The sequence below is a fragment of the Clostridium nitrophenolicum genome (assembly GCF_055391695.1).
In genome coordinates, this window is sequence record NZ_AP042469.1 from 2,595,054 (window position 1) to 2,825,739 (window position 230,686).

Below are 230,686 nucleotides of genomic sequence, written 5' to 3' on the forward strand. Positions count from 1 at the left end.
GATAAAGGACATTTAGTTTTTATCTGTATTTCATCATCTATCCAAGAACAAACAGAGCTATTTTCTCTTATCCATCTTGAAAGCTCTGCAAGAGTAAAGGTTTCATTTTTATAATTTACAGTTTTATTTTCGAAAGCCTCAGCTTCTTTCAAATCATGCATAAGGTTTACTATGTGTTCTCTACATTTTTTAAGCTCTTCTTCCAATGGAACAACTTCTTTTAAAAGAACATTAGAATCTAATGATAAATTTTCTGTAATTTTTCTTACAGATTCATCAAGGTCTTTTAAAGCTTTTGCATCGTTTCCAAGCAGACTTATGCATAAAGACTTTATTTCATCCGGTATTTTATCAGATAGAACCTTTAAAGCTTTATCTGTCTGGCTTGTAACAAGGATTCTTTTTCCATGAGCCATAAGATGACATATTAAATTTGCAATAGTATGACTTTTACCAGTTCCTGGAGGACCTTGAACTACAACACCAAAATTTTGAGCAAGTCTTCTTGTTATTTCTTCTTGCTCCTCATTTGCTGGAAGAGGGAATAATACATCCTTACCGACAAGATCCCATTCTCTATTATTTAAATTATTTTCTGTAGCACCACTTTCCTTAACTAAAGCTTCTACAGCTTTAGGAATAGGGTTTCCTTCATCTATGTAATTTAGTATATTATTTAATTCTGAATCCCAAAGTCTTGTATCGATGTTTCTAAGTATTATACATGGAGCATTATAAATTACAGGAGTAGTAGATATATCTAATGAAGATAAAGATACAAGGTCTTCCTTTACTATATTTGTTATACCTTCTTTGTTTAAACAATTTAAAAGTCTTATTGAAATATCGTGAGCTTCACTAAGGTTTAGAACATCCACTCCTGAATTTTTTATCTCTAAATTTAAATCTAATATTTTATGTAAATTAGGTAGGTCTAGCCCTTCTAAAATACCAATCTCTAAATTAGTAATATTATTATAAGGAGCTAAGATGAAAACAGCATTTCTTGCATCAAAGTTTAAAGACATCTTTGTTGTAAATATAGGGTGAAGTATTTTTTCATTATTTACTTCCCAGCTTAAAATACTATGTCCCCAAACTATCTCTAAGTCTTCACTATTTTTCTCCAACGTAGAGTATATTTTAAAAAGGATATTATAAAGTTCACTGCAGTCTTTATTTACATAAAGCCAATTCTCATCTTCTTTTTTGCTTAAAATACATCCTTTTTTATTGAGAAGGTCAGTTTCAGCAATTACTTTTTCATATTTTGAAACATCCCGTATTATTTTCTTGTCCATATTTTTAATACTTAGTAAATATAAAAATATGTTTCTTATTTTGTCTTGTGTACTCAAAATAAAACCTCCATTTAATGTAAAATAGAATTACATTTTATTATATCATATATATAGTAATTTTGGAGAAGTATTTGGATATAATTTGCATATAATTTTAGGCAGTTTAAAGAAATAACAACTTAAGTTATTAATATATTTTTCGCAGTAATTACTTATTATTTTTTTTATAAGTGATTAGGGTATTGAAATAGATAAATATAAATTGTAAAATTATAGAAAGGACATGTGTCATTATTTTATTGTATATATAAAATGTAATAATCATTACAAAGAGACTTTAGAATAGCATATATTATGAAGAAATTTTATATGATTTAAAAAAAATTGTATTGAACTTTGTCGTAACATGTTGTATATTAAATATGTAAGCGCTAACATATTAATTTATGAAATATAAATAATAATAAATGAACTAAATTTCATAATTAGAAATGAGGGTATTTAAGTGTCAGCAACAATTAATGATATTGCTGGAAAAGCGGGAGTATCTTTGACTACAGTATCTAGAGTTTTAAATGATTCTGGATATGTGAAAAAAGAAACCAAGATTAGGGTATTAAAAGCAATTGAAGAATTAAACTACACTCCAAGCGCTATAGCAAGAAGTTTATCTAAAAGCAAGACCAATACTATAGGAGTACTAATACCAGAAATAAATAATCAATTTTATGGTGAAGTTATAAAAGGTATTAGTCAGGTAGCAGATGAATATGGATTAAATATAATTCTTTGTAATACTGATGAAAATATACAAAAAGAATTAAAAGCTTTAAAGCTTTTAAAAGAACAGAGAATTCGAGGAATAATAATTGCTCCAACATCTGTAGAGGACGAGCAGAATGGTGAGTATTTAAAGACAATTGAACAATTAGGAATTCCTGTAGTCTTGTTAGATGGACATGTAAAGCATTCAGATTTTAACGGAGTTTTTGTTGATAATATAAAGGGCGCATTTGATGGTACGGAATCACTGATAAAGGCTGGTCATAAAAAAATAGCTATAATTACTGGTCGTATGAATTCTGATGCGGCACAAAATAGGCTAATAGGATATAAAAAAGCTTTAGCTATTAATAATATAGACATTGATGATAAGTATATTTTGTTTGGAGATTATGGACAAGAATCATCCTATAGATGTACTAAAGAAATAATAGAGATGGAAGATAGACCAACGGCTATCTTTATATCTAGTAACAAAATGACAGTTGGATGTGTTAAAGCAATTCGCAGTCATAAGTTAAGAATACCTGAGGATATTGCGATAGTGGGATTTGATAAAGTAGACATACTAAATTCTCTAGGTATGAATATCAGCTTTATAGATGGACCTACAACAGAATTAGGTATAGCCTCTATGAAAATTTTAGTAGAAAATTTAAATAACAAACAAGGCACTGAAGTAAAAAATATTACTCTTATGCCAAAACTTGTTCTTAAAGGGTCAGAAAAATTTATAGAAAAGTAGATGTGAATTTGAGTAGATTCACATTTTTAAAAAAATAAGTATGTAAACGCTAACATATTTATTGTTATAAAATAATTATATTAATTAAAAACTGTTTCTATGGGAAAAATAAAAAATATGTTTTTAATTAATGTGATATAAATTTAAATTTTTAGTATTAGAAAAAGAAAAAAATTAAATCTTTTAATAAATTTTATGTGGAAGGAAGGGAGGATACGGCTATTAATCTATTAATTTTCTAGTAGATTATGGCAGTGGGTGCATTATGGAGAAAGTAATAGAAATGAAGGGTATAACTAAGGTTTTTCCCGGGACTATTGCAAATGAAGATGTTGATTTTGATTTGCTAAAGAGTGAAACGCACGTTTTGCTTGGAGAGAATGGTGCTGGAAAAACCACACTTATGAATATACTGTATGGTTTATATCAGCCAGAAAAAGGTGAGGTATATGTAAATGGGCAACTTGCTAAAATAACAAATCCTAACGATGCTATAAAGCTTGGCATAGGTATGGTTCACCAACATTTTATGCTTGTAAATAACTTTACTGTAGCAGAAAATATAGTTTTAGGAAGAGAGCCTAAAAAAGGACTTAAAATTGATATTAATAAGGCAATAAAAGATGTTGAAGAAATATCTAAAAAATATGGATTTTCTATTGATCCTAAGGCTGTTATAGAAAATATATCAGTAGGTCAACAACAGAAGGTTGAAATATTAAAAGCTTTATACAGAGGTGCTGAAATACTAATACTAGATGAACCTACTGCTGTTTTAACACCTCAAGAAATTGATGAACTTGCAGCTATAATAGAAAACCTTAAAAAAGAAGGAAAATCTGTAATTCTCATAACACATAAATTAAAAGAAGTTATGAAGATGAGTAATAGAGTTACAATAATAAGACGTGGTAAAGTTACAGGAATAGTTAAAACTTCAGAAACCAATATAGATCAATTAGCTGAGCTTATGGTAGGAAGAAAGGTTAATTTAGTAGTTGATAAAGAACAAGCAAAGCTAGGTAAAGAGATATTAAGAGTTGAAAATTTAGTTGCCAAAGATAGCAGAGGATTAAATGTAGTAGATGGTGTTGATATTACTGTTAATGCAGGCGAAATAGTAGGTATAGCTGGTGTTGACGGCAATGGGCAATCAGAATTTATTGAAGCTATAACAGGCCTTAGAAAACCTGAAAGTGGAAAAGTAGTATTAAGCGGTAAAGATATATATGGAAAAAGTACAAGGGAAATTATAGACAGCGGCCTAGGACATATACCAGAAGATAGACATAAAAGAGGACTTATATTAAAATACTCACTATTTGAAAATGGTATATTGGGACTTCAGCATAAGAAACCTTTCAGCAAAGGTATAGTAATGGATTATAAGGCTATAAGAAAACACTGTAAAAAGCTTATAGAAGAGTTCGATGTTAGAACTCCTAGTGACGAAGTTAATGCTTCAGCATTATCTGGAGGAAATCAACAGAAGTTTATAGCAGCGAGAGAAATATCTAAAGATCCAGAGCTTTTAATTGCATCACAACCAACAAGAGGGGTGGATGTCGGAGCTATAGAATATATACACAAGAGACTTGTACTGGAAAGAGATAATGGTAAAGCAGTACTACTAGTTTCACTTGAACTAGACGAAATAATGGCTCTTTCTGATAGAATCGCTGTAATGTATGACGGAAAAGTAGTAGATATTTTAGATAGAAAGGATGCTACGGAACAGAAGTTAGGCATACTTATGGCCGGAGGAAGCTTAAGCGATGCAAAAAGAGAGGTGAAGGATGTTGAGTAAAGAAAAGACTAATGCAATTAATAACCCTTTAAGTGATTCACTTAAAGCTATCGCTTTCCCTTTATTTTCTATAATTGTTGCTATATTTGTATCAGTATTTTTCGTTATGTGGGCTAAAGGCTATGGAATAACAGAATACTTCTCAGCTTTAGGAGATCTTTTTAGTACAATATGGAATGGAAGCTTTGGTGATACAAGAAAAACACTTGAAACAATGGTGTATGTAACACCACTTATATTTACAGGTATAGCTAATGCTGTAGCATTCAAATGTGGACTATTTAACATAGGTGTTGAAGGTCAGTTTGTAATTGGTATGGTTTCAGCAGCTGTAATAGGTTTAATACCAGGATTAAGTCCTATAGTACACATACCACTTATAATAATAGGAGGTATAGTAGCAGGGGCAGTTTGGGCAGGTATACCTGGATATTTAAAAGCTAAAATAGGAACAAATGAAGTTATTAACACAATAATGATGAACTATTTAGGATTATATTTAGCAAACTACATTATATTAAGATCAAAATTTGCTGTGCAAGGAGAAGCAAATACTCCGCTAATACAAAAGAGTGCGGAACTTTTAAGATTTAGCGATATGAGCAGAGCAAATATAGCACTTATAATAGGTATATTAGTTGCAATATTTATTTACTGGTTACTTTGGAAAACAACAGTAGGCTATGAAATAAGAGCCGTTGGAATAAACCCACATGGTGCAGAATACGGCGGAATAAATATATCAAAAAATATAATTTTAGCAATGGTTCTATCTGGAGCTATAGCTGGGGTTGGTGGAGCAACTCATATATCAGGTGTGCTTCATCAAGCACAAGACATGATGGCATTCCCGGGCTTTGGATTTGATGGTATAGCAGTTGCACTTCTTGCAAAGAATAATCCTGTTGCTTGTATACCTTCAGCAATTCTTTTTGGAGCACTTAATAGTTCATCAAAAATGCTTCAGTTAAATGGAATACCAAAGGAAATAGTTTATTTAATACAATCAATAATAATTATATTTGTTGCAACAGACTATATTGTTAAATACTTCTCAGAGAGAAAGAAGAGGAAGGTGTTAATCAATGGATAGTGTTATGATAATTGGATTAATAGCTGCGACTTTAAGAACAGCAACACCTTTAATATTTGCAGGTCTTGGAGGAGTTTTCTCTGAGAGATCTGGAGTTGTTAACATAGGGCTTGATGGTATGATGACAATGGGGGCTTTCTTTGCAGTATTTGGAACATATGTATCAGGAAGTCCAGAGATAGGTGTAATATGTGCAATACTAGCAGGTATGGCTATATCCTTAGTACATGCATTTTTAAGTATACATTTAAAAGCGGATCAGGTTATATCTGGTACAGCAATAAACCTTTTTTCATCAGCATTAGCAAGCTTTCTTATATTTAAGATATTTAAAAAGGGTGGTCAAACAGATATAGTTGCAGCCCTTCCATATAATATACCAGCTTCAGTAAAGGCTATTCCTATAATTGGACCGTTACTTGCAGGTATAAACTGGTTTGTTATAATAGCAATAATATTAGTATTTGTATCTCACTATGTATTGTTTAAAACTCCTTTAGGACTTAGAATAAGATCCGTTGGAGAACATCCAAAAGCAGCAGATACACTAGGAATAAATGTTTATGCTATGAGATATTTATGTGTAATAATATCAGGAGCTTTAGCAGGACTTGGTGGAGCTGCACTTGTTGGAGTAACACCAGTATATAGAGAAGGAATGGTAGCTGGACGTGGATTTATAGCACTAGCAGCTATGATATTTGGTAACTGGAAGCCATTTGGTACAATGTGGGCATGTATGTTATTTGCCTTCGGAGGATCCTTCCAAATATTTGCACAAGGTTTCAGCTGGCACTTACCAACTGAATTCTATTCAAGTATACCATATATACTTACAATGCTTGCTTTAGCAGGTTTCGTAGGAAAAACAACAGCGCCAGCAGCAGATGGTGTACCATACGAAAAGAATAGCCGATAATTTAAAGCATAGGACTAGTCGTCAATGACTAGTTCTATGCTTTTTTCTATGCCATCAAGATATACTGTTTTTATTATAGGTTTTATAAAATTCCTTCGTGCTGTGTTATCCTTACATTGGTTAAACATAACATTAAAATTACTAAGTTTGCTTAATATATCTTTCTTATTATAGTTTGAGATTTCATTTAGCAAGTTTTCTTTCTCTTTAGTTCTTATATTTAATTCTAATTCAGCTATCTCATCTTTTAATATTCTAATTTGTTCCATAAAAATATCTTCAAGATCATCAGCTAAAGAAATTTTTTGTACCAACTTTTTAATTTGATTATTCTTTTTTTCAACCTCAACTTTTAATTTTGAAGTATTGATTTTACATTCATTAATGTAAGAGTCTTTTTTGCCACAAGCAAAGTATTTATAATTTCCCTTAGTTTTAGTTCTCATGTATGAGCCACAATACTTACATCTACATATACCGTTTAAAAATGTAGGGTTGCCAGTTCCTCGTCTACCACTATTAGTTCTTTTAGATATAATATTTTGAACATTTATATATTCGGATCCAGATACTATTCCACTATGCTTACCTACAGATACAATCCAATCTTCTTCGTTTCTATATTCGACACCTATATCTTTAGTTTTGTCTACCTTACCATAACTTATAAGACCGTTACCATTTAGTTCTCCATAGACTTTTATGTTTTTTGATAACAGCCAATGCTCTATATCGGCATCACCATTAACATAAACCAGATTAGTAAGCCATCTTTTAATATCAGTAGCATATTTATTTATACCATATTCACTCTTTATCCAGTTTGCAACCTTAAATAGACTTTCAGTTTCTAGATATTTATCAAAAGCACTTCTGACTATTTTTATATTATTATTGTCTTCAATTAAATATTTTCTCCCGTCTACCACAGTTGTAGCGTAGCCAAAAGGGACTACACCTCCGGTCCACATTCCTAATTTGGCCATTTCATTCATATTCGTGCTTACTCGCTGAGATATATTTTTTCTTTCCATCTCAGCAACAGCAGCAAGCATAATCATCATTAGTTTTCCAGCTGCAGTAGAAGGATCAAATCCTTCACTTTCACTAATAAATTTTACACCTGCTTTTTCAAGCTCCTTATGTAAATCTGAGAAGTCTAATGAGTTACGAGCTATTCTATCTAGTTTCCACACGATTATAGCATCATAATAACCATTTTTGGCTAACTTCATCATTTTTTGAAAGTCCGGCCTATTCATGTTTCTGCCAGAATAATCATCGTCAAAATACTCATCAATTTCAGCTTCAGGGAAGTGTCTTTCAGCATAGTTTCTGCATATATTCAATTGATTTTTAACGCTTTCTCCTGTTTCTTTTTCTTCACTTCTTCTTGCATATATTGCTACACTAGACAAGTAGAACACCTGCCTTCAAAAATGGCTGTTTATATACATATATCATAAAAGTTCCTCCTATTTCAAAAAATAATAAAAACCCAGTACATAGCTAAAAAGCTTTGTATGGGTTTCGTGGAAACTCTGTAATATAGGATTTCAAATTAATCTCGTGGGTTTCTGCTTATAATATAGCAAACTTATGTTTGTATGTCAATGGATTAAAATTATAAAAGTTGTCTCAATGAGTAAGATTGTTTATCTTTAAGATCCAGAAGAATCACAAAAGAAAGTTAAAGTAGGAGATTATGTATAGGCTATGCGTGGAAAAGAACTTATAGAAGGAACTATAGTGCATGAATATGAATTAGGTAATGAAATACTAAACATCATATTTGCAAATGGAACTAAACATACTGCTATAAGTAGAAAGGCAGTAAAGAAAATATTAAAAAGTGCTTAAGAAGCAATAAAATGTTGATCAGATATAAGCAAGTAGACAGACTACAAGAGTCTGTCTACGAAATATCTATTCTAAAGTTACTAGATTTAGGAGGAAAACATATAACCAAGCCTAAACTTTATCTGCTGTGCGATATATAGTATGGCCTATGAAGAATTTATGTTACAAATTAAAAATAATTGATAGGTAGATGAATTATGGGACTAAAAATAGATAAAAGAGAAACAGAGTTCAGCAAGTTATTTCCGCAGGATATGGAGGTATACTATGATGTTATGGAAAGATACATTCAGTTAACATCAGAAGACTTTGCAGGAGCTTATAGGTTAAGCCAAGATGCATTGGTTATGGAAGATAGGTTTGCGAATTTAACAGCCAATGCTGGAAAGTTAGCATTAAGTAATCAAGTTAGTAAAGCAAATAAGAGTGACATAAAGGATTTTTGCTATAGAAAATTAAAGATCATGGAATACATCCATGAACAGGCAAGAATGGTATGGAACAAAGGCGAACAGGGCGATAGAAGAAAGAGAGTAGGAATTTAATTCTAAATACATGGTATAATTACCAATAAGTAATCCAAAATAGTAAAACATTGTCTTGCAATGATATTCATATATGCAATTTTCTATATTGTAATTAACAAAAATATGATGAGAGGTAAATTTATAAAATGAAACTAAAAGTGTTTTTACAAGATATGACTATAGGTATAGTATGCATTGTAGTTTTTCTCATATTCACGAAAGTAACTGAAATTGATATACCTACATATCTTGGTATATTTATTATCCTTGGTATAATAAGTGCATTTAATAGCATTACCTTCAAAAAAGCAACTTAATGTCTATTAATTGTACAGATACAGCAATTTAATCTGACAAAGCCTAACATTATTAATAATAACTTTAGTACACAGTTCTCTTTAATTGTGACATTATCATATATGAGTAATAGCACTAAGAAAGCTTAATTCTTAACTTTCAATTATTTATAGTATGATGATACATTTAAAGTTACAGAATGAGTTTACTCGTAAACTTTAGACAGCTTTACTTTAAGCTGTAACTTTAGGGGGCTTTAGTCTGAATAGGACTTTCAGTCCTTATGGCAACCCACCTACTGAAGTATGTGGATGTTGAGTTTCAAAGCAAGGATTATGAAGTGTGGCCTGATACTGACGAAAGATGTAATCTTGGCATCGATAGAACTCTTTTGCTTGGAGTAACAAATTTAAAGGGTGGACTGGCTCGAAAATTAGAATCTTTGGAAATTGATCATCAAAAAGTATTATTTAATTTTAAATTATACCTCAGAAAAAAGCAGCAATTTTTTCTATCTAGGCATAAGATAAATTGTTGGTAGTTTTTTGTAATCAGTTCTAATAACTATAAATAAGTAAGATTAAGATAAGGAGTGATTTTCTTTGTGTTATCATCCTTTTTCACCTTCGAGTCAACGGCAATACCATTATCCCTATTCCTATCCTATATGTTATACCTATGAACAATGTATGAAGGATTGTGAAGCTTTAGGAGGGTATTCTTATGAATGTGCCCCAGCATATGAGATGTTTAGAAGAACAAACCCTTATAGGGTAATTCCAATACAATTCTTTGTATACCGCATGATATACTTGATTAATCTAACAAGACAAAGAGCTAGGAAACATAGATTAGCTTATGATCAACGTTTAAGTCAAGTGGCTGTAGCAAAAGCAAGGGACATGGCTGCTATTGGCCGTTGTCCTGCTGAACATTATAGTCCTACCTTCGGTGGAGACGAGGGTAAAATGTTAAAGGACGCAGGTATTACGGCAGCGAATTTTGGTTGGATTATTTATTGCGGGCAACCTGGAACTTACTACGACGCAGTAAGCTGGTGGATGAATGAAAGCCCGCCCCATAGAGAGAAGATTTTGGACTCTAGTTATAATCGTTTTGGTGTGGGAACTTCCGTATCACCAGATGGAAGGCGTTATTGGTCAGTGATTTTCAGTAGCTAGCATGTATTCAAAACAAGCCATAAGGTTTTGGTGCAAAACGTCATATCATTAATTTTATATTTAATGTCACAACTGAAAAAACGAACAATTTATAAAACACTGTATGATTCAAAATTGAATTTTACGGTGTTTTTGCGTCGCACTTCAAATATTATAGATATTTGAGGATAGAGCTACAACACTCTATTCTCAAATAAAAATCAAATGAAAGAGAGGGAAACATAATGTATCCAACTAAGGTAAGTATAAAGGACTTCTTAGATGGACATGAGATAAGATTTGAAAGTATTCATAAACCAATTTACTATAGTTGCTTATTCAAGATGAATGGAAAGAAGAAAAAGGCAAAGATATGCTTTAAAAACGGAGAAATTGTTATTAGTGGACCAGTTGTTAGGAGGTGCCTGATATGAGAGAAATTAAATTTAGAGCATGGAACAAAACCGTAAATAAATTTACCTACTTTGGGAAGAAAGAGCCTATAATTACATCTGCAGAAGTCCCAAATGGAAAATCAGTAGGTATGTTTTTGTCAGCTGATAAGCAAATATATTTAACTCCCTATGAAGATCCACAACAATTTACTGAAATAAGGGATAAGAGTGAAAAACAGATTTATGAGGGGGATATTTTGAAAATAAGAACTTTCAAAGGCTTTTGCAAGGGAAAAGTAGTTTTTAACAAAGGTTGTTTTTGGGCCTTGGTAAAAGAATTCAATTCAGTAGAAAATGATCTATTTCCTTTACACGACAATGAAGGCAACACAAAATTTGAAGTTATAGGTAACATAAATGAAAATCCTGATTTACTGGAGAAATAGATATGAAAGAGGTGATATTAGGAATACTTGCAGTATTAAGTATAGGTACAACATTAGCACTACTAAGAGCTGCAGGAAAAAGAAATGAAAACGGGATGTGTAACGTAGAGTGTAAGGATTGTACTGAGAAAGACTGGTGCATATTTAGATATAAAGGACAGGAGGACATAGAATGACTGAAAAAGATAAGTATAGGAAAACAGAAGGTGTATTATACAACTATAAAAAATAAAAGCAGAAATAGATAACTTAAAATTAGAAATAGCAGAGATTGAAAGTGAATATATAGGATGTGAAGCTATAACATATGAGGAAAAGACATGCCCTACAAATAAGTTTAACTCTAGCGTGGAGAACGAATTGGAATATAAAAGAAAATTAATAGATAGGTTAGTACGAGAGCAAGAGAAGAAGCAAAGGCTACTTAAAAAAGTAGATAATGCTATAGATACACTAGAAGGCAATGAATTAAGGGTAATACAATTAAGATTTTTCCCAGAGCGAAATGAAAGGAAAAAAAGTTGGAATGAAATTGGCGATATATTGAATTTGACCATAGATCACTGTAGGGCTTTAAAAAGACAAGCTATAAAGAAAATGTTAAAAATTATATATGTTGCTGATAAGTATATAGATTAGAACCGATTTTTCACCGATTTTTCACCGGATTTTCTCTGATAATATATGATATTATATAAATATGAAATCGTGTAAGCCAGCAGGGATTACATACTGTGTGGCAACAGAAAAAGCACTGGTAGAAATACTGGTGCTTATTTTATTTACAAAGGGGGTGATGAAAATTATGTATAATAAGGAAAACTGAGTAACCAAAGTCAATAGTTAAGACTTATAGGTCTCTTTTTTATTGTAAAAAATTAAATTAAAAATTGAAAGCGAGGAAGATATATATGAGTAATAAAATATTTCTAGAAGACTATAGTAACATTGGCACTAGTACTAGTACTAGTACTGGTACTGGTACTGGTACTGATGATACTATCGAAATACAAAAGATTATTGATAATTGTATATCAAATACTGAGATAATATTCTCATCTACAAAAACCTATAATATAAAACACTTATTAATAACGAAGCCTATAACAATTAATCTAAATGGATGTACAATAATAGCCAGGCCTATGGATAAGGATGAGGTTATAAAGCAAGCATTATTCTACTTTAAAGGCACAAAAACGTTTATAGAGTATGTTGGTAATTTAACGCAAGGCAATTCAACAATAACACATACAAAATCATTAGATAATTCAAAGGATATAATAATTTATGATGAAACAGTTATTCCAGGTTGGGATAATGGAGCGTTGTATTCATCTTTTTATAAGGGCAGAGGTGAATTAAATGCTATACAAAGTGATGACGGTACAAAAATAATTACATCTAAACCTTTTGAATTTAATTATACGAATGCTATTCTATGCTCAGTTGATTACCTTAATTCACCAAAAATAATTGGAAAAGGTGCTTTAATAAAAGAAGTTGATTTAGAGGCTTTTGCTGGAGACCAAACAGACGGAAACATGCCTTCATTAATTCAAATGGATTTTTGCAGCAATCCTATAGTAGATGATATAAATGTTGATGGGTGGAACTATAAAGTTGTATCAAGTACGTATTGTAAAAACCCTATAGTAAAAAGAATAATAGCAAAGAATCCTTTCAGGCCTGAACAACCGGCACATGGTTATGTTATGCAGTTTGTTCGTTGTTCAAATTCTAAAGCAGAGGAAAACATTGGATATGGAGCCAGACACGTTGTTGACTACGCAAATTCAATAGATGGTTACTCATGTAACAATATTGGCTATGATGGATATTCAGCACAATATCTTACTCATGGTATGGCTTCAAAAAGAATTACAAGTTTTAAAGATTCAGCAATAAATTGTAAGATTGGATGGGGTTTTGGTAATGGAACTTTTTCAGCAGACTATGATATGGAAATAATATCACCTATTCTAATATCAAATCTACCAAACAGTGAAGGAATTATGGCTTCATCTTTAAGTGAAAACTTAACAGTATTAGATTGTAATATTAATACTAGCGGAAGGGCATTTTTCTTCAATAGCGGTGCAAGTAATATTAAGGTTATCGGTGGAGTTGTGCAATGTAATGATACTTCAACAATACCAGCAATAATACCAGAAAGTATATTTATCAGAGGTAAATTATCACAAAATGATAAGATAGATATTAAACCGAAAGATGTAGTAATAGAAAACGTAGATATGGTAGGCAAAGTCAATGTTAAGTTATATGTAGATGGTAATTTAAGATTTAAAGGTAACAATATAAACAATACTACATCAAAAGTTGATAATCCATTTTGGTTGGCTGAAGGAAATGTAACCAACTTTACATTTAAAGATAACTTCATACGTGGTAATAGCAAAAGTGGAGCTAGATCAGATGTTATTCCTACTGGAATGTATACCGTAGATGGAAACACTATAGATGGAAACACTATAGATAGTGGAAATCCAATTTACTTCAAGTCAAAAGGTGGTATGTTTTTGTGTAACAATCTTTTTGCTGCTTCAGATTATACATTCCAAAATGGTTTTCCACAAGCAGATATAGATAGTTCAACAATCGATAATAATAAACCTAACAAATACGATAAAACAAAAGTCTTAGAAGATAAAACAAAAGACTTAGAATTAGTAAAATATAAAACCTTTGGAATATCTAATAATGCAACGACTATTGATGGAACAGGATACAACTTTATTGCATTAGGTAACACAGCAAAAACTACTATCTCCACAATAACCTATACCGATGCAAAATACGGAACTGTTCTTAATATATATAGTTATAATAGTAATTCTACATTAAGTCATTTAATGACTAACTTTAAGTTTGCAACTCCGGCAAATGATATAACATTCCCAGTAGATGGTGGGATGGTAACATTTATATATTACGGAGATAAGTTTTTCGAACAAAGCAGAACTTTCTAGTATAGATATGGGTTTATAATAAGAAAAGGAATGAGGTTGTGTCGTCTTTGTATAAAAATGCGCATTAAAATTGCATTAAGTATGCATTAAATTACAGTAAATACAGTGCTATAATAGTATCATGGATTTAATATCATAGAAGATGTTTCACACAGCAGGGATTACATAAAAGCTGTGTGGCAACAGTAAAGCACTTGGAGAAATCTGAGTGCTTATTTATTTTCATAATATTTTAATACATATGCAATAAAATCGTAACAATAAACCTATATAATAATAAGTGCCTTAAAAGTTAATTTTTATAAATGTCCGTTATTCATATTTTAAGCATTTAGAGAAATCTAAGTGCTTGTTTTTTAAAATATACAAAAATGTAACAATTTGGTTATGGTTATGTAATAATTGGACGATATAATAATTATTGTCCTAAACCGTTGTAAGTATGTAGGATAAATTCCCTATTCCTATGATACAATACATTTGACTAAGCGCTGGTGTAAAAACTGGTGCTTATTTTTTACAAGTTGTTAAAAAAATATATGATTATTTAATACTAATTACATATTGGTGTAACAATTAGTAATTATAATAATAATTAGTATCCTAAATCATACACACTTTTAGGAGACGTTGTATATCCCTTTTTACAAATTCCTATATACTAAAGCACTGGTAGAAATACCGGTGCTTATTTTTTTACAAAGGGGGTGATGAAAATTATGTATACTAAGAAAATTCAATAAGCAAAGTCAATAGTTAAGACTTATAGGTCTCTTTTTTATTGTAAAAAATTAAATTAAAAATTGAAAGTGAGGAAGTTATATATGAGTGGTACAATTTCACGTAGTGATTTAACTGATGAATTAAATGCCGAGTTAAATATGTTAGATGCAGGAGTAGAGAAAATTGGAGATTTATCTACTCTTACAACTCAAAACAAAGATAATTTAGTAAAAGCTATCAATGAAAATACATCACAATTGTCTGATAATACAAACAAATTAAATTATTTAACACCTTATAGGGGTATAAGTATATCAATAGGAAACAACATAAATGATACGGATTTAAATACACAAATAGATTCACTAAAAGGATTTAATACACATGTTTCATTATGTATATTAGAATATATTGCAACGGCAACTTCTTATACTTTTACTGAAACAATAAATATTTCTACAAGAATAGCTAATGCTATAGCAAATATAACATTAAAGGGAAATAAAGTAACAATGTTAAAACCCCATATTGTTACTGTTGCCGATGGTGATGGTTTTTCTCGTTCTACTTACCAGCCAAGTGATTTAAGTGGATTTTTTACAAATTGGGGAGTAGTGCTTGAAAAATACGCAGATATGTGTGACACATACGATATACCATATCTATGTATTGAGTGTGAAATGAATATATTAACGCAAGTATCTAACTATAAGAGTTGGCAAACTATAATTAATAATTTAAAAACTGGGCACCCGAATTTAAAAATTACTAGCGCTAGTGCGTTTGGAGCAGTACAACGAGAGATAGATACAAAACGTTATTTAAATTATAGTTTTTATGACTTAGTAGATACTATTGGCATTACTACTTATCCTAGTATTCCAAGAATTAATCCGTTAGAAGGGGTGTATAGAAGCAGTTTTCAACTAGATAGTCGATTAGTAACATTAAACGGATTGTTTAATAAAAAAATTAATATCTCGGAGGTTGGTTGTTCTTCTTATTCTGACGAAACGAATACAGATATTAATCCATTATATATGGATACAGTAAAGTATGAAAAAGATTGGTTAGATCAAGATACCTTTTATAAAACTATGTTAAATTATTATGCGTATAGTAATATTATAGATGGTTTTTATGTATGGCATGTTGGTTCACCATTTGATTTTAATAATACAACTAAACAAACTCTACTTAAATATATAGGAGGAGATAACATATGAATTTAGATAGTGGGAGTACAATGGGCGACAAAGGGCTTTTAACTGCTGGGAATCATGGAATTTTTGGCAATCCACATAATCAATATGCTTACCAAATTTACTATTCAAAAACTTTTACCGGTGGAGATGTAAACAATTATGTTAAAATTTTTGAAACTATGGAATTTGATAGTACAACTGATTATCCACAACTAGAATTAGTTTTAAGAATTGCATCAATTGGAGTTGTAAATGATTCAGCGATTGACGGAACTATAAAAGTATCTATTTTAGGTAGTAAGACTTCTAACTGGTATAATGCTAATTATTATTGCGAAAGATTAGGTAGTACTGGATACCCAGGAATTTTTGTACTTAATAAAGTAACCACAACAGGAAATAAATATAAATTTATTGGTTATATTAAAATTCAAAACACTAATCAGTTTAGATTTATTCCTCTTATTACCTATGGAACAAAATACTTTTATGCATATTCATACCAGCAAAATGAGCCTAAAACAACAAAATATGTAAGCTATATAAACTTAGATAAAACAGTATTCACTTTCTTTGATGAATTAACACCTACAGCATCTTTAGAAGGAACTACCGTGGTTACATCAATAACCGAAAACAGTACAAATATCACTAATGCGTTATCATCTAGTATAACTACTAGCGGAGGAGGAGCAACATCAATTACTATAACTAATAATACGCAATTAGTTATGTTGGGATATACTTCCGATAGTACTATTAAAACTATAACTGGTGGATATACTGGACAAAAACTAACTTTAGTTGGAACTAATGCTAATTGTGCTTTAAATACCGGGGGAAATGTAATTTTAGCAAACTCAGCCACAAGTAGGGCAATGGCAAATAATAAGTCAGTTACCCTAATAAAGATGCCATCAAATGCATGGTTAGAAATAACAAATAACTTTAGTTTGTAAGTTCTTGTTCCGAAACAAGTTAATTCTTAATAGAAAAACATTCTCCCTTAAAGCACTAGTATTTTAATGTACTAGTGCTTATTTTTTTAAAAAAAGGAAGTGAGAGGTAATGAAAATAGGACAAGTAATAAAAGAACAGCAACCAGATGTACATAAGAAATAAATAATAAACCAAGAAAGAAACGTAGGAGAGGTAAAGAAAGCCTCTCCTTTTCTGATTTTGAAAATATGATGAGACATGATAGTTATAGACGAGGTAGAGGTGGAGCTATTAAGCAAATAAAATAAATAGTTGTGAATAAATCAATAATAAAATGTCAATAAGTAAATAGTACAAGTAAATTAAGACACTGAAAAAGGTGTCTTTTTATATACCTATTTTGAGGATAAGAGCTGTCGTGATGACACTCTCCTCTATCCTCCACAAATAAAACTTGGAGGGATAATTATGAATGAACTAATAACATTAGGAATTATAAATAAAAACGATAAGGTACTTGTAAGTAGTAGGATAGTTGCAGAACGTTTTAAAAAAGAACATAAGAATGTAATTGCTAAAATAGATAGAACTATTGAAAATTGGAACAAAGATACTGAGCTTAAAACTAAGCTGAGTGAATATTTTATTATAAGCACTTATAAAGATAGTTCTGGTAAGAGTAATAGGGAATATCTTTTGAGTAGAGATGGTTTTAGCTATGTTGTCATGGGGTTCACTGGAAGAGATTCGGACCTATGGAAAGTAAAATACATAGAAGCATTTAATAAAATGGAACTATTTATGAGAGAAAGGTTATCTAGTGAATGGCAGGAAACAAGAATAAAAGGCAAATTAGCTAGAAGAAATGAAACAGATATAATAATGACTAAATTAATTCCATTATCTATATCTCAAGGTAGTAAGAATGCTGGAAAGCTATATATGACTTATAGTAAATTGGTGAATAGTTGCGTAAGAATACCGTCAAATAGCAGAGATAAGGCAACTAAAAGAATACTTGATGTAATATATAATTTGGAAAATCTAATAGAACATGTTATATCAGAAGAAGTGGACAAAGGGACTTATTATAAAGATATATACCAGATATGTAAAGGTAAGTGTAAGTTACTTGTAGAATTAAGTTATCTTCCAGAGCAAAGACTAATCGCATAACATATTTAATATATGCGAGGTAAAGTTAATGAATGAGATTATTGAGGGTAAACTTAATTCTTATTGTGAATTTGTAAGATGTGGGAAGCTAACTGCTGCAATGGCATTACAAAATAGATATGTAAAAGAAGCTCAAAATATTATAATAAATCAATATGATTTAATGCTTTATATAAAAGATTTGTCAGAGGGTTGGAAGACAATATGGATTTACAAAGATGAATATATGTTAGAAGTTATAAAGAATTTACCAGAACAACCAAAGACAGTTTATGAACATTGGATTTTAGGAAAGGTCTTTGGCTATTCTGATGAGTCAATAAGAGAGTTTATAGAAGCTAAAGTTTTCTATAAGTAGTCTTATGACATTTTGGGCATGGAGGTAAAGTATCAGTATTATCATCCAATACAACTATTTGACCGCAAGTAGTGCACTGATAGCTACCTTTGCCTGGCTTTTCTCCAGTTTCATATTTATCTTTTAAAAATTTAAGCTATGGGAACAATCCCAACAAAATTATATTACATCATCCTGAAGTTAGCCACTGTAGTATTTATGACATTCATCAATGGCATTTAAATAATGGTTGGGCAGGTTGTGGCTATCACTTCTTTGTAGACAAGCAGGGCAACATATATCGAGGTAGACCAGAGGAAGCCATAGGAAGTCATTGTCCTAAGCAAAATGCACAATCGATTGGAATATGTGCTGAAGGTGAATATATGTCAGAAACTATGCCAGATGCACAGAAAAAAGCAATTGTCGAACTTATAGCTTATTTAAAAAGTAAATATGGAATTGATACAGTTGCAGGACATAGAGATTATTATAACACAGATTGTCCAGGCACAAATTATCCAATGAATGAGATTGTTAATGAAACTTTAAAAGATGCTGAGGAGGAAAAGAAAGTGAAAAATATAGTGGTTTATTCAAATGAAGTTGATAAAAGAGCAGCTGAGTATCTTGCTGACTATTTACAGTGCCCAATTATAAGTAATAGTACACCATTTGATTATTTGCAAGTAGAAAATGTATTTACTGTAGGAGCTGGAGAGTTTACAAGTTATACTAAGCAAAATATAAAGGGTGCTGATAGATATGAAACTATAAAAGCAGTTCTAAAATTTATTGCTAAGTAGGAGGAACATATTATGACTTTTAATGATTTTTTAGATATTAAATACTTAAGCACATTCACAGGCACCGTAGTAGTTACTATGCTCATGGTGCAATTTTTAAAGGAACTTCCATATATAAAGAAGGTGCCAACTAGATACTTTACATTTTGCGTGGCCTTTTTAAACATACTCATCTGTAGTCTTTTCACAAATACATTTAGTATTGCAAACTTATATTTAATGTTCATAAATGCTATGTTGGTTTGCTTTACTAGCACAGGCGGATATGATTTTTCTTTTAAAAATATTACAGTTAAGCAAACAGAAAATCCAAAGGTTATTGATCCTGTAAATATAACAAATGATATGAAGTAGCAATTTGCCCTAGGTTAACGCCTAGGGTGTTTTTTTATTTTTTGAAAAAATATAGGTATAGGCTTTGGTTGTTGAGAAAATTAATCTACTTCTCATATAATTCTATAGGTAAATCATCTGGGTCACTAAAGAAAGTGAATTTTTTTCCGGTAATTTCATCAATTCTAATAGGCTCAATAATTATGTTTTTTTGGGATAACTCTTTTATTATTTCCTCAATATTATCCACCTCAAAAGCTAAGTGCCTTAGGCCTCTTGCTTCTGGATAACTTAGCCTTTCAGGTGAACGAGGAAAAGAAAATAATTCTATTTGGTAATCCTGGCCAAGAGCTAAATCCAACTTATATGATCCCCTTTCTTTTCTATATGTTGCTTTAATGATTTTTAAACCCAAAATGTTAACATAAAAATCCTTAGATTTTTCATAATCTGAACAAATAATAGCTATATGATGAATTTTATTTAATTTCATTAGAATATCCCCTTTATTATTATCAAAATTTAGGTGCACTAAGTTAAACATAATTTTAGATAAATTATATAATTTATTGCAACAAATATAAAGTAGTAAATAACAAAAAGACCAGTAGATACACTACTAGCCTTATATTTTAGGGGAATCTAAAAGCTCATGTATTAAATTATAACCATATTTAAATAAGTTAAACACTTGGTTTAATAGTTTTATATGGCTTCTGTAATAATTATTCTATAACTGTATAAACTATAGATACATAAATATCCTTTATTCCACATTGGAATTTTATTATAGCAATAAATAGTCCTACATTCTTTTGATAGAGTGTAGGACTTATTAGTTTTACAATATAAGAAGAATGTGTACTAAATTGATTTCTCATAATTAATAAATTTGCTTCCCAACTTAAATAAAGGTGAAAGTGAAGCTAATAGGATTATTGCAACTACAACTGTAGAAAAAATAACTTCATATAAATTAACTATCTTATTTCTTACTACATAATCAATAATTAAACTATTCAGAGGAACATTGAGAAAAATGCCTGTTACCAATCCAGGTGCATATCTCTTCAAAACAATGGTTGAAACTAAATGAGGAACAAAAGCATTGATTATCATTGTTCCTACATAACCAATAAAAAAATACTTTAATACTAATACTTGAGGGAAAAACATGAATAGCCCAGAAACCAAATATGCTAAAGTAGTTATTACAACTAATGCAAAATGAAACGCCTTTTTTTCTACAGGCTTATGGTACTTTTCTGCAAACTGCGACCATTGTGGTAACCAGAGTCCTTCTTCTATATTATGTAATGTTATTGTAAGAATAAAAAGTAAAGAAATACTTGCCATATTTAACACTTATATCCCCCCTGTTAACCATTAAACATAAATTTTTATCTTAAGTCGTAATAAATTACCATTACGATTTTATATTACCACTTGCCCGTATAAAAATAAAGATTAGGTATAAACCCAATCTTTATTTCATGTAATTTTTCGAATATGATTTTATTTATTAATATAATTATACAAATTTTTCCAGTATAAATAAAGAAATTTTATTATAGTATAAGAGCCTGTATCTTTTTAGGATACAGGATTATAAAGATATTACCATATGATAAATTTTTTTATTATTTATTTACAGTTGTAGAACTTATCAAGGTTCCATCAACATAAAAAAATACTAGAGCTGATTTCCAAGAATAATTAGATACACCTGGGTCAATAAATTTATTAAATGTTGTACCAGATTGAGCAGCAAATTTTGTACTTATAATTCTACCATTACTATTACGAAAATCTACTGTAACAGTGTAATTATGACTAGAATTGTCGAGAGAATTTATTTTTGCCAAAACATTATATCCACTTGCCTGTGCAGAAGTTGAGAAGTTTCTAAAGTCAACGGATTCTGTAGTAATACTGTTTTGAACGCTGTCCTTTGCAGGTGCTGCCTGCACGCTTGTTTTAAATAGTATAGGACCAGCTAAAATAGAAAGAGCCAATAAACTTGAAATTACTTTCTTAGATTTCATACAAAATACCCCCATTTCATATATGATATTCAAATTTTATAACTATTTTATTATAGTATTTAAATGACAATAATACAAATAATGTATTTACTTGAAAAAGTAGTTAATCGCATGTAAATACTATTTAATTTGAATTTATGCTTAAATAAAGCAATGTATGGTTTTATATGGGTTTTATATAAAATAATGACAAATGACTTATTAAACAGAAAATACACTACTCTACATATAAGTTATAGAATGAATATAGAAAAAAGAATTGGCTAAAAGGATTAATACAATAATTAATTACTAAATGATTAAAATAATAAAAATTAATGATTTTATGAAAAGTAAACAACTAACCTTTTAGAGCTTTTCCCTTTCTTCTAAAATATTATTCCACAAAACACTCCTACGATGAAAATACAAGTCACAGTTAAAAATAGATCTATTCTTATATAAACTATAGATACATAAATATTCTCTATCCACATTGGAATTTTATTATAGCAATAAATAGTCCTACATTCTTTTAATTAAGAGTGTAGGACTTGTTAGTTCCACGATATAAGAAGAATCTGAACTAAATTTAAGTAGTTCAGGTAACTAGAGAAAATTTAATTTTGTTACCTTACAACAGTTTATAGAATAGACTTTGCTAATTGCTCACCCCAAGATGATAGTTCAGCATCAATAAACCCTGCCTTTTTATATGCAAACTTAGCAGCTAGATTCCTAGGATGATAACCAATCATGATAAGTGGAATATTTGTGTCATTCATGTGCCTTATTTCCTCAATAATTAATTTTATTGCATGTATACCTATTCCTTTTCCTTGAAAATCTTTATCAATCATAAGTCTATAAATCCAATAATTATTGTAATCACAGTCTATTCCAAACATAGTAAACCCTATCATCTCGTCATCAAGATATATTCCTTTTGCATAGAAGTTATCTAGAAACTGAACTTCTGCAATTGAATAAAGATTGGAAACTATAAATGACTTTTGTTCGTCATTAATTGATAATTGAATAGCATCTTCCCAATTGTTCTTATCAATAGATTTTAAAGATATATTTTTCAATATAAAACCTCCAATATATGATATTGATTATGCCTATTAATTCTTCTCTATAATTTTACAGTTCATTTAATTCACAAGAAAATTATAATTATAAATTTAAGTAAACACAATAGAAAGAATATTTATAACTATTATTTCTATTATGTTTCTTTCACTTTTGTTACGTTATAATTTACGAATATGACTTTATATATTAATATAATTATATAGTTTTTACCCATCAACCCATTAAAAACCCTCGTTATTCTTGCTTTTCTGTTTTACTTTCAAACTTTCTCTTAGCTTCTTCAACAGGACAGGTCTCAAATTCTTTATCTGTACGCATTAAGCATCTTTTGAATTCACAATTCTCGCAATTCAATTCTTAAAACTCCCTTCACTAAGCTTTTATTATAGCAATTATACAATCTATTACAGTGGATATAAAGCTCACGTAGTAAAAAGACCAATAAATATAACGATTTTATATAAATTCTATAATAATTATCCTATAACTGTATAAACTACAAATATCCTCTATTCTACATTAGAATTTTATTATAGCAATAAACAGTCCTACATTCTTTTAATCAAGAGTGTAGGACTTATTAGTTTTAAAATGTAAACATTATGTTGTAAAACTAATTGTTATATCTTTTATACAAGCGATTCTTTACATATCTTCTTAATATAACTCCTAAAAGAAAAGATGGCACTGTACTTGATAGCGTAGCCTTAAAATCAACAGTTGCAAATACTACTGTTTTTGAGCCAATAACAAGAAAAATGCCTGTAAGTATAAGTAAATCTCTATCATAATTTTTAGCTGATTGATTCAGCACTAACTTTCCGAATATAAAGCCTATAAATAAAAATATTAATGATATTCCATACTCCATACATTTTCTCCTTTTTACTCATATTAATAAGAATAATGTGTATAATATACATTTTATTTTTATAGATATTTTATCTTATATTCATTGCTTATATCAACATTATTTTTCACCATGTTCCAAACAGGACATGAATATTCTTCCATATTTTTTATAGCATTTTCAATATCATCTGGCTGTACATCATTCGATGCAAGTTCAAATCTTAATTGTATACTTTTAAAATATTTCGGTAATGTTTCTCTTCTTTCACCTGATGCAATTACGCTTAATTCAGATACATTCTTATTCATCTTTCTTAGTAATAAAGCCAACGTCATTCCACTGCAGGTTGCTAAACTCATAAGAAATAACTCAAGTGGAGTATATCCATCTCCCTCACCTAAAGGTTGTACAGCATCTATAAATACCTCATTATTATCACGAGATACCCCTGAGAATTTTACCTTGTCATTTATCAAATCTGCTGTTACTGTTAATTTGTTACTCATAATAAAACCTCCTGATCGTTTCATCTTATAGTTCGTAATTTCTTACGAATTTAACTTTATGTATTAATATAATTATATAGTTTTTACCAATACAAATAAAGGAATTTCATTATAATAAAAGAGCCTGCATCCATTAATATACAGACTCTTTGTTAAAAATCTTTTTCTTGTACGCTTCTTGAATGCTTTATAAAGAATGCTGCTAATACTGTTATGTATATAAATAAATAATATAATTGCACTTCCAAAGCCGTAATACACTAGTTTTATTAATTCTAATTTCATATAAACACCTTCCTCTTACTAATAAGTTTGGATAAGAAAAGGAAATTATAAACATAACATAGAATATATACATAAACTAAAGTTAAGAAGGTGATGTATATGGGGGAAACTAGCTATAAGTGTAATTTAAAAGCGATTAGGCTTAAAGAATATATGATAGATAGCAAAAGTGAATTTGCTAGAATGATAGAGATTTCAGTGCAAACATATATAAAATGGGAAAATGAAGAATCTACCCCACCATTATTAATAGCTTTAAAGGTAGCTAAAAAATTAAATAAGCAGGTAGAAGAAATATGGCATCTTGAATAGGTGCTATTTTTTTATTTAATTTTTTAGAAAATTTTTATAAAAAGTTAAAGTAGGACAGGCATTTTTATCAATATTACACCATACTATATAACATAAGCAATTAAAATTAAAGTTTAATCTTAAGGAGGGCGTATGGCAGTAGTAAAGGCGGTTTCATTTCCAAGTAAGGTGCTAGAATATGGGCTTGAAGTATCAAAAGAACTTTTTGGAGAAAACTTTTCTATGTTTATAGTATTTTTAATCTGCAGCTATAGGAAAAGTAAAATAGAGATTAACTTAAAGGAAGATGGAGAACTATCGGAAGAATTAAAGGAATGTTTAGATAATATGTTAGAGGTGTTTAAAGAAATTAAGTTTTAATAAGGAGGGATTGGATAAGAAATATACAAAAATAAGCCCATGCAAAATGCATAGACTTACCCACAACGCTGAAAATGTGTTTCACTTGCTTTCGCTCGTTTCACTACACTTCCAGCTTATGCAAACATTTAAAAAAAGATGACTATTTAGAGTTTGTTTTGAACATTATTAATAATTTATTTACAATTAATGACCAGATAGAGTAAGAGCTATATTTATTATTTCACTTGTTAGTACCATAGATAGTCCTACTATAATAAATGTCATTATATATCACCTCAAATATTATTATCAGCAATTTAAACAATTTTATTCAGGAGGGTAATTATGTTCAAAAATACTTATGAATTTAGTTGGAAAGGACTTGAGGAATCTAAAAGGACAATATTAGATAGGTTATTATTAGATCCTAAGAAAAGAACTGCTATTATTACAGTTATAGGAGTATCTATTTATTGCGAAAAGGTTTTGGCTGCAGGAGGTAATAATGAATTTTCGCAGGTAATCCGCATAGCACAAGAGGGGTTATTCTACCTGGGTATATTTATATCATTGTTTGGGTTATATGTAACGCTACTAAAAAAAGATGATGCTGGAAAGAAGCTTATTATAACTGCAGTTTTAGTATATATAGGTAGTTATGCTGTACCTAAGGCATTTGTGTTACTGCAGTCCTTGTTATCTAAAATATAAAAAAGGCGGTGATTATTAGTGTTATCAAAGTTACTGTTTTTAGCTGCAGAAGGGGAGAGAAATCAATTTGGACAGTATACTGACTTTGAAGGACTTAAAAAAGGAGTTTCAGAATTTAAAGACACTGCAAACTCTGTCCCAGAGATACTAAAAAGTATAGGCGATAGTCTGCACTCAATAGTTTACTATTGTGATAAGTTTATATATTATACTACTCATCCTATAGAAGTCTTAAAAGGATCTTGGAATCTTGCTGTAAATAATAGCTTTGAAGTTTGTCTTATAATAACAATGGCCGGAACAATTTTGTATATTATAGGCATTAAAAAAGGTGCTAAGATAGCCAAAATATCATTTATGAGCTATGTTGCAATTCAAGTTTTTAATTCAGTTAGTAAAAGGTAGGTGCAGCTATGATAGATATTAAAAATCTTTTAAGGATTAAAGAATCTATTCCAAGCAAAACATCCTTTTCATGGATATATCAAAAACAGAGGTTAACTTTTATATAATAACTCCTCAGGAATACGAAGATCTTATAAGGGAAAAATGTAGCAGTACATGGCCAAAGGCTACGATTGAAAAAATTGAAAGCATAAAGATATTTTCAGATAATGCGTTAAAATATCAGCTTTCTTATAGAAAATCTGATGCACTAAGCCTAAAAGTAGATCGTAAGTGTAACGAACCGTTAAATTCAATTTTAAACGTGTTAGATATAATGGATAAGGATAGTGATAGGGTAGGGATTTATTATAATTTTGTTCCTGCAGATCAGTTATCGTGGAAGAACAAACATATTAATATTATTGAAGATATTAAGGTTGGCAAACAATTCAACAAAGAAAGATACTCAGCAGTATACTTTACTAAATTGGCTATTGATAAGGTAGTAAACTCACTAATAGCAGTATATAAAAGATTAAGTGAATTCATAGGTGGAGAAGGTCCTAGTCTCCTAGATGAAATAGCTGTTTCAAAGGTAGGCATAAATGCATTTGATAAGCTGCATGATGCAACTCTAAGAAAAGGTGATAGGAATATACTAAATTCACAGATTATAGTTTTGAGTGATAGTCCAGATAAAATAAGAAGAAAAAATAATGCTATAGCTGTAGCTGAGAGCTTCAAAACAATTGCTGAAGATAACTCATTTAATTACAAGCCAATAAAATCTAAGGTCTATTACACAGAATATAAAGTAAAAGGAGCAGAAGTTAACAAAGTAAGTACAGAGGAAGTAACAAATTTTATTCAGCTTCCAGGCAGGAGCCTGCTTTTACAACATGAAAATATAGAGAAAGTAGATGTGTTAGAAAGTCCAGTGCCAGAGGAACTACAAAGTGGTACTATGTGCATTGGTGAAGTAACATACATGTAAAGGACAGGAACAAAAATCATATCTTTCAAATGATAAGGAATTTAAAAATCTTATCTTATGCCTAATTGGTCCTACAAGAGCAGGAAAGACAACTCTAATTTCTAATCTAACTAAAGATTCCATTAACAATAAAGAGTGTACTATACTTTTTGATTTTTGCGGAAACTGTGACCTTTCTGATGATGTTTCTAATGCAATATCTAGTGATAAAGTTATGAATGTAGACTGTTCTGATTTTGAAACACTTCAAGGATTAGGATATAACGAAATTACGCCTAAGAGCAGCAATCCATTTGATATATATAGGTGCGCTAAAACTCAGTCAAGTCAACTTACAACGCTTATAAATTCTGTCAATAGTGATAATAGCGAATTAAAAGCAAGAATGGAAAGATATTTAGAAGCAGCTGCACTAGTGGTATTTATAAATAATGGACCAATTAAAGATATATTTGATGTTTTACAAAATCATATTACAAGACATAACTATATTAAGTTAATTCCTGAGAGTCAATTAGAAAACTTAAAAGAATATGTATTAGCACTGGAAGAGTTAGATGAATGGAGCAAACCTACAAAAGACACTCCGGCACAACTAATAGGCACCAGAATAAGTAATGTACAAGGAATATTAAATAGGGTAAGCAAACTAAAGCAAAACGCCTATATGGAGTTAATGTTAAAGAAAGATTGTTCTAGCAACATTGATTTATCAGAGGAGATGCAAAAATCGCAACTTATATGTATTCGTATGCCAGAAGTAATGTTTAGCACTGAGCAGGAGAAAGATGTATATTGCACATACTGGTTAACAAAAATTTGGGAAGCTTTACAGGTTAGAAAATGGAATATACCAAAAGCGAATGATAGAGTAAAGGTAAATATAGTATTTGATGAATTATATCAAGTTCCTAGTTGCCAAGACTTTTTAAGAAGCAAATTAAGCCAGATAGCTAAGTTTAGTTGTAAACCTATAATATCCTGTCACTATTTAGGACAGATATCTCTCATAAGAAATGAGTTAAAAGCAGCAAATTCCAGCTATATGCTTATATCTGGTTGTGATAAAGATAACTTTAAGGAATTAAAGGAGGAATTAGATCCATACACATTGGAAGATTTATTAAACTTAAAAAGATATCATTCACTTAATTTAATAAAATATGAAGGAGGCTGGGCTAAGTTTATATCTAAACTTCCAGCACCAATTAAATAAGAGGGGAAATATTATTATGGCAAAAACTAAACAAACAAAGTTAACAAGTAATGCAAAGGATGCAGTAGATTGTTTGCGGGGATTAAGATGAAAAGCTACTACTGAAGCTGAAAAGAAGAAAATAGATAAAAGAATAACGGAGATTAAACAGTGGTGTAAATAAGGATATTAAAAGTAATTTAATAGAGTTATAAATAAATCATCAATACCTTATTCATAAATATTCATTGGTGTAAATTTGTCAGATGGTGTACCATACGAAAAAGGACAGAGATAATTTTAAAAGCATAGAGCAGCGAGCTCTATGCTTTTTTAGAATTATTTGAAAAATGTATAGAAAAGGATGTATTATATATAATGTAGTAAGTTAATTATGGAGATACATTAGCTTATATAAAATAATAATTAGGGTGAAGTTATGAGGGGAAAGAAGGATCAACAAAGAATTTCAAAAAATGCAGTACTATATTTTTATACTATAGCATTTTATTATATATCCTTGGGAGCTTTCAGTATGCTTCAAGGAATATACATAAAAGAGCTAAATTTAGGAGAAAGCTTTCTAGGTTTAATATTAAGTTCAAGAATATTAGCTACAGCGGCCTTTTCAATTCCAGGTGCTGTAATTGTTAATCGATGGGGAAAGAAAAAGGCGATACTTCTTGGAGTGTTTTTAGTTCCTGTAACATCAATGCTTCAAGGATATTTTGAAAATAGTTGGATAATGATAATATTTGCTGTTATACAGGGATGTGCAATGGCCTTTTTGATGGTTGCAGAGGGGCCTTTTTTTATGGAAAACGGAACTCCGAATAACAGGTTGAAACTTTTTAGTTATTCTTTTGCGGACAACGTTTTTGCAACTATGGTAGGATATTTTATTTCTGGACATGTTTCTGAAAAGCTGAATATGGTTATGGGATCTATAGTTTCTCTAAAATATTCAATAGTTTTATCTGCTTTGATGGGCTTGGTAGCATGTATATTTGCAGCAATGATTAAAGATAAGAAAATAGTAGCTCAGAAAGCAGAAAGTAATTTTTATAAGAATGCTGTAAGTCTTGTAAAGGAGAAAGGTCCACTGAAATTTATTATATATAACTTTATAATAGGTTTTGGTGCAGGCCTTGTAGTACCATATTTTAATGTTTATTTAAAGTACAAGGTAAATGCAAGTACAAATCAAATAGGAATAATTATGTCCTTAGCTGAGGTAGCGATGGGAATAGGGGGGCTTATAACCCCTATAATTGCACAAAAACATGGAAAGGTTAAGACTATAATAGTATGTCAAATAGTTTCTGTTCCATTTTTAATGCTTATAGCAATACCTCCATCATTAATAGTTGTATCCCTTGCATTATTTGCTAGGAATGCTTTAATGAATATGTCCGGGCCAATAGTAAATAATATGGCCATGGAATTAGTACAAGAACATCAAAGATCTGTCTTTGCAAGTATAAATAATATATCTAGTAATTTGAGCAGAGCATTAAGTGCTGTTATAGCGGGATTTATAATGAAATATTTCGCTAACGGATATGAGATACCATACTTTATAACTGCTGTTATGTATGTTGCAGCCACATTGTACTTTTATAAATCCTTTAAGACATTTGATGCCAAAGCTAAGCAGTTTTAACTTATAAGAAAAAAGCTGAAAGTTAATTTCCTATGATAGAAACCATTAGTTTAAAAGAATTTAAAATTAGTATAATAAAAGTATAAACTAGAAGGTGAAAATGTTATATAATATAGCTTGATATAAAAAATACATCAGTAAAACTCAAAGTTACTAAAGGAGCAGAACAATGTCAGATAAAAATATTGAAATGATGAAAAAAATAATTGAAGCAAAAAAGAATAAAAGTTCTCAGCAAGGAACTTTAAGACCAGAAAAAAATATTGGTGGAAGTAGAAAGGCCGTTAAAAGTAATAAGCACGGTGGTCTCTTTGATAAATAAAAAAACCCATAAAGGGTTTTTTTATTTATCTATTTTTTGTGACTCAATTTTTTCAGCTAATTCATTTAAATAGGTCCATCTTTCAATTGAATAATCAAGTTTCTCAGATAGCTCTTCCTTTTCAGATAATAGTTTTTGAAGAGCGGCATAGTCGCTTCCAGCAGAATTTATTTTATTATCGATATTTGCAATTTCATTTTCTAAGTTTGATATTATTTCATCTATTTCTTCAAACTCTTTTTGCTCTTTATAAGTGAACTTTAATGGTTTGTTCTTTTTTCTTTCTTCTTTATTTAGATCTTTATCTTCCTTTGTGGCCTTATCTTCTTTTTCATAGGCAGCTTCAGTTTTATACTTTTCCATATACTCAGAGTAATTACAAACGTAATGATCGATATTGCCATTGCCATCAAAAACCAATAATTTTTCTGATACTTTATCCAAGAAATATCTATCGTGTGATACTACAATTACAGTACCTTCAAATTCTTCTAAATAGTCTTCCAGTATGGTTAAAGTCTGAATGTCTAGGTCGTTGGTTGGTTCGTCTAGTATAAGTACATTAGGTGCTTCCATGAGGGTTCTAAGCAATTGAAGTCTTCTTTTTTCTCCACCAGAAAGCTTGGATATAGGAGTCCACTGCATATAAGAATCAAATAGAAAATTTTCAAGCATTTTAGATGCACTTATGAGTTCACCTTCAGAATTTTTTATGAACTCGCCACCTTCTTTTACATATTCAATTGCTCTTAAATTTCCATCAACTTCTATACCTTCTTGAGAAAAATATCCTATTTTAACTGTTTCTCCAACTATAACTTCACCGCTATCCGGTGGGATTTTTCCTATACATATATTAAGCAAAGTAGATTTTCCCATGCCGTTAGGGCCTATTATACCAACTCTGTCACCTCGGGAAAAAATATAACTAAAATCTTTTATCAATGTACGTTCTCCAAAGCTTTTACTTATATGGTCAACTTCCAGTACCTTTTTACCAAGTCTTGTACTAGAAGCGGAGATTTCTATTCTGTCTTCTACTATATCGATTTTACTGTTTTGAAGCTCTTCGAATCTTTGTATTCTAGCTTTTTGTTTAGTAGTTCTAGCTTTAGCACCTCGCTTAATCCACTCAAGTTCTCTTCTTAAAGTATTTTGACGTTTAGATTCAACAGCTTTTTCAAGCTCTTCTCTTTCTAATTTCTTTTCTAAAAATGTACTATAGTTGCCAGTATAGCTATATATGTTTCCGCTATGAAGTTCCCATATTTTATTTGTTACTCTATCTAAAAAATATCTATCATGAGTTATCATAAGAAGAGAGGATTTTCTATTATTTAAATACTTCTCAAGCCATGCAACGGTGTCGTTATCAATGTGGTTAGTAGGTTCATCTAAAATCAACAGATCTGAAGGTGTAATTAAAGCAGCAGCTAAGGCTATTCGCTTTTTCTGTCCTCCTGACAAAGTAGATATTTTAGCACTGAAATCATATATTCCAAGCTTAGTAAGTATTGTTTTAGCGTCACTTTCTAACTGCCAGGCATTAAATGCATCCATTTGCGAAGTTAGATTTAAAAGCTTTCTTTGAAGATCTTCATTCTTTTCATCTTGTTCTAAGGCTTTAACTGTACCTTCGTATTCTCTTAAAAGTCTCATTACAGGAGTATCATCTTTAAAAATTTGCTCAATAACAGTAGCATTTTCGTCAAAAAAGCTCTGCTGAGGTAAATAACTAATCTTTAAGTTATTTGAAGAAATTATATTTCCTTTTTCATAGACTTCGTTGCCAGCAATAATTCTAAGAAGCGTAGATTTTCCAGTACCATTTATACCTATAATACCTATTTTTTCACCTTCATTTATTGCAATAGATATGTTATTTAAAAGCACTTTCTCTCCATAGCTTTTATATATATTTTCTAAAGACATTAAATTCATTAAATCACGTATCCTTCCTCAGCTATATTAAAATCAAATACAATATAATTATTTAAACAACATATATAAAAGTATATTGCTTAAAAGAATTTTTTTCAATCAAATCATTATAAAAAGCATAAATAATAAAAAGGGGTAAAGTCTACCCCTTTTTCAATCTATTGAAATAGCACCTTCAATAGGTTAAGCTTCTATATCTGATACATTTAAAGCAGAGTTAATTCTATCTATAAGTTCTAGTTTCTTAACAGGCTTTTTTAAATAGCATTTTATTGATAATTTTTTTGCTTCTAGAATGCTATCAAGTTCAACTTTTTCTGTGAGAATAATTATGGGAATATTATTATATTTAGGATTCATTTTAAGATTTTCAATTAGTTTTAATCCATCTTCACTATGTAAAACTAAATCCATAATAATTAAATCAACAGATATTCCAAATTCCTCTATTTTGCTAAGCATACCCCATTCGCTGCCTGCTTCCACTACAGTTGCGCCTTCATGCTCAAGCATGATTTTAATTTGAAGTCTTATAGTACGTGAGTCTTCAACAATCAATATTTTCTTATCGTTAAGCATGTCCGAATCCTCCAATTTAATTCTAAAGTTCAATACCATTTTGATGGAAAAATTCTTTTATATCTTTTTCTGCTTCATTAAATAATTCATTAATAGTTTTTATTCCATAAGTAGCTTGTTCATATTTATTGTTTTTTAATTGGTTATCTAAATTTAAAGAAGTATAGTATATATCTTTTATATTAAGGCTAATTGAGGTTCCTTTAATACTATGAAGTATTCTTTCGAGACTAGTATAATCTTCTTTAGCACATAGAATTTCACTTTTGTATATATTTTCCTTCATTTCTAAAAAGTATTCTGAGTACAAAGTGGATATTGTAGTTAAATCTACTTCCATATCCTTAGCTAATCCTTCAATATCATATCTACAAGATACAGTTTCCATGTGTGCTGTTCCTCCTATAGTTTACTATATTTTATTTTCCATTTATTGAATATGTCACAGAGATTTTGAATCCTTACTGGTTTAGAGATATAATCATCCATACCAGAAGATAAACACTTTTCCCGATCACCTTCCATGGCATTTGCAGTCATTGCAACTATTATAGGGTGATATCCTAAAGTTGGTTCAAGCTTTCTGATAGCTTTTGTAGCATCAAAGCCATCTAACTCAGGCATTTGGCAATCCATAAGCATTAATGAATATTTTTGCTTAGATACTCTATCTAGTGCTTCCTTGCCATTGGAAGCAATGTCGAAATTAATTCCAAGTTTCTTTAACTGCATAAAGGCAAGTTTTTGATTTATGGGATTATCCTCGACAAGTAAAACTTTATCTAAAGATTCTTTTACATAGCTATTATCATTAACGGCTAAATTATTCATTTGTTTAAGCTTAGAAGGTTTTGTTATCTTAATATTCTTCAGTCCTTCTGATGGATATTTGTTTTCAGTTATATTTAAATATTCGAAGGTTATATCGAACTTAAAAGTAGTACCTTTACCCGGTGTGCTCTCTAACATTATGTTACCTTTCATAAGGTCAACAATTCCTTTTGATATGGATAAGCCAAGGCCAGTACCTCCAAATTTTCTTGTTGTAGAACCATCAGCTTGAACGAAAGGTTTAAATAATTTTTCTATTTTATCTGGCTCAATTCCAATACCTGTATCGCTAACTTCAAAATCAACTACAGCATGGTTTTCAGTTATTTTATTTAAAAAAGCTTTAATAATAACTTCTCCGCTACTTGTAAATTTTATAGCGTTGCCTACTAAGTTCAATAGAACTTGACGAAGTTTATCTCCATCACCTATAATTGTTGGCATTTCAGGAGAGATAAGTGTAATTAATGAAAGTTTTTTTTCATGGGCCTTAACAGTCATAATATCAGCAACACTTTTTATAACAGAATCTAAATCAAACTCAAAGTGGTTTAAAGTCATTTTACCAGCATCAATTTTTGAATAATCTAATATATCATTTATTATATTTAACAACAATCTGCCGGCATCGTCTATTGAAGAAACTATTTCTTTTTGCTTATCATTTAGTTGTGACTTTGTAAGTAATTCTGTCATACCAATTACAGCATTCATAGGGGTTCTTATTTCGTGAGACATATTAGCAAGAAAAATGATTTTTGCTGCATTTGCGCTTTCAGCAGAATCTTTTGCCAGTATTAATTGATTTTCAACTTCCTTTAACTCAGTTATATCTTTAAATAACGCTATGCAATAGTTTTCTTCAGGACAATATGCAGATACAAGATAACACTTATTATTTATTGGTGAATTTAACTCAAACTTAATTTTTTCACCATTAATTACAGTACGGCTTAACAACTCTTTCCAGCTAACTATAGAATTTTCGAATTTAAATCCTATATCTTTAGCTTTTTTGCCAATAATATTTTCTTTTCCTATACCAATTATTTCTTCAAAGGCAGAATTAACTTCCATAAATATATAATCAACAGGCTCTTTTTCATTATAAACCACTTTACAATAAACAAATCCGTCAACTAGGCTTTCAAAGAGATGTCTATACTTATGCTCACTTTTTTGTAACTTACACTGAAATAATTCTAGTGCTTCCAACATAGCATTTGATATATTCATTAAATAACCTAGTTCATCTTGCCTGTTACTTGGAAATCTAATAGACAAATCCTTACTTTTTGAAATTTTTTTTGCGATATCACTAAAGGATTTTAGCGGTGAAAGCACAGATTTCTCTAAAAATATGAGAATGATTAAACACAATATCATAGCTATAACAAATAGAGAAAATGTAAAAAAATTAATACTTGAAACACCTTGATTATATATTGGTCTAGGAGTAGTAACTTTTAAAAGTAAAATTGGACTATTATTAATATCTTTAATTATTGAATAACCTGAAATTTTATTCTCATCTAAAGCTTTAATAAAGACTTCTTGTCCGTTTTTTAAGTTGTAATAAGCATAGGAAAAGTCTTTAGATAAAGAATTATTATATATTTTTTTTATGTCAAGAGATAAGCCAGTAGTATGTGATATTCTTTTTATTTCATCATAATTTAGATATTTGCTCATAACAACAAATCCTCTGCTGGTTCCTGAACCATCACTATGTAGTATAGGCTTGGCGGCAACAAGTGAGGGCCCCTGAGAAGTCATAATTATTCCATTTACATTATGATCGCTATTAAGACGATTAAAAAAGTTATCAGATAAAACAATTTTTTTAAAATCATCTGGAATGTCAAAGGGTTTTTTGTTTTCTAAGTCATATCCCTTGCTAAAAACGATATTACCAGAAGAATTTATAAATATAATTGAATTAATGTCTAATTGAGTAAAGGTAGAATCTCCTAAGTTAGAACGAATATACTTATAATTGTTGTTCTCAATAAACTCATAGGTGTCATCCCAATTTGACCAATCACTTACAGAAGTATTGAGGGCGACAACATCGTCTTTAAGTACACTCATAGCCTCATAAACATTGTTTTGTATATATTCATTTTCAAGATGAGAAAAACCTCTTCCTATAATATTAGTGGAAATAACGTATAATAATAAAATCAAACATAAAAATGTAAAAGATATAATATAAATAGTTTTTTTACGCAAGCTCATTTTTTTCTCCTTGTGAAATACATTGTAAATTAATAATTCTTTTGATTATAATTTATCATATTTTTTTATGTAAATATACTGGTGTATTTGGATAAAATTAATATAAAAAGAGACTATTTTGATTTTGTATGGTACACTTATTTTTGTTAATCCTAATTAAGTAGCAATAATATATGACGTGAGGTAGAGAAATGATTGAATTAAATTTTAAATCCTTAAATATAAGTGAAGAAATATTAAAATCTTTAGAAATGCTTGGATATAAATGTCCATCAGAAGTGCAAGCACAAGTGATACCGCTAGCGCTTCAAGATAAGGACATAATAGTTAAATCTCAGACAGGAAGTGGAAAAACAGGAGCTTTTGCAATTCCTATTTGCGAAAAGATAGAGATAGAACAGAAAAGAGTGCAAGTATTAGTCCTTACACCTACAAGGGAGCTTGCCATACAAGTAAAAGAAGATATAAATAATATAGGAAGATTTAAAAGGATAAGGAGTGTGGCTGTTTTTGGTAAACAGCCAATTAGTGAACAAACAAGGCAATTAAAACAAAGGATTCATGTTATTGTAGGAACACCGGGAAGAACTTTAGATCATATCGAAAGAAAAAATATTGATTTAAGTGATGTAAAGTATCTAATAATAGATGAAGCTGATGAAATGTTAAACATGGGATTTATTGAGCAAGTAGAAACAGTTATAAATGCTTTACCTAGAGATAGAATAACTATGCTATTTTCTGCAACGATGCCAGAAGAAATTGAAAGGTTATGTCATAATTACATGATTAACCCAATTAATATAGAGATAAATCCTGAAAGTCTTACCGCAGAAAAAATACATCAGGTATACTATGAAGTTGAAAATAACAAAAAGTTCAATCTTCTCAATAAATTGATATATACAGAAAGGCCAGATAGTTGTATTATTTTCTGCAGTACAAAAGACAACGTGGACAGTTTAGTACAAAGGATGCAAAGCAGAAACTATTCTTGTAATAAGTTACATGGAGGAATGCTTCAAAAGGATAGAATAGATACAATCCAAAAATTTAAAAGAGGCGAGTTTAGCTTTTTAGTAGCTACAGATGTTGCAGCAAGAGGAATTGATGTAGAAAATATAACACACATTATAAATTATGATATACCGATGGAAAAAGAAAGCTATGTTCATAGAATAGGAAGAACGGCCCGTGCTGGAAAGCAAGGCAGTGCAATAACTTTTGTAACTCCAACTGAATATAGATTTTTAAGAGATATTGAGGATTACATTGATTTAAATATAGATAAAGGGGAAGTACCTTCTGAAGAAGCTGTAGAGGAAGGAAAAAATATCTTTAATAAAAATGCTAAAAATAAGAAACCGTTAAAAGTTGACAAGAGTGATAAGCTAAACAAAGAAATCATGAAGTTGTACATAAATGCCGGAAAAAAGAAAAAAATAAGAGCAGGGGATATTGTTGGCGCAATTACTAGTATAAATGGAGTTACAGCTGAAAATATCGGTATAATAGATATTCAAGATAATTTCTCTTACATTGATATATTGGATGGGAAAGGTAAATTAGTGCTTGATGCACTTCAACAAACTACTATAAAAGGTAAAAATGTTAGAGTGCAAAAAGCGGCAAAATAAAGTGAAACTTACTTCAGGTGGGATCTTAGACTCATCTGAAGTTTAGTTGAACGAATCCAGGGACGTAGCCGCTCTTTATGACACCTATCTTGAAAAAGGTGGTAGTATTAGAGCGGATATTCATCGGATAAATTCACATAGATTGGGAATAATATCAATGAATTATATATTTGAATTAAAATAAATAAAAAAAGTATAACAAAATTTTCTAAATCAAAAAAAATTTTCATTTAACTATTGCGCATTATTTGATAATATGGTACTATGAATGCGTGCTAGTGATTAGATTAAATCTAAGCACAGAAAAAGATTTAATATGGTGAACAACATTTCCTCTTTTCAGGAATTTATTGTTATCAATTTTTAAATCTTATAATTAAAAGGAGGAATGTTGAAATGGCAGATAAGACATTAGTATGCAAAGATTGTGGAAAAGAATTCGTATTTACAGAGGGCGAGCAAGCTTTCTATAAAGAGAAAGGATTCGAAAATGAACCACAAAGATGTGCTGATTGTAGAAGAGCTAGAAAGCAACAAAACAACAGCAATAGAGGATTCAGAAGATAATACATTTGAATGTATTAACCCTATAAGGTTTAAACCTTATAGGGTTTTTTATATTATGTGTCCAGTTAATAGTAATTTGGTAAACAATTATTGGATTTTGTTAAATATTTAAGAAATTTTAAAAAAGTTATTGTAGTATTAAAAACATTTTTATATAATGTTATTAATTTTTAAATATTGCGTTAATTAGCCGTACAATTTCATAGGCAATACCGGAGGCAATGAGTGGGCCAACAGGCACTCCACCTAAGAGTGCTACACCTAGAATAGAGCCTAATATTACTCCTGTTAAAACATCAACACTGCCTTTTAAGAAGCTAACTCCTTGAGCTGCCAGCATGACAACAGCTGCTCCTACAATAAATGATACAATCCCATTAAGATTTAGCAGACTTTTTATGTTTGGAGTAAGTGAATTTTCAATTTTAATTAATGGAACAAGCATCCACATCATCAAAAATATCATCCCTATGTCTAGAAAGTATTTTTCGATGAAATATATGGATTTTTGGTTATTGATAAGTGATACTACAAATATAACGAATGCTGCAATGGAGAGGTTTTTGTTTTTAGTAACAAAAGAGATGATAATTAGAAAAAATATCACAACTTTATAAAACATCAGTTACACCTTCAAAATGTTGCTTATGCTTATTATATTATTCTAAGTTTATAAATTTGTTAACAAAAATTAGTGAAAGATAAAAAGATAAGTCAATAGATGATGGGAAAAATAACATGTAAAAGTTTTACAGATAAACTGTTATAATAAAAATTAATATATGATATACTGTAATTACAATAATCTAATTTTACTATTGAAATATGGAGATGATAACATGCAAATGTGTTCTATTTGTAATAAAAATATAGCAACTATATATACAGCAAAAATGGAGAATGGTAAGTCCGAAATGATAGGTGTATGTTTAGAGTGTGCTAAAAAAATGGGTATTCCAATTGTTGATCAATTGATGAAACAAAGTGGTATATCAAAGGACGATATTGAAAATCTATCAGAGCAAATGAATAGCATGCTTCAAGATATAAATATAGAAGACATGGGAAGTAATCCATTTTTAAATTTGTTTAACAATTCAACTTCGCCTACGGATATGGATGTAGATATGGATAACAAAGAAGCTACTGGAGAAAAGAAAGAAAAGTCTTCTCATAGAGATGAATCATCAAATGTTAAAACAAAAAGCAGTTTCTTTAATAGGAAGAAAAGAAAGCACCTTGATACCTATGGAACAAATTTAACAGACAAGGCAAAAAATAAGGAAGTTGATAAGGTTGTTGGAAGACACAGAGAAATAGATAGAGTTATACAGATACTAAATAGAAGAACTAAAAACAACCCTATATTAATAGGCGAACCAGGTGTAGGGAAAACAGCAATTGCCGAAGGGTTGGCAGTTAGAATAGCAGAAAAACAGGTACCAACAAAGTTGTTTAATGCTGAGGTATATTTACTTGATTTAACAGCAGTTGTAGCTGGAACTCAGTTTAGAGGACAATTTGAAGGACGCATGAAGTCCATCATAGAAGAGGCTAAAGATAGTGGAAACATTATCTTGGTAATAGATGAAATTCATAATATAATTGGTGCTGGTGAAGCTCAGGGTGGAGCAATGAATGCTGCTAATATACTAAAACCCGCACTTGCAAGAGGAGAAATTCAAGTAATTGGCGCAACCACTTTAGAAGAGTATAGAAAGCATATAGAAAAAGATTCTGCCCTAGAGCGAAGATTTCAGCCTATACTAGTAGAAGAACCTACAGTAGAGGAAACAATAGAAATTTTAAAAGGTATTAGAGGGTATTACGAAGATTACCATAAAGTAAAAATATGTGATGAGGTAATTGAAGCAGCAGCAAATTTATCTGAAAGATATATAAATGATAGATTTTTGCCAGATAAGGCTATAGATGTAATTGATGAAGCAAGTTCAAGGGCTAATTTAAAAAATCAAGGACTTGTGGAACTGCATGCTTTAAAAGAAGAACTAAATGAAATTCAAAACAAAATGAAAGATTCTGCAGACAATAATGACTATGAGAAAGCGGCACAGTTTAAGACAGAGGAATGCAGAGTGCAAGAAAAGATAAAGTCTATAGAAAAAGAATGTGCTTTTGTAAATTTAACTGTAGAGGATGTTGCATTTGTAATAGAGGCTTGGACTAAAATCCCTGTGCAAAGTATTACTGAAGAAGAAGCAGAAAAGCTATTAAACCTTGAAGAGAGACTTCATAAAAGAGTAATAGGACAGCACCCAGCGATTATAAGTTTATCAAGATCAATAAGAAGAAATCGCTTAGGATTTAGAAAAAAGAAAAAACCATCTTCCTTTATTTTCGTCGGGCCTACTGGTGTAGGTAAAACTGAGCTTGCAAGAGCTCTATCCTGCGAACTTTTCGGAAGTGAAGAGGCTCTTATTCGCCTTGATATGTCAGAGTATATGGAGAAACATACAGCATCTAAGCTAATTGGTGCTCCTCCAGGATATGTTGGATATGACCAAGGTGGTCAGTTAACAGAGAAGGTTAGAAGGAAGCCTTATTCCGTTATTCTTTTAGATGAAATTGAAAAAGCTCATCCAGATGTATTTAATATGCTGCTGCAAATTCTTGAGGATGGAAGGCTAACAGATAGTCAAGGAAGGACTGTCCATTTTGATAACTCTGTAATAATTATGACCTCAAACGCAGGAACTAACTTTAAATCTAATGGAATTGGCTTCGCAAAGGAAGGCTATAATATTCTAGAAAATCAAGTAAAGGAAGCACTTAAAGAATTCTTTAGACCAGAATTCTTAAATAGAGTTGATGAAACAATAGTGTTTACACCTCTTTCAAAAGAAGAACTGTACAAAATCATTGACTTAATGTTACAAGAAGTTATTGATGAAGTTAAAGAAAAAAATATTTTCTTAGACATATCTGATGCCGTAAAGGAGTATATATTAAAAGTTGGATATGATGAAAGGTATGGGGCAAGACCGCTTAGAAGATCTATTCAAAAATATATTGAAGATGAAATTGCGGAACAATATCTTCAAAAGAAATTTAAAGAAGGATCTCATATTAAAGTTGACTTAGAAGATGACAAAATAGTTTTAAGAGTAAATTAATGCATACTTTCTGTCCCCGGGTAAATCCCGGGGATTTTATCTTAAACAGGTATCCAATTAATAATAAGTTTAGGAGATGTTATTATGAGTAAGTATAGAATAGGTGTGATTTCTGATACACACGGATTATTAAGGCATGAGACTTTAGAAATGCTCAAAGGAGTTGACGTGATTATACATGCCGGAGATGTAGGTGATCCTGCAATACTCCAAAAGTTAAAGGAAATAGCACCAGTAGTGCCTGTCAGAGGCAATTGTGATAAGGGAGAATGGGCATATAAGCTTAACAAGACAGAAGTAATAAGTCTAGGAGAAGCACTTATATATGTGATTCACAATATTAGTGATATTGATATAGATTTAGAAGCTGCAAGCTTTAATGTTGTAATAAGCGGACATTCACACAAACCATTAAATATAAAACATAATAACATACTATTTTTAAATCCAGGAAGTGCTGGACCTAGAAGGTTTAACCTGCCTATAAGTATGGGCATATTAAATATTGATAAAAAGAAAGTAAATGCAAATTTAATAGAGCTAGCGTCAAATAGATAAGGTATTAATAGTTTATCACTACACAAACTAGTATAGGATTATTACGAGGAGAAGGGTGTTACTGATGAAAATTCGTTTAGGATATGTATCAATAGCTTTAAATCTTCCTAAGGTTACAGCCTCAAGTACAGTAACTTACACAAACTATGAAAAGCAAAGTAGTGATGAAAAAAAACTAAATAAGCTAAAGCAGGTAACCTTGTCAAACTTGAATGATTTATATACCATACTTCAATACAATGTTGAAAAAGGAATACATTTTTACAGAATAACTTCACAGCTTGTACCTTTAGCTACTCATCCTGAAGTTGATAACTGGAATTATAGAAAAATTTTTAGCAGAGATTTTGAGCGAATTGGTAAGTTTATAAAAGAACATAATATGAGAGTAGATACACATCCAGATCAATTTAATGTAATCAACAGTATAAAAGATGAAGTTGTAGAAGTAACTAAAAGAAACCTTTGGTTTCATGTAAATCTTTTTGAGGATTTAAATTATTCTGAAGGAAAAATGGTATTACATATAGGAAGCAGCCAAGGTGGCAAAGAGCAGTCTATAAAAAGATTTATTAATAATTTTAACAATTATCCAAAAGAAATAAGCAGCAGATTAATATTAGAAAATGATGATAAAACTTTTACCACTAAAGAAGTATTAAAGATATGTAAGGAACTAGAAGTTCCTATGGTTTTAGATGTTCATCATCATAAGTGTAATAATGATGGCGAGTCGATAGGAGATTTGCTTAAAGATATATTCAGTACTTGGAATAAAGAAATACTTCCTCCTAAAATCCACTTTTCAAGTCCAAGAGAAGGTGAATTTGACAGGAAACATTCAGATTATATAAACACACAGGATTTTATTGAGTTTGTGGAACTAAGTAAGTGTTTTGAAAGAGATTTTGATATTATGCTAGAAGCAAAACAGAAGGATTTGGCATTATTAAAATTAATAGAGGATATTAAGAGTATTAAAACTAATTGGAAGTGGATAGATGCAACTACAATAGAAATTTAGCTAAAAAAACAATTAATTTGTAAATTATCAATAGAAAGAAATGTTATTTTGTGATATATTTATTTTTAGTGCAATGAAAAATTTAATATAGACGAGAAGGGAGAAAAAATGGAGAATATAACAAGTTCATCAAATTTTATAAGAAATATAGTAGTTGAAGATTTAGAAGCAGGAAAATATAAAGAAATAGTAACACGTTTTCCACCAGAGCCAAATGGCTATTTACATATTGGTCATGCGAAATCAATAGTATTGAATTTTGAGTTGGCAGATGAATTTAAAGGTAAAACAAATTTACGTTTTGATGATACAAATCCAACTAAAGAGGATACAGAGTATGTTGAATCAATTAAAGAAGACGTTAAGTGGTTAGGTTTTGATTGGGATGAATTATTTTTTGCTTCAAATTATTTTGAAGAAATGTATAATAGAGCTGTTTTGCTAATAAAAAAAGGTTTAGCCTATGTAGATGATTTAAGTGCAGAGCAGATGAGAGAATATAGAGGAACCTTAACTCAACCAGGAAAAGAAAGTCCATTTAGAAATAGAAGTATAGAAGAAAACTTAGATTTATTTGAAAAAATGAGAAAAGGTGAATTTAAGGATGGAGAAAAGATATTAAGAGCTAAAATAGATATGGCATCTCCTAATATAACTATGAGAGACCCTGCAATATATCGTATAGCTCATGCATCACATCATAATACCGGGGATAAGTGGTGTATATATCCAATGTATGACTTTGCTCATCCACTTGAAGATGCTATTGAAGGAATAACACATTCTATTTGTACATTAGAATTTGAAGACCACCGTCCATTATATGATTGGGTTGTAAGAGAATGTGAAATGGAAAACACTCCTAAGCAAATTGAATTTGCAAGATTAAACTTAACTAATACAGTAATGAGTAAAAGAAAATTAAAGCAGTTAGTTGATGAAAAATTCGTAGATGCCTGGGATGACCCTCGTGTGCCTACAATTGCAGGTTTAAGAAGAAAAGGATTTACACCTGAATCCATACGTAATTTCTGTAAAGCTATAGGCGTTGCTAAGGCTGCTAGTACAGTAGATGCTCAAATGTTAGAACATTTTCTAAGAGAAGACTTAGAAAAGAAAGCACGTAAAACTATGGCAGTATTAAGACCTCTTAAGGTTGTTATTACAAACTATCCAGAAGATAAAGTTGAAATGCTTGAGGTACCGTACAGCGTAGATAATCCAGAGTTTGGAAGCCGTATGATTCCATTTTCAAGAGAATTATATATTGATGAAGATGATTTTATGGAAGATCCTCCAAAGAAATATCATAGATTATATCCAGGAAATGAAGTTAGATTTAAAGAAGCTTATTTCATTAAATGTAACGATGTTATAAAAGACGAAAATGGAAAAATTATAGAATTGCATTGTACTTATGATCCAGAGACTAAGAGTGGAACTGGATTTACAGGAAGAAAGGTTAAAGGTACAATTCACTGGGTAAGCGCTAAACATGCAGTACCAGCAGAGGTGAGATTATACGAACCTTTAATATTAGATGAAGAAAAGGAAGAAGGGGAAACTTTCTTAGATCAAGTTAACCCAAATTCATTAGAAATACTTCAAGGATTTGTAGAGCCAAGTATGAAAGATGCAAAAGCTCATGATAAGTTCCAATTTATAAGGGTAGGATACTTCAATGTAGATCCTAAGTATACTACTAAAGATAAATTAGTATTTAACAGAATAGTATCTTTAAAGAGTTCATTTAAGGTAGAAAAATAAAGTATATATAATCAACTCCGATACTTGACTTAACTAAGGTATTCATAGGGGTACATCAGACAGTACAGAAGAGGTACCCCTATGAATACTGCTAATAAGTCAAACACTCAGGTTGGATATCTATATACTATTTTCCAGGAGTGAAGCTGCAGTATCCGATTTTATTACTTTCTTCTTTCATCTGGCTCCATAATGTTGAGTCTGTAAGTGTTTCCATGGAAGAAGGATAAAGAATATGATTTTCTTTATAAATGTGATCTCTAAGGTTAAAAATTAAATACTTAGCTGCTTCATCTAGTGCTTTTTTAAAATGGTTAAAATCTATTTTTGATGCATCAAAAGCAAGTTCTCTTATTTCATGCTTTTTAGCTCTCAACATATCATGTTCCATTCTCATAATTCTTGTAGGACCAGTAACTCCTCTTGATTCTAATTCAGGGAATAATACATTTTCCTCTCTTTTGTGATGATTTTCAGCATCAATTATATCATCAGCCGTCTTTAAAAGCATATTAAATTCTACTGCATTTTTATCATAGCTATTCATCTTTTGTATTTTACTGTTAATTTCCTCTAATAAAGTTAATAGCTTTAATATTTCATCATGTTCTTGAATTAAAGTAGTAAGCATATGATCAGGAGATAATTTTAATTTAAGCTTATCTAATTCGCTTTTTAAAACCTCCATATGAATGTCACATAGGTGTCTCAAATCTTCAGGTTTAGTTCCTTCTTCAATTAACTTTTGTTCTGCTAAAGATAACTCTAATGGATCTACCTTTGAAACCATTTCTAAAGCTTCTGATCTTAGTGATTCTGTAATTTCTTCAGAATTTAATCTTTTCAATAATTCTACTAATTTATCAGTTTTATTCATAATAAACCCTCCCAAAATACTTCCGTACAATTTTTGCTTTTCTTTTATTCTATTATAAAATCAGAAGGTTTTAATTACTGTGATTACAATCAAAATTTTTCTTAATTAAGACATAAGTGTATATTTAAAATAATATTTTACAATGTATCGAGCATATATTAGGAGAAATAATTAAGTTATTAGGGGTTAAGCCTGTTTACATAAACTCATTGTCCTTGTGGTCAATTTTGGACAGGAGCATATGTTAATCATACAGTCCGTATACTAGATATGATATTAGAAGATATAAAATCAGAAAACAAGCTATTGTAAATTATGAAAACATATATGTTTAATAAAGGATAGATATATAAGAAAGCTATTGAATAGAATTATAGAAGATGAAAAATTACATATAAAATTGTTTGAAAAATGTATACAAAGTACAGCAAGCATTGTAAGTAAGATAAAAGAAAGCCTAGTAATATCAATAACATAAAGCTGCATATTTAAATAAATAAATTTCATGCAGTTTTTATGATTATTAGATTACTGGCTTTTGTCTTTTAATAGAAAGGGTATTTATAATGATTTTATAGTTGTTTTTGAAATTGAACAACATATCAGGACCAATCTTTGAATTTGATACAAAAGCTTTGTTTATTGCTTAACAAAAACAACATTAATAGCTTTGATTAGGGCTTCAACTGTATCTCCTTCTTTAAATCCTGCATCTTCTAAACTTTCTTTAGTCATCACGGACGTAACTAATGGAGAATTATTTCATCCATCCACAGTCATCTTGATTTGAGCCATTACATTGTCAGCTTTAATTTCTTCAACTTTACCAATTAGCTTATTTCTTACACCAGCTTCCATAGCTTTACCTCCTATAAAATCAATTCCATATTAGTATTTTCTATGCATAGATAAACATACATAATTATTTATAATAAGTATAATCATATTCTGTTATTATAAATAAGGATAAAGCTTCAATTGAATAAGATAAGCACTAAAGTTGAATATCTATAGATTAGCCGCCTATAAAAGCTCCTCCATTTACGTGTATGGTTTGCCCTGTAACGTATGATGATTCAGGAGATGCTAGATATACATAAGCAGCCGCCAGTTCTACCGGCTCTGCAGGTCTTCCGATTGGAGTATCTGTCCCAAACTTACCTACCTGTTCTTTGCTAAATGATGACGGAATAATAGGAGTCCATACAGGGCCAGGAGCAACTGCATTTACTCTTATATTTCTACTTATCAATGAAAGTGCTAAAGAGCGGGTAAGTGTAACTACAGCACCTTTTGTTGCTGAATAATCCAATAGGAGTTCATCGCCAGCATAGGCTGTTATTGAAACAGTATTTATAATACAGCATCCTGGATTGAAATGAGGCATAACTGCACGTATCATATAAAATATGCTAAAGACATTAGTTTTAAAGGTTTTTTCTAACTGTTCATTTGTGATATCCTCAATACTGTTTTGTGGATACTGAGCAGCGGCATTGTTAACTAAAATATCAATTTTTTTAAACTGTTCTATAATTTTTTGAACTGCAGATTTGCAGAAGTTATCATCGGTAATATCTCCAGGCAGAAGTAAGCATTTACGACCTTTACTTTCAATTAGCCTTTTTGTAGCTTCTGCATCCTCATGCTCATTGTAATATATAATAGCTACATCTGCACCTTCTTTTGCATAGGCAATAGCCACAGCTTTTCCTATACCGCTGTCACCACCAGTAATTACAGCAACTTTTCCTGATAATCTATCAGAGCCTTTATAATTGGGATCCTCAAAAATAGGGTTAGGATTCATCAGAGATTCTATTCCAGGTTGTTTATCCTGTTTTTGTTCAGGAACTGATTTAGGTAAGTTTATATAGAATTGATCGTCCATATTAAATAAAGTCCTCCTTGTAACTTAATATAAATAAACAACTTCGATTTATCGAAGTTGTTTGGTTACATTTAGTATTAGTATTTACGGACTTTATCATTCATAAATGAAACTAAAAAATTGGAGGTGTTACAATAGATAATAATTTTGCAGTTTGTTTTAGAGGATTTTTCCATATATGAGGAATCATAGATGGATAATGCATGGAGTCACCAGATTTTACAAAGTATTCGGTTCCATCTACTTCTACAATAACAGCTCCTTCTAATACATAAATAAATTCTTCACCAGGGTGGTTGAATTTATGGCCGTGAGCCTTTTCTGGTGGAATAGAAACAATCATCGGTTCCATAGCTCTATCAGAGAACTTACCACTTAATAGGATAAATTCTGAATTTGAGCCTTCCATCTTTAATACGTGTTGCTCTTCGGACTTTACATGGAAGTTATTGTTCTGGCAATCTTCAAAAAAAATATTTATGGAAACACCTAAGGCGTCTGCTATTTTTTTAAGAGACGTAATAGCCAATGATGATGTCCCATTTTCTACTTGAGAAAGAAAGCTAACTGATAAACCAGTTTTCTCACCAAGTTCTTTTAATGTTAAATCATTTTTTCTACGCAAATTACGAATTTTTTCAGAAATTTCATTCATCATTTTATCTTCTATGATCATCACAACCTTATCTAAATATAGAAATTTCTAGTGTTACCTTTAAAATAATATCATAGGAAGTAAATAAATTCAATATTTTATATGTATTTAAAAAATAATTATTAATATTAATTTGTTAAGAATAGAAAAAATTAAATATCAACATAGAATTTTTGGTATATTTAAAAAAAGTTAAGTAGCACTGTAAAAATAACTATGCATTTTAAGATTATTGTGATAATATTAATTTATAGTTAAAAATATTCATTCGCGTTTATAAAATATATGTAAAAATTTAAGAAAATGTTTTGTTTTAAAACGTTATAAAATTTTATAATGTAAACGTTTATTGTGTAACTGAATAAGTTTTAATTTGAAAAATTTCTCATACAATTTAATCAATATCTTGTGCTAAATTGAGAAAGACTATAATTAATGAGTTTAAATTATAAATTAGACAAAGCAAAACTTCATAATTACAAAATTAATATGAGGTTTTTAAATATTATCCAATACTAAGGAGGATGTATTATGAATCAACAAAGATTAGACAAAGTATTAAGAGAGATGGAAGCTAAAGGATTACCACAAATGTTAGTTTCAGATCCTGCAGCTATATTTTATTTAACAGGAAAATGGATTCATCCTGGTGAAAGAATGTTAGCTTTATACATAAACTTAAAGGGAAACAATAAATTGTTCATTAACGAACTATTCCCTGTACAAGAAGATTTAGGTGTTGAAAAAGTATGGTTCAATGATACTCAAGATGCTGTAGAAATAGTTTCAAAATATGTTGATAAAGAAAGTCCAATGGGAGTTGATAAGAACTGGCCAGCTCGTTTCTTATTAAGACTTATGGAATTAAAAGGCGGAAGCAATTTTGTAAATGGTTCAGCTATTTTAGATAGAGTAAGAATGTGTAAAGATGATCAAGAAAAAGACTTTATGAGAGAAGCTTCAAGACTTAATGATTTAGCAGTGGAAAAAATGATTAAAATTGTTCCAGAAGAACACACTGAAAAGAAAATGGGACAAATATTAGCAGGAATTTATGAAGAATTAGGTGCAGATGGATTCTCATTTGATCCGATTATAGCTTATGGAGCAAATGCTGCTGACCCACACCATGGACCAGACAATTCAGAAGTTAAAGAAGGGGACAGTGTAATAATAGACATCGGATGTACAAAAGATTCTTACTGCGCAGATATGACTAGAACTGTATTCTATAAGCATGCATCAGATAAAGCTAGAGAAGTATATAACATTGTTTTAGAAGCTAACTTAAAAGCTATAGCAGCAGTTAAGCCAGGTGCAAGATTCTGTGATATCGATGCTGTAGCAAGAGATTACATTGAAGCTGCTGGATACGGAAAATACTTTACTCATAGAACTGGACACTCAATCGGTATAGAAGTACATGATTTCGGCGATGTTTCTTCAGTAAATACTGACAAACTTGAACCAGGAATGATATTCTCAATTGAGCCAGGTATATATTTACCAGGAGAAGTTGGAGTTAGAATAGAAGACTTAGTATTAGTTACTGAAGATGGTTGCGAAGTTCTTAACAACTACAGCAAAGAATTAACTATAATAGGATAATAAAAAAGGCTTATTAACAGCATTTATGTTGTGATAAGCCTTTTTTATTTTACAATAAGTTAACAAGTTTGCCATTAAAGTGTCACAGCACAATGATAGTTTTTTAAGTATGCATACAAAGTCTTCGATTTTGATATGGTCGCTTACTCAGTGAGTACTCCTCTGACGTAAGGAAGAGGAGTTTCATAATATAGGAGTTTAACAATGCTCCACAACGATGAAAGAATAAAAGTGAAGATAGAGGTTAGAATTTATGATATAATTTTGTTTAGTAAGGCATTTGAAAGAAAATAATAATTTAAAAGGATTAACATGCTGACTGATTATTTTTGAAGATGCCTAAATATAGATTAGGAGATTATAAATATGGCTAAAACTATATTAATAGTAGATGACGAAGAAAGAATGAGAGTTCTTATAGAAGCGTATTTAAAAAAAGAAGGCTTTAATGTGCTGCATGCGGAAAATGGTGAAGAGGCCTTAATAGTATTTAAATCAAACACTGTTAATCTTGTTGTACTTGATATAATGATGCCTATTATGGACGGGTGGACAACATGTAGAGAGCTCAGAAGAATTTCAAATGTTCCTATAATAATGCTGACAGCTAAAAGTGAAGATGAAGACCAATTGTTAGGCTTTAGTTTGGGAACAGATAGTTATGTGACAAAACCCTTTAGCCCTAAAATTTTAGCTGCCAGAATAATAGCTTTATTAAAAAGGGCTTATCCAGAAAATAATAAAGAAATCAACAGTAATGTTTATGATGGATTATATATCAATGAGGAGTATCGTGAAGTAAAAATAGATGATGTCGATGTGTATTTATCCCCTAAAGAGTATGAGCTTCTATGTTATCTTGTAAAAAATAAGGATTTAGTGTTAAGCAGAGAAAAAATCTTAGACTCTGTTTGGGGATTAGATTATTATGGAGATTTAAGAACAGTTGATACTCATATAAAAAGATTAAGAGAAAAACTTGCAGAAAAGGCTTATCTTGTTACCACCGTTAGAGGTGTTGGTTATAAATTTGAGGTGAAGAAATGAAAATAAGAAACATAAGACTCAAAGATATAGATATTAAAAAAATAAATTTCAAAAAGATAAATCTCAAAAAGATAAATAAGAGCATAACACTAAAGCTGTTTGTAGTGACGGCTTTAGTGTTTATTGTATTTATAAGCAGCACGCTGGTAATTCAATCCTTATTTTTTGGCCAATTCTATATGTCAAAAAAGAAAAATGATTTACAAAATGGAATAGAAAAGTTTAGGACTTCTTATAACAAAACTAAGGATGAACAGAAGATAGCAGAACTTATAAGGGACTTTGAGGATGCAAACAATGCTAAAGTGCTTATACTAAGCAGTAATGGTAAATCGAAATTTATAACCAGACCAGGCAGCGAAAAAACAGAAGCTTTAAAGCTTAGAGTAATAAATGACATAATAAAAAAGTGGACAATGGATCCAAGTATAATCATAGATATAAAAGCAAGCAACAAACCAATAACTATTCTAACTGACAAAAGAGGTAATGAAACTAGATATATGGTAAGTGCAGTGCCAGACAATAACAAAGATGAAATTATATTCGCGGTATCCTCGCTACAACCTGTAAATGAAGCATCTTCTGTAATTAAGGAATTTTATTTTTATTTTTATATTGTAGCTTTATTTTTAATAGTAATATTGTCTTTAATATATTCAAACATGCTAACCAAGCCACTATTAGAATTAAACGATTCTGCTTCTAAGATGGCTGACCTAGACTTTTCGAAAAAATGCAATATAAAAAGAGAAGATGAAATAGGAAATTTAGCGGATACTCTAAACTTTTTATCTGAAAATCTAAACAAATCTCTTACGTCATTAAAAGATGCTAATTATAAATTGGAGGAAGACATAGAAAAAGGAAGAAGATTAGAAAAGATGAGAAAGGAATTTGTAGCAGCAGTATCTCATGAACTTAAAACACCTATAAGCCTTATAGGTGGATATGCGGAAGGACTAAAAGACGATATATTTGAAAGTGAAGAAAAAGATTATTATATCGATGTTATAATAGATGAAAGCAAAAAGATGGCAAACTTAGTCGCGGATATGCTTGATTTATCTCAACTAGAATCTGGAAACTTTAAGTTAGTTAAAGAAGAATTCTATATAGATGAACTTCTGAAAACTACAATAAAAAAGTTTGCTGCTGTTTTCAACGACAGAAATATAAAGTTTGATATAAATTTCATTGAAAATACAAAGGTTCATGCAGATTGGAGCAGAATGGAGCAGGTTATAACGAATTTTATTACAAATGCCATAAGACATACAAATGAAGACGGAAGTATAATGGTTACTATGGAACAACAAGAGGATAGAGTTTTGATTTCAATAGAAAACACAGGGGAAAACATCTCAGAGGATGAGATAGATAAAATATGGGATAATTTTTATAAAATTGATAAGGCTAGAACTAGAAAACTTGGAGGCACAGGAATAGGACTTGCAATTGTTAAAAATATTCTTATGCTCCATGGCAGCGAATATGGAGTAGAAAATACTGATAGAGGAGTAAAGTTTTATTTTACACTTAGGAACATTCAAATAAATAACAAGCTAGTATGATACAAAATATACTATCATATTTGACTTGCTATTTATCTGAATAGATTCTAGAAAGAAAATTTAGAGATATGTCCACTGATTTTTGATTAGTGGACATATTTTATGTTTTATGTAAATTTAGAAGAAGATAGTTTACGCACTTTTATTTCAGCAGCAATAAGTATGATTATTGGTAATATAACTTGATGTGGTATTGCATAGTAAGGCCATACATTGAAAGCCCAGTCCATCATCTCCATTGTACTTTTAAAGTTAAATATAGAAAAAATGAGAGTTAATAATGCGATAGGTGTTGCTAAAAATCTATAATCATCAATGTTAAGTACTTTTGCTATACCACGACAGACAGCTAACATTTCTATAGCGGCCTTTATAAATATATTTATAATTAGCACAATGATTACTGTTGCTTCCATTCTTTCTATAAAGGTGCCAAGTCTTATTATACTAACAGAAATATATGATGGGAAATAATTGATATTCATAGTATCCGAGCCTAGAACTAATATATTTTTTAAGCTATTTAAAAATAGTGTTAATGATCCTATTATTAATCCATATAAATAAATTTTATAAGATGATTTTTGATTTTCAAAGGAAGAAAAAACCATGGTAAACACAACTGTTTCAGCAAAGGGAAATGAAAGTGCAGAAAATGCTCCAGAGACAACTGGTTGAATACCATCATAAAGTATAGGCAAAAGATTGTTTATATTCATTTGAGTAGATGATAAAATGATTGTAATTAAAATTACAGCTATAATATTTACAATAATAAAAAGCTCACTCCAGCGCCCTAATACCTCAATGCCTAATTTAAGAGCAAAAATACATAAAAGTATAAAAAATATCATAGGTATTACTACAGGTGTGTCTGGGTATACTACTATATTAGTAAATTCAGAAAAATTTCTTAACACCAACACACCTAAGTAGAATGAAAACCAAATATATATAATGCTTAATATTTTACCTATAATATTTCCGAATACAATATGTAAAATATCAAATAAGTCTTTTCCAGGAAAGAGGTATAGAAGCCTGGAATATATCAAAACAACTGGAATAGAAAGTAATGTGCCAATAATAATGGCTAACCAAGTATCATTTTTAGCACTTGTTCCTGTACCTATTAGTAAAGAACTTCCCAATATAAACATTACTACTAAACATATGCCTTGCTTATCAGAGATTATTTCTTTATTCATATTGTTCCTCCATATTAATGAAGAATTTATACTTTTATCTAAAAGTATGTTATTTTTTTATAATAGGAATCACTACTCTTTCTATTGCAGATGCAGGACTAGGTAGTTCTACTTTCAAACTAAGTAGAACACTTAATATTAGTGAAACAGCCATGAGGGTAATATATGTAAATATCATGTTTCTTTTTTTATCTTTTACCATTGGAATAATTTCTATGATAATAATTATTATATAAATTAAAGTTATACCAGCTGCGTACATAGTCTATTCTCCTATTCTAATTGGCTTTGATATTTTGCCACTGCCTTTTATAGTTAAGTCTACGTCAACATTGAATTGCATCTTAGAAAATACCTTTTCATCAGTGTAAGGAATGTTTCTCCAGATGTCAGGATGTTGTCTTTTGATAATATCACCAAATCCAAATATATCGCTTTTATAATTTGTTTGAACTTTTTTTAATAGGATTTCTATTCTAGTTTTTAATAATTTCTCCGCATCTTTTTCTAATTTACTTCTTCCAGGCTCATCAATAAAATTTTTAGTGCCTGCTACTTCATCGATGGCAACAACTGTATCAATATTTATGTTCATGGTAAAGTTTTCATTTTGGTAAGTAGAATTTATTTTAGTTTTGCTTTTGAAAATTTCTAATGAGACATCTGTATCAGTATTAACCGGTTGTTTCATCACCAATGAACCTTCATGAATCTTATTCTTTATAAATAGTAAATCCATTGTTTCCTCACCATCAAGGTATCCCACTAATTTATCCTGCTTAAATACAGCAGTGCCATAAATCTCAGGAAAGGTAAATTCATTAACTTTTTCAATTTTTACTACTGGTGCTATAGCAGAGGTAGTGTTGCTTGATATATCTCTTCTAAATCTCCAAATATCCATCTGAGGAAATTTATATATTGGATTTTGACTTCTAATTATTTCATTTAGGTGAAGAGAAGTAACATCAGTTAGTGGTATTTTTTGTTTTAATACATCACGTGCAGTTATACCATGGCTTATAAGTATCCAAGTATCCTGTCTTGGTTCAGAATCTCTATTAATCCAATCAATTACAGGTACAATTCCATTTGATGCAATATTTTCGTTTATTATTATAACCTTTGTATGCCCCCAATAGATTTTTTTACCAGTTACCAATATTAAATTTCTTACAGCATCAAATATAGTTTTTCCTCGTGCTGAAAAAAGCTGAGAAGATACTTTGGTAGAACCTCTAGAAGGTTCCGTATTAATCAATTCCGCAGTAACTATATAATTGTTGTTATCATCGTCCTTATCTATTGAAACTCCTGCAGCTAGCCCTAATTGTTCAACTTCTCTATAATTCCAACAACCTGTAGATAGAAAAACATTACTAATTATATAGATAAATAAAATTGATAATTTAATAAATTTCATGTTTTATTTTAAACCTTCTTTATCACTATTTTGACGTTTTAAGTTATTAGAAATTAATTTTGGCCGTTTTTTCATAAATATTTGTGGTACTCGAATAGATGTATCCTTTAAATCTTGAAAAGTAATTGCCCCAGTTCCTGAGTTTAACATAAATGGAACGCCAAAACTCCTAAGAGATGTAAGATACAGGAATACAGCTATTAAGGTGAAAATATATCCATATAATCCTAAAAATGATGTCATAATTAAAAATATTATTCTAACAGGTACTACTCCGGTAAATTGAGGGATCAAAAAACTGGCAATCCCTGTTAGAGCAGTAACTATTACTATAGGTGCGCTAATAAATCTTGCATTTACAGCTGCATCACCTAGAATTAATGCACCAACAATACTTACTGCCTGACCAATAGGCTTAGGAATTCGAGTGCCTGCTTCACGGAGCAATTCAAAGGTGAGAGTCATTATTAATACCTCAACTAAAGTTGGAACTGCAACTCCTTGTCTTGCTGCAGAGATACTTATAAGCAGTTGTGTAGGTATAAGTTCTTGATGAAAGTTTACCAGAGCTACATATATAGCAGGAGTGCTAGTAGATAGAAAGAACCCGCTCCATCTAATAAGTCTATTAAAAGATGCAAATAGGTAGTTATTATAATAATCCTCGCTTGCTTGAAATCTCTCTAAAAAAATGCAAGGTAGTGTTAGTACAAAGGGAGTTCCATCACACACTATAGCAATTCTCCCTTCAAGTAGCCTACTAACAACAACGTCTGGTCTTTCAGTACTATTTATAGTTTTAATAAAGGAAAAAGGGGAATCCGTAATAAGTTCTTCTATATAGTTAGAGTCTATAATGCCGTCAATTTGAATTTTATTTAATCTGATATATAATTCTTGCAATATTTTCTCTTGTGCCAGTCCTTCAATATAACATATACAAATATTAGTTTTTGTGCGGGTGCCTAATTCCTTAAATTTAAACTTTAAATCTGGATTTTGAATTCTTCTTCTAATTAAGGATAAGTTTACTTTTAAACTTTCTATAAAGCCTTCCCTAGGTCCCATAACCACACCTTCAGATAAAGGCTCTTCAATTGATCTAGTTTCAAAGCCAATTGTATCTATTATTAATATTTCCTCACAATTATCGATTAATAAAGCGGTACATCCTGAAATTAATGATTTCACTATTTCATTAATATCTGAGGTCTTTTTAATTCTGCTGGATTCTATAACATTTTTATATAATATATCGGCAAAATTATTTTGAGCATCTACGATATCTGAGTTCATAATTGGCTTTAGAATATACTGATTTAATATAGTACTATTAACCATGTAGTCTATGTATATCATACAAAATTTCGTTAAACAATTTTTATTATTTTCAAACTTTCGATATGTTAGTGTATCATCATTAATAAAAATTTGTTTAAAAATGTTGATGTTATTCTCTAAAGACATTGTCAACTTTACGTTGTACTGTATGTTACCAAAGGCATCTTCAGTTTTTATATTATTACTGTTATTAGACATAAGAACTCCTTTGCTTTTAGGGAAAATGTAATTAATTATGTTGTTAATAAGAAGTATTTGTTATTATTGAGTATTTATTCATGTAATTTTAAAGATTAGCTCCCTTGTAAACATGGAGCAAACTAAAAGACTCTATCCGATTATAGGTTACGGATAAAGTCTTTTAAAAAATATTTAGACAGTTATTTTCAAAAAACGTTGCTTAGCTGCAGGCCACGAACTGTAATATGGTATGTTTAAAGCTTCAAAGGTGTGATGAGATATTAAAGGTATACCATTTGAAATTGATGTAACAATGGAAGAATGAAATTTTACTCCCTTTTCATCCTCAAAGAACATAAGGTCGCCAGGTTCAAGCATATTGATGTTATTGACCTCTAAGCCTTTAGCACCAGGTCTTTTTGATTCTTCATTAATTCTTAAGAACCAATAAAGTGAATGTGCTACAGCCCATGATACTGACCAAGAATCATCATTTGTATTCGAAGTGCTCTTATTATTGTACCACCAAGGATTACTTGAATTATGAATCATAGGAGCCCCTCCAGCAAGTAAACATTGGGAAATAAAATTAGCGCAATCTCCACCTACATTTTGATTAAGTTGAAAGTACCTATAGGCGGGATTTGGCTTTAATGCGTATTTAACTGCATAGTTGACAGCGGCAGACCTCGAGTAGAAATTTTGTCTAAAAAGCATAAAAAGTCTCCTAGTAATTATTTATATTTATATATTATGCTGATTTAAATATATAGTGAAGCTTAAATTAGGAGGAGTACTCGATATGGTAGGAAGTACATAAGTAATATTGCAGATAATTACAACTAATTGAAATAATCTGGTAGTTCAGTGTGGCTATTTACAATTTATTAATATTGTTGCCACTAAAGTGTAACAAAAAGAATGTAATATTTATTTATAGGATTTTTTAAGAGGTGAAGTGATGAATATAAATAAATTAAAAAATAGCACTTTAATTAATATTTGCAAAGAAAATGCAGATATTATAATGTTTTTTATATTAATTTTCACAAAAATAATGTTTTATGCTAAACAGATTTCTCCTGAGTATTTATATATTGGGGTAACACATCCAGTGTTTGCATCAGTATTGTTATTGGTGAGTTTTTCAGTACTTTTCAGATACAATAAGAGAATAAAGTATTTATATGCATTAGATGTAATAATAAGCTTGATGCTTATGGCGGACCTTATGTATTATAGGTATTTTAAAGATGTAATTACTGTAGCAGCGGTAAAAAACGTGAAGCTATTAGGAGGAGTTTCTTCAAGTGTTGGAAGTTTATTTAGCTTAAAGGACTTACTGTACTTAGTAGATGTTATAATTTTAATACCTTTTGTTAAGAAGTATAAAAATAAAGAGAACATTAAAAAAAAGCCTTTATTAAGTAAGTTTGCTGCATTTAGCGTAATGTTCATAGTTGGAGTTACTATAAATGCTAAATCTGTTTATGCTGTTTCGAAGGAACAGCCAACTTTATTAAGTTCCATGAGCAATAGAATATATTTAACTAAATTGATTGGAAATCTAAACTTTCACGCAATAGATGCATACAACTATTTAAGTACAAAAGTAAAAAATTCAAAAAATTTATCTTCTCAGGAGGAGCAGGAAATTAAGAGTTTTCTAGAAAATAATAATAACTCCTCTGGTACCTATTTAAAAGGAGCGGGAGAAGGTAAAAATTTAATTGTTATTCAAGTAGAGGCTTTACAGCAGTTTGTAATAAATAAGAAGGTAAATGGTCAGGAGATAACTCCTAACTTAAATAAATGGTTGAATAGAAGTTTGTATTTTGATAACTATTTTTATCAAGTTGCTGGTGGAAATACTTCCGATGCAGAATTTATGTCAAATAATTCATTGTATCCAGCTCAATCTGGTGCAGCTTATTATAGCTACAGTGGTAACCAATATGATTCCTTGGCAAAACAGTTGAAGGACAAAGAGTATTATACTGCTGCTCTTCATGGATACAATGAAGGTTTTTGGAATAGAAATGTTATGTATAAATCTGAAAAGTTTGATGATTTTTACGGGGAACATAGTTTTAATGCAAATGAAACTGTAGGATTAGGATTAAGCGATAAATCCTTCTTAGAGCAATCAGTAGATAAATTAAAGTCCTTCCAGCAGCCTTATTATTCATTTTTGATTACTTTAAGTAGTCATTTTCCATATGACGATGTAGAAGGTTATGGCAGCTTTAATGTAGGAGAATACGAAAATACTTTACTAGGAAATTATTTAAAGGGAATACATTATACAGATGAGCAATTGGGAATGTTCCTAGATAAATTGGACAAGGAAGGTATAACACAAAACTCTATTATCGTGCTATATGGAGATCACTTTGGAATTCCTAGGGACAACATAGAAGAATTATATAAATTTGAAAATATGAGCAATGTGAATGACTTGCAGTGGTTTCAATATCAAAAGGTTCCTCTAATTATCCATTTCCCTGAAGATGCTAATAAAGGAGTAAATCATACTTACTCAGGACAAATGGACCTTTATCCAACTTTAGCGAATTTATTCAATCTGCCTAAGCAATATATGTTTGGAAAGGATATACTAAACAGTGATAATGGTAAAGTCGTGTTTAGAAATGGTTCTTTTACTGATGGAAATATTTTTTACGTTTCGTGGACAAACACCTATTATGATATTAAGTCAGGAAAACAAATTGAAGAAACAGATCAATTAGCTAAGATGAAAGAGGAGTATAATAAGGAGCTTCAATACTCCGATGATATTTTAAATCATAACTTGATAAAAGTATTTGAAGCTAATAATAAGAAGTAAATATAGGAACCTTGTTGTAGGATATAAGCTGTGTTATTATATACTAAGAGTATTTAATACAGGAGGATGCAGATAAGCAGACATACAAAATCTTAAGTAGGCATCCAAAATCTACGATTTTGAGATGATCACTTACACAGAGTGTTGATTTTGATATGGTCGCTTAAGCAGAGAACTCAAATCTATGATTTGAAGTGAATCGCTTACTCAGCGAGCACTCATTCGACGATAGGAGAAGGAGTTTCATATGATAAAAGCTATTTTGTTTGATTTAGATGGTACACTGATAAATACAAATGAGCTTATAATACAAAGCTTTAAATATGCATTTAACAAACTTTTTAATAGAGAATTGCCAAGAGAAGAGATAGTGAAAACCTTTGGTGAACCACTTAGGGACTCAATGGCTAAATACGATGCAGATAAAGCGGATTTGATGGTAAGCACTTTTAGAGTTTACAATGAGAGGAATCATGATGATATTGCCACAATATTTGAAGGTGTAAAGGAAGGCATTGAGCTGCTTAGCAATGCTGGAATAAAATTAGGGGTGGTAACTTCTAAAAGAAGACCTATGACGGAAAGAGGTCTCAAATTAATTAACATATATGACTGTATGGATGTTATTGTAACGCCTGAAGATACTAAAAATCATAAACCATTAGGTGATCCCGCGCTAAAAGCTTGTGAGCTATTAGGAGTTCTACCACAGGAGGCAATAATGGTAGGAGACAGCCATAACGATATTCTTTGCGGAAGAAATGCAGGTTGCAGAACTTGCTTGGTTAAATATACAGCTCTTTCATTAGAGGAGCTTATGGAACATAAGCCAGATTATGTTATAGATAGCATAGAAGATTTAGAGAAAATATGTAAGGATTTAAATAAGAAAGCTGTTTAGTGAGGTATGTTTTAAAACATACCTTACTTTTATAATTTTTTGTAATTTAATATTATGGGTATTGTTAATATCCATGATTGTATGATAGTGCTTTGCATAGAGTGTCATTGAATTAGTAGTTGGATAAAAGGATTCCTTATTACGGATACTAAAACTTAGAGGTGATACTAATGGTAAATAAACGCAAAGTAAAAGATAAAGAGTATGCAAACTTAGGGATAAGAAGAAATGCTAATGGAGATTTTCAGTATATAGATCCTTCTGAAAAAAATAAATCTAAATATGAATCAATAAAAAAATATACGAGATAACAATTGATTTTTGCGGATATAGAGTTGATATTGTTTAGAGCAACCTTAAAAATTTTAAGGTTGCTCTAACATTTAATAAGGAATTTCATTATAGAAAATAAATTTAGTTTACCCGGAAAAGTGAATCTTATACTATAAATTTACAATAACATTATCTTTATTATTATAATTACATATATAGTAATGGTTGGTGTTTTTTCCTGTAGATTCATAGAGTAATTAAGCTTAAACTGTACAAACTGTAACTATAAAACATATTAAAAAAATGAAAACAAGGAGGAAGAAAACTATGGCAAATAGAAGTAATAGAGTATTAGTTCCACAAGCTAAACAAGGATTAAATCAATTTAAAATGGAATCAGCTAGAGAAGTTGGAGTAAACTTAAAAGAAGGCTATAATGGAGACCTTACTTCAAGAGAAGCTGGATCAGTAGGCGGAAACATGGTTAAGAAAATGGTAGAAGCTTACGAGCAAGGCCTAAAATAATTAATAATAAACAAAAAACATTCTTGTGCTTCAATGGATTTTAGAAGAAATCTTAGCACAAGGATGTTTTTTTATTTAAACTTAATATCCAGCTATAATTAATTAGAGAATGAAATATAGAAAAAATGTTGACAACGTTTATATAATGATATATATTATTAATATAGGTGGTACGTACCACACTACCAGTGATGAAATGCACGGGATTTGGGAGGTTGATATGAAACAAATTGATAAAGCAAGTAGAATTCCGCTGTATTCTCAATTAATGGATATAATAATTGAGGAAATTGAAACCTCAATGCATGAAGATGACCAGCTGCCTTCTGAAAGAGATATATGTGAGAAATATGATGTAAGCAGGTCCACGGTAAGGCAAGCCATAACGGAACTTGAAAGAGAAGGTTACATCTATAAAGTACATGGCAAAGGAACCTTTGTGGCATCAAAAAAATTGGATCAGGATCTAGTAAAATTCTATAGCTTTACCGAAGAAATGAAAAAGCTAGGTAAAAAGCCAGTTTCAAAAGTTTTGATGTTTGAAATTGTAGGTATTAGTAATAAGATAAGCAAAAAGATGAGGATGGAAGAAGGCACTTTGGCTTATAAATTTACAAGATTGAGAATAGCGGATAACATTCCTATGATTTTAGAAACAAGTTATGTTCCATATGATAAGTTTCCTGGAATAACTAAGGAAAACTTAGAAAAAGAAGCATTGTATGATATTTTAAAGAATAAATTTCAAGTTAACCTTACAATGGCTGAGGAAACATTTCAACCGGTTTTAACAAATGAAGAAGAAGCTGAGAAGTTAGAGATACCTAAGGAGTCACCAAGTCTGAAAATAGAAAGATTCACATATGAAAATGATGACATTGTAGAATACACCATAAGCATTGCTAGAGGTGATAAATTTAAATATAGAGTAAGATTAGAAAAGTAATGTAGTATATCAATAATAAAATAAATATTATTGGTATACTACAAAAAAATAATTAAACTGGTAATGACGTCATTACTTTGTTACGTTTTTAAACAATTTGGACAAGCATACAAGTAAGTGTAAGTTAATATTAGTATTTGACAATCAAAAATACGAATCGAAATCTAGTTGAACTGGTAATGATGTCGTAATAACATTATTATCTAAAGCATATAAATAAAATATGGAAGAAAATATAGTTAATATAAAAGAGTAGGTGATTATATGAGTAAGTTATTCAATATAGATGTTAATGAATTAAAAAAGGTTGGGGGATATTATACGGCAAAGGAGGTTTACCATCAGCCAAAACTTTGGAGAGAAACCTTAGATATAATTAATCTTAATAAAGAGCAAATATCTGTTTTTATAAATGAGAAGCTAAATAAAGATTCAGTAAGAATAATTCTTACTGGCGCAGGAACCTCTGCTTATGTTGGAGATATAGCTGCACCATACCTATCTAGAATTTTAGGAGTAAGGGTAGAAGCAATAGCAACAACTGATATAGTAAGTAACCCAGAAGACTTTTTGAAAAAAGATACGCCGACAATATTAGTATCCTTTGCACGCTCAGGAAATAGCCCTGAAAGTGTTGCAACCTATGACTTAGCTGAACAGTTGGTAAATGATATAAATCAAATTATTATAACTTGTAACAAAGATGGTGCTTTGGCAAAGAAAGCACAAGGTAATAATAACAATTTAGTGATACTAATGCCAGAAGAATCAAATGATCAGAGCTTTGCGATGACAAGCAGTTTCAGTTGTATGTTGTTAACAACATTAATTATATTTGATATGAAGAATCTTAATAGAAACACTGTTGCTATTGAAAACATTATAACAAATGCTAACAAAATATTGGATAGTGAAGTAAGCGAAATATTAAACCTAGTTAAATTAAGTTGTGATAGAGTTGTATATTTAGGATCTTCAGCATTAAATGGACTATCAAAAGAAGCTGCCTTGAAGAATTTAGAATTAACAAGCGGTAAAGTAAATTCAACTAGCGAGTCAGTTTTAGGCTTTAGACATGGTCCAAAATCAATTGTTAATGAAAAAACTTTAGTTTTTGTGTTTGTGTCTAATGATGAGTATACAAGAAAATACGATATAGACTTGTTAAGAGAAATATACAATGATAAGGGAAATCATAAGGTGGTTGCTATAACCTACAATAAAGATACTGAAATAGATAAGATAGCAGATAAAGTATTTATCGCGAATTCAGAACAACATGAAGTAATTAGTGATGCTTTTGGAGCTTTAAATTTTGTTCTTTATGCTCAAATGTTTGCATTTTTTTACTCATTAGAGCTTGGAATATCACCAGACAATCCAAGGCCGGATGGAACAGTCAATAGGGTAGTCAAAGGTGTTACAATACACCAGTATGATAAATAAAAAGCTTAATATTAAGGAGGGGACATTATGCCAAATATTTTACTAACTAGAATCGATAATAGACTAATACATGGACAGGTAGGAGTAACTTGGGTAAACCACTTAGGTGCAAATTTAATAGTAGTTGCAAATGATGAAGTTGCTGATGATGAAGTACAACAAAACTTAATGGATATGGTAGTACCTGATGTAATAGGTACTAGATACTTTACTCTTCAGAAAACAATAGATGTGATTCATATGGCTTCTGAGGATCAACTTATTTTCATGGTGTGTAGAACGCCGCAGGAAGTGTTGAAACTAGTAGAGGGTGGGGTTCCTATAAAAAAAGTAAATATAGGCAACATGCATTTTAGTGAAGGTAAACAACAGGTAACCAGCACAGTATCACTAGATGAAAGCGATAAAGAAGCCTTCAGAAAGCTTCATAAGCTTGGAGTTCAATTAGAAATTAGAAGAGTTCCAGATGAAAGGGCGGAGGATATACTTAAATTTTTATAAAATTAATTAAAGGGGAGGGAATCTATTATGCTTATTCAAGCCTTATTAATTGCTATTTGGGCTGGTATAGCGGGAATAGACTTGTTCGATGGATTACTGCATATACACAGGCCACTTGTAACTGGTTTAATTGTTGGTTTAATTTTAGGGGATGTTCATACCGGTCTTGTTACTGGTGCAACACTAGAACTTGTTTGGATGGGTATGGTTCCATTGGCAGGGGCTCAGCCGCCAAACGTAGTAATAGGAGGTATTATTGGTACATCCTTTGCAATATTAACTAAGCAAAATCCAAACGTAGCTGTGGGGATAGCAGTTCCTTTTGCAGTAGCAGTGCAAGGGGCAATAACTCTAATATTCACTATATTTTCACCTGTAATGCATAAAGCAGATAAGTATGCAGAACAAGCAGACACTGCTGCAATTGATAGAATAAACTACTTAGGAATGGCATTTCTATTTGTTTTCTACTTTGTAATCGCTTTCTTACCTATATATTTAGGTGCGGAATCAGCTAAAACAATTGTTGAAACCTTACCAGCATGGTTAATTGGTGGTTTATCTGTAGCAGGCGGAATGATGCCAGCTATAGGATTTGCAATGCTTCTAAAAATTATGTTAAAGAAAGAATATGTTGCATTTTTAATAATTGGATTTATATTTGTAACTTATGGGAAACTACAAATACTTCCAATAGCGTTGATTGGAACAGCAATAGCATTATATGACTTCTTCGCAAATAAAAGTAGAGGAGAAAAGGTTAATAAAGGGGAGGTGCATTCAGGTGGAATCTAATGGAAATGTTAATGTAGAAAAAGTTATAACTAAAAAAGATTTAAATAGAATGGCTTGGCGTTCATTATTTCTTCAAGCATCCTTTAACTATGAAAGAATGCAAGCTTGTGGATGGCTGTATAGTTTGTTACCGGGATTAAAGAAAATTCATAAAGATAAAGCAGATTTATCCACTGCAATGAAGGATCATATGGAGTTCTTTAATACACATCCCTTTCTTGTAACCTTTATTATGGGTGTTGTTACTGCAATGGAAGAAGCTAAGGAAAACAGAAATACAATCAGAGCTATTAAAGTTGCAACTATGGGACCACTTGGTGGTATTGGTGACGCTCTGTTCTGGTTAACAGCACTTCCGATATGTGCAGGTATTGGAGTATCCTTAGCAATGCAGGGAAGTATAGCAGGTCCAATCATATTTTTAGTATTATTTAACGCAGTACACTTTGGATTAAGATTTGGATTAATGCACTATGGCTATAACACAGGAACTAAAGCAATTAAAGCATTAAAAGAAAATACTAAACATGTTGCACATGCTGCATCGATACTTGGCATAACAGTAGTTGGCGGATTAATAGCATCATATATAAACTTTAAAACTACTATAGTTATAACAGCAGGTAAAGCAAAAGTCGCTCTACAACCAGATCTTTTGGATAAGATTTTACCTAATATGCTTCCTCTTGGATATACATTTTTAATGTATTATTTGTTAAAGAAGGGATTTTCAGCAGTTAAACTTGTTGGAGTAACTGTAGTATTTGGCGTAATAGGTAGATTAATAGGAATAGTATAATAACAAGTTTGTACTAATGCTTCAGTTGATACTATAGTATCAACTGAAGCTAAAAAATATTTGAAGCGAGGTAAGCAGCATGATAGGAATAGTTGTAAGTGGTCATGGAAATTTTGCCAGTGGAATTATGAGTTCATTAGAGCTTATAGCCGGTAAGCAAGAAAATGTAATAGGAATAGATTTTACTATAAATGATAATACTGAAAGCCTACAAAGTAAGCTTGAGAATGCAGCAAAGGAACTAAGTTCTTGTGAAGGAATATTATTTCTAACTGATATAGCAGGGGGATCTCCTTTTAGAATCTGTGCTCTTTTATGCCAAGAACTAAAAAATAGCAGAGTTGTGGCAGGTACAAATGTTGGAATGATACTAGAAATCAGTTTATCTAGAGAAGGTATAGGAATAGAAGAATTAAAAAACATGGCACTGCAGTCAGGAATTAGTGCAGTAAAGGCTTTTGAACCAAGAGAGAAAAAACAAGTTAATAATAATGGAATCTAGATTTGGAGATGATCTAAAGTGCTATATGGTATAAAAGCTAAAAGTGTCTATTGTGAAAATAGAGTTTTAGAAAAGGCAACTATTATAATTGAAAATGGAATTATAAAGAAAGTTCTAGAGGAAGATGAAGAAAATGATGTGGAAAATGTAATAGATTTAAGCAAATACAGCATTATTCCAGGATTGATTGATTTACATGTACATGGTGCTAATGGATACGATACTATGGACAGTAATTTTTACTCGCTAAATGAAATATCAAAATACCTAGCATCTCGTGGAATAACTTCATTTCTTCCAACTACAGTTACTGAAGCGGTTAAAAAAATAAAACAAGCTCTTATTAATATTAGTTGCTGCATGGATAAAGTTGAAGGTGCTGAAATATTAGGCTCTTATATAGAAGGACCATATATTTGTAAGGAGCATAAAGGTGCGCATGCAGAACATTTAATAAAGGACTTAAATTTAAAAGAATTAGAAGAATTGATTGAAGTATCAAAACATACTGTAAAAGTTATAACTATTGCACCAGAGAAGAAGAATGCATATGAGTGTATAAAATATTTAACATCAAATAATATACAAGTATCAATGGGACATACAAATGCCACTTATGATGAAGCCGCTGGTGCTATAGACTCTGGAGCTAAAGTTGCGGTACACACCTTTAATGGTATGAGAGGTTTTAACCATAGAGAACCAGGGATTTTGGGAGCAGTCTTAACGAAAGATGACGTATATTGTGAATTAATATGTGATTTAGTTCATGTTCATCCCGCTGCTGTAGATTTGCTATTAAGATGCAAAGATAAAGAAAAAGTAATTTTAATTAGTGATGGAATTCGAGCGTCCGGATTGCAGGATGGTGAATATATGCTTGGAGCATTAAAGGTTAATGTAAAATGCTCTATTGCTAGAGTAGAAAGTGGTTCGCTAGCAGGCAGTACGACTGATATTTTGACTTGTATAAAGAATATGATAAAAAAAGTAGGTGTAGATCCGCTAGAGGCTATAAAAATGGCTTCCTTTAACCCAAGTAAATTATTGAATATTGATAAATTAATAGGAAGCATTAGAGAAGGAAAAAAGGCAAATTTAGTTATTATAGATGACAATTTTAATGTAGTAAGAACTCTAATTAATGGCAAAGAAGTATTTACTCGCTGAAGACATATTTAGCTAGGGAGGATTATAAATGAAAGAAATAGTATCTACAAAAAAAATATTGTTTGAGGCCCAAAAGGAAACGTATGCAGTCCCAGCCTTTAATATACACAACCTAGAGACTATACAGGTTGTAGTAGAAACAGCAGCTGAAATGAAATCCCCCGTAATTTTAGCTGGAACACCTAGTACATTAAAATATGCAGGTGCTGACTATATAATTTCGATTGCAAAGGCTGCAGCTAAAAAATATGACATTCCTATAGCAATTCATTTAGACCATTTCGAAAATACTCAAACTATCAAAAACTATCTTGATCTAGGATTTAAATCTGCAATGATTGATGCTTCCCACGAAAGCTTTGAAAAAAATATAGAAATAGTAAAAGAAGTAGTAGAATATGCGCATAGACTTGATGCTACAGTTGAAGCGGAGTTAGGAAGATTAGGTGGACAAGAGGATGATTTAGTAGTTGATGAAAAAGATACTATGTATACTAATCCTGAAAGTGCAAGGGAGTTTGTTGAAAGAACAGGGATAGATTCTTTAGCGGTGGCTATAGGAACTGCTCATGGATTATATAAGGGAGAGCCTAAGTTGGACTTTGATAGATTAAAGGAAATAAGAGCCCTTGTTAATGTACCATTAGTTCTTCATGGTGCATCCGATGTTCCAGATGATTTAGTTAAAAAAGCCATTGAGCTCGGCATTTGTAAGGTTAATGTAGCAACGGATTTAAAGATTCCTTTTGCTAGTGCTGTTAAAAAGTATTTTGTTGAACATCCAGAAGCATCTGATCCAAGACAATATATGATTCCAGGAAAGGTTGCAATGAAAGATGTTGTAATTCATAAAATAAAGGTTTGTGGAAGTGAAAATAGAGTATGATAGCAACAATAACATTTAACCCATCTATAGATAAGCGCTATATATTAGATGATATAGTTAAGGGTGAGGTCGCTAGAGCAAAAAAAGTACAAAACACAGCAGGCGGAAAAGGTTTAAATGTAAGCAGAGTAATAAGACTGCTTGGAGAGGAAGTCACTGCTACAGGATTTTTGGGAGGACATTCAGGAGAATTCATTTCAGACAAACTTTTAGAGTTAAAGATAAAAGATAAATTTGTAAAAATAAAAGGTGAAACAAGGAGCTGTTTAGCTGTAATTACTAAAGATTTAACTCAGACAGAAATACTAGAACCAGGCCCTATTGTGGAAGAAAATGAAATAGGAAGATGGAAAGAAACCTATGATGAAATATTAAAGAATTCCTTAATAGTATGTGCATCAGGAAGCCTGCCTAAAGGTATGATAACTTCTACTTATAGAGAAATAATTAAAAAGGCAAATTTAAAAGGGGTTAAATTTTTACTAGATACCAGCGGAGAGGCATTAGTTCAAGGAATTCAGGGAAAGCCATTCTTTATTAAGCCTAATATAGATGAGCTAAAAATGATTACAGGTAAAAGTGTTAATAATGACAATGATATAATAAAGATAATAGATAAGATACATTATAGCGGAGTAGAATTTATATTTGTATCCTTAGGTTCAAAGGGATCTCTTATAGGATACAAAGGTAAAAAGTATAGAGTTCAGGTTCCTAAGATTAAAGCAGCTAACCCTGTAGGTTCTGGTGATTCAACAGTGGCAGGAGTTGCAGTAGCCTTGCATAGAGGTTACAACATTGAAGATACCATAGCTTTTGCATCAGCCTGTGGTACAGCAAATGCTATGGAAGAGCAAACGGGATATGTAAAACTTGATACCGTAAATAAGATAAAATCTGAGATAAAAATAAATATGTTATAGTTTTAAGATAGTTACAGACTGTAGTTAAATATATATTTAATTACAGTTTTTTCTTTAATATATAAGAAACTTTGATTTTGTTCATAATATTGGTATAATTTAAATATGCAAATTATTCTAGAGAAAAGAGGTGACTAGTTAGTACTTAAAGTTTACTAACTAAATATTATGTTAAAAGAATTATTAAAAAAAGATGAAATAGCAGCAATGAAGGCAAAAGAAAAAGCAAAGGTAAGTGTTTTAAGATTAGTGAGCGCTGATATCAAATCCTTTGAAGTTAATGAAAGACAGGACATTTCTGATGAAGGTGTTATAAAAATAATAGAAAAAAATATAAAACAAATAAAAGAAGCCTTAGAGTATGCTAAACAATTAAACAATGAAGAAAAAATAGCAGAAGGAAATTATGCCCTTGAAGTTTTAGCTCCATATCTTCCGAAACAATTAAGTGAAGAAGAAGTAGAGGGAATGATAAAAGAAATTATAACTAATGGAAGCTATACAGCAGCAGATATGGGAAAAATAATGAAAGAAATTATGCCAAAAGTTGCTGGTAAATTTGATAGATCAAAAATTAATCCTATGGTAAAAAAAATACTAGGCTAATATAAGTGCCAGCTAGGTTATAAGTAACTTAATTTGTTACTTAGTACCTGGCTGGCACTTATATTAGTACATTCTAAATACTTTTTCAATAAAAGATACTCTATAAGTTCTCCTTAAAAATTAATAATCTAGTGAGTTCTACAACATGCTGATTGATTTTATTTAAATAACATCAGATAAATCTTTATACAACATATAATAATACCTAATTGAGCTGCATATATACTTGTATAACAAAAATTAACAATTCGTATAAAAGGAGAAGGGGGATATGGATTTATTACAATTTGCTACTGCAGCTTTAATAGTAGAATCATTATGGGAAACTACGAAGATGTTTTGGCAAAATGGTAAGTTTAGCTATGATAAATTAGGAGCGGTGTTATTTGGAGAACTTGTGGCTATTGGAGCGGGTATAGATTTTATGGCTGCAGTTAACCTGCCTACAAAAATACCTTACCTTGGTATGATTCTTACAGGGATTCTCATATCTAGAGGATCGAATTTTATGCATGATATTCTAGGAAATATGAATAATATCCACCAAAAAAACAAATTCAAATAAATTTAATAAAAATAAATCTAGAAGATGAAAATTTGGACTTCTAGATTTATTTTTATTAAATTTACAGTAATTCTGTTTCGATATCCAGAATTACAGCATCAGTATTTTCTTCTATAAAGCTAAGCACATTTTGCAGCATACTATCTGCATGTCTTTTATCAGTACTGACACAAGCAATGCCTATAACAATGGATTGGTGTAAATCGTTGTCCTCAACCTCAGCTATGGAAACATTAAATTTATTCTTGGTTTTATCTATAATACTTTTTACTACCATTCTTTTTTCTTTTAATGAATGAACCCAGTTTGCAAATAGGTATATTCTAGCTGTACCAATAATCAAATGAATCACTTCCTTTAGCTACTATTATATCCAATTTCCATAAAGCATAAAATAGGCATCGGTGGAAAATATAATAGTTATTACAAACTGTTTTAAAGGAGGGATTTAATGATTAGGATATTTACAGATTGGCCTGAACCTTTAATTTCTTCTATTTCTATAATAATTGGGGCTATAGTAGGTGGAGTATTCAGTTGGATTATAACTAAAAAATCTACAGATAAAACTATAGAAGTTCAAAATAAAATGTTTGAAGATAACAGAAAATATGCAGAAGACATTAGAATAAGAAGAAGTAGAGAATATGCAAATATTGTAAGATTAGATATATGCACAGCACTATTTAATAGTATCAGGATATTGAAAAGCATTAACAATAAATTTGATATAGATGTATATCCTATACCAATGGATAGAGATTACTCTATTGATGTTGCATATTTAAAAAGCCAATTTCAATTAAGGGAACTTAGTTATATTTATCAACTATATGGGATAATAGAAAAGTTAAATAAGGATACAAATAAATTCAGATACTTTAATGAAGAAGATTATAATAATGTTAAAATGGGATGTCAGATGTTTTTGAAAAAATTATATGGAGATAATTTGAATAATATACTAGAGTTTAATATAGAAAAAGTTAGTTATAAAGAACTCTACGATAATGAATTGATTAAAGCTGGATATAAAGATGTATTGAGCAAATTGGATAATATATGTAATACAGAGTGATATAATAAGTACATAATTTTAGTAAGGATAAAATTAGAGCATTTTTAGGGGCTTGCCATGGAATATTTCTAGTGCTTTAATGTAATTTGATTATATAGTTGAAAGATTAAGAACTTTTGAAAAATACTTTATTTTCAAAAGTTCTTAATTCTACTTTTCTTTGTCTTTATTACCTTTATCTTGGTTATCATGCTTATCATTTTTGTCTTCATTGTCATAGCCATGCTTGTTGTATTTATCAAACTTTTTATTTGATTTTTCAAAGTCAGAGTCATCGATATATTTTTTGTTGTTTCCTAAACCATTATTATTTTTATTTTTGATGTCATTGGCATTATCTGATGCCTTATAATTTTTATTAGAATTTGAATTGTTTTTGTCCGTACTTGATTTATTTTCATCCGAGTTTGATTTGTTTATATTTGAATTATTACTTTTAGGTGAAATATTATTAGTGCTTTTATTAGTCTTATTAAATACAGTAGTTCCATTGTTGTCAATTTTTGCATTAAGGTTATTCTTTGATAGTTCTTTTTCAAGGCTTGGTAAATCAATTTCTTTTCCAGTTATATTTACTGCAATTGTTTTACCAGTATTAATATAGTTGTCATTTATATATTTATCTTCTTTAGCCTGATTTACTACTCTTACCAAAGCATCATCTATCTGTGTATTCTTAGTTTTTATCTCTTTCAAAATTTTCTCTCCATCAGAATTCAATGGCTGAGAGGACAATACCCTGTTCCATCTGTTTAATTTGAATTCAATAGATGGATCTATGCTAATAGTAACTGTAGAAACAGGAGTATAATAGGCATAAACTCCTCCTCCTAAGCTTAGTATGAAAAACATTAAACAAGCTGCTGCAATATATTTAAACTTGTTTATGTATGTAAAAGGAGTATCATAAACTTTTCCATTGTATTCTCCGCCTATAACAGGTAAAGCTTTGCTTTTATCAATTTTAATTTTTAGAAATTCACCATCGAGAGTCATTATATAAGCAGCATTTCCCTTAATCTCCATAACTAGTCCATTTTTAATATTCATTATTTTCACCTACCTTTATGTTTAAATAAGATCTTATATAAGCATATTCTTTATTAGAAAAAATTAAAATTAAAGCAAGAATGTATCGTCTCCATTTTTCGATAAGTTTTCTATTTGAATTTGTAAGAATACAAATTTGCTTTACAGGAAGCATTTTTGATTTATGTATGTACTCTAAAATAGAAGGTTCATTTGAGCAAATAAAGGCTAAATTTAGAAGGTTATCCTTTGTATCCTTATGTGTAGGAGATGATTTAGCAAGCACCTCAAAGGATAGACCATATTTTTTTAATTCATCATTAAATAACTTTATTTCTTCGAGCCTTCTAATATTTTCTTGTTCAATTTCATAATTAGTCATGGAATTTTTAGCATCTATATATTCAATTTGACTGTTCTCACCATCAAAAGTTAAATAGGGGTTATTTGAATTTTTCCTAAAGTAATCTATAAGTGCATTTTTTATAAGAACCTTAGAGTAACTAAAAAAGTTTCCTTTATCTTCAACATAAGATTCACAGGCATTGTTAAAGGCGATTAATGCTACACTGAGTTCATCATCATTTTCCCATTGCAGATTCTTTTTGCAGATATTAGCGGCAACACTATATATAAATTTTTTGCTTTTCTCTATAAAATCATTTCTGTTATTATTTAAGTCATTTTTTAGTATCATTTAACCACCTCATTATTTATTACGATATAATAGGTAAATTTTATAGGGGTATATAAAAATAATTCCACTAAAGAATTTTTTACAGGTGCCTACCTAAAACAGGGAGATGCCCCGTATAAATCTATGAAAACTATAATTGATAAATAGGCAAGTTGAGCTACTTTTATAATAATACATAAGAATTTTTAATGGTACCCTTGTAAAATAATAGATACTCACGTAAATGTAGATGCAAAGATTTATCAGATTATAGTTAGTTTAACTACCTCTATAATAATATTTTAAAAAAAATTATGGTACCCCTATAAAATAGGAAACTCTACCGTAAATATGCATGAGAGGAATTTAAAGGAGGAATTTATCATGAAAAAAATAGCATTATTTGTAGCAGCAATAGCTGTATCCTTAAGTATCACTGGAAAGGTTTTTGCAGAGGGAGAAACTGCAAGTTATAAAGAAAGCGCTGGAATAACTCCAGACAACGCAATCCTATATCCAATAGATAAAGCAATAGACAATTTAAAAATAAATATTGCAAGGGGAGATGAAAGTAAGGCAGAGGCATTAGCTGATGTAGCTTTAGAAAGACTAGGGGAAAGCGAAGTTATGGCTGATAAAGAAAAAACAGAGCTTTCTACAGAATCATTAAAGGACTATAGTAACAAAATAAATGAATCACAGGAAAAAGTAGAGAATGCAGTAGATAAGACATCTGTAGATAATGAGGCAGATAAGGAAAAGTTAGCAAAGCTTGAAAGTCTTGAAACAAAAATAACTGAACAGCAGAAAAAATCAATAGAAGTTCTAAAGAGTTTAGAAAGTAAGCTTCCTGAAAAGTCCAAAGAAACAATATCTATGGTTATTGAAATGCAAACAGCTAAGAAAGAGGCTATAGTTGCAGTGTTAAATGAAAGAAAAGCATTAATAGAAAACAAGCAAGCTGTAAAGGATGCTGAAAAGAAATTAGCAGAAGCTAAGAAATCAGGAGATGACCAAGCTATAAAAGCTGCAGAAGATACTTTAAAACAAAAACAAGAAGCATATAATGTTCAAAAGGATAAGTTTAAGGAATTAGTTGCAGAGAAAAAAGAAGTAATGAAGGGTGGAGTAGGAAAATTAAAGAAAGCTGCTAAGGAAGATGCTAAAAAGAATAGCAGTACAGAAACAGAATCTCAAAGTAAAGATTCAACAACACAAGCTGGACAACAGCAACAAGAAACAAGTACTACTATACCAAACAGTACAACTACCACTGACACAAGCAGTGTTTCAAATGCAACTCAAACACAAAGTACTTCTACTGTAGGTAAATCAAACAAAAGTAAAATTGAAATAAAAGAAAAAGACGAAGATAATGATTCACAAGGTGAAGATGAAGAAAATGATTCAAAAGAAAAGAAAGGTAAAGATGCTAAAGAGCATAAATCCGGAAAAGAAAATAAAGCACATGAAGAGGACTAAAATTAACTAAAGTTTAAAATATTTCTTAATATAAACTATTTTATATCTTCAATATTTTATATCTTCAAATAAAGTTCAACTAAACTTTAACTGAAGTTTAGTTGAGCGAATACAGGGAGGCTGTGGCCTCGAATAAATTAATGGCAATGATACTTTTATCATTGCCATTAATTTATTAATATCATTTTGCTATAAGTAATTTTTAACTAAGTTAATTATTTAAACTTTACCTGCAAAGGTAAGTATTAAGAGAATAATATTTAAAATAATAATAGTGGATGCAATTATCCAACCGATTATTTTTGTTGAGGTAGTATTAACAAAGCTTCCCATTAAATCCTTTTTGCTGCTTATAATCATTAGTGGAATTATAGCAGCAGGAAGTGCAAAACTCAGTATGACCTGACTCAATACTAGGGCCTTCATTGGATTGATACCGAGTAAAATAATAATCATTCCTGGTGCCATAGTTATGATTCTTCTTATGTTAATATTAATTTTTAAGTCTATAAATCCGTCTAAAAGGCTTTCTCCAGCCATAGCTCCAACTGCAGATGAAGATAGACCAGATGCTAAAAGAGCCATTCCAAAAGCCCCACTAGATAAAGTTCCAAGTAGGGGTTGAAGAGATCTATGAGCTTGTTCAATTGAGTCAACAGCTATTCCCTGTTTATAAAATACCGCTGCTGATACTATTACCATTGCTGCATTCACGAAAAATGCAATATTCATAGCTATAAATATATCTATTTTTTCCATTTTAAAGTGCTCAAGTTTTTCCCTAAGTGTATTATTGGTGTTTCTAGGCTGAACTAATGCAGAGTGAAGATAAATAACATGCGGCATAACCGTTGCACCTAGCATGCCTACTGCTATCAATAAGGCATCACCATTGGGAATGGATGGCATTATAGTATGAGATGCCACAGAAGACCATTCAGGCTTTGCGAGAAAAACCTCTAAAGTGTATGCAGCGCATATTACTGCTACTAGTACTGTAATAATAATTTCTACTGCTCTTTGTCCGTATTTTTGCATATTTACGATTAGAAAAGTTAGAAAGATTGTAGCTATACCTGCAAATACCAAATCAACTTTAAATAAAAGGTATAATCCTAAAGTGGATCCTAAAAACTCTGCTAAAGTTGTAGCCATGGCAGTAATACAAGAAATACCCCACAGAAACCAATTAACTCTTTTGGGAAAAACCTGCCTGCACATTTGAGAGAGATTAAATCCTGTAGCAATGCCTAATTTTGCTGATAAAGTTTGAAGAAATATAGCCATTATATTGCTCCAGAGTATTACCCATATTAAATTATAGTTGAAGATAGAGCCACCAGCTATATTTGTTGCAAAATTACCAGGATCTACATAGGCAACACTTACGATGAAGGCTGGACCTAAATATTTTAAAAAATTTTTAATTTTTCCAAACACACCTATGTTATAGCCACTATTTACTATTATCATTTTCTTTAATTCTGTATCTTCATACATACACTAAACCTCCAATACAATATAAGATTTATTAGCTTAATATAACATCAACTAACCTAAATTTATAATTTAGCTGAAAGTTAGCATTTATCTACGAATTAAATTGTCTGTTGATTTAAATATTAATGGCATGTAAGATTATTAAAGGCCATTAACATTTTTAGTCCAAACTAACTTTTCTAATTTTAGGATATGTATTTATAAAATAAATGTGATGAAATAGTTCTATTTTATATTTTTAATGCATATATTTGTACATGGAATAATATGAGCAGAGCAGGTGGATAAATGGATAATGAAGACTTTTTTACCTTTAGTGAATATATGAAAAAAGAGTATGATACTTTAACTGCATCTATGGAAGATTATTTAGAGATGATTTACAGACTTTCTGAACAAATAGGCTTTACACGAATCCATGATCTAGCTAAATCTTTAAATGTGCAGCCTCCGTCAGCAACAAAAATGGTTCAAAAGCTATCAGAATTCAAATTCGTTAATTATGAAAAGTATGGAATAATAATACTAACGGATGAAGGAAAAAAAATGGGGAAGTATCTGCTTAATAGACATAATATTATTGAAGGATTTTTTAAGGTCTTAGGTATATCTGATGGATTATTAGAGCAAACAGAAAAAGTTGAGCACACGATAAGTAATGAAACAGTAGAATACCTCAGAGATTTTATAGCTTTTATACAAGAACGACCAGACATAATTAGTGATTTTGATATGTTCAGAAAAAAGGTGAAAGAAAACGAAGGAGTTTAATAAAAAATTCATAAATTATTAATACTTTATAAAGTGATATTTAATACTATTTGTTTTAATTATGTGATATAATATTTTATATCAATCTTGAACTATAATATTTATGTATTATAATAGAATATAAAATATTCAGTTTAAGATAAGTAAAGTAAAGAAATGAGGTTTTAAATCATGGACTTTATAAACAGAAATTTTTCAGGAATGTTTAGAATAATAATTATAATAGCTGCGGTACTTATATTTATCAGAATATTTCCTTGGCTTATAGCAGTAGGGGTTGTTGCTTGGGGAGGAATCAAATTAGTAAACTACATTAAATCATATAAAAACATAAAAACAAGAAAAAGAGAAAAAGTTAATACTAAAAGCGAAGCTTATGAACAACAAAATTATTATGACTTTTCGAATAAAAATGTTGTAGATGTGGAATATGAAGAGGTTAAAAGCAATTAGAAATAATTAAGGTAAGGAAGCTCAAAATATATGAGCTTCCTTTATTTTTTATAATTTGTTCGAAAATTGAGCAACAATTTTGATAAAAGTAAAAGAATACAAGTTTGTAGCATGAATTTTATAATATTGATTAAAAAACGAACACTAACTCAATGTGATTTTGTTAGAAAAACGAACAAAAAATAATTTTATATATTGAGAATGGCTTAGTTCCATATTTTTACTGTTGGCACGTATATTGCTAAACAATTTATATAGGTAGACTGAGTTATATTAAAATTTATAATATAACAATTAAATAAAAATGGGGGTATTTTAATGTTAAAGAAAACTTTAATTATTAACGGTATCAGTAGAACTGTTATTACTAATTCGGAAATGACTTTGGCAGAGGTTTTGAGAAAACAAATGCTTCTTACAGGTACTAAGGTAGGTTGCGGTAAAGGTGAATGCGGGGCTTGTTCTGTAATAATGGATGGAAAAGTTGCAAGATCTTGTATTGTAAGAATGAAAAGGGTTCCAGATGAAGCAAAAATAATTACTATTGAAGGTGTGGGGGCTAAAGACAACCTTCATCCACTTCAATTAGCATGGATGATTCATGGGGCTGCACAGTGCGGATTCTGTTCTCCAGGGTTTATAGTATCTGCTAAAGCTTTATTAGATGAAAATATAAATCCAACTAGAGAGGATGTAAGAAACTGGTTCCAAAAAAATAGAAATGTATGTAGATGTACAGGATATAAGCCATTAGTAGATGCAGTTATGGATGCAGCAAGACTAATGAGAGGGGAAATAAAGAAAGAAGACTTATGGTATAAGTTGCCTGAAGGAGCAAGTGTTTTAGGTTCAAAGGTTGTTCGTCCATCTGCACTAGCAAAGGTAACAGGAACCTGGGATTTTGGAGCAGATTTAGGGCTAAAACTTCCAGAGGATACATTACACATAAAATTGGTACAGGCTAAAGTTTCACATGCTAATATTCTCTCAATAGATACATCGGAAGCAGAGAAAATGCCTGGAGTTTACAAAGTTATAACATATAAAGACGTTCCAGGAACCAACAGAATAAATGGATTGGCATTCCCTTCAAATAAAGGTGATGGTCTAGATAGACCTATATTAAATGATAAAAAAGTTTTCCAATTTGGTGATGCTATAGCTATGGTACTTGCAGATACTCCATTCCAAGCAGAAGCTGCTGCAGAAAAAGTTAAAGTTCAATTAGAAGAACTTCCAGCATATATGAGTGCACCAGCAGCCATGGCTGAAGATACTATAGAAGTTCATCCAGGAACTCCTAATATATATTTTGAGACAACAATAGCTAAAGGTAATGACACTAAAGATTTAATGAATAAATTAGATTATGTAGTTGAAGATAATTTTTATGTAGGAAGACAGCCGCATCTTCCAATAGAACCAGATGTAGGCTTTGCTTATTTCAATGAAAATGGAAAACTAGTTATACATTCAAAAAGTGTAGCACTCCATTTCCATTCACTTATGATAGCAGATGGTATCGGAATGCCAGCACAGGATGTTCTTATAGTTCAAAATCCTACAGGCGGTACTTTTGGATATAAGTTCAGCCCTACTATAGAAGCTTTACTTGGTGTAGCTGCAATAGTAACAAAGAAACCAGTATACCTTGAATTCAATATGTATCAACAGATAACTTATACAGGAAAAAGATCACCTTTCTTTATGAATGTTAAGTTTGGAGCCGACAAGAACGGAAAGCTTGTTGCAATGGAAAGTGATTGGTCAGTAGACCATGGTCCATACTCAGAGTTCGGTGACCTACTTACTATGAGAGGTACGCAATTTATAGGAGCTGGATATGATATAGCAAATATAAGAGGAGAAGGAAGGACTGTTTGTACTAACCATGCTTGGGGCTCAGCCTTCAGAGGATACGGTTCACCACAGAGTCTTTTTGCTTCAGAAGTTTTGATAGATGAATTAGCTGAAAAGGCAGGAATAGATCCACTTGAAATTAGATACCAAAATGTATATAGAGAAGGCTCCACTACGCCTACTGGTTGTGACCCAGATGTTATTTGTTTACCAACTATGATAGAAAAGTTACGTCCATTATACAAAGATGCAAAGAAAAAAGCTGAAGATAAAAACAAAAATAGTGGAGATAAAAAATATGGAGTAGGAGTTTCATTACTTCTTTATGGCTCAGGTCTTGATGGTGCGGATTCTTCAGAAGCTTGGGCAGAATTGACTCCAACTGGAATAGTTATTGGCAACTCATGGGAAGACCATGGACAGGGTGCTGACATGGGAACTTTAAGCATAGCTTATGAAACTTTAAGACCACTAGGAATTAAGCTTGAACAAATAAAATTAGTTATGAATGATATGGAAAAAACTCCAAACAGCGGACCAGCTGGTGGAAGCCGTTCTAACGTATTAACTGGAAATGCTACAAGAGTTGCCTGTGAAAATCTATTAGCAGCTATGAAAAAAGCTGATGGAACTTATAGAACTTATGATGAAATGGTAGCAGAAAATATACCAGTAAAAGTTGATGGAAAGTGGACAGCACCTTGTACCGCTTGCGATGTAGCAAATGGTCAAGGTAACCCATTCCCATGCTATATGTATGGAGTACTTATGGCAGAAGTAGAGGTGAATACTGCTACTGGAAAAGTTAAAGTAGAAAAGCTCACTATAGTTGCTGATGTAGGAACTGTAGTAAATAAATTAGTAGTAGACGGTCAAATATATGGAGGATTAGTTCAAGGTATTGGCTTAGCATTGAGTGAAGATTTTGAGGATCTAAAGAAACACACTACACTTACAGGCTGTGGCATACCTCAAATTAAGGATGTACCTGATAATATAGAAATAATTTATCAGGAAACTCCAAGACCATATGGACCATATGGTGCTTCAGGAGCAGGAGAAATGCCTCTTTCAGCACCACATGCAGCAATAATTAATGCAATATACAATGCTTGTGGAGCACGTATAACTAAATTACCAGCACTTCCAGAAAAAGTTTTAGCAGCACTTAAAAAGTAATTATAGGTATTCAACCAAGGTGCTTGACTAATTAGCGGTATTCATAGAGGTACCTCTTCTGTACTGTTAATAATTTTAGTTATCTCTAAAGCAGCTTCGCCAAGAGCTAACATAAAATCATTAAATGTACTGTCAGATGTACCCCTATGAATACCTTAGTTAAATCAAGTATCAGAATTGTTTATCTATATCAGGAAACTAACTTTTGGTCTAGCACCCATATATAAATAGTATTTATGGTTTAAAGGGAAACATCAAAATATAGTTCAAATGAAAGGTGAATGCTATGGATTTAGATAAGTTATTGAAAAAAGGTGATAAGTGTATTACAGATGCACCTTCAGCTTGCGTAGCTGCTTGTCCTGTGCATATGGATGTAAAGTCATTTGTTGAGGAAATAGAAAAGGGTGATTTTAAAAAGGCTTATAAGGTTATGGCTAAAAAGCTTCCATTTACGAGAATAATAGGCCGAATATGCGATCATCCCTGTGAAGATGTATGTGTTAGAAAAGAATTTGGAGGAGCTATAAATATATCTGAGCTTGAAAAAGTTACAGTAGAACTGGGGTTTTCAAGTAATAAAAGAACATTGGCTATACCTAGGAATGGAAAGACTGTGGCAGTAATCGGCGGAGGAGTAAGTGGAATTACAGCAGCTTTTGATTTAGATAAAAAAGGCTATGAGGTTACAATATATGAAAAAAATTCAAGGCTAGGAGGAAGGTTATGGAACTTTGAAGGAAAAAATCTTTCAAAGGATCTTATAGAAGAAGAACTTGAAATATTTAAAAAAGGAAGCATAAAGATAGAGTTAAATAGAGAGATTGATGAAAAAGAATTAAGTAAAATATTAGAAATGTATAACGCAGTCTATATTGGCACAGGCTTTTGGAAGAAAGATATAAATGTAGACTTTAAAACCTTCCAAGTAGAAAACACTTCACTATTTGCAGGAGGAAGGCTTATAAATAAAAATAACTCTATTATATTGTCATTAAGTTCAGGAAGAAGAGCCAGTATATCTATAGATAGGTATATTCAAAATACTTCAATTACTGCTGCAAGGGAAAATGAAGGAGGGTACAAAACACCTTTAAAAATTGCTACAGATTATATAGAGCCAATGTCAGCAGTGAGAAAATATGACTTAGGATATAGTGAAGAAGATACAATAACTGAAGCAAAAAGATGCTTGAAATGTCAATGTCTTCAATGTGTAAATGCTTGTCCACACCTTCAAAAGTATAATGTTACCCCTAAGAAATATGTAAGACAAATAAATCATAATGAAACAATAGTACTTGGAGATCGCTATGCAAACAAAATGATTAATTCCTGCACCCTTTGCGGACTATGTGGGAAAATATGCCCAGAGGGTATAGAGATGAAGGAAATAATAAAAGAAACTCGTGAAAGCATGGTAGAAAGAGGAAAGATGCCAGTATCTGCCCATGATTTCGCATTAAAGGATATGGAATTTAGCAATAGTAGCTATTTTTCAATGGAAAAAAATCAACCAGGTTATGAAAAGGTAAAGTATATATTTTATCCAGGATGTCAGCTGCCAGCATCTACACCAGAATATATAGAAAAAATATATAGTTATCTTATGTCAAATATTAAGGAGGGTGTAGGTTTAATGTTAGGGTGCTGCGGTGCACCAGCAGATTGGTCAGGAAGACAGGATTTAATGCAAGAGAATATAAGACATATCAAAAATAGTTGGGAGCACATGGGAAGACCGACTTTCATTCTAGCTTGCTCAAGTTGTTACAGTATATTTGAAAAATATATGCCTGAAATAAACTTGGTATCTCTGTGGGAAACCATGAAAAATCACAAAATTCCTATTAATAATAAAATAAAAGAGAACTGCGTTTTAAATGTACATGATGCTTGTACTACTAGATACAACGAAAAAATTCATGAAAGTATAAGAACTATAGCATCTGAACTAGGATATATAATAGAAGAATTAAAGTTCTCAAAGGAAAAAACCAAGTGCTGCGGTTATGGAGGGCTTGTGTATTTTGCTAATAAAGAGCAATCACAAGAATTTATAAAAGATAGAATAAAAGAGAGCAGTGGAGATTACTTAGTTTACTGCTCAATGTGTAGAGATTTATTTGTATCTGAAGGGAAGAGGACTTTCCATATTTTAGATTTAATTTATGGTGAGAATTTGGAGAAAATATCATTGAGACAAGCTCCTACCTTATCTCAAAGGCATGAGAACAGAACACTTGTTAAAATTAATCTATTAAAGAAATTTTGGAAGGAGGAAATAAATGATTTTAATAAGAATTCTGGCTTAAGATTAATCATAAATGATACTATACAAAAGCAAATGGAGGATAGATTAATTCTCTTTGAAGATATAGAGAAAGTGATAGTTAATGCACAGAAAAACAGAGAAAGATTTTTAAATCCAGAAACTATGCATTATTTGACCAGGATGAGAATTAGTAATGTCACCTATTGGGTGGAATACGAAGAAAAAGATAAGGAATTAATTATTCATAGTGTTTACAGTCACAGAATGGAAGTAGTGGAGGAATAATTATGAATATTAATAAAGAAGAAAAAACCCCCTGGATTTGTGATAAGTGTAATAAGGAGCTTCAACTCTCACAGGTAAAGGTTGTCTACCTTGGAGGAAACTTTGAAGTAGAGCTTATGCAGTGTCCGCAGTGTAAAATGGTAATTATATATGAAAAGTTGGCACTAGGCAAAATGCTTGAAGTAGAAAAAGGGCTGGAAGATAAATGACAAAATGCTGTAATGCTTATGAAAACAAAAACATGCTTGAGGTTACAGGAACAACCTTAAGGCCAGGGGGATTTATCCTAACAGATAAAGCTGTTCAATTTTGTAAATTTTCTGCCAGAGATCAAATAATGGATTTAGGCAGCGGCATGGGAGCCACAGTTAACTATCTTTATGAAAAGTATGGAATGAATACTGTGGGAATAGACCCATCACAAAAATTAATAGCTATGGGAAGAGATAAATATAAAAACATTAACTTGATCAATGGCAGAGGCGAAGAGCTTCCTTTTGAAAATGAAAATTTTCATGGAGTATTTGCAGAATGTACTTTATCTCTTATGAATGATTTAAATGTTGTTATAGAGGAAGTATATAGAGTTTTAAAAAATTATGGATATTTCGTAATAACAGACGTATATGCAAAAAATCCTCACTTTACAAATAAACTCAATGCACTTTCAATTAACAGCTGCATGAGAGGTCTTCACAATTTAAAAACACTTAGAGAAAAATTGATAAAACAAGGCTTTGAAATAATGCATTTAGAGGACTGCAGTCCTATGCTAAAGGCACTTATGGTTAAGATAATATTTTCATATGGTTCTATGAGTGTTTTTTGGAATAAAGCTTCAGAATGTTCTGTAGATGGAGTAGAGTTTCAAGAAACACTTAAAAATTGCAAACCTGGGTATTTTATTATGTTAGCTAGGAAAGGGGATAAAGATAATGAATGATACTGCTTTTCGTATATATAAATTAGCTTCTGCAGGTTTTTGTTGTAGTCAAATAATGCTGAAGCTTACTTTAGAGGAAGAAGAAAAAGAGAATGCAGATTTAATAAGAGCGATAAATGGTCTCTGCGGAGGTATAGGTTTTACTAAAAAGACCTGTGGAGTTCTTACAGGTGGAATAGGAATTATAGGCTTGTATGCTGGTAAAGGTGAGGATAGAGAAGTTTATAAGGAAAATTATAAGATTATGATAGAGGAATATATGGATTGGTTTGAGGGAGAGTTTGAAAGCACAGAATGTGGGGATATAATAGGAATTCAAAGTATTAGTGATGATGCAGGTAATATAAACTATCCAATAAAGTGCGGAGATATATTACAAAAGAGCTATGAAAAAGTTCAGGAGATATTATACAAACATGGATATGAATTTGGAGATAGAGATTAGTATGAAAAGTGTAAAAGTGATTTCCAGAACTGAAAGCTTATGTCCCCACTGTTTAAAGAAAATAAAGGCAGAAAAGATTTTAGAAGATAATAAAGTTTATATGGAAAAGTATTGTCCAGAACATGGACAATTTAAAACTATTATATGGAGTGGAAGTACTCCTATTGAAAAATGGGTGAGAAATAAGGAAAGAGCTTATATAAAGAATCCTGCTGTTTCTGCTGAAAAAGGGTGCCCCTTTGACTGCGGCCTTTGCAGTGAGCATAGACAACATACCTGTACAGCACTGATAGAAGTTACTAACCTTTGTAATTTAAATTGCAAATTTTGTTTTGCTGACTCATCCTGTAATAACGATGAGGATGTTTCAATAGAAAAAATAAAGTTTTTATATGAAAGGATTCTAAAATACTCTGGTAATTGCAATATTCAGTTATCTGGTGGTGAACCTACAGTGAGAAATGATTTGCCACAGATAATAAGATTAGGAAGGGAACTGGGGTTTAATTTTGTACAGGTTAATACTAATGGAATACGCATAGCTCAGGATGAAGGCTATGTTAAAGAGCTTAAGGAAGCAGGATTAGCTTCGATTTTTTTACAGTTTGATGGTACCAATGATTCAATATATAAAAAATTAAGAGGAAGGGAATTGTTAGAGTTAAAAATAAAAGCATTAGAAAACTGTAATAAGTATGGCATAGGAGTTGTACTAGTTCCAACCTTAGTTCCAGGAATAAATGTAGATAACATAGGGGAAATAATAGACTTTGCACTTGAGAATATAGCTGCAGTAAGAGGAGTGCATTTCCAGCCTGTAAGTTATTTTGGAAGGATACCTAATATTCCGAGAGATGGGGATAGAATTACCCTACCAGAACTTATAGACAAAATAGAAGAACAAACAAAGGGTAAGATTAAGGTCAACAGTATGAAGCCTCCTGGGTGCGAAAATGCTTTATGCTCTTTTCATGGTAATTATATTTATAAGAACAAAAATGAGTTAATAAGTATTACAAATAAATCAAACAACTGTTGTTCAAAAACTGAAAAGGCAGAAGAAGGAGCTAAAAAGGCAAAGGAGTTCGTTACACGCAATTGGTCTTCAAGAAAAATAGAAGGCTTTAATGGCAAATTAAATTCTAAAAAGGTGATGAGTTGGGATGATATATTATACAGTATAAAAAATTATTCCTTTAGTATCTCGGCTATGGCTTTTCAAGATATATGGAACATAGACTTAGAAAGAGTTAAGGATTGCTGTATTCATGTAGTAAATTCAGAGGGCAGACTTATACCTTTTTGCATTTATAATATTACAGATGCACAGGGAAACTATATATACAGGGGAATGTGATATGAAGATTACACCTATGGAAAAATGGATAGTAGATAAAATCGGAATTAAGGAAGGCAATAAGAAAGAATTAGAACAGTATCAATTAAATAAAATAAAAGAAGTTATTGCTTATTCAAAGAAATACAGCAGATTTTATAAGGAACATTTGAAGTATTTTAATGAAATAGATATAAATTCTTTTAAGGATTTTGAAAGTATACCATTTACGCTGTCACAGCATATAAAAAATAATCCCATTGATTTTTTGTGTGTCTCCCCAAAAGACATTGATAGAGTAGTAACCTTAAGAACTTCTGGTACAAGCAGTGAAGAAAAAAGAATATATTTTACGGAGAAAGATTTGCAGTTTACAATTGACTTCTTTAAACATGGAATGAGCTCTTTAGTTGATAGAAAAGATAGAGTATTAGTGCTTTTGCCAGGAGAATCTTATGGAAGTATTGGTGACTTGCTAGAAAAGGCATTAAAAGAAATAAACGTAGAATGTTATGTAAAAGGAGTATCTGTTAAACCAAAAGATGCAGCAAAGTTCATACAGGATAAGAATATAAATTGTATCGTAGGAACTCCGATACAGTTACTTCAATTAAGTAGAATAGAGAGCGAAGTATTTAAAAATAATATAGAAAAGATACTCCTAAGCACTGATTATGTACCAAAAACTTTAATAAAGGAAATTACAGAAAAGTTTAACTGTAAGGTTTTTACTCATTATGGAATGACTGAAATGGGGTATGGTGGAGGAGTTGAGTGTGAAGCATTAAATGGATACCATATGAGGGATATAGATTTATATTTTGAGATAATAGATCCGGTTACAGGGAAAACAGTAGAAAATGGTCAGTATGGGGAAATAGTATTTACATCACTTACAAGAGAGGGGATGCCTTTAATAAGATATAGAACTGGAGATATAACAGCCTTTAGTTCACAGCCCTGTCCTTGTGGAACTTTCTTAAAAACAATGAGTCCGGTTCTTGGGAGGATAGATAATAGAATTAAGATAGATGAAGATAAGTTTATTTATATGAGAGATTTAGATGAAATTATTCTATCTTTTAAAGCTATAATAGACTATAAAGTTTACATTGAGGAAGGCAACATAATATTTATAGACTTAATTACATTAAATGAGCGTGACTTTCATAAAGTATCAAAGGAAATGATGAGCTATATTAAAGAGATACCAGTAATTAAAGAAGCATTAGTTGAAAATATTATTGAAATTGCATTAATACATTCATTAGAACCTAGCACAATTAAAAATAGCATGACAAAGAGAAAGATATATGATTACAGAAAGAGGGGTTAATTATGAGAGATATATATGAGGTAATGACTGAATGTTTGGATAATAAAGAAAGCTTCGTGCTAGCTACTATTTTAGAGAAATCTGGTTCCGCTCCTAGAGAAGAAGGAACAAAGATGATTATAAAGAATGACTTTTCAATTGAAGGTACTATAGGTGGAGGTATATTTGAAGCTATGGCTATAAAGTTATCTTCACAGATTTTTGAAAATAAAGAGTTTATAGTTAAGAAGTTCACTTTATCTAATAATGGTGCTTCAGCCCTAGGTATGGTCTGTGGTGGAGAACTTAAATTGCTCTTAGAATATATAGATTGTAATGATGATGAACTGGTATTAATATACAAAAAGGCAGCAGAGCTTAAAAGAAAAGCTGTTAATTTTGCACTTATAACCAAAATAGATGAAAAACAAAAAAACATAAAAGGAACAGATAAATGGATTTGTACAGAAACAGGATTTTTCGGAGAAGAAAACGATATAGCTCAATGTATATTTAGAAAAGTAAGAGAAAACTTTAAAAATATAACTTTTCAAAATTTAGTTGCTGAGGGAAAGAAATATTTAGTAGAACCTGTTTTGAATCATGAGGCTGTATATATAATAGGTGCTGGACATGTGTCACAAAAAATTGCAGAAATAACTAAAATGTTAGATTTTAAAACAATTGTTATAGATGACAGAGAAGAATTCGCTAATATAGAAAGATTTAAAACCGCTGATGAAGTAAAAGCAATTCCTTCTTTTGAAAATATATTTAATTATATAAATATTGATAACAGGAGTTATATTATTATAGTTACAAGAGGGCATGCCTATGATAAAGAAGTACTAGCACGAATGCTTAAAACTGATGCAAAATATATAGGTATGATAGGAAGTAAGACAAAGAGGGATTTTGTTTATAACTGCCTTTTAAATGAAGGATATACTTTAAAGGACTTAGAGAGAGTTTACTGTCCTATAGGAATTTCTATATCTGCGCAAACTCCTGAAGAAATAGCAGTAAGTATTGCAGCCGAACTAGTTCTAGTTAGGAGAACACATATTAGTGAATAGAGATAACTTTGCAGCTGTAATTCTCGCAGCAGGATATTCTTCAAGAATGGAAGACTTTAAACCTCTTTTGAAATTTGGAGAATATACTGCATTAGAAATTATTATTAATACTTTTACAATTTCAGGAATTTGTAATATTATAGTAGTAGCGGGCCATAGAGGGGAAGAGATAATAGATGTATTGAAAGGCTCACAAGCTAAATGTATAGAGAATAAAAACTATTCTCAGGGCATGTATTCTTCAGTATTAAAGAGTATGGAGGTCTTAAATGAGGATGTTAACGCATTTTTTATGCTGCCAGTAGATATTCCTCTTGTAAAAGTACACACTATAGAAACATTAAAAAAACAATATTTATGCTGTGATAAAGGAATAATTTATCCAACTTTTAATGGTAAAAGGGGACATCCGCCTCTAATAGATTACAAATATAAAGATATAATAATAAAAACAAATGAAGATGGAGGATTAAAAAATATACTCTCCAAGTTTGACGAAGATTCTATAAATGTTCCTGTATTCGATAAATTTACAACAATGGATATGGATACTAAAGCAGATTATATAGAACTGCTAAAATATTTTAGTTTAAGAGTTCCAAATAGAGAAGAATGTTATAGTATTTTAAAAATGCATGATGTACCGGATAATGTAATAAGACATTGCGCTAAAGTGTCAGAGATAACTATATATATTTTAAATATATTAAATAAAAAAGGATATAATTTTGATGAAAACCTGCTGTCAGCTGCAGCACTATTACATGACATAGATAGAAAATCTACAAACCATGCCAAAAAAGGAGAAGAAACTTTAAAGAGATTAGGATATGAACATATAGGTAACATAGTATCTACACATATGGATATAAAAGTAAGTGAAAAAGAAAATATCACAGAGAATGAAATACTATATTTGGCAGATAAACTTGTGAAAGAGGATAAAGTTATACCTCTTGAGTGTAGATTTGATCGTTGCTTATTGAAACACAAAAATGATTTTGAGGCTAAGGATAAAATAAAACAGAGATATATAGAGGCTAAAAAAGTTATTAGCAAAATTGAATCTGTAATAGGTAAGAGTTTTGATTATGAATAGAAGTATTTACTTGGTAAGGCATGGAAATATAGATGCTGGACAAGAGAAACGTTATATAGGGGTTACAGATTTGCCTTTAAGTGAAGAGGGAATTATGCAAGCTCAAAGGTTTAAAAAATTTTTTTATAGTATAAATATTGAGAAAGCATATGTAAGCCCTTTAATGAGATGTATACAGACAGCAGATATAATTTTTGAAAATAGAGACATTAAAAGAGTAGTAGTGAAAGAGTTTACTGAAATAAATATGGGGCAATGGGAAGGGAAAACATTTAAATATATAAAAAATTTTTTTCCTGAACAATTTAAAAAAAGAGGTGAGAATATAGATACTTTTGTACCTATAGGAGGGGAGAGTTTTCAACAGCTTAGAGATAGAGTTATACCTATTTATGAAAGTATTGTTAAAAATAGCTTAGGTAATATAATTATAATTTCACATGCAGGTGTAAATAGAATCATATTGAGCAACCTTCTAGCAATACCTATAAAAAACATATTTCAAATTGATCAACAGTACGGTTGCATAGATGAAATTTATTATGATGATAAATACAAAAACTACCAATTGAAAATGTTGAGATAAAGGGGTGTTAGCATGTCTATAGTTAAATATAAATCCGAAGTTGAGTGTAAATCTGATATAGATCTGTCCCATGAAAGATGTAGACGCTTTAAAATAAACCCTAATCAAGTTTCAAGTAAAAAAATTATATATGACGATACGGAATTACAGAAAAGATTTGCGGTTAATAGAGATTTAATATTGACAGCTACACCATATATGGAGCAACTAACTAATTTTGTAAAAGGATTTAACTTTTTCGTATTGCTTACTGATGGAGAAGGCTGCATATTGAATGCAATAGGGGAAGAAAAGATACTCTCAGAAGCATTTTCTATGAAGATGATACCAGGAGCTTTTATGAATGAAGAGAATATAGGCACAAATGCCATGAGTATGGTTATAGAAATTCAAAGTCCTATACAAGTTTCTGGCAGGGAACATTTTATCAAAGCATATCATAAATGGACTTGTTCCGCAGCACCTATAAAAGATAATGAAGGAAGGCTTATAGGTGTTCTTAATCTCACTGGGTACATTGATTTTGTACACCCTCATACGTTAGGAATGGTTATAGCTGCCTCTAATGCTATAGAAGAAATGCTAAAAGTAAAAAATTACAACAAAGCTCAAAATACGAATGATAGACATATAAAGAATGTATTTAACTCTATTCCCATCGCAATAATAACTTCCGATATAAATGGCAAAATAAAAATTTGTAATGAATGTGCGCTGAAAATGTTTGGTAGCAAGGACAAGCAACTGAGAATATCAGAAATAAGAGACCTTATAGAGGATTGGGACAAGGTGAAAAATGACGTATGTCTAGGAAAAAGCATTTCTCAAGAAGTAAATATAATGGCGTTAAGAAACAAATTTAGATGCCACTTAACTGCCAATCCAATATATAATTCTTCAGAAGAAACTATTGAAATAGTATATGCTTTTGAGGAAATAAAGAAAGTAAAGAAAAAAAACAATGGACAGGCTTATTATACTTTTAATAAAATAATTGGGGAAGATGAAAACTTTATAAAGGTAATCCAATATGCTAAAAAAATTGCAGATAGTAAATCTACTATCCTCATAATGGGTGAGAGTGGTACTGGAAAAGAAGTATTTGCACAATCTATTCACAACTACAGCAGTAGAATAGACGGTCCCTTTATAGCTTTAAACTGTGGTGCTATTCCTAAACAGCTTATAGAATCTGAACTTTTTGGGTATGAAGAAGGATCTTTTACAGGAGCTAAAAAAGGAGGAAATATTGGAAAGTTTGAATTAGCTGATGGTGGCACTATTATGCTGGATGAGATCGGAGAAATGCCTCTTGATATGCAAACAAGACTTTTAAGAGTTGTACAAGAAGGAACAATAACAAGAATAGGAAGCTCCCAATCTATACCAGTAGATGTACGAATAATTGCTGCCACCAATAAGGATTTAAAGAAAGAAGTTGAACTAGGTAGGTTTAGAAAAGACCTATATTATAGACTTAATGTACTGCCTATATATTTACCTCCTTTAAGAGAAAGAAAAAAAGATATACCCATTCTTATAGAATATTTCTTAAAAAATATTTCTGAAAGACTTAATAAAAAGGATATGGTTATACCTAATGAATATTTAAAAAAGATGCTAAATCATAGTTGGCCGGGAAACATAAGAGAATTAGAAAATTTTATTGAATTAATTATAAATACTGAATGTATACCGTCCGGTTATTTTGGGGAAGATGACTGTGAAAATGAAGCTTTCATCGACATTAATAGTGAATGCCTAAAATTAGAGTATGCGGAAAAAGAGCATCTGATGAAGGTGATAAGAAGATTTAAAGGAAACATTACGCGGTCTGCAGAAGCTCTTGGTATTAGAAGAAACACTTTATATAGTAAAATTAAAAAGTATGAAATACAAATATAAAAGTGATATTCATATAGAGTTACTAGACCGAAAGTTGACTTATACGCCGGTATAAGTCAACTTTCTAGTTAATTTGTTTATATTAAAATAATTTTTCTATAATTTTAGAATAGTGCAACTTTAATTTACGTTGCAAAATTTATTAAATAGAGTTATTATAAATATAAGAATATTGTAAATTTATGTAATTATGCTGTATAATTATAATAAGTTTATAAAATCTAATATAATAATTCTGGTTATTTTAGTTGTAAGAACATCAGAATAGCCAAAGAATTTTACAACTAAATTTTAGTACTAATGGAGGTTTGACGATGATAAAGACAGCAATTTTAACTATAAGTGATAAAGGATCACGAGGGGAGAGAGTAGACGGAACAGGAGAAGCTATAAAAAATACCTTAGATTCAAAGGAATATACTATAGAATATTATAAAATAATACCAGATGACATAGATAAAATACAAGAAGAACTTATACAGCTTTGTGATGAGCTTAAAGTAAATCTAATTTTAACAAATGGAGGTACAGGCTTTTCAAAAAGAGACGTAACTCCAGAAGCTACAATGAAAGTAGTTGAAAAAAATGTGCCAGGAATTGCGGAAGCTATGAGGAGTGCATCCTTAAAAATAACTCCAAAGGCTATGCTTTCAAGAGCGGTTTCTGGCATAAGAGGTGAAACGTTAATTGTTAACTTACCAGGCAGCCCTAAAGGAGCTGTAGAAAACCTACAAGTAATTCTTCCTGCACTTCCGCATGGAATAGAGATACTCACAGGAAAAGCTTCGGAGTGTGCAAGATAGAATGTTAAAAGCTATTTATGCCTTTTCTGCACAGTACAGCGATATATATAACGTGATAGCAATGTCGATGATTGTATCATTAATATCTACTGCTTTAGCATCTACGATATCTTTAACTCTAGCGATTCCCGTGTCTCTTAAGAATTTTAAAGGAAAGAAGCTTATTTTGAGAGTAGCTAATACTCTTATGAGCCTTCCACCAGTACTTATGGGATTAGTAGTATATTTAATGCTTTCTAAGGAAGGTCCTTTTGGCAATCTTCAACTTTTATTTACGCCAACAGCTATGATCATTTCGCAGACATTATTAGTATTGCCAATCATATTTGGGGTGGCTGTGTCAGGATTATCTAAAACATCAAAGGAAATAGAGAATACTTGTGTTTCCTTAGGAGCAAATAAAAAGGATGTATATATCACTATAATAAAGGAAAGTAAAATTCAAATGCTTTCTGCAATAACTGTTGGCTTTGGACGAGCTATCTCTGAAGTTGGAGCAGTAATGATGGTAGGTGGAAATATACAAGGTGAGACAAGGGTTATGACAACATATATAGCGCTAGAAACAGGAAAGGGAAACTTTAAAGAATCTCTGATTATAGGTGCAATACTACTTATGATTTCATTTTTAGTAAACTTCATTTTATATAGATTTCAAGAAGATAATTAAATATAGGCGAATTAGGCGAGAAGGGATAAATAATGCAAATAAATATAAAAAATGCATGTAAAAATTATGAAGGAAAAGTTGTATTAAATGTAACTGAATTTACCTTTAAAACAGGAAAAATATATGCTATACTAGGCCTTAATGGCAGTGGTAAAAGTACTCTATTAAATTGTATTGCAGGCATTTGTAATTTAAGTTCTGGTGACATTGTTTATAATGAAGATCTTAAATTAGATGATATAAGAAAAAGTATTTCCATAGTAAGCCAGAAACCATATTTGTTTAACTCCTCAGTTCGTGATAATATAGTTAGTGGATTAAGATTCAGAAAAATGAGTAATGATGATATAAATAAGAGATTAACAAAATATACAAATTACTTCTCAATAGATAAGCTTTTAAATAAAAATTGCAAAAAATTATCTGGAGGAGAGGGAGCAAAAGCCGCAATGCTGAGAACAATAGTACTTGAAACAGATGTTGTACTATTAGATGAGCCCACTGCGGCTATGGATGTGGAAAGCACCTTAGAAGCAGAAAAGCTTATAAAATCTATAGTGAACAGTAATAAAACTATAATAATGGTCACACACGATTTATATCAGGCTGAAAGAGTAGCTGACTATGTAATCTTCATGGATAAAGGAAGAATAATCGAGCATGGAACAAAGGAGAAGGTATTTAAGTATCCCGAGCATCCGCTTGTAAGAACAATTTTAAATAGGGGGAATTGACAATGGATCTAACTCACATAAATGAACAAGGAAGAGCTAAAATGGTAGATGTAAGTGAAAAAGAAGATACCGCGAGAGAGGCGATCGCTGTAGGGTCTATATACATGAAAAAGGAAACTCTTGAGAGAATAAAAGAAGGTGGCATAAAAAAGGGTGATGTATTATCTGTTGCACAGGTTGGAGGAATTATGGGAGCGAAAAATACCTCTAATATTATACCAATGTGCCATCCTATAAATATATCTGGCTGCAATATAAGCTTCAAGTTAGACTTTGAAAATCTCAAAATTGATATAGAAGCGGCAGCAAAAACGGTTGGGAAAACAGGAATAGAGATGGAGGCCCTTACGGCTGTTTCTATCGCTGCTCTTACAATTTATGATATGTGCAAGGCTATCGACAGAGAAATGACCATATCTAATATAATGCTTATTAAAAAGAGCGGTGGAAAGTCTGGATTGTTTCAGCGCTAAAATTTAAAGATAACAAGGACTTGAGGAGGAGTAAAGATGGCAAAGGTTGTAGCAGTAAATATAAGCGAAAAAAAAGGTGAAATAAAAATTCCTATAGAGAAGGGCTATTTTAAAGTGAATCATGGACTTGAGGGAGATGCACATGCAGGTGACTGGCATAGACAAGTAAGCCTGCTTGCACAGGAAAGTATAGATAAGATGAATTCTTTAGGAATTATGAATTTGGATAGTGGAAAATTTGCAGAAAACATTACTACCGAGGGCTTAGTACTATATGAGCTTCCTGTTGGGACAAAGCTTAGAATAGGAGAAACACTGATGGAAGTAACTCAGATAGGAAAAGAATGTCACAAAGGATGTGCTATAAGAAGTCAGGTAGGTGACTGCATTATGCCAAGAGAAGGTATATTTACGAAGGTATTGGAAGGCGGTTTTGTTAAAGCTGGTGATGAAATCGAATTAATTAAATAAAAAATACATAATAAAGCTTCAAAGGTAGAAGTCATTGAAATTACTAATTTCAGGATAACTATCTTTGAAGCTTTTATTTATATAGAAAATTAATCTTGACAGGTATTAATTGGAGCAGAACTGACCTATTAATAATTAATAAAAAAATTAGTGAGATTAAAAATAAAGGTAAACAACTATGGTACGATAATATAATATAATAAATTTGAGTGACTTTAGTATTGTATTTTACTTGAAGATAAGAGTAAAATATAATAGGCAACTGGATAAGATAAAAGTAGCTATGTTATCCGGCTGCAGAAAGGAAGTGTTTAAATGCGATATGTTCCTATTTACTGCTTGCGTGAAGGAATGAGGCTTGGCAGAAATATTTACTCAAGCGATGGTGTAACATTATTAACAAAGGATGTACGACTAACAGATGAATATATTAAAAGCCTTGAAAAATTAGGAGTTAATGGCGTTTATATAGAAGATACTGTATCTTATGATATAGCGATAAAAAGTGTAATTTCAGATGAATTAAGAGTACAAGCTGTAAAATCTATTAAAGGAATTTACAATGATCCATCAAATGTTTCTAATAGTATAACTACTGTTGAAAATTTAGCTAAAAGCATTATTTATGAAATATTAAACAATAAAAATATAATGGTCAATATGGTTGATATTAAGACTTTCGATGATTATATGTACAGTCATAGCGTAAATGTAGCAGTATTGTCCAGTGTAATTGGAATGGCAATGCACTTGGATAACACAAAAATAGAAAAGCTTACAGCATCTGCACTTTTGCATGATATTGGGAAGGTTTTTATGCCTAAGGATATAGTAAATAAGGTTGAAAAACTTACAAAAGAAGAAGAAAAATTATATAAGTGCCATCCCGAAAAAGGTTATAGATATATAAAACAATATTACACTGTACCTGTAACAACTTATGTAGGGATTTTACAGCATCATGAAAGATATGATGGTTATGGCTATCCAGATGGAAAAAGAGGAGAAGAGATTTCAAAATTTGGAAGAGTGCTGTGTCTTTGTGATGCATATGATAATTTGGTATCAGAAAGGCCGAATAAAAAGGCATATCTACCTTCTGATGCGATAGAATATATAATGGCTAATAATGGACAAATCTTTGATCCAAAGCTTGTAAAGATATTTTTAAGAAGAGTTGCTCCCTATCCTTTAGGAACTATTTTAAAATTAAGCAATGGAGAGAGGGCAATAGTTATTGGAAATAATGAAGAATGCTCTACACGTCCAACGGTAAGAAATCTAGAGAATAACACAGTATATGATTTAACTTATGATAAAAAATTAAAGAATATAACTATTATAGGTGTAGAAAATATCTAAAACTAAGAGCTACAATAAATAGAAAATAATCTTAAATAGAATGTTAAAAAGGACAGATTTACATCTGTCCTTTTTAACATTCATGCAATTTAACTTCAAGCAAGTCTAATATAAACATAAATAGTGGAATTCCAATAAGCAATCCCCATACTCCCATAAAATGTTCTGATGCAATAAGTATTATAAAAGTAAAGAATATAGGCAGTTCAATTTTTGCTGACATAAGTTTTGGGTTTAAAATATAACTTTCAAGTGCATGAATTATAGCAATCATTATTAAAACATAAATAACTTTAGTAAGGCCGCCTATCTTAAAAGCTATAAGAGTTAAAGGGATAAGAGAAACTATAACCCCTGCTACAGGAATTAGACTCAATACAAATATCATAAAGCCTAAAGTAATTAGCTGCGGAAAATGAAGCACTGAAAGCATAATTACTGAAAGTATAGTATTAAAGAATGCTATAAGTATTTGTGCTTGAACGACTTTACCAAAAGAGTTTAAGAAATTATTGCCAAAGAAGCTTAAATATCTATATAACCCTGAAATTTTGCTGTGTTCAAATTTCCTTAAAAAACATATAACCTTTCTTTTTTCAAGCATAAAGAATAGGCTTAACATTATGGCAATAAATACATTAATACTCCATTTTCCTATATTCGCAGCGAATTGGAAGGTTATATCAAATCCTGATTTTAAGTAACTTTTTATATCTACCTGCTGGAACATTGTCATCAAATACTTTTGAACAATGTCAGAATCCGAATCAGGAGTAAGATCAAGATCTATAGCTTGATTTATTATATATTTGCTTTGTGTAATGAGTAAAGGTATATATTTAGCTATAATTAATACTATAGAAGCAAATAGTAATGAATAAAGTATTACCGTGATAAGTTTCTCCTTTACAGGTGTAATTCGTTTAAGTTGTTTAATTATTAAGTTTTGTAAGCTGTTCATCAGATAGGTAAAAACAAATGTTAGCAAGAATAGATTCAGCATTGATTTACCTGCATAAAACAGCAGTATAATAAATATAAAGGTTAAGAATTTCTTAACGCTGTCTTTAGAAAAAAACTCTCTTAAAAAATTCATATAAAATCTCCTCGAAAAATTAGTTTGTAATATTTAGGAACAGAATTCTTTTGATGCTTGAAAACAAGTATAATAATAACATAATTTATATAAATTTGCTAATATATAATAAAAAATGTTTTGTAAACTATTTTTAAATTATTATTCATGTATTATAATATTTTTAACAGTTTAAGGAGTTGTTGGCAAAATGAAAATAAATAAATTCTTTCAACACAAAAAAAAGCACGAATTTATGGCATTAGACTTTTTAAAGTATATAGGCCCAGGTTTTATAGTAACAGTAGGTTTTATAGACCCAGGCAATTGGGCAGCTAATATTGCAGCAGGTGCTGATTATGGATATAAGCTCCTGTGGATGGTTACATTGGGTACAATAATGCTTATAGTTCTTCAGCACAATGTTGCACATTTAGGAATCACAACCGGATATTGTCTATCTGAGGCAGCCTCAATATACTTAAAGCCTGTTTTTTCTAAGCTTATACTTTTTTCTGCAATAGTAGCTTCAATATCCACAGCGTTGGCTGAAGTTTTAGGAGGAGCAATAGCTCTAAATATGTTGTTTAAGATACCAATCAAAATTGGATCTCTTATGGTATGTATTTTAGTCATTATTATGATTTTTACTAATTCTTATAAAAGAATGGAGAAATTAATTATAGGTTTTGTGTCCTTAATTGGTATATCATTTATATTTGAGCTTGCACTTGTTAAAATAAATTGGATGGAAGCTGTAACGGGCTGGTTTGTTCCAACTATACCTCAAGGTTCTATTGTAATTATAATGAGTGTATTAGGTGCTGTAGTTATGCCGCATAATTTATATCTACATTCAGAAATAATACAAAGTAGACAGTGGAATTTGGAAAATGAAGAGGTAATAAAACATCAATTAAAATATGAATTTATAGACACTCTATTTTCTATGATTATTGGATGGGCCATAAATAGTGCTATGATATTAGTAGCGGCCGCTACATTTTTTACTAAAAATATTAAGGTAACAGAGCTTAGTCAAGCTCAATCTATGCTTACACCTATGCTTGGAAGTACAGCTGCCATAATATTTGCTGTGGCTCTGCTTTTTTCTGGTATATCTTCCAGTGTGACAGCAGGAATGGCTGGTGGAAGTATATTTGCTGGATTATACAAAGAGCCTTATGATATACATGATAGACATACTGGAATAGGTGTACTAGTAACAATTGCATGTGCTACAGCTATTGTATTTTTTATAAAGGATCCTTTTAAGGGACTCATTATATCTCAAATGCTATTAAGTATTCAACTTCCTATTACAATAATACTGCAAATATATTTAACATCTTCTAAAAATGTTATGGGAAAATACGCTAACAGTAGATTGTCAAAGATAATTTTGAGTATAATTGCCTTCACAGTAATCATTCTAAACATATTATTACTAATTTTATCCTAAACCATATGATAATATAACAGTATATATTTATTTACATTAAGAATCTTAAGTTAAATGACATACCTAAATAAAGGCTAAAATTTCTTGGTTTATTAAAGATTCTATGGGAATTTTATGGAATAATTTGAATATTGTGATATTAGTTGGTTATAATACTTATTGTAAAAAGTCTTGAATGATTTAACGTACAACATGTAAAGATTGAATGCGCTATAAGGGTTATAGCGGCCGATACTTATTTAATGTTTTGATATGTTATATCTACAGCCTAAGTGTTTTATAATACTCTTATATAAGGAATTCCATATAAGTGATTTTAGCATATATAGGTTGTAGTGAAATATTCAAGATTTTTTATATATTCCTATAGGATAAGCAGGTGCTGATCACATCTGCTTTTTATGTTCTTGTCAAATTAATAAGGACAATTTCATATTTTTATGGTAAACTTATCTAGATGTTTAATAAGAAAATTGTGAATTTTACTTGATTTATACTTATGGGGAATTTCTTTGAAGGGATTGGAGTTGTGTTATGGATATCAGTGATATGAAAAATGAAGTCTATACTTTTATGAATAAGCTTTACAATGACTTAAAGGCAGAACTTTATTTATGCAGCGATTTAAAAGAAGTTAATGAAACTTTTGATGAAGAGTATATAAACATTAGAGACTATAGTAAAGTATTACAGTCTAATCTTTTGATTAGAAGTCAAAGTGAATTAATGGACAAAGGTTATGATGAAGATAAGATAAAGATTGTGGAAAAAATAGAAGATATGATTGGCGATATACATATTGCTCATATGAAAATTGATGAAAATAAGCTTTATGTTAAAGAGGAAGATAAACCAATTGCTACAGAGGAAAAAAATACAGAAAAGAAGTCAACCAAAACTATTGTTGTAACATCTGGTATACTAATTGGTTTTGTTTGTGGAATCATACTAAAAAGAGACATAATAAATGGAATAATCATGGGATTTATCGGAGCTGCATTTGGTTTTGCTGCATATGAGATGTATTTCGCTGGAGATAACAAGAATTATGAAAAGGTAATTAAAAAAGACAGACTAATGAATAAAAGGTTAGACAAAAAGTATTTAGATACATTGGTAGAGGAAAGAAAAAGAAATATAGAAAGTAGTTTGATAAAATATATAGATGATTTTAATGATGCTCTAGAGAAGAAGGTTGAAGAGAGTGTTTAATAAAAAAACGATAAAATATGCTGGAAACTTAATTTTTATAAAAGTACAGTATATTTTATCGTTTTTTATTCATAAACAGAATTCTAAGCATTAGATGGAATTTCAATTTTACCTGATGCTTGGAATTCATTATTATTTCATTAAGTTTAAAATAAGTTGATAAAAGATTGGTATAAAAACAGCTGGAAGTAAATTTGCAACTTTTATTTTTGACATACCAAGCATATTAAACCCTATACCCATAATGAGAAGACTTCCTATTGCGGTCATATCTGTAATGACAGATTGTATTAAGATTGTTTTTAATCCTGAAGCAGCAATAGTTATAACACCTTGGTAAAGTAATACTGAAACAGAAGAAAGCATTACACCGATTCCAAGCGTAGATGAAAATATTATAGATGCTACGCCATCAAGCATTGATTTAGCAAAAAGTATCTTGTTGTTGCCTTGAAGACCGCTTTCAAGAGAACCTACTATTGCCATTGAACCAACACAAAATAAAAGACTGGCAGTTACAAAGCCTTCTGAAATTTTTATGCCTCTGCCTTTAAATTTATTTTCAATTTTATCACCTAACTTTTTTAGTAGGTTATCTATGTCTACTAGCTCGCCGATAAAACCACCTATTACTGATGAAATTATAATAAGCATAACATTAGATCCCTTAATTGCCCCTGATATACCTATGTAGATAACGCATAGTGCGAGGCCCTGCATGATGGTATTGCTAATTTTTTCAGGCACACCACCTTTCATTAAGAGTCCAATTAAACTTCCAACTATAATAGCAGAAAAGTTTACAATAGTTCCTAAAAGCATAAAATATCCCCCCTAATATTTGATTAATAGTAGCAAATACATTTCATAACTATATCATAACAATATTATGAAATTTTTTCCCAATATAATTCTATCAAATAAGTTATGTTAGTGGAGAAAAATTTAGTAAATTTGATTAAGAAATATGCTCAGGTTTTATTTTGTGAGCATATTTCTTAATTGTGAGCATATTTATAGGTATGGGGTAAGAAATAAAACTTGACTATCGAACATGTGTTCGATATAATAAAAATATAAATTACCCAAACAAATGATCGGGGGTATACAAATGGACGAATATAATCTTTTTATTAGAATCAATTATAAAGCATCAGAAAATGATAGAATAATAAGTAGTAATACAAGGGTAAATAACAGTAAGGTTAACTCCAACAAATACTTAATTGGTGGAGGAGTATTAAATAGAAAAGGCGGTACAGTTGTATTTACAGCTAAAAGTTTAGAAGAAGTAAAGCAAGTGACGCAGGACAAGCCGTTATTAAAAAATATAGAGATGAATTATAATGTAGCAGTTATTCCAAAAGGAGTTTAATAAAACTAGCAGTTTAGCTGCTAGTTTTATTTTTTATAGATAATTAAGGATATATAAGGTAAATACGTATGCGAGAGGTATTTGTTTAAAGACTAAGGCTGCATTATTATTAATATTAATGCAACCTTAGTCTTTTTGTTTTTAGTGCTTTAGAAGAGAATATACCTTAAGATTAATGGGGCGTCTTCTAAGGAGTGTAAGCATAATTATAAAAACATGTGAAATTACATTAGAAATATTTATTAAAAATATTGCATAATAATAAAATTAATTGTATAATTATAAATATAGAAAATAATTAAGGGGGCACAAAATTATGAAGAAAATTTCAGCTTTGATTATAACTGCAGTGATGTCTGTATCATTATTTGCAGGATGCGGAACCAATAATAGTTCAAACAATAATAGTTCGCAAAAGGTAGACTCATTACAAAGAGTTAAAAATGCAGGTAAGTTAACTATCGGACTTGATGATTCTTATCCACCAATGGAATTTAGGGATGACAAAAATAACTTGGTAGGTTTTGATATAGATTTAGGAAACGAGTTAGCAAAAAAACTAGGCGTAAAATTAGAAGTAACAACTACAGATTTCAATGGAATTTTGTTAGCGCTTAAATCAGGAAAATTCGATGTAATACTTTCAGCTTTAAGCATAACAGATCAGAGAAAACAAGAGATAGATTTTGTTGGACCATACATAGACGGTGGTCAAATAATGGTAACTAAAAAGGATAATGATAAAATAAACACCAAAGAAGACTTGAAAGGTAAAGTAGTAGGAGCTCAACTTGGTTCAACTGGTGAGCAAGCAGCTATGAAGGTAGAAGGAACTAAGGAAGTTAAGAGATATGATAAGATTACAGAAGCTTTCCACGATTTATCCATAGGAAGAATAGATTCATTAATAGTTGACGGTCAAGTTGGAGGATACTACATTAAGAAGGATGGCGGCAACTACAAAATATTAAATGAAAAGCTAACAAAAGAACCAGAAGGAATAGGTATAAAGAAAGAGGATAAAGAATTAAAAGAGGCTTTACAAAAAGCTTTAGATGAACTTAAAGCAGATGGTACTTTATCTAAGCTTTCAATGAAGTGGTTTGGATATGACATTTATAAACAATAATTAAAAATAGATTAATATTATTAGAGACCTTGACAATCTGATTGTTGAGGTCTTTTTCATGTTTTTAATAGATTTTAGCTGTATATATATGTATTCATAATAAGGATGACTGCAGTATAATTTACGAATATAATTGAACCTTTTAGGTAAATATAAAAACAAAAAAGAAATATTAGAGTTTATGTAGGGGGTGCTGTATAACATGAATTCTCTTACAAATAACCTAGATGATAATATAAACACAATTTTAGCTAACTCTCCAGCAAATTTCAATGTTGTAAAAAGAGAGATAATAATTAAAGATAATATTAGATGTTTTATATTATATATTAGTAACCTTGCAAAACAAGAATTTATAGAAAATAGTATAATATTTCCTCTGTTATTTCATGTTCAATCTTCGATAAACAACGTTGAGTGTAAGACAGATTATATAGCGAAAAGATATATAGCATCAAGTGATGTTCAGGTTACGTCAGACCTAAATTTAATATCTATGGAGTTGAAGCGTGGAAAATGTATAATTTTAACAGAAAATGAGAACAGCGTTATAGTCTGTAAAACCATAGGAGCAGCACATAGAGCTGTTACAGAGTCAAATGTTGAAAAAGTAATAAGAGGTGGTAGAGAAGCCTTTATTGAAAGTTTAGAAACTAATATATCATTAGTTCAGCAGGGAATTAAAAATGATAATTTAAAAATGGAGACTTTTATATTTGGGGAAGAAAACAAGATGGATTCAGTTCTTATTTATTTGGACAATGCAATTGATCCTGAGGTGTTAAATAATATTCGAAACAGCATAAATCTTGTAAAAGCTAAACAAATATTAGGGCCAGGAATGTTAAGCCAATTAATGAAAATTTCTGATTGGTCAATTTTTCCTCAAGTTAAAACCAGTGAAAAACCGACTAAGGTAATTTCGGACATTCTTCAAGGTAAAGCAGCCATATTAGCTGAGGGGGCTCCCTATGCAATGATACTTCCTGCTTGTTTTATAGAGTTTTTTCAGGATATTGAGGATTATGCAAATAGAGTCTTACTTGGAACTTTCGACAGACTTATCAGGTATTCAGCTTTAATAATAGTTTTAATTTTACCTTCTTTATATCTTATACTCCTAAATTATAATAGTGAGCTTACACCTTTAAATTTAATAAAAATAATTGTAAGTACAAGGCAAAATATTCCGCTGCCACCATTTTTAGAGATACTTCTTATGGAGATTTTAGTAGAAATCCTTAGGGAGGGAGGACTTAGGCTTCCAAACCCAGTAGGTCAAACACTGTCAATTGTTGGAGGTATTGTATTAGGTCAGGCAGCTACTTTAGCAGGATTGGTAAGCCCAACAACACTAGTGGTTGTGGCTATTACTGTTATATGCACTTTTCTTATTCCTAATTATGATATGGCACTTTCTATTAGATTATTACGCTTTGGAGTTCTTTTAATGACTAATTTCTTTGCTTTTTTAGGACTTTTAGTTGCAATTCAATTAATAATTGTAACATTAATAAGAATGGATTCTTTTGGTGTTCCGTATTTTACGCCTCTGGCTCCTTTAAGATTTAAAGGATTTAGGGATACTTTTACAAGATCTAAAATAGAAAATTTAAATACTAGAGCTATTGGATTTGAAAGAAGTAAGAATAAAAAAAATAAATAACCTTTAAAACAAAGAATGACAAATTGTAAGGGGAGCTGCGATGAATATAAATAATAAAATAACTGAACATCAGTATATAGCCCTTGTACATAGCGCAATGATAGCAGTGGGAATTTTATCTCTTGCCCAGGATGTCGCTAATGATGCTCATCAGCAGGGATGGATATCTGTGATAATTGGTGGTCTATATCCTATTGTTGTTGTGTTAATGGCTGCTTATATAGATAAAAAAATGAAACATGTTGACTTCAAGGAACTAAACAATAAAATATATGGCAAGTTTTTAACTAATATAATAATTTTAATTTTCTTTGCAATCTTTCTTTTTTTTGAAGTGACAATCATATCAGGTTTCGCTAATGTATTATACTTAACTATTGTTAATTATATACCCCGTTATATAATACTAATATTAGTTATGTTATTAACTATATATTCAGCTATATATGGACTCACTAATGTAGGAAGGCTATGCGAATTGTTTTTTTATCTAATGATAGGATTTATAGCTTTAATGATATTTTTTATTCCAAGAGGAGAGATAAGAAATATAAAACCTATTATTACTTCCTATAAGGATATAATTAAAGCAATACCTGCTACTTTGTATTCATACACAGGTGTGGAAATAAGCTATATTTCCATATCATTTATAACTAATAGAAAAAATGCTAAAAAAGCAGGTATAATTGCAGTTTTTACAATAATATTTATATATACATTAAATGTATTTATCACTATTTATTCACTTGGATGGGAACTAACTTCGAAGGTTACTTATCCTCTTCTTTATTTAGTATCTACTATACATCTACCATTAATTGAAAATTTTATAACATTGCTAATGCTTTTATGGAGCAGTATTATATTTAGAATTTTAGTCTGCTATCTTTTTGCATCCTCCTATTGTTTGTCAAAAGTTATAAAAATGAATTACAGAGGATGCTGTATTTTATGTTCAATTTTTACTTTGGGTTTAAGCTATTTTTTTATACCCGAATATAATAGAATAAAAATTCTAGACGTTATTACCCCATATGTAGTGATATTTGGAGTACTTTGGGGAGTTGTAACTGCAGTATTGGTTTATTTTAAAACAAGATAATATACAATATTTTATATGAACTAAAGATGAAATAATTATCTGTTAGGAAGTGATAATAATGCAAGTAATAAAAAAACTATCGTTTATTATTATAATTCCTATTATGTTTTCGGGATGTTATAACATGCGAGCTCAGGAAGAATTGGGAATAGTAATAGGATTAGGATATGATATAGAAAATCAGGGAGTTGGATATAAATATAGAGACACATTAGAAACTTTTACTTTTAAAGGTGAAAGAAAAATAGAACACGAAGTTTTTAGTGGTAGAAGCAAATCTATATACAGTACTGCAAATGAACTTCAGATGAAATCCAATAGGAAATTGATATTGGGAACAGAAATAGTTTACTTAATTAGTGAAGAAAGAGCAAGGTATGGAATTAAAGATATATTAGATGGACAAATAAGAGATCCTATGAGAAGAGTAGTAGCATCTATAGCAATAAGTGGAGAATCAGCAAAAGATGTATATAAAATGAATCCTACATCAGCATCCACCATGTCAGAACAAATTCGTGGAATTTTAAACTTTATTTGTATGGATAACTTCTTTCCTACCAATAATGAAGTATCAGAAGTTTTAAAAATGTATTATCAGGAAGGGAAGAAGATTGTTATACCTTATATGGAAGTAAAGGAAGAACGGTTTCAAGTTTCAGGGCTTGCATTATTTAAAGAAGATAAAATAATTAAAAAAGTTTCTCTGGATGAAGCTAGATTAATAAATATTTTAAGAAATAATGATGGATTTGGATATCTAGCTATTAACAAGCCAGAAAGAAACGAATACTATGAGGCTTATTTTAAAAATAAAAATAAACTTAAAGTGAATGTTTCAAAAGAGGATAATCATTTAAAGTATGATATTTTTGTTACTCTTATTGGAGATTTAAAAGTAGATACTATAGATAAAAATCTAATAACTAAAAAAGAGGTTAAAGATATAGAAAAAGTATTTGCAGAAGATTTGCAGAAAAAATTAGAGATCGAATTGGGGAAAATGCAAAAAGAATATCAAACAGATTGGATTGATCTTGGAAAGTATGCAGTAGCTAAATACGGCAGACAAGGAAACTATGCTAGTGATGAGGCTTTTTGTGATGCCGTAATAAAAGTACATGTAAATACTAAAATATCTACTATAGGACAAAAGAAAAAATAAATGCTATACTATTTTTAAATAAAATATAGTATTTTAATTAGAATTAAGGAAGAATGGGGGAAGGACCTTTGATACATCTTATTAAAGATGAGCTGCAAGGTATCGCTGAAACAATTAAAGCGATAGTTGGTATTGACGTAACAATTATGGATAGAAATCTCCTTAGAATAGCAGCAACAGGAAGACTTAAGGAGAAAATAGGAGCATACGGTCCTAGAAACTCGGTATTTGAAAGGTGCGTAAAAACAGGAGAACCTTATCTCATTGAAGATCCTACAATTTGCAGTGAATGTACCACTTGTGCTATAAGAGGAGTTTGCGATGAAAAAGCAGAAGTATGTTTTCCTATAATTATAGATGACAGAGTCGAAGGTGTTATTGGAATGATTATCTTTGACGAAAGACAAAAAAAGACCTTTTTGGAGAAAAAAGATAGTTATACAGATTTCGATAAGAGATTAAGTGAGTTTATTTCTTCAAGAATTAGAGAGAAAAGCATCAATAATAAATTAGAGTATAAATCAAAAGAATTGCTGACAGTAATTGACTCTGTAAATGAAGGCATTATAATCATAGATGATGAAAATAAAATACTTAGTATAAATAAATATATTAAAGAAAAATTTAAGCTAAAAGATTTTGGAATAGTGAGCAAAAACATAAATGAAATACTTCCTAACAAAATAATTGATAAGTTTAGGAAGACAAACTATTGCATAGAAGAAGATCAAGTATCTATTAGTTACAATAATTATAGATATGTGTTTCTCTTGTCAATAAAAGCTATTGAAGTTAATGAAAAGATTTCTGGTGCAGTTATAACCTTTAAGGATTTTAATAAATTACAACAGTCAGTTTTGAAAGCAAGCGAAAAACATTCATTATTTACTTTTGAAAATATTATAGGAGACAGTCCTTCATTTTCTCAAGTTAAAGAACAAGTGAGACTTATTTCAAAGCAAAATGTACCAGTTTTATTATTAGGAGAAAGTGGTACAGGTAAGGAGCTTTTTGCTAGAGCTATTCATTTTGAAAGTGATAGAAAAAACGAAATCTTTATGCCAATAAACTGTGGTGCAATACCAGATAGTCTTGTGGAAAGTGAACTTTTTGGATATGAAAAAGGTGCATTTACAGGTGCCAGCAGCAGCGGTAAGATGGGTAAATTTGAAATTGCAAAGGATGGAACTATCTTTTTAGATGAGATAGGTGATTTGCCTCTTCATATGCAGGTTAAGTTGCTTAGAGTGCTTGAGGAAAAAGAAATTGTAAGAGTAGGAGGGTTAAGTACTATTAAGGTTAACCCAAGAATTGTTGCAGCTACAAATAAGAATTTATACAAAATGGTAGAAAGAGGAGAGTTCAGACAGGATTTATTCTACAGATTAAACGTAATTCCTATTAATATACCTTCACTAAGAGAAAGAGGATATGATGTATTAGAGCTTTCGATGTATTTTTTAAATAGGTACAACAGAATATACGAAAAAAACATCGAAGGGTTTACTGACGGCGCTAAAAATGCTTTGATGGCTTATTCTTGGCCAGGTAACGTAAGAGAATTACAGAATTTAATAGAGTATGCTATCAACTTTGAAAAAGAAAAACATATTACGCTGGACACAATAATTAAAAGAATGACTAGTGATGAAGATATCCCTTTAATTGAAAAAGGATTAAAAGAGATGGTGGCAGAATATGAAAAGCAGATAATCAATAAATTAATTGAGCGTTATGGTGCTGATACTGATGCAAAGAAAATAATCGCTAAAAAACTAGGAATAAGTCCAGCCACATTATATCGTAAGCTTGAAGAATAAAGATATGAATGCATTTTTCTCAAAAATAATAATTAATTATTATTTTTGAGAAAAAACGTTAAAGCAAGGTGTAAACGGTTATATAGGGAAATTCCAGTGTTTTCATAAATGTAATTCTTATTTTTGAGAAAAACGAAAATATAATCTACGTAATTAGGCCATAAAATCTTTGGCATGATATTTGCTTATTAATAATTATAGATAAAATCTAGGAGGTAATTACAGATGAAAAACAATGAATTATTAGTGAGCATATTAAAGGACCAGGTTGTTCCAGCGCTTGGATGTACAGAACCAACTGCAGTTGCATATGCAGTTGCAAAAGCTAAGGAATTATTAGAAGAAGAAGTGGAAACATTAGATATATTAGTTGACCGTAATGTATTAAAGAATGGTAAAGAAGTAGGGATACCTGGAACGAATGAGAAGGGAATAGTAGTTGCTGCAGCTTTAGCATTAGTCGTAGGGAAGTCAGAATATAAACTTGAAGTGTTAAAAGAGGTAACAAATGAGAGCTTAGAAGAAGCCCTTAAGCTAATGGGAAAAAATATGATAAATCTAGATTTAAAAAAGGATGTTACAGGTCTTTATATTGAGGTAATTGCAAAAGGTAAAAATAATACTTCAAGAGTAGTTATTAAAAAGACTCACCTAAATGTAGTTCTTCTTGAACAAAATGGACAATGTATCTCAGCTCAAGATGACAAGGAAGAAGCTGCAAAACCGTCTTTAAGAGATAGAATCAAAGAATTTACCATTGCTGATTTAAAGGAATTTGTTGATACTATAGAGTTTGAAAAAATCAAGTTCATAAATGAAGGAATTGTTATGAACAGAAGAATTGCTGATGATGACTTAAAATACAATCTAGGTATCGGACTTGGAAATATGTTGAAGAGCGATAAAGAGGATCTAGAGCAAAATGCTAAGGCAATAACTTCAGCTGCTTCAGAAGCAAGAATGGCTGGACATCCATTGCCAGTAATGAGCAGTGCAGGTAGTGGAAATCACGGATTAGTTGCTATATTACCTATAGCTATTATTGGAGAAGGAATGAATATAGACAATGAAAAAATAGTTAGAGCGGTAACGCTAAGCCACTTAGTTACTGTATATATAAAGAGCTACACAGGATCATTATCACCAGTTTGTGGATGTGGAGTTGCTGCTGGGGTAGGAGCTAGTGCAGGACTATCATATCTTTTAGGTGGAACTCTTGAGCAAATAGGTGGAGCTATTAAAAACATGATAGCTGGTATAAGCGGAATGATATGCGATGGAGCTAAAATTGGATGTTCCTACAAGTTAGCTATATCAGTAAATGCAGCAGTGGATGCAGCTAAAATGGCAAACAAAAATGTATTTATACCTTCAAGAGATGGTATACTTGATGATTCAGTTGAAAAGACAATACAAAACTTAGGAAGAGTATCAAATGAAGGTATGGCAAATACTGACGATATAATTCTAGATGTAATGTTACAAGGCTGTAAATAAGAAAAATTATGCTCATAAACTAAAGAAAAAATCTTTAGTTTATGAGCTTTTTATCTATACTTGTCTATTTAGAATCATATATAATTCAGGATTAGATATAGCATCAAAGCCATATTTTTTATAAAGTCCATGTGCAGTGCTAGTTGCTAGCATTGTTCTTTTAACACCTTTAATTTCATCATGATTTACAATGCATTCCATCAGCCATTTTCCAAGTCCTAAGCCTCTATAATTTTCATCAATATATACATCACATAAATATGCAAAGGTTGCATAATCTGTAACAAGTCTTGCAAAGCCAATTTGTGTATCTTCCTTAAATAGACTAAAGCATAATGAATTTTCTATTGAGCGTAAAATGGTATCTTTATTTCTAGTATTTGCCCAGTAAGATTTTGATAGAAAGGAACACACAGCTTCTGTATCAACCTTCCTTCTATCTGTGTATATTATAAATTGATCACATTTATATTCTTTAAACATGAAGGCACCTCCTCAAAAATAATAGATTGTTTTTGCTAAGTTTTGTGGTACAGTTATAGTATATTTGGAATTTTTACTTTGAACAATAATGATAATATCTAAGTGTACCAGTACAGAGTGAGGTGATATGTTTTGATTAAATATAAATTAATATTGGATTTTATAAATAATCAGATATTTGATGGAAAAATAAAACCTGGCGAAAAGCTGCCTTCCATAAGGGAATTGTGCAAATTATTTGCCTGCAGCAAGGCAACAGTAATTAGAGCTTATGATGAGCTTGAAAAAAACCATATGATATATGCTGTACCACAAAGTGGCTATTATTTAGTGCCAAATAATATGAATGCTGATAGTAATTATAACAATAATATAATAAATTTTTCAGAAGCATCACCAGATAGCAATGCGTTACCTTATATAGAGTTTCAACATTGTTTAAATCAAGCGATAAATATGTATAAGGATAGTCTTTTTAATTATTCTAATCCTCAAGGCTTGCAGCCATTATTAAAGATTTTGTCAAAGGATTTTCAAAAATATCAGGTATTTGCTGATGAAGATAAAATATTTATAACTAGTGGTTCACAACAGGCAATTAATATATTGAGTATATTGCCATTTCCTAATGGTAAGAGAAATGTACTTGTAGAACAACCTACCTACTATGGTGCATTAAAATCCCTTGAATATAATGGAGTCACGGCAATTGGGATTAGAAGAACCTATAAAGGATTAGACTTTAGTGATCTAGAAAGGATTTTTAAGAATGGTAATATAAAGTTTTTTTATACAATTCCTAGATTTCACAATCCTACAGGAGGATCCTATTCATCAGAAGAAAAGAAACAAATATTAAAACTAGCTGAAAAATATGATGTATATATAGTAGAAGATGATTATTTAGGGGATTTAGATATTAATAGCAAAGTAGATCCAATTTATTCATATGACGATAATTGCAGAGTTATATATTTAAAAAGTTATTCTAAAGTATTTTTACCTGGACTTAGAATTGCAGCTTTGGTATTGCCTAAAATATTAACTGACATATTTTCTAAGTACAAATCCTGCGCAGATATAAGTACATCAGTACTTTCACAAGGAGCGTTAGAAATATATATTAAAAGTGGAATGTTTGATAAACATATAAGGAAGATAAAAAAACTCTACTCAAAAAGAATGAATTGTTTAAAGGATATAATACTATCTATCGATAAAAATAGTGGAATATGGAACATACCATCATCAGGCTTCTTTGCAAGTATTGATATAGATAATAATATAAGCTTAGAAAACTTAGTTAATAATTTACGAATGAGAAATGTTATGATTAAAAACATCAAGGATAACTATTTATTTAATTTTAATGGTGACAAACTGATAAGAATAGGCATATCTACAGTTAATGAAGAAAAGATAAAAAAAGGAATACCTATATTAGTGGAGGAGATATTAAAAGAAAAGAATAACCTTTGGAAAGCTTCGAATGATATTTTTAGTTTATAAAAATATAATTGAGAAACTAGGCCTTATTGTATAGGGTTACAAGGCCGAAAATTGACTTACACCCCGGACTATGTTTCCAAGCTTCAGTCCGTTAAAAACTTTTAGTCAGTCTAAAGCTTGTGTTTTAGACGACCTAAGAACTTAGATAAACTCGCTTTGCTCAAACAGTATCTAAGGTTCTAAGGTTGTCTTAAAACACTTCACTAAGACTGACACAAAGTTTTTAAATCTACCTTCAGCTTTGGAAACATAGCCCTTTGTGTAAGTCAATTTTCTGGTTAGCTTCCCTATAGAGTAATTAACCTAAAATTTTGAACTAATAAGGTTTTATAAACATTTGAGTCCAGTAGAAAACTCCACTAGGGCTTTTTGCAAGTCCTACACCTATTTCACTATATGCAGGGCTTAGTATATTACTTCTGTGTCCTGGTGAATTCATCCATGCTGTCATAACCTGTTCTGGTGTTTGCTGGCCCATTGCTATGTTTTCACCTGCAGCAGAGAAGTTTAATCCAAAGGATTGTATCATTGTAAATGGTGAACCATAAGTAGGAGATGTATGTGAAAAATAGCCTTTATCTATCATATCCTGTGATTTATATCTGGCAATTCTAGAAAGCTGCCAATTTGCTTTTAAAGGTGGAAGTCCAGCTTTAGCTCTTTCTGCATTTACTAAAGTAATAACTCTGTTTTCAGCAGTTTTAACATCCTGTATGTTCGGAACTGTTATTTTTTGTCCTGGATAGATTAAGTCTGGATTACTAATTTGTGGATTAGCGGATATGATTTCACTTATTCCAATTTCATATTTTACTGCAATTTTCCACATAGAATCTCCAGAAACTACTGTGTAAGTTATAGGCTGGGCATGAACCTTACTGCCAAATAACATTAAACATAAAAATGAACTTGCGAGTATTGTTTTTCTTTTCAAATAAATCACCTCGTTAAATATTGTGTGAAGGTTAGGTGACATTTATGTTATGTATATTGTGTAATTCATACAATAAAATGTAGAAAACATAGAGATATTTCAATAAGAAATAAATAGATATTAAGTTATTTACGTTGCAGGTTATTATTCATTATTAGAAAAATATGAAGATAGGGATTAAGAATTTAGTATTTCTGTCGAAAAAATGTAATAAGATTCTATATTGTGGTTGAATTTAACTGGTAATATAATCAATATTTGTACATAATATGAATATAAACGTAATTATTCTATTATTACAAAGTAAAACTTTAATAACTGCAAAAATTCATTGTATTTAATTGGAATATAAGGAGGAATACGGAGGATGTATGATTAAAATAGCTATTTGTGATGATGAAAAAATAATCCTAGAATGTATGTATAATAAGATAAAAAAAATAGCTCATAAATTATATGAAGATATAGAAATAAAAAAATTTATTAATGGGAATGAATTGTTAGTAGAAATTACAAATGCTGAACATTTTGATATATTATTTTTAGACATAGATATGCCACAAATAAATGGATTTGAAATAGCTAACTTATTAAGAAAATATAATAAAGAAATTATTATAATATTTTTAACATCTATGGATGAATTGGTTTATGAATCTTTTAAATATAACCCATTTAGATTTTTAAGAAAGCAAAAGGTGGACGAAGAACTAGTTGAGGTGTTTACTTCTGCTGTTAATTCTATTGAAAAAGTTAAAGAAAAACAGCATATCTTTAATACTGATTTTGGAAAAGTTAAATTATATTTAAATGATATTTTATATATTGAGTGCATAAATAGAAAAGTATATTTAAAAACTTTTAATATGAAATACAAATTATTAAATACTCAATTTAATAATTTAATTAATGAACTTGATGATAAAAGTTTCATTTTGATACATAGAACTTGTATGGTTAATCTTAAATATGTATGTAGCATCAACAAATTAGATATAATACTAGATAATAAAGAAAAATTGCCAATAAGTAGATATAGAGTAAATGATATAAAAAGAGCATTTACATTATATGCAGAGTAAAGATTATGGATATTTTAGGAAGTAAATTAATGGAGTTCTTATTTGGTTTATGCGAAAGTATTATATTTTTTAATTTCTTTTCTAATATCTTTAATAAGAAAAAAGATAATAAATACATATATATAGGAATAATTATTTTATACGCTCTGATTATATACTACTCAACCAATATGTTATACTTTTCTAATAGTAAACTAATTTTATCCATTAGTTTTTTAATACTCTTTGTTATAATTTTATATGAAGGAACCCTAAAAAATAAAATAATATTTACAATAATTGCAGTTATAGTAATGATTTTAAGTGACATAGTTGTAGCCAATATATTAATGATAGTTATGAAAATAGACTTACAAAAAATGCTTTTTGAAGAAAATTGGGCAAGAGTATTTTTAGTATGTCTCTGCAAAATGTTAGTGTTTATTATATTAAAAATGATTTGTTATTTTGTTGATAAAGCTAATTTAGATATTCCATTAGAATACTGGTATATGGTTTTAAGTATATTTTCTATACTATTCATTATCTTAATATTAATAGGTAAAATTGGAACTATGTCACAATATTATTTTGATAAATCTATATATTTTATAGTATGCTCTGTTGGAATTTTAATTATAACTATTTTTATTAATTATATATTTCTTAAATTAGGTAAGTATTATAAAAAAGAACAAGAATATAAAATAATTGAATTAAAAAATGAAATAATGGAAAAACACTACTTAGAAAAAGAGGAATTATATAATGAAACTCGTAAGCTTAGACATGATTTTAAAAATCATATTATTTGTACTTTATCTTTAATTAAAAATAATAAAATACAGGAAGGAATAGAATATATAGAAAGTATAAATAATGTTGTAGTTTTAGATTCAATTCTAATAAGAAGTGGAAATGATATAGTTGATGCTATATTAAATCAAAAAAGTATTTTAGCAGAAGAATATAATATTAATATAGATATAAAGGCCAATGTACCAAAAGAAATAAAAATAAAATCTATAGATTTATTATCTGTATTAAGCAATGCTATTGACAATGCAATAGAAGCATCTAGAAAAATTAATAATGAAGATAAAAAAAGAATAGATATAAAAATAAATCCATATAAAGACTATTTGCTCATTTCAGTTTCCAATGCAGCTAAGACAAGCCCTATAAGTACAATGAAAAAATTTCAAAGTACTAAAAAAGATAAAAAGAACCATGGATTGGGGCTTAAGATAATAAATAACATAGTAGAAAGATATGATGGATGTGTAGAATATTTTTATAAAGATAATATATTTACAATAAAAATATTGATGAAATTGATATGAATAAAAGTGTATTAAATTTATTTTAATTATATAAAAGAAGATATTTTAAAAGAGATTTTATCTCATTTTAGAATATCTTCTTTTATATTTTTTGTAAATTTATATCAAAAATTACTATTCGGTAGCAAAATTATGCTATTGAGTAAGAAAAGGAATAAAATTCAAAAAAACATGATATAATTTTGCTCAAAAGAGGTGAATAATTTGCTAGAACACTTGGCTGAAGACATAACTTTCATTTTAGTAAAAAATAAAATAATAGATATAGATGATAGAACTATTTATATATATGGGGTTCAGATTATCTTATCAACATTAATTATTACAATATTCTTATTAATTTTAGGAATTATATTGGACAAAGTTATTTTAACTTTGTTTTTTATTTCAACTTTTATAATTTTAAGATCATATACAGGAGGATATCATGCTGAAAGCTTTAGTGGGTGTTTTGTAATAACGACATTAATATATTTAAGTGAACTTTTAATAAATTGCTTACTACTTGATAAATATAAAACAGTTCTAGGGATGATTTTTGTAATAGTTTCATTAGTAGTTATTTATAGATTATCACCAGTAGAACATGAAAATAATCCATTATCATTAGATGAAAAGAAAAAATTTAAAAAAATAAGTAGAATAACAATTTCAGTAATAGCTGTGTTTATAAGTATAGGATTTTATACTAATTACATTTCAATAGATATAACATTTATAGTTAGTTTAACAATACTAGCAATATCAATTCTTACGATAATACCAGTATTAAAGGGAGGAAAAGAAAGTTATGGTTAAGGAAAAAATTTTAAAATCAATAGCTAATGCTACAAGAAAGATTGCAAAATCAGCAAGTTCTAATGCATCATTTTATTATTCCTATCAACCTAAAGTACCTGAAGATTTAAAGAAAAATTAGTAAAGAATATAATGTTACAAATTATAATTTTATAAAAAATAAAACAAGTATGATTAGAAATACAATATTTTTAGGAGGGTTTAGAAGAGTGGATGTTATTCAACAAACTAACAGAACAATTTTATTTGAGGAAATAAATCCGGAAAGGTTAGATTTAATTTCAGTAGTTGGTGATACAAAGGATTTAAATAGTTTAAATGATGACAAAATAAAGGAAATTAACGAACTTCTTTTAGTTAATAGCTTTGATGAATTTTTAGATAAATTTGCTCCAGTGGTGTATTCCTTCTACAATGCAAATAATCAAAAGGTTATGTATACATTAAAAAAACCAGAAAATATTCCAGATGCACTTGTAACAGAAATTCCAATTAATCAATCAAATGATTTCTTAAAAATGCTCTTCACTTTAATTGATACAAAAAGAGCACAAGGAATAGCAAATGTAGATTTTAAATTTGAAAATTTATTAGATATGATATCACCAAAGAAAGTTATGGACGATATAAAACAATCTAGAAAAGAAATTCAATATACATACAGTAAGTATGAAGCTTTAGATGAAGAAGACCCAACTAAATTAGATTTAGGGGACAAGCTTAATGATATGTTTGAAGAAGCTAGTGGAAATTATAATAATATTATGGCAATGCTTCCATTAGCAATTGAAGATATAAAGACAAGACTTCTTCTTGGAGCAGATAGTGAAAAAAATGCTGATGTACCATTGCAAATAGGTGTTTTAAGCATGGGAGAAAGTGGAGAACTAAAAGTTTTAGAAGCTCCAAAGCAAGAAGAAACTTCCTTAGTTGCGATAGATGACAATGCAAATTTAGGATTAATAGAAGCTTTTGAAGATGATTATGATGAGGTTAATGAAACTAAATCTGATTATGTAAAGAGTTTAGTTGTAAGAACATTTTGTCCTTTAGCTTCAACTATGGAAAGTTCAATTGACTTAGCTGTAGAAGTAGAAAACTATAATACTTATTTAGAATTTTATAAGAGCGCTAAAGATGATTTTATTAAAACAGTTAAGCCTTTAATTGAGAAGATCTTAGGAGTAAAAATGTTCTTTGATCAATATCAAACAAAGAATAAAGGAATGAAACCTTCTTTATTAGTTACAAACACAAAGCTTAATAGATTAGTTAGCTCTAATAATTTACCAAGATTAAAAACTTATTTAAGTTCAGTAAATGATAAAAACGATTTTACTAATGCGATTTGGTTTGGTATTGTGCCATCTATTGAACTTGAAGCACAAACAAAAAATAAAGTTAAAAGAGAAAGATTTAAATCAAATAAGAAAGTTGAAAAGACAGATTCAAATACTATGGAAGATTTATCAATGCTTTTAGATGTAGTTCAAAAATATCGTATACAAATCTTTTTTAGTTTTGAACCAAGAGAAGATACTACATTTAATCATGTGGCAACAGCTGGAATTGATAAATTTATAGATAAATGTGCGCCTTTATTACGCAACACTTATAGTGAATTTGCAATTCCATGTGTACCTAATTTTACAGTTATTCCAAAAGAAAAATCAGGAGTAATTTTAGATAAGAGAATGATCTTTTCAGAAAATGGCTCTGCAGAATTATCTAAAGAAAAAGAAGATATTCTTAAACTTTGGATAGAAGGGGTTTATATTGGAAGTTCATATATAGCAGCAGGAATTACAGCTGCATACCAATGTCCAGATTACTTAAAAGAATATTATGGTGACGTGTTTAGTGAATATCCAGGAGTTAGATTTGATATAGAATCCTCTGATAATGCACTAAGAGTTACAACAACACTAGCAAAAGAAATATCAGGATTTACTAATGAAATCAAAAATTCAATAAATAGAAAAAACTTTGGATTCGTTTTTTCATCAGAAAATGCTCAATTACAAGGAAAAGAGATAAAACAAATAACTGTATATAAAGCGAGAAGTTTACAAGCTACAGAAAATGATTTTGAATCAATCTATAAAACATTAGTAACCACTTATATAGAAAGAATACTAAGATTCTATACTAATGATTTTAAAGAGGATAATATTGTTAAATTCTTTAGTAATAATCCAAATAGTGTCAAGAGTAAATGGACGGCACATAAAGAGTATATAAATGCCATTATACAAGATGGTGATGACATTAACTTTATAATAAACGATAAGAATGGAACATGTAATATCGACCTTGTATTTAATGGTAATGTTAAGAACTTAGAAGTTGAAATCACACGCAGCGATGCTAGTTAATTTTAATAGATATCAATAATATCTATTTTAATTATAAATAAAAATTAAAGGGAGGACAAAAAAATGGGTTTTAGAGTAAAAGTTGAAGGTGCAGAAAGTATCAATTTAAATATTGAAAGTGTTCTAACTGTAGAATTTAAAACAGATACTCCAGATGATTCTAATGCACGTTCAACAGATTTAGGAACATCATTAGTTATTACTGGTAAAATATTAACACCAGTAGGCGGAGAGGCAGCGGATGGTACTATTAAATTAGCACAATGGTCACTTGTACCTGCTGAAAAAGCAGATTGTTATAGAAATGTACAAGTAGATGTTATTTCTGCTTCACAAGTAGTAAGACAACTTACTTTACCTAATGCCTTTGTAGTTAACTACGAAGAACATTATGGTGATGGAGAAGGTGTAGGTACATTTAAGCTATATGTTAAACAAAAGAAAGACAAGACTGCTCAAGTTAAATTTGAAGGTGGATTCGGAGAATAAAAAAATAAAATAGGGAGGACATGAGAAAATGGGATTTAAAGTTAAAATTGAAGGTGCAGAAACAATTGATCTTAGCATAGAAAGCGTTCAAAATGTAAAGCTTATAACAGATACTCCGGAAGATACAAATGCTCGTTCAAAAGATGTAGGAAGCACAATGATTATAAGTGGTAAAATATTAACTGCTGTAGATGGAGATCCATTTGATAGTACAAGAAAAATGGGAACTTGGTCATTAGTACCAGCAGAAAAAGCAGATTGTTACAGAAAGGTTACTATAGAAGTAATTTCTGCAGACCAGGTAATAAGAAAAATAACTTATCCAAATGCTTTTGTAGTAGATTATAAAGAACATTTTGGAGATACTGAAGGTATCGGTACATTTGAACTTGTAGTAAGACAAAAGAAGGACAAGTTAAGCTTAGTGACTATAGAAGGTGGATATAGCGCTTAATATTAAAAGACTATAATTGATTTTTCTCTTGAAAATAAATTAAATTTTCTTTTCAAGAGAAAAATCTTTTGCTATAAAAATAAAAAACTGAGGTGTAATATGAAAGACTATTACAAAATATTAGATATACAAGTAACTGCAACTAAAGATGAAATCAAAAAGGCTTTTAGAACTTTAGCTAAAAAGTATCATCCAGATAAAAATAAAGACGATGAGAATGCTTTAAGAAAATTTCAAGATATAAATGAAGCATATCAAGTTTTAAGCGATGAAGATTCAAGAAAAGAATATGACAAAAAGTTATCTAACTTTAATCAAAATAACAATAAGAAAACAAGCAATAATGACAATAAATCAAAAAATGATAAAAGAACATATAGAGACAAAAGTGATGGTATAGAGAATTTAAATAAGTATTTTGAAAGTTTTTTTGGATTCGATGCAAATACAAGTGATATTGATAAAGATAAGCTAAATCAAAAAAAGAATCCAATAGATACAAGTGATATGTTTAAAAGTTTTTTTAGCATAAAAAAGAAGTAATGGAGTGAGTTACTTTGAATCGAAATAATAACAATATAAATTTTAATAACAAATTAACAGTAACCGTGCAGCTAATTAATATGTTCATAGGTGCCATAACTGCACTAATATGTGTAATTGGCTATATTACAATAGAATCCATATATTTAAAAGGAATAATTATAGTTATTGCTATAGCTTTGGGGGTAGTGTGTTTTGTAAATTTATACAATAGATTACATAGAACAGAAGTTATAGAGGATGAAAATAAAATAAGCACTATCGAATTAGTTAATGAAGAAAATGAGATTGTAAAAAGATGGGATATAGGTGAAAGAGTTTCATTTCTTATAGGAAAAAATACAGTAGATAATGATGTTTTTATAGATTTGAATTTATCTATATACTCAACATTAATTGAAGATAAACATGCTGTTTTAAACTACGCTGCTGGAAAATGGTACATAGAAGATTTATCAACTACAAGTGAAGTCAGCATTCAAAAGATAGATGATGGGAAAAAATATAGAATTGTAAAAGATACTCCCTGTGAATTAAAAAAAGGAGATATTCTATTTATTTTTAAAGTTAAACTTTTGCTTAAATAACACAGCAGCAGTTAATATTAGTTAAACTTTAAATTAAAGGAAATGGAGTGAGATATATGGGGCTTATTAGATGTCAAAATGGGCATATGTTTAGTGAAAGACGTTATGGTAATATATGCCCATATTGCAACATAGATACTGCAAAAAAAGAAAATAAACAAGAAGTTATTCAAGAAAATATGAATATAGAAACAAATCTTTTATATCAAGAAGTGGAGCCTGTATGTGGATGGCTTGTATGCATTGAAGGTACGAGAGTAGGTAAAGACTATAAAATAAAGAGTGGCAAGAATTTTATAGGCAGAGCTGATGATATGGATATCCAAATAATAGGTGACAATCACATTGCAAGTAGAAATCATGCAATAGTAGTATATGATCCAAAAAAGAAGAACAATGTTTTATTACCAGGAGATTCTTCAGGTATAGCCTATTTAAATGGAGAACCTGCATATATGCCGACGGAACTCTCTGCATATGATGTAATTGAACTTGGGAAAAGTAAATTTTTATTTGTACCCTTTTGTGGAGAACATTTTGAATGGGAAGATAATGAGTAGGTGTATGATATATGCTAAATGTTAATAAATACACAAAAATAGATTTTATATTTTTACTAGGAATTTTATTAATAATTTTATTAATCATAAGAAAAATTTTATTAAATAAAATAAATAAAAATAATTTAGAAGTGGCGAAAAAAGTAAGCATTGGGTATGAGGAAATTCAAGAAGACTATGTAGATGTAGCATATGCGCCTTATGGAACATTAGCAGTTTTAGCTGATGGACTTGGAAAAAATGAAGCAGGAAGAATTTCAAGTATTGTATCAGGTAAAACAATAACGAAAATGTTTTTAGAAGAAGGCAGCAAAGAAAAGATAGTATATTTTTTTAAAAAGGCTTTCAACAAGGCTAATCATGAAATAATAAAGAGAGTTGAAAAAGATAAAGGTGGAGCTAGTGTATTAAGTGCAGTAGTAATTGATGATTTATTATATTACGCATTAGTTGGAGATTGTATGCTTGCTATTTTTAGAAATAAAGAACTTGTCAAATTAAGCGAAGGACATGCTATTAATGAAGTAGCTAAAAGAGAGTACTATAAAGGAAACCTTCAAAAATCTGAAGCAGTATATGCACTAAAAGAAAAAAAGCTTCTATATTATCTTGGACAAGAATCCTTTAGAGATATTGAGATTTGCGATAGCCCAATTAAACTACATAAAAATGACATAATTGTACTCATGAGTAAAGGAATATATGAAAGCTTAAAATGGATAGAAATTGAAGATATGTTAGAAGAAAATAACATAGCTTTAGATGATATATGTGAAGAGATAATAGAAAAAATTAAAAACAATAATAAGTTCAATAACTGTAATGGAAGCATAATACTTATGAAATATTTTGATAACAAAAACAAGAAAGAATTTTAACGAATTAAAACCAAGTTAGGATGAGGAAGATGAGAAAGCTAAATTCAAAATTTAAAACAAATTTTATATCAGAAGAGGGAGCTTTTCTACAAAATAAAGATTATTTTGCATTTATTGAATTAGATGATTATGCATGTTATGTAATTGCAGATGGAATAGATGATGATAAGGAACTAGAAAGTGCCAAAATAGCAGTAACAGCCTTTATAAGAAATTTTACAGCAAAGCCAACTATGAACAAATTTATCATAAAAAAATATTTAAAAAATGTAAATGAGGAATTAATATTAAGCAGCAGATATGTAAGATTAAAGGCATCAATTACAGTAGTTATAACAAACTATAGCAAATTAATCTATTCTATTATTGGTAATACTAGATTTTATTTATTTAAGGATGGATATTTAAGATTAAAAAGTAAAGATCAATCTTTAACTCAAGAATTAGTAGATAAAGAAATTATTCCATTAGATAAAATATCAAAGCATGCTGAACGAAATAATCTTTCATCTTATTTAGGTAAAAATGATTTAAGTAATATATATGTATCAAAGAAAATAAAACTTTCAGATGGCGATGTATTTGCACTTCTTACAAAAGGAATATGGGAAAATTGTGATGATAAAGAAATGGAAGACGCTCTAGAAGGAGCAAAGGATCCAAAAGATGTAACAGATAATATAGAAGATATGATTTTATCAAGGCAGCCGAAGAAATTAGAAAACTATACCTTGGCATTAACCTTTGTAGAAAAAGCTTATATAAATCCAAAACAAAAAGAGAGAATAAAAAAGGTTATATTAGCTGCTATACCAATACTTTTGATTATCACAATAGGACTTGTAGCATTTAATGTTAAGAGACATCAAAAGCTTAATAATATTGCAACTATGAGTGAATGTAAAGCAAATGCACAAGATTATATGAAAGATGGAAATATTCAAAGAGCAAATGAAGAATATAAAAAAGCTTTAGATATAGCTAAAAAATATAAGCTTAAAGATGATAGTAAGACTTTAGATGAAGACTATAAGTATACAGAAATAATCATGGAAGCTGATAAAAATCTAGAGAAAAAGAAATATGAAGATGCTTTAGATAAGTATATACTTGCTTTAGAAAAAGCAGGTGACGCTGGTAGTGTAGGTAGAGAATATATATTTAAAAAAATAAATATAGTCAAAAATTGTATTACAGTAGCAGATCTTTTAGCCTTAGGTGATAAACATCTAGAAGGTGGGGACGCAGCAGCAGCAGAAGCTAATTATCTGGAAGCTAAAAAATTAGCTTTAGATTATTATTTAAAAGATGAGAAAAAAGAAGCTATGGATAAGTTGCAAAAAATATATGATCAGAAAGCAGCAGATGCAGATAAAGAAAAAGCAGATAAGGATAAAGCAGCAGCAGATAAAAAGCAAGCTGAAGATGCTGCAAGTAAGGCTAAGGAAGATAGTAAAAAGCAAGAAGAAGAGAATGCAAAAAATGCTAAAGAAGAGAAAAAAGCAGCAGAAGAATTACAAAATAAGGCCATAGATCTTAGAAAAAATGGAGATTTAAAATATGTAGCAGGAGACTACGTAAGTGCAAAAATGTACTATGCTTTAGCTAAAGAGGCTTTTGAAAATATAAATTCACATAGTTTGGCAAATGAATTACAAGAAAAAATAACACTCATGGATAAAAAGATAAATGATGTGTCGGATAAGAAGAGAGAAGCAGACCAATATTCACAAGAGGCAAATAAAAGATATGTTTCTGGTGATGCTAATTCTGCTAAGGTATTATATCTTTTAGCAAAGGATATATATAACCAATTAGGTATGGCAGATGAAGCCTCAAAGGTAGATGAAAAATTAGCTATAGTAGAAAAATCTACAGGACAAGGGCAGTAAATATAATAAGAGAGTAAAGCAAGGTGATAAGGTGGATAGTAAACTTTATGAGAAGTTAAATGAAATTAAAGACTTAGATGATAGAGCATTACTAAAAAAAATAATGAATAGTGTATTTAGTTCTTTAGAGCAATACACTGAAGATAGATTTAATGATTTAGAACAAAGAGTATTTAGTGAGATTCAATATGCAAAAGAAAAATACAATATTTATTCAACAATAGCAAAAAGAGAAAAGATAGACTTAACTGACGATTTTTTATATCCAATCTTATCAGAGGATATTGAAGAACAGGTATATGATACAAAAGAGATTATAGAATTGCTTGAAAATAAAGAACCTAAAAATATGTTCAAGATTTTTCTTAAATGCGACTATTTAATTTTTAAGGAATTTATTAATAGTAATCTTAAAATAAAAGGAATTATAGAAACAGATAAAAAAGTTCATGAAGCTTATTTTAAAGTATTTGAGAATAAAGAATATACAGGCAAAGTAAGTAAATTATATAAAAGCTTTATAAATAGCAATATAAGATGGACAACTATTAATAATCCATATATTCATAAAATTGCAGATGTAGTTTTAGCAGGATGTAAAGATAAAATCGAAGATGATGAAAATATAGTTAAAATTGAAGTGGATTTTGGAGAGTACAGTAAATATATAAAATATGACATGGTGCCTCTTTGGAATATAAAAGAATTGAGCTTAAAATGCAGCGGTTTTCCAACACCATGCATAGATAAAATTAATTATGAACATAACATTTCAATTTTAAAAGAAGGAGAAAAAAATGGATACTTAGTTGATTCTGAAAATGTAGATATTAACTATATTATGTTAACAAATGAATCAGTAGTAATATCTTCTAAAATAGATGAAGCAGTGCCATGGAAATTATGGAGCATTATAAATTACAATAAATGCAAAATTTATCAATATGAATATGAACTTATGACTAATGAAGTTAATGTTAATTTTTCTAATAAACTCTCATTTGAAAAAACATACACAATAAAGACAAAAACAGAACTTGCAAGAGTTATAAACTCTTATAAAGCATCTGAATATTTAAAATTTAATAATGTAAAATTGGAGGAAATTTGCAAAGCAGAAGTTAAAGACAGCTATGAAGTAAATGATTTTATAATTGATGAAATAAGAGATGAAAATGTAAAGAGAGTTCTTACTTTATATTTTGAACCAAGAGATAAAGACAATTATTTAAATAAAGATATTTTAAGCTTTTTAGTATCAGAAGTTCAATTAATTTATCCAGAATATAAATGTGAAGGAAGATTGATATGAAATATATTTGGGATATATTATTAAAGGCGGATCAACAAAAAATAAATAGAAAAGGAATAAAATTTGTACCAGCTAAAATATGCAGTCCTTATATGGAAATTGCTTTTGATGAGCTTAATACTGTATCATTGCCAGAAGACAATATTGTAGAAGTAAATGAGTGTTACAGATTTTATGAGATTTTTAAGGATTTATTTAATATTAATGTTGAGGAAAGTAAGGAACTTAGAGAAGTACTTCTAGATATATTATTACATTATTTAGGAGAATTAGATCTTAAAAGAGGATTGTGTAAAACAGAAGTTTATAAGAAGTTTTTAATGAAGGATATAGTGAATAAGGTATTTGGAGAAGAATTAGCTAATAAGATACATTACTTTGAAAAAGAAGAGTGTGATACTTTATTAAATGGGCTTATAACTTTATATAATACAGGAGTATCCCTTCAGTTATTTAATAAGATTTTAAGAAAAGTATTTAAAAATAGCATAGTTTATTCAAATAAAGAAAAGCCAAAAGATATGTATATTTATTTAGATGAGGTATGGAATAAAAAACTTCAAAATAAAATTGATGTTATATTAGACACATTTTTACCCATAGATATGAAGCCACTAATCTTTTGGAATCAGCATTTTGGAATTTTAGGACTTAATAATACTATGAGAATGGATGAAATAGTTATGGTTGAATAAAAGCAACTAAGAATTTAGGGGGATAATATGAGTTTATATTCATACAAGTTACATAAAGTAAATGAAGAAGAAAAGGGAAAAACTAAATATAAAGAAAAAGATTTAAGACTCATGACTACATTCCAATTAAGAGAAATATGTAATAAAGAAAAATTAGTAAAGAGCATAGTTAATCCTCTTGATAAAGAGGAGCTTATAAGGCTCATAATGAAATATAGAGGCGAAAAAGACAGCAGGCTTATAAATCATTACATGATTGGCGGTCTTGAGAGAGTTGAGAAGTTTTTAAAGAGAAGTAAGAAAAATATAATTACCACTAAAAACATAGATTATCCAGGAAAGATAACGCTCTATGAAAATTTAGCTCTTGAGGTTTATGATAATTATGTTTTAAATAGCAGTGAAAATTTAGAAGAAAGCAACGTACTTTTGGTAGATAATAACTTTAAAGTATGCAGTATATTTAACATAAAAAAGATAACACAAAATAACAAAGACAAGTATTTTCTAATAAAGAATAAAAATGTAGAAGCAAAAGAATCTGAAAGCAAGCATTATAGTCTTTTATTTTTTTCAGAAAAAGATTCAGAGCTGCTTTATGATATTTATGAAGGAAATACAACTTTTATGGATTCATCTATAAATTTTAATTCTTTTCCTATATTACAATTTGAAGTAAAGCCGTTAAATGAGACAACAATGCCGCTGGCAATTGATTTCGGAACATCAAATACAACAGCTGGCATTTATATAGATAAAGAAATATTCCCAGGGTTAAATGAAAATTTAGTAGAAAATCAGGAATATGTAGATTATGAAGAGGATAAAGTAAAATTCGTTAAAATAATGAATGAAATTAAAGAGAATGTAGAAATGACACCTCTTATACCAAGTGTTGTGGGGGTTAAACATATAAATGAAGATAAAATAGAATACGTCTTTGGATATGATGCATTGATGGAATCTAAAAAGAGATATATGGATGATGGAATGAGCTTATTTTATGACATAAAGAGATGGATAAGTGATTTTGAAAAAAGTGAAAAGGTAATTGATATTAATGAAAAAACAACCTTTATAAAAAGAAAAGATATCATAAAAGCTTATTTAGAATATGTTATATCCTTAGCAGAACAAAGATTTAAATGTAAATTCAAGAATATTTATATATCTTGTCCATCAAAGCAAAAACATAAATTCCATACTTTATTTAAGGATATATTAAGTGATTATACAGTTAAAAGTGAAAACATATTAGAAGAAAGTGTTGCTGTTCTTTATAATACAATTTCTGAACTAATTGAAAGAAAAAAATATGTTCAAGGAGAATGGTATAAAGCTCTTATCATAGACTGCGGAGGGGGAACTACGGATCTTTCAGGATGCAGCTTTAGTATATCTAATAGTAGAGTTTCTTATAAGTTGGACATAGAGACATCTTATGAAAATGGAGATACTGATTTTGGTGGAAACAATCTTACCTTTAGAATAATGCAGCTTATAAAGATTTTAATGGCAAATTCTTTAGCTAAAAGAGATGAAAATATAAAGAAAGCTATAATAGATGAATTTAAAATCGATATATTCAGATTTATAGACAAGTCTGGAATTAATGAACTATATGAGACTTTAAATGAAGAATATGAAAAAGTAGAAGAGATAATTCCTACAAAGTTTCAATTATATGAAACTAGAAGCAAAGAAGATTATTGCAAAGTGAGGAATAATTATTATTTCTTATTTGACTTAGCAGAAGAAGTCAAAAAGCTATTTTTTACAAATCCAGATATCTTAAATGTTATGTTAACACCTAAAGAAGTTAAAAATTCAGAAGATAACACAATAAATTTTGATAAGTGGAAATTATCCTATGTAAATAAAAATGGTTTGCAGGTTGTAAAAGAAGCACCAGAAATTTCACTTAGCATATATGAAATAACTACCTTAATAAAAGGTGATGTTTATAACATAATAAAGAAGTTTTTAGAAACACTTTATGAAAATGATGAGCTATTTGATTATTCACTTATTAAATTGACAGGACAATCCTGTAAGGTAGAAATATTTAAAGATGCATTAAAAGAATTCATACCTGGAAGAATAATTGAAATTAATAAGAGTAAAAAAGAAGCTAAAGAAGAGTATGAATTAAAGCTATCTTGCCTTAAGGGAGCATTAAAGTATTTATATGCCAGAAATTTTGGATATGCAGATATAAATATAGAAAGCAAAGCACCAACACTTCCATACCTAGTAACAGCCTATACTCACACAGGAGAGCAAAAGGTTTTAATTAAAGGTAAGGAAAAAGTTAAGGGCTTTATATCAAGATTTATGGATAGAATTCTCTTAAAACTATATCTAAAAGATAATAATGATGCTGTTAAATATGAATATAATTATCAATTTAATGAAGCGGAATTAGAAAGAACAGATGCAAGGACAATAGGAGAAATGTATCCTAATATAATTCAACATGAAACAGATAATATAGAAAACAACGAAATAAAATTTTTTGTATGGGCTGAAGAAGAGCTTTGGGGATTTTATGTACTTGCTGTTTTAAGAAAAGATGAGGAACTTTATATAGGAAAAGAAAAGTTCTTCTACTTTGAAAATGATAAATGGGAGCAAAACTTTTTTGATGGGCTTAAGTAGTCTTAAGTTAAGTAGTGAAAACTGAAACAAATGCATACCTTTCATTTTTGTAAAATGCGGGTTAAGGAATATTTGTATATAAAGTTAAATAAAACAAAAATGGAGGAGAACTATGGATAATGAAAAAGCATTGAAGTGTATAAGGAGTGCATGGAGGCTAGCTATAGTATGTAGTCTAATAGCATTAATAGCAATAATATTAATGGTAAGTAATTTTGGTTTTTCGGAATTAATTTTATATGCTCTAATATATATAATTTTGGAGCTCGGATTAGCTTTTGGAGTATATAAAAAAAGTAGGATATGTGCAGTTATATTATTCATTTGTTTTATATTAAGCAATATATGTATGCTGAGTAACTCTAGAATTAATATTGTAGGTCTTATAATAAGTGTTGCTTTTGCAACATGTTATTTCCAAGGAATAAGAGGAACAATATATTATCACAAAAATAAAAAGATAGAAATTGATGAAGCCTTGCATAAATCTGAAATAAATTAAATATATTCTGAGCCATATTAATTTAGGAGGTGAAGGAATTGTTTGAAAATAATTATCCGCTTTTTAATAGTGGACGACTTTTGAAGATAGATATGTTAAATGAGCTTAGAGATTTTCCGAGGGAATTCTTTGATGCAAGGTTAAAAAGATATTCAAATGGAATAATTTCTGGATGCGATATTGATGTAACGGATAATTATGTAGTTATCCAAAAAGGAATAATAAAATATGAAGATGTTATTTACCTTTTAAAAGAGGATAAGAAAATTGCGTATGAATGTAATAACAAAATGATGATTTTAAAGGTAAAGTTTTTACCTCAATTAGTTGATCATGATTTTATAAATTATTCTACGGAAGTTTATTTAGATGAGAATTTAGAACTAAAGGGGAATGAACTTGAGTTATGCAGATTTAAGTTAAGAATTGGCGCAAAGCTTAGAGTTAATCATGTGGATTTTAATGATTTGTGTACAGAGTACGATACAGTAAATACAATAAATGTACCTTATGCAGCTTATGGAGAAAGCAGTTTAAATCCTGATATTTTAAGACAATTTGGAAGGGAATTATTAAGATGCAATGTTGGCGAAGCTTGGGATATATCTTTTGGAATGACCTGTATCCAAAGTAAGGAGCCTATTGAGAAGGAAATAATAACAAATTATTTAGTATATAAATTGGACATTGAAATAAAAGATTATTCAAATGAAGAATTATATTATTACCTTTTAGATGTACTAAATAGAGTAAAAGATGGAGAAGACGGTAGTAGACGTAAAAGGAATGGAAGATTTAAGAAGATAATTATAGATTAAAAAATATATTAAATTATCTCGTTGTGTTAGTTAAATTATAAAACTATGGGAGGATGGGAAAAGTGGACAAGAGAGTTGATGAAAAAATCTTAGATTTTATAAATGAAGCGGAAAAAAGAGAGGAAAAACGGAATATATGTAATGGTCCGATAAAAATTGGAGAGAGATATTATGAGTTTGAAGAAAAAGAATTCTTTGATGAAAAGCTAAAAATATATATTCCAAAAGATTTTGAGGATATGCCACTAGAAATAAGAAAATTTAAATATCCATCAGAAAGTCGTCCAGAAATAATAAAGAGTAATGAAGATGGAAGTATAACAATAACTCTAAATATTATTGATAGTCCATTGGATGAAGAAAGTGTAGAAGAATTAAAAGATGGAATGAAGAGTATTATAAGAAAAACTAATCCAGCTAATGTATTTTATGAAGATGGCGTTTTAAAGGTTGATTCTAAAAATATAGGATATTTTGAATTTAAGAGTTCTGCAATAGATGACTTTTTATATAATTTAATGTTCTTTCTTGAATTTGAAGAGAAAACTTTAATGGGAACTTTCAGTTGTCTTTATAAAGATTATGAAGATTGGAGAGATGTTGCATATCAAGTTATTAATACTGTGAGAGTAGTAAAAGAAGAGAGGGGAGATGAAGATTAATGAGCGAGGAATATATGTATACTCAAGGAGATATTTTAATAGCACCTTATAAATTTCAGAAAATAACAAGATTAAAGGTAACTAGAGAATTAAATGAGCATGCAAAACTTTATATAAGTGGAATAATTGATGAAGAAAATGCTGATAAATATGTTGAAACAGCAGATGCTGAAGCAAGTATTTCAATGTCAGTAAAAGATGATAAAAATTCTGTGACTAACATTTTTCAAGGAGTTGTTACTAATATTCAAGTTAATGCAAATAAAGATGTTAGAACTTTAGAGATAGAAGCTTTAAGCAGAACTTTTTTAATGGATATAAAGAAAAAGAGCAGAACATTTCAAAATGAAAACTCAAGTTATGGAGAGGTTTTTAATATTGTAAACAGTGGATATAACAATCTTCAAATGTTAGATAGTATTACAAATGGAAGTAAAATAGACAAGTTAATAGTTCAATATAAAGAAACAGATTGGGAATTTATAAAAAGATTAGCTTCACATTTTAATGTTCCAGTAGTATCAGAGTGTCAATTAGATGATATGAAGTATTCAATAGGAAATTCGGGATGCTGCAAAACATATAAGCTTGATGAATTTAACTATTCAATAAAGAAGGGATTACAAGAATACAAGCTTAAATCAGAAAACGATGTTGATGATTTAGATGATATCAATTTAATAAGCTATGAAGTGATAACAAGAAAAATAATGTATTTATATAATCTAGTTAACTTCAAAGGCAGAAGTCTTTATGTATACAAATCAGAAATGGAACTTTTAAATGGTGTAATTTTAAATAAGTATATATTAAGAGATGGGAAGGGAATAAAAGTAAGGAAAATTTATAACAACAAAATTGTAGGTATATCTTTAGAGGGAAATATTTTAGATACCAAAAATGACGTGGTTAAAATTAATTTACAGATAGATGGAAAGCAAAATAAAGGTGGAGCAAGATGGTTTCCCTACTCAACAGTTTATTCATCACCGGATGGTACAGGCTGGTACTGTATGCCTGAGGTTGGTGATTCGATAAGACTATACTTCCCAGATAACGAAGAGAAAAATGCATACGCAATAAGTTCAACCAATCTCAAATCAAGTAATTCTCAAAAACGTAGTGATCCATCAGTGAAAAGCATAGGAACAAAGTATGGTAAAGAAGTAGTGATGAAGCCAGGAGCTGTAGAAATCATAGGGAACGGAAATTTACTTATGAGATTAACAGATGATGGTGGAATAGAAGTTAAGAGCAATAAAAAAATAGTTTTGGATGCTAAACAGGATATTGAGATAACTGGAGGGGGAAAGGTATCAATTCAAGGAGATAGTGGAGTTGCTTTAACTCAAGCAGGGGCTAACATGAATATACAAGATAATGTAACTATGAGTGGTGGAAAGGTTAAGATTGAGTAAGTATTTTTATATAGATATCCAACTTGGGTGCTTGACTTATTAGCGGTATTCATAGGGGTACCTCTTCTGTACTGTTAATAATTTTAGTTATCTCTAAGGCTTGCTGCTAAGAACCTCAACAATCTTAAATAAACTCGCTATGCTCAAACAGTATTTAAGATTGTAGATGTTCTAAAGCAGCTTCGCCAAGAGCTAACATAAAATCATTAAATGTACTGCCAGATGTACCCCTATGAATACCTTGGTTAAGTCAATTATCGAAGTTGGATATCTATAAGGGGAAATTACTAAAAAGGGGGAGGTGGAGAGTATACTATGATAATACAAGCAAATAAAGGAGAAATATTAGAAGAATTTCTAGAAAAGTATGTGGTTGATAGATGGGTTAATGAATTCCTTGTAATCGATGAAATGTATAAGAGTGATAAAGATGCTATAGAAGAAAATTTGATTTCAACATTTGATGAGGTATGTAGACAGGCTATATGTTTTCAGGAAAAGCAATTAAAGGGGGAAATTAAGTATATTTATTTCTCTTTACTTAGAACGAGTATTCTTGAAAATAGAGGGGAATACAGAATTGATTTGTATGATGAAAATTGGTTTTTGGATAAGAAAGAATGTTCTATAAATATAGATTTAAACTTTATTTTTGATTCAATTTCCAAGCAGAGTGAAGAACTTAAAGAAAAGAAAAAAGAGTACGGAAAAAATATAACTGATATGGATATAGAGAATATAATGCTTAAAGAAATTGATAAATATCATATTCTAGCGGTGGAATTTTTAAAGGGCATGATAGGAAAATTTATAAAAACATCTTTTTATGAAGAAATGAAAAAAACAGAAGATATCATGATATTAGCAGGAGAATATATGGATGTGGCTGAGGTAATATATCCTGAAAAAGAATAGAGAAGGAGAAATTATGGATTATTTTTTATTAAAGCAAGATGAAAGATATACAAATACTCCAAGGCTTATTGATGTATTTAAAAAAATTAACATAAAAAATCTTAATCTTTTAAATGCTCACAAAATTGAAGACATTACAATATTTGAAGTTAGTACTGATGACAACTGTGAGTTTCTGGATATTTTAGATAGTCAATTGTTTTTAATATTAGAAGGTATGAAGAAAATAATTGAAAGATATGATAGGGATATTTTGTTTAAAAGCTTAGCACTTATTGATTCACTTCATGATAGACAGGAGAATTATTTTTTACCTATATTTGAAGAGGTTGAATCTCTAAGTGATAATGCAGAGCTTAATTTAGATAAAACAGTAGTTAAAAAAATAGTATTAGATAAAGAAAAAATTCAAGGTAAGAAGATTTTTAAAGTAAAAGAGAGTTTAAAGCCATTAATAGTAGTAAGACTTGATGTTGCTGAAAGTTTGCTAAGACGTGACTTTAAAGGAATAAAACTTGAGAGACTACAAGTTGAATAAGCTTAAAACTTAGAAATAGGAAGTGAAAAGATATGAGTGGTGGAGACAATTATTATATAGTTAGAGGAGCAAAAATGAGATGTGACAAAGGAACCCATGCTAGAAAAATAAACCTTCCAGTAAGTCATGGCTCATATGTAGCTGAAAAACCTATGATGAATAAAACCGATAGGAAGGAAAATAACATAAGCTATTTTGGAATATGTAATGGTGGATGCCCATCAAGTGGAGGAAATATTTGCCTAATAGCAGAAAATGGACAAACCATTGAAGGAAAGAAATGCTGCGTACAAATATTAAAAGACTGGATGAATGTAAAAGAAGAAACATTAGTTGAAGGAGAACCAGCTCTTACAACAGATTCAGTGCTTATATGTAAATATGGAGGGAAAATAAAATTTGAAACAAATGGTCAAGAGAAAGAGTAAATAAAATAGGAAAGGAGAAAGTAAATGGGGGTACTTCATGCACTAAGAGTTAAATCTCCTTATCAATTACTACGTATAGAAGACATAAGAATTGATAATAAACCTAATGAACATGGATATTTATATTTAAAATGTTTAATAGATGATTCAATTAATTTTCAGTCTGCTATAAATGCGTCTACTAGTGATAAAATATGTATTTATGAAGAAACAGAAGATGAAAATGCAAGTAATGAAAGTCCTGTAAATATTAATGTAGTAAAGGAAAGTAAAAGTAAGATATTATTTAATGGGATAGTGCAAAACATTAAGACAAGTAATGTCAACGGAGTTTATTACTTAGAAATACAAGCACTTACATCAAGCTTTGAGCTAGATATAAAGGAAAAAAGCAGATCCTTTCAAAATACTAATATGACATATGATGAGCTTATAGGAATACTTTTAAAGGATTATTCAGGTTATAGTTTTACTCAATGCACAGCAGAAGGACAAACAATAGGAAAGACATTATTCCAATACAAAGAAACTGATTGGAACTTTTTAAAGAGAATAGCTAGTGAGTTAAATTCAGAATTATTTTGTGATATAATGGAAACACGTAATATGTTTTATTTTGGGAGACCAATTAAAGCAAATTATGAAATAGAAGATATAGGTTTTTATAAGGCTCATAAGAATTTAAAAAGATTTCATGAAGCAGGTGGAATTGAAGCAGGACATGATACAGATTACTTTTATTGTGAAATAGAAAGAAGAGAAAAGTATGAAGTTGGAGATAACATCCGGTTTAAAAATAAGGAGCTTTATGTAAATCAATATTCAGCTTATGCTTTAAAGGATGAAGTAATTTATAAGTACCATTTATGTAGAAAAAACGGTATATGGCAAACAAAAATTTATAATTCACTTTTAAGTGGAGGGTCTCTTGAAGGGAAAGTTGCGGCTGTAGAAGGTGAAAAGGTAAAACTTCATCTTGATATAGACAAAGGACAAAACAAAGAAGCCGCCTGGTTTCCATATGCACCGCCCACAGGAAATGCAATGTACTCAATGCCCATAGTTGGAACAAGTGCAAGACTTTATTTTTCGAATGAAAGCAGCGAAGTACCAATTGTAACAGGTTGTGTAAGAAAAAACGGAAGCAGCTGTGCTAAAACATCAGATACAACTAAAAGATATTTTGGAACAGAACATGGCAGCGAAATAGAAATGACTCCAGGTGCAGTAAATATAAAAGGTGGATCAAAAGAGCCCCTTAGTATAAGTTTTGATGATAATGTTGGGGTAACCCTTAAAAGTCCTAAAAAGTTAAGTTTAAATGCAGATGGTGAAATAATAATAAAAACACCACAAAGTGTAAGTATAAAAGCGCAAAGTCAGATACTTGCAGCCAAAACAGGTACGCAAAGTGGTTTTTCAATAGAAAACGAGTTTCATTTTTTGGGAGATAATGTAATAAAAAATGGAAGCGATAGAGAGACATATCCTCCATTTGATGATGAACCAAAGGCAGGCCAAAAGATAGAGAAGAAACAAGAGAAAAAACAGGAAAAGAAGCAAGAAAAGAAAGGATTTAATTGGGGAAGATTAGCAGTAGGCGTATTAGCAGCAGTAGCAGTAGTCGCTGTTGTAGCTACTTGTGGAATAGGGGCAGTATTCTTAGGGGCTGCTCTTGGGGCATGTATAGGTGCAGCATGTGCAGTAGTAAGTACTGCAATATCTGACAAGATGAATGGTACGCAAAGTAGTCTGGGAACGTATGCAAAAAATGCCCTAAAGGGAGCTCTTACAGGTGCAGTATCTGGAGCTATATTTGGTCCTTTTGGAGGCTTTAGCAGTGTAGGCAGAGTCATGGCATTTGGTGGAATAAATGGCATGGTTGATAGCATTTTAAATCAAGCAATAGATGGAAAATTTAGCTTAGGTCAAACATTGTTTGATGGACTAATTGGAGCTGCTACAGGAGGACTATTACATGGAGCAGGAAAACTTATATCAAAGGTTTCACCTTATGTAACTAAATCTATTGGAAAAGTACTAAGTAAATTATCTAGTGGTGCTAAGGATATATTAAGTAAAGTATCTGGAAAAGCAGATGATATATTAGGTGCATTTAGTAAGACTAGCAGAGAATTGTTTGAGAAAGCAGCAAATAAGGTTGATAATGTAGTAACTAGCATAAAGAATAGTGCTCAAGATCTGGTTGATAGGGCAGCTAATAAGTTTAATGAGGTAGCGACTAAGATTGATAATAAAGTTGATGACTTATTACGAGCAGGTGCATCAAAGCTAGATGATGGCGTAAATGCTATTAATCAAGCAAGATATAATGTTAGAAAAGCTCTTGGTTTAGAAGAACAATTGGAGACTACTGCAGGACGTATATATGTTAATAATCCACAAGAAGAAACATCATACTTTAAGAATATGTATTCTAAGATGACTGGAAATTCTGGAGATGAATCTAAATTCTATAAAGGCTATAGAGGAAATAACGAGTTTCATAAAGTAGAATATAATTCTGTGGTTGCTACAGGAAGAGATAAGTCAGGAAAAGTAGTAGAAAAATGGGTTATACCAAAAGGATATGAAAGTGTAGATGATTTTCTAGAAAAAGTTAGTGATGATGAACTCAAAGCTATGGGGTATAATAGTAAAGAAGAGTTTAGTGAAGTTGTTACTAATCTTGAAAACTATTTAAACAATGGAAAAGGTGCTCGTTTAATAAATCAGAAATATGCAGGTACAGTGGATAAAGTGGGTGTTAAACGAGATGTTTTAGGATTTCCTATATTTGAGTATGGTGACAAGGTATTTGAAGGTAATTTAAAAGAAAGCTTATATACAGCAAGTGATAATGTCCAATTTAAGGAATCTACTAAACAATTGAAAGAAGCAATAGAAAAAGGAGAAATAGATAGCAGTATTTTTTCAGCTGAACAGTTGGAACAAATTAAAAACGGGGATGAAAGAATTGAAGGATATATTTGGCATCATCATCAAGTTACTGGTAGAATGCAGCTAGTAAAAGATATTCCTCATAACCCAGCAAAGCATACTGGTGGAAAAGCGTTATGGGGAGGGGGCAATGAAAATAGATAAGTATAATATATATATGGAGATGATTATATGAATGAAAGAATTAAATGGAATATTTATGATGATCAGCTACTAGATCGAGCGCTAATTGAGGAAGTTGAAAAGAGAGTAGGATTTAAGTTTCCAGAGGGATATAAAGAATGTGTAATAAAATATCATGGAGCAAGACCTGTTCAAAAGCTATTTAATGTTGAAGGTGTGGAAAGAGTCTTTGGTAAATTTCTTGATTATGTTAAGCGTCATAGTTATACATTATTAGAGTGTTATGTTAATGAAACTGATGAACAGTATGGAACAATTCCTCCATGTGTAATCCCTTTTGCAGATGATCCAAGTGGGAATTATATATGCTTTGATTATGAAGAAAACTTAGTGAGTCCTAGAATAGTATTTCTAAATCAAGATAACTGTGTCTCACTAGATATAATTGATGGTGATTGGGAGGACTCTGGAATAGATATTGATGAATATGAATCTGAAAAAGATGCTATACAAGTATTACAACGTAAAACTTTACAATTTGTAGCAAATTCTTTTGATGAGTTTTTGAATATGCTATATGAGGAAGAATAATATAAGAAGACTGGTAACGCGTCAAGATAAATTTTTAATTAAATTGGAAATTTTAAAGTTTGGTTTATCTAAAAAAGAGTAACTTTAATAAATCTAACTTAATTACTAATTTTTAATTGGTAATTAAGTTAGGTAAATTTCCAAAAAATATTAAATTATAGATTTTCCAATTACCTCATTAGAAGCATAAAGCTGATTATTGTGTAGTAAAGCAAAAATCAATCTAACAAGTTTACGACCAGTTAGTGAAAGTGTTCTTTTATTTTTATGTATTAAGGAGTTATCATACATTTTATGATAATAAATAATCAAGATAATTTTTATTAAATTTAATAACGCTAGCGGAACCTTCTACAATGTAATAACGTAAATAGTTATTACCGTTTTAATAAGGAAAGTATTATCCGCAGTGAAGTTACCAGATTACTTTTTACGTCAAGTTAAACCGGCATATTTAACGACAGAAACTTGATTATTGAATTTAGGTATATCGCCTAATTCAGCTAGTAGACACGCTGCATATATAGGGTCAATGCCAGTGACTGATAGTAGAATTGAAATTGAGATTATTAATTCGATTAACTGCTTTTTCAATAGCTTTATCTAAACGATAAGAGTCTCTAGCTGCCTTTTGTAATAATTTAGCAGTTGATTTGGGATTAGAAAATCGATTCTTACTTTTTTTGCTAAAAAAGCTACTAAATATTCGATACTTGCATTAGCAATCTCTTTGATAGACATGAAGTCAGTTAGAATTGCTATTGATGAGGTTCCAAATGTATTTGAAAATGGATTTTCTTCCTTATCAAGTACAGCTAGTTCACTAAACTTTAAAAATGTATTTGATAGGGTATAAGGTTTTCGCGACTTATATTCTATTAGATGAAGTCTCCATCTAGTAAGTCTCTGTAATATGATATATTTTCCTCCGCTCCAAGGGGAAGTAGTTATTTTACCTACTTTAGCAAAGTCAGCAATGACAAAAGCATCCTTTGGAGCGATTTTATCTATATCAACAAAAGAATTCTTGTATGTACAATAGACAGTAAATTTTAGGTTTAAACCAGACTAAAACTTCGTTATTAGCGAGTGTATTAGTTATGTGCCAACTATAGAATGAAGCTGATTCCATAGCAATCGTAAGGTGTGTTAAGTTATTTTAGATATGTTAAAATACTGACTACTATTTATTCAGAGCCAGGAAGGTTGTTTTTTACACTAAATGATAAAAGTTTTTTGTCGAAAAAATCTAAAGCAAAGAAATAATTTGATTTTGAACTAACATTTATACTAATAAATAGAGTAGTTCTTAAAGTGTTATCCATGGTATTACCACCTTTTGAATATATTAAAAAGAACTGGTATAGGATTCTCACTAATTTGTAATTCATCAACACCATAGCACTAATAAGAACTTGAATATCCCTAGGCCTATTCCGAATATAAATCTTGATGTTTAGGAGTAATTCTATACTGTCTTTAAAGTTTTCAGTAATTTTTTGATTTTGTAGCAAGTTTAATTACTGGAAATTCAATTAAAACTACCTACAAAATTAATTATGCGAGTAGGAGGCCATAATATGAACATAAAATATGATGTTTTGGGTTTTCCAATATTTAATGGAGATAACATTAAATTTGAATTAAAGTTAGATAAAAGTTTATTTTTAGAACCAGATAAAATACAATTTAATGAGTGTGTTAAACAGTTAAAGGAAGCAATAAATAATGGAACTATAGAAAAGGAAATATTTAATGAAAAACAACTGCAACAGATAAATTCAGGGGAATATAGAATAGATGGATTAAGATGGCATCATCATCAAGTATCTGGAAAAATGCAATTAGTATTAGTAAATGTACATGATTCTGCAAGACACTTAGGTGGAAAAGAACTATGGGGCGGAGGAATAAAATAATGTCTAAAATTAAGTGGAAATACACTGAAAAAGAAATTAGTAGAGAATATATAGAGAAAGTAGGAATTGAATTTGGAATTCAATTCCCCAATGATTATATAGAATGTGCCATTTATAATCATGGAGCTAATGCAGAACCTAATTGCTTTGATTTAGGAAATAATCAAAAAATATTTGCTGGGCTTTTATCTTTTAATGAAGAAAGTATGGAAAATATTATGGAAGTATATTCGTGTATAAAAAAAGCGCTACCTAATAAAGTTATCCCATTTGGTTGTGATCCAAGTGGAAATTATATTTGCTTTGACTACAGTGAAAGCGAAATAAATCCTAGAATAGTTTTTTGGTATCATGAGATAGCAGTAACAAAAGAAAACTTAGATGAGTTTGAAGAAGAAATTTTAAGATATAATACATTAGAAAATCTTCAAAGAAAGACAATATATTATATAGATGATTCTTTTACACACTTTATAAATAGTTTATATTAATTTAGGTTGTTAAATTATTTTATATTAAGACTAACAGTGGATAGTGATTCTGCTGTTAGTCTTTTTGTTATGGATAAAAAAATAATAAAGAGGAGCAAAAATGAGATGTGACAAAGGAACCCATGCTAGAAAAATAAATCTTCCAGTAAGTCATGGCTCATATGTAGCTGAGAAACCTATGATGAATAAAACCGATAGGAAGGAAAATAACATAAGCTATTTTGGAATATGTAATGGTGGATGCCCATCTAATGGAGGAAACATTTGTCTAATAGCAGAAAATGGACAAACCATTGAAGGAAAGAAATGCTGCGTACAAATATTAAAAGACTGGATGAATGTAAAAGAAGAAACATTAGTTGAAGGAGAACCAGCTCTTACAACAGATTCAGTGCTTATATGTAAATATGGAGGGAAAATAAAATTTGAAACAAATGGTCAAGAGAAAGAGTAAATAAAATAGGAAAGGAGAAAGTAAATGGGGGTACTTCATGCACTAAGAGTTAAATCTCCTTATCAATTACTACGTATAGAAGACATAAGAATTGATAATAAACCTAATGAACATGGATATTTATATTTAAAATGTTTAATAGATGATTCAATTAATTTTCAGTCTGCTATAAATGCGTCTACTAGTGATAAAATATGTATTTATGAAGAAACAGAAGATGAAAATGCAAGTAATGAAAGTCCTGTAAATATTAATGTAGTAAAGGAAAGTAAAAGTAAGATATTATTTAATGGGATAGTGCAAAACATTAAGACAAGTAATGTCAACGGAGTTTATTACTTAGAAATACAAGCACTTACATCAAGCTTTGAGCTAGATATAAAGGAAAAAAGCAGATCCTTTCAAAATGCTAATATGACATATGATGAGCTTATAGGAATACTTTTAAAGGATTATTCAGGTTATAGTTTTACTCAATGCACAGCAGAAGGACAAACAATAGGAAAGACATTATTCCAATACAAAGAAACTGATTGGAACTTTTTAAAGAGAATAGCTAGTGAGTTAAATTCAGAATTATTTTGTGATATAATGGAAACACGTAATATGTTTTATTTTGGGAGACCAATTAAAGCAAATTATGAAATAGAAGATATGGGTTTTTATAAAGCTCATAAGAATCTAAAAAGATTTCATGAAGCAGGTGGAATTGAAGCAGGACACGATACAGATTACTTTTATTATGAAATAGAAAGAAGAGAAAAGTATGAAGTTGGAGATAACATACGGTTTAAAAATAAGGAACTTTATGTAAATCAATATTCAGCTTATGCTTTAAAGGATGAAGTAATTTATAAATATCGTTTATGTAGAAAAAACGGTATATGGCAAACAAAAATTTATAATTCACTTTTAAGTGGAGGGTCTCTTGAGGGAAAAGTTGCGGCTGTAGAAGGTGAAAAGGTAAAACTTCATCTTGATATAGACAAAGGACAAAATAAAGAAGCCGTCTGGTTTCCATATGCACCACCTACAGGAAATGCAATGTACTCAATGCCCATAGTTGGAACAAGTGCAAGACTTTATTTTTCGAATGAAAGCAGCGAAGTACCAATTGTAACAGGTTGTGTAAGAAAAAACGGAAGCAGCTGTGCTAAAACATCAGATACAACTAAAAGATATTTTGGAACAGAACATGGCAGCGAAATAGAAATGACTCCAGGTGCAGTAAATATAAAAGGTGGATCAAAAGAGCCCCTTAGTATAAGTTTTGATGATAATGTTGGAGTAACCCTTAAAAGTCCTAAAAAACTAAGTTTAAATGCAGATGGTGAAATAATAATAAAAACACCACAAAGTGTAAGTATAAAAGCGCAAAGTCAGATACTTGCAGCCAAAACAGGTACACAAAGTGGTTTTTCAATAGAAAATGAGTTTCATTTTTTAGGAGATAATGTAATAAAAAATGGAAGTGATAGAGAAGCATATCCTCCATTTGATGATGAACCAAAGGCAGGCCAAAAGATAGAGAAAAAACAAGAGAAGAAAGGATTTAGTTGGGGAAGATTAGCAGTAGGCGTATTAGCAGCAGTAGCAGTTGCCGCTGTTGTAGTTACTTGTGGAGTAGGAGCAGTATTATTAGGGGCTGCTATTGGGACATGTATAGGTGCAGCATGTGCAGTAGTAAGTACTGCAATATCTGACAAGATGAATGGTACGCAAAGCAGTCTGGGAACATATGCAAAAAATGCCCTAAAGGGAGCTCTTACAGGTGCAGTATCTGGAGCTATATTTGGTCCTTTTGGAGGCTTTAGCAGTGTAGGCAGAGTCATGGCATTTGGTGGAATAAATGGCATGGTTGATAGCATTTTAAATCAAGCAATAGATGGAAAATTTAGCTTAAAGCAAACATTGTTTGATGGACTTATTGGAGCTGCTACAGGAGGACTATTACATGGAGCAGGAAAACTTATATCAAAGGTTTCACCTTATGTAACTAAATCTATTGGAAAAGTACTAAGTAATTTATCTAGTGGTGCTAAGAATATATTAAGTAAAGTATCTGGAAAAGCAGATGATATATTAGGTGCATTTAGTAAGACTAGCAGAGAATTGTTTGAGAAAGCAGCAAATAAGGTTGATAATGTAGTAACTAGCATAAAGAATAGTGCTCAAGATCTGGTGGATAGAGCAGCTAATAAGTTTAATGAGGTAACTGCTAGGATTGATAATAAAGTTGATGACTTATTACGAGCAGGTGCATCAAAGCTAGATGATGGCGTAAATGCTATTAATCAAGCAAGGTATAATGTTAGAAAAGCTCTTGGCTTAGAAGAACAAGTGGAGACTAATATAGGACGTATATATGCTAATAATCCACCAGAAGAAACATCATACTTTAAGAATCAGATTTCTAAGATGACAGAAAAAGGTAAGAGTTCTTTTGATAAAAATATTGACACTAATGATACTAAGGGGACTGGTAAAGCTGATGCTGAAGATGTAAACAAGGAGACAGGTAAAGATAATACCATAGAAAGTAAGTTTGTTGATATTAGTGATAACTTTGACTTAGATGCTGCAAAAACGTACGAAAGAAAAATCGATAATTCTAAATATTTTTATCACGATGAAGGTGATTTTGGTGAAGAAGTGGCTAAGAAAGTAGCAATGGATAATAACTTAGGTGCTGACGTTTCATCAATGTTCCAATCAGGTAGAAACGGTATAGATGGGGCATTTTTATCGAAGGGACCACCACCAAAGTTAACGATGATTAAATCGAAGGCATCAAGGAAGGGTGAGTTTAGCTATTCTGATGAACAAAAATTGGGCGGTGAGAAATACTTCGAAAAAATGATGGAAGATGGAGATAAGAGGTATAAGGATTTTCTGAAAAATTTAAAAAAGATTAAAAAAATGAATCCTGGATTGCAACTGGATTATATCAGAGTAGAAACAAAAATTAAGATAACTAAAACTGGATTCGGTGTAGATGAGTTGAAAATAAAAGATTGGACTAAAGCAATAGATTAATTTGGAGGTGCGCAATTATGTTAAACCCTAAAAAATTTAAAATGGCATTTAAAAGATACAGTGAAAATTTTAATGATGGGATTATGTTAGAAGATGCCGAAGAAGAATATGAAGAGAACAAAAGTGAAATTATTAATATTGTCGAACTGAATGACATAGAGAAGGATCATATTTTATTAATAGATCTAAGCACAATATCCTCATATTACCTATCAAAATGGAAAGATGATGTGTTAATTAATGGTGGGAATGGGATAGAACAATTAAAAAAAGTTCAAATGGTAGTGTTTTATCAGTGCATGGTGCAAGATGTCTATAGAACTCGGTATCCTGATATGATGCCGGAATACACTTTTAGGGAAGTCATCACAGCCTTAATTCATTTCACATTGTTTGGGTGGGAGAAAGAAGAAACAATGTTGTTTGATTTTATTGTGGATCATATTGGTGAAAGTAAACTAGACGCAAACAATTGGAATAAACATATATGGTTTTTACTGGAGTTATATTTGCAATATAGAAATAAAACAATTGCAGGAACAAATCAAAAGTTACATCTCGTTGTGAAAAAAAAGTTTCAGGAATTAGGACTTGAATGTAGCTTAATACCTGAAGAACTGGACATTTATGGAGAAGTATTGGAGCGCTGGTCAACTTGCAATGTGGAAGAACTCAGAGATTTGATTAATAAAATGTCATTGTTTCATTCAATATTAGCCTCTGAAATAGGTCAGTCAGTTGAATTTGGTGACTTTAAATATGCATTCTATCCCTTTGAAATTTTGTTCCTTATACATGTAAGAAATAAGCTAAGTTTAGCCGTTCCCAAACAATTTGACGATTTATTAATGAATACGCCAGAAGCAAAAATGGCGATAGGAGATCCAGAGCCCTATCCGGAATGGGACCCTTTTCTGCGCCTCATAGACAACTTCTATCGCAAGAACTATCCGGGATATATACCCAACAAACACGATGAATTGTTTAAATAATGATAATCGGAGGTAATCAACATGTCTGGTGAAGATATCATAAAGCTCATATTTGAAGACAGTAAAGATGTACAAACTATTTTAGATCATTCAGAGGCGATAAATCTACACGAGGCCATATTAAAACATGGAATCTCTACGAAGAGATTTCTGTGTCTTGATTATAAAGGCGAGCATGATCATGAGATCGTGAACTATATTTTAGATTATGAGTTTAATCACAACATTGAATTAGCTCCACAAGAAGAACTTGAGGAGTTAGGAGAGTTTGAATATGAATTTTTACCTGAGAAAATAAGAGAAGCCAACAAAGTCATAGCGAAAATGGGTTATGGATTATTTTCATATCCAACCTTTAGTGACTTTTATGCACTATTCATTGACAAGTTGGAGAAAAAAACAAAATTGATACAAGTAGAGTTCCCTATTGACGAAGGAATCCCTTCAAAAGAAAAATTTATACAGTATTATAGCTAAGACCAATATAAGAATATCGTACTTAAAACATAAAGAGTTTTTTGAATTAATAGAGTATAGTTTAGAAGAGAAGATATCCCAATTTGATGAATCTGATAAAGAAATTTTAAATGAGATTGAAAAAGCAATGAATATAATATTGGACAGTTTTAGTGTAATAGGTCTTAATGGAGATATATTCTCTGTTGAGACCTTTTCTTTTGCACCGCCTAAGATAAGAAAAGTGGCGGAGCTACCCAGTGCAGAATAAACGACTCTACCACTAGCAATAAAAATAATCCTAGTAATACTAGAAAAAATTATAGAAATTACTCAATTCTTTCACACTCCTCCACTGAATTATTTAGGAAAATAAGTGGGCAGGAGGCAGGATATATTCAAATATTTGTAGCAGTTAGATTTGACGAATTAGAAAAACTAATAGCAGAATTGAAGGGAGAAAAACTAAGGAAAGATTGGACAACAGCTTCTGTTAATATTGGGAATTATATATCATCATAATAATAATAAAGGTTAACGCCGATGAACTGAACTGCACCCTGTCAAGTAGACAGTGGAAAAAATAAAAATTCTTGAGAAGTTTTTATTTTTTAGTAAATGTATAGTTTAAAGGAAAATACAATGGATATAACACTTAAAAGTAGAACTAATTCAGATGTACTTAGAGAAGATCTGAATTAGTCAGGTAATTCATAATAATATTACGAATTATTTTACATATTAACTTATATGATCATATTTTATACAATATTGTTGAATATGTATAAAATATGTGATAAAATGGAACTAAAGGCAGAATTTAATTAAATTTAAAAAAATATTAAATATATCAAAGGCCAAAGGTGTGTGCATAATTTAAATATCTAATCTATAGAATTAGTTATATAAATGCCCCTATATTCATAAGGATTTTATGAAAATAGAGGTTTGTTTATTGTGCAAAAAAAAGGGGGGATATAGAGGTCAGCATAAAAAAACAAATACCAATGGTTTCATATTCCGTAAGTGCCTTTACCTATAATAAAAAGGGGAAAATACTTATATATAGTTTAGAAAAAATATTTTGCCTTTGAAAATGATCTATCAGAACTTGATTTCTTTGATGGATTGAAGTAAGAAAGAACTTTAAATTATTAATAACGGGGGGACACTTTATGTATAAAAAGTTATCATACTTATTACTAATATTAATTTCTATTGTATTTAATACACATCATGTATATGCAAATAATACTGCTAAACCAGATATAAAATGGATAGAAGGGCCTAAGACTGTGGATGTTGGAAGCGATTTAGCAAAGCTAGATTTGCCTGATGAATATGTTTTTGCAAATGGCGAAGATGCAAAAAAATTGATGAAACAAATGGATAATTCCGTTACTGGAAGAGAACAAGGAATAGTTTTTTCAAAAGATACTACACAAAACTGGTTTGTTTTATTTGAATTTGATCCTATAGGATATGTAAGGGATAATGATGCCAAAAAAATAAATGCAGACAAATTATTAGAAGAGATAAAAAAAGGAACAGAAAAAGACAATGAGGAAAGAAAACAAAAAGGGACTCCTACACTAGATATAATTGGATGGGATGAAAAACCACACTATGATGATAAGACTCATAATTTAGTTTGGTCAGTTTTGAGTAACAGTGAAGGTGAAAAAATAGTAAATTATAATGTAAGAATTCTTGGACGTGGTGGAGTAACTGAAGTTACTTTAGTTGCAGGTAAAGATGAAATGGAAAAAGTGAAACCTCAATTAGATACTATAATTAGCAAATACTCTTATAAAGAGGGTAAAAAATATACGGACTATATAAAGGGAGATAAAGTTTCTGAATTAGGTCTGACAGCACTAATTGCAGGTGGTGCTGGAGCAGCGGCAGCAAAGACGGGGTTACTTGCTAAACTATTACTTATACTTAAGAAAATATGGATAATAGTTATATTAGGCATAGGTGGACTTTTTAAGAAAATAATCAGTAAATTTAAAAAGAAATCTTCTGATATTGAAGAAAATGCTTCAAATATAGATGGCAATAATTTAATTAATTCTAATATGAAAACAGCAGAAGAAATATCTGCAACATCATGTGACTTAGAAAAGAAAAAGGATTAAAAGAGAGGGTTATAAAATGAATCAAGATTTTAATAATGATTTAGCAAACACAGAAATAGAACCAAGCAATAAAAAAAGTAAAAGAAAGACAAGATTAGCCACTATTGCTGGTATCCTTGTTATAATTGCAATGAGCATATATGGATTTAAAATAATAGAAGATCAAAAAGAAGAGGCAGCTCAAAAATATATAATATCAATATCCCAAAAGTTAATAGATAACACTGCTGTTAAAACAAATCCTGCAGAAAAAAAGGACTATGGAAAGCTTGCTCCATTAGTAAACATTGCAAATGAGGATGTTGATAAAATTATTTCATTAGATAAGAACCTTAAAAAAGAATTAGATTCAAATATGTTTAAAAATAACATGAGTACCAATGAATTTATAGGAAGCCCAGCTGCAATAGAGCAATCAAGAAAAAAAATAAGCAGTTTAAACAGTTCACTTGCTAAATATGAAGCAGGTATAAAAGAGAATAAAACTAATATTGATAAGAAGCTAGGACAGTATAAGGGGATAGATACTGAATTTGAAAAAAAATTAATAAATGATTACAACGCTCTAAGAAAAGAAAACTATGATAAGGATATGAAAGAATTAAATTCAGCAAAATCTCTTGTGGCAGCAATGGATAAATATCTGGAATTTTTACAATCAAAAGAAGGCCAATATGTTATTTCAGGTGGTGTAGTCAATTTCTATAGCGAAAGTGATGTAGAAGAGTGTAATAAATTAGCAGGTAATGTAACAGAACTGAGTAAACAATTTAAAACTAAATAAAAACCGAATAATTAAATGAAAGTGTAATAAAACCCTATGCCGCGCATAGGGTTTTTGCACAATCTTTAAAAGTGTTTAAGTAGCCATTTTAAAGAGTTATGTTAATATCATATTTGCAAGAAGGACAAGTCTTATCATCTAATAACACCTCTGTATCAAACAAAGTGCGTTTAATTAAAAGTTCACCACATTTAGGACAATAAGTGTTTCTATCTTCATCTTGAACATTTCCTACGTATACATAATTAAGATACTCTTTTGCTATATCTCTGCATAAACTCATTCTTTCTAAAGAAGTGGCTGGAGCATCGAATTTATACGAAGGAAAATATCTTGATAAATGAAGAGGTATGTTAGGATTTAAATCTGCTATCCATTTGCATAATTTGCTAACCTCATCCTCTGAATCGTTATATCCTTCTATTAAAAGAGTAGTTATTTCAAGGTGACATTTGTCATGCATCTTTTCTATATTTCTCATTACTATTTTCACATCTCCGCCGCAAACGTCTTTATAGAACTTATTATCAAAAGCTTTAAGGTCTATATTTGCAGCACTTACATAAGGAAGCAATGACTCAAGTGGCTCTTCACTTATATAACCATTGCTCACTAAAACCAAGTCTATATTTTTATCTTTAGCTTTTTCGCATACATCCTTAATATATTCATACCATATTGATGGTTCGTTGTATGTGAAGGCTATGCCAGTATTATTTTCTTGTTTTAATGCCAGGTCAATCAATTCCTGAGGAGCTAAATACTGTGTATTAGGTTGTGTTTGTGAGATTGAATAGTTTTGACAAAAGCCGCATCTGAAATTGCAGCCGAAACTTCCTACGGACAAAATAAACTTTCCCGGTCTAAAATGATAAAGAGGTTTTTTTTCAATAGGGTCCATAGCTGCTGAGCTTATATTTCCATAGTTTAAGGTGTATAATACTCCATCTTCAACCTTTCTTGCTCCACAAAAGCCAATTCCGCCTTCTTTTATATGGCATCTTTGAGGACAAAGTTCACATAAGATTTTACCATTTTTGTCTATTGTATAAAAAAGCGCTTCCTTTTTCATATTTATCTCCTTTTATTTATGCCTAATAACCTCAAAACGTTCAATGTTGTAGTTTTCCAATGGATTTATATCTGCTTTTTTTAAAGCTATGTCTATTTGTTCATCAACAGTATCTACATCGCTTAAATCAGGCAATAAAAGTCCTGTTTTTCTTCCGATTCGAACAATAACGCCATATTTTTTAGGATCTAGAGTCTCGCGAGAGGCTTCTTCAGGAGGCATCAATACATCTACAGAATAAATTATATCATCCAGCTCTTCTTCTTCTACCGGTGAAAATCTAGGGTCTCTTTCGCCAGCTTCTATTGCGTTTTTGATTATTTCCTCTGCAGTATTTTCATAAGCTGGGAAAATAGTTCCTATGCATCCCCTAAGTTCGCCATCTTTTTTTAGTGAGACAAATACACCTCGCTCTTCATTTAACATATCCTCCGTTACATAACCTGGCATAGCTATTGTTTCCCCGGTTCTAACGTGATGCTCAAGTGTTTCCCGTGCAAGTTTAACATATTTATCTTCATTCTCTCTTATTTTTTTCATAGCACTTTTTCTTTTATCTATAATTTTTTCTAAGTAATTTTTATCATTCATCTCATCTGCATTAAACCTCATAACTCCATAGCCTATGCCAAAAGGACCTTCATAGGATAGTATTTCACCACTAATTTTTCTTCCTTCCATGGTACCAAGTAAAATATCAATAGATCTTAAACCACATTCTCCAGCAGATTCAATCATATCTTTATCCATATCAAATACGCCCATTACATCTCCAGATTTAAGAAGATCTAATATTTTTTCATCAAAGACTTTTCCTTCTGGACTATAACCATATGGAGCTTTATCATTGAGTTTATGGGATAAGTCACCAGAGGCTATTACCACAACATTAGTGTTAGATAGCTCAACGGCCTGCTTTATTGACATTCCAAATTTATATAAATCAGTTTCTGATAGAAGGCCATAAGTAATATGAACTAATTTATAATTACTATATTCTTTATTTATAAAATATAGGGGTACCATTGCTCCATGGTCAAGCTCATGGCTGATATTGTATCTTCCTGCAATATCCTCATTTATAGCAATTATAGGAACACCCATTCCATGAGCATAATTTTTTATACTTTCAGTTAAATTTAGATCTATTGTTATATCGAATTCTACATCTGGTGCATTAAAATTTCCGAAATCACCGGAAATGTGGTTGCTATCTGTTAATGCTATGGCATCTCTGAACATAGGCCCATGAGGGGTTATAATTATTATTGTTTCAGGTTCTAGCTCGCTTATTTCCTTTGCAACATTAAAACATGCATCTATAGTTGAAGCTGCATCTAACTCTTCTCCTTTACCAACTTCAGATACTAATATAGGTGGATGAGGCATAATAAAATGTCCTAATATTTTACCCATTATAAAACCTCCTGTAAATCAAATTTAGTATAAATAGAGAATCTGTTGAAGAAGTAATACTCTCACCTAAAGTTTAACACTTAAATTAAATTTAATACAAAGTTTTAATATAAAAAAATTCTGAAGAGTTAAGAAAAGGAATTATGATAAATATAATGCTTAGCTTTGATTGGATAAATGTGAGAAAAAAGCTATAAAATTAAATTATAATTGTGCCATAATATATAAGCTTGTGTTATAATTATCTTACAAATGAAATTATATAAAAAATTAAATTCATTATTACATTCAGAAAAAGGAGAGAGCAACAATGGCAAAAAAAAGAAGTATTAAGGGCGTCATTGTAGGTTTACTGTGTGCTTCTGCAGTTATACCACTTTTGATTGTCGGAATATTCAGTTATACTTCGCAAACAAAAACCTTTAAAGAGGATTTACATGTTCTACTTAAAAGTAATTTGTCAGAAATAATGAGTGTCATAGACAAGGAAACTAAGGGCAACATGGAAATGGTGGACATGCTTACTGTAAATCCAGACGCACAATCTATAATAAAAGATCCTCAGAGTGCTCAGAAGCTTTCAGTTACTTTAGATGGAATTGTTCAATCTCACAAAAGCATATGTAATGCATACATAGGAACTGCTAATGGAGTTTTCATGGTAATGCCCAAACAGGATCTTCCTGCTGGGTACGATCCGAGACAGAGACCATGGTATAAGGATGCTGTTAATAAACAAGGACAGGTTATACTTACAGATCCTTATGAAGATAGCTTAAAGAAGGGCACATTTATGGTAACCTTTGCTAAGACGGTAAAAGACTCTTCAAGTGGAGAAATGGTAGGGGTATCAGCAATAGACATAAAGCTCGATGATATTTCAAAGATGGTACAGGAAAAAAAAGTAGGAGAAAAAGGTTATATTGTTTTATTTGATAAGAATGGAACAGTTATAGGAAGCAAAGATAAGACAATTTTAAATAAGACTTCTAAGGAGTTAAATTGGATACCAAAGGTTATATCAAATAAAGAGGAGATGTATGAAGATACTATAAATGGAACAAGTTATCTGATATCTACAACTAAAGATAGTTCAACTGGATGGATAGCTGCTGCATTTATACCAAAATCGGAACTTACAAATAGAGTTAACGGTGCAAGAAATATGATATTATTAATTTCTTTAGCATCTTTAATAGCTGCATTATTTATAGGTAATCTAATAGCTGGATTGATAACGAAGCCTGTGGTTAGTTTAGAGAAGACCCTAGAAAAGATGAAAGATGGAGATTTTACAGAGAATATAGATAATAATATAGCTATTCATGAAATAGATAGAATTACTAAAGGAATAAATACTGTAAAAGATGAAATGGTGGCAATATTAAGCAACATACATCAAGTATCTGATGATATAAGATCCTCTTCAGGCACACTGAAAACAATAGCCGAGCAGTCCAACACTGCCGGAGAAGAAATATCTAAAGTAGTTCAAGAAATAGCTAGTGGTGCTGGTAAACAAGCAGAAGCTATGGAAGAAAGTCAAAATTTGATTATTCAGCTTGAAAGTGAAGTAGAGGAATCAATTATTAGGGCGCAAAATATGGTGGAAATATCAAAGGGAGTTAAAAATTCTACCGAAAATGGAACTAAGATAATTAAAGATCTAAGTAATAAATTTGTTTTAACTTCAAAGTCCAGTAGAGAAGTTTCAGGAAAAATTAAAGATTTAGCTGAAAAATCTAATGAGATAAGTACTATTACTGAAACAATCACTGCGATAACAGAGCAAACTAATCTTTTAGCATTAAATGCAAGTATAGAGGCTGCAAGAGCCGGAGAGCTTGGGAAAGGATTTGCTGTAGTAGCTGGTGAAGTTAGAAAACTAGCAGAGCAATCAGCTGAGTCTGCACTTCAGATAAATAAAGTAACAAATGAAATAAAAGCAAGTATCTCAGATCTATTGTTAAAGGTTGAATATTCAATGTCTTTAGATAAAGCAACTGGAGAAAGTGTCACTATTACTGAAAAGGCCTTTGAGCATATAGCAGGATCTATTATAGAATTAGAGGATAGCATTAAAATTGTAGATAAATCATTAAACGAAATAAATAATCATAAAGAATTAGTTATATCAAAAATACAGGAAGTTTCATCTGTATCCCAAGAAATAGCCGCTACTACGGAAGAGGTTAGTGCATCTACAGAAGAGCAATCCGCAGGACTTGAAGAGGTAGTTGCAGCATCTGATATTCTCGAAGGTTTTTCTAGTGATTTAAATGTATTAGTTAAAAAATTTAAAATTTAAATTAATATGAAGGTTTTGGGTAAATTCCTAAAACCTTTTTATTTTATAAAAAATTTGGAAATGATGTAAAAGTGTATTGACATATATATTGTTTTAGTGTACTATTCATATAGAACACTAAAACAATATAACAATTAAATGGAGGTGTGAAGATGAGTCTAAACTTTGATCAAAAGGTTCCTATATATGTACAGATAATGAATTTGATTAAAAGGGACATAGTTACTAAAAGACTGAATCCAGGAGATAAACTATCTTCTGTAAGGGATATGGCTGCAGAGCTGAAGGTAAATCCAAATACTCTTCAAAGGGCTTACCAAGAGCTTGAAAGAGAAGGGATAACTTATACACAAAGAGGGATGGGGACTTTTGTTATGGAGGATGAAGGTATGATTAAAGAATTAAAAAAAGAAATGTCTAAAGAGATTATAGATAATTTTTTAATGGGGATGAAAAATATCGGATTTAGCTCAGAGGAAATTCTAAAGATAGTTGAGGAGAAAGTTAAGGAGGATATGTAATGGATACTATATTAAAGGCTGTAAAGCTTGAAAAAGGTTACTTTAATAAAAAAGCTCTAGATGGGTTGGATTTAGAGGTTAAAAAAGGTAAGATTGTTGGACTTTTGGGGCCTAATGGAAGTGGTAAAACAACATTCTTAAAAATTGCTGCAGGACTTTTGAGAGCTACCAGTGGTGAAATACTGATAGATGATCATAAGCCTGGTGTGTATACAAAATCAATGGTGTCATATTTACCAGATAAAGATTATTTATTTAAATGGATGAAAATAAAAGATGCTATACAATTCTTTAAAGACTTCTACGAGGATTTTGATGAAAAAAAAGCAAAAGAGTTGTTAGAATTTATGAATCTGGATATCAACAGCAAAATTCCAACATTGTCAAAAGGAATGAGTGAAAAGCTATATTTAACACTAGTACTTTCAAGAAAAGCAAAACTTTATATATTAGACGAACCTTTAGGAGGAGTGGATCCTACAACAAGAGAAAAAATACTTGATGCTATACTAGATAATTATAGTGAAGATAGTTCAATAATTATAACTACTCATTTGGTCAATGATATTGAAAGGCTATTTGATGACGTTGCATTCATTTCAGAGGGGAAAATTGTATTAAGCGGTAACGCTGAAGAGCTTAGAAATGAAAAGGGGATGTCTATAGACCAGTTATATAGGGAGGTATTTAAGTAATGTTTAATTTAATAAAGTATGAATTAAAGGGCTACTATAAGGATTTTATTATAATGATTGGTGCAATAGCTGCTCTCAATGTACTTCTATTCACTAGAATAAATACATGGCCACAAGAGGCTGTGATATTTTGTTCATTTTTAATAAGCTTTGCAGCAGCAGTAGTAGTATTTATTTGGAATATAAGATTATTCAGTAGAGATTTGTATGAAGATAGTGGATATTTATTATTTTCACTTCCTCAATCTGGATATTCTATTTTAGGATCAAAGCTTATAACATCTATAGTTCAAGGACTAATAATAGGAGCAGTGGCATTTATTTTTAATTATATAAGTTTTCATGCTACTGGTAAGTTTAACATTGAATTTGGACTGATTATGAGAAATATAAGTCCAAAGTTTATCACAGAAAGCATTGTAAGCAGCTTATTTGAATATGTATATTTACTTACTACAATCTATTTTTCAATAGCTTTAAGCAAGGTAGCGATTAAAAAGAAGAAGGTAGGGAAATTGGGCGGATTTATAATATTTATTATTGTTTCAATTATAGTGGCTAAAATAACACAAATAATTGTTGACATTTTTCCTCAAACTTATAATTTAGATATACTAAAAGTTCAATCTGTAATAAATACGGCAAGTACTATTCCAATTAATATAGCTGCAATGATTCTGAATGTTATATTATTCATATTAATGTTTATAGCAACAGCGTATATTATAGAGAATAAAATAGATTTCTAGTATAACTTATTTGGGTAAAGAGGAGATTATTTAAAGTTTATAATTTGTTTATAATTAGTTTATAAAAAGTAGAGGAATATCTTTTAAAATAAAATTATGGGAAGCTTTAAAAAAGAACATCTTCGAATTGTAATCATTTTGTAACCATTTTTCATCAATATTTAACTTTTAAAAAGTTAATTTCTATTATAATTAAAATAGGAATAAGGGCATTAAATATTAAAGAGAGTATATATTTAAGCATAGGCAAATTAACTATTAACCTGGTTATTAGAAAAGGAACATTTATGGTATAGAGAGGGGAAACTAGTGGAAGGCAATAATAAAGAAGAACAAGGTATGGAATGTTTAGGAATGGCAATGGGGTTATGTACAGGCTTATTGGCAGGAGCTGTATTAGCCATGGTTACAAAGGATGCTAAGAGCATTATTATTATTATGACTTCCGCTGGTGGCATAATTGGGTATTTTATAGATGAATTTATAAGAGGGTATAAATAGATGAAAAGAACAGTGTATTGCAAAAGTGATCACTGTTCTTTATTGCATATTAAGCAAAAAAGGTATCTCAAACTACTTGAGATACCTTTTAATATCTATTGTGGAAGAAGTACAAATCTAACAATAAATAGTGCTGCAAGCACATATATTATTGGATGAACTTCTTTGTGTCTTCCTGTAAAAACCTTCATTATAGGATAAAAGATTATTCCAGCTGCAATACCATTAGCTATACTGTAGCTAAAAGGCATTATTGAAATTGTAAAGAAAACAGGTACAGCTTCAGTAAAATCGTCAAAATTTATATCTTTTACTGAACTAAGCATAAGAGAACCTATTATTACTAAAGCAGGAGCTGTAGCTTCTGCTGGAACTATACCTACAATTCCACCGAAGAATATTGAAAGAGCAAAAAGTATTCCCACTATTAAGGATGTTAATCCTGTTCTTCCACCTTCGGCTATACCAGCAGTAGATTCTATATAAGTGGCAGTAGTAGTAGTACCAAAAAAGGAACTTATAGTTGTTGCTATTGCGTCAGCGAGTAGGGCTTTTTTCATATTTTTAATTTTGCCATCTGGAAGGATCATATCAGCTTTTTGTGCTGTTCCAACTAAGGTTCCTATTGTATCAAATAAGTCAACAAGACTGAAAGTTAATACTACCATCACTATGCTTGTTAATGCACCGATAAAGCCTGTACCGTTATGATTTAAAAGCCCTTTAAAATCAAATGCCATAAAAGTTGGTGCTATTGATGCTGGAGAGCTTAATATATTTAATCCTGATATATTTGTAATCCCCATAGGTATACCAACCAGTGTAGTTATTATTATTGATATCAGCATTGCTCCTCTTACTTTTCTTGCCATAAGAACTCCCATAAGAACTATTCCCAGTAAGGTAAGTATAGTATGAGGATTTGAAAAACTCCCAAAGCCTACAAGAGTTGCTGGATTAGCTACTATTATGCTTCCGCTTTTTAATCCTATCAAAGCTATAAAAAGACCAATACCGCCTGTAATTGCTATTTTTAAGTTTTCTGGTAGACAATCTACTATCTTCTCTCGAATTGAAGTAACTGTAATAAGTATAAATAAAATACCTGAAAGAAATACTGCTGCAAGAGCTTGCTGCCATGAATAACCAAGAGTTAAACATACGCTATAGGAAAAGAAAGCAGTAAGTCCTATACCTGGTGCTACTGCAAAAGGCAGGTTACCATAAAAGGCCATTATGATTGTACCTATTGCTGAAGTTAAACACATACCAACAAAAAGAGAAGCAACTACGGGGTCATTTATTGATGAAAGGCTTGCTGCAGCATCACCTTTTAAGCCAGCAGCATTCATACCTGAAAACTTCAATATATTTGGTATAACTAAAAGTGCATATGCCATAGTTATGTAAGTTGTGAAACCTGCTAATATTTCAGTCTTGGCATTAGTTTTGTTTTCTGATAGTTTGAATACTGAATCTAGAATAGATTTTTTGGAATTTGTAGATACTGTTGAATAAAGTTTGGAATTAAAACCGAAAATAAGATTAAAATATTATTAAGTATATCAATAGTGATAGTTATCAATATTGATGATTATCACTATTGATAATCATTTATATAATGATATAATTATTTATGTAAGGATTGTGTAAATGAAGTAATATTTAGATTTAATTTCATAATTTAATTAAAATTAGAGGAGGAAAAAGCTTTGAGTAAAATAGCTTTAATCACGGACACAACAAGTGATCTTAATGAAGAAATAATAAGAAAGTATAATATAAATGTACTTCCTTTTAGAATTATATATAAAGACAGAGAGTATAGGGACAAGATTGAGATAACGCCTGAGCAAGTATATGAAAATTTAGATAAGGAAGTTCCTACATCATCTATGCCAGCTTTAGAGGATATGGAAAATCTATTCGAAACCTTAGAAAAAGAAGGGTATACTCATGCTATAGCTATAGTATTATCTTCAGGATTATCAGGAATTTATAATGGAATAAAGATAGCAAGTGAAAATCATCCTAATATTACTACACACATATTTGATTCAAAATCAATATCATGGGGTGAAGGCGTAGTAGTGGAGGAATGCGGGAAGCTTATTGAGCAGGGAAAAAGCTTTGAAGAAATAGTTGAGACTTTGCCTTCTATAAGAAAACGAGTTCATCTTTTCTTTGTAGTTGGAACATTAGAGTACCTAAAGAGGGGCGGTAGAATAGGAAAGGTTTCAGGAACTATTGGAGAACTTTTAAATATAAAGCCTATAGTTTCAGTAGACATAAATGATGGAAAGTATTATACTCATGAAAAAGTCAGAGGGAGAAAACAATCTTTGAATAAGATTATGGAACTTGTAAAGGCAATTTTAGACGAAAAGAAATGTAGATTTTATGCCTTACATGGATATTCCTTAGAGGATTCACAAAAGGCTTTTAATGAAATCTCAAAGCATCCAAATGTAACAGAATCAATATTTGGAGGATGCATAAGCCCAGTATCAGGAGTTCATAGTGGACCTGGTCTTGTAGGTTTAGTTTTGTTTGAGGAAGAGTAATACTTATGGGGAAATTTAGCATAGACGAAAGTATTAAGGAAGAAGAAAAAAGGCTTTATGAAGAATATAAAAGAAAGCTGCTGGAATTAAAAAAGGTTAAGAAAGAGAATGAGGCTGTAGGACAGGTATTTACAAAAGGATTACTGCCAATTTATGTACTTTATGTGCTAAGTTTAGGTGCTACCAATGGAAATGATATCTCTCATAAAATAGGTGAGAGAACTAAGGGAAGATGGATTCCAAGTACTGGAGGAATATATCCTATTTTAAAAAAGTTAGAAAAAGAAAAAATGGTAGTTGGAAAATGGGATGATTCAAAAAAGAAAATTCAAAAGATATATACTATAACTGAATTAGGTACTGATGAACTTGAAAAACGAAAAGAGCTTTTAAAGGGTAAAATTGAAGAGGCTTTAGAAGTATTTAAAATAGTATATAAAGATTTGTACGAATAAAAAAACCTATACTCTTTATTCAGAGACTATAGTCACCGGATAAAGAGTATAGGTTTTTTATTTGTACTGAAAGCTATATTTTAAATTTTTTTTCTTTGTAATCCCTAAAATTATAAGTTGTAGACTTTTTAGTTATATAGAAGCCATAAATGATTGTAAGTAATGCTGCGCCATAAGGAAGAATTATATTTATCATACTAAAATTAGATACAAAAGTATGCAGTAACTTGTCCTCTAAAAGCATTTTAAAAGAGGTATGAGCAAGAACTGCACCTCCTATGTAAGGAACCATAGGATGCTTGTTCATTAGTTTTGCTACATACTGACTTCCGAAAAATATAATTGGTATATTAAGCAGAAGTCCAAATACAATTAGCGCAATATTTCCATGTGCGGCACCTGCAATTGCAAGTACATTATCTAAACTCATTGTAGCATCTGCTATGATAATGCTCCATATAGCGCCCATAAATTTATTAGAAGAGTTTACATTACAATCTTCTTCTTCACAGTCTGGTCTAATAAAATTCCATGTTATTTTTATAAGCAACAGTCCTCCTACTAATCTTATAGGAAGCCACTCAATCATTAAAATATAGGTTATAAGTGACGCAAATATAATTCTAAGTAAAACAGCAGCAAATACTCCTATAGCTGAAGCTTTCTTTGCAAGATGCGGAGGAAGTTTCCGAGTTGCAAGAGCAATTACCCCTATATTATCTCCACTTAGAACTATATCTAAAAGTGTAATCTGAGCTGCGCCTATTAATGAAGGAATTAAACTATCCATATTATTCCCTCCCTCGTATGATTTGCTTTCATATAATATTCTAGCACACAAAATAAACTATGCCAAATGGCAAGTTGTCCTTATAATAAGTATATTATTATATTTTACTTTATATAACCTGGTTAGTAACACTTTATTAAGCCGTAGAATATATTAAAATAAGTTATTAATTTTTAACCAACTTAAAGAGAATCAATAATAGGAGTGGTTACTTTTGAAAAGGTTAAAAAAATTTCTATCCTTTTTCGTAACGGCACTGATGACAGTTTCTATTGTAGCCTGTGGTAATACTAATAATAAATCAGATACGAATGATGGAAAGAAATTACAGGTAGTTAAGGTAGCCTTTGATAATGCTCCGTCAGAGGCTGGAATAATACTAGCAGATAAACTAGGTTTTTTCGAAAAGCAGGGAATAAAAATTCAATATGTAAAATTTAATTCTGGTGCAGACGAGCTCTCTGCCATTGTATCAAATCAAGTTGATGTAAGTAGAGGAATAATAAACGCAGCTTTATTCAATGCATCAAACCAAGGTATAGGCATCAAACTGGTAGCAGATGGGGGACATAATGTTCCAGGTAAAGGGTATTTTCAAATTGCGCTAAAAAAGGGATTAGGAGCAAAATACAAAACCTACCAGGACATGAAAGGAATGAGAATAGCTATTGCTTCAGTTGGTTCAATTAATGAGCTCTTTGTACAAAAAGCATTAGAAAAGGGCGGCTTAACCAAAAACGATGTTAAATTTGTAATAGTTGATTCTTTCCCAGATATGCTTACTGCTGTAGCAAATAATAATGCAGATGCTACAATGCAGATTGAGCCATTAATAACTAAAGGTGTAGATGAAGGAATACTTGAGTGGTGGAAAGACCCAGATGAATATGCAAAAGGAGAAGAAATATCAGTACTTATGTATAGTCCTAATTTTTGTAAAGATAAAGAATTAGGAAACAAATTTATGTTAGCTTATCTTCAAGGGGTTAGAGCTTATAATGATGCATTAGTATATGGTGATAAAGATAGAGATAAGATTGTAGACATTTTAACTAAAAATACCTTTGTAGACAAAGCAGATATTTTCTTGAGAATGAAGCCACCTGGATTAGATCCTAATGGATATGTATTAAAACAAGGTGTTATAAATGACCAAAAGTGGTATATGCAAAGTGGTCTTGTGAAAAAAGAAGCGGATGTAAATAAGTTGATTGACAATAGCTATGTAGAAAATGCTTTAAAACAAATAGGTGAGTACAAATACACCAAGGGGGACTGATAAATAATGCAAATTGTAGATGAAAAAATAGTTAGATTTGAAACAGAAAAAAAGCTGGAAAACAAAAGTAAGCTTAGTAATAAATCAAAAACTAGAATTCTAACCGTATTATCTCCGCTGGGGTTACTGATTATTTGGGAGATTCTTGTTAGGACACATGCACTTGACAGTAGATTTTTTCCGGCTCCTACAACAATTTTAGTCACACTGTGGGAAATGATAAAAACCGGCATACTCTTTTCTGATTTGAAAATAAGTTTATATAGAATCTTTGGAGGATTTTTGCTCGGAACAATACCTGGTCTTATTATTGGTTTGACTATGGGGTTGTTTCCAATAGTGAAGATTATGCTGGACCCAATTGTTGCTGCGACTTATCCAATACCTAAACTGGCGTTGATGCCATTAATTATGATATTGCTTGGATTAACAGAATTTGAAAAAATGGTGGTAATAGCTCTTGGAACCTTTTTTTTAGTTTTGATGAATACAGTTGCAGGAGTAGTTAATTTAGATAAAATATATATGGATGTGGCGAAAAACTATGGTGCAAGTAAAAAAGATTATTATTTGACTGTTGCACTTCCAGGTGCACTTCCTATGATATTTACTGGATTAAAGCTTGGCATGGGGATGGCATTACTATTGATAGTTGCAGCAGAAATGAATGGAGCATCTGAAGGAATAGGATATCGTATATGGGAATCTTATTCAATATTTAATATTCCAGAGATGTTTGTCTCTTTTATTATGATGTCTCTTCTTGGATATATTTTTACAGTAGCTCTTGATGAAATAGAGAGAATTATAATTCCTTGGAAACAAGATTGAAGAGGATGATTAGTATGAATGAAATAAATTCATTAAAAAGCAAAACATATGATGGCAAAGTGAAAATAGAAATGGAGAATTTAGCTAAGAAGTTTAAAGTAAAGAAATCTGAAGTAGTTGCATTTCAAAATGTAGACTTAACAATAAGGGAAGGGGAATTCTGGTGTTTTGTAGGTCCTAGTGGATGTGGAAAAACAACTCTTCTTAGAGTACTTGCTGGGCTTGAAATGCCAACATCAGGGGTATTAGAGATTACTCACAATAATAAAAGCAACCCACTAAATTCTATGGTTTTTCAGGAACATGCAATTTTCCCTTGGATGAATGTTTGGGACAATATAGCATATGGTTTGAAAAATAGAAGATTGCCATCAAATAAAATTAAAGAAGTAGTAGATGACTTTGTAATAAAAACTGGACTAGAGAAATTTGCAAAGGCATTTCCACATCAATTATCTGGTGGTATGAAACAGAGAGTAAGTATTGCCAGAGCTTTTGCTAACGATCCGGAGATACTGCTTATGGATGAGCCTTTTGCATCCTTAGATGAACAAAATCGTATTATTTTACAACAAGAACTGCTTCAAATATGGGAAAGTAATAGGAAAACTGTTGTATTTATTACTCATAGCATAGATGAAGCAATTTTTCTGTCTGATCATATTATGCTTATGTCTGGACATCCTGGTGGAGTAAAAGATGTATTTGAGGTAAATATGCCTAGGCCTAGAGATATGTCAGAAATGAGAAAAAAGCCAGAGTTTAATGAACTTTTTATAAAGATATGGTCGCAGCTGAAAGATGAGGTAAAAAGGTAGGAAAATCAATATTTAAGGGGACGTATTATATTCGTCCCCTTATTTAATTTCACAAGAAAATTATGTATTAATAGTTAAGGCGCTGAATAATATTTTAAATATACGTTAATATTAAGAAATTCTTTATTTTGTTTATTGCAGAAAAGCTATATTTATGTTATAACCTATTAGTGGGTATTTAAATAATTGAAATTTTACTAAAGTGATGTCTTCATATTTTGAAGTCTTAATTTATGAAGCTTTAGATAACGTATACATATTATCAAGTTGGGGGGATGACTATGCTAACTTACATGTTTATTTTTTTTGCTAAAATTATTGAAGTATCACTTATGACTATAAGAACTGTTCTTATAACAAGAGGAGAAAAGCTTTATGGTTCACTGATAGGCTTTGTTGAGGTATCTATATGGCTTTATGTAATAGGTAAAGTGCTTGTAAATATTGATCAAGATCCTATCAAAATGGTAGTATATGCCTTAGGATTTACTTGTGGAAACTATATTGGATGTATATTAGAAGAAAAACTTGCATTAGGAATAGTGACAATAAATTTAATTTCCTCTGAAGAGGATGGTAAAAAATTGGCAGAGCTACTAAGGGAGCAGCAGGTTGGTGTTACTGTGGTAGAAGCTGAAGGATTAAAAGAAGATAAAAAAATGCTTATAGCCCATGTTAAAAGAAAGAGAAAAAATGAAATACTAAGAATTATAGAGAATTCCGATATAAAAGCTGTAATTTCAATAGTTGATACTAAAACTGTGTACGGAGGATATGGAATTAAAAAATAATTTTAAAATAATTATAAAGTTTGTTAAAGTTTTACACGAAAACTATAATTAGTAATTTAACATAAGAATAATTAGTTTTAAAGTTATTTTTACTTGAAACTATAATAAAGGAGAAGTATCTTAACATGGGAGTATTAATAGTTGATGATTCTAGATTTATGAGAAGTATAATAAGAGGAATATTTAATAAACATAATATAGAGATCGCAGGCGAAGCAGGAAACGGCAGGGAAGCTATAATTAAATATCAAAGTTTGATGCCAGATGTAGTTACAATGGATTTAACTATGGCTGAAATGAGTGGTTTAGAAGCTGTAAAGGAAATAATGAAAATAGACTCTAAAGCCTACATAATTGTATGTTCAGCTATGGGGCAGCAGGCAATTGTAAGGGAAGCAATTGATGCAGGGGCTAGGGGATTTGTAGTAAAGCCTTTTGATGAAGAGGATTTAGTAAATGAAGTAAAAAAGGCATTAAAAGCAAAATAAAAAATAATAAGAAGACTGCGTATTATGCGCAGTCTTCAGCATTTTGCAAAAGTGGCTTTGCTACTTTTGAATTTAAGTTTCTCATTTTACATGAGGTATTGTGACAGTATTCACAACAGTGATCCTTTTCATTGTATGCTATTTGAGTATCTGCACCATATACATAAGACATTGATTTTGCAGGATATAGCATGCAATCATTAATAATTCTAATATTGTGAATGTCATCATTCTTAAACATTTCAACTATTTCTTTTTGGTACTCTAAATCAATCTCACCATCACCAGGAGCAATTTTACTTGTAAGTCCTAATTCTAATTTATGTGAGTCTATACATATTTCATTGAATAAGTCAGAACTCACGTGAAATAGATATGAGCTTGCCATGGTATCTAATAGAATTGCTTCAAAAAATTTTCCTTCTTCAAAAAGACTTTCAACTTTTTTGCAAGATTCATCTCCTATTGTTACGAGACAATATACTATATTATTGCATTTCTTTAAAGAATCTAAATCTAAGTTATTCGGTTTTTTATCTATTTTATACATTCCTAAAGGAGTAGAATATTCTATAAGGTAATAGAATAAATAATCGTACATTTTGCTTAATTCCTCGTACGGAGGTGTCTGGCAGTAAGATTGAACTGTTTCTATAATCTTCTCTTTATTTAATTTTACTTTGAAATCAGATACTACTTTCATTGGCCCCACCTCGTATTTATACAAAATTTTATTTATAAATATATTATAATAGAACATAAAGAAAATTGCAAGTTATATAGTGAATTATTTCAAAAAATATTAAAAATCATTGGATTGTAAGCCATTTTTAGTGCCAATAAGGTTCAAAATGGACTTTATCTTGCAAAAATGATGAATACAAAAGTTTTATACCAATCATACCAATTCATAAGTATTCATAATTATATAAAATTATTTATATAACAAAATCTTTTATTTAGTTAGGAGATGTGTAATAATAGTTAAGGGGATTAAAAGGAGATGATAAACATGGTTATAGTAAATGCACTAGGCAGCGTTCTAAGTATTGTGGCTATGATTACTGTAGGATATATACTAACCTCAAAAGGTTGGTTAGATGAAAAAACATCAAAGGTCTTTTCAAAATTAGTATGTAATATATCCCTCCCATGTCTTATGATATCTGATTTGATGGGAAACTTTGATAGAAACAAATTAAATAGTTTAGGCAAAGGTTTGGTTATTCCTTTTTTTTCGATAGCATTATGCTATTTGTTAGCAATAATTGTATCTAAAGTTATCAAGGTTGATAAACATAAAGTTGGAACTTTTAGATCCATGTTTTTTGTATCTAATTCTATATTTATAGGCCTTCCTGTAAATCTTGCATTATTTGGATCAAAAAGCATTCCATATGTTTTGCTTTATTATATCGCTAATACCAGCTTTTTCTGGACAATTGGAGCTTATGGCATAAGTACGGATGGACAGTCTAAAAAAAGTAGCATATTTTCAAAAGAAACCTTTAAAAGAATAGCATCCCCTCCGCTAATGGGTTTTGTGATAGCTATAATACTTATAATGTTAAATATTCAAATTCCAAAGTTCATTATGGATACTTGTAAATATTTTGGAAATTTAACAACACCTTTATCTATGTTATTTATTGGTATAACAATATACTCTGTGGATATAAGCGAAATAAAAATGGATATAGATATGATAGCTATACTTTTTGGAAGATTTCTTATATCACCTATATTGGTTTTTATTATGGCTTATTACTTCCCAATACCGGAGCTCATGAAGAAAGTTTTTGTTGTACAAGCTGCTATGCCTGTGATGACCAATACAGCAATAGTTGCAAGAACTTACGGTGCAGATCATAAATATGCAACAGTGATGACAGTAGTAACTACTATATCAAGTTTAATATTTATACCAATATATATGGCACTATTAGGATAGTGCCAATTTTAAAAAGCTAATTCTAATTAAACCCATGGAAGAGTATAATTAGAATTAGCTTTTTTATACCTTTGTTTAAATATAGGAAAACAAACTTACCGCCTTATAGCTCTATAGAGAAACTAACTGACCGCCTAGTAACTCTATATATTATCAGCAATTACACTTTTAATTTTATCCTTTATGTACTGATTTCTATAAATAATGTCAGAATTGAACTTACACTTATTAACTATTGCCATAAAGGTTATATTTTTATTTGATCTTAACAGGCCAGCAACAGCTCTATCTATTTTTTGATTTATAACGTGTATTTCTTTATAATGTACCATTTTATGCAATATATAATTTCTTAATTCAGGGTACTGTCTTATGACAAAGCGAGTTACACCTGACTTTTCTGCAACAATAGCAAATACTAATCTTTCTTTATTATAAATCATGTTTTGTATAACATTATCAATGTCATTTTTATATTCTTCTATATCTTTATAAAAGGTTTTCGTAGTACTTAAACAATTTTCCATGTTTAATCTCCTTATTCGACGATATTTACAATATAATGATATAACATTATAGTAATATTGTAAATTTATATATTCTTCAAAATAGGCATTTATGTCTAATTATGACAATTAATATACGTTATATCATATTAAAAAGGCTGAAATATCAGCCTTTTTAATATGATTCATTTCATTTTTAATTGGAGCTTAATAAGACGATTTAATATATGAGAACTTTGTTCTGGAGTCAGTCTATTCATATATATAATACAGCGATAGCATTTTCTGTTAAATTTATTTTTATATATAAACTTAAAAATACAATTTATAAAGTTTTGAATAATAGAGGGTTTATATATTTCAGCGGCACAACCAAATAGTTCCTTAATGTGGTTTTCTCTTATTAACCAAGTATCAATCATGATATTTTTCTTGTTATTAACTCCATAAAGCAGAGCATCTAAACATAATTTCATAAATTTATTGCGGCTGCCAGCACATGAATTTTCTACATGTATTTCAATAAAACCTGTTGGATTATACATACAACTCTTTGGTAAGTCTCTCCAGCTAAAGGCAATAATATAGATATAGATACTTGTCACAGCTATAGCAATTAAGATTAAACATGCAACAAAAGCTTCTTCACTTACTAAGTTAATCAAAATTATTGATGTCAATGTTCCATAAAAAATAAAGAAAAACATTGATTCAAATAAAGATACTCCTCTTTTCATAAAAATACCCCTACCTAAACTAATATATTGCAATGTAATAGGTTATTATTAAAGGAGTTTTATTAATAATATAATATGTATTATAATTTTATTAGCTACACCGTAACATAAAAATAATAAGCGTTGATGTATAAAATAATAAAATACATCAACGCTTTTATTCTCTTTATGTAAGCTTTTTATATAAGTAGTATTATTTCTCATCAATGGTATTTTTAGCAGCTGAAGTCCATTGGTTATCGGTAGCAGTTTTATCTTTTTTATTTGTAGAGTTTGATTCTTCAAGAGAATTTTCGGGTAATGAAGTCCATTGATTATCAGTGTCAGTTTTAAGTTTTTTGTCCATTATAAAACCCTCCTTTCGTCTGTAACTATATTTTTGGCTAAACTAAACAATTAATTCTATGAAATATTTTCATAATATATCTTGCCATTGGTAGATAGTGCAGCAAAAGCCACTTTATTTATATTTCTAATTCCTTTTTTATTTAGTTCGCTGTAGAGCCAATTTTCACTTTTATTAAGATACATCAGATTTTTTTCTATAATTTTACCATCTAAAACTAGTTCAATTGCTGACCCTTCATATTTAGTTGGCATATTAAGATCTTGAGGAGTCAGTGGGCGGTTTTGTGATTTTAATTGAACACTCAACTTACCACTAGGTTCAAGAATAGCTAATTCAACCTGATTTATGTCAAAGATCTTTTCTTGTCTCAATTGCTGACTTAAATATTCATAAGAGAAATTCAAACTAGCTAAGTTACTTTCTAAAATCTTTCCATTTTTAATTAAAATCGTTGATTCGCCAGCAAAAATTTTACGGATACACTTGTATTTAAAAGATAAATAAGATATAGCCATTACTATTAGTGGTATAAGCATCATACAAAGAATAAAATTTAAAATATGTACCTTTAAGTTAAAAGCTAGGTTACCTGCTACTGTTCCAAGAGTAACAGCAGCAACATAATCAAAATATGTTAGTTTAGACAAAGTTCTTTTATTTAAAAATCTAGTAGAGCCTAAAAGCATTATTAGGGCTAAAAATACTCTCAAAATTATTTGAAAAGGTTCAAACAAGGAATGTCACCTCCAAAGATGTATTCTGTTCGTAAGATATATGTAATTTACAAAGCATAAATGCTATTTATGTCCCTATTATCTGCTAGAAACTTAAATTTAATTCTTTCATTAGTATGATGTTTTCATAATCATACTCAAATAATTCAAAATATACATTTGTTTTTAATATAAAGGCTATATTTTTAGATTTCTTAATGGTAACATGTAGGTTATAAGTTATTTATGTTCGCAGGAGGAACTATAATTGAAGTTAGAATATGAAGTAAAGAGAGTAACAAAATTGTATGACAGCTGTGATAAGTGTGGTCTTCCAACAATAAATTGTATATGTAATAAAGTAAATAAGATAAAGTCTCAATCAAAAATTTTAATTTTATCAACAGAAAGGGAGTTTTATAGGCCATCGAATACCGCAAGACTATTGAAGTTAATTAATTCAGATTCCACTGAAATTTTCCTTTGGGAGAGAACAAAAAAGCCAGAAAAATTGATTGAATACATAAAGGATGATAGATATTCAACTTTTTTATTATTTCCAGCAGAAGATGAGGAATCAAAGAAAAGAAAAATAGAATATCTTGATACTGATAAAATTCCTGCTTTTATTATTATAGATGGAACATGGAAAGAGGCCAGAAAAATATTTAGAAAAAGTGACTATTTAAAAGAACTGCCTATAATATCATTAGAGTTAAATTATAAATCAGAGTTTGATATAAGAAAAGGAGCTGTCAAAGGGAATTTATGTACAGTAGAAACCGCTATAGAAGTGCTTAGATTAAATGGAGAAACCGAAAATTCTTTGGAAGTTAAAGATTTATATAAATTATTTTTAAGAAGCTTTAAAGCAGGTATAAGTGGACATAAGTTAAAAGAATAAATCGGAAAATTTTTTAAGAGGAGGGAGTTTTCTACCCCCTCAAAAGTTGTGGTTTCAATATATTGCTTAATTCAGAAAATGGGATCCGTATTACTGGTATTTCCGATGCTGCTGGAGCAATTTCATGAAATCTAAAAAATATAACCAAATTGTTATTATCTAAGTAATATGGCTGATCTTCTGCAATTCCCTTAAATTGTTTGCTAGAGATTGACGGATATAGTTGTTTATTTTCATTAATCTTTTGAGTGATTAGTTTATTTAGTGTATCTCTGTAGTCTACACCTTGTTTAAACAGACTTCTAAGAGGCATGGATTCACCAGAGCTAAGATCATAGTTATAGGTTGTTCTAATATAACTATTCCTTCCGCCAATATACTGCTGATAAATTATTGATATACTTAAAATATTATTTTTATTATAAGTTACTAAATAAGTATTTGAAATCTCAAAAGGGGTAAAAGGTTTGCCTTGCTTTATCAAATTTTTGCTGTATTCATTTGCGGCAGTTTCCATCTGACTTTTAAATTCTAATATATCGCTTTTTATATTGTCATTTATGTGCTGAAGAACTCTAGGATTAATTTGTCCTTGAAATACAGGTATCTGCAGTGACTCGTGTATTTTGCTAGTTTCACTGGATATATTTTTAGTACTTACTGTTAGAGCATTTCTATTAGATACATTACGATTTTTTACATAGTAAGAACTATACTCTTGAAATGGACAAAGTGTATAATGTGATTTAAAAGGGCATAGCATAATATATACCTCCTCTATACTCTATATAGATATCTAATTTGGGTGCTTGACTTATTAGCGGTATTCATAGGAGTACCTCTTCTGTACTGTTAATAATTTTAGTTATCTCTAGGGCTTGCTGCTAAGAACCTCAACAATCTTAAATAAACTCGCTGTGCTCAAACAGTATTTAAAATTGTTGAGGTTCTAAAGCAGCTTCGCCAAGAGCTAACATAAAATCATTAAATGTACTGCCAGATGTACCGCTATGAATACCTTGATTAAGTCAATTATCGAAATTTGATATCCATAGGTGTACTAGGCTGAAAGTTAACTTTCTAGTTAGTTTCCCTATACTTATTAGAGTATGTTAGCATCTTTAAAAAGTTGCGTTTTTAGAATAATAAGCAGTTAAGTATTCCGTATACTTAACTGCTTATTAAATTTAGATTTAATGGTTGTCCTAAGTGCTGCTCTAAGCGTTAGTGGGGCTATCAATTGCTTTGGCAAGGATCGATAAGGTTACGATAAAAAATATTGGTAATATATGTTATAAAACATATTATTTTAAATTATATTTGATATATATTTTCAGTATTTGTTTACACTATATATTATAAAGACTTAATATGAGAAGCTATACAGAATAATATAGATTTGGAGTGGAAAAGTTATGAATAGTTATAAAGAAAATAATAAAGTGAATAAAATACACGTTATATTATTAATAGTATTTTTTGTAGCACTAATTATATCCGTTGTTAAGCCTAAAAGTTATCTTATATGGATTTTAGAGGCTTTCCCAATAGCTATAGGAGTTTCAATATTAATATTTACTTACAAAAAGTTTCGATTTACAACCTTTGTTTATATACTTATTTTAATTCAAATAACCTTAATACTGATTGGAGCCCATTATACTTATGGCGATGTGCCAATATTTAACTGGTTAAAGAAAGCATATGGACTAAAAAGAAACTATTATGATAGGTTTGCACACTTTATTCAAGGCTTTATATATGCCTTTATTATAAGGGAATTATTAATACGAAAGTTGAAGCTTAAGAAAGGCATAATAGTATCTATTTTAGTTGTTTGTATTTGTCTATCAACAAGTGCTTTTTATGAATTGACAGAATGGGGAATAGCTATGATAGCAGGAGAAAGGGCTAATGATTTTTTAGGATTTCAAGGGGATATATGGGATACTCAGTGGGATATGTTTTGGGGGCTAATAGGTTCTATAATCTCTATATCTAATTTTTATAAAATTCATGATAGGTACATAAGTAGACTAGAAAAACACCATTAGTAAAAAACTCTATTATCAATTAAGTATTGAAAATCATTGTTAATCACAAATTAAGTAATGTTCTATTATTTTTATAGGAAAAGGTTATGTTTTCATATTTGAAACATAACCTTTTCCTATAATATAAATTAATACCTTAATATGGTTTTAGTGCTAGAAATATAAAAAAGGGTTTAGGAATTTGATGTAGAATATTTAAATAACATATATTTATAATAATACAACTTTTCAACTATTAATTCATTATAAAGATCGTTAAATATGATCCATATGACATATTGTGTTATGCTTTGCTAATTGCTACAATGTTGTAGCTTATATTTATAAATCTCAGTACGATATTGAGTAATAAAACTATTGACTTTGGGAAAACATGGTAATAAAATATGTTTATAAATCAATGCTTCGAAACATCTATTGAACTATGAATTCAGCACTGGGGGAAAATGAATGTATAAAAAGTTTATATCCTATATGATTCTATTATTTGCTGCATCATTTTTATCAGTATACATGCTAATGAATTATACTATAACTCAAAATGGCAATAGGAATACTATTTTAGATAGAATACTCCCAAAACAAAAAGAACAATCTAAAGATACAAATAAAGAAGTAGACCCATTAAAAGAACAAATTAAAGAAATGACTTTGGATGAAAAAATTGGCCAGATGTTGATGGTTGGAGTAGATGGATATACTTTAGACAACGATTCAAGAAAAATGATTGAGGAATATAAAGTTGGTGGATTTATTATACTAGGACAAAATGTCCAAAGTACAAATCAATTGTTGAATCTTGTAAATGCTCTTAAAGCAGCTAATTTGAAAAATAAAATACCTATATTTGTATCTGTTGATGAAGAAGGTGGAAGAGTAGATAGGATGCCGCGAGAATTAAAGAGGTATCCGACTAATAGAGAAGTTGGTCAGATTAATAATAGTAATCTATCCTATAATATAGGAAATGTAATGGCAGAAGAACTTAAATCTTTTGGATTTAACATGAATTTTGCTCCAGTACTAGATGTAAGTAGTAATCCTAACAACTCAGTAATAGGAGATAGATCATTTGGTTCCACATCGAAGATCGTAAGTAAGTTAGGGGTCGAAACAATGAAAGGTCTTCAATCAGGAAATGTTATATCAGTGGTAAAACATTTTCCAGGACATGGAGACACATCAGTAGATTCTCATATAGAGTTACCTACAGTGACTCATGATTTAAATAGACTTAGAAACTTTGAGTTTATTCCATTTGACGAGGCAATAAAAAGTAAAGCAGATGCAGTGATGGTAGCACATATTTTATTATCTAAAATAGATTCTACAAATCCTGCTTCATTTTCAAAAGCCGTAATTACCGATATATTAAGGAAGCAGTTAAACTTTAATGGTGTAGTAATTACAGATGATATGGCAATGGGTGCTATAGTTAAAAATTATAATATAGGAGAAGCATCGGTGAAGTCTGTGGAGGCAGGAAGCGATATAATTTTGGTGTCCCATAACCATGAGAATGAAGTCATGGTTGTAAGTGCCTTAAAGAATGCAGTAGAAAATGGGGTTATTACAAAAGAGAGAATTGATGAGAGTGTATATAGAATATTAAAACTAAAACAGAAATATGAATTAAAGGATAAAGCTATAAATTCTATAGATGTTGATAAAATAAATGAGAAAATTAATGGGGTTTTAAACAATTACTAGTTAAACATAATAATTTATGCTTAATCAGTAATTTACCAAGTTTAAAAGGTAACTACTAGCAATTATATATAAGCTAGCAGTTACCTTTTAATTTACTATAAAAAGTTCAAATAATATTAGTTTAAGATACAAATAATAACACAGTAGACATTGAATAGATAGCTGTATAATAAATAATATTATCTTATTATAAAATAAAAATTCCTAAAAGATAAAAGGAGTGAAGTTAAATGGCAGACAACTATTCCATAACATTAGGATCTCCTGAGGAGAGAATAAATCCATTTCATCCTGCATGGAATAAATATGGAGGATATTTTAATCTAAATGATTTTGCCTTGGATTTTACATTAGAAGGCGTAGTAAATAATCAAAATAGCAAAGTAGCACTATCTAATTATAAAGGAAAATGGGTAATACTATTCTTTTACAGCTCAAATTTTTCTTTTGTATGACCTACTGAATTGGCGGCAGTTGCTGAAAAACATGATAAGTTTATAAATTTAAACTCAGAAGTTTTGGCTGTAAGTACAGATAGTATTCTTTCTCATAAGATGTTTATTCAAACCTCACCTTCGGCAAATAAAATAAACTATCCATTGTTATCTGATAGAAACTTTGAAATATCTAAAAAATATGGAGTTTTTGATGAAAATGGTGGTTATGCTTATAGAGCTACATTTGTAATAGATACGGAGGGTGCAATAAAAAGTTATTTAGTATATCCAGATTCAGTAGGGAGAAATATTGATGAATTACTAAGACTTTTGGAAGGTCTTCAATATAATCAAAAGACTAACCTAGGAGTACAGAGTGGATGGAAGCCTGGAGACTCTGGAATAGAAGTTGGATGGGATCATATTGGCAAGTATTAGTGATATTTATCGTTAAATCAAAGACTTAAGATGCATATCCATAAAACATTAATAGTAAAATATTACCTGGGTAATGTTGTAATTAAATAATTAAATAGATTAAAAATTTTTAAGAAATTGCTATAAAAACGTGATTAATTTACTTTATTAATCTTTTTAATTAAGATACAATAGAAGTGGATTTAAGTGAGGTTTTGAAGTCTAACGGAAAGAAAGGTGTTTATAATATGGAGTCTAATAAACTATTTCTAAATAATGGGAAAGATGAAGAACAAGAGAAGCAAAGTTGGATTTCAAGAATAGCAAAAGGAAAAAAAGCCCGTAAAAAAACTGGCTATGGGCACTGTAATGCCTATTCTTCTGTAGTTTGCTTGAAATGTGATAAGTGTTGGGGATATAACAATAAGAGTTATCAACAGTCAAATGAATAGTAATTTTTCTTTGGTAATACAGAGAGATAAGAAGCAAGAGGATAAATATAAACTCTTGCTTTTTTATCTTATTTTCAAATTTTTAAAATACTGTACTTATAATATACATATACAACAAATTTCTAAAATATATATATCATAAAGAAATTGTAATTAAGGAGATGCAGTATGAAAAAGTTTTTAAATGTACTTATACCCTGTGCCATTGTTTTCTTAGCAGTTCTTTTGCTTAAAAAATATTATTATAACCAACCAATAAACCAAAACATAATTGTTAAGAATGAAAGCTTAAATTATAAAACTAGATATAAAGGATTAAAGGATGCCGTAGATTTTACTATGGATCAAAATGGAAATTATTACATAGCTTATAGGGACAATATTCAACTTATTAAAAATAGTGGACAAAGCTACGATGTTTTAAAAAAACCTAATTTTAATATATCTAGCATAGAGTATTTTGATAATAAGCTATATTTTTCATCAGATACAAAACTATATTGTTATGATTTATCAAGTAAAAACTTGACAGAAGCAATGAAAGATCTTCCAAACTACGGAGATTATAGGAATAGTTTGATAAAAATTAAGGGAGATTATATGTATATAACGATAGGTGCTGTAACTAATTCAGGTGTAGTAGGAGAAGACAACAAATGGATAAAAGATGCTCCTTATATTCATGATATAACTCCTAAAGATATAACATTAAAAGGGTTAGATTTCGGCAAAGATAAAACAGGTGCATTTCAAAGTTACAGAACAAAAAGTATAAAGGGACAGATAATACCTGAACACTTTCCAGGAAATGCTTCAGTTATAATATATAATTTAAAAACAGGAAATAGCGAGACCTTCGCTTGGGGTATAAGAAACATAACAGGAATGGATTTCACAAATGAAGGAAAACTAATAGCAGCAGTAGGAGGAATAGAAAATAGAGGTTCTAGACCAATTAAAGGCGATTGTGACTATCTGTATGAAATAAAAAAGGGTGTGTGGTATGGATGGCCGGACTACAGTGGAGGAGATCCTGTAACCTCGCCTAGATTTAGAGGAGGGGTAAATGGCCTCCAATTTATACTTGAAAATCATCCGACAACAAATCCCCCAGCACCTATATATCAACATAAAAATTTAAGTTCTATAAACTCTGTTGCTGTAGATTGCGCTGGTGTACTAGGAGAAAAAAATTGTATATATTTTTACGATAAGTTAAATAATGAATTATATGGATTTAATGGATCAGGATCTGTAAAAGAAGAAGTGAAATTTAACGAAAGTACTAAAATTTCAAGCTTAAAGTTTTCAGGAAAGAGTTTAATGGTTCTTGACGGAAGTTCTGGTTATTTATATAGTATAGAAAAAGGAATAGTTAACAAGGGTTTGAATATAAGTAAGGAGTTTTATGCATATCTTTTATGTATAGCTGTAGTTGGAATAATAGCTGCTTTAAAACTAATAAAAAGTTCGAACTAAATAGAATTATAAAGTAAAATTTACGAGGAGATAGATGTAAAAATGAGCAGAAGATTAGAACATACCTATGGAAAAACATTAAGAGGAATATTTTTCGCAGTAAATCCTCTAAAAAAGAAAATATTAAAAACTCATTGCACTGTTCACAAGTTTATAATAATGCAGGCTGTTGAAATACTTAAAAATGATGGGTATGAAAAGGAGTATGACTTCTTTAAGCAGCATATAAATGCCTTGAATACTGGTGTAGCCTGGGCTGATCAGGATTTTAAAAGCTCCAATCATTTTTATCATGTAAGTAAGGGAAAAGGGTTATACGGCTTTTCGGATGCTTTAACAGAATGTAGAAACTATTATAATAAATCTATGGCGTATATGAATACAGGAGATTTGAATAGAGGGTTATTCTATTTTGGAGCCTCCTGTCATCTGGTTCAAGATGCCACAGTGCCGCAACACGTAAATAATAAACTTTTAAAAAGTCATAGAAAGTTTGAACTATGGATTATAAGTAGACTTCTTACCGATTATTCCTTTATAGCTAAAGAAGGAGCTGTAATTTATGATACTATAGAAGATTTCATAAGAAACAATGCTATTATGGCAAACAGCACCTATATGAAAAATATACCTGTTGAATCTCGAGATGAAAAGTATGGTAAAATAGCAACAATCATATTAAAAGAAGCTCAGCGTACTACTGCCGGCTTCATGGTTAGATATTATAATGAATTAAAAAATAAAGAAATTCTTCCTTAAAATGGAGGAATTTCTTTTTTTGTGAAGAAAATATATATTTATATATCTATACTATTTTAAACAAAAGTATTAATAATAAAGGTAGGTGGTACGTATTGAAAAAAGACATATTTATAAATATGGAGAGAGAGACATTTAGAGGGAATATACTAGATATTGGTCTAGAAAACCATGGTATATTTTATAATATATATAAACAATATAATGATGATGTGAATGTAGAGTATCTTAGTGGAAAAGAAGAGAAAGAAAAGATAAGTGAAGATTTTTACGATAGCTGTATACTCTTCTTTTCTTTCAGCAGTATATGGTTTAAAAAAAGAAAGAAGGGCTTCATAGCTGATATATATAGATATTTAAATAAAGATGGAATATTATATATATGGGATATTGATAAAGGTTATGGAAAGCTGTTTAATGGGCGTTTAAAGATTGTTATACCTGAAAGTAGGATGAGACAAATAAATGTAAAAGAGTTAAATATATTTAAGAATACTTCAAAAGAAAATACAATTAAGTTATTAGAAGGTTACTTTGATATATTAGATTCTAAATCTTCCGATGGTATATATTATATAAAGGCAAAGAAAAAAGTCCAACTAAAAAAGAAGGATAGTGATAAAATCTCACAGGAAAGTATTGAGGTGAAAGATGAGAGTAGTGTTAATAGCGCTTAATTCTAAAAATGCACTTCAAGGCAGCTTCAAGAAAATAGGCTAGCATCTTTGACTTATTATTTTCTTTCAGATGTCTAAAATAATTGATTTAAAGGCTTTTAATAATGTATACTATATAAAGTGCTTAAGGAACAATAGTATTTCTAGCAAGCAAGGAAGGAAATCGAAAGGAAGTGCAAGAATGAAAGTAGTATTAACAGCGCTTGATTCAAAATTTATTCATAGTAATTTAGCGGTAAGGTATTTGAAAGCCTATACAAAAGACTTAAATTATGAGTGTGTTATAAAAGAATTTACTGTAAATGATAGGCTAGAAAAATTATTGGAAGAAATTATAGCAGAACATCCTGATGTACTGGCTTTTTCTTGTTATATATGGAATATAGAAATGGTTAAGGCACTGGCAAGATTAGTGAAACTAGTAAACCCTAAAATCGAAATATTCTATGGAGGACCTGAGGTTTCTTACGATAGTGAAAGCTTTTTAAGTGAGAACCCTGGTGAATATGTAATATGCGGAGAAGGTGAAGAAACATATTATGAATTCATAAACTGGCTGCTTTGGAAAAGAGAAAATAGAATATCTGAAGAAGAAGCAAATAATAAATTGAAAACCATAAAAGGGTTAAGTTTTAAAATAGATGAACAGGTGCAATTTAATGGTGAAAGACCTCTAATGGATATGAGAAAAATAGTTTTCCCATATACACTAGAGGATAATCTTGAAAATAGAATAGTATATTTTGAATCTTCTCGTGGTTGTCCATTTAAGTGTAAATACTGTTTATCTTCAACAATACATAATGTTAGATTTTTGAATATAGATAGGGTAAAAAAGGAACTGAAATTCTTAGTAGATAAGGGAGCTAAGCTCATTAAATTTGTTGATAGAACTTTTAATTGCAATGCTAAATTTGCCACTGAAATATGGGAGTTTTTAATAAGCTTAGACACAGAGGCGACTTTTCATTTCGAAATTTCAGCAGATATACTAACAGGCGAGCAAATAAAGCTTTTGGCTACAGCACCAAAGGGAAGAATTCAGTTTGAGGTAGGAGTTCAGACTACAAATAATGAAGTTCTTAGAAATATAAATAGATATGTTAATTTCGAAGATATAAGAGAAAAGGTTGAGGAATTAGAAAAAATCAGAAATATAATGCAACACCTTGACTTAATCGCAGGGCTTCCAGGGGAGGATTTTTATTCTTTTAAAAAGTCCTTTAATGATGTTTATTCTATCAATCCCGAAGAAATTCAGCTTGGATTTTTAAAGCTTCTAAAAGGATCAGACATGAGAGCTGAGGCTAAAAAATGGGGAATGGTATATTCACCTTATCCACCTTATGAAATTTTAAGCACAAAGGATATAAGCTATGAAGAACTGCTTATTTTAAAAAAAGTTGAAGAAGTGGTAGACAAATATTATAACTCTGGTAAGTTTAGCAATATATTAAAATATTTTATGCCTAAATTTACAAATCCTTTTGATTTTTATAAAGCATTAGGAGAATTTCTTCATAGCAGGGGATATTTAAATAGGAATATATCATCTGCAGATTATTATAAGGTATTCATTGAGTTCAATGAGGAAAAGTTCTATGGGAACACTGACAATTTAAAAGAAATAATAAAATATGATTATCTTAAATTTAATAAAAAGAAATGGATACCTGAATTTCTAAAGAGACAAAGAAGTAAGGAAGAAGAGCGAAAAATTAAGGAATTAATTAAAAATGGAGAAATTAAAGCATCAGATAATTATCATGCCGAAAAGTTTTTCATTGATGTAGAGTTGTTTATAAAATCCGGTGAGTTAAGAGAAATCGAATGTTATGTGATATTTGATCCGGAAAATAATAATGAATTTAAGCAGATAACTAAAATATAGTATTTTAATATGTTTTATTACTTTTTAGGTGCACCTATGAGCATGTAAGGAAGAGTTTAAGTAAAGATTAAATTATTATATTAGAATTTAATAAATACAACTTATGCCTATTATAAAATTTTATAATAGGCACTTTTATTATTATTAAACATAATTTGACTATTTGAATGAATGCAAATATAATTGTGTTGAAAAATGTTATTTTTATACTTTAAAATGTCGAATTGTTAAATTAACCAAGTGAGAAATATTAAGAGGTTGAAATGAAAAATATTTTTAAAGGTATTAAAGGAAAGATTATTTCTATTTTGGCTATTATATGTTTGTATTTTTTCATACCCTTTGTCAGAGTTAATGTAAATCAAGCAATTAATGTATTAAAAACTGTGGATGTTAATGCAGCTAGGGAATACATTCTTAGTTTTGGTATATGGGCTCCAGCAGTTTCTTTTTTATTAATGATACTACAATCAGTAGTTGCACCACTTCCAGCATTTATTATAACTTTTGCTAATGCAGGGCTTTTTGGATGGGTTAAGGGAGCAATACTATCGTGGTCTAGTGCTATGGCTGGAGCTGCATTATGCTATTACATTGCAAGACTTCTAGGAAGAGATGTAGTAGAAAAGCTTACAAGTAAAACGGCTTTAGAAAAAGTTGATGAGTTTTTTGAAAGATATGGTAAATATGCAGTTTTAATTGCTAGATTACTACCATTTATATCCTTTGATATAGTTAGTTATGCTGCAGGATTGACATCTATGAGCTTTGGGTCATTCTTTATAGCTACTGGTATTGGACAATTGCCAGCTACTATTGTTTACTCTTATATAGGTGGTATGCTAACAGGTACAGTGAAAACTTTTGTAATTGGTCTTTTAATGCTATTCGCTCTTAGTGCATTAATTGTTCTAATTAAAAAAATGTGGGATGATAAGAAAAATATATGAGTTCTAGCATTACTATGCTGTTGTGCTTGATGAATAAATAAAATGAATGTATAATTAATGGGTAAATATAGTTTAAAAGGAGGTAGTTTTAAAACCTGTATTGCAAAATAATTTAGCGTTATAGATAATAAACAGGTTTTAAGAAACATTTATGGCAGTTAGAGAAATAATACAATTTGGAAATAAAACCTTAACAAGGGTAAGTAGAAAAGTTGAAAAAATAGATGAAGAGGTATTAAATCTTGTACAAGATTTAAAAGATACTTTATATAGTACCGACGGTGTTGGACTAGCTGCGCCTCAGATAGGAGTATTAAAGAGAGCTATACTGATAGATCTTAGAGATGGAAGTGAGCCTATAATACTATTAAATCCTAAAATAGTTAAGAAAATAGGAAGAATAGAGGATATAGAGGGCTGCTTAAGTTATCCAGGATATGAGGGGCCAGTAGTAAGACCAAGAAGAGTAATAGTTACAGGAGTAACGATAAAGGGAGAAGAAGTGGAATATACTGCTGATGGATTCCTAGCAAGGGCCTTCTGTCATGAAATTGATCATTTAGACGGAATTATATATACAGACAAATGTAAGAAAGTGTACAAAATCGAGGAAGCAGAAGAATAATTATAGGATTAAAAGGCCGAAAGTTAACTTTCGGCCTTGCAATTCTATATATAATTTTTTTATTCTCAGTCTAGAGATATTTAACGGAAATACCTTTAGAACCAAGTATTGTTCCTGCAAATGGAAGCTTTAGCTTTCTGTAAATTAATATATCTTCTTCTAATATAAGTCCTTTTTCTATGAATACCTTTATGCCTTCATACTCATAGCAATTGTAATTTTCAGTAGGCTCAAAACCTTTCAGAACCTCAATCCAGAGGCTTTTAATTGGCATTTCGCATCATCCGCCAGAAGTAGAAATAAGTTTAACTACAATACTTCCTTCCTTTTGTTTTGCATATTCAAGAGCTTTTTCTTCAATTGTAATCATAAAAACACCTCCATACCTATTAGGGGTATAACTGAATTTTAGTATATATGCTATACTTTGTCAATATAAAAAACTATATATGGAGTAACATACGGTTTGGATAAAATGTAAATTATTCAAAAGATAGATGAGTATATTTTAAATGTGTGAGGTATGGTTATCATAATATAGGATAATCATGCCTTATTTATTTAAAATAAAATCGCAGGTCATTTGGCAGAATTGACATATTTTTAACTTAATTATACAATAAGATTTTGATACAAGATTGGAGGGATTGTATTGTGTCTTTAAATTGTGAACAAATGGAGCTAGAAAGAAAAGCCCTTAAAGGAACTAGAAAGTGGATTGATGAGGAAATTGAAAAAATTCAGCAGGATGATAAACAATTAAAAAGTAAAATAGATGATTTAAGAAAAGAATCAAAAGGTAAATATAGCGAGGAGCTAGAAACTAAAGAAAAACTTTATGCAATAACCCATAAAAATCTTCAAAAATATCACGAATCACAAAATCAACCTTACTTTGGAAGGATAGATTTTAGGGAATATAGACGGGAAAAAGAGACTTTTTATATAGGAAAGTTTGGCCTAGGAGACTTAGAAAATGGAGAAGAGAAGGTAATAGATTGGAGATCTCCTATAGCAGATCTATATTATAGTGGTACCTTTGGAGAATCCTTTTATAGAGCACCTATGGGAGTAATAAGTGGGGACCTCAGTCTTAAAAGAAAGTTTCTTGTAAAGAATTGTGAACTCATAGATGCCTTTGATGAAGGGATAAATGAAATAATTTTAAAGTCCTCCAACGAAGAAGGAAATGCATTAATAGATGAGTATCTGAGAATAAATTTAGAACAAAGTGTAAGCAGCAAATTGAAAGATGTTGTAGCTACAATACAGAAGGAGCAAAATGATATTATAAGAGCTGAAAAAAATAATGCACTTATAGTTCAAGGTTCCGCAGGCTCAGGAAAAACTACAGTAGCACTGCATCGACTAGCATATTTATTATATAAGTATAAGGAGAAACTTAGTGGTGATGATATACTAGTCATAGCGCCAAATAAGTTATTTCTAGATTACATATCTGATGTGCTGCCTGACCTTGGGGTGGATAACGTAAAGCAGAATACTTTCGAAGGGATTGCCCTTGATGTGTTAGGGGTAAAAAGCAAAGTATATTCTAAAGATAAAAAGCTCTCAGAAATACTTGAAGGGAAAGACGATGATGATTCTGAACTTATTATAAGCAGTAGTAAATTAAGAGGTACCATTGACTTTAAAGGCCTGATAGATAGATATATAGGATATATGGAAGCGAAGGATTTAGAAATAGAAGATATAAAAGTTGAACACTATACTCTATTTGAAAAGGAAGAAATACAGAGACTTTATGCAAAAGATATGGTACATTTGTCATTGAACAAGAGAAAAGATGAAATAAAGAGATATTTTAACTTAAAAATAGATGAAAAAATAAAGGCTATTCTTGATAAAATCGATTTCTCATATGAGTACCAAATATCTAGAGTAAAAAGAACCATGGAAGACAGTGCAGATAGACGAAAGAAACTTATCAAATTATATGATGAGAGAGATAATAAAAAAGAGGAAATAAAAGTAAAATCAAAAAAAGACTTTGATGATTATTTTGACGAGTGGAAACAAGTAGATACAAGAAAAATATATATAAGTTTTTTTAATGATGAAGATATCTTTAAAGAAGTAACAGCTGGGAAAATACCTGAAGCTTTAGCGCATAACATGAGAGAGGAACTAAACAGCAATTATGAAAAAGGCATAATTGATAGCGATGATTTAGCTGCTATGCTGTACCTAAAAATTAAAATAGAAGGTGTCCCAAAAAAATTTAAATATAAGCATATAGTTATTGACGAAGCTCAAGATTACAGCATTTTTCAAATTACTGTACTAAAAGAACTAGCGGAGAATAATTCTTTAACTATTGTTGGAGATGTAGGTCAAGGAATTTATTACTATAAAGGTATTGAAAATTGGGAAAAGCTTACAAATGAAGTCTTCAATGCTGAAGCTGCATACGTTCAGCTTACACAAAGTTATCGATCAACTGTAGAAATAATGGAGTTTGCAAATAAAGTGCTTTCAAAACAAAAAAACAAAATCAAACCTGCAATACCTGTATTGAGGCATGGTAAGGTCCCAGAGGTTATAGAATTTAAAACTAACAAAGAATTTTGCGAAAAGATAGATGAGATAGTTAAGGAAGTAGAAAATATTAATAAAAACAGCGTTGCAATCATAGGCAGAACTTATGAAGAGTGCAAGAAGATTAAGGAGCATATGAAGAAATATAGCAAATTTAACTGGGATTTAATTAAAGATACAGATAAAAACTTAAAGCTTAAGAAAATAATAATACCATCTTATATGACTAAAGGATTAGAATTTGACTGCAGTATACTATATAATTGCAATGAAGAGAATTATAGTAATAAGGAATTAGATAAAAAGATATTATATGTAGCTTTAACGAGAGCTCTTCACTTAGAATACGTATTTTACAATGGTAAAAAGTCAAAACTAATAGAGTAATATAGGCAGATTGTTTATTCAAAGATATTTTTTCATACTAATTTAATAGAGAAGTCAATAGTTTAAAGAGCTGCAGGACAAATTAAGATTTAAATCTTAATTTATTCTACAGCTTAAATGCTATTTGAAGTATAATCTTATTAGAAGAACTTGTAAATAAAGAATATAGTAATTATAAATTAGTTCATATTACTTATGGTCTTCTATCAGAGACAGACTTATATAAATTATTTAGAGGGAGCCAGTGAATAAATATTTGATGAGGAAAAACACTATCATTTTTCAAATTGTATTAATATGGAAAGGGGGATGTTATCATGTATAAAATTATACTTGTAGATGATGAGGAAGAGGTTAGGCGCGGCGTACTTAATAAAATTCAGTGGAATAAATATGGTTTTGAAATTATAGGAGAAGCTGAGAATGGGAAAGAGGCTCTTGAAATAGTAGAAAAAAACACTCCAGATATTGTAATTACGGACATAAAAATGCCTTTTATGGATGGAATGAAGCTTACTCAAATTATCTATGAGAGATTTCCTACGATAAAAACTATAATACTAACAGGCTTTGACGAGTTTGAATATGCAAAAACAGCTATAAAATTAAATGTTATTGAATACGTTTTAAAGCCGATATCTTCAGAAGATATTATAGAGCTGCTTATTAATGTGAAAGAGAAATTAGATAGAGAGTTTGAGGAGAAAAAGAATATTAAACTGTTAAAAGAGAGCTATATTAAAAGCCTACCTATTCTAAGGGAAAAATTTTTGAGCTCCATTATACGAGGCAACATTAACATTGATGAAATTAAGGAAAAAGAAAAAAAATACAATATCAATCTCACGGGAGAAGCTTTTCTTATATCAATAGTTGCAATCGATTACAATATAGAAAATATCAATATTAAGGATAAAGAGATTCTTATATTCCAAGTACTAAAGCTAATTGAAGAAATAATAAATAAGCATTCTGTAGGATTAGCCTTTATTGAAGATGATAATATAATTATTTTAAATATATCACAGGACAGCGACAAAAAACTAATACTAGAGAAGGCCGGTAAAGTACTTGAGGAAATAAGACAGTCTATAGTTAAATATCTAAACTTAAGCGTGACAATTGGAATTGGTACAAGCTGTGAAGATATAAGTGGAGTGAGTCTTTCTTATAAAAATGCGATTGCTGCCCTAGGCTACAGAATTATTCTAGGAAATAATAGACTTATTTTTATTGAAGATGTAGAGCCTAAAAGAGAAAATGAAATAATATTTGATAGATTAAAGGAGAGACAATTGGAAAGCTCTATAAAAACTGGAACAAAGGAAGAGATTTATTCTGTAGTAGAGAATATTTTCAGAGTTATAGAGGCTTCAAATACATCTATTGAATATTATCAAATATATCTAATACAAATTATAACTACAATTATCAAGATTGCTAAGGACTCTAATGTAAATATGAAAGACATTTTTGGAGAGAATTTTAACTTCTTCATAGAATTATATAAATTTACTACATTAACTGAAGTAAAGGAATGGATTAAGAAGATTTCAATAAAAATTTCGGAGTACATTATTAAAGGTAGAGAGGATTCAAGTAAACTTCTTGTAGATAGAGCTAAGGAATACATAGAAGAAAGATTCCAGGATTCTGAATTAAATATAAATACAATATGTAATTATCTACATATAAGTCAGGCTTATTTTAGCTATATATTTAAAAAAGACACACAAACTACTTTTGTAAGCTATCTAACACAGATAAGAATGACAAAGGCAAAAGAATTATTAAGAAACACCAATATGAAAACCTTTGTTATAGCCGAAAAAGTTGGGTTTTCTGAGCCAAATTACTTTAGCTATTGTTTTAAGAAAAACTTAGGAAAATCACCATCAGAGTATCGTAATAGTTTCAATAGAGCAAAGTAAGGAGAGTTGATATGCTTGAATTTATTAAAGAACCAGTTAGGATGTTAGTTAAATTTATAAGGAGAAGCAGTATTCAACTTATCATTACAGTTTCCTTTACCTTTGTTACTATTATGGCCATGTTATTTGTAGGTATAGCCTTGTTTAATAGATTTTCTGCGGATTCAGAGCAGAACGCTAAAACAAGTACTAAACAAATAGCTGATGAAATAAGTGTTAATATGGATTACTATTTAAAAAATATGATATATATATCCTCCTTACTTGAGAGCAATATAAAAAAAGATGAAGATTTGCCTAGTTCTCGAATTCTAAATCAGATGGAGATTATTTTGAGTACAAGGGATGATATTGTTGGATTAGCAGTTTTTACAGATAAGGGTGATGTAGCAGCTAAGTTACCTAATTTTGAGGTAAAGGGAAGAGCAAACATAAAAAATCAAAGCTGGTTTAAAGAAGCAATAAGTAATCCTGATAAAGTTAATATTTCATTACCTCATGTTCATAATATATTTTATGGCAATCATAGTTGGGTAGTTTCACTAAGTAAGTGTGTGAAATATAAAAAGGGAAATGAGGAAGCTGCAGGAGTGCTTTTGGTGGACATGAACTTTAGGTCTCTTGACCAGCTGTGCCAACAGGCAAAGTTAGGTAATATGGGATATATATATATTATTGATGATAAGGGTAATATTGTTTATCATCCCCAACAACAGTTAATATATATGGGTTTAAAGCAGGAGAATATAAAAAATGTACTAGATGAACCTTCTGGCAGTTTTATTGAAACCTTTGATAACAAACAAAGATTGGTAACTGTAAAAACAGTTAAGATTACAGGTTGGAAGATAGTTGGTATATATTATATGGACCAAGTAGCAGCTACTAAGAAAAATCTAGGTACATATGCATTCTTAATAATAATATTAGGTATTCTTTTTGTTATAGCTATTTCAACTTCTCTTTCTGCAAAAATATCCAAGCCTATAAAGGAATTAGAAAAATGTATGAAGCTTGTAGAGGAAGGTAGGTTTGATGTAGAAATAAACGTTGAAGGAGAGTATGAGGTTGTCCGGTTATCAAAGGCCTTTAATCTAATGGTGTTAAAGATTACAAACCTAATGGAACAAATAGTAAAAGAACAGGAAGAAAAGAGAAAAAGTGAGTTGGATGTACTGCAGGCTCAGATTAATCCGCATTTTCTATATAATACACTAGATTCTGTAGTTTGGATGATAGAAAATGAAAAAAATCAAGAAGCGGTTACAATGATAACAGCTCTTGCTAGATTATTTAGAATTAGCATTAGTAAAGGAAAAAATATTATAACTGTAAAAGAAGAACTAGAACATGCTAAAAACTATTTAATAATACAAAAGGTAAGATATAAAAATAAATTCCAATTCAAAATAGAAGTACAGGAAGAAGTACTTAACTATAGTACAATTAAGCTTATTCTTCAACCAATTATTGAAAATTCCATTTATCATGGAATTGAGTGTTCTGTTGATGAGGGCGAAATATTTATTTATGCAGGTATAGAGGATGATAAATTATTATTAATGGTTAAGGATACTGGATTAGGTATGAGTGAAGAATTGGCAGAAAACATTTTGGTAACTGAACATAGAAAGAGTAAAGGTTCAGGAGTGGGAATAAAGAATGTAGATGAAAGAATAAAGCTTTGTTATGGTAAAGAGTATGGATTAAAAATAGAAAGTGAGCTGGAAGTAGGAACTACAGTAAAGATTTATCTGCCATTATATATAGAATAGCTTTAAGGGAGTGGCAATAAAATGAAAATTGTTAAAAAGTTAGTTGCTGTTTGTATAGTATTCATTTTGATTTTTTGTTTAGTAATTTATTACCCTAATTTAACCTTTAGTGATGCACAAAAAAATGAAAAAATTCTTGTGGTAGGTGGGATGGCAACTGGTGATTATTGGGGTACCGTAAAAATGGGAGCAGAAGCAGCGGCAGAAGAGTGTAATGTAGCATTTAATTATATAGCTCCAAAGGATGAAAGTGATATTCAGGGACAAATAAATTTAATTGAGGATGCTTTAAATAAGGGTATAAGCGCATTAGTAGTAGCTCCAAATGATTATGAAAAGTTATCTAAGGTTATTGAAAAAGCTTATAGCAAAAGAATTCCTGTAATTGTAATGAATTCAAGAGTTAATACAAATAAATTCGATTATTATATTTCCGCTGACAATATAGATGGGGGCAGAAAGGCTGGAGATATGCTAGTAAGTATTTTAGGCACAAAATTTAAAGTGGGGATTATGAGTTCTATTGAAGGTGCAGACTCATTAATGGAAAGAGAAAAAGGCCTTCTAGATTTATTTTCTCAATATAAAGAAGTTAAAGTGGTAGCAAAGGGGTACTGCCTTTTAAATTCTGCAGCAACAAAAGAGTTAACTAAAAAAATGCTAAGTGAACATAAGGATTTAGATGCCATAGTGGCTTTAAACTCTAATGCTGCAGAGGGAGTTGCCGAGACTCTTAGTGAAATGAATTTAGAAGGAAGTATAAAGGTTATTGCCTTTGACAGTACACTTAGAGAAATTGATTATCTAGAAAAGGGTATAATTTCTGCAACCATCATTCATGATCCATTCACTATGGGTTATTTAAGTGTAAAGTATGCAATTGATGCTCTTAATAAAAATAATCTTCCGAATGTAAAATATACAATTGATATCTTTAATAAAAAGGACATTCCAAATGAAATTAAGATAAAATCCAAAATAATAGATGGTACAAATATGTATTTTCAAGAAAATGAAAAATTTTTATTCCCTGTTGTAAAATAATTATTGCATAGAATTTTTATATATTTGTATAGGATTTTATATTAATTTTTTGTAAAATTTATACTAATATAAATTTATAGAAAACATTTACAATAAAAATTAAGGGGGAATTATTAAATGAAAAAAATTCTTACATTAGTACTTTTTGCTTCACTAACAGTAGGGGCATTGGCTGGATGCGGATCAAGTAGTCAAAGTACTGGGGGATCTAGTGCAAGTAAAGATACAAAACCTACTATAGGTTGTGCTATCTATAAATTTGATGACACATTTATGACTGGTGTACGTAACGCAGTTGCTGATTCTTTAAAAGACAAAGCTACTGTAGATATAGTTGATAGCCAAAACTCACAGTCTACTCAAAATGATAAAGTTGACTTATTTATAACAAAAAAGGTTAACAGCATGATAATTAACCCAGTTGATAGAACAGCTGCTGGAGTAATTATAGATAAGGCCATGAATGCTAAAATTCCTGTTGTATTTATGAATCGTGAGCCGCTACCAGAAGATATGAAAAAATGGGATAAGGTTTACTATGTAGGAGCAAAAGCTGAGCAATCAGGTACAATGCAAGGCCAAATTATAGCAAAATACTTTAAAGATCATCCAGAAGCAGATAAAAATAAAGATGGAGTTATTCAATACGTAATGTTAAAGGGAGAACCTGGGCATCAAGATGCAGAATTAAGAACAAAATATTCAATTGAGTCTGTACAATCTGCTGGATTTAAAGTACAAAAATTAGCAGAAGATACAGGCATGTGGGATCGTGTAAAGGGACAAGAAAAAATGGCTGCATTCCTTGCATCTAATGGAGATAAGATTGAAGCTGTATTTGCAAACAACGATGATATGGCACTAGGTGCAATAGAAGCGTTAAAAGCTGCTGGATACTTCAAGGATAACAAATATATGCCTGTAGTAGGTGTTGATGCAACTGCACCAGGAGTACAAGCTATTCAAGACGGCACAATGCTAGGAACTGTTTTAAACGATGCTAAGAATCAAGGGGCTGCTTCAGCTAAGTTAGCAGAAGTTCTTGCTAAAGGTGAGACTCCAAGTAAAGAGAACATTGGTTTTGAAATTAAAGATGGTAAGTATGTTTGGATAGATTACAAAACAATCACTAAAGACAATATTAAAGATGCTAAATAGCCTTTCAATTTATTGATTATGTAGGGGATGCGGTTTTAAAATTCTCATCCCCTACTATTTTTAAAAGGTTATTAAGGAGGTCACTAAATGAGTCAAAGTGAATTTTTACTTGAAATGAACAATATAGTAAAAGAGTTCCCAGGTGTTAAAGCTTTAGATAGAGTTACTCTAAAGGTAAGACCAGGTAGTGTACATGCACTTATGGGAGAAAATGGTGCAGGAAAATCTACTTTGATGAAATGTTTATTTGGTATATATAAACATGATGCAGGAGAAATACTTTTAAATGGTGAACCAATACAAAATGATAGCTCAAAGGATGCACTAGACCGCGGTATTGCTATGATTCATCAAGAGCTCCATCCTGTTAAATATCGTAATGTGATGGAAAATATGTGGCTTGGTCGTTTTCCTTTAAAAAACTATGGAATAGTAAAATTAGTTGATGAGAAGAAGATGTATAATGATACAAAAGAACTATTTAAAAGTTTAAATTTAGATATAGACCCAAAGGTTAAGGTGGAAAATTTATCAGTTTCAATAGTTCAGCAAATGGAAATTGCAAAAGCTGTATCCTATAATGCTAAAATTATTATAATGGATGAGCCAACCTCTTCTTTAACTGAAACTGAGGTAGAACATCTATTCAAAGTCATAAGAGACTTAAAAGCTAAAGGGGTTTCTATAATTTATATTTCCCATAAAATGGAGGAAATTCTTCAGATTTCTGATGAAGTAACAATAATGAGAGATGGAACCTTAGTAGGTACATGGAAAGCTGAAGAACTTACAACTGATTTAATTATAAAGAAAATGGTAGGAAGAGATCTCACTAACAGATTCCCAGTAAGGGAGAATGTACCTGGTGAGGTAGTTTTAAAAGTAGAAGGGTTAACTTCTCCTTTTAAGAAATGCTTTAAAAATATTTCATTTGAACTTAGAAAAGGTGAAATACTTGGTATTGGAGGTCTTGTAGGAGCACAAAGAACGGAGCTTGTAGAAGCTATTTTTGGACTGCGCAGCGTAGAATCTGGTGAAATTTTCATAAATGGCGAACGAGTTAAAATAAGTTCTTCAATTGATGCAAAAAAACATAAAATTGCACTTCTAACAGAGGAAAGAAGAGTGACAGGGATATTCCCATTGTTATCCGTGCTAGAGAATACAGTAATAGCAAACATAGATAAATATGTAAATAAATTTGGATTGTTAGATGAAGATAAAAGAAAAGATGATACTAAAAAGAGTATAGAGATGCTAAAGGTAAAAACGCCTTCGTCAAAAACTCTTATACAGAATCTATCTGGTGGTAATCAGCAAAAGGTATTACTTGCTAAGTGGCTTCTTACAGATCCAGATATATTAATACTTGATGAGCCTACAAGAGGTATAGATGTAGGTGCAAAATTTGAAATTTATACTATTATTTCACAACTTGCAAAGGAAGGAAAAAGTATTATCATGATTTCCTCTGAAATGCCAGAACTTTTAGGAATGTCTGATAGAGTTATGGTAATGTGTGAAGGACATTTATCAGGAATAATAGATGGCAAATCTGCAACAGAAGAAGTAGTAATGCAGCTTGCTGCAAAATACATGGTTTAGACTGGGGAGGTTAAAAATGGAGAATGTTAATATGAATAAGACAAAAGATTTTCTAAAACAAAATGCTATTTACGTGGTCTTTGTGGTTTTAATTGTTGCTATTGCATTAAAGGATCCTCGTTTTATTTCCGTAAGTTGTTTCCGTGATATTTTAATTCAAAGTTCTACTAGAATTATTATTGCACTAGGTGCAGCTTTTGTAATATTAATGGGTGGTGCAGATCTTTCAGCAGGTAAAGTTGTTGGTTTAACAGCAGTACTTTCTGCTTCTATGCTTCAATTACCTGATTACTCAAGACGGTTCTTTCCTAATTTACCACAATTGCCTTTATTAGTGCCAATCCTTCTAGCTATAGCCGCTGGATTATTAGTTGGGTTGCTAAATGGATATATTGTTTCTAGATTTAATGTTCCAGCATTCATAGCAACCTTAGGCACAATGGTTATGGTTTATGGTGCAAACTCAATATATTTCAACCTTCCTCCTAACAATTCTCAGCCTATAGGAGGGCTAAGAGGAGATTTTTCAAAACTTGGTACGGGATCATTTTTAGGAATACCTTATATATTTATAATTGCAATGGTAATGACTCTGATAATATATATTGTATTAAACAAGACTAGACTTGGTAAAAACCTTTATGCTATTGGCGGTAACAAGGAAGCTGCTATAGTCTCCGGTATTAATGTAAAAAGATGTATGCTTTATTTATATATAATTGCTGGAGGGCTTTATGGCTTAGCTGGAGTTCTTGAAGCGGCAAGAACTGGAGGAGCTACAAATAACTATGGTAATATGTATGAGCTTGATGCAATAGCTGCCTGCGTAGTTGGAGGATGGTCTGTTTCAGGAGGAGTAGGAACAGTTCCAGGTGTTGTAATAGGGGTTCTTATATTTAGTGTTATAAACTATGGATTAACTTTTATAGGAGTAAGTCCTTACTGGCAGCAAATAATCAAAGGAATTATAATTGTTTCAGCGGTTGCTGTAGACATAAGAAAATATATTAGCAAGAGATAATGGGACTTAGTTATTAAAAAGAAAGTTCGAAATGGCAAGATAATAAAGGAGTAGCTTGCCATTTCGAGCTTTTTTCCATTTACTTTAGGCATCTTCAAAAAAATAACTAGTCAGTCTGCTAGTCTATTTTGCGTCATACTGCGTAAGCAGAGCCTATCAATAATAATTAGTATTTGATTTTTATAATTGTTATGATAAAATAGTAGAAAAGAGTAATTTAGGAATAATATATTTAATACATACATATTAGGAGGTATATAATGAACGTTGAAAAACTAAAAGATAATATTTACTGGGTTGGAGTAGCTGATCCAAAACTCAGAGTTTTCGATATTATAATGGAGACAAAAAAAGGAACAACTTATAATTCCTATTTAATTGATGATGAAAAAGTAGCAATAATTGATATTGTTAAAGATGGATTTTTTGATAAATATATTTCTAATATAAAGAGTGTTATAGGAGATAGAAAAGTTGATTACATAGTTGTTCAGCATACAGAGCTAGATCACAGTGGATCAATTGTCAATTTAATTAAAGAATATCCAGATGCAACAGTTGTAGCTTCAAGAGCAGCTTTGATTTATTTAAAAGACATAATAAATGCAGATTTCAAAAGCATGGAAGCACCAAAAGAATTAAGCCTTGGAAAAACTAATCTAAGGTTTATTGTAGCTCCAAATCTTCATTGGCCTGACACAATGTTTACTTATGCAGAAAATAAGGAAATGTTATTTACTTGTGATTTCTTAGGATGCCATTATTGTCCAGAAAAGTGCATAGTAGATGAATGTGTTGGTGACTATTTTGAAGAAATGAAATATTATTTTGATGTTATAATGGGACCATTTAAAAAATTTGTTTTAGCAGGTCTTGATAAAATAAAAGATTTAAAATATGACATGATTGCTACAAGCCATGGTCCAGTACATGTAACTGATATAGAGAAGTATGTTAACCTATATAGAGAATGGGCTACTGAAGAGGCAATAGCTGAAAAGAATGTTCAAGTATTCTATATTTCTGCTTATGGAAACACAAAAAAGGTAGCTGAGTATATGGCTGAAAAGATAAACTCTAAGGGAGTTAAAGCAGAAGCTCATGAAATAACATCAATGGATTTACCACAGTTAGTAACATTAGTTGAAAAGTCCAGTGGTATATTAATAGGATCACCAACAATAAATCAAGATGCTGTTAAACCAGCTTGGGATTTATTATCTGTAGTATGTGCTATTACTAATAGAGGAAAAGCAGCTGGAGCTTTTGGTTCCTACGGATGGAGTGGTGAAGGAGTACCAATGCTTACTAGTAGATTAAAATCTTTAAAGTTTAAAGTTGTGGAAGAAGGCTTTAAATTTAAATTCGTACCAAATGAGGAAGAATTGAAAAAAGCTGATGAGTTTATTGATAAATTTTTAGAATTAATGTAAAAAACATATATGCAGATAGGCTTCATTATAGCTTATCTGCATATATGTTTTTTATTGAATAATTTATTTTAAAAACCCAAATGTCCATGATAACAAATCTATACATAAATCAGCAGTTGTATCATCTTTATCTAAAAGAGGATTTAGTTCAACAAAATCCATCGATTTAACAAGCTTTGTTTCCATAAGATACTTTAGCATATATTTAACTTCAACTACATTCATTCCTTCTCTAACAGGAGTGCCTGTACCGGGAACATAATTAGAATCTAAACAATCAATATCAAAGCTTAGATGAACTGCTTTTATTCCTCTTTCAACAAGTTTTGAATTTACAATCTCCATTATTCTTTCAACACCTATTTGCTGTACATCTTCTGTAGAAAAAACTGTAAGGTTGTGTTTCTTAATTAGTTCCTTTTCACCTAAATCCAGGTCTCTTGCACCAATAATAAATATATTCTCAGGTTTTACTTTGCAGCCTTTGTTATATAAATCTATTAGTTCCTCAAATCCTAGGCCCATAGCTGCAGCTAATGGCATACCATGAACGTTACCTGTTGGTGAAGTCTCATGAGTGTTTATGTCTCCATGAGCATCAATCCATATAACAGCAATTTCATCATAAAATTTGCTGGCACCAGATATACTTCCAAGCCCTATAGAATGATCTCCACCGATTACAAGAGGAAAAGATTCTGCACAAAGGGAGCTGTAAACTTGATGAGCTAAGTTTTTATTTACGTCTACTATAGGCTTTAAATATTTCATTGTTGTATGAAAATTATACTTTTTTTCTTCTGGTATATTTTCAACGTAAATATCTCCACAGTCATATACGGTATGATTGTTTCTCGCCAAAACAGACACTATATTTTTTTCTCTAAGTTTCTTTGGTCCAAAGTCAGCACCCTTTTTGTCTGAACCAAAAAAAATTGGTACGCCAATTAAGCTAATGTTCATTGTAATTACCTCCATATATGAATTATCTTGTACGATACTTGATTATATACCAATTTGAAAAAATAAAAAGTAGTTTTTAAAAACACAGTATTTTCTAAAAATTCTAATATATTATATTTATTCATTTTGTTGAATGATAATTACTATAAAATTACCTTATATTGGTATAGTAGTCGAATGGGTGCATTACACTTCATGAAAAATAAAAAACTACTATAAATTTAAAGTTCCCAAATTCAATTAAAATTATATAGTATATCAAGTGTTTTTGAAGACCATTATAAGTAAAATGTTGAATTGAAGAAAAAAACTGCAAATAAAAATTATTTTTTTAAAGTATATTATTATGGATAGTTTAGTACTAAATATGCATTAAAATTTTTTATAAATTATTTTGTATTATATAAAAATATTGGTAAATCCGATACTGTTGTGTTAAAATAGTTACATTATTTTAATTCAAATGTTGTTTAAACTTTGAATTAATAACATAAAATATGAAAATAATATTGTAGGGGTTATACCATAATAATTATATTAATGAAACTCCTTCGCCTTTCAGCGAATGAGTAAGCGATCATCACAAAATCAACACGCTGTGTAAGTGACTATCACCAAATCATAGATTTGGGATATCTACTTAAGATTTTGGATGCCTGCTTAAATGATATAGCTTGCTGCAGAAATCTAAAGAATTGAGGAGATGAATATCAATGAACAAAGAAAAAATTATTGAATTTTTAGAAGCAAATAGTCTAAATGATATAGAGGAGATAAAATATAATGGCAATGCAGCTGTTATAAGATTTTGTTTTGACTTTGATGAAGCAGAACTAGAAGCAGCTAAGGCATATGCTAACGATGAAAGTGAAGATGAGGAAGAAGGAGAAGTATGGTATAATGATTTCTTCCTACCATATCTAAATGAACTGGCTATAGACAACGTAGGAGATATTATTGAAGACTTAATGGAAGAAGAAGATATAGAAGCACAGTTTGTATCCTATGAAGTAGACATGGAAAATTATGATTATAACGAATTTATAGCAGTATTTTATGAAAGCGGAACTGAAATTGATATAGATGAAGTTCTAGCTGAACTAGAAAAATAAAAACAAGAGAGCTAGCATGAGTATTATGCTAGCTTTTTATTTAAACTAAGTAATTCTAGATTATTGCTATTAACATTGTAAGATTCATTTACAGAAAAGGCTGCTGTGACTATATGATATTATTATGCTCTTGATATTTCAAAATTAGCTCGTCCAACTTTTGGCTACATTCAACTACATTTTTATCTGTAAGGTCATTCCTATTCATTAGTATATAGAGAGTTTCTTTTAACTTATTTATCTCCACATCTAATGTTTTTAAATCTTTTAAACTCCCATGAATATTCATTATCATTACCCCATATTTATACATTATTTTTGGTACTCTTATATTTTAGCAGATTATATAAATATAGTCATATCTTTTATTAGTCAAGGATATACATTTTGTAACAAAAATAAACAAGGAGCCTGTAGATAAGATGTGGATTACTATGTGGACTACATGTGGAGAGTCTGTGAGGTAAATGTGGAAAAAAGGAAAAATATGTCTTGATGCGTTGGTACACCACCCTGTGTTAAAAAATGGAATTAAAAAAATAATGTCTAAAAGTTTTTTGCTTTGAGCTATATTTTATAATATTAATTTAACATACTACATAAATAATATATTTTCTCTTACTCAAAAATATACCTAAAATGATAACTTTATAAATAATATAGGATTTAAAGCCGAAAGTTAAACTATATCTCTCTATAGATATCAACATGAGTATTTGACTTATTAGCGGCATTCATAGGGGTACCTCTTCTGTACTGCCAGATGTCCCCTTATGAATACCCTTTGTTAAGTCAATTATCGAAGTTGGATATCTATATAAGGATATATTTTCAACATTATATTATGTTAAAGGATTACAATGCTATATTAAAGCTTGTCTTATTGTATAAATGTGATATAATATTTAACTGTAAGTTGAATATTATATATACTTTATCTTAATAGTATATATTAGTTTGCATAATATTGAGTATAATTAATGTCATTTAGACATGGTAATAATATATGTATTTATTAGGAGGTATAACGGTATGCTTAATACAGATATAGCAATGGGATTAGCAAGAGTTACAGAAGCAGCAGCACTTTGTTCTGCAAAGCTTATGGGAAGAGGGGACAAGATAGCAGCAGATCAAGCAGCAGTAGATGGAATGGAAAAAGCTTTTGGAATGATGCCTGTTAGAGGAACAGTTGTTATTGGAGAAGGTGAATTGGACGAAGCTCCTATGCTTTATATAGGACAAAAAGTTGGTATAGGGGAAGAAAACATGCCTGAAATGGACATAGCTGTGGACCCTTTAGATGGAACAACATTAATAGCCAAGGGACTTCCAAACGCAGTGGCAGTTGTTGCAATGGGACCTAAGGGAAGTTTATTTCACGCACCAGATATGTATATGAAAAAGATAGCTGTAGGACCTGGTGCTAAAGGTGCTATAGATATAAATAAATCTCCAAAAGAAAATATAATAAATGTAGCTAAAGCATTGAATAAAGATGTTACAGAGCTTACTGTTATTGTTCAAGAAAGAGAAAGACATAATTATATTGTAGATGCTGCAAGAGAAGTGGGCGCAAGAGTTAAGTTGTTCGGAGAAGGAGATGTAGCCGCAGCCATTGCTTGTGGTTTTGAAAATACAGGAATAGATATTTTCATGGGTACAGGTGGCGCTCCAGAAGGAGTTATTGCCGCTGCAGCTATAAAGTGCCTAGGTGGAGAAATGCAAGCAAAATTAGAGCCGCATACTGATGAAGAAAGAGAAAGATGTGGAGCCATGGGCATTGATGATATAGATAGAGTTTTACTTATTGATGATTTAGTAAAACATGATGATGTGTATTTTGCAGCTACTGGTATAACAGATTGTGATCTTTTAAGAGGAGTAATATATTCAAAAAATGACTGGGCAACAACACATACTGTTGTTATGAGATCTAAGACAGGAACAATAAGATTTGTAGAAGCTCATCATGATTTAAACAGAAGTAGTTTAATTGTTAAATAAGGCATATGAAAAGAAATAATAGACGAGAATACTGGTCTATTATTTCTCTGATTATGCCTGATATATTAAAAAACCTGCCCGGCATATAATGCTTAGGCAGGTTTTTATTTTAATCTATAAATAATAATAATAAAATTCAGGTAAACTATTTTAAATTGTAATACAGATAACATGTTTAAAATAAAAAATATATAATGGATGATGTAAAAATATATTGTAAAATAAATTATATTGGTGATGATATGGTTTCAATAATAATTCCAGTTCTAAATGAGGAAAAAAGCATAGAGAAGTTACTAAAAAGTATAAACGATTTACAGGGCAAAAAAGAAGTAATAGTTGTAGATGGAAACAGTACGGATAATACTGCTTATATGGCATCAAAGTATGCAAAGGTTGTGAAAAGTGAAAAAGGACGAGCAAATCAGATGAATGCAGGGGCTAAAGAGGCTAATGGAGATATTTTATGGTTTGTTCATTCAGATTCCATATTACATAAAGATTGTATAGCGCTAATAGAAAGGTCTATTAAAAATGGTAATGACGGTGGAGGTTTCTCAATTTACTTTTATGATTTTAACACATTATTTATGAAATATATATCTGTAACTTCAAATATAAGAGCAAAGTATTTCAAAATACTATATGGGGATCAAGGAATATTTGTAAAAAAGGATATTTTTGAAACAATAGGTGGATATCCTAGAATAGAACTCATGGAAGATATAGAATTGTCTTTAAAGCTTAAGAAAATGGGAAAGATAGAATTACTAAAATGTCCTATAGGAACTTCTGGGAGAAGGTTTAAGAATGGAGGCCAGATTAGGACACATTTATTAATGCACAAAATTAGATTCTTATATATATGTGGAGTACCGCCTTATAAGTTAATTAAAATTTACAGGGAGGTTAGGTAATGAATGCACTTATATTAATGACAAGAATACCTATTCCGGGAAAAACTAAAACCAGACTTATGGGACTACTTACAGGAGAGGAATGTGCCAGAATTCATTATAGCTTTCTGCAAGATTTATTCTCTGTGTGTGACTTGTTAAAGCATGAGTTAGATATTTATATTACATATACCCCACAAGGGAATCTTTCAATTATAAAAAATATTATTCCAGAATACATAGAAGCTTTTCCTCAACAAGGCGAAGATTTAGGAGAAAGAATGGGGTATTCCATAAACAAACTTCTTAAGAAATACAATAAAGTTGTTTTGATAGGTACAGATATACCGGAACTTCAACCTCATCATATAAAAGAGGCCTTTGATGTGTTAGATGATAAAGATATATGCTTAGGACCAACGGTAGATGGAGGGTACTATCTTGTTGGTATGAAGAAAGCTCATGATGAGATCTTTAATAATAATATTGCTTGGGGGAAAAAATCTGTTCTTGAAGGTACCATAGATATTGCGAACAGAAGGGGACTGAAAGTAGGATTATCTTCAAAATGTAGAGACATAGACACCAAGAATGATTTGAAAATATTCATAGACAAGATAAAAGATGAAAAAGTTATCTGGGAAGCATATCCGCATAATACTGTAAGCTTTATAAATTCTCTAGAAGAAGATAGAATAAATACTTTGCAAATAGGCACCTAAAATTCTAGGTTTTAGGTGTGCTTTAAATTCTAATTAAGCTTAAAGCTTTGAAATTAGATAGACTAAGTATTTGTAGGTAAGTTAGACATAGGAGGTACGTACATGCTTAAGGATGAACTGAAAAATAGTATAATTGATTATATAAAGCAAAATCATATTACTAAACACTTAAATATGCAAAAGAATTTTAAGCTAGAATTTTTAGCACAAGGTGAATACAACATAAATTATACTATTGAGGATGAGCTACGTAAGTATGTATTTAGAGTTAATACTGGCAGTCAATTAGATCTTGAAAATCAGATTAGCTACGAATACAACGCGTTAAAGAGGTTAGAGATTAGTGGAGTTACTCCTAAGACGTACTTTGTTGATGATAACAAAGATTTTTTTGAGTATGGGATCTTAATTATGGAGTTTTTAAAGGGTAAGCCATTAGATTATAACAAAGATTTGTATAAGGCTTCAGAAATATTTTCTAAAATACATTCTATAAGTATAAATGAAGATGATTACAAGAGTTTTGTGGTGGAAAACAATATCTTTGAAGATAGAATAAAAGAAGGAAAAAGGTTATTGAATAGTTTTTTGAACTGTGATTATGCTCAAATTGAACAAAAGAACTTCTTTTATAAATTCTTGCAATGGCTTGAAGACAATAAATATAAAGAAATATATTTTACTGAAAATAAATGGCATGTTATTAATAATACTGAAGTTAATTCACATAACTTTATTATTGGAGATGAAAGAAATTACTTGATTGATTGGGAAAAGCCTGTTATAAGTGATCCCTGTCAGGACTTAACACAGTTTCTAGCAGAGACTACTACTCTATGGAAAACAGATTATATACTATCTAAGGATGAAAAAGAAAAATTCTTTAGAATTTACGAAGAAGGACTCCAAAATGGGGAAAAGGATATAAGAGAAAGAGTAGAGCTTTATACACCTTATCTTTATTTTAGAGCTTTATCCTGGTGTGCATATGCATGGATAGAGTATCAGAAACCTGATAAAGATATCAAAAATATGGAAACGTTAAAGAAAATAGAACAATACCTTGAATTGGACTTTATGAAAAAGCTCCTAAGTAGTTGGTTTTAAAGGAGGAAATAACAACCTTTGATGAAAAAAAATATATTTAATATAGACAATGAAAGCACAGTAGAAAATATAAAACAGCTAATGGAGGATTGCATAAATTGTAAGCTGTGTACGAAAGAATGTGAATTTCTAAAAGAATTTTCAGATAGCCCTAAGAAGCTTTTAAAGGGCATATTAAGTAATAAAAGCGTAGATACTCTAATTCCTTATTCCTGTAATATGTGCGGACTTTGCAGCAAGGTATGTCCTAAAGGCTTAAAACTTAATGATGTTTTTATGAAAATGAGAAAAGATATAGCTATTAAAAACAATGGTATGTCCACCTTAAAAGGCCATAGAGCTGTTCATATGCATCAAAAATTAAGTTTTTCAAAAGCTTTCAGCGGCTTAGTAATAGATGAGAACTCAAAAGAAGTTAAAAGAATATTTATGCCTGGCTGTAGCCTCAGTGCATATAGTCCGGAACTTGTGCATAAAGCTTACAATTATTTAAAAGAAAAGCTTCCCAGCACAGCACTGCTTATTGAGTGTTGTGGTAAACCTACAGAGTCCCTTGGTGAAGATGAACTATTTAAAGTAAGGTATAAAAAGCTTTTAGATGCTATAGAAAAAACTGGTGCTGAAGAGGTAATCACAGCCTGTCAATCCTGTTATGTGACATTTTCAAAGTATGGATTAAATCAAAGAATTAAGTCATTATGGACAGTATTTAAAGAAATTGATTTACCTGAAAGGTCAATTAACATTGGGACTCATAGTGATATAACCTTTACAATTCACGATTCATGTCCTACCAGGGACGTACCAGATATACATGATTCAATAAGATGGATAATGAATAGGTTAAATTATAAGATTGAGGAAATGAAATATACAAAAGAACGAACTAGATGCTGTGGCACAGGAGGAATGGTTTTGCCTGTAAATCCTGAAATATCACTTAAGTCCATAAAAAAAGTTGCAGATGAAGCTAATACAGACTATATTGTAACTTACTGCGCAAGTTGTAGAGAAGCAATGCTAAAGGGAGAAAAGAAATCACTTCATGTATTAGATTTAATTTTTGGTAACACTTGGACATGCAAAGATGAAGTGCCGAAAACAGCTAATACTATAACAAGCTGGTGTAATAGATATAAAGTTAAAGCAAGGGGGAATGGTAGTGAGTAAAAGTAAAAGTATTATTACAAAAATATTGATACTGATTCTTATAATATCCTTTATAGCTATTTGCTATAAGTGTGGTATATTCAAAAATTATGATTCTAATAGTATAAAAGACTATATTAATTCCTTTGGTATCCTTGCTCCAATTATCTATATAATAATGTTTACATTGGTACCTTTAACGCTTTTTCCTGATTCTATTTTGGCAGTATCAGGAGGAATGGCTTTTGGATTATTTTATGGTACAATATATACTACTATTGGGGCAGTATTTGGAGCTACACTATCCTTTTTTATGGCTAGATATTTGGGTAGAGATTTTGTAAACAAGCTGGTACATGGCAAAGGCAAGTGGTTTGAAGACGGAGTTGAAAAAAGAGGTTTTTTTATAGTATTGATGTTAAGGCTCATACCTTTAGTACCTTTTGATATTATAAGTTATGGAGCGGGATTGTCAAAAATAAAATTTAAGGACTTTTTATTTGGGACTGTAATTGGCATTATACCAGGTGTACTCATATTTACAAACATAGGAGATAAGTGCATAGATACATCTTCTTCAGATTTTATCATATCTATAGCTTTACTTATATTATTATTTGCATTTTCTTATATCATGAAGAAGAAAATATCCTTTAAAAATCTTCAAGAGAATATTGTCAAGGAATAATTGTAATAGAGAAGAAGGGTATTAACAAAACGCCCTTCTTTTTTATTACATTTAATTATATATGTTGAAGTAATATATTTATTAGTTATAATAGATATATCAATGATAATAAGATTTTGAGCTTATTATTATATTAGATATAGGGGAACTAACCAGAAAGTTAACTTATACAAAGGGATTATTTCTAAGCTTTAGACTAGCTAAAAGTCTTTAACGGACTGAAGCTTGAGAACATAGCTCGGGGTATAAGTTAATTTTCGGCCTTGTAACCCCATAGGAGGAATAATAATGGCAGAAACTAATTCTAATAAAGTATCAAAAATAACATATATACCAAAAGAAAAGTCAGTGCTGTTCATTTATTTTGTTGCAGTTCTATCTTTAGTGCTATTTGTAACCTGCGTAGGGGTAGTTGGGGACAGCGTCAAAAGTGGACAGGGACTTTGGGATACAAAAGCTATAAACTATGTTTATTCAATAAGGGATGCTTATTTAAACAAGTTTTTTATTATTATAACTAGTACAGGGGATCCTTTAACAGTTACTGTGATTACAGTGTTAATAAGTTCCGTTCTTTATTTTTTTCAAAGAAAAAGAGAAGCAGTTTTTTATATAGTCAATATTTTAGGAGTATGGGTGCTAAATGAGGGCATTAAAGCTATTGTGAGAAGACCAAGGCCTAGTGTAGTGAAATTGGTGCATGCTTCAGGATACAGTTTTCCAAGCGGCCACTCAATGGTTTTTATGACCTGCTCTCTTATACTGGTATTTTTTATATTAAGTTTTGCTAAAAACAAGATTTCTGCATATGTTTCAAGTACCTTTATAATTATATATGGGGTCATGGTAGGCTTAAGCAGGATTTATTTAGGTGTTCATTACTTAAGTGATGTTCTGGCGGGCTGGACCTTTGCTGCAGTTTGGACTTTAATAAGTGTGATGATATATATGAAGATAAGTGCTAAAGAAGAGATACAGTTTAGTGTAGACAATATTAACAATAATTACATGGGAAGTGAAAGATAAATAGCAAAACTAGTTGATATTTTTGAAGGAAATCCTTTATATGTTAAATATATTTAGGTATAATGTATTAGAAACAGTTATTCGGATATAATGGTCATTGAGTAAAATATAATTATAGTTAGATTAGGAGTGAACATAATGAAAATAGAAGAAGTAATAGAAAGAATAAATTTTTTATATAAAAAGAGCCAAAGTGAGGGGTTAACTGAAGAAGAAAAGATTGAACAGAAAAAACTAAGACAGCACTATATAGATAATGTGAAGAGAAATTTTAGGGCTCAATTAGATGGTATTAAGAAAGTTCCATCTAAAGATAAACTAAATTAAGGAGAGAGCATAGATGTCTGTAACAGTAAAGGATCTTATAAAGGATTTAAATTTAGAAGTTATAAATTATGGAGAAAACAATAATGAAATAACTGTCAGTGATATTAATAGGCCTGGTCTGCAATTTGCTGGTTTTTATAACTATTATGCTAACGAGAGAGTGCAAATAGTGGGAAAGACAGAGTGGAGTTTCCTAGATGCTATGCAGCCCGATTTAAGAAAAAAAAGAATGAAAAAGTATTTTGAGTTTGATATTCCATGCATTATAGTAACCAGAGACTTAGAACCTCATTCTGAATTTATGGAAAGCGCAATTCAACATAAAAGATGGGTTTTGAAAAGTGATAATATAACAACAAGATGTATAAGTAGAGTTATGAATTATTTAGATGATAAATTAGCACCGGATACAAGATTGCATGGTGTATTAGTGGATGTGTACGGCATAGGAATGCTTATTACAGGAGAGAGTGGAATAGGTAAAAGTGAAACTGCACTGGAACTAATTAAAAGAGGACATAGACTGGTAGCAGACGATGCTGTTGATATAAAGGAAATAGATGGAGTTTTACATGGTACTTCACCGTATATAACTTCAGGCATGATAGAAGTAAGAGGTATGGGAATAATTGATATACCAGCACTTTATGGGTTAAGTTCTATTTTGAAAAGTAAGACAATAAATATTGTCATATATTTGGAACAGTGGAAAGAAGATGAAAATTATGATAGACTAGGGATAGATAAAGAATATGTGAATATTCTCAATGTGCCTGTAAGAAAATTAACGGTTCCAATAAGACCGGGAAGAAACCTTGCTGTAATCATTGAAGCAGCTGCAGCAAATTATAGATATAGTTTTATAACTAATATTACTCCAGTAGATATTATAGGCCAAAGAATGATCGAGGAAAAGGAAAGAAGGGAGCATAGTGGAGAGTAAAAAGGACATTAGGAGAATTATTAAAGACAAGAGATCTTCTATAACTGCAGAGGAAAGAGAAAAATTAAATCAAACCATATATGAGAAGGCTATAAATAGCGAATATTACAAAAATGCAAAAACTATATTTATATTTATTAGCTTTAAGGATGAAGTTGATACTCTTGGCATTATTAAAAAGTCTTTAGAGGATGGTAAAATAGTATGTGTACCTAAGGTAATATCAAAGCAAGAGGGTATGGTAGCTATTAGAATTAATAACTTTGAAGATATGGCTGTGAGCAGCTATGGTATATTAGAGCCTAAAAATACAACTAATATCATAAAGGAGAATTTAGTAGATTTGACTTTTGTCCCAGGTCTTGCTTTTGATAAAAAGGGTGGAAGAATCGGCTATGGCGGAGGCTTCTATGATAGGTTTTTGAAAGATATGAAGAGTGATGCAAAGAAAATCGGATTGGCATACAGCTTTCAAATAATAGATGAAGTGCCAATGGAAGAACATGATTTATTTATAGATGGAATAATTACTGATTAAAAGACTTGCCAAGGCAAGTCTTTTAATTAAATGCTGTTAAGTTTTTCTAAAAATAGCTCAATACCTTTTTCATCTAAAAATACTTCTCCGACAGTAGAGGCGTGTTTTGAATCGTTATTAGCTATACCGTGGAAATCAGAACCAGCGGTAACTATTTTATTGTATTTGTTTGCGTAATTTAATAACCTTTCACTATCTTCTTTAGTATTAATTGAGTATATAGCTTCAATACCATGAAAGGGAAGCTTTAAAAGATCTTCTAAGTTTATTCTTTTTATCAATACTGGGTGCGCCAGCACAGTTAAGGCATTCATAGATTGCAGAAGTTTTATACCTTCTTCGGTGCTCAACTTTTTGTTTGGGATGTAAGCTGGGCTATCATCTCCAATGAAATTTTCAAATATATCATCCCAACTGTAGTCATATCCCTCTTCCAATATAGCTTTAGCAATATGAGGTCTTGCCACTATGCCATGAGCATCCTCTAATATCTTTTCATAATCAAGCTTTATATTAAAAATATCCTTTAAGTTCTCGACTATCTTTTTAGCTCTGAATATTCTGTAATCATTCATTTCCTTAAGAAAGTCTTTAAAATTATCATTTATTTTGCTCACATCACTAAAATATCCTAGGATGTGTACAGTTTTACCATTATACAATGTAGAAAGTTCCACACCAGGTATAACTTTTATTCCTACGCTTTCGCCATATTGTACCGCTTCTTCTACCCCAGCAATTGTATCATGGTCTGTTATAGCTATAATATCTACACCTTCTTGTTTTGCTAAGTTAACTAGCTCTATAGGAGATAGCTTACCATCAGAGTTTTTGGTGTGTAGATGAAAATCACCTTTTTTATACAATTAAAATCACCTTCTTGTTAAAATATACTGTAGTACTATTATAGACCCTCAGCTATATGTTTTGCAAAAATTTTTGCTTTATTTTCAATTCCTTCAATTTTAAATATGGAATTAGGGTCATTAGCTGTCTCAGTAATTATAGCATAAGGTGGAAGCATAAAACCTTTGTTAATATTTAAAGCTCCAATAAGTTGTTTGGCTACAGAGTCGCTGCCAGAGTTTCCTGACACAATAACGCCGAAGGTCGACTTATCATGAAAGCCAGTTTTATGATATAAAACTGTAAGTCTGTTTATTGTAGCAGTTAAGTTCGCTGCAATTGCATCATTATAGTTTGGACATAGCCATACTATTGAATCCGCTTTTTCAATAGCAGGAAGTACATTTTCTGTTATAAATCCTCCATAAAAGCAGCGATTCTTTTTACCATAGTGAAGGCATAAGGTATATGAACATCCTTTACAATCTAATATTTTACCATTTTCAATTTGAATCTCATTAATTATAAAATTAGTTAAGTTCTTAGAAGCCATATGCCATAGTTCAAGCGTATTTGAAGCTTTGTGTGGTGAAGAATATAATACTGTAATGTTTTTTCCAGTTTTATCATGAGAAACATTTTTATAGTCTAAAAGTCTTTTACCAAGGTTATTACATAAATGAATACATATATCCTTAAGTGGAATCTGAAGAGTTTTTTGCCAGGTTAAAAAGTTTCGTAAGCTTTCGGTGGCTTCAACTAAAGGGTGCCCTATAAAGCTGCATCCGAGGTTATTAGTCATAAAAACTATGTCTTGAGCGGCTCCTTTAGTACCAAGCTCACTTGAACTATGAACAAGTAGGGAGGCTATTGAACCATAAAAAATGTCATTACCTTTATTCTTTAGTGATTCGAAAAATTTAAGCATTGGTAAATCAAAGCCTGTAAATCCTAACTCCAGTACAAATAATATTTTTTTATCCTTCAAGCATAGACAATCTTTGAACTCTCTTATATATATGACAGAATCAAAATTCCTACTAAAGGCTTCTATCATAAGTTGAAGCTGTTCAGATAAATCTTCATTTGGAGCTATAACATACAGAATTTCCATACCATCACCCCGCAATATATTTAATTTATTGTATAGGGAAACTAACTAGAAAATTAACATATCCGGTTGTATAAGTTAACTTTCGGGCTAGAAACCCTATAGTAGAGAATTATAGGTTTCTAATAGTTTCTTATATAGGCTATCAGGCATATTTTTATAGGTTTCCAGCTCTATGCCACCGGGAAGCAATCTATTTCTGCATCCCATAAAAGTCCCTCCTATAAAAGTAGCACTATAATGCCAATCACCTTTTATTGTAGCTATAAGAGAGAATGCTCCAGAGGATAAAGCAGGAGCTATATAAGGCTTAAATCCTATAGACCGAACCTCTAAGTTAGCTTTTTTTGTTTTAGTCGTTAAGTACTCTGATAGCCCTTCATTATAGTTATCTATACTATCTGCTATTATGAGTCCTTCACCATGAGGACCAAAGGCTCTACCATATTCTAGATAGTGTTTACAATCATCTCTCTGTTTGGCATAATAACACGCTCTGGCATTCATTACACCAAGTCCATAACCTCTAATCTGCTCTGGCATGAGAGAAGGGCACTGATCAGAGGTGTATTTAATACCTTCTTCAAAAACTGTTTTACAAAGTAAGTCTACAGGGTCAGAAACTACTGCAAAGATACCTTTAAAGTTGTTCTTGGCAGCTAGATTTGTGTAGTAACTAATAATTTTTGAGTTACCTTGAAACTGTGTAAGCCTCACATCTGAAATTTCATTGCCAACCTCAGGTACGCCAACAGACACACAAAAGACAAACATATCGCAGTTAAATAAATCTTCTTCTTTCACAGCATAAACGGTGGGATAATTACTGTTATAATCCGGCGGTAGAATTTGATTACACTCATACTCCCATCTTGTTACTTTATTTTCATCCTTATCGTATATATTTATATGGGATATACAGTCTCCACCTAAAAGCCTAAGTCCGGTAATCAGCGTTCCGCCTACATCACCAAGACCAACAACTGTGAGACTCCATTTTTTTGTGGGTTTTATATTTTCACATATTATAGGAAAATGTGAATCTAGAGCTTCCTGCCAATCCTTATAAGCAGTATTTATAGAAGTAACATTTCTATTATATATATGTTCTGTTATCCAATCAGGAATATTTAGATTATGATTAGTTACATCTTTTAGAAGTTCCAAGTTTTCTTTTTCTATAAATAAATTACTTGTAGATGTTACACAATAGGACCTTCTAGATTTATATTGATCAATATTATTTAACGAGAAGATTCTTCCACTAAAATTTTTAGCAGATTCCTCCGTAATTTCCTGGAGATCATACTTTTCATTTGAAATTAATAGTTTATTTTTTAATGTGTAGTAAAATAAGTCTTTAGACATATATCAATCTAGTCCTTTCATCAAATTTTATTTAGTATTATTTAAATGCATGGCTAAGCCTTAATAAAAGTTCAAGATCATTTTTTAAATAGCTGGAGGCATTTAGATTTAAGTTATATTCCATATTTTCTCCGTGTTCAGGGCATCTAGGTATTGTAAGTACTTGGCCTAAGGAGCCTAGAGTTAAATTTTTTTCCTCCATTGAATGAAATTCACTTTCTAATACTTCCAGTATGTTGATAGAGTTTTCTATACAAGTTTTAGATAAATTATATATATCCGCTTTTGAGGATTTTCTGATAAAAGCAGGGTAAGTATATGGTAAAATTAAGTTTATAGATGGCAGAAGGTTTCTCTCAGGATAAACGCCGCGCCATAATGCATCTCCTCCTATAAAGGGATATAAAGAATTCTCATTAAACCATATTTTAAGTCTTGGTATAAAATATACGCTATCAACTTGTCTGTTCTGCATATCCATTAAATCTTTTCCTCTTCCAGACAAAACTCCAACAATAATCTTTTGTACTTTTACATCCTCATTTTTAAAAATAGGATCTAAAGCCTTTATTCTATATCCTTTATGAAGTAGATCATCTACTAATATAACTGTGCGATTAAAGGATTTTATCATTTTTACTTGAGTTTTTAGATCAAGGTAGTGAGGAAATTCTCCAATAATAAATCTTCTCATATCAGGATAAAAGAGCTTTTCTGTATGCAGTGATTTTGTCACCGTATTTGGTATTACGTACCTTCTCAATATATCTCCATAAGGTACACACATGGATGGTCCTAGCTTTTTAGGAAGAACTGTTTGAGTTGGTACACCATTTTCTTCGCATATTTTTCTTATCATATTTTGATATACAAAGTTAACATCAAAGGGAATAAGCAGTTCTCCAGGATAAAGCTTTATAATGGCTTCCTGCAGTTTCTTTCGTGAAGTAGATAATACATTTCTTACCCTAGGATTGCTTCTAAAAGGCTCTTTTATTATATTTTGTATGTCAAGATTTAGTATACAAGGAGTACTCATATTAACTGCAAAAACAGGGTTACTTTCATCACAAAAGGGAATTTTAATAAATCCATTTAGTTTAAGTAAATCATATATGCTGTCAGAGCAAAATTTATTGCTGAATATATTTTTAAATATACCATACTCATAATCCCTTGAAATGCACGAAGTCAAAGTTTCTGTAAGTAATATTTGCTCTAGTTCATTGTTTTTATCGTAATTTTTTATATATAAGCCATCTATCAGTATTATTCTTCCTACACTATTTTCACGTATATACTGTGATACCTCAGAGTTTCTAAATTCATCGTACAAAGTAGCAGAACGAATCCAATGAAAAACAGAGAAACCTAGGATTTGGTTAGTATTGGTATTTTTTAATAGCATTATTCTAGCTGAAGGTTTAGAAGATATAGATATAAGCTTTTCTTTAAACTCTTCATCTGACTCAGATATACTTTCGCATATTATATTTATGAAATCAGCAGAAAGAATATCAATAACCTCTGTATCCAGCCAAGGAGATTTTATTAATGACTTATCTTGTGCTTCTCTTTGATAAAAACCATTATCATAAATATACTGTTGTGCTAAGGGGTCTACAAGACTAGAAATATCTCTATTTTCATCTATATAGCTTCTTATTTGTGTAGAGCTCAGCTCTGAGTATTTAGATGATAATGTAAGAACTATAACATCTTTTTCTATATTTTTTACTGCACTGCTAAATTTCTTGCTTTTACCTCTCTCAAAAATTATATGAGCAAAAGTATGGATAGAATTCTCCGTCTTAGGCAATTTATAGCTTGATGCATTTAAGAGAACATCACTTCCTATAGCAATATATACCTCAGAGTCTAGAAAATTTTCTCTTAAGATCTTTAGACTATCTGGATTTGCTATATTTGTTGGAAGAATATCAGGGTAAATATATATATTAAGTTCATCTGAAATAGACATATTAACTAAGTTTCTTCTTAAAAGACTAGGAAGCGTTTTTTTAGACCAAGAGAACTCATCAATGGCTAGATACACTTCGAAGCCTAAATCCCTTATATATTTTGCAATTTCTTTGTGACTAAGAGAGAATGGATCAAAAGTTCCAGGGAAAAATGCAATCTTTTCTGGGAGAGGTATATCTATCTTTCCATGAAAAAAGTTAAAATCTGATATAAATCTATATATATGATTTAAACTTGCTGATCTTGTTAAAAATAGAAGTTCCGCATTTTCATTACTTGTAATTAATGTAAGTACTTTTTTAGCTATAAGTTTAAATATATCAGCCTTTTTCTTTAGTCCAAGATATGGAGCGCCAAAAATATCTTTACCTATAACACTAAAGGCTGCTTGTTTAACCTGAGGATCATAATTTCCTAGACCATTAAGGAGAATTCCGAACATTTTATTTAGTCTTTTATAATAAGAATTTTCATTTTCCTCAAATCTGTCTTTATAAAGATCATAGTATGAAATAGTTATTCCTATAGTCTTCAATATTAGTGACTTAAGATTAATATTAGATGATTTAATCTTCACTATGGAATCATTAATTACCTCATCTAATTCTTTAGGTTGAAGCCATAGGATTGCTTGACCAGCGTATCGTGGTATATATTCAGTAAATTTGTTTCCCTCAATTTCAAGTGCACGGAATAATTCTACAGCCACTTCATTTCGTTCTGCTAAAGTTAGATAAGGCATAATCATTAAAACTGCGCTTCCAGCTCTATTCCTAACACTCTCTATTGCACTTACCTTTAACAGATTACAAAAATGTATAGCTGTATGGAGTCCAGTAGATTGGGAATTATTTAATGCATGATCTAAAAGTAATTCTACTTGATTTCTTTTCCTAATCCAGTCGGTGGCAGTTTTTAGGTTACTTAAGAATATATCTGTTACAGTGTTTTTATTTAATTGACAGTGTGACTTAAAGTACTCTATATTCTTTTTTATATTTAAGGCATTATTTATTTTATAAAGTAAAAGGTTTTCAGCAGGAACCTTGCTTTTTTTAGTTATATTTAAGAAATGCTGCCTTAACTTTTGTATAAATGGATGTTCTGTCGGAAGCTCATGAATTAAACTCAGCATAGTTTCTAATGCTTCGAGTCTGGTAACACTACTTCTCTTTGTCAATTTAGAAAATACATAATAATAAATTATATCAATATCATCTTCATATGCATCAAAAGGTATATATTTAACAGTTTCTAGTAAGAACAAGTCGCAATCACTGCTTTTATATCTTTCGTCTTTATAAAAATTGAATATGATTTCTTTATAGATCTTATAATAGGATCTTTTTCTGCAATTTACAAATAGGGAATTCACCATGATACTTATGCTGTATCCTATATTGAATCTATGAGAGGGTATAACCTTATGTCCAGGAGAAAGCATTAATTCAAAGTATTCCTTTAGCAGATCAACACTACAAATAGAACTAGTTTCTAATTTTACGTTTTCCGGAATTTCTTTTCTATACTCCTCATCGAAAATAGCAATGAGGCTTCCTATTAATTCAGCACAATGTCTTCGTATATCATCTTCAGGATGTACTAGATTTTCATATAAAAATTTAATAGTTTGAAGTTTTTGTTTTTGAGTAAGATATGTGGAATATTCTTGAAATATTCTTACGTATTCTCTTAAGTTTTTCCAATCCTTTTCGCTCCTTGCCATTTCTAATAAGGCATCAAGTGAGTATTCGTCACGAAGGTGATACATTAGGTTTATATTATGACTTATAGAAAGATATTTTAGATTTTGCACAATTCCATTTCCTTGAAATAGGGTATAGTGCTGTTTTGGTATTTTTGATAGAATAAACTTTGATTTAGGTTCAGTATCTATGCCTAAATTAATAAGAAAATCTTCGAAGTCTTTCAATTTAGAATAAACTCTTTTATATCTTTTGCTTTTCTCACCAGTAACATTTTCAAGTTTGTTTAAAATAACGTGAAAAGAGTCCTCAAGGGGATAAACCTTCATTTTAGCTTTTCCATTTATATATTCATCTTTTATTCTAAAATCAGAATATATAAGAAGCAGGGATTCAATAGATAGATTTTCAAGCTCTAAATCCCAGGTAGAGTGATTAATAGCTATATTCCTTATATAATTTATTCCATATCTTTTAAACCATTGATCTGTATAGTAATAGTGGAGCCTAGGAACCCGTTTTAACTCCATTCCTTTGCATCCATACTTTCCTATGTCATGCCCTCCGGCAGCACCTGAAACTCTACCTAAGTCTACTGGTGTTCCGATGGATTTTAATTGACGTGCGATAAATAATGAAAGATAATGAACGCCGCATACATGATCTAGTGTAGTAAAACCAGTTATTTCTCCGTTTATCTTCATCATTTCATAAGAGTAATTGTCGTTAAAAGCTCTAACAAATCTTCTATATTCTTCTGGGTGCTCAAGCTCATTTTCTTCTTGCAGAGTTAAAAAGTTCATAGCATATAAGCTTTGCCAAGTTCCATCAGAAGAATCTTTCTGAACTTCACAGATTACACGAAAAATTCTTAAAAATGTCTCACAGGATGAAATTAACTCATCTAGTAGTTTTACAGAGACAGTTTCAGGGAAATTTTTGTATAAAGTGTATTGATGTATATAACTAAGCCAATCAGAAGGTGCTTTTTCTTTTGCTAACTCATTAAGCAGAGGTAAGCACAACTCAAGAGTTTTTTTAGCAGTAAAGTTATTTGTTTCTATGAGGTCTTTTAAAGCATCAGAAAAGTTCTTGTTTCTAAAATGTTTATCTATTAAATATTTATCTATATTGAATTTTTGCAGCCATTTTGCACTAGTCAGTCTTCTTATAATTCTATTGTAAATTTCAACAAATGGTATGCTGTTCATTTTGTCCTCCTTAATACATTGTTTACAGAAAATTATATACTTTTACCATGTTTTTTTAAAGTCATTAAAGTGAAATTTTTCAAGATATGATGAAATGAAGAAAGAATTTAAAATAGTCTTGGTCAACTCCAAGACTATTTATATAAGCTTCAGCTAAGCTTAAGATTATACTATCACTATTAGAAGGCGTATATATAAACATAGATAATAGCTTAATAATAGAGTTCACTGTGATAAATTTTGTGCCTGTTCAACATCTTGTTGAAGTTGCTGCTGTGGAGTTGAAAAAGCATTATACCATTGTTTGTTCACTGCTATGTCTGATAGTCTATAATGTTCGTTTAATGAATTAGTAAGCTGTGAACCTAACAATTCTCTAAGCTGAGGATTGGTTATTTCAGTAATTACTGAAGCAAGTGCGACAATATCAGACTTGGACATAGTTAGCAACTCTAAAGCTATCCCCTTATCTTTAGCGCTGTTATTTGAGTTGGAATCGTTGTTATTATTGTTACAGCCATTGTTACTATTGTTGTTATTACAGCCATTATTATTATTATTATTATTATTATTATTGTTACTGTTATTTTGAGTATTACTTGACATGATATTGCAAGCATTGTCTATCCATGACATTATTATATTACCTCCTATCTAGGTCTTGTTAACCGAAAGTACCACCACTCGGATTGTTTTGGTTACTTTGATTATTTTGGTTACTTTGATTACTTGGGTTATTTTGATTGTTTTGGCTAGTTTGCTGATTATTCTGTTGATTATTCTGTTGATTATTCTGTTGATTATTCTGCTGATTACTCTGGTTGTTTTGATTAGCATTGTTATTTTGATTGTTGCCTAAATTACATTGATTGTTAATAAAGTTTTGCATTTGCTGAAGGGCTGACTTTTTAGAATTTAAACATTGCTGCATGTAATTCTTCAACTCATTATCGTTTACCATTGACATACTTGCTTCAGTTCTTTTTAAGCTTACAATTTCACTATTCATTAATTCATGTAACTCTAATAATTCATGTGGAGCTAAACCTACATTATTTTGCATAAATTGTCACCTCTCTTACTTGTTTTATTTTTCTCTATTTATTTACTTATATCCATGGAAAAAATAGTATGACTATTCCTAAAGTAATATATCAAGTGATTCTTAGGCTCAGGTAGAGTTTGCTCATGAGCATTGCGGGTGATAGCCATCGGATAAAGAATTCAAGTGTAGAGAAGGATAAATTTTAATAAATATTTTAAAATTTAATATAAGATTTTAAATAAAGTTATGATAAAATTAATTAAATAACTTAAAGGAGATGAGCATATGAATAACAAATTAGTGAAAGAAATAAAAGAATATGTGATTTCTATTATCGCAGCATTGTTTATAGCTTTGATATTTCACAACTATGTATTTGCAAGGGCAACTGTTGAAGGACCTTCAATGCAGCCTACTCTTCACAATAAAGATATATTATTTTTAGAAAAGATAAGTACAGAAACAGCTAATGTTAAACGAGGTCAGATAGTTGTATTTGACTCTAAGGATGCGAATGGAGATTATTACATAAAAAGAGTGATAGGCGTAGCTGGTGATGTTGTTGAAATAAAAAATGGGCATGTGTACTTAAATGGAAATGTATTAAATGAGAACTATCTTTCTGCAAATGATATAACAGAACCATTATCAACTCAGTCCAGATATACTGTTCCCAGTGGATGTGTATTTGTATTAGGAGATAATAGAACTAATAGTATTGATAGCAGAATATTAGGACCTATAAATTTAAAGGACTTAAAAGGACATGCTGTAGTAAGAGTATTTCCTTTTGATTCTATTAAAGTGTTCTAATAATTTACATCAGTTAGTATGATTTGACAATATAAATTTAATATATAGAAATAACATTTTAAGAACACTCCTATCTAATTAGGAGTGTTCTATTTTTAAGTAAATATTATAAAGGAATTTTATTATAGCAACACAAAAATAATTTTAACCATATTTTTTAAAAAATATACCATTATGCTTGAAGTATATTTATATAAGATTAAATAAAAAACGACATAAAATTATAAAATATGAGCTTATAAACCATAAATAGTAATTAATAGAGTTTTTGTATGTAATTTAATAGATTAATAATTTAAAAATCGCGCAAACTTATAGTACAATCAAATAAATTACAGAAAATAAAATATATTTTAAGGAGGAATAAATTTATGGCAAGTAGAGGTAATAGAGTACTAGTTCCACAAGCTAAACAAGGATTAGATCAATTTAAAATGGAATCAGCTAGAGAAGTTGGAGTAAACTTAAAAGAAGGCTATAATGGAGATCTTACTTCAAGAGAAGCTGGATCAGTAGGCGGAAACATGGTTAAGAAAATGGTAGAAGCTTATGAGCAAGGTTTAAAATAGAACATAGCTAAAGTTAACTGCCAGGTAGACATATTCTACCTGGCTTTTTCACTTTATAGTTTTCACTGAATACTTTGTAACAGTTAAACTACATAATAAATATAATAAAATATATAATAAAAAACTTTTTAATTTATTGTCATAATATTAAAAAAAACTTAATATTTTTATAACGAAATAATGTTAATATGTTTATGAGGTGAAGTGCAGTGAGTGTACAAATATATCAAAACCCAGATTTTAAGATTTATAAAGCGGGAGATGGTTATATAGTTCACAACAGGCATAAAAATTTTAAGGAAGGGCACACTCATGTGAGAAATTATAATATTTGTATGGTTATGATTAAGTTAATAGAAAGAAAGGAGATGCCCAAAAGTAAAGATAAGTATTTTATCCAAAGCCTCATAAGGATAAGCAATGATAGGAAGTATATAAGCAAAATAATGAAGTGTGTACAATAATCCTAGGTTTTTCTAGATCTTATTATTGTATATTTAAGCTGTGATTGTCAATAATTTCAATATAATATATTCCAATATAATATATTGCACCAACAGGGACAACAGTCAGTTTAGTCACAGGGATTACGAGTGGTAACAGCTATGAGGAGAGGAAACTCTCCTTACAGGCATATTATCATCTCTTTTTGAATATTAAAAAATAGGAGGGAGATGGTATAATGTTAAATACCGTAGTATGTAAAAAAGAGGGTTGCAAAGGAAATAGATTTAAGATTAGTGTACAAAGGCTAAAGGTGATTATGATATGTACAGAATGTAAATCAGCAGAGAAACTTAACCGAGAAATGAACTCAATTTTTCCCACTATATGCTCCAAATGCACTGGAGAAATCTTTAAGGTATGTAGAAGTAATGAAGATAATAATATGCATTTTGAATGTACAAATTGTGGTCATAAATTTATTTATGCTCCGTAAAAGCAAGGTTATTCAACTTTAAAAATAAATTATAGGGAAACTAACTTTCGAATTAGTAACCCTACATTAATAATTTGTTAAAATTTACAAACCTCGAAGAAAGAGCATTCTTCGAGGTTTATTTTTTACGCTATATAATAGTATTTTATATAATAGTCTGGGAATATTATTGATATACAAATAAATAATATTCGAATTTGATAAATTAAAAATGAATGATATCAATAAGGAGGGTAAAAATGGGTTCAAATGTAGATTCAACAAAAAAATTAACATTAGTATCATTAGTATTGATGATTTTTACTTCTGTATATGGATTTAATAATATACCAAGATCATTCTACAAAATGGGTTATGCTGCTATTCCATGGTATATTCTATCAGGAATAACATTTTTCATTCCTTTTGCATTAATGATGGCTGAGTTTGGTGCAGCCTTTAAGAGTGAAAGAGGTGGAATTTATTCATGGATGGAAAAATCAATAGGACCTAAATTTGCATTCATGGGCACCTTTATGTGGTATGCTTCTTATATTATTTGGATGGTAAATGTTGCATCAGGCGTATGGGTTCCGATATCAAATGCAATATTCGGAAAAGATACAACAAAAGCTTGGTCATTATTTGGATTATCAGGACCTAAAACCTTAGGAATATTAGGAATATTATGGATTATATTTGTAACTTATGTATCCACTAAAGGTTTAGATAAAATCAAAAGAATAACGTCATTAGGTGGAACAGCTGTTGCAGCACTAAATATTGTTTTGCTAGTTGGTGCATTGTTGGTTCTGGTTGGAAATAAGGGGCAATTAGCGCAGCCTATTCAAGGGTTAAGTTCATTTACACAATCACCAAACCCTAAGTTTGTTGGAAATGCAATTGTTTCTCTAGCATTTATAGTTTACGCTATATTCGCCTATGGTGGTATAGAGGTTGTTGGTGGATTAGTTGATCAGACTGAAAATGCGGAAAGAACCTTCCCTAAAGGAGTTGTTATATCAGCAGTTATTATATCAATAGGATATTCATTAGGTATATTTATGGTTGGTATATTCACTAATTGGGCACAGGTTATGAATACACAAGGTGTTCATCTAGGTAATGCAGGTTACGTAGTAATGGCTAATTTAGGATATGCACTTGGAACTGCATTTGGATCAAGTGAAGCTACTGCTGTAGCTATGGGTGCATGGATAGCAAGATTTGTTGGACTTTCAATGTTTTTAGCCTTATCAGGAGCATTCTTTACATTAACATACTCTCCGTTAAAACAAATAATAGAAGGTACTCCTACTAGGCTGTGGCCTGGGAAAATGGGAGAATTAAAAGGTGGAATGCCTCTAAATGCTATGTGGATTCAAGCTACTATAGTGTGTATAATAATATTTTTAGTATCATTCGGTGGAGACTCGATGTCAAAATTTTTTGATATATTAGTTGCGATGACTAACGTTGCGATGACTCTTCCATATATGTTTATAGCAATTGCTTTTCCTTCATTTAAGAAAAATGAAAGGATTGAAAAGCCATTTGCAGTATATAAAACTTACAATAGTGCTTTTATATGGACAATAGTAGTTGTGCTTACTGTAGGATTTGCTAATGTATTTTCAATAATAGAACCAGCTATAAATGGTGACGTGAAGACTACAATTTGGAGCATAGCTGGACCAGTATTCTTCTCAGTGGTCGCTTGGCTTATGTACAGCAGTTACGAAAAAAACAACAAAGAAGGAAGAGGGAAAAGTGCATAATATAATTAAAGGGGTTGTTTGTTTATTTAACAACCTCTTTTAGATTGAATTATTCACGAAATATTTTATAACCATTATAGCGATAGTTGAGTTATAATATATATATATCGATTTATATTCCTGTTTGGAGGTGAAAAGGTGAAATTAGACGCAGTTCAGAGAAGGATAGTATTAAATAAACAATTGGGATATAGTTTGCTAAAAGGAAAGGTTTCATCTGGAAAAACCACAGCAGCAATACATAGAGCTATATATTTAAAGAATCAATATTGTTTGTTTGAGGACGACACAGTATTAATAGTATCAGATAAAAATATAAATGTGGATATTGCTAGAAAAATATATGATAAAGTAGAGGAAAACAATAAATTAGAATATATAACACTATTCACTAATCCTGAGGACAAGTTAAGTTTCTGCAGCATTGAAAATATTATATGTAAATACTTTAATAATAGTGAAAAGAGCAAATATACAATTATTAAAGAAGAGGATAAAATAATTACAATAAATAAATGTATAAAAACTATAAAGGAACGGTATAAAAAATTAAAAATATTAGATTTGAAGTACAGTAGATTTCTTATAGATGAAATAAAATGGATAAAATGTTGTAATTACAATACTATTGATGCATATCAAAGTGCTGATAGAACAGGAAGAAAGGTTAAGAAGGGCGAAGGTCCTCTAAGACTTTTAAAAAATTCCAAATCAAGAGAAGCTATTTTTAATCTTATGCTGTCATATAATAAAATCTTAGAAGAGAATCATTTAGTAGATAGTGAAGAAAGAGACCTAATAGCCTTAGATTATATTAAGAATTTCAATAATAAGTTCACACATATAATAGTAGATGAGTTTCAAAATTTTACGAAAGTACAATTTGAAATTGTAAAAGCATTGTTAAATAATAAAGAATATGGCAGTATGCTTTTGGTAAATAGTCAGGATAACAATTCTAATCCTAATGGTTGGTTTGTTAAAGGAAGAAAACTCAATAGTATTGGAATAGATACAAAAATAAAAACTTATTCTCTTAAGAATACATATACAGATAGTTTGGAGCTGAAAGGAAAAATGAATAATTTAGAAAGAGTGAATGCAGAAGAAAAAAATAACTATTACGAAAGTGTTCTTTCTATTGAAACTTTTGAGTATCATGACATACGACATAATAGAAAATATGATTTTGTTAGAGATATAAATGATATATCAGATGTAATTGTAAGGAATGAAGATAGAGAAGATGAGTATACAAAAGACGAATTAAAAGAGCTTGCGGTTTATAACGACATTGCAGCGGGAGAACCTATATTAATAAATCCAGATATAGAAGATAAATTTTATATACCTAAATTTTGGTTAAAAGGTGTAAATGACTGCTTTATACTCAAGGTTAAAGGTGACAGTATGATAAATGCTAACATTGACGATAATGATTATGTAGTAATAAGAAAGCAATATGCTGCGCAAAATAATGATATTGTTGCTGTTGATATTGATGGAAGCGCTACACTAAAAAGGCTTTCAATAGGAAAAGGTGGAATTAAACTAATGCCTGAAAATAGCAAATACAACCCAATACCTATAACTGATGAGGGCACAAACATAATAGGTATCGCAGTTGGAATTATAAAATATAAACATTAGAAAATAAGAGCAGGATTGACAATTGACAATCCCGTTTTTATTTACATTTTATGGTTTATTATATAAAATGCTTTTGATTGTAAAAATATTGGGGAGGCTTTAAGCAAGTGTTGGACTTAAGATTGAATACATTTTTAATTGTCAGTAAGATAAAGAATTTCACCAAAGCAGCTCAAATATTAAATTTAACCCAACCTGCAGTATCTCAACATATTAAGTTTTTAGAGGATTATTATGGTGTAACTTTAATTAAGAAACAGGGAAGAGAGATAGATCTGACAGAAGAAGGAGAAATTTTATTTAAATATGCACAAAAGTTAGAAATGCTATATAGAACATTAGATATGGAACTTAGAAATAGATCAGGAATTAATAAAACATATAATGTAGGGGCAACAAGAACAATAGGTGATTATGTTCTTCCTTATATTTTAGGAAGATATAAAAATATACATATAAATATAGACATACTTCTCCAAGTAAGTAATACAAGAGAGATCATTGAAAGATTATTAAGTATGAAGCTGGATTTAGCACTTGTAGAAGGTCCTTTTGATAAAGGTCTATTTAAATATAAGAAATTTAAAGATGATGAGCTTGTTTTGGCAGTATCACCAAAACACTGTTTTTCAAAAAGAGAAAATGTAGAATTACAAGAGGTTTTAAAAGGGAACTTGATATTAAGAGAAAAAGGGTCTGGAACTAGAAAAATAATTGAAAATAAGCTGGTTGAAGTTGGATATAATTTAAATATGATAAAACCTTATATGGAAATTGGAAGTATAAATGCTATTAAATCATTAGTCGAGTCAAATCTAGGGTACACTATAATATCGAGAGAAACAATTAAGAGAGAGCTTGAGCTAGGCTTAATTAAAATAGTGCCAATAAAAGATATATATATACCTAGAGAGTTTAATTTTATATATTTAAATGAAGATTCTGATGGATTTATTGAACATTTTACAACCTTTTGTTGTATACAAGAAAGTAAAACATGTTCATTACAAAGCAATGTTAACTTTAAATCACATATGTTAAAATAATCTTAATTATAATATTTATACTAATGGAGTTGTTAAAATGTCACAAAAATCTATTTTAAAAGAAGATACAAAAATTATAATAAAAAAACCTAAGATGTATAAAGTACTTGTTCACAATGATGACTATACCACCATGGAGTTTGTGATAGAAGTACTTGTTAAAGTTTTTAAAAAACAAGTTATTGAAGCTACAAAAATTATGTATGACGTACACAGAATAGGAATAGGTGTTGCTGGGGTATACTCATATGATATCGCGGCAACCAAGACAGTACAAGCCGTAAATATGGCAGAAGAAAGTGGTTTCCCACTAAAATTTAGTATGGAAGAGGAATAGCTATGAGATTAGATGGAATATTAAATGAAGTTATTGCTGCTGCTTATAATGAGGCAAAATATTCAAAGCATGAATATTTTACACCTGAGCATATCTTATATGCATCACTCTTTTTTGAAGAGGGAAGAAATATGGTAGAAGGCATTGGAGGAAGTGTAGAAGATTTAAAAAGTGATTTAGTTAAATACTTTAATGAGAATATTGATCTTATAGATGAAGGTGAACCGCTGGAGACTATTGGAGTTCAAAATATAATATCTTCTGCAGGGGAACACGTTTTAGCAGCAGAGAAAGATATCATTAAGCTTGGAGATATTTTTATATCTATATATGACGAATCTGAGAGTTTTGCTAGTTATTTTTTGAAAAAGCAGGGTATAAGAAGATTAGATATTTTAAATTATATAACTCACGGAATATCTGAACTTGACTTTGAAGTGGTGGAAGATGATAGTGAAGAGTTTGATATGCTGTTAGATGAAGAAAAAGTGAGCAGCAAATCAATACTATCTGAGTTTACCGTTGAGCTTACAGAAAAAGCAGAACAGGGGAAATTCGATTCTTTGATTGGTAGAGAGGATATATTAGATAGAACTATACAAGTTCTATCAAGAAGACTTAAAAATAATCCTATACATGTAGGCGATCCAGGGGTAGGCAAGACTGCAATAACAAAAGGATTAGCAAAATTAATAGCAGAAAATAAAGTGCCTAAATTACTTCAAAACAGTAAAATATATTCCATTGATTTAGGTGCTATGCTTGCTGGGACAAAATATAGAGGCGATTTTGAAGAGAGAATTAAAAAAGTACTTAAAGGTATTGAGAAGGAAGAAAAACCTATTGTTTATATAGATGAAATCCACACAATAATAGGAGCTGGAGCTGTTTCAGGGGGCTCCTTAGATGCTTCTAATATTCTTAAGCCTTTTTTAACCGAAGGAAAAATAAGATTTATTGGTTCTACCACATATGATGAATATAAAAAAGTTTTTGAAAAAGATAAAGCATTATCTAGAAGGTTTCAAAAGATTGAGGTGTCAGAACCGTCTGTAGAAGAAACTTATAGAATTTTATCTGGAATTAAGGAAAACTATGAAGAATTTCATAATGTTAAATATACAAAGGAAGCTTTAACAGCAGCGGTAGAGCTTTCTGCAAAATATATTAATGATAGATACCTTCCAGACAAGGCCATTGATGTCATTGATGAAGTAGGGGCTTATGTTAGACTTCATTCAGAAAATGAAGATACAGTTACTATTAACTCTAATGATATAGAAAAAATTATTTCTTTTATAGCTAAGATACCTGAGCAAAGTGTTTCTTCCAACGAATTAGAATTAATTAAAGGTTTAGAGAGAAACTTAAAGGAAAAAATATTTGGTCAAGATAAGGCTATAGAAACTATTGTAAGTGCTATTAAAAGATCAAGAGCGGGATTTAATGATGATAATAAGCCAGTTGCAAACCTATTATTCGTCGGTCCTACAGGAGTAGGAAAAACCGAAATTTGTAAGCAACTGTCAAAATCGTTAAATATTCCATTAATAAGGTTTGACATGAGCGAATATCAAGAAAAACATACCGTTGCAAGGCTTATTGGAGCTCCACCGGGATATGTAGGATATGAAGAAGGAGGCCTTTTAACAGATTCTATAAGAAAAACTCCATATTGCGTACTTCTTTTAGATGAAATTGAAAAGGTTCATTCAGATGTTTTAAACATTTTACTTCAATTGATGGATTATGCTACAGTAACAGACAGTACTGGAAGAAAAACAGATTTTAGGAATGTAATATTAATCATGACTTCTAATGCAGGAGCCTCTTCTATTGGAAAATCCCTTATGGGCTTTGGAAATAGAAAAATACACTTTGATGCTATTGATGCAGAAGTACAGAAAGTATTTTCTCCTGAATTTAGAAATAGATTAGATGAAATAATTGTATTTAATAAAATGGATGAAGATATGGCTAGGTTAGTAGCTAAAAAAACCATAAGCGAATTTGAAGAAAAATTAAAAGCTAAGAATATAGTAATTGGTGTAACAGAAGATTGTTATGCATGGCTTGCTCAAAAAGGAGTTAATTCAGAGTATGGAGCGAGAGAAATAAACAGAGTAGTTCAACAGGAAATTAAGCCTTTCTTTGTAGATAAAATATTATTTGAAGAAATATCACAAAATAATAAAATAGTTGTAGATGTTAAGGATGAAAAAATTATAATATTTAATGAAGACCAAAAGTAATGATATTAAGCTTGATAAATACTGCATACTACCTTGGTGGTGTGCAGATTTTCTGTAATTTAAAGGGGACGTCATTATGAGTAAAGTTACATATGATGATTTCAATCAGTTAACTATATTTAATAATTTAAATGAAATAATTAAGAAAGAATTAAGGTTGAAATCTTCAAAAATAAAATTGAAAAAAGGACAAATGCTATTTTCAGAAAGAGATGATGTTGATAAGGTATATATAGTTTTAAGTGGAAAAGTAACTATGTTTAGAAATTCAGAAGAAGGTCAAAAAAGAGTAATTTATATTCTTAGTAGAGGAGAATTTATAAATGAAGTTATTTTTGATAACGTATCTGCATCGATAAATTGTGAGGCCTTTGAGGATAGCTACATAGTTTATTTAAATAAAAATGATCTTTTGGAAATAATGTCTAAGGACTTTAATTTATCTCAAATTATAATTAACTCAATGTCAAGAAAAATTAGAAGGCTTTACAGGCAGCTCAAAAATACTGTACCTATAAAAATGGATAAGAAGGTAGCGGCAAAGCTCTGGAAGCTTTGTAGAGATTATGGGATGCAGACTGAAGAAGGAGTTTTAATAAACCTAAATATAAGTATCACCTATCTGGCAGATATGTTAGGCAGCACGAGAGAAACAATTTCAAGGTGTATAAATAATTTCGAGAAAATAGGAATGATAAAATTTTTAGACAAAAAAATAGTTGTAAAAGACCCAGAAGAACTATCTTTATACTTTAAGGGAAGATAGAAAGACATATAAGTTAATCTTAAAATTAAAAATATCCTATGAAATGATCTACATATCCTGGTGTAAGAAAACATACAGGATATATAGGTCATTTTTCACTCAAGTTTTTGATCTTCATCACTTTCCTTAAGTATATGAAGCTTTTTTATTATGTTCTCGCTTTTAAGAGATAACTCTATACCTGCTACTGTTAGTATAACTAACTGAAAATGTCCTAATCCAATTGGAATTCCCAGCATAGCAGCTCCAAAAATCCCCGCAGCAGTCGTCAATCCTACGACACCTTCTTCTATATGTTTAGCATCCTTTTTAGTAGTTACATATATAACCCCACCTGCTAAAAAGCCTACACCAGTCAGTATATTTGATATCAATCTAGTAGGATCTTTAGCACCAGGTAGTTTAGCAAATCCATAGGCTGATACTATTGTTAACATAGTACATATAACTGTTATAATCGCATGGGTTCTTACGCCTGCTGCTTTGTGAAATTTCATTCGTTCTAAGCCTATTATACCTCCAACAATAATAGCAACAAATATTCTAATAGCTTGATCTGATATACTTAAGTCCAAAACTAACACATCCTTTATAATTATTTTTATTTTTCCTTTACAATTTATTATTAATACATATATCGATGAATAAGTTGTATTAATGGAGGTGTTTTAATGTATCGTATTGAGATTAATACAAGAAGGCGGATATTAAAATTATTCAAAAACAATGTTTTAATAAAACAGTATCCAGTTGCTGTTGGTAAACCTAGTACTCCTACTCCTTTAGGTCATTGGAAAATTATTATGAAGGGTTTATGGGGAGAACAATTTGGTGGGCATTTCATGAGGCTTAATGTCCCTTTTGGAATCTATGGTATTCATGGAACTGACATTCCTTCGTCAATATCAAAAGCAATCAGTCATGGGTGCGTTCGTATGAATAGTAGTGATGCGAAGAAACTATACGATACTGTTCCCATTGGAACACAAGTAGATATTTACTAATGATTATTTTCACATAGTACTTTAAGGATAGATAAAAAACATACACACAATAAATGCCAATTCAATATAATACTAATGTGAAGAAAAATAATAATATCTCATATTACAATTATATTAAATTGGAGGGGAACACACTTTTATGAAAGTATTAGTTAATTTTTATTTGTTATCAGAAGATCTAGAGGATAGTTATGAAGATTTAGTAGAGGGAATTGAAGCTGACAACCCAATGTATTTATCATTACAAACAGGGGATATAGTTGTACTTCCTGATAATGATGATTTAGAGTTTGTTATCAGTAAAATAGTTAAAAATCTATCTAATCAGCAAATAGATGTATATGTATCTAAATTGAAGGGTGCTGAAGAAATATTTGATGAATTAGAATCCATTGCAAGTAAAACTCTTCAAACAATGTTTGATTCAATAAAAGCAAACATCGATGATATTGGTAAAAACAAAGTTGAAGAAAAGAAAGACATATACTTAAAGGAGATTAAGTTTAAGGAACTTGATGAAAATAATTAGTTCAAATTAGAAATGGAAACTCCTTTTCGATTTCTCAAAGGAGTAAGCGATTCACACAAAATCAGCACTCTGTGTAAGCGATCATCTCAAAATCAGCACTCTGTGTAAGTGACTATCACCAAATCATAGATTTGGGATATCTACTTAAGATTTTGGATGCCTGCTTAAGATTTTGGTTCTCTGCTCATTGGAAGAGCTGTCTTTATTTATGACAGCTCTTTTTATATTTAAATTCTTTAGTGAATTATTTAATAATTGTGATGATTATCACATTATTTTTTTAACAAACATGTTATGTTAAATATATAACGAATAGGAAAGGGTGTTAATGGTGTTTAAAGAAGAAATTAATAAAATAGGTGAGGCATCTATTAAAAAAGCTAATTTTCTTAAAAATAGCAAAAGCAGATATGTGATTGCATCTGCTTTAGCAGGAACGTTTGTTGGTTTTGGAATCTTATTAATTTTTACTATTGGAGGCACATTGTCCTCGGTAAATTCACCAGCCACTAAAATAGTCATGGGGATTTCTTTTGCTATTGCCTTAAGTCTTGTTATTATGGCAGGATCGGAGCTATTTACAGGGAACAATATGGTGATGACCATTGGAATTCTAGAGAAGAAAGTTACATGGAAATCTTTGTTTAGTGTGTGGTTCTTTAGTTATGTTGGAAATTTTATAGGAGCAATTATATTAGCTGCATTATTTGTATATTCAGGACTTTCAAAAGGAGTAACTGCAGATTTTATAATTAAAGCCTCTGCAGCAAAAATGTCAGCACCATTTATAGAACTTTTAGTAAGAGGCATTTTATGTAATATACTTGTTTGTTTAGCTGTATGGTGTTCTTTTAAGTTAAAAGAGGAAACAGCAAAACTTATCATGATTTTCTGGTGTTTGTTTGCATTTATAACCTCAGGTTTTGAACACAGTGTTGCTAATATGACACTTTTATCAATATCAGTAATGATACCTCATAAGGCTGTAGTATCCTTAAGTGGATTAGCATATAATTTAACAGCAGTAACATTAGGTAATATCATTGGTGGAATGATATTTGTAGCATTTGCATATTGGTATGTTTCTAATGATAAGTGTAAGTTATAAAAGATTAAAGATAATATGGCTGTATAAGCATAAGGAGGGTTAACATGGGTTTTACAATGAACCACAGTAAGTTTAATGATTTTCTAGAAAAGATAGGGCAGGAATATAAAATATATGCACCAGTACTTCTAGAAGGAAAAGGAACATTTTCAGATACAGATACAATAAGATATGGTCAAGTTACAAGTATTGATCAGATAGTCTTTAACGAAAAATCACAGTTCTCACCAAAAGAAATTATTCTTCCAATTACTCAAACCTTATTCTATTTTACAGAAGACAGTGTAACAGAACCTAAAGTAGAGGATAAAAAAATTTTAATCTTCTTAAGAAGTTGTGATATACACGCTATAAAAAGATTAGATCAAATTTATTTAAATAATGGTTATGAAGACTCTTATTATAGAAAATTAAGAGATAAAGTAAAATTTGTGCTTATGGAATGTGAAAATAGTTTTGAAAACTGTTTTTGTGTGAGCATGGGCAGCAATATAACAGATGAGTATAATTTATTTGTAAGAGAAAGTAACGGACAAGTATCTATAGAATGTAAGGATGAAAGCTTCGATGAATACTTTAAAGGAATGGAAGAAGCTTCGGTAAAACCAACCTTTATAGATTCTAATGAAATAGAAGTAAATATACCAGAGAATTTAGACCAAAGAGTATTCAATTGGGATGGATGGAAGGAATATTCATCAAGATGTATAGCCTGTGGAAGATGTAATACTGTATGTGGAACATGTACGTGTTTTACTATGCAGGATATATTCTACAAAGATAACAAGAATACCGGCGAAAGAAGAAGAGTGTGGGCATCTTGTCAAGTAAATGGGTACACAGATATGGCTGGGGGACATAGCTTTAGAAAAGATAAAGGCGATAGAATGAGATTTAAGGTGATGCATAAGGTTTATGATTTTAATAAAAGATTTGGCTATCATATGTGTGTAGGCTGTGGAAGATGTGACGACATTTGTCCCGAATATATATCTTTTTCAAATTGTGTCAATAAGTTAAATAAGGCAATGGAAGAGGTGGAATAAATGGAAAATATATATTTACCGACACTTAGTAAAATAATTAGCATAACTTCTCATACAGATATAGATTATACCTTTAGAATGGAATATAGAGGTGAAGTAAAGCCGGGACAATTCTTTGAAGTTTCTGTACCCAAATACGGAGAAGCGCCTATATCCGTATGTGGCATTGGTGATGGATACGTAGATTTAACTATAAGACGTGTAGGTGTAGTTACGGATGTAATCCATACATTTTTTCCAGGAGACAAGCTTTTTATAAGAGGACCTTATGGAAATGGATTTGATATAAATGAATATAAAGGTAAGGAACTTATTATAGCTGCTGGAGGAACAGGACTAGCTCCTGTCAAAGGTATAATAGATTATTTTAGTGAGCATATAAATGAAGTGAAGAAATTTAATGTTCTTATGGGATTTAAATCTCCACAAGATATATTATTTAAAGATGATATACAAAGATGGAGTGAAAATATTAACACTATTTTAACTGTAGACAAAGGAGAAGAAGTTTATACAGGAAATGTAGGCTTGATAACTAACTATGTAAAGGATTTAAAGATCGATAGCATAGATAGTGCACAAGTTATAGTAGTTGGACCACCTATAATGATGAAGTTTACCGTAGCGGAATTTATTAAAAAAGGAATAAAAGAGGAAAATATATGGGTGTCATACGAAAGAAAAATGTGTTGTGGTGTTGGAAAATGTGGGCATTGCAAAATAGATGACACATATATCTGTTTAGAAGGTCCAGTATTTAATTACGTTGCAGCTAAGAGTTTGATTGATTAAAGGGGGGAGCGTTATGGATATCAATACAAAAGTTCTTAAAAAGAATGCCTTTAGAGTAACAAAGGAAAGAGGAAAAACCGCTATAAGGATAAGAGTTCCTGGTGGTCATATGGAGGCAAAGCATTTTGCAATTCTTCAAAAAGTAGCAGAGGAATTTGGAAATGGAACAGTGCATATAACTACAAGGCAAGGCTTTGAGATACCTGGAATAGATATGAAGCATATTCCGGAGATAAATGAAATAATTCAACCAGTTATAGAAGGGTTAGAAATAAATCAGATTAATCCTAAAACCGGATATCCAGCGGCAGGTACAAGAAATGTGTCTGCATGTGTAGGAAATAGAGTTTGTCCTTTTGGTAATTACGATACTACTTCTTTTGCAAAGAGGATAGAGAAGGCTATATTCCCTAATGATTTTCATGTAAAAATAGCTCTTACTGGATGTCCAAATGACTGTATAAAATCTAGAATGCACGACTTTGGAATTATTGGAATGACAGAGCCTCAATATGAAAGCTATAGATGTATAGGCTGTAAGGCTTGTGTAACTAACTGTGAAAAGAGAGCCACAGGAGCACTAAGTTTTGAGAATTTCAAAGTGATAAGAGATCATGATAAATGTATAGGCTGTGGAGAATGTATTGGAAAGTGTCCAACTGGAGCTTGGACAAGAAGTAGGGAAAAATACTACAAGTTAGTGATAATGGGTAGAACAGGAAAGAAAAATCCAAGGCTTGCTCAAGATTTTATTAAATGGGTAGATGAGGAAAGCATTATAAAAATAATTCTTAACACTTATGATTATATAAAAGAATATATAGATAAAGAGGCACCAGGAGGAAAGGAACACATAGGATATATTGTTGATAGGACAGGTTTCCAGGAATTTAAAAAATGGGCATTGAAAGATGTAAATTTAGGGTCTAAAGCAGAATTAAAGGAAACTATCTATTGGTAATTTGTATTAAATAGCGGCAAGCAACCTTCTAAAAATACTTTAGAAGGTTGCTTTTTTACAAAATAATATGCGAAAGTGTATTAAGCATTATTAAATATTATGTTAATAGTAAAATTAAATGGCAGCAAGCTATCGATAACTAAGCTGCCATTTAGTAATTTATTAAATAGTTATTTTGAGTACTTATTTGCAATGCTAGAAGCTGCATATGAATATGGCTTAACATTACAATCAAATCCACAACTTTTAACCCAACCTAGTATCTCTGGTATCATCTTTGATGTTAAACCATCGTCACCTATGTCAACATGTATACTCATATCACATTTAAAATCTTCTTTATCAAATTTTTCTGATAACCTTTGAGCTAGCTCAATACTCAAACTGGTTTCATAAAAAATTTTTTGCTGTAAATTGGATATTTTATCTACATGTTTAATATCGTAAAAGAATATACCTCCATTTCCAACTTTCCAAACTGCCACTACAACGACAACTTTAGTTACATCAAAATTTTGAGAATCTGTTCCTATAGATATTTTGTATTTGAAGTTTCTATCGCTTTGAATATAATTTTTAATAATTTGACTCATTGCTTTAAAAGATACATCTCCATATGTGATACTTTTCATAAAATATCCCCCTTCAGATTTATTTTTAAAGCTGGATCGCAATAGTGGATAATAAATGTTATTATATTTATTATATTGTGTGTCTGTTAATTTTGATTTATGATAATATATATAATTTTTTAAGTAAATGTTAAGATATTACTCATCTACTTTTGAAAATTACTTAATTGACTGCTTGAAGGGTTTTATAGTAACATATTAAATATTATGTAAACTAATAAAGTATAAAGCAACTTACAAATACAAAAATCATGAAAGATAAAAATTTAATAATACAATAACAACATTGAAATTAAGTACATAAGAAAAATATATTACAATTTTCTAGAGATCTAGGAAAAGAATTTTTTATCAATGATCAATGGTCGTAGACAAGCTCCACCTTAAGCTAAGAGTTTTGTTTATAATTATATTAAACATTGAAGAATAGAGGAAAAGCATACTAAATAATTGCTAATTAGTATGCTTTTTATAAAGTAAAAGTATATCATTTATCCAAAAAAGTCAGGCTCCTCTTTATGATCAGCTCTTATAGCTTTCTGCAAAATAGTAAGGTTAATTCTTTGATTGTCATTAAAGAATGGGCAAGGATAACGAGCTCCACATTCTTCGCATTCTAAATATTCATTTGAACAGGTTTGCTCTCTATTATCAAATAAAAAAGGTAGTGCAGATTCATTTTTGCTATTTAAAACTGTATCTAGTGTATTTAATTTATAAGTATAGACATAAGTGGCTTCACGCTTTATATCAAAGTGAGTACTATTACATTTTGAACATACTAAAGATTCGTCAATATTCAATCGACAACACCCTTTCTCAATAATTGCTATATGAAATTTTAAGCAGATTCTATTTTTATTATTACATAGTGTAATTTAAATTATTCATAGTTTTCCGATGACTAGTCACTCTAATACTTCCCCGTACTCTGTTTATCTCATTCCTTTTCAAGATAACTCTATATAATCTAGTAATATAATAATTTTTGCATTTCAAAATGATAGAAAATTAATTAATAATATGTAATAATGATTTATAGCAGTATATAGATAAGAAATAAAAGGTAAATCTTAAAGTTATAAAACTAAATATAGCATAAAAGGGTGGGGGATATAAGTGAAAAAATATATTGAAGAGCTTATAAAAAATTATGTTAACAATTATGGAGATATAAAATCTGTTGAAACTAAATATAGAGAGCCTCTGGTGGCTTTTGCAAATGCAGATAATGAAGAGTTTACTAATTTAAAAAATATAGTATCACCTTCACATATGATTCCAAAGGATTTTTTAGAAGACGCAAAAACAGTTATTTGTTACTTTATACCCTTTGATAACTCTATAGCATATAGCAATATAGAAGGTAAGAAAAGCTCTGAAGCTTGGGCAGTTGCTTATGTTGAAACGAATGAAATGATGGCTAATTTAAACAATTATATTAAGATCAATTTAGAACAAAAGGGGCATCACTGCAGTGCGGTTCCATTAGCTTATAATTTCGATACAGACAAATTAATAA

General features: G+C 30.2%; 231 protein-coding genes and 1 pseudogene (2 of these 232 only partly in view). 177 read left to right on the forward strand and 55 right to left on the reverse strand.

Going from position 1 to position 230,686, the window contains the following annotated elements; translation table 11 throughout:
• A protein-coding gene (locus ACZ5N4_RS12190; protein WP_464210275.1) for an AAA domain-containing protein crosses the window boundary here: on the reverse strand, positions 1–1,358 show its 5' end (the start). 2,743 nt of this gene lie to the left of the window's left edge; the window shows 1,358 of its 4,101 coding nt (coding positions 1–1,358); the start codon lies at positions 1,356–1,358; its stop codon lies off the left edge, out of view.
• A 448-nt stretch (positions 1,359–1,806) separates the two neighbouring features.
• Here ACZ5N4_RS12190 and ACZ5N4_RS12195 point away from each other — a divergent pair, with 448 nt between their 5' ends.
• The 4 genes from ACZ5N4_RS12195 to ACZ5N4_RS12210 all read left to right on the forward strand — a co-directional run bounded on the left by ACZ5N4_RS12195 (position 1,807) and on the right by ACZ5N4_RS12210 (position 6,648).
• The gene (locus ACZ5N4_RS12195; protein WP_464210277.1) at positions 1,807–2,829 is read left to right on the forward strand and encodes a LacI family DNA-binding transcriptional regulator; all 1,023 of its coding nucleotides are present in this window, start codon (positions 1,807–1,809) and stop codon (positions 2,827–2,829) included.
• Positions 2,830–3,094: 265 nt separating this feature from the next.
• Positions 3,095–4,636 (forward strand): ABC transporter ATP-binding protein, encoded by a 1,542-nt coding sequence (locus tag ACZ5N4_RS12200; protein ID WP_464210279.1) that lies wholly within the window; start codon positions 3,095–3,097, stop codon positions 4,634–4,636.
• A complete protein-coding gene (locus ACZ5N4_RS12205; protein WP_464210281.1) occupies positions 4,626–5,729 on the forward strand; it encodes an ABC transporter permease in 1,104 nt (367 codons plus the stop codon). Before ACZ5N4_RS12200 ends, ACZ5N4_RS12205 begins: the two co-directional genes overlap by 11 nt.
• Complete coding sequence (locus tag ACZ5N4_RS12210; protein WP_464210283.1) at positions 5,722–6,648, forward strand: ABC transporter permease; 927 nt, start codon at positions 5,722–5,724, stop codon at positions 6,646–6,648. Before ACZ5N4_RS12205 ends, ACZ5N4_RS12210 begins: the two co-directional genes overlap by 8 nt.
• 14 nt (positions 6,649–6,662) lie before the next feature.
• On the opposite strand, the gene ACZ5N4_RS12215 is transcribed toward ACZ5N4_RS12210, so the two are convergent.
• Positions 6,663–8,066: a recombinase family protein gene (locus ACZ5N4_RS12215; RefSeq protein WP_464210285.1), complete on the reverse strand. Its 1,404-nt coding sequence runs from the start codon at positions 8,064–8,066 to the stop codon at positions 6,663–6,665.
• A gap of 298 nt (positions 8,067–8,364) precedes the next feature.
• Between ACZ5N4_RS12215 and ACZ5N4_RS12220 the strand changes: the two genes are divergently transcribed.
• The 14 genes from ACZ5N4_RS12220 to ACZ5N4_RS12285 all read left to right on the forward strand — a co-directional run bounded on the left by ACZ5N4_RS12220 (position 8,365) and on the right by ACZ5N4_RS12285 (position 18,724).
• Positions 8,365–8,508 (forward strand): hypothetical protein, encoded by a 144-nt coding sequence (locus tag ACZ5N4_RS12220; RefSeq protein ID WP_464210287.1) that lies wholly within the window; start codon positions 8,365–8,367, stop codon positions 8,506–8,508.
• Positions 8,509–8,705: 197 nt separating this feature from the next.
• Entirely contained in the window at positions 8,706–9,053 is a 348-nt protein-coding gene (locus tag ACZ5N4_RS12225) for a hypothetical protein (RefSeq protein WP_464210289.1), read from the forward strand.
• Between the two features lie 128 nt (positions 9,054–9,181).
• A complete protein-coding gene (locus ACZ5N4_RS12230; protein WP_464210291.1) occupies positions 9,182–9,352 on the forward strand; it encodes a hypothetical protein in 171 nt (56 codons plus the stop codon).
• A 263-nt stretch (positions 9,353–9,615) separates the two neighbouring features.
• Positions 9,616–9,873, forward strand: coding sequence for a hypothetical protein (locus ACZ5N4_RS12235; protein WP_464210293.1), 258 nt, complete (start codon positions 9,616–9,618; stop codon positions 9,871–9,873).
• A gap of 148 nt (positions 9,874–10,021) precedes the next feature.
• Complete coding sequence (locus ACZ5N4_RS12240; RefSeq protein WP_464210295.1) at positions 10,022–10,513, forward strand: CAP domain-containing protein; 492 nt, start codon at positions 10,022–10,024, stop codon at positions 10,511–10,513.
• Positions 10,514–10,737: 224 nt separating this feature from the next.
• Positions 10,738–10,926, forward strand: coding sequence for a hypothetical protein (locus ACZ5N4_RS12245; RefSeq protein ID WP_464210297.1), 189 nt, complete (start codon positions 10,738–10,740; stop codon positions 10,924–10,926).
• Positions 10,923–11,333, forward strand: coding sequence for a YopX family protein (locus ACZ5N4_RS12250; RefSeq protein ID WP_464210299.1), 411 nt, complete (start codon positions 10,923–10,925; stop codon positions 11,331–11,333). Before ACZ5N4_RS12245 ends, ACZ5N4_RS12250 begins: the two co-directional genes overlap by 4 nt.
• Before the next feature lie 2 nt (positions 11,334–11,335).
• The gene (locus ACZ5N4_RS12255; RefSeq protein WP_464210301.1) at positions 11,336–11,509 is read left to right on the forward strand and encodes a hypothetical protein; all 174 of its coding nucleotides are present in this window, start codon (positions 11,336–11,338) and stop codon (positions 11,507–11,509) included.
• A gap of 172 nt (positions 11,510–11,681) precedes the next feature.
• On the forward strand, positions 11,682–11,972 hold the full coding sequence (locus ACZ5N4_RS12260) for a sigma factor-like helix-turn-helix DNA-binding protein (protein ID WP_464210302.1): 291 nt from the start codon (positions 11,682–11,684) through the stop codon (positions 11,970–11,972).
• Positions 11,973–12,244: 272 nt separating this feature from the next.
• Positions 12,245–14,323, forward strand: a complete 2,079-nt coding sequence (locus ACZ5N4_RS12265) for a hypothetical protein (protein WP_464210304.1) — start codon at positions 12,245–12,247, stop codon at positions 14,321–14,323.
• Positions 14,324–15,147: 824 nt separating this feature from the next.
• Positions 15,148–16,272, forward strand: coding sequence for a glycoside hydrolase family 113 (locus tag ACZ5N4_RS12270; RefSeq protein WP_464210306.1), 1,125 nt, complete (start codon positions 15,148–15,150; stop codon positions 16,270–16,272).
• Positions 16,269–17,210, forward strand: coding sequence for a hypothetical protein (locus ACZ5N4_RS12275; protein ID WP_464210308.1), 942 nt, complete (start codon positions 16,269–16,271; stop codon positions 17,208–17,210). Before ACZ5N4_RS12270 ends, ACZ5N4_RS12275 begins: the two co-directional genes overlap by 4 nt.
• A 448-nt stretch (positions 17,211–17,658) precedes the next feature.
• Positions 17,659–18,366 (forward strand): Rha family transcriptional regulator, encoded by a 708-nt coding sequence (locus ACZ5N4_RS12280; protein ID WP_464210310.1) that lies wholly within the window; start codon positions 17,659–17,661, stop codon positions 18,364–18,366.
• A 28-nt stretch (positions 18,367–18,394) separates the two neighbouring features.
• Positions 18,395–18,724 carry a hypothetical protein gene (locus tag ACZ5N4_RS12285; RefSeq protein WP_464210312.1) on the forward strand — a complete coding sequence of 110 codons (330 nt, stop codon included), beginning with the start codon at positions 18,395–18,397 and terminating at the stop codon, positions 18,722–18,724.
• Here the strand turns inward: ACZ5N4_RS12285 and ACZ5N4_RS12290 are convergent.
• Positions 18,705–18,785 (reverse strand): annotated as a pseudogene (locus tag ACZ5N4_RS12290) (hypothetical protein); the annotation flags it as partial. The gene ACZ5N4_RS12285 and the pseudogene ACZ5N4_RS12290 overlap by 20 nt on opposite strands.
• A 28-nt stretch (positions 18,786–18,813) precedes the next feature.
• On the opposite strand from ACZ5N4_RS12290, the gene ACZ5N4_RS12295 reads away from it, so the two are divergent.
• Together ACZ5N4_RS12295 and ACZ5N4_RS12300 are read left to right on the forward strand one after the other, a co-directional pair.
• Positions 18,814–19,509: a peptidoglycan recognition protein family protein gene (locus tag ACZ5N4_RS12295; RefSeq protein WP_464210313.1), complete on the forward strand. Its 696-nt coding sequence runs from the start codon at positions 18,814–18,816 to the stop codon at positions 19,507–19,509.
• A 12-nt stretch (positions 19,510–19,521) separates the two neighbouring features.
• The gene (locus ACZ5N4_RS12300; RefSeq protein ID WP_464210315.1) at positions 19,522–19,863 is read left to right on the forward strand and encodes a hypothetical protein; all 342 of its coding nucleotides are present in this window, start codon (positions 19,522–19,524) and stop codon (positions 19,861–19,863) included.
• A gap of 85 nt (positions 19,864–19,948) precedes the next feature.
• On the opposite strand, the gene gloA2 is transcribed toward ACZ5N4_RS12300, so the two are convergent.
• The 7 genes from gloA2 to ACZ5N4_RS12335 all read right to left on the reverse strand — a co-directional run bounded on the left by gloA2 (position 19,949) and on the right by ACZ5N4_RS12335 (position 24,323).
• On the reverse strand, positions 19,949–20,335 hold the full coding sequence (gene gloA2, locus ACZ5N4_RS12305) for an SMU1112c/YaeR family gloxylase I-like metalloprotein (protein WP_464210317.1): 387 nt from the start codon (positions 20,333–20,335) through the stop codon (positions 19,949–19,951).
• 232 nt (positions 20,336–20,567) lie between these two features.
• Positions 20,568–20,723, reverse strand: a complete 156-nt coding sequence (locus tag ACZ5N4_RS12310) for a hypothetical protein (RefSeq protein ID WP_464210319.1) — start codon at positions 20,721–20,723, stop codon at positions 20,568–20,570.
• Entirely contained in the window at positions 20,707–21,198 is a 492-nt protein-coding gene (locus ACZ5N4_RS12315) for an HXXEE domain-containing protein (protein WP_464210919.1), read from the reverse strand. The genes ACZ5N4_RS12310 and ACZ5N4_RS12315 overlap by 17 nt, the downstream gene beginning before the upstream one ends.
• Before the next feature lie 284 nt (positions 21,199–21,482).
• Positions 21,483–21,887, reverse strand: a complete 405-nt coding sequence (locus ACZ5N4_RS12320) for a hypothetical protein (RefSeq protein ID WP_464210321.1) — start codon at positions 21,885–21,887, stop codon at positions 21,483–21,485.
• Positions 21,888–22,510: 623 nt separating this feature from the next.
• A complete protein-coding gene (locus ACZ5N4_RS12325; RefSeq protein WP_464210323.1) occupies positions 22,511–22,957 on the reverse strand; it encodes a GNAT family N-acetyltransferase in 447 nt (148 codons plus the stop codon).
• 620 nt (positions 22,958–23,577) lie between these two features.
• Positions 23,578–23,835 carry a hypothetical protein gene (locus tag ACZ5N4_RS12330; RefSeq protein WP_464210325.1) on the reverse strand — a complete coding sequence of 86 codons (258 nt, stop codon included), beginning with the start codon at positions 23,833–23,835 and terminating at the stop codon, positions 23,578–23,580.
• A 59-nt stretch (positions 23,836–23,894) separates the two neighbouring features.
• Positions 23,895–24,323, reverse strand: coding sequence for an OsmC family protein (locus tag ACZ5N4_RS12335; RefSeq protein WP_464210327.1), 429 nt, complete (start codon positions 24,321–24,323; stop codon positions 23,895–23,897).
• 384 nt (positions 24,324–24,707) lie between these two features.
• Here ACZ5N4_RS12335 and ACZ5N4_RS12340 point away from each other — a divergent pair, with 384 nt between their 5' ends.
• The 8 genes from ACZ5N4_RS12340 (at position 24,708) to ACZ5N4_RS12375 (ending at position 30,534) form a co-directional block, all read left to right on the forward strand.
• On the forward strand, positions 24,708–24,920 hold the full coding sequence (locus ACZ5N4_RS12340; protein ID WP_464210329.1) for a helix-turn-helix transcriptional regulator: 213 nt from the start codon (positions 24,708–24,710) through the stop codon (positions 24,918–24,920).
• Between the two features lie 132 nt (positions 24,921–25,052).
• On the forward strand, positions 25,053–25,280 hold the full coding sequence (locus ACZ5N4_RS12345; RefSeq protein ID WP_464210330.1) for a hypothetical protein: 228 nt from the start codon (positions 25,053–25,055) through the stop codon (positions 25,278–25,280).
• Between the two features lie 327 nt (positions 25,281–25,607).
• Positions 25,608–25,973 carry a hypothetical protein gene (locus ACZ5N4_RS12350; protein ID WP_464210332.1) on the forward strand — a complete coding sequence of 122 codons (366 nt, stop codon included), beginning with the start codon at positions 25,608–25,610 and terminating at the stop codon, positions 25,971–25,973.
• 18 nt (positions 25,974–25,991) lie between these two features.
• Positions 25,992–26,378 carry a hypothetical protein gene (locus tag ACZ5N4_RS12355; protein WP_464210334.1) on the forward strand — a complete coding sequence of 129 codons (387 nt, stop codon included), beginning with the start codon at positions 25,992–25,994 and terminating at the stop codon, positions 26,376–26,378.
• 70 nt (positions 26,379–26,448) lie between these two features.
• Complete coding sequence (locus tag ACZ5N4_RS12360; RefSeq protein WP_464210336.1) at positions 26,449–27,354, forward strand: hypothetical protein; 906 nt, start codon at positions 26,449–26,451, stop codon at positions 27,352–27,354.
• A gap of 214 nt (positions 27,355–27,568) precedes the next feature.
• The gene (locus ACZ5N4_RS12365; protein ID WP_464210338.1) at positions 27,569–28,570 is read left to right on the forward strand and encodes a hypothetical protein; all 1,002 of its coding nucleotides are present in this window, start codon (positions 27,569–27,571) and stop codon (positions 28,568–28,570) included.
• Between the two features lie 418 nt (positions 28,571–28,988).
• Complete coding sequence (locus tag ACZ5N4_RS12370) at positions 28,989–30,212, forward strand: MFS transporter (protein ID WP_464210340.1); 1,224 nt, start codon at positions 28,989–28,991, stop codon at positions 30,210–30,212.
• 169 nt (positions 30,213–30,381) lie between these two features.
• Complete coding sequence (locus tag ACZ5N4_RS12375; protein ID WP_464210342.1) at positions 30,382–30,534, forward strand: hypothetical protein; 153 nt, start codon at positions 30,382–30,384, stop codon at positions 30,532–30,534.
• A gap of 21 nt (positions 30,535–30,555) precedes the next feature.
• Here the strand turns inward: ACZ5N4_RS12375 and ACZ5N4_RS12380 are convergent, their stop codons facing one another.
• The 4 genes from ACZ5N4_RS12380 to ACZ5N4_RS12395 form a co-directional block, all read right to left on the reverse strand.
• Positions 30,556–32,475 carry an ABC-F family ATP-binding cassette domain-containing protein gene (locus ACZ5N4_RS12380; RefSeq protein WP_464210344.1) on the reverse strand — a complete coding sequence of 640 codons (1,920 nt, stop codon included), beginning with the start codon at positions 32,473–32,475 and terminating at the stop codon, positions 30,556–30,558.
• 183 nt (positions 32,476–32,658) lie between these two features.
• Positions 32,659–33,054, reverse strand: a complete 396-nt coding sequence (locus ACZ5N4_RS12385; RefSeq protein WP_464210346.1) for a response regulator — start codon at positions 33,052–33,054, stop codon at positions 32,659–32,661.
• Positions 33,055–33,076: 22 nt separating this feature from the next.
• Entirely contained in the window at positions 33,077–33,442 is a 366-nt protein-coding gene (locus ACZ5N4_RS12390; protein ID WP_464210348.1) for a hypothetical protein, read from the reverse strand.
• Between the two features lie 14 nt (positions 33,443–33,456).
• Positions 33,457–36,123 carry a CHASE4 domain-containing protein gene (locus ACZ5N4_RS12395; protein WP_464210350.1) on the reverse strand — a complete coding sequence of 889 codons (2,667 nt, stop codon included), beginning with the start codon at positions 36,121–36,123 and terminating at the stop codon, positions 33,457–33,459.
• Between the two features lie 191 nt (positions 36,124–36,314).
• Between ACZ5N4_RS12395 and ACZ5N4_RS12400 the strand changes: the two genes are divergently transcribed.
• Together ACZ5N4_RS12400 and ACZ5N4_RS12405 are read left to right on the forward strand one after the other, a co-directional pair.
• Complete coding sequence (locus ACZ5N4_RS12400) at positions 36,315–37,760, forward strand: DEAD/DEAH box helicase (RefSeq protein ID WP_464210351.1); 1,446 nt, start codon at positions 36,315–36,317, stop codon at positions 37,758–37,760.
• Between the two features lie 396 nt (positions 37,761–38,156).
• Positions 38,157–38,327 (forward strand): zinc-ribbon domain-containing protein, encoded by a 171-nt coding sequence (locus ACZ5N4_RS12405; RefSeq protein WP_178908663.1) that lies wholly within the window; start codon positions 38,157–38,159, stop codon positions 38,325–38,327.
• A 163-nt stretch (positions 38,328–38,490) separates the two neighbouring features.
• Here the strand turns inward: ACZ5N4_RS12405 and ACZ5N4_RS12410 are convergent, their stop codons facing one another.
• Positions 38,491–38,949 carry a DUF441 domain-containing protein gene (locus ACZ5N4_RS12410; RefSeq protein ID WP_464210353.1) on the reverse strand — a complete coding sequence of 153 codons (459 nt, stop codon included), beginning with the start codon at positions 38,947–38,949 and terminating at the stop codon, positions 38,491–38,493.
• A gap of 217 nt (positions 38,950–39,166) precedes the next feature.
• On the opposite strand from ACZ5N4_RS12410, the gene ACZ5N4_RS12415 reads away from it, so the two are divergent.
• The 4 genes from ACZ5N4_RS12415 to ACZ5N4_RS12430 all read left to right on the forward strand — a co-directional run bounded on the left by ACZ5N4_RS12415 (position 39,167) and on the right by ACZ5N4_RS12430 (position 44,810).
• Positions 39,167–41,461: an ATP-dependent Clp protease ATP-binding subunit gene (locus tag ACZ5N4_RS12415; RefSeq protein WP_464210355.1), complete on the forward strand. Its 2,295-nt coding sequence runs from the start codon at positions 39,167–39,169 to the stop codon at positions 41,459–41,461.
• Positions 41,462–41,545: 84 nt separating this feature from the next.
• Positions 41,546–42,019, forward strand: coding sequence for a metallophosphoesterase family protein (locus ACZ5N4_RS12420; protein WP_464210356.1), 474 nt, complete (start codon positions 41,546–41,548; stop codon positions 42,017–42,019).
• 64 nt (positions 42,020–42,083) lie between these two features.
• On the forward strand, positions 42,084–43,043 hold the full coding sequence (gene uvsE, locus ACZ5N4_RS12425; RefSeq protein WP_464210357.1) for a UV DNA damage repair endonuclease UvsE: 960 nt from the start codon (positions 42,084–42,086) through the stop codon (positions 43,041–43,043).
• A 108-nt stretch (positions 43,044–43,151) separates the two neighbouring features.
• Positions 43,152–44,810, forward strand: a complete 1,659-nt coding sequence (locus ACZ5N4_RS12430) for a glutamine--tRNA ligase/YqeY domain fusion protein (RefSeq protein ID WP_464210358.1) — start codon at positions 43,152–43,154, stop codon at positions 44,808–44,810.
• Positions 44,811–44,937: 127 nt separating this feature from the next.
• Here the strand turns inward: ACZ5N4_RS12430 and ACZ5N4_RS12435 are convergent, their stop codons facing one another.
• From ACZ5N4_RS12435 to ACZ5N4_RS12445, 3 genes are all read right to left on the reverse strand, one after another.
• The gene (locus ACZ5N4_RS12435; RefSeq protein ID WP_464210360.1) at positions 44,938–45,687 is read right to left on the reverse strand and encodes a DUF438 domain-containing protein; all 750 of its coding nucleotides are present in this window, start codon (positions 45,685–45,687) and stop codon (positions 44,938–44,940) included.
• A gap of 1,015 nt (positions 45,688–46,702) precedes the next feature.
• Positions 46,703–47,578, reverse strand: a complete 876-nt coding sequence (locus ACZ5N4_RS12440; protein WP_464210362.1) for an SDR family oxidoreductase — start codon at positions 47,576–47,578, stop codon at positions 46,703–46,705.
• A 112-nt stretch (positions 47,579–47,690) separates the two neighbouring features.
• Entirely contained in the window at positions 47,691–48,236 is a 546-nt protein-coding gene (locus tag ACZ5N4_RS12445; RefSeq protein WP_464210921.1) for a helix-turn-helix domain-containing protein, read from the reverse strand.
• Between the two features lie 528 nt (positions 48,237–48,764).
• On the opposite strand from ACZ5N4_RS12445, the gene ACZ5N4_RS12450 reads away from it, so the two are divergent.
• From ACZ5N4_RS12450 to ACZ5N4_RS12460, 3 genes are all read left to right on the forward strand, one after another.
• Entirely contained in the window at positions 48,765–49,841 is a 1,077-nt protein-coding gene (locus ACZ5N4_RS12450) for a M24 family metallopeptidase (RefSeq protein ID WP_464210363.1), read from the forward strand.
• Positions 49,842–50,207: 366 nt separating this feature from the next.
• Positions 50,208–50,888 carry a response regulator transcription factor gene (locus ACZ5N4_RS12455; RefSeq protein ID WP_464210364.1) on the forward strand — a complete coding sequence of 227 codons (681 nt, stop codon included), beginning with the start codon at positions 50,208–50,210 and terminating at the stop codon, positions 50,886–50,888.
• Positions 50,885–52,462, forward strand: a complete 1,578-nt coding sequence (locus ACZ5N4_RS12460) for a sensor histidine kinase (RefSeq protein WP_464210366.1) — start codon at positions 50,885–50,887, stop codon at positions 52,460–52,462. Before ACZ5N4_RS12455 ends, ACZ5N4_RS12460 begins: the two co-directional genes overlap by 4 nt.
• 107 nt (positions 52,463–52,569) lie before the next feature.
• On the opposite strand, the gene ACZ5N4_RS12465 is transcribed toward ACZ5N4_RS12460, so the two are convergent.
• The 5 genes from ACZ5N4_RS12465 to ACZ5N4_RS12485 all read right to left on the reverse strand — a co-directional run bounded on the left by ACZ5N4_RS12465 (position 52,570) and on the right by ACZ5N4_RS12485 (position 57,331).
• Positions 52,570–53,670, reverse strand: a complete 1,101-nt coding sequence (locus ACZ5N4_RS12465; RefSeq protein WP_464210367.1) for a GerAB/ArcD/ProY family transporter — start codon at positions 53,668–53,670, stop codon at positions 52,570–52,572.
• Between the two features lie 49 nt (positions 53,671–53,719).
• On the reverse strand, positions 53,720–53,932 hold the full coding sequence (locus tag ACZ5N4_RS12470; protein ID WP_464210368.1) for a hypothetical protein: 213 nt from the start codon (positions 53,930–53,932) through the stop codon (positions 53,720–53,722).
• A gap of 3 nt (positions 53,933–53,935) precedes the next feature.
• On the reverse strand, positions 53,936–55,093 hold the full coding sequence (locus ACZ5N4_RS12475; protein WP_464210370.1) for a Ger(x)C family spore germination protein: 1,158 nt from the start codon (positions 55,091–55,093) through the stop codon (positions 53,936–53,938).
• Positions 55,094–55,096: 3 nt separating this feature from the next.
• Entirely contained in the window at positions 55,097–56,632 is a 1,536-nt protein-coding gene (locus ACZ5N4_RS12480; protein WP_464210372.1) for a spore germination protein, read from the reverse strand.
• A gap of 174 nt (positions 56,633–56,806) precedes the next feature.
• Entirely contained in the window at positions 56,807–57,331 is a 525-nt protein-coding gene (locus tag ACZ5N4_RS12485; RefSeq protein ID WP_464210373.1) for an amidase domain-containing protein, read from the reverse strand.
• Positions 57,332–57,575: 244 nt separating this feature from the next.
• Here ACZ5N4_RS12485 and ACZ5N4_RS12490 point away from each other — a divergent pair, with 244 nt between their 5' ends.
• From ACZ5N4_RS12490 to ACZ5N4_RS12560, 15 genes are all read left to right on the forward strand, one after another.
• Complete coding sequence (locus ACZ5N4_RS12490; RefSeq protein ID WP_464210374.1) at positions 57,576–59,462, forward strand: LTA synthase family protein; 1,887 nt, start codon at positions 57,576–57,578, stop codon at positions 59,460–59,462.
• A 247-nt stretch (positions 59,463–59,709) separates the two neighbouring features.
• Entirely contained in the window at positions 59,710–60,363 is a 654-nt protein-coding gene (ppaX, locus tag ACZ5N4_RS12495) for a pyrophosphatase PpaX (RefSeq protein ID WP_464210376.1), read from the forward strand.
• Positions 60,364–60,533: 170 nt separating this feature from the next.
• Positions 60,534–60,674, forward strand: coding sequence for a hypothetical protein (locus ACZ5N4_RS12500; RefSeq protein ID WP_211142062.1), 141 nt, complete (start codon positions 60,534–60,536; stop codon positions 60,672–60,674).
• Positions 60,675–60,963: 289 nt separating this feature from the next.
• The gene (locus tag ACZ5N4_RS12505; RefSeq protein ID WP_464210378.1) at positions 60,964–61,161 is read left to right on the forward strand and encodes an alpha/beta-type small acid-soluble spore protein; all 198 of its coding nucleotides are present in this window, start codon (positions 60,964–60,966) and stop codon (positions 61,159–61,161) included.
• Between the two features lie 220 nt (positions 61,162–61,381).
• Positions 61,382–62,107, forward strand: coding sequence for a GntR family transcriptional regulator (locus ACZ5N4_RS12510; protein ID WP_464210380.1), 726 nt, complete (start codon positions 61,382–61,384; stop codon positions 62,105–62,107).
• Positions 62,108–62,371: 264 nt separating this feature from the next.
• On the forward strand, positions 62,372–63,553 hold the full coding sequence (locus ACZ5N4_RS12515; protein ID WP_464210382.1) for an SIS domain-containing protein: 1,182 nt from the start codon (positions 62,372–62,374) through the stop codon (positions 63,551–63,553).
• Positions 63,554–63,580: 27 nt separating this feature from the next.
• Positions 63,581–64,054 carry a PTS N-acetylgalactosamine transporter subunit IIB gene (gene agaV / locus ACZ5N4_RS12520; protein ID WP_464210383.1) on the forward strand — a complete coding sequence of 158 codons (474 nt, stop codon included), beginning with the start codon at positions 63,581–63,583 and terminating at the stop codon, positions 64,052–64,054.
• Between the two features lie 27 nt (positions 64,055–64,081).
• Positions 64,082–64,849 (forward strand): PTS N-acetylgalactosamine transporter subunit IIC, encoded by a 768-nt coding sequence (agaW, locus tag ACZ5N4_RS12525; RefSeq protein WP_211142050.1) that lies wholly within the window; start codon positions 64,082–64,084, stop codon positions 64,847–64,849.
• Positions 64,839–65,648, forward strand: coding sequence for a mannose/fructose/sorbose PTS transporter subunit IID (locus tag ACZ5N4_RS12530; RefSeq protein ID WP_464210385.1), 810 nt, complete (start codon positions 64,839–64,841; stop codon positions 65,646–65,648). The genes agaW and ACZ5N4_RS12530 overlap by 11 nt, the downstream gene beginning before the upstream one ends.
• A 79-nt stretch (positions 65,649–65,727) precedes the next feature.
• On the forward strand, positions 65,728–66,150 hold the full coding sequence (gene agaF / locus ACZ5N4_RS12535) for a PTS galactosamine/N-acetylgalactosamine transporter subunit IIA (protein WP_464210387.1): 423 nt from the start codon (positions 65,728–65,730) through the stop codon (positions 66,148–66,150).
• Between the two features lie 18 nt (positions 66,151–66,168).
• Positions 66,169–67,320: an N-acetylglucosamine-6-phosphate deacetylase gene (gene nagA, locus ACZ5N4_RS12540; RefSeq protein ID WP_464210389.1), complete on the forward strand. Its 1,152-nt coding sequence runs from the start codon at positions 66,169–66,171 to the stop codon at positions 67,318–67,320.
• 28 nt (positions 67,321–67,348) lie between these two features.
• Positions 67,349–68,206: a tagatose bisphosphate family class II aldolase gene (locus ACZ5N4_RS12545; RefSeq protein WP_464210391.1), complete on the forward strand. Its 858-nt coding sequence runs from the start codon at positions 67,349–67,351 to the stop codon at positions 68,204–68,206.
• A complete protein-coding gene (gene pfkB / locus ACZ5N4_RS12550) occupies positions 68,203–69,129 on the forward strand; it encodes a 1-phosphofructokinase (protein WP_464210393.1) in 927 nt (308 codons plus the stop codon). The genes ACZ5N4_RS12545 and pfkB overlap by 4 nt, the downstream gene beginning before the upstream one ends.
• Before the next feature lie 168 nt (positions 69,130–69,297).
• Positions 69,298–69,735, forward strand: coding sequence for a GatB/YqeY domain-containing protein (locus ACZ5N4_RS12555; protein WP_464210395.1), 438 nt, complete (start codon positions 69,298–69,300; stop codon positions 69,733–69,735).
• Between the two features lie 271 nt (positions 69,736–70,006).
• Positions 70,007–70,300 (forward strand): hypothetical protein, encoded by a 294-nt coding sequence (locus tag ACZ5N4_RS12560; RefSeq protein WP_464210397.1) that lies wholly within the window; start codon positions 70,007–70,009, stop codon positions 70,298–70,300.
• A gap of 61 nt (positions 70,301–70,361) precedes the next feature.
• Here ACZ5N4_RS12560 and ACZ5N4_RS12565 read toward each other — a convergent pair whose 3' ends face one another.
• Positions 70,362–70,643 carry a DUF503 domain-containing protein gene (locus tag ACZ5N4_RS12565; protein ID WP_464210398.1) on the reverse strand — a complete coding sequence of 94 codons (282 nt, stop codon included), beginning with the start codon at positions 70,641–70,643 and terminating at the stop codon, positions 70,362–70,364.
• 108 nt (positions 70,644–70,751) lie between these two features.
• Here ACZ5N4_RS12565 and ACZ5N4_RS12570 point away from each other — a divergent pair, with 108 nt between their 5' ends.
• A complete protein-coding gene (locus ACZ5N4_RS12570) occupies positions 70,752–71,378 on the forward strand; it encodes a hypothetical protein (RefSeq protein WP_464210400.1) in 627 nt (208 codons plus the stop codon).
• A 150-nt stretch (positions 71,379–71,528) separates the two neighbouring features.
• On the opposite strand, the gene ACZ5N4_RS12575 is transcribed toward ACZ5N4_RS12570, so the two are convergent.
• Positions 71,529–72,428, reverse strand: a complete 900-nt coding sequence (locus tag ACZ5N4_RS12575) for an anti-sigma factor domain-containing protein (protein ID WP_464210402.1) — start codon at positions 72,426–72,428, stop codon at positions 71,529–71,531.
• Entirely contained in the window at positions 72,418–73,104 is a 687-nt protein-coding gene (locus ACZ5N4_RS12580) for a sigma factor (protein WP_464210404.1), read from the reverse strand. Before ACZ5N4_RS12580 ends, ACZ5N4_RS12575 begins: the two co-directional genes overlap by 11 nt.
• A 363-nt stretch (positions 73,105–73,467) precedes the next feature.
• Here ACZ5N4_RS12580 and ACZ5N4_RS12585 point away from each other — a divergent pair, with 363 nt between their 5' ends.
• Positions 73,468–74,565, forward strand: coding sequence for a DUF5667 domain-containing protein (locus ACZ5N4_RS12585; protein ID WP_464210405.1), 1,098 nt, complete (start codon positions 73,468–73,470; stop codon positions 74,563–74,565).
• Between the two features lie 219 nt (positions 74,566–74,784).
• Here the strand turns inward: ACZ5N4_RS12585 and ACZ5N4_RS12590 are convergent, their stop codons facing one another.
• Positions 74,785–76,038 (reverse strand): Nramp family divalent metal transporter, encoded by a 1,254-nt coding sequence (locus ACZ5N4_RS12590; RefSeq protein WP_464210923.1) that lies wholly within the window; start codon positions 76,036–76,038, stop codon positions 74,785–74,787.
• Positions 76,039–76,353: 315 nt separating this feature from the next.
• On the opposite strand from ACZ5N4_RS12590, the gene mntR reads away from it, so the two are divergent.
• The 19 genes from mntR to ACZ5N4_RS12685 all read left to right on the forward strand — a co-directional run bounded on the left by mntR (position 76,354) and on the right by ACZ5N4_RS12685 (position 96,106).
• Complete coding sequence (mntR, locus tag ACZ5N4_RS12595; RefSeq protein WP_464210407.1) at positions 76,354–76,836, forward strand: transcriptional regulator MntR; 483 nt, start codon at positions 76,354–76,356, stop codon at positions 76,834–76,836.
• Between the two features lie 171 nt (positions 76,837–77,007).
• Positions 77,008–77,289 (forward strand): hypothetical protein, encoded by a 282-nt coding sequence (locus tag ACZ5N4_RS12600; RefSeq protein ID WP_464210409.1) that lies wholly within the window; start codon positions 77,008–77,010, stop codon positions 77,287–77,289.
• Between the two features lie 318 nt (positions 77,290–77,607).
• Positions 77,608–80,328 carry a molybdopterin-dependent aldehyde oxidoreductase gene (locus tag ACZ5N4_RS12605; protein ID WP_464210411.1) on the forward strand — a complete coding sequence of 907 codons (2,721 nt, stop codon included), beginning with the start codon at positions 77,608–77,610 and terminating at the stop codon, positions 80,326–80,328.
• 286 nt (positions 80,329–80,614) lie between these two features.
• Positions 80,615–82,888, forward strand: coding sequence for a pyridine nucleotide-disulfide oxidoreductase/dicluster-binding protein (locus ACZ5N4_RS12610; RefSeq protein ID WP_464210413.1), 2,274 nt, complete (start codon positions 80,615–80,617; stop codon positions 82,886–82,888).
• A 2-nt stretch (positions 82,889–82,890) separates the two neighbouring features.
• Positions 82,891–83,097: a DVU_1557 family redox protein gene (locus tag ACZ5N4_RS12615; RefSeq protein WP_464210415.1), complete on the forward strand. Its 207-nt coding sequence runs from the start codon at positions 82,891–82,893 to the stop codon at positions 83,095–83,097.
• Positions 83,094–83,831 carry a DVU_1556 family methyltransferase gene (trsM, locus tag ACZ5N4_RS12620; protein ID WP_464210417.1) on the forward strand — a complete coding sequence of 246 codons (738 nt, stop codon included), beginning with the start codon at positions 83,094–83,096 and terminating at the stop codon, positions 83,829–83,831. Before ACZ5N4_RS12615 ends, trsM begins: the two co-directional genes overlap by 4 nt.
• Entirely contained in the window at positions 83,824–84,276 is a 453-nt protein-coding gene (locus ACZ5N4_RS12625; RefSeq protein WP_464210419.1) for a DVU_1555 family C-GCAxxG-C-C protein, read from the forward strand. The genes trsM and ACZ5N4_RS12625 overlap by 8 nt, the downstream gene beginning before the upstream one ends.
• Before the next feature lies 1 nt (position 84,277).
• The gene (gene trsS, locus ACZ5N4_RS12630; RefSeq protein WP_464210420.1) at positions 84,278–85,633 is read left to right on the forward strand and encodes a radical SAM (seleno)protein TrsS; all 1,356 of its coding nucleotides are present in this window, start codon (positions 84,278–84,280) and stop codon (positions 85,631–85,633) included.
• Position 85,634: 1 nt separating this feature from the next.
• On the forward strand, positions 85,635–86,948 hold the full coding sequence (locus ACZ5N4_RS12635; RefSeq protein ID WP_464210422.1) for a DVU_1553 family AMP-dependent CoA ligase: 1,314 nt from the start codon (positions 85,635–85,637) through the stop codon (positions 86,946–86,948).
• A 2-nt stretch (positions 86,949–86,950) separates the two neighbouring features.
• Positions 86,951–88,003: an XdhC family aldehyde oxidoreductase maturation factor gene (locus tag ACZ5N4_RS12640; RefSeq protein WP_464210424.1), complete on the forward strand. Its 1,053-nt coding sequence runs from the start codon at positions 86,951–86,953 to the stop codon at positions 88,001–88,003.
• On the forward strand, positions 87,996–89,102 hold the full coding sequence (locus tag ACZ5N4_RS12645) for a DVU_1551 family NTP transferase (protein ID WP_464210426.1): 1,107 nt from the start codon (positions 87,996–87,998) through the stop codon (positions 89,100–89,102). Before ACZ5N4_RS12640 ends, ACZ5N4_RS12645 begins: the two co-directional genes overlap by 8 nt.
• On the forward strand, positions 89,095–89,688 hold the full coding sequence (locus tag ACZ5N4_RS12650) for a histidine phosphatase family protein (RefSeq protein ID WP_464210428.1): 594 nt from the start codon (positions 89,095–89,097) through the stop codon (positions 89,686–89,688). Before ACZ5N4_RS12645 ends, ACZ5N4_RS12650 begins: the two co-directional genes overlap by 8 nt.
• A 12-nt stretch (positions 89,689–89,700) precedes the next feature.
• Positions 89,701–91,593: a sigma-54-dependent Fis family transcriptional regulator gene (locus ACZ5N4_RS12655; RefSeq protein WP_464210430.1), complete on the forward strand. Its 1,893-nt coding sequence runs from the start codon at positions 89,701–89,703 to the stop codon at positions 91,591–91,593.
• Positions 91,594–91,907: 314 nt separating this feature from the next.
• On the forward strand, positions 91,908–92,396 hold the full coding sequence (locus tag ACZ5N4_RS12660) for a MogA/MoaB family molybdenum cofactor biosynthesis protein (RefSeq protein WP_464210432.1): 489 nt from the start codon (positions 91,908–91,910) through the stop codon (positions 92,394–92,396).
• Between the two features lies 1 nt (position 92,397).
• A complete protein-coding gene (locus ACZ5N4_RS12665) occupies positions 92,398–93,066 on the forward strand; it encodes an ABC transporter permease (RefSeq protein ID WP_464210434.1) in 669 nt (222 codons plus the stop codon).
• A gap of 32 nt (positions 93,067–93,098) precedes the next feature.
• The gene (locus tag ACZ5N4_RS12670) at positions 93,099–93,800 is read left to right on the forward strand and encodes an energy-coupling factor ABC transporter ATP-binding protein (RefSeq protein ID WP_464210436.1); all 702 of its coding nucleotides are present in this window, start codon (positions 93,099–93,101) and stop codon (positions 93,798–93,800) included.
• A 2-nt stretch (positions 93,801–93,802) separates the two neighbouring features.
• The gene (moaC, locus tag ACZ5N4_RS12675) at positions 93,803–94,273 is read left to right on the forward strand and encodes a cyclic pyranopterin monophosphate synthase MoaC (protein WP_464210438.1); all 471 of its coding nucleotides are present in this window, start codon (positions 93,803–93,805) and stop codon (positions 94,271–94,273) included.
• Between the two features lie 36 nt (positions 94,274–94,309).
• Complete coding sequence (locus ACZ5N4_RS12680; protein ID WP_178908719.1) at positions 94,310–94,744, forward strand: MOSC domain-containing protein; 435 nt, start codon at positions 94,310–94,312, stop codon at positions 94,742–94,744.
• A gap of 315 nt (positions 94,745–95,059) precedes the next feature.
• Positions 95,060–96,106, forward strand: a complete 1,047-nt coding sequence (locus ACZ5N4_RS12685; protein WP_464210441.1) for an HD-GYP domain-containing protein — start codon at positions 95,060–95,062, stop codon at positions 96,104–96,106.
• 73 nt (positions 96,107–96,179) lie between these two features.
• Here the strand turns inward: ACZ5N4_RS12685 and ACZ5N4_RS12690 are convergent, their stop codons facing one another.
• Entirely contained in the window at positions 96,180–97,202 is a 1,023-nt protein-coding gene (locus tag ACZ5N4_RS12690; RefSeq protein WP_464210443.1) for an AI-2E family transporter, read from the reverse strand.
• Positions 97,203–97,392: 190 nt separating this feature from the next.
• Here ACZ5N4_RS12690 and ACZ5N4_RS12695 point away from each other — a divergent pair, with 190 nt between their 5' ends.
• Both ACZ5N4_RS12695 and ACZ5N4_RS12700 read left to right on the forward strand, forming a co-directional pair.
• Positions 97,393–98,643 carry an Nramp family divalent metal transporter gene (locus ACZ5N4_RS12695; protein WP_464210445.1) on the forward strand — a complete coding sequence of 417 codons (1,251 nt, stop codon included), beginning with the start codon at positions 97,393–97,395 and terminating at the stop codon, positions 98,641–98,643.
• Between the two features lie 534 nt (positions 98,644–99,177).
• Complete coding sequence (locus ACZ5N4_RS12700; protein WP_464210447.1) at positions 99,178–99,855, forward strand: hypothetical protein; 678 nt, start codon at positions 99,178–99,180, stop codon at positions 99,853–99,855.
• A gap of 132 nt (positions 99,856–99,987) precedes the next feature.
• Here ACZ5N4_RS12700 and ACZ5N4_RS12705 read toward each other — a convergent pair whose 3' ends face one another.
• Positions 99,988–100,677 carry a DUF554 domain-containing protein gene (locus ACZ5N4_RS12705; RefSeq protein WP_464210449.1) on the reverse strand — a complete coding sequence of 230 codons (690 nt, stop codon included), beginning with the start codon at positions 100,675–100,677 and terminating at the stop codon, positions 99,988–99,990.
• 289 nt (positions 100,678–100,966) lie between these two features.
• Between ACZ5N4_RS12705 and ACZ5N4_RS12710 the strand changes: the two genes are divergently transcribed.
• The 7 genes from ACZ5N4_RS12710 (at position 100,967) to ACZ5N4_RS12740 (ending at position 109,612) form a co-directional block, all read left to right on the forward strand.
• Positions 100,967–101,230: a hypothetical protein gene (locus tag ACZ5N4_RS12710; RefSeq protein ID WP_464210451.1), complete on the forward strand. Its 264-nt coding sequence runs from the start codon at positions 100,967–100,969 to the stop codon at positions 101,228–101,230.
• Positions 101,231–101,546: 316 nt separating this feature from the next.
• Positions 101,547–102,359: an ABC transporter substrate-binding protein gene (locus tag ACZ5N4_RS12715; RefSeq protein WP_464210453.1), complete on the forward strand. Its 813-nt coding sequence runs from the start codon at positions 101,547–101,549 to the stop codon at positions 102,357–102,359.
• Between the two features lie 202 nt (positions 102,360–102,561).
• Complete coding sequence (locus ACZ5N4_RS12720) at positions 102,562–104,025, forward strand: spore germination protein (protein ID WP_464210455.1); 1,464 nt, start codon at positions 102,562–102,564, stop codon at positions 104,023–104,025.
• Positions 104,026–104,065: 40 nt separating this feature from the next.
• Positions 104,066–105,130: a GerAB/ArcD/ProY family transporter gene (locus tag ACZ5N4_RS12725; protein ID WP_464210457.1), complete on the forward strand. Its 1,065-nt coding sequence runs from the start codon at positions 104,066–104,068 to the stop codon at positions 105,128–105,130.
• 58 nt (positions 105,131–105,188) lie between these two features.
• A complete protein-coding gene (locus ACZ5N4_RS12730) occupies positions 105,189–106,295 on the forward strand; it encodes a Ger(x)C family spore germination protein (protein ID WP_464210459.1) in 1,107 nt (368 codons plus the stop codon).
• Positions 106,296–106,363: 68 nt separating this feature from the next.
• Entirely contained in the window at positions 106,364–108,115 is a 1,752-nt protein-coding gene (locus ACZ5N4_RS12735) for a sigma-54-dependent Fis family transcriptional regulator (protein ID WP_464210461.1), read from the forward strand.
• A gap of 225 nt (positions 108,116–108,340) precedes the next feature.
• Entirely contained in the window at positions 108,341–109,612 is a 1,272-nt protein-coding gene (locus tag ACZ5N4_RS12740) for an L-cysteine desulfidase family protein (RefSeq protein WP_464210463.1), read from the forward strand.
• A gap of 54 nt (positions 109,613–109,666) precedes the next feature.
• On the opposite strand, the gene ACZ5N4_RS12745 is transcribed toward ACZ5N4_RS12740, so the two are convergent.
• A complete protein-coding gene (locus ACZ5N4_RS12745; RefSeq protein ID WP_464210465.1) occupies positions 109,667–110,095 on the reverse strand; it encodes a GNAT family N-acetyltransferase in 429 nt (142 codons plus the stop codon).
• A 132-nt stretch (positions 110,096–110,227) separates the two neighbouring features.
• Here ACZ5N4_RS12745 and ACZ5N4_RS12750 point away from each other — a divergent pair, with 132 nt between their 5' ends.
• Entirely contained in the window at positions 110,228–111,604 is a 1,377-nt protein-coding gene (locus ACZ5N4_RS12750; protein WP_464210467.1) for an aminotransferase-like domain-containing protein, read from the forward strand.
• Positions 111,605–111,920: 316 nt separating this feature from the next.
• Here ACZ5N4_RS12750 and safA read toward each other — a convergent pair whose 3' ends face one another.
• The gene (gene safA / locus ACZ5N4_RS12755; protein WP_464210468.1) at positions 111,921–112,580 is read right to left on the reverse strand and encodes a SafA/ExsA family spore coat assembly protein; all 660 of its coding nucleotides are present in this window, start codon (positions 112,578–112,580) and stop codon (positions 111,921–111,923) included.
• 329 nt (positions 112,581–112,909) lie between these two features.
• Between safA and ACZ5N4_RS12760 the strand changes: the two genes are divergently transcribed.
• The 24 genes from ACZ5N4_RS12760 to ACZ5N4_RS12875 all read left to right on the forward strand — a co-directional run bounded on the left by ACZ5N4_RS12760 (position 112,910) and on the right by ACZ5N4_RS12875 (position 137,139).
• Positions 112,910–113,620, forward strand: coding sequence for a LytR/AlgR family response regulator transcription factor (locus ACZ5N4_RS12760; protein ID WP_464210470.1), 711 nt, complete (start codon positions 112,910–112,912; stop codon positions 113,618–113,620).
• A 5-nt stretch (positions 113,621–113,625) separates the two neighbouring features.
• A complete protein-coding gene (locus ACZ5N4_RS12765) occupies positions 113,626–114,942 on the forward strand; it encodes a sensor histidine kinase (protein WP_464210472.1) in 1,317 nt (438 codons plus the stop codon).
• A gap of 204 nt (positions 114,943–115,146) precedes the next feature.
• On the forward strand, positions 115,147–115,740 hold the full coding sequence (locus ACZ5N4_RS12770) for an accessory gene regulator ArgB-like protein (RefSeq protein WP_464210474.1): 594 nt from the start codon (positions 115,147–115,149) through the stop codon (positions 115,738–115,740).
• A complete protein-coding gene (locus ACZ5N4_RS12775) occupies positions 115,733–115,861 on the forward strand; it encodes a cyclic lactone autoinducer peptide (protein ID WP_464210476.1) in 129 nt (42 codons plus the stop codon). Before ACZ5N4_RS12770 ends, ACZ5N4_RS12775 begins: the two co-directional genes overlap by 8 nt.
• A gap of 88 nt (positions 115,862–115,949) precedes the next feature.
• Positions 115,950–118,115: a transcriptional regulator gene (locus ACZ5N4_RS12780; RefSeq protein WP_464210478.1), complete on the forward strand. Its 2,166-nt coding sequence runs from the start codon at positions 115,950–115,952 to the stop codon at positions 118,113–118,115.
• Between the two features lie 63 nt (positions 118,116–118,178).
• Positions 118,179–118,604, forward strand: a complete 426-nt coding sequence (locus ACZ5N4_RS12785; RefSeq protein ID WP_211140790.1) for a membrane-associated protease 1 — start codon at positions 118,179–118,181, stop codon at positions 118,602–118,604.
• A gap of 28 nt (positions 118,605–118,632) precedes the next feature.
• Positions 118,633–119,058 carry a membrane-associated protease 1 gene (locus ACZ5N4_RS12790; protein WP_464210481.1) on the forward strand — a complete coding sequence of 142 codons (426 nt, stop codon included), beginning with the start codon at positions 118,633–118,635 and terminating at the stop codon, positions 119,056–119,058.
• A gap of 99 nt (positions 119,059–119,157) precedes the next feature.
• Positions 119,158–119,601, forward strand: a complete 444-nt coding sequence (locus ACZ5N4_RS12795; protein ID WP_464210483.1) for a J domain-containing protein — start codon at positions 119,158–119,160, stop codon at positions 119,599–119,601.
• A gap of 80 nt (positions 119,602–119,681) precedes the next feature.
• Positions 119,682–120,188, forward strand: a complete 507-nt coding sequence (locus tag ACZ5N4_RS12800) for an FHA domain-containing protein (protein WP_464210925.1) — start codon at positions 119,682–119,684, stop codon at positions 120,186–120,188.
• Positions 120,189–120,244: 56 nt separating this feature from the next.
• On the forward strand, positions 120,245–120,748 hold the full coding sequence (locus ACZ5N4_RS12805) for an FHA domain-containing protein (protein WP_464210484.1): 504 nt from the start codon (positions 120,245–120,247) through the stop codon (positions 120,746–120,748).
• A gap of 11 nt (positions 120,749–120,759) precedes the next feature.
• Entirely contained in the window at positions 120,760–121,626 is an 867-nt protein-coding gene (locus tag ACZ5N4_RS12810) for a PP2C family protein-serine/threonine phosphatase (protein ID WP_464210486.1), read from the forward strand.
• Between the two features lie 29 nt (positions 121,627–121,655).
• The gene (locus ACZ5N4_RS12815; RefSeq protein WP_464210488.1) at positions 121,656–123,518 is read left to right on the forward strand and encodes a PP2C family protein-serine/threonine phosphatase; all 1,863 of its coding nucleotides are present in this window, start codon (positions 121,656–121,658) and stop codon (positions 123,516–123,518) included.
• Between the two features lie 31 nt (positions 123,519–123,549).
• Positions 123,550–124,830, forward strand: coding sequence for a normocyte-binding protein (locus ACZ5N4_RS12820; protein ID WP_464210490.1), 1,281 nt, complete (start codon positions 123,550–123,552; stop codon positions 124,828–124,830).
• The gene (locus ACZ5N4_RS12825) at positions 124,827–125,525 is read left to right on the forward strand and encodes a hypothetical protein (RefSeq protein ID WP_464210492.1); all 699 of its coding nucleotides are present in this window, start codon (positions 124,827–124,829) and stop codon (positions 125,523–125,525) included. Before ACZ5N4_RS12820 ends, ACZ5N4_RS12825 begins: the two co-directional genes overlap by 4 nt.
• A gap of 27 nt (positions 125,526–125,552) precedes the next feature.
• Positions 125,553–128,183: an Hsp70 family protein gene (locus ACZ5N4_RS12830; RefSeq protein ID WP_464210494.1), complete on the forward strand. Its 2,631-nt coding sequence runs from the start codon at positions 125,553–125,555 to the stop codon at positions 128,181–128,183.
• 112 nt (positions 128,184–128,295) lie between these two features.
• On the forward strand, positions 128,296–128,685 hold the full coding sequence (locus tag ACZ5N4_RS12835; RefSeq protein ID WP_464210496.1) for a hypothetical protein: 390 nt from the start codon (positions 128,296–128,298) through the stop codon (positions 128,683–128,685).
• 38 nt (positions 128,686–128,723) lie between these two features.
• Positions 128,724–129,503 (forward strand): phosphatidylinositol phosphate kinase family protein, encoded by a 780-nt coding sequence (locus tag ACZ5N4_RS12840; RefSeq protein WP_464210498.1) that lies wholly within the window; start codon positions 128,724–128,726, stop codon positions 129,501–129,503.
• A 62-nt stretch (positions 129,504–129,565) separates the two neighbouring features.
• Positions 129,566–130,165 carry a hypothetical protein gene (locus ACZ5N4_RS12845; RefSeq protein ID WP_464210500.1) on the forward strand — a complete coding sequence of 200 codons (600 nt, stop codon included), beginning with the start codon at positions 129,566–129,568 and terminating at the stop codon, positions 130,163–130,165.
• Positions 130,165–131,583 (forward strand): contractile injection system protein, VgrG/Pvc8 family, encoded by a 1,419-nt coding sequence (locus tag ACZ5N4_RS12850; RefSeq protein ID WP_464210502.1) that lies wholly within the window; start codon positions 130,165–130,167, stop codon positions 131,581–131,583. The genes ACZ5N4_RS12845 and ACZ5N4_RS12850 overlap by 1 nt, the downstream gene beginning before the upstream one ends.
• A 315-nt stretch (positions 131,584–131,898) precedes the next feature.
• On the forward strand, positions 131,899–132,498 hold the full coding sequence (locus ACZ5N4_RS12855) for a hypothetical protein (protein WP_464210504.1): 600 nt from the start codon (positions 131,899–131,901) through the stop codon (positions 132,496–132,498).
• Between the two features lie 13 nt (positions 132,499–132,511).
• Positions 132,512–133,036 carry a hypothetical protein gene (locus ACZ5N4_RS12860; RefSeq protein WP_464210506.1) on the forward strand — a complete coding sequence of 175 codons (525 nt, stop codon included), beginning with the start codon at positions 132,512–132,514 and terminating at the stop codon, positions 133,034–133,036.
• A gap of 32 nt (positions 133,037–133,068) precedes the next feature.
• Entirely contained in the window at positions 133,069–133,464 is a 396-nt protein-coding gene (locus tag ACZ5N4_RS12865) for a DUF4280 domain-containing protein (protein WP_464210508.1), read from the forward strand.
• A gap of 24 nt (positions 133,465–133,488) precedes the next feature.
• A complete protein-coding gene (locus tag ACZ5N4_RS12870; RefSeq protein WP_464210510.1) occupies positions 133,489–136,569 on the forward strand; it encodes an HNH endonuclease in 3,081 nt (1,026 codons plus the stop codon).
• A 27-nt stretch (positions 136,570–136,596) separates the two neighbouring features.
• Complete coding sequence (locus ACZ5N4_RS12875) at positions 136,597–137,139, forward strand: SMI1/KNR4 family protein (RefSeq protein WP_464210512.1); 543 nt, start codon at positions 136,597–136,599, stop codon at positions 137,137–137,139.
• 435 nt (positions 137,140–137,574) lie between these two features.
• Here the strand turns inward: ACZ5N4_RS12875 and ACZ5N4_RS12880 are convergent, their stop codons facing one another.
• Positions 137,575–137,733 (reverse strand): transposase, encoded by a 159-nt coding sequence (locus tag ACZ5N4_RS12880; protein ID WP_464210514.1) that lies wholly within the window; start codon positions 137,731–137,733, stop codon positions 137,575–137,577.
• A 136-nt stretch (positions 137,734–137,869) separates the two neighbouring features.
• Here ACZ5N4_RS12880 and ACZ5N4_RS12885 point away from each other — a divergent pair, with 136 nt between their 5' ends.
• Both ACZ5N4_RS12885 and ACZ5N4_RS12890 read left to right on the forward strand, forming a co-directional pair.
• On the forward strand, positions 137,870–137,995 hold the full coding sequence (locus tag ACZ5N4_RS12885; protein ID WP_464210516.1) for a hypothetical protein: 126 nt from the start codon (positions 137,870–137,872) through the stop codon (positions 137,993–137,995).
• Positions 137,996–138,052: 57 nt separating this feature from the next.
• Positions 138,053–138,181 carry a hypothetical protein gene (locus ACZ5N4_RS12890; RefSeq protein ID WP_464210518.1) on the forward strand — a complete coding sequence of 43 codons (129 nt, stop codon included), beginning with the start codon at positions 138,053–138,055 and terminating at the stop codon, positions 138,179–138,181.
• A 145-nt stretch (positions 138,182–138,326) separates the two neighbouring features.
• On the opposite strand, the gene ACZ5N4_RS12895 is transcribed toward ACZ5N4_RS12890, so the two are convergent.
• Positions 138,327–138,464: a hypothetical protein gene (locus ACZ5N4_RS12895; RefSeq protein WP_464210520.1), complete on the reverse strand. Its 138-nt coding sequence runs from the start codon at positions 138,462–138,464 to the stop codon at positions 138,327–138,329.
• A 255-nt stretch (positions 138,465–138,719) separates the two neighbouring features.
• On the opposite strand from ACZ5N4_RS12895, the gene ACZ5N4_RS12900 reads away from it, so the two are divergent.
• The 9 genes from ACZ5N4_RS12900 (at position 138,720) to ACZ5N4_RS12940 (ending at position 147,412) form a co-directional block, all read left to right on the forward strand.
• Positions 138,720–139,058 carry an HNH endonuclease gene (locus tag ACZ5N4_RS12900; RefSeq protein ID WP_464210522.1) on the forward strand — a complete coding sequence of 113 codons (339 nt, stop codon included), beginning with the start codon at positions 138,720–138,722 and terminating at the stop codon, positions 139,056–139,058.
• A complete protein-coding gene (locus tag ACZ5N4_RS12905) occupies positions 139,058–139,549 on the forward strand; it encodes an SMI1/KNR4 family protein (RefSeq protein ID WP_464210524.1) in 492 nt (163 codons plus the stop codon). The genes ACZ5N4_RS12900 and ACZ5N4_RS12905 overlap by 1 nt, the downstream gene beginning before the upstream one ends.
• A 100-nt stretch (positions 139,550–139,649) precedes the next feature.
• A complete protein-coding gene (locus tag ACZ5N4_RS12910) occupies positions 139,650–140,003 on the forward strand; it encodes a DUF4280 domain-containing protein (RefSeq protein ID WP_464210526.1) in 354 nt (117 codons plus the stop codon).
• 24 nt (positions 140,004–140,027) lie between these two features.
• Positions 140,028–143,039 (forward strand): hypothetical protein, encoded by a 3,012-nt coding sequence (locus ACZ5N4_RS12915; RefSeq protein WP_464210528.1) that lies wholly within the window; start codon positions 140,028–140,030, stop codon positions 143,037–143,039.
• 17 nt (positions 143,040–143,056) lie between these two features.
• Positions 143,057–144,031 carry a hypothetical protein gene (locus ACZ5N4_RS12920; RefSeq protein ID WP_464210530.1) on the forward strand — a complete coding sequence of 325 codons (975 nt, stop codon included), beginning with the start codon at positions 143,057–143,059 and terminating at the stop codon, positions 144,029–144,031.
• 21 nt (positions 144,032–144,052) lie between these two features.
• A complete protein-coding gene (locus ACZ5N4_RS12925) occupies positions 144,053–144,508 on the forward strand; it encodes a DUF6630 family protein (RefSeq protein ID WP_464210532.1) in 456 nt (151 codons plus the stop codon).
• Positions 144,459–144,758 (forward strand): hypothetical protein, encoded by a 300-nt coding sequence (locus ACZ5N4_RS12930; protein ID WP_464210534.1) that lies wholly within the window; start codon positions 144,459–144,461, stop codon positions 144,756–144,758. The genes ACZ5N4_RS12925 and ACZ5N4_RS12930 overlap by 50 nt, the downstream gene beginning before the upstream one ends.
• A 904-nt stretch (positions 144,759–145,662) precedes the next feature.
• A complete protein-coding gene (locus tag ACZ5N4_RS12935; protein ID WP_464210535.1) occupies positions 145,663–146,628 on the forward strand; it encodes a DUF2167 domain-containing protein in 966 nt (321 codons plus the stop codon).
• Positions 146,629–146,644: 16 nt separating this feature from the next.
• Positions 146,645–147,412: a hypothetical protein gene (locus tag ACZ5N4_RS12940; protein WP_464210537.1), complete on the forward strand. Its 768-nt coding sequence runs from the start codon at positions 146,645–146,647 to the stop codon at positions 147,410–147,412.
• An 88-nt stretch (positions 147,413–147,500) separates the two neighbouring features.
• Here the strand turns inward: ACZ5N4_RS12940 and amrS are convergent, their stop codons facing one another.
• On the reverse strand, positions 147,501–148,484 hold the full coding sequence (gene amrS, locus ACZ5N4_RS12945; RefSeq protein WP_464210538.1) for an AmmeMemoRadiSam system radical SAM enzyme: 984 nt from the start codon (positions 148,482–148,484) through the stop codon (positions 147,501–147,503).
• Between the two features lie 12 nt (positions 148,485–148,496).
• The gene (amrA, locus tag ACZ5N4_RS12950) at positions 148,497–149,900 is read right to left on the reverse strand and encodes an AmmeMemoRadiSam system protein A (RefSeq protein ID WP_464210540.1); all 1,404 of its coding nucleotides are present in this window, start codon (positions 149,898–149,900) and stop codon (positions 148,497–148,499) included.
• A gap of 310 nt (positions 149,901–150,210) precedes the next feature.
• On the opposite strand from amrA, the gene ACZ5N4_RS12955 reads away from it, so the two are divergent.
• The 5 genes from ACZ5N4_RS12955 to ACZ5N4_RS12975 all read left to right on the forward strand — a co-directional run bounded on the left by ACZ5N4_RS12955 (position 150,211) and on the right by ACZ5N4_RS12975 (position 154,674).
• Positions 150,211–152,208, forward strand: a complete 1,998-nt coding sequence (locus ACZ5N4_RS12955) for a methyl-accepting chemotaxis protein (protein ID WP_464210542.1) — start codon at positions 150,211–150,213, stop codon at positions 152,206–152,208.
• Positions 152,209–152,360: 152 nt separating this feature from the next.
• Positions 152,361–152,729, forward strand: coding sequence for a GntR family transcriptional regulator (locus tag ACZ5N4_RS12960; protein ID WP_464210544.1), 369 nt, complete (start codon positions 152,361–152,363; stop codon positions 152,727–152,729).
• Positions 152,729–153,424 carry an ABC transporter ATP-binding protein gene (locus ACZ5N4_RS12965; RefSeq protein WP_464210546.1) on the forward strand — a complete coding sequence of 232 codons (696 nt, stop codon included), beginning with the start codon at positions 152,729–152,731 and terminating at the stop codon, positions 153,422–153,424. The genes ACZ5N4_RS12960 and ACZ5N4_RS12965 overlap by 1 nt, the downstream gene beginning before the upstream one ends.
• Complete coding sequence (locus ACZ5N4_RS12970; protein ID WP_464210548.1) at positions 153,424–154,173, forward strand: hypothetical protein; 750 nt, start codon at positions 153,424–153,426, stop codon at positions 154,171–154,173. The genes ACZ5N4_RS12965 and ACZ5N4_RS12970 overlap by 1 nt, the downstream gene beginning before the upstream one ends.
• Before the next feature lie 309 nt (positions 154,174–154,482).
• On the forward strand, positions 154,483–154,674 hold the full coding sequence (locus ACZ5N4_RS12975) for a hypothetical protein (protein ID WP_464210550.1): 192 nt from the start codon (positions 154,483–154,485) through the stop codon (positions 154,672–154,674).
• A gap of 95 nt (positions 154,675–154,769) precedes the next feature.
• Here ACZ5N4_RS12975 and ACZ5N4_RS12980 read toward each other — a convergent pair whose 3' ends face one another.
• The gene (locus ACZ5N4_RS12980) at positions 154,770–156,215 is read right to left on the reverse strand and encodes an NCS2 family permease (RefSeq protein WP_464210927.1); all 1,446 of its coding nucleotides are present in this window, start codon (positions 156,213–156,215) and stop codon (positions 154,770–154,772) included.
• A gap of 171 nt (positions 156,216–156,386) precedes the next feature.
• Here ACZ5N4_RS12980 and ACZ5N4_RS12985 point away from each other — a divergent pair, with 171 nt between their 5' ends.
• Positions 156,387–157,238 carry a DegV family protein gene (locus ACZ5N4_RS12985; RefSeq protein WP_464210552.1) on the forward strand — a complete coding sequence of 284 codons (852 nt, stop codon included), beginning with the start codon at positions 156,387–156,389 and terminating at the stop codon, positions 157,236–157,238.
• Between the two features lie 5 nt (positions 157,239–157,243).
• The gene (locus ACZ5N4_RS12990) at positions 157,244–157,693 is read left to right on the forward strand and encodes a PadR family transcriptional regulator (protein WP_464210554.1); all 450 of its coding nucleotides are present in this window, start codon (positions 157,244–157,246) and stop codon (positions 157,691–157,693) included.
• A gap of 73 nt (positions 157,694–157,766) precedes the next feature.
• On the opposite strand, the gene ACZ5N4_RS12995 is transcribed toward ACZ5N4_RS12990, so the two are convergent.
• Complete coding sequence (locus ACZ5N4_RS12995; RefSeq protein ID WP_464210556.1) at positions 157,767–158,483, reverse strand: TerC family protein; 717 nt, start codon at positions 158,481–158,483, stop codon at positions 157,767–157,769.
• A 214-nt stretch (positions 158,484–158,697) separates the two neighbouring features.
• Between ACZ5N4_RS12995 and ACZ5N4_RS13000 the strand changes: the two genes are divergently transcribed.
• From ACZ5N4_RS13000 to ACZ5N4_RS13020, 5 genes are all read left to right on the forward strand, one after another.
• Positions 158,698–159,762 carry an ABC transporter substrate-binding protein gene (locus ACZ5N4_RS13000; RefSeq protein WP_464210558.1) on the forward strand — a complete coding sequence of 355 codons (1,065 nt, stop codon included), beginning with the start codon at positions 158,698–158,700 and terminating at the stop codon, positions 159,760–159,762.
• Between the two features lie 6 nt (positions 159,763–159,768).
• Positions 159,769–160,593 (forward strand): ABC transporter permease, encoded by an 825-nt coding sequence (locus ACZ5N4_RS13005; protein ID WP_464210560.1) that lies wholly within the window; start codon positions 159,769–159,771, stop codon positions 160,591–160,593.
• Between the two features lie 14 nt (positions 160,594–160,607).
• On the forward strand, positions 160,608–161,411 hold the full coding sequence (locus ACZ5N4_RS13010; protein ID WP_464210561.1) for an ABC transporter ATP-binding protein: 804 nt from the start codon (positions 160,608–160,610) through the stop codon (positions 161,409–161,411).
• A 281-nt stretch (positions 161,412–161,692) separates the two neighbouring features.
• A complete protein-coding gene (locus ACZ5N4_RS13015; RefSeq protein WP_464210563.1) occupies positions 161,693–162,202 on the forward strand; it encodes a DUF2179 domain-containing protein in 510 nt (169 codons plus the stop codon).
• A 125-nt stretch (positions 162,203–162,327) separates the two neighbouring features.
• Positions 162,328–162,690 (forward strand): response regulator, encoded by a 363-nt coding sequence (locus ACZ5N4_RS13020; RefSeq protein WP_464210564.1) that lies wholly within the window; start codon positions 162,328–162,330, stop codon positions 162,688–162,690.
• A 22-nt stretch (positions 162,691–162,712) separates the two neighbouring features.
• Here ACZ5N4_RS13020 and ACZ5N4_RS13025 read toward each other — a convergent pair whose 3' ends face one another.
• The gene (locus tag ACZ5N4_RS13025; protein ID WP_464210566.1) at positions 162,713–163,393 is read right to left on the reverse strand and encodes a 5-methyltetrahydrofolate--homocysteine methyltransferase; all 681 of its coding nucleotides are present in this window, start codon (positions 163,391–163,393) and stop codon (positions 162,713–162,715) included.
• Positions 163,394–163,702: 309 nt separating this feature from the next.
• Between ACZ5N4_RS13025 and ACZ5N4_RS13030 the strand changes: the two genes are divergently transcribed.
• Positions 163,703–164,641, forward strand: coding sequence for an AEC family transporter (locus ACZ5N4_RS13030; protein ID WP_464210567.1), 939 nt, complete (start codon positions 163,703–163,705; stop codon positions 164,639–164,641).
• A gap of 143 nt (positions 164,642–164,784) precedes the next feature.
• Here the strand turns inward: ACZ5N4_RS13030 and ACZ5N4_RS13035 are convergent, their stop codons facing one another.
• The 4 genes from ACZ5N4_RS13035 to ACZ5N4_RS13050 all read right to left on the reverse strand — a co-directional run bounded on the left by ACZ5N4_RS13035 (position 164,785) and on the right by ACZ5N4_RS13050 (position 166,967).
• Positions 164,785–165,168 carry a hypothetical protein gene (locus tag ACZ5N4_RS13035; protein ID WP_464210568.1) on the reverse strand — a complete coding sequence of 128 codons (384 nt, stop codon included), beginning with the start codon at positions 165,166–165,168 and terminating at the stop codon, positions 164,785–164,787.
• Between the two features lie 164 nt (positions 165,169–165,332).
• Positions 165,333–165,884, reverse strand: a complete 552-nt coding sequence (locus ACZ5N4_RS13040; protein ID WP_464210570.1) for a hypothetical protein — start codon at positions 165,882–165,884, stop codon at positions 165,333–165,335.
• Between the two features lie 193 nt (positions 165,885–166,077).
• Positions 166,078–166,230, reverse strand: coding sequence for a hypothetical protein (locus ACZ5N4_RS13045; RefSeq protein ID WP_464210571.1), 153 nt, complete (start codon positions 166,228–166,230; stop codon positions 166,078–166,080).
• Between the two features lie 56 nt (positions 166,231–166,286).
• Positions 166,287–166,967 carry a YetF domain-containing protein gene (locus ACZ5N4_RS13050; protein ID WP_464210572.1) on the reverse strand — a complete coding sequence of 227 codons (681 nt, stop codon included), beginning with the start codon at positions 166,965–166,967 and terminating at the stop codon, positions 166,287–166,289.
• Between the two features lie 247 nt (positions 166,968–167,214).
• Here ACZ5N4_RS13050 and ACZ5N4_RS13055 point away from each other — a divergent pair, with 247 nt between their 5' ends.
• Positions 167,215–167,850, forward strand: a complete 636-nt coding sequence (locus ACZ5N4_RS13055; protein WP_464210574.1) for a tRNA-uridine aminocarboxypropyltransferase — start codon at positions 167,215–167,217, stop codon at positions 167,848–167,850.
• Positions 167,851–167,881: 31 nt separating this feature from the next.
• Here the strand turns inward: ACZ5N4_RS13055 and ACZ5N4_RS13060 are convergent, their stop codons facing one another.
• The gene (locus ACZ5N4_RS13060) at positions 167,882–168,613 is read right to left on the reverse strand and encodes a DUF3298 and DUF4163 domain-containing protein (RefSeq protein ID WP_464210575.1); all 732 of its coding nucleotides are present in this window, start codon (positions 168,611–168,613) and stop codon (positions 167,882–167,884) included.
• Positions 168,614–169,265: 652 nt separating this feature from the next.
• On the opposite strand from ACZ5N4_RS13060, the gene ACZ5N4_RS13065 reads away from it, so the two are divergent.
• The 10 genes from ACZ5N4_RS13065 to def all read left to right on the forward strand — a co-directional run bounded on the left by ACZ5N4_RS13065 (position 169,266) and on the right by def (position 179,301).
• A complete protein-coding gene (locus ACZ5N4_RS13065; RefSeq protein WP_464210577.1) occupies positions 169,266–169,904 on the forward strand; it encodes a DUF2238 domain-containing protein in 639 nt (212 codons plus the stop codon).
• Between the two features lie 450 nt (positions 169,905–170,354).
• Positions 170,355–171,614: a beta-N-acetylhexosaminidase gene (gene nagZ, locus ACZ5N4_RS13070; RefSeq protein WP_464210578.1), complete on the forward strand. Its 1,260-nt coding sequence runs from the start codon at positions 170,355–170,357 to the stop codon at positions 171,612–171,614.
• A gap of 230 nt (positions 171,615–171,844) precedes the next feature.
• Complete coding sequence (locus ACZ5N4_RS13075) at positions 171,845–172,489, forward strand: peroxiredoxin (protein ID WP_464210580.1); 645 nt, start codon at positions 171,845–171,847, stop codon at positions 172,487–172,489.
• Between the two features lie 176 nt (positions 172,490–172,665).
• The gene (locus ACZ5N4_RS13080; RefSeq protein WP_464210582.1) at positions 172,666–172,920 is read left to right on the forward strand and encodes a hypothetical protein; all 255 of its coding nucleotides are present in this window, start codon (positions 172,666–172,668) and stop codon (positions 172,918–172,920) included.
• Between the two features lie 168 nt (positions 172,921–173,088).
• Positions 173,089–174,399, forward strand: a complete 1,311-nt coding sequence (locus tag ACZ5N4_RS13085) for a PQQ-dependent sugar dehydrogenase family protein (RefSeq protein WP_464210584.1) — start codon at positions 173,089–173,091, stop codon at positions 174,397–174,399.
• A 42-nt stretch (positions 174,400–174,441) separates the two neighbouring features.
• Entirely contained in the window at positions 174,442–175,158 is a 717-nt protein-coding gene (locus ACZ5N4_RS13090) for a zinc dependent phospholipase C family protein (RefSeq protein WP_464210586.1), read from the forward strand.
• Between the two features lie 119 nt (positions 175,159–175,277).
• Complete coding sequence (locus ACZ5N4_RS13095; RefSeq protein ID WP_464210929.1) at positions 175,278–175,835, forward strand: class I SAM-dependent methyltransferase; 558 nt, start codon at positions 175,278–175,280, stop codon at positions 175,833–175,835.
• A 181-nt stretch (positions 175,836–176,016) separates the two neighbouring features.
• Positions 176,017–177,726 carry a B12-binding domain-containing radical SAM protein gene (locus tag ACZ5N4_RS13100; protein WP_464210588.1) on the forward strand — a complete coding sequence of 570 codons (1,710 nt, stop codon included), beginning with the start codon at positions 176,017–176,019 and terminating at the stop codon, positions 177,724–177,726.
• A gap of 263 nt (positions 177,727–177,989) precedes the next feature.
• Positions 177,990–178,676, forward strand: a complete 687-nt coding sequence (locus ACZ5N4_RS13105; RefSeq protein ID WP_464210589.1) for a TVP38/TMEM64 family protein — start codon at positions 177,990–177,992, stop codon at positions 178,674–178,676.
• Positions 178,677–178,827: 151 nt separating this feature from the next.
• On the forward strand, positions 178,828–179,301 hold the full coding sequence (gene def, locus ACZ5N4_RS13110) for a peptide deformylase (RefSeq protein WP_464210590.1): 474 nt from the start codon (positions 178,828–178,830) through the stop codon (positions 179,299–179,301).
• Between the two features lie 70 nt (positions 179,302–179,371).
• Here def and ACZ5N4_RS13115 read toward each other — a convergent pair whose 3' ends face one another.
• Positions 179,372–179,575: a hypothetical protein gene (locus tag ACZ5N4_RS13115; RefSeq protein WP_246517027.1), complete on the reverse strand. Its 204-nt coding sequence runs from the start codon at positions 179,573–179,575 to the stop codon at positions 179,372–179,374.
• 380 nt (positions 179,576–179,955) lie between these two features.
• Between ACZ5N4_RS13115 and helD the strand changes: the two genes are divergently transcribed.
• From helD to ACZ5N4_RS13155, 8 genes are all read left to right on the forward strand, one after another.
• Positions 179,956–182,247, forward strand: a complete 2,292-nt coding sequence (gene helD / locus ACZ5N4_RS13120) for an RNA polymerase recycling motor HelD (RefSeq protein ID WP_464210593.1) — start codon at positions 179,956–179,958, stop codon at positions 182,245–182,247.
• A 317-nt stretch (positions 182,248–182,564) separates the two neighbouring features.
• Positions 182,565–184,178, forward strand: coding sequence for a response regulator (locus tag ACZ5N4_RS13125; protein ID WP_464210595.1), 1,614 nt, complete (start codon positions 182,565–182,567; stop codon positions 184,176–184,178).
• A gap of 11 nt (positions 184,179–184,189) precedes the next feature.
• The gene (locus ACZ5N4_RS13130; RefSeq protein ID WP_464210597.1) at positions 184,190–185,953 is read left to right on the forward strand and encodes a sensor histidine kinase; all 1,764 of its coding nucleotides are present in this window, start codon (positions 184,190–184,192) and stop codon (positions 185,951–185,953) included.
• A 21-nt stretch (positions 185,954–185,974) separates the two neighbouring features.
• Entirely contained in the window at positions 185,975–186,997 is a 1,023-nt protein-coding gene (locus tag ACZ5N4_RS13135) for a substrate-binding domain-containing protein (RefSeq protein WP_464210599.1), read from the forward strand.
• Positions 186,998–187,114: 117 nt separating this feature from the next.
• Complete coding sequence (locus ACZ5N4_RS13140) at positions 187,115–188,155, forward strand: galactose ABC transporter substrate-binding protein (protein ID WP_464210601.1); 1,041 nt, start codon at positions 187,115–187,117, stop codon at positions 188,153–188,155.
• 87 nt (positions 188,156–188,242) lie between these two features.
• Complete coding sequence (locus ACZ5N4_RS13145) at positions 188,243–189,760, forward strand: sugar ABC transporter ATP-binding protein (RefSeq protein WP_464210603.1); 1,518 nt, start codon at positions 188,243–188,245, stop codon at positions 189,758–189,760.
• A gap of 16 nt (positions 189,761–189,776) precedes the next feature.
• On the forward strand, positions 189,777–190,781 hold the full coding sequence (gene mglC / locus ACZ5N4_RS13150; protein WP_464210605.1) for a galactose/methyl galactoside ABC transporter permease MglC: 1,005 nt from the start codon (positions 189,777–189,779) through the stop codon (positions 190,779–190,781).
• Positions 190,782–191,041: 260 nt separating this feature from the next.
• Complete coding sequence (locus ACZ5N4_RS13155; RefSeq protein WP_464210607.1) at positions 191,042–192,214, forward strand: FprA family A-type flavoprotein; 1,173 nt, start codon at positions 191,042–191,044, stop codon at positions 192,212–192,214.
• Positions 192,215–192,277: 63 nt separating this feature from the next.
• On the opposite strand, the gene rocF is transcribed toward ACZ5N4_RS13155, so the two are convergent.
• A complete protein-coding gene (rocF, locus tag ACZ5N4_RS13160) occupies positions 192,278–193,177 on the reverse strand; it encodes an arginase (RefSeq protein WP_464210608.1) in 900 nt (299 codons plus the stop codon).
• A gap of 713 nt (positions 193,178–193,890) precedes the next feature.
• Here rocF and ACZ5N4_RS13165 point away from each other — a divergent pair.
• Complete coding sequence (locus ACZ5N4_RS13165) at positions 193,891–194,289, forward strand: hypothetical protein (RefSeq protein ID WP_178907639.1); 399 nt, start codon at positions 193,891–193,893, stop codon at positions 194,287–194,289.
• A 109-nt stretch (positions 194,290–194,398) separates the two neighbouring features.
• Here the strand turns inward: ACZ5N4_RS13165 and ACZ5N4_RS13170 are convergent, their stop codons facing one another.
• Entirely contained in the window at positions 194,399–194,578 is a 180-nt protein-coding gene (locus ACZ5N4_RS13170) for an aspartyl-phosphate phosphatase Spo0E family protein (protein ID WP_464210610.1), read from the reverse strand.
• A gap of 743 nt (positions 194,579–195,321) precedes the next feature.
• Here ACZ5N4_RS13170 and glpX point away from each other — a divergent pair.
• From glpX to ACZ5N4_RS13220, 10 genes are all read left to right on the forward strand, one after another.
• Positions 195,322–196,296 (forward strand): class II fructose-bisphosphatase, encoded by a 975-nt coding sequence (gene glpX / locus ACZ5N4_RS13175; protein WP_464210612.1) that lies wholly within the window; start codon positions 195,322–195,324, stop codon positions 196,294–196,296.
• Between the two features lie 242 nt (positions 196,297–196,538).
• Positions 196,539–197,213 carry a TIGR04283 family arsenosugar biosynthesis glycosyltransferase gene (locus ACZ5N4_RS13180; RefSeq protein ID WP_464210931.1) on the forward strand — a complete coding sequence of 225 codons (675 nt, stop codon included), beginning with the start codon at positions 196,539–196,541 and terminating at the stop codon, positions 197,211–197,213.
• The gene (locus ACZ5N4_RS13185) at positions 197,213–197,914 is read left to right on the forward strand and encodes a TIGR04282 family arsenosugar biosynthesis glycosyltransferase (RefSeq protein WP_464210614.1); all 702 of its coding nucleotides are present in this window, start codon (positions 197,213–197,215) and stop codon (positions 197,912–197,914) included. Before ACZ5N4_RS13180 ends, ACZ5N4_RS13185 begins: the two co-directional genes overlap by 1 nt.
• A gap of 102 nt (positions 197,915–198,016) precedes the next feature.
• Complete coding sequence (locus ACZ5N4_RS13190; protein WP_464210616.1) at positions 198,017–199,021, forward strand: phosphotransferase; 1,005 nt, start codon at positions 198,017–198,019, stop codon at positions 199,019–199,021.
• Between the two features lie 21 nt (positions 199,022–199,042).
• Positions 199,043–200,191, forward strand: a complete 1,149-nt coding sequence (locus ACZ5N4_RS13195; protein WP_464210933.1) for a (Fe-S)-binding protein — start codon at positions 199,043–199,045, stop codon at positions 200,189–200,191.
• Entirely contained in the window at positions 200,178–200,858 is a 681-nt protein-coding gene (locus tag ACZ5N4_RS13200; RefSeq protein ID WP_464210618.1) for a TVP38/TMEM64 family protein, read from the forward strand. Before ACZ5N4_RS13195 ends, ACZ5N4_RS13200 begins: the two co-directional genes overlap by 14 nt.
• Before the next feature lie 288 nt (positions 200,859–201,146).
• Positions 201,147–201,884 (forward strand): phosphatase PAP2 family protein, encoded by a 738-nt coding sequence (locus ACZ5N4_RS13205; protein ID WP_464210620.1) that lies wholly within the window; start codon positions 201,147–201,149, stop codon positions 201,882–201,884.
• A gap of 138 nt (positions 201,885–202,022) precedes the next feature.
• Positions 202,023–202,211 (forward strand): DUF896 domain-containing protein, encoded by a 189-nt coding sequence (locus tag ACZ5N4_RS13210; RefSeq protein ID WP_464210622.1) that lies wholly within the window; start codon positions 202,023–202,025, stop codon positions 202,209–202,211.
• 13 nt (positions 202,212–202,224) lie between these two features.
• Positions 202,225–203,154 carry an HPr(Ser) kinase/phosphatase gene (gene hprK, locus ACZ5N4_RS13215; protein WP_464210624.1) on the forward strand — a complete coding sequence of 310 codons (930 nt, stop codon included), beginning with the start codon at positions 202,225–202,227 and terminating at the stop codon, positions 203,152–203,154.
• On the forward strand, positions 203,144–203,692 hold the full coding sequence (locus ACZ5N4_RS13220) for a 5-formyltetrahydrofolate cyclo-ligase (RefSeq protein WP_464210626.1): 549 nt from the start codon (positions 203,144–203,146) through the stop codon (positions 203,690–203,692). The genes hprK and ACZ5N4_RS13220 overlap by 11 nt, the downstream gene beginning before the upstream one ends.
• A 26-nt stretch (positions 203,693–203,718) precedes the next feature.
• Here ACZ5N4_RS13220 and ACZ5N4_RS13225 read toward each other — a convergent pair whose 3' ends face one another.
• The 6 genes from ACZ5N4_RS13225 to ACZ5N4_RS13250 form a co-directional block, all read right to left on the reverse strand.
• The gene (locus tag ACZ5N4_RS13225; protein ID WP_464210628.1) at positions 203,719–204,558 is read right to left on the reverse strand and encodes a PHP domain-containing protein; all 840 of its coding nucleotides are present in this window, start codon (positions 204,556–204,558) and stop codon (positions 203,719–203,721) included.
• A gap of 38 nt (positions 204,559–204,596) precedes the next feature.
• Positions 204,597–205,652 (reverse strand): flavodoxin family protein, encoded by a 1,056-nt coding sequence (locus ACZ5N4_RS13230; protein ID WP_464210630.1) that lies wholly within the window; start codon positions 205,650–205,652, stop codon positions 204,597–204,599.
• Positions 205,653–205,748: 96 nt separating this feature from the next.
• Positions 205,749–207,017 carry a lactate/malate family dehydrogenase gene (locus ACZ5N4_RS13235; RefSeq protein ID WP_464210632.1) on the reverse strand — a complete coding sequence of 423 codons (1,269 nt, stop codon included), beginning with the start codon at positions 207,015–207,017 and terminating at the stop codon, positions 205,749–205,751.
• Between the two features lie 37 nt (positions 207,018–207,054).
• Positions 207,055–211,917: a nucleotidyl transferase family protein gene (locus ACZ5N4_RS13240; protein WP_464210634.1), complete on the reverse strand. Its 4,863-nt coding sequence runs from the start codon at positions 211,915–211,917 to the stop codon at positions 207,055–207,057.
• Between the two features lie 225 nt (positions 211,918–212,142).
• The gene (locus ACZ5N4_RS13245; RefSeq protein ID WP_464210636.1) at positions 212,143–212,553 is read right to left on the reverse strand and encodes a spore coat protein; all 411 of its coding nucleotides are present in this window, start codon (positions 212,551–212,553) and stop codon (positions 212,143–212,145) included.
• Between the two features lie 28 nt (positions 212,554–212,581).
• Positions 212,582–212,980, reverse strand: a complete 399-nt coding sequence (locus ACZ5N4_RS13250; RefSeq protein ID WP_464210638.1) for a hypothetical protein — start codon at positions 212,978–212,980, stop codon at positions 212,582–212,584.
• A gap of 267 nt (positions 212,981–213,247) precedes the next feature.
• Between ACZ5N4_RS13250 and lepB the strand changes: the two genes are divergently transcribed.
• The 9 genes from lepB (at position 213,248) to ACZ5N4_RS13295 (ending at position 223,092) form a co-directional block, all read left to right on the forward strand.
• Entirely contained in the window at positions 213,248–213,775 is a 528-nt protein-coding gene (lepB, locus tag ACZ5N4_RS13255) for a signal peptidase I (RefSeq protein WP_464210640.1), read from the forward strand.
• A gap of 371 nt (positions 213,776–214,146) precedes the next feature.
• Complete coding sequence (locus tag ACZ5N4_RS13260) at positions 214,147–214,344, forward strand: alpha/beta-type small acid-soluble spore protein (RefSeq protein ID WP_178907624.1); 198 nt, start codon at positions 214,147–214,149, stop codon at positions 214,342–214,344.
• 682 nt (positions 214,345–215,026) lie between these two features.
• Positions 215,027–215,284, forward strand: a complete 258-nt coding sequence (locus tag ACZ5N4_RS13265) for a hypothetical protein (protein ID WP_464210642.1) — start codon at positions 215,027–215,029, stop codon at positions 215,282–215,284.
• 239 nt (positions 215,285–215,523) lie between these two features.
• A complete protein-coding gene (gene yjeM, locus ACZ5N4_RS13270) occupies positions 215,524–217,041 on the forward strand; it encodes a glutamate/gamma-aminobutyrate family transporter YjeM (protein ID WP_464210644.1) in 1,518 nt (505 codons plus the stop codon).
• Between the two features lie 138 nt (positions 217,042–217,179).
• The gene (locus ACZ5N4_RS13275; protein ID WP_464210646.1) at positions 217,180–218,691 is read left to right on the forward strand and encodes a LexA family protein; all 1,512 of its coding nucleotides are present in this window, start codon (positions 217,180–217,182) and stop codon (positions 218,689–218,691) included.
• Positions 218,692–218,798: 107 nt separating this feature from the next.
• Positions 218,799–219,737, forward strand: a complete 939-nt coding sequence (locus ACZ5N4_RS13280; RefSeq protein ID WP_464210648.1) for a LysR family transcriptional regulator — start codon at positions 218,799–218,801, stop codon at positions 219,735–219,737.
• Between the two features lie 37 nt (positions 219,738–219,774).
• The gene (locus ACZ5N4_RS13285; protein ID WP_464210650.1) at positions 219,775–220,074 is read left to right on the forward strand and encodes an ATP-dependent Clp protease adaptor ClpS; all 300 of its coding nucleotides are present in this window, start codon (positions 219,775–219,777) and stop codon (positions 220,072–220,074) included.
• Positions 220,075–220,076: 2 nt separating this feature from the next.
• A complete protein-coding gene (clpA, locus tag ACZ5N4_RS13290; RefSeq protein ID WP_464210652.1) occupies positions 220,077–222,326 on the forward strand; it encodes an ATP-dependent Clp protease ATP-binding subunit ClpA in 2,250 nt (749 codons plus the stop codon).
• A gap of 76 nt (positions 222,327–222,402) precedes the next feature.
• Positions 222,403–223,092 (forward strand): Crp/Fnr family transcriptional regulator, encoded by a 690-nt coding sequence (locus tag ACZ5N4_RS13295; protein WP_464210654.1) that lies wholly within the window; start codon positions 222,403–222,405, stop codon positions 223,090–223,092.
• A 95-nt stretch (positions 223,093–223,187) separates the two neighbouring features.
• On the opposite strand, the gene ACZ5N4_RS13300 is transcribed toward ACZ5N4_RS13295, so the two are convergent.
• The gene (locus ACZ5N4_RS13300; RefSeq protein WP_464210656.1) at positions 223,188–223,667 is read right to left on the reverse strand and encodes an MgtC/SapB family protein; all 480 of its coding nucleotides are present in this window, start codon (positions 223,665–223,667) and stop codon (positions 223,188–223,190) included.
• A gap of 96 nt (positions 223,668–223,763) precedes the next feature.
• On the opposite strand from ACZ5N4_RS13300, the gene ACZ5N4_RS13305 reads away from it, so the two are divergent.
• The 6 genes from ACZ5N4_RS13305 to asrC all read left to right on the forward strand — a co-directional run bounded on the left by ACZ5N4_RS13305 (position 223,764) and on the right by asrC (position 228,532).
• Entirely contained in the window at positions 223,764–224,096 is a 333-nt protein-coding gene (locus ACZ5N4_RS13305) for a L,D-transpeptidase (RefSeq protein ID WP_464210658.1), read from the forward strand.
• A gap of 139 nt (positions 224,097–224,235) precedes the next feature.
• Positions 224,236–224,625 carry a hypothetical protein gene (locus ACZ5N4_RS13310; protein ID WP_464210660.1) on the forward strand — a complete coding sequence of 130 codons (390 nt, stop codon included), beginning with the start codon at positions 224,236–224,238 and terminating at the stop codon, positions 224,623–224,625.
• A gap of 331 nt (positions 224,626–224,956) precedes the next feature.
• A complete protein-coding gene (locus tag ACZ5N4_RS13315; protein ID WP_464210935.1) occupies positions 224,957–225,733 on the forward strand; it encodes a formate/nitrite transporter family protein in 777 nt (258 codons plus the stop codon).
• Between the two features lie 44 nt (positions 225,734–225,777).
• Entirely contained in the window at positions 225,778–226,779 is a 1,002-nt protein-coding gene (asrA, locus tag ACZ5N4_RS13320) for an anaerobic sulfite reductase subunit AsrA (RefSeq protein ID WP_464210662.1), read from the forward strand.
• The gene (asrB, locus tag ACZ5N4_RS13325; protein WP_464210664.1) at positions 226,780–227,571 is read left to right on the forward strand and encodes an anaerobic sulfite reductase subunit AsrB; all 792 of its coding nucleotides are present in this window, start codon (positions 226,780–226,782) and stop codon (positions 227,569–227,571) included.
• Between the two features lie 13 nt (positions 227,572–227,584).
• A complete protein-coding gene (gene asrC, locus ACZ5N4_RS13330) occupies positions 227,585–228,532 on the forward strand; it encodes a sulfite reductase subunit C (protein ID WP_464210666.1) in 948 nt (315 codons plus the stop codon).
• A gap of 170 nt (positions 228,533–228,702) precedes the next feature.
• On the opposite strand, the gene ACZ5N4_RS13335 is transcribed toward asrC, so the two are convergent.
• Both ACZ5N4_RS13335 and ACZ5N4_RS13340 read right to left on the reverse strand, forming a co-directional pair.
• Positions 228,703–229,164: a ribonuclease H-like YkuK family protein gene (locus ACZ5N4_RS13335; RefSeq protein ID WP_464210668.1), complete on the reverse strand. Its 462-nt coding sequence runs from the start codon at positions 229,162–229,164 to the stop codon at positions 228,703–228,705.
• A gap of 491 nt (positions 229,165–229,655) precedes the next feature.
• Positions 229,656–229,967 carry a hypothetical protein gene (locus ACZ5N4_RS13340; protein WP_464210670.1) on the reverse strand — a complete coding sequence of 104 codons (312 nt, stop codon included), beginning with the start codon at positions 229,965–229,967 and terminating at the stop codon, positions 229,656–229,658.
• Between the two features lie 316 nt (positions 229,968–230,283).
• Here ACZ5N4_RS13340 and ACZ5N4_RS13345 point away from each other — a divergent pair, with 316 nt between their 5' ends.
• Positions 230,284–230,686 carry the 5' portion of an epoxyqueuosine reductase gene (locus ACZ5N4_RS13345; RefSeq protein WP_464210671.1) on the forward strand. It continues 365 nt past the right edge of the window, so the window shows 403 of its 768 coding nt (coding positions 1–403); its start codon is at positions 230,284–230,286; its stop codon lies off the right edge, out of view.

Excerpts from the sequence above, each read along its gene's own strand:
- ACZ5N4_RS12200 (WP_464210279.1), top strand. The coding sequence starts at position 3,095 with ATGGAGAAAGTAATAGAAATGAAGGGTATAACTAAGGTTTTTCCCGGG.
- ACZ5N4_RS12205 (WP_464210281.1), top strand. The coding sequence starts at position 4,626 with ATGTTGAGTAAAGAAAAGACTAATGCAATTAATAACCCTTTAAGTGAT.
- ACZ5N4_RS12210 (WP_464210283.1), top strand. The coding sequence starts at position 5,722 with ATGGATAGTGTTATGATAATTGGATTAATAGCTGCGACTTTAAGAACA.
- ACZ5N4_RS12220 (WP_464210287.1), top strand. The coding sequence starts at position 8,365 with ATGCGTGGAAAAGAACTTATAGAAGGAACTATAGTGCATGAATATGAA.
- ACZ5N4_RS12225 (WP_464210289.1), top strand. The coding sequence starts at position 8,706 with ATGGGACTAAAAATAGATAAAAGAGAAACAGAGTTCAGCAAGTTATTT.
- ACZ5N4_RS12230 (WP_464210291.1), top strand. The coding sequence starts at position 9,182 with ATGAAACTAAAAGTGTTTTTACAAGATATGACTATAGGTATAGTATGC.
- ACZ5N4_RS12235 (WP_464210293.1), top strand. The coding sequence starts at position 9,616 with ATGGCAACCCACCTACTGAAGTATGTGGATGTTGAGTTTCAAAGCAAG.
- ACZ5N4_RS12240 (WP_464210295.1), top strand. The coding sequence starts at position 10,022 with ATGAAGGATTGTGAAGCTTTAGGAGGGTATTCTTATGAATGTGCCCCA.
- ACZ5N4_RS12245 (WP_464210297.1), top strand. The coding sequence starts at position 10,738 with ATGTATCCAACTAAGGTAAGTATAAAGGACTTCTTAGATGGACATGAG.
- ACZ5N4_RS12250 (WP_464210299.1), top strand. The coding sequence starts at position 10,923 with ATGAGAGAAATTAAATTTAGAGCATGGAACAAAACCGTAAATAAATTT.
- ACZ5N4_RS12255 (WP_464210301.1), top strand. The coding sequence starts at position 11,336 with ATGAAAGAGGTGATATTAGGAATACTTGCAGTATTAAGTATAGGTACA.
- ACZ5N4_RS12265 (WP_464210304.1), top strand. The coding sequence starts at position 12,245 with ATGAGTAATAAAATATTTCTAGAAGACTATAGTAACATTGGCACTAGT.
- ACZ5N4_RS12270 (WP_464210306.1), top strand. The coding sequence starts at position 15,148 with ATGAGTGGTACAATTTCACGTAGTGATTTAACTGATGAATTAAATGCC.
- ACZ5N4_RS12275 (WP_464210308.1), top strand. The coding sequence starts at position 16,269 with ATGAATTTAGATAGTGGGAGTACAATGGGCGACAAAGGGCTTTTAACT.
- ACZ5N4_RS12280 (WP_464210310.1), top strand. The coding sequence starts at position 17,659 with ATGAATGAACTAATAACATTAGGAATTATAAATAAAAACGATAAGGTA.
- ACZ5N4_RS12285 (WP_464210312.1), top strand. The coding sequence starts at position 18,395 with ATGAATGAGATTATTGAGGGTAAACTTAATTCTTATTGTGAATTTGTA.
- ACZ5N4_RS12300 (WP_464210315.1), top strand. The coding sequence starts at position 19,522 with ATGACTTTTAATGATTTTTTAGATATTAAATACTTAAGCACATTCACA.
- gloA2 (WP_464210317.1), bottom strand. The coding sequence starts at position 20,335 with ATGAAATTAAATAAAATTCATCATATAGCTATTATTTGTTCAGATTAT.
- ACZ5N4_RS12310 (WP_464210319.1), bottom strand. The coding sequence starts at position 20,723 with ATGAGAAATCAATTTAGTACACATTCTTCTTATATTGTAAAACTAATA.
- ACZ5N4_RS12315 (WP_464210919.1), bottom strand. The coding sequence starts at position 21,198 with ATGGCAAGTATTTCTTTACTTTTTATTCTTACAATAACATTACATAAT.
- ACZ5N4_RS12320 (WP_464210321.1), bottom strand. The coding sequence starts at position 21,887 with ATGAAATCTAAGAAAGTAATTTCAAGTTTATTGGCTCTTTCTATTTTA.
- ACZ5N4_RS12330 (WP_464210325.1), bottom strand. The coding sequence starts at position 23,835 with ATGGAGTATGGAATATCATTAATATTTTTATTTATAGGCTTTATATTC.
- ACZ5N4_RS12335 (WP_464210327.1), bottom strand. The coding sequence starts at position 24,323 with ATGAGTAACAAATTAACAGTAACAGCAGATTTGATAAATGACAAGGTA.
- ACZ5N4_RS12340 (WP_464210329.1), top strand. The coding sequence starts at position 24,708 with ATGGGGGAAACTAGCTATAAGTGTAATTTAAAAGCGATTAGGCTTAAA.
- ACZ5N4_RS12345 (WP_464210330.1), top strand. The coding sequence starts at position 25,053 with ATGGCAGTAGTAAAGGCGGTTTCATTTCCAAGTAAGGTGCTAGAATAT.
- ACZ5N4_RS12350 (WP_464210332.1), top strand. The coding sequence starts at position 25,608 with ATGTTCAAAAATACTTATGAATTTAGTTGGAAAGGACTTGAGGAATCT.
- ACZ5N4_RS12360 (WP_464210336.1), top strand. The coding sequence starts at position 26,449 with ATGGATATATCAAAAACAGAGGTTAACTTTTATATAATAACTCCTCAG.
- ACZ5N4_RS12365 (WP_464210338.1), top strand. The coding sequence starts at position 27,569 with ATGAATGTAGACTGTTCTGATTTTGAAACACTTCAAGGATTAGGATAT.
- ACZ5N4_RS12370 (WP_464210340.1), top strand. The coding sequence starts at position 28,989 with ATGAGGGGAAAGAAGGATCAACAAAGAATTTCAAAAAATGCAGTACTA.
- ACZ5N4_RS12375 (WP_464210342.1), top strand. The coding sequence starts at position 30,382 with ATGTCAGATAAAAATATTGAAATGATGAAAAAAATAATTGAAGCAAAA.
- ACZ5N4_RS12380 (WP_464210344.1), bottom strand. The coding sequence starts at position 32,475 with ATGAATTTAATGTCTTTAGAAAATATATATAAAAGCTATGGAGAGAAA.
- ACZ5N4_RS12385 (WP_464210346.1), bottom strand. The coding sequence starts at position 33,054 with ATGCTTAACGATAAGAAAATATTGATTGTTGAAGACTCACGTACTATA.
- ACZ5N4_RS12390 (WP_464210348.1), bottom strand. The coding sequence starts at position 33,442 with ATGGAAACTGTATCTTGTAGATATGATATTGAAGGATTAGCTAAGGAT.
- ACZ5N4_RS12395 (WP_464210350.1), bottom strand. The coding sequence starts at position 36,123 with ATGAGCTTGCGTAAAAAAACTATTTATATTATATCTTTTACATTTTTA.
- ACZ5N4_RS12400 (WP_464210351.1), top strand. The coding sequence starts at position 36,315 with ATGATTGAATTAAATTTTAAATCCTTAAATATAAGTGAAGAAATATTA.
- ACZ5N4_RS12405 (WP_178908663.1), top strand. The coding sequence starts at position 38,157 with ATGGCAGATAAGACATTAGTATGCAAAGATTGTGGAAAAGAATTCGTA.
- ACZ5N4_RS12410 (WP_464210353.1), bottom strand. The coding sequence starts at position 38,949 with ATGTTTTATAAAGTTGTGATATTTTTTCTAATTATCATCTCTTTTGTT.
- ACZ5N4_RS12415 (WP_464210355.1), top strand. The coding sequence starts at position 39,167 with ATGCAAATGTGTTCTATTTGTAATAAAAATATAGCAACTATATATACA.
- ACZ5N4_RS12420 (WP_464210356.1), top strand. The coding sequence starts at position 41,546 with ATGAGTAAGTATAGAATAGGTGTGATTTCTGATACACACGGATTATTA.
- uvsE (WP_464210357.1), top strand. The coding sequence starts at position 42,084 with ATGAAAATTCGTTTAGGATATGTATCAATAGCTTTAAATCTTCCTAAG.
- ACZ5N4_RS12430 (WP_464210358.1), top strand. The coding sequence starts at position 43,152 with ATGGAGAATATAACAAGTTCATCAAATTTTATAAGAAATATAGTAGTT.
- ACZ5N4_RS12435 (WP_464210360.1), bottom strand. The coding sequence starts at position 45,687 with ATGAATAAAACTGATAAATTAGTAGAATTATTGAAAAGATTAAATTCT.
- ACZ5N4_RS12440 (WP_464210362.1), bottom strand. The coding sequence starts at position 47,578 with ATGGACGATCAATTCTATATAAACTTACCTAAATCAGTTCCTGAACAA.
- ACZ5N4_RS12445 (WP_464210921.1), bottom strand. The coding sequence starts at position 48,236 with ATGATGAATGAAATTTCTGAAAAAATTCGTAATTTGCGTAGAAAAAAT.
- ACZ5N4_RS12450 (WP_464210363.1), top strand. The coding sequence starts at position 48,765 with ATGAATCAACAAAGATTAGACAAAGTATTAAGAGAGATGGAAGCTAAA.
- ACZ5N4_RS12455 (WP_464210364.1), top strand. The coding sequence starts at position 50,208 with ATGGCTAAAACTATATTAATAGTAGATGACGAAGAAAGAATGAGAGTT.
- ACZ5N4_RS12460 (WP_464210366.1), top strand. The coding sequence starts at position 50,885 with ATGAAAATAAGAAACATAAGACTCAAAGATATAGATATTAAAAAAATA.
- ACZ5N4_RS12465 (WP_464210367.1), bottom strand. The coding sequence starts at position 53,670 with ATGAATAAAGAAATAATCTCTGATAAGCAAGGCATATGTTTAGTAGTA.
- ACZ5N4_RS12470 (WP_464210368.1), bottom strand. The coding sequence starts at position 53,932 with ATGTACGCAGCTGGTATAACTTTAATTTATATAATAATTATTATCATA.
- ACZ5N4_RS12475 (WP_464210370.1), bottom strand. The coding sequence starts at position 55,093 with ATGAAATTTATTAAATTATCAATTTTATTTATCTATATAATTAGTAAT.
- ACZ5N4_RS12480 (WP_464210372.1), bottom strand. The coding sequence starts at position 56,632 with ATGTCTAATAACAGTAATAATATAAAAACTGAAGATGCCTTTGGTAAC.
- ACZ5N4_RS12485 (WP_464210373.1), bottom strand. The coding sequence starts at position 57,331 with ATGCTTTTTAGACAAAATTTCTACTCGAGGTCTGCCGCTGTCAACTAT.
- ACZ5N4_RS12490 (WP_464210374.1), top strand. The coding sequence starts at position 57,576 with ATGAATATAAATAAATTAAAAAATAGCACTTTAATTAATATTTGCAAA.
- ppaX (WP_464210376.1), top strand. The coding sequence starts at position 59,710 with ATGATAAAAGCTATTTTGTTTGATTTAGATGGTACACTGATAAATACA.
- ACZ5N4_RS12500 (WP_211142062.1), top strand. The coding sequence starts at position 60,534 with ATGGTAAATAAACGCAAAGTAAAAGATAAAGAGTATGCAAACTTAGGG.
- ACZ5N4_RS12505 (WP_464210378.1), top strand. The coding sequence starts at position 60,964 with ATGGCAAATAGAAGTAATAGAGTATTAGTTCCACAAGCTAAACAAGGA.
- ACZ5N4_RS12510 (WP_464210380.1), top strand. The coding sequence starts at position 61,382 with ATGAAACAAATTGATAAAGCAAGTAGAATTCCGCTGTATTCTCAATTA.
- ACZ5N4_RS12515 (WP_464210382.1), top strand. The coding sequence starts at position 62,372 with ATGAGTAAGTTATTCAATATAGATGTTAATGAATTAAAAAAGGTTGGG.
- agaV (WP_464210383.1), top strand. The coding sequence starts at position 63,581 with ATGCCAAATATTTTACTAACTAGAATCGATAATAGACTAATACATGGA.
- agaW (WP_211142050.1), top strand. The coding sequence starts at position 64,082 with ATGCTTATTCAAGCCTTATTAATTGCTATTTGGGCTGGTATAGCGGGA.
- agaF (WP_464210387.1), top strand. The coding sequence starts at position 65,728 with ATGATAGGAATAGTTGTAAGTGGTCATGGAAATTTTGCCAGTGGAATT.
- ACZ5N4_RS12545 (WP_464210391.1), top strand. The coding sequence starts at position 67,349 with ATGAAAGAAATAGTATCTACAAAAAAAATATTGTTTGAGGCCCAAAAG.
- pfkB (WP_464210393.1), top strand. The coding sequence starts at position 68,203 with ATGATAGCAACAATAACATTTAACCCATCTATAGATAAGCGCTATATA.
- ACZ5N4_RS12555 (WP_464210395.1), top strand. The coding sequence starts at position 69,298 with ATGTTAAAAGAATTATTAAAAAAAGATGAAATAGCAGCAATGAAGGCA.
- ACZ5N4_RS12560 (WP_464210397.1), top strand. The coding sequence starts at position 70,007 with ATGGATTTATTACAATTTGCTACTGCAGCTTTAATAGTAGAATCATTA.
- ACZ5N4_RS12570 (WP_464210400.1), top strand. The coding sequence starts at position 70,752 with ATGATTAGGATATTTACAGATTGGCCTGAACCTTTAATTTCTTCTATT.
- ACZ5N4_RS12575 (WP_464210402.1), bottom strand. The coding sequence starts at position 72,428 with ATGAATATTAAAAATGGACTAGTTATGGAGATTAAGGGAAATGCTGCT.
- ACZ5N4_RS12580 (WP_464210404.1), bottom strand. The coding sequence starts at position 73,104 with ATGATACTAAAAAATGACTTAAATAATAACAGAAATGATTTTATAGAG.
- ACZ5N4_RS12585 (WP_464210405.1), top strand. The coding sequence starts at position 73,468 with ATGAAAAAAATAGCATTATTTGTAGCAGCAATAGCTGTATCCTTAAGT.
- ACZ5N4_RS12590 (WP_464210923.1), bottom strand. The coding sequence starts at position 76,038 with ATGATAATAGTAAATAGTGGCTATAACATAGGTGTGTTTGGAAAAATT.
- mntR (WP_464210407.1), top strand. The coding sequence starts at position 76,354 with ATGGATAATGAAGACTTTTTTACCTTTAGTGAATATATGAAAAAAGAG.
- ACZ5N4_RS12600 (WP_464210409.1), top strand. The coding sequence starts at position 77,008 with ATGGACTTTATAAACAGAAATTTTTCAGGAATGTTTAGAATAATAATT.
- ACZ5N4_RS12605 (WP_464210411.1), top strand. The coding sequence starts at position 77,608 with ATGTTAAAGAAAACTTTAATTATTAACGGTATCAGTAGAACTGTTATT.
- ACZ5N4_RS12610 (WP_464210413.1), top strand. The coding sequence starts at position 80,615 with ATGGATTTAGATAAGTTATTGAAAAAAGGTGATAAGTGTATTACAGAT.
- ACZ5N4_RS12615 (WP_464210415.1), top strand. The coding sequence starts at position 82,891 with ATGAATATTAATAAAGAAGAAAAAACCCCCTGGATTTGTGATAAGTGT.
- trsM (WP_464210417.1), top strand. The coding sequence starts at position 83,094 with ATGACAAAATGCTGTAATGCTTATGAAAACAAAAACATGCTTGAGGTT.
- ACZ5N4_RS12625 (WP_464210419.1), top strand. The coding sequence starts at position 83,824 with ATGAATGATACTGCTTTTCGTATATATAAATTAGCTTCTGCAGGTTTT.
- trsS (WP_464210420.1), top strand. The coding sequence starts at position 84,278 with ATGAAAAGTGTAAAAGTGATTTCCAGAACTGAAAGCTTATGTCCCCAC.
- ACZ5N4_RS12635 (WP_464210422.1), top strand. The coding sequence starts at position 85,635 with ATGAAGATTACACCTATGGAAAAATGGATAGTAGATAAAATCGGAATT.
- ACZ5N4_RS12640 (WP_464210424.1), top strand. The coding sequence starts at position 86,951 with ATGAGAGATATATATGAGGTAATGACTGAATGTTTGGATAATAAAGAA.
- ACZ5N4_RS12650 (WP_464210428.1), top strand. The coding sequence starts at position 89,095 with ATGAATAGAAGTATTTACTTGGTAAGGCATGGAAATATAGATGCTGGA.
- ACZ5N4_RS12655 (WP_464210430.1), top strand. The coding sequence starts at position 89,701 with ATGTCTATAGTTAAATATAAATCCGAAGTTGAGTGTAAATCTGATATA.
- ACZ5N4_RS12660 (WP_464210432.1), top strand. The coding sequence starts at position 91,908 with ATGATAAAGACAGCAATTTTAACTATAAGTGATAAAGGATCACGAGGG.
- ACZ5N4_RS12665 (WP_464210434.1), top strand. The coding sequence starts at position 92,398 with ATGTTAAAAGCTATTTATGCCTTTTCTGCACAGTACAGCGATATATAT.
- ACZ5N4_RS12670 (WP_464210436.1), top strand. The coding sequence starts at position 93,099 with ATGCAAATAAATATAAAAAATGCATGTAAAAATTATGAAGGAAAAGTT.
- moaC (WP_464210438.1), top strand. The coding sequence starts at position 93,803 with ATGGATCTAACTCACATAAATGAACAAGGAAGAGCTAAAATGGTAGAT.
- ACZ5N4_RS12680 (WP_178908719.1), top strand. The coding sequence starts at position 94,310 with ATGGCAAAGGTTGTAGCAGTAAATATAAGCGAAAAAAAAGGTGAAATA.
- ACZ5N4_RS12685 (WP_464210441.1), top strand. The coding sequence starts at position 95,060 with ATGCGATATGTTCCTATTTACTGCTTGCGTGAAGGAATGAGGCTTGGC.
- ACZ5N4_RS12690 (WP_464210443.1), bottom strand. The coding sequence starts at position 97,202 with ATGAATTTTTTAAGAGAGTTTTTTTCTAAAGACAGCGTTAAGAAATTC.
- ACZ5N4_RS12695 (WP_464210445.1), top strand. The coding sequence starts at position 97,393 with ATGAAAATAAATAAATTCTTTCAACACAAAAAAAAGCACGAATTTATG.
- ACZ5N4_RS12700 (WP_464210447.1), top strand. The coding sequence starts at position 99,178 with ATGGATATCAGTGATATGAAAAATGAAGTCTATACTTTTATGAATAAG.
- ACZ5N4_RS12705 (WP_464210449.1), bottom strand. The coding sequence starts at position 100,677 with ATGCTTTTAGGAACTATTGTAAACTTTTCTGCTATTATAGTTGGAAGT.
- ACZ5N4_RS12710 (WP_464210451.1), top strand. The coding sequence starts at position 100,967 with ATGGACGAATATAATCTTTTTATTAGAATCAATTATAAAGCATCAGAA.
- ACZ5N4_RS12715 (WP_464210453.1), top strand. The coding sequence starts at position 101,547 with ATGAAGAAAATTTCAGCTTTGATTATAACTGCAGTGATGTCTGTATCA.
- ACZ5N4_RS12720 (WP_464210455.1), top strand. The coding sequence starts at position 102,562 with ATGAATTCTCTTACAAATAACCTAGATGATAATATAAACACAATTTTA.
- ACZ5N4_RS12725 (WP_464210457.1), top strand. The coding sequence starts at position 104,066 with ATGAATATAAATAATAAAATAACTGAACATCAGTATATAGCCCTTGTA.
- ACZ5N4_RS12730 (WP_464210459.1), top strand. The coding sequence starts at position 105,189 with ATGCAAGTAATAAAAAAACTATCGTTTATTATTATAATTCCTATTATG.
- ACZ5N4_RS12740 (WP_464210463.1), top strand. The coding sequence starts at position 108,341 with ATGAAAAACAATGAATTATTAGTGAGCATATTAAAGGACCAGGTTGTT.
- ACZ5N4_RS12745 (WP_464210465.1), bottom strand. The coding sequence starts at position 110,095 with ATGTTTAAAGAATATAAATGTGATCAATTTATAATATACACAGATAGA.
- safA (WP_464210468.1), bottom strand. The coding sequence starts at position 112,580 with ATGTCACCTAACCTTCACACAATATTTAACGAGGTGATTTATTTGAAA.
- ACZ5N4_RS12760 (WP_464210470.1), top strand. The coding sequence starts at position 112,910 with ATGATTAAAATAGCTATTTGTGATGATGAAAAAATAATCCTAGAATGT.
- ACZ5N4_RS12765 (WP_464210472.1), top strand. The coding sequence starts at position 113,626 with ATGGATATTTTAGGAAGTAAATTAATGGAGTTCTTATTTGGTTTATGC.
- ACZ5N4_RS12775 (WP_464210476.1), top strand. The coding sequence starts at position 115,733 with ATGGTTAAGGAAAAAATTTTAAAATCAATAGCTAATGCTACAAGAAAG.
- ACZ5N4_RS12785 (WP_211140790.1), top strand. The coding sequence starts at position 118,179 with ATGGGTTTTAGAGTAAAAGTTGAAGGTGCAGAAAGTATCAATTTAAAT.
- ACZ5N4_RS12790 (WP_464210481.1), top strand. The coding sequence starts at position 118,633 with ATGGGATTTAAAGTTAAAATTGAAGGTGCAGAAACAATTGATCTTAGC.
- ACZ5N4_RS12795 (WP_464210483.1), top strand. The coding sequence starts at position 119,158 with ATGAAAGACTATTACAAAATATTAGATATACAAGTAACTGCAACTAAA.
- ACZ5N4_RS12800 (WP_464210925.1), top strand. The coding sequence starts at position 119,682 with ATGTTCATAGGTGCCATAACTGCACTAATATGTGTAATTGGCTATATT.
- ACZ5N4_RS12805 (WP_464210484.1), top strand. The coding sequence starts at position 120,245 with ATGGGGCTTATTAGATGTCAAAATGGGCATATGTTTAGTGAAAGACGT.
- ACZ5N4_RS12810 (WP_464210486.1), top strand. The coding sequence starts at position 120,760 with ATGCTAAATGTTAATAAATACACAAAAATAGATTTTATATTTTTACTA.
- ACZ5N4_RS12815 (WP_464210488.1), top strand. The coding sequence starts at position 121,656 with ATGAGAAAGCTAAATTCAAAATTTAAAACAAATTTTATATCAGAAGAG.
- ACZ5N4_RS12825 (WP_464210492.1), top strand. The coding sequence starts at position 124,827 with ATGAAATATATTTGGGATATATTATTAAAGGCGGATCAACAAAAAATA.
- ACZ5N4_RS12830 (WP_464210494.1), top strand. The coding sequence starts at position 125,553 with ATGAGTTTATATTCATACAAGTTACATAAAGTAAATGAAGAAGAAAAG.
- ACZ5N4_RS12835 (WP_464210496.1), top strand. The coding sequence starts at position 128,296 with ATGGATAATGAAAAAGCATTGAAGTGTATAAGGAGTGCATGGAGGCTA.
- ACZ5N4_RS12850 (WP_464210502.1), top strand. The coding sequence starts at position 130,165 with ATGAGCGAGGAATATATGTATACTCAAGGAGATATTTTAATAGCACCT.
- ACZ5N4_RS12855 (WP_464210504.1), top strand. The coding sequence starts at position 131,899 with ATGATAATACAAGCAAATAAAGGAGAAATATTAGAAGAATTTCTAGAA.
- ACZ5N4_RS12860 (WP_464210506.1), top strand. The coding sequence starts at position 132,512 with ATGGATTATTTTTTATTAAAGCAAGATGAAAGATATACAAATACTCCA.
- ACZ5N4_RS12865 (WP_464210508.1), top strand. The coding sequence starts at position 133,069 with ATGAGTGGTGGAGACAATTATTATATAGTTAGAGGAGCAAAAATGAGA.
- ACZ5N4_RS12870 (WP_464210510.1), top strand. The coding sequence starts at position 133,489 with ATGGGGGTACTTCATGCACTAAGAGTTAAATCTCCTTATCAATTACTA.
- ACZ5N4_RS12875 (WP_464210512.1), top strand. The coding sequence starts at position 136,597 with ATGAATGAAAGAATTAAATGGAATATTTATGATGATCAGCTACTAGAT.
- ACZ5N4_RS12890 (WP_464210518.1), top strand. The coding sequence starts at position 138,053 with ATGATATATTTTCCTCCGCTCCAAGGGGAAGTAGTTATTTTACCTACT.
- ACZ5N4_RS12895 (WP_464210520.1), bottom strand. The coding sequence starts at position 138,464 with ATGGATAACACTTTAAGAACTACTCTATTTATTAGTATAAATGTTAGT.
- ACZ5N4_RS12900 (WP_464210522.1), top strand. The coding sequence starts at position 138,720 with ATGAACATAAAATATGATGTTTTGGGTTTTCCAATATTTAATGGAGAT.
- ACZ5N4_RS12905 (WP_464210524.1), top strand. The coding sequence starts at position 139,058 with ATGTCTAAAATTAAGTGGAAATACACTGAAAAAGAAATTAGTAGAGAA.
- ACZ5N4_RS12910 (WP_464210526.1), top strand. The coding sequence starts at position 139,650 with ATGAGATGTGACAAAGGAACCCATGCTAGAAAAATAAATCTTCCAGTA.
- ACZ5N4_RS12915 (WP_464210528.1), top strand. The coding sequence starts at position 140,028 with ATGGGGGTACTTCATGCACTAAGAGTTAAATCTCCTTATCAATTACTA.
- ACZ5N4_RS12920 (WP_464210530.1), top strand. The coding sequence starts at position 143,057 with ATGTTAAACCCTAAAAAATTTAAAATGGCATTTAAAAGATACAGTGAA.
- ACZ5N4_RS12925 (WP_464210532.1), top strand. The coding sequence starts at position 144,053 with ATGTCTGGTGAAGATATCATAAAGCTCATATTTGAAGACAGTAAAGAT.
- ACZ5N4_RS12935 (WP_464210535.1), top strand. The coding sequence starts at position 145,663 with ATGTATAAAAAGTTATCATACTTATTACTAATATTAATTTCTATTGTA.
- ACZ5N4_RS12940 (WP_464210537.1), top strand. The coding sequence starts at position 146,645 with ATGAATCAAGATTTTAATAATGATTTAGCAAACACAGAAATAGAACCA.
- amrS (WP_464210538.1), bottom strand. The coding sequence starts at position 148,484 with ATGAAAAAGGAAGCGCTTTTTTATACAATAGACAAAAATGGTAAAATC.
- amrA (WP_464210540.1), bottom strand. The coding sequence starts at position 149,900 with ATGGGTAAAATATTAGGACATTTTATTATGCCTCATCCACCTATATTA.
- ACZ5N4_RS12955 (WP_464210542.1), top strand. The coding sequence starts at position 150,211 with ATGGCAAAAAAAAGAAGTATTAAGGGCGTCATTGTAGGTTTACTGTGT.
- ACZ5N4_RS12960 (WP_464210544.1), top strand. The coding sequence starts at position 152,361 with ATGAGTCTAAACTTTGATCAAAAGGTTCCTATATATGTACAGATAATG.
- ACZ5N4_RS12965 (WP_464210546.1), top strand. The coding sequence starts at position 152,729 with ATGGATACTATATTAAAGGCTGTAAAGCTTGAAAAAGGTTACTTTAAT.
- ACZ5N4_RS12970 (WP_464210548.1), top strand. The coding sequence starts at position 153,424 with ATGTTTAATTTAATAAAGTATGAATTAAAGGGCTACTATAAGGATTTT.
- ACZ5N4_RS12990 (WP_464210554.1), top strand. The coding sequence starts at position 157,244 with ATGGGGAAATTTAGCATAGACGAAAGTATTAAGGAAGAAGAAAAAAGG.
- ACZ5N4_RS12995 (WP_464210556.1), bottom strand. The coding sequence starts at position 158,483 with ATGGATAGTTTAATTCCTTCATTAATAGGCGCAGCTCAGATTACACTT.
- ACZ5N4_RS13005 (WP_464210560.1), top strand. The coding sequence starts at position 159,769 with ATGCAAATTGTAGATGAAAAAATAGTTAGATTTGAAACAGAAAAAAAG.
- ACZ5N4_RS13010 (WP_464210561.1), top strand. The coding sequence starts at position 160,608 with ATGAATGAAATAAATTCATTAAAAAGCAAAACATATGATGGCAAAGTG.
- ACZ5N4_RS13015 (WP_464210563.1), top strand. The coding sequence starts at position 161,693 with ATGCTAACTTACATGTTTATTTTTTTTGCTAAAATTATTGAAGTATCA.
- ACZ5N4_RS13020 (WP_464210564.1), top strand. The coding sequence starts at position 162,328 with ATGGGAGTATTAATAGTTGATGATTCTAGATTTATGAGAAGTATAATA.
- ACZ5N4_RS13025 (WP_464210566.1), bottom strand. The coding sequence starts at position 163,393 with ATGAAAGTAGTATCTGATTTCAAAGTAAAATTAAATAAAGAGAAGATT.
- ACZ5N4_RS13030 (WP_464210567.1), top strand. The coding sequence starts at position 163,703 with ATGGTTATAGTAAATGCACTAGGCAGCGTTCTAAGTATTGTGGCTATG.
- ACZ5N4_RS13035 (WP_464210568.1), bottom strand. The coding sequence starts at position 165,168 with ATGGAAAATTGTTTAAGTACTACGAAAACCTTTTATAAAGATATAGAA.
- ACZ5N4_RS13040 (WP_464210570.1), bottom strand. The coding sequence starts at position 165,884 with ATGAAAAGAGGAGTATCTTTATTTGAATCAATGTTTTTCTTTATTTTT.
- ACZ5N4_RS13045 (WP_464210571.1), bottom strand. The coding sequence starts at position 166,230 with ATGGACAAAAAACTTAAAACTGACACTGATAATCAATGGACTTCATTA.
- ACZ5N4_RS13060 (WP_464210575.1), bottom strand. The coding sequence starts at position 168,613 with ATGCTATGCCCTTTTAAATCACATTATACACTTTGTCCATTTCAAGAG.
- ACZ5N4_RS13065 (WP_464210577.1), top strand. The coding sequence starts at position 169,266 with ATGAATAGTTATAAAGAAAATAATAAAGTGAATAAAATACACGTTATA.
- nagZ (WP_464210578.1), top strand. The coding sequence starts at position 170,355 with ATGTATAAAAAGTTTATATCCTATATGATTCTATTATTTGCTGCATCA.
- ACZ5N4_RS13085 (WP_464210584.1), top strand. The coding sequence starts at position 173,089 with ATGAAAAAGTTTTTAAATGTACTTATACCCTGTGCCATTGTTTTCTTA.
- ACZ5N4_RS13090 (WP_464210586.1), top strand. The coding sequence starts at position 174,442 with ATGAGCAGAAGATTAGAACATACCTATGGAAAAACATTAAGAGGAATA.
- ACZ5N4_RS13095 (WP_464210929.1), top strand. The coding sequence starts at position 175,278 with ATGGAGAGAGAGACATTTAGAGGGAATATACTAGATATTGGTCTAGAA.
- ACZ5N4_RS13100 (WP_464210588.1), top strand. The coding sequence starts at position 176,017 with ATGAAAGTAGTATTAACAGCGCTTGATTCAAAATTTATTCATAGTAAT.
- ACZ5N4_RS13105 (WP_464210589.1), top strand. The coding sequence starts at position 177,990 with ATGAAAAATATTTTTAAAGGTATTAAAGGAAAGATTATTTCTATTTTG.
- def (WP_464210590.1), top strand. The coding sequence starts at position 178,828 with ATGGCAGTTAGAGAAATAATACAATTTGGAAATAAAACCTTAACAAGG.
- ACZ5N4_RS13115 (WP_246517027.1), bottom strand. The coding sequence starts at position 179,575 with ATGCCAATTAAAAGCCTCTGGATTGAGGTTCTGAAAGGTTTTGAGCCT.
- ACZ5N4_RS13125 (WP_464210595.1), top strand. The coding sequence starts at position 182,565 with ATGTATAAAATTATACTTGTAGATGATGAGGAAGAGGTTAGGCGCGGC.
- ACZ5N4_RS13130 (WP_464210597.1), top strand. The coding sequence starts at position 184,190 with ATGCTTGAATTTATTAAAGAACCAGTTAGGATGTTAGTTAAATTTATA.
- ACZ5N4_RS13135 (WP_464210599.1), top strand. The coding sequence starts at position 185,975 with ATGAAAATTGTTAAAAAGTTAGTTGCTGTTTGTATAGTATTCATTTTG.
- ACZ5N4_RS13140 (WP_464210601.1), top strand. The coding sequence starts at position 187,115 with ATGAAAAAAATTCTTACATTAGTACTTTTTGCTTCACTAACAGTAGGG.
- ACZ5N4_RS13145 (WP_464210603.1), top strand. The coding sequence starts at position 188,243 with ATGAGTCAAAGTGAATTTTTACTTGAAATGAACAATATAGTAAAAGAG.
- mglC (WP_464210605.1), top strand. The coding sequence starts at position 189,777 with ATGGAGAATGTTAATATGAATAAGACAAAAGATTTTCTAAAACAAAAT.
- ACZ5N4_RS13155 (WP_464210607.1), top strand. The coding sequence starts at position 191,042 with ATGAACGTTGAAAAACTAAAAGATAATATTTACTGGGTTGGAGTAGCT.
- rocF (WP_464210608.1), bottom strand. The coding sequence starts at position 193,177 with ATGAACATTAGCTTAATTGGCGTACCAATTTTTTTTGGTTCAGACAAA.
- ACZ5N4_RS13165 (WP_178907639.1), top strand. The coding sequence starts at position 193,891 with ATGAACAAAGAAAAAATTATTGAATTTTTAGAAGCAAATAGTCTAAAT.
- ACZ5N4_RS13170 (WP_464210610.1), bottom strand. The coding sequence starts at position 194,578 with ATGAATATTCATGGGAGTTTAAAAGATTTAAAAACATTAGATGTGGAG.
- glpX (WP_464210612.1), top strand. The coding sequence starts at position 195,322 with ATGCTTAATACAGATATAGCAATGGGATTAGCAAGAGTTACAGAAGCA.
- ACZ5N4_RS13180 (WP_464210931.1), top strand. The coding sequence starts at position 196,539 with ATGGTTTCAATAATAATTCCAGTTCTAAATGAGGAAAAAAGCATAGAG.
- ACZ5N4_RS13185 (WP_464210614.1), top strand. The coding sequence starts at position 197,213 with ATGAATGCACTTATATTAATGACAAGAATACCTATTCCGGGAAAAACT.
- ACZ5N4_RS13190 (WP_464210616.1), top strand. The coding sequence starts at position 198,017 with ATGCTTAAGGATGAACTGAAAAATAGTATAATTGATTATATAAAGCAA.
- ACZ5N4_RS13195 (WP_464210933.1), top strand. The coding sequence starts at position 199,043 with ATGAAAAAAAATATATTTAATATAGACAATGAAAGCACAGTAGAAAAT.
- ACZ5N4_RS13200 (WP_464210618.1), top strand. The coding sequence starts at position 200,178 with ATGGTAGTGAGTAAAAGTAAAAGTATTATTACAAAAATATTGATACTG.
- ACZ5N4_RS13205 (WP_464210620.1), top strand. The coding sequence starts at position 201,147 with ATGGCAGAAACTAATTCTAATAAAGTATCAAAAATAACATATATACCA.
- ACZ5N4_RS13210 (WP_464210622.1), top strand. The coding sequence starts at position 202,023 with ATGAAAATAGAAGAAGTAATAGAAAGAATAAATTTTTTATATAAAAAG.
- hprK (WP_464210624.1), top strand. The coding sequence starts at position 202,225 with ATGTCTGTAACAGTAAAGGATCTTATAAAGGATTTAAATTTAGAAGTT.
- ACZ5N4_RS13230 (WP_464210630.1), bottom strand. The coding sequence starts at position 205,652 with ATGGAAATTCTGTATGTTATAGCTCCAAATGAAGATTTATCTGAACAG.
- ACZ5N4_RS13235 (WP_464210632.1), bottom strand. The coding sequence starts at position 207,017 with ATGTCTAAAGACTTATTTTACTACACATTAAAAAATAAACTATTAATT.
- ACZ5N4_RS13240 (WP_464210634.1), bottom strand. The coding sequence starts at position 211,917 with ATGAACAGCATACCATTTGTTGAAATTTACAATAGAATTATAAGAAGA.
- ACZ5N4_RS13245 (WP_464210636.1), bottom strand. The coding sequence starts at position 212,553 with ATGTCATGGATAGACAATGCTTGCAATATCATGTCAAGTAATACTCAA.
- ACZ5N4_RS13250 (WP_464210638.1), bottom strand. The coding sequence starts at position 212,980 with ATGCAAAATAATGTAGGTTTAGCTCCACATGAATTATTAGAGTTACAT.
- lepB (WP_464210640.1), top strand. The coding sequence starts at position 213,248 with ATGAATAACAAATTAGTGAAAGAAATAAAAGAATATGTGATTTCTATT.
- ACZ5N4_RS13260 (WP_178907624.1), top strand. The coding sequence starts at position 214,147 with ATGGCAAGTAGAGGTAATAGAGTACTAGTTCCACAAGCTAAACAAGGA.
- ACZ5N4_RS13265 (WP_464210642.1), top strand. The coding sequence starts at position 215,027 with ATGTTAAATACCGTAGTATGTAAAAAAGAGGGTTGCAAAGGAAATAGA.
- yjeM (WP_464210644.1), top strand. The coding sequence starts at position 215,524 with ATGGGTTCAAATGTAGATTCAACAAAAAAATTAACATTAGTATCATTA.
- ACZ5N4_RS13285 (WP_464210650.1), top strand. The coding sequence starts at position 219,775 with ATGTCACAAAAATCTATTTTAAAAGAAGATACAAAAATTATAATAAAA.
- clpA (WP_464210652.1), top strand. The coding sequence starts at position 220,077 with ATGAGATTAGATGGAATATTAAATGAAGTTATTGCTGCTGCTTATAAT.
- ACZ5N4_RS13295 (WP_464210654.1), top strand. The coding sequence starts at position 222,403 with ATGAGTAAAGTTACATATGATGATTTCAATCAGTTAACTATATTTAAT.
- ACZ5N4_RS13305 (WP_464210658.1), top strand. The coding sequence starts at position 223,764 with ATGTATCGTATTGAGATTAATACAAGAAGGCGGATATTAAAATTATTC.
- ACZ5N4_RS13310 (WP_464210660.1), top strand. The coding sequence starts at position 224,236 with ATGAAAGTATTAGTTAATTTTTATTTGTTATCAGAAGATCTAGAGGAT.
- asrA (WP_464210662.1), top strand. The coding sequence starts at position 225,778 with ATGGGTTTTACAATGAACCACAGTAAGTTTAATGATTTTCTAGAAAAG.
- asrB (WP_464210664.1), top strand. The coding sequence starts at position 226,780 with ATGGAAAATATATATTTACCGACACTTAGTAAAATAATTAGCATAACT.
- asrC (WP_464210666.1), top strand. The coding sequence starts at position 227,585 with ATGGATATCAATACAAAAGTTCTTAAAAAGAATGCCTTTAGAGTAACA.
- ACZ5N4_RS13335 (WP_464210668.1), bottom strand. The coding sequence starts at position 229,164 with ATGAAAAGTATCACATATGGAGATGTATCTTTTAAAGCAATGAGTCAA.